Origin of the sequence: Streptomyces sp. NPDC102467 (genome assembly GCF_044765445.1) — a bacterium.
GTDB lineage: Bacteria > Actinomycetota > Actinomycetes > Streptomycetales > Streptomycetaceae > Streptomyces.
Genome location: NZ_JBIWKA010000006.1, coordinates 1 through 230,686, shown reverse-complemented (window position 1 = coordinate 230,686; position 230,686 = coordinate 1). Strand labels below are relative to the sequence as shown.

At 70.3% G+C, this 230,686-nt stretch carries 170 protein-coding genes, 1 tRNA gene and 2 pseudogenes (1 of these 173 cut by a window edge); 92 read left to right on the top strand and 81 right to left on the bottom strand.

The genetic code is table 11. From position 1 onward, the window contains the following. From ACIREE_RS14215 to ACIREE_RS14205, 3 genes are all read left to right on the top strand, one after another. Positions 1–1,171 carry the 3' portion of a CocE/NonD family hydrolase gene (locus ACIREE_RS14215; protein ID WP_404150813.1) on the top strand. It extends 629 nt beyond the left edge of the window, so 1,171 of the gene's 1,800 nt are visible here — the last part of the coding sequence; its start codon lies off the left edge, out of view; it ends in the stop codon at positions 1,169–1,171. A 122-nt stretch (positions 1,172–1,293) separates the two neighbouring features. Further along, positions 1,294–1,536 carry a LapA family protein gene (locus ACIREE_RS14210; RefSeq protein WP_404150811.1) on the top strand — a complete coding sequence of 81 codons (243 nt, stop codon included), beginning with the start codon at positions 1,294–1,296 and terminating at the stop codon, positions 1,534–1,536. 41 nt (positions 1,537–1,577) lie between these two features. Continuing rightward, positions 1,578–2,144 (top strand): GNAT family N-acetyltransferase, encoded by a 567-nt coding sequence (locus ACIREE_RS14205; protein WP_404150809.1) that lies wholly within the window; start codon positions 1,578–1,580, stop codon positions 2,142–2,144. Here the strand turns inward: ACIREE_RS14205 and ACIREE_RS14200 are convergent. Next, positions 2,122–2,463, bottom strand: a complete 342-nt coding sequence (locus ACIREE_RS14200; protein WP_404150807.1) for a DUF6204 family protein — start codon at positions 2,461–2,463, stop codon at positions 2,122–2,124. The genes ACIREE_RS14205 and ACIREE_RS14200 overlap by 23 nt on opposite strands. Positions 2,464–2,534: 71 nt before the next feature. On the opposite strand from ACIREE_RS14200, the gene ACIREE_RS14195 reads away from it, so the two are divergent. Both ACIREE_RS14195 and ACIREE_RS14190 read left to right on the top strand, forming a co-directional pair. Further along, positions 2,535–3,434, top strand: coding sequence for an arginase family protein (locus ACIREE_RS14195; RefSeq protein ID WP_404150805.1), 900 nt, complete (start codon positions 2,535–2,537; stop codon positions 3,432–3,434). A gap of 86 nt (positions 3,435–3,520) precedes the next feature. Beyond that, positions 3,521–5,503, top strand: coding sequence for a DUF5107 domain-containing protein (locus ACIREE_RS14190; protein ID WP_404150803.1), 1,983 nt, complete (start codon positions 3,521–3,523; stop codon positions 5,501–5,503). Positions 5,504–5,523: 20 nt separating this feature from the next. Here the strand turns inward: ACIREE_RS14190 and ACIREE_RS14185 are convergent, their stop codons facing one another. From ACIREE_RS14185 to ACIREE_RS14170, 4 genes are all read right to left on the bottom strand, one after another. Continuing rightward, complete coding sequence (locus ACIREE_RS14185) at positions 5,524–6,816, bottom strand: amidohydrolase (protein ID WP_404150801.1); 1,293 nt, start codon at positions 6,814–6,816, stop codon at positions 5,524–5,526. Positions 6,817–6,865: 49 nt separating this feature from the next. Next, positions 6,866–8,140: an amidohydrolase family protein gene (locus tag ACIREE_RS14180; RefSeq protein ID WP_404150799.1), complete on the bottom strand. Its 1,275-nt coding sequence runs from the start codon at positions 8,138–8,140 to the stop codon at positions 6,866–6,868. 196 nt (positions 8,141–8,336) lie between these two features. Further along, positions 8,337–9,023, bottom strand: a complete 687-nt coding sequence (locus ACIREE_RS14175; protein ID WP_404150797.1) for a GntR family transcriptional regulator — start codon at positions 9,021–9,023, stop codon at positions 8,337–8,339. 65 nt (positions 9,024–9,088) lie between these two features. Then, positions 9,089–9,448 (bottom strand): VOC family protein, encoded by a 360-nt coding sequence (locus ACIREE_RS14170; RefSeq protein ID WP_404150796.1) that lies wholly within the window; start codon positions 9,446–9,448, stop codon positions 9,089–9,091. 180 nt (positions 9,449–9,628) lie between these two features. Between ACIREE_RS14170 and ACIREE_RS14165 the strand changes: the two genes are divergently transcribed. The 6 genes from ACIREE_RS14165 (at position 9,629) to ACIREE_RS14140 (ending at position 16,169) form a co-directional block, all read left to right on the top strand. Next, entirely contained in the window at positions 9,629–10,966 is a 1,338-nt protein-coding gene (locus ACIREE_RS14165) for an NAD(P)/FAD-dependent oxidoreductase (protein WP_404150794.1), read from the top strand. Beyond that, on the top strand, positions 10,963–12,819 hold the full coding sequence (locus tag ACIREE_RS14160; protein ID WP_404150793.1) for a transketolase: 1,857 nt from the start codon (positions 10,963–10,965) through the stop codon (positions 12,817–12,819). Before ACIREE_RS14165 ends, ACIREE_RS14160 begins: the two co-directional genes overlap by 4 nt. A 196-nt stretch (positions 12,820–13,015) precedes the next feature. Next, on the top strand, positions 13,016–13,420 hold the full coding sequence (gene gvpJ / locus ACIREE_RS14155; protein WP_404150791.1) for a gas vesicle protein GvpJ: 405 nt from the start codon (positions 13,016–13,018) through the stop codon (positions 13,418–13,420). Further along, positions 13,417–14,166: a GvpL/GvpF family gas vesicle protein gene (locus ACIREE_RS14150; RefSeq protein WP_404150789.1), complete on the top strand. Its 750-nt coding sequence runs from the start codon at positions 13,417–13,419 to the stop codon at positions 14,164–14,166. The genes gvpJ and ACIREE_RS14150 overlap by 4 nt, the downstream gene beginning before the upstream one ends. 70 nt (positions 14,167–14,236) lie before the next feature. After that, positions 14,237–15,028 carry a DNA primase gene (locus ACIREE_RS14145; RefSeq protein WP_404150787.1) on the top strand — a complete coding sequence of 264 codons (792 nt, stop codon included), beginning with the start codon at positions 14,237–14,239 and terminating at the stop codon, positions 15,026–15,028. After that, the gene (locus ACIREE_RS14140) at positions 15,000–16,169 is read left to right on the top strand and encodes an SRPBCC family protein (RefSeq protein ID WP_404150785.1); all 1,170 of its coding nucleotides are present in this window, start codon (positions 15,000–15,002) and stop codon (positions 16,167–16,169) included. The genes ACIREE_RS14145 and ACIREE_RS14140 overlap by 29 nt, the downstream gene beginning before the upstream one ends. A gap of 79 nt (positions 16,170–16,248) precedes the next feature. On the opposite strand, the gene ACIREE_RS14135 is transcribed toward ACIREE_RS14140, so the two are convergent. Continuing rightward, positions 16,249–17,067 carry a class I SAM-dependent methyltransferase gene (locus tag ACIREE_RS14135; RefSeq protein WP_404150783.1) on the bottom strand — a complete coding sequence of 273 codons (819 nt, stop codon included), beginning with the start codon at positions 17,065–17,067 and terminating at the stop codon, positions 16,249–16,251. A 137-nt stretch (positions 17,068–17,204) separates the two neighbouring features. Beyond that, positions 17,205–18,719, bottom strand: coding sequence for a bifunctional phosphatase PAP2/diacylglycerol kinase family protein (locus ACIREE_RS14130; protein ID WP_404150781.1), 1,515 nt, complete (start codon positions 18,717–18,719; stop codon positions 17,205–17,207). 94 nt (positions 18,720–18,813) lie between these two features. Here ACIREE_RS14130 and ACIREE_RS14125 point away from each other — a divergent pair, with 94 nt between their 5' ends. The 3 genes from ACIREE_RS14125 (at position 18,814) to ACIREE_RS14115 (ending at position 22,835) form a co-directional block, all read left to right on the top strand. Then, the gene (locus ACIREE_RS14125) at positions 18,814–20,436 is read left to right on the top strand and encodes an ABC-F family ATP-binding cassette domain-containing protein (protein ID WP_404150779.1); all 1,623 of its coding nucleotides are present in this window, start codon (positions 18,814–18,816) and stop codon (positions 20,434–20,436) included. An 85-nt stretch (positions 20,437–20,521) separates the two neighbouring features. After that, positions 20,522–21,487 (top strand): AraC family transcriptional regulator, encoded by a 966-nt coding sequence (locus tag ACIREE_RS14120; RefSeq protein WP_404150777.1) that lies wholly within the window; start codon positions 20,522–20,524, stop codon positions 21,485–21,487. A 526-nt stretch (positions 21,488–22,013) separates the two neighbouring features. Next, positions 22,014–22,835, top strand: coding sequence for an RNA polymerase sigma factor SigF (locus tag ACIREE_RS14115; RefSeq protein WP_404150775.1), 822 nt, complete (start codon positions 22,014–22,016; stop codon positions 22,833–22,835). Positions 22,836–22,849: 14 nt separating this feature from the next. On the opposite strand, the gene ACIREE_RS14110 is transcribed toward ACIREE_RS14115, so the two are convergent. Then, the gene (locus ACIREE_RS14110; RefSeq protein ID WP_404150773.1) at positions 22,850–23,986 is read right to left on the bottom strand and encodes a PAS domain-containing protein; all 1,137 of its coding nucleotides are present in this window, start codon (positions 23,984–23,986) and stop codon (positions 22,850–22,852) included. 76 nt (positions 23,987–24,062) lie between these two features. Between ACIREE_RS14110 and ACIREE_RS14105 the strand changes: the two genes are divergently transcribed. The 3 genes from ACIREE_RS14105 to ACIREE_RS14095 all read left to right on the top strand — a co-directional run bounded on the left by ACIREE_RS14105 (position 24,063) and on the right by ACIREE_RS14095 (position 27,408). Beyond that, a complete protein-coding gene (locus tag ACIREE_RS14105; protein WP_404150771.1) occupies positions 24,063–24,818 on the top strand; it encodes an ANTAR domain-containing response regulator in 756 nt (251 codons plus the stop codon). Between the two features lie 179 nt (positions 24,819–24,997). Continuing rightward, positions 24,998–26,344 carry an aminotransferase class I/II-fold pyridoxal phosphate-dependent enzyme gene (locus tag ACIREE_RS14100; protein WP_404150769.1) on the top strand — a complete coding sequence of 449 codons (1,347 nt, stop codon included), beginning with the start codon at positions 24,998–25,000 and terminating at the stop codon, positions 26,342–26,344. Continuing rightward, positions 26,341–27,408, top strand: a complete 1,068-nt coding sequence (locus ACIREE_RS14095) for an MBL fold metallo-hydrolase (protein ID WP_404150767.1) — start codon at positions 26,341–26,343, stop codon at positions 27,406–27,408. The genes ACIREE_RS14100 and ACIREE_RS14095 overlap by 4 nt, the downstream gene beginning before the upstream one ends. A gap of 44 nt (positions 27,409–27,452) precedes the next feature. Here ACIREE_RS14095 and ACIREE_RS14090 read toward each other — a convergent pair whose 3' ends face one another. Continuing rightward, positions 27,453–28,085 carry a DedA family protein gene (locus ACIREE_RS14090; protein ID WP_404150765.1) on the bottom strand — a complete coding sequence of 211 codons (633 nt, stop codon included), beginning with the start codon at positions 28,083–28,085 and terminating at the stop codon, positions 27,453–27,455. After that, positions 28,082–28,855, bottom strand: a complete 774-nt coding sequence (locus tag ACIREE_RS14085; RefSeq protein ID WP_404150763.1) for an MBL fold metallo-hydrolase — start codon at positions 28,853–28,855, stop codon at positions 28,082–28,084. The genes ACIREE_RS14090 and ACIREE_RS14085 overlap by 4 nt, the downstream gene beginning before the upstream one ends. Positions 28,856–28,940: 85 nt before the next feature. On the opposite strand from ACIREE_RS14085, the gene ACIREE_RS14080 reads away from it, so the two are divergent. From ACIREE_RS14080 to ACIREE_RS14070, 3 genes are all read left to right on the top strand, one after another. Continuing rightward, on the top strand, positions 28,941–29,366 hold the full coding sequence (locus ACIREE_RS14080; protein ID WP_404150761.1) for a hypothetical protein: 426 nt from the start codon (positions 28,941–28,943) through the stop codon (positions 29,364–29,366). Between the two features lie 113 nt (positions 29,367–29,479). Further along, positions 29,480–31,606: an alkaline phosphatase family protein gene (locus ACIREE_RS14075; protein WP_404150759.1), complete on the top strand. Its 2,127-nt coding sequence runs from the start codon at positions 29,480–29,482 to the stop codon at positions 31,604–31,606. Positions 31,607–31,724: 118 nt separating this feature from the next. Further along, a complete protein-coding gene (locus tag ACIREE_RS14070; protein WP_404150757.1) occupies positions 31,725–33,101 on the top strand; it encodes an amino acid permease in 1,377 nt (458 codons plus the stop codon). A gap of 69 nt (positions 33,102–33,170) precedes the next feature. Here ACIREE_RS14070 and ACIREE_RS14065 read toward each other — a convergent pair whose 3' ends face one another. Further along, positions 33,171–34,808: a DUF6345 domain-containing protein gene (locus ACIREE_RS14065; RefSeq protein ID WP_404150756.1), complete on the bottom strand. Its 1,638-nt coding sequence runs from the start codon at positions 34,806–34,808 to the stop codon at positions 33,171–33,173. A 219-nt stretch (positions 34,809–35,027) separates the two neighbouring features. Here ACIREE_RS14065 and ACIREE_RS14060 point away from each other — a divergent pair, with 219 nt between their 5' ends. Together ACIREE_RS14060 and dnaK are read left to right on the top strand one after the other, a co-directional pair. Next, a complete protein-coding gene (locus tag ACIREE_RS14060) occupies positions 35,028–35,453 on the top strand; it encodes an OsmC family protein (protein WP_404150754.1) in 426 nt (141 codons plus the stop codon). 122 nt (positions 35,454–35,575) lie between these two features. Then, positions 35,576–37,459, top strand: coding sequence for a molecular chaperone DnaK (dnaK, locus tag ACIREE_RS14055; protein WP_404150752.1), 1,884 nt, complete (start codon positions 35,576–35,578; stop codon positions 37,457–37,459). Positions 37,460–37,462: 3 nt separating this feature from the next. Here dnaK and ACIREE_RS14050 read toward each other — a convergent pair whose 3' ends face one another. The 5 genes from ACIREE_RS14050 to ACIREE_RS14030 are packed head-to-tail and all read right to left on the bottom strand — an operon-like array spanning position 37,463 to position 45,043. Further along, on the bottom strand, positions 37,463–38,338 hold the full coding sequence (locus ACIREE_RS14050) for a helix-turn-helix domain-containing protein (protein WP_404150750.1): 876 nt from the start codon (positions 38,336–38,338) through the stop codon (positions 37,463–37,465). Positions 38,339–38,378: 40 nt separating this feature from the next. Next, a complete protein-coding gene (gene narI / locus ACIREE_RS14045; protein ID WP_404150748.1) occupies positions 38,379–39,101 on the bottom strand; it encodes a respiratory nitrate reductase subunit gamma in 723 nt (240 codons plus the stop codon). Next, positions 39,098–39,709 (bottom strand): nitrate reductase molybdenum cofactor assembly chaperone, encoded by a 612-nt coding sequence (gene narJ, locus ACIREE_RS14040; protein WP_404150746.1) that lies wholly within the window; start codon positions 39,707–39,709, stop codon positions 39,098–39,100. Before narJ ends, narI begins: the two co-directional genes overlap by 4 nt. After that, positions 39,706–41,313, bottom strand: coding sequence for a nitrate reductase subunit beta (narH, locus tag ACIREE_RS14035; RefSeq protein ID WP_404150744.1), 1,608 nt, complete (start codon positions 41,311–41,313; stop codon positions 39,706–39,708). The genes narJ and narH overlap by 4 nt, the downstream gene beginning before the upstream one ends. A gap of 37 nt (positions 41,314–41,350) precedes the next feature. Next, positions 41,351–45,043, bottom strand: coding sequence for a nitrate reductase subunit alpha (locus tag ACIREE_RS14030; RefSeq protein ID WP_404150742.1), 3,693 nt, complete (start codon positions 45,041–45,043; stop codon positions 41,351–41,353). A gap of 107 nt (positions 45,044–45,150) precedes the next feature. On the opposite strand from ACIREE_RS14030, the gene ACIREE_RS14025 reads away from it, so the two are divergent. Next, positions 45,151–45,480: a hypothetical protein gene (locus ACIREE_RS14025; RefSeq protein ID WP_404150740.1), complete on the top strand. Its 330-nt coding sequence runs from the start codon at positions 45,151–45,153 to the stop codon at positions 45,478–45,480. Here the strand turns inward: ACIREE_RS14025 and ACIREE_RS14020 are convergent. Next, positions 45,462–46,280 carry a helix-turn-helix domain-containing protein gene (locus ACIREE_RS14020; RefSeq protein ID WP_404150738.1) on the bottom strand — a complete coding sequence of 273 codons (819 nt, stop codon included), beginning with the start codon at positions 46,278–46,280 and terminating at the stop codon, positions 45,462–45,464. The two genes, ACIREE_RS14025 and ACIREE_RS14020, sit on opposite strands and share 19 nt — an antisense overlap. A gap of 144 nt (positions 46,281–46,424) precedes the next feature. On the opposite strand from ACIREE_RS14020, the gene ACIREE_RS14015 reads away from it, so the two are divergent. From ACIREE_RS14015 to ACIREE_RS14005, 3 genes and pseudogenes are all read left to right on the top strand, one after another. Beyond that, positions 46,425–46,730: a 4a-hydroxytetrahydrobiopterin dehydratase gene (locus ACIREE_RS14015; RefSeq protein WP_404150737.1), complete on the top strand. Its 306-nt coding sequence runs from the start codon at positions 46,425–46,427 to the stop codon at positions 46,728–46,730. Between the two features lie 96 nt (positions 46,731–46,826). Further along, positions 46,827–47,303, top strand: a complete 477-nt coding sequence (locus ACIREE_RS14010) for a nuclear transport factor 2 family protein (RefSeq protein ID WP_404150735.1) — start codon at positions 46,827–46,829, stop codon at positions 47,301–47,303. Then, positions 47,234–47,425, top strand: a pseudogene (locus ACIREE_RS14005) (methyltransferase domain-containing protein); the annotation flags it as partial. The gene ACIREE_RS14010 and the pseudogene ACIREE_RS14005, both read left to right, overlap by 70 nt. Positions 47,426–47,531: 106 nt before the next feature. Here ACIREE_RS14005 and ACIREE_RS14000 read toward each other — a convergent pair. Beyond that, positions 47,532–48,515 (bottom strand): aldo/keto reductase, encoded by a 984-nt coding sequence (locus ACIREE_RS14000; protein WP_404150733.1) that lies wholly within the window; start codon positions 48,513–48,515, stop codon positions 47,532–47,534. Between the two features lie 238 nt (positions 48,516–48,753). On the opposite strand from ACIREE_RS14000, the gene ACIREE_RS13995 reads away from it, so the two are divergent. The 5 genes from ACIREE_RS13995 to ACIREE_RS13975 all read left to right on the top strand — a co-directional run bounded on the left by ACIREE_RS13995 (position 48,754) and on the right by ACIREE_RS13975 (position 54,302). Beyond that, positions 48,754–50,640 (top strand): rhamnogalacturonan lyase, encoded by a 1,887-nt coding sequence (locus ACIREE_RS13995; protein ID WP_404150731.1) that lies wholly within the window; start codon positions 48,754–48,756, stop codon positions 50,638–50,640. Between the two features lie 148 nt (positions 50,641–50,788). Next, positions 50,789–52,492 carry a YwqJ-related putative deaminase gene (locus tag ACIREE_RS13990; protein ID WP_404150729.1) on the top strand — a complete coding sequence of 568 codons (1,704 nt, stop codon included), beginning with the start codon at positions 50,789–50,791 and terminating at the stop codon, positions 52,490–52,492. Between the two features lie 19 nt (positions 52,493–52,511). Further along, positions 52,512–52,997: an SUKH-3 domain-containing protein gene (locus tag ACIREE_RS13985; RefSeq protein ID WP_404150727.1), complete on the top strand. Its 486-nt coding sequence runs from the start codon at positions 52,512–52,514 to the stop codon at positions 52,995–52,997. A gap of 10 nt (positions 52,998–53,007) precedes the next feature. After that, complete coding sequence (locus ACIREE_RS13980; protein WP_404150725.1) at positions 53,008–53,379, top strand: YwqJ-related putative deaminase; 372 nt, start codon at positions 53,008–53,010, stop codon at positions 53,377–53,379. After that, positions 53,376–54,302 carry an SUKH-3 domain-containing protein gene (locus ACIREE_RS13975; RefSeq protein ID WP_404150723.1) on the top strand — a complete coding sequence of 309 codons (927 nt, stop codon included), beginning with the start codon at positions 53,376–53,378 and terminating at the stop codon, positions 54,300–54,302. The genes ACIREE_RS13980 and ACIREE_RS13975 overlap by 4 nt, the downstream gene beginning before the upstream one ends. 15 nt (positions 54,303–54,317) lie before the next feature. Here ACIREE_RS13975 and ACIREE_RS13970 read toward each other — a convergent pair whose 3' ends face one another. From ACIREE_RS13970 to ACIREE_RS13960, 3 genes are all read right to left on the bottom strand, one after another. Continuing rightward, entirely contained in the window at positions 54,318–54,848 is a 531-nt protein-coding gene (locus ACIREE_RS13970; RefSeq protein WP_404150722.1) for a hypothetical protein, read from the bottom strand. A gap of 184 nt (positions 54,849–55,032) precedes the next feature. Then, positions 55,033–57,681, bottom strand: coding sequence for a cellulose binding domain-containing protein (locus ACIREE_RS13965; RefSeq protein WP_404150720.1), 2,649 nt, complete (start codon positions 57,679–57,681; stop codon positions 55,033–55,035). Positions 57,682–57,788: 107 nt separating this feature from the next. Then, positions 57,789–60,692: a glycoside hydrolase family 48 protein gene (locus ACIREE_RS13960; protein ID WP_404150718.1), complete on the bottom strand. Its 2,904-nt coding sequence runs from the start codon at positions 60,690–60,692 to the stop codon at positions 57,789–57,791. Between the two features lie 277 nt (positions 60,693–60,969). Here ACIREE_RS13960 and ACIREE_RS13955 point away from each other — a divergent pair, with 277 nt between their 5' ends. Together ACIREE_RS13955 and ACIREE_RS13950 are read left to right on the top strand one after the other, a co-directional pair. Then, positions 60,970–62,463: a cellulose binding domain-containing protein gene (locus tag ACIREE_RS13955; protein WP_404150716.1), complete on the top strand. Its 1,494-nt coding sequence runs from the start codon at positions 60,970–60,972 to the stop codon at positions 62,461–62,463. A gap of 80 nt (positions 62,464–62,543) precedes the next feature. Next, positions 62,544–64,286 (top strand): glycoside hydrolase family 6 protein, encoded by a 1,743-nt coding sequence (locus tag ACIREE_RS13950; RefSeq protein ID WP_404150714.1) that lies wholly within the window; start codon positions 62,544–62,546, stop codon positions 64,284–64,286. Here ACIREE_RS13950 and ACIREE_RS13945 read toward each other — a convergent pair. The 4 genes from ACIREE_RS13945 to ACIREE_RS13930 form a co-directional block, all read right to left on the bottom strand. Then, positions 64,271–65,098 carry a phytanoyl-CoA dioxygenase family protein gene (locus ACIREE_RS13945; protein WP_404150713.1) on the bottom strand — a complete coding sequence of 276 codons (828 nt, stop codon included), beginning with the start codon at positions 65,096–65,098 and terminating at the stop codon, positions 64,271–64,273. The genes ACIREE_RS13950 and ACIREE_RS13945 overlap by 16 nt on opposite strands. 164 nt (positions 65,099–65,262) lie before the next feature. Continuing rightward, positions 65,263–66,054: an aldo/keto reductase gene (locus ACIREE_RS13940; RefSeq protein ID WP_404151216.1), complete on the bottom strand. Its 792-nt coding sequence runs from the start codon at positions 66,052–66,054 to the stop codon at positions 65,263–65,265. A gap of 150 nt (positions 66,055–66,204) precedes the next feature. Then, positions 66,205–68,031, bottom strand: a complete 1,827-nt coding sequence (locus ACIREE_RS13935) for an AMP-dependent synthetase/ligase (RefSeq protein ID WP_404150711.1) — start codon at positions 68,029–68,031, stop codon at positions 66,205–66,207. A gap of 225 nt (positions 68,032–68,256) precedes the next feature. Next, positions 68,257–69,741, bottom strand: a complete 1,485-nt coding sequence (locus ACIREE_RS13930; protein WP_404150709.1) for an MFS transporter — start codon at positions 69,739–69,741, stop codon at positions 68,257–68,259. A gap of 123 nt (positions 69,742–69,864) precedes the next feature. Here ACIREE_RS13930 and ACIREE_RS13925 point away from each other — a divergent pair, with 123 nt between their 5' ends. After that, complete coding sequence (locus tag ACIREE_RS13925) at positions 69,865–70,836, top strand: Lrp/AsnC family transcriptional regulator (protein WP_404150707.1); 972 nt, start codon at positions 69,865–69,867, stop codon at positions 70,834–70,836. Between the two features lie 17 nt (positions 70,837–70,853). On the opposite strand, the gene ACIREE_RS13920 is transcribed toward ACIREE_RS13925, so the two are convergent. After that, on the bottom strand, positions 70,854–71,732 hold the full coding sequence (locus ACIREE_RS13920; RefSeq protein WP_404150705.1) for a LysR substrate-binding domain-containing protein: 879 nt from the start codon (positions 71,730–71,732) through the stop codon (positions 70,854–70,856). A 124-nt stretch (positions 71,733–71,856) separates the two neighbouring features. On the opposite strand from ACIREE_RS13920, the gene ACIREE_RS13915 reads away from it, so the two are divergent. Next, positions 71,857–72,900: a bile acid:sodium symporter family protein gene (locus ACIREE_RS13915; RefSeq protein WP_404150703.1), complete on the top strand. Its 1,044-nt coding sequence runs from the start codon at positions 71,857–71,859 to the stop codon at positions 72,898–72,900. 23 nt (positions 72,901–72,923) lie between these two features. Here ACIREE_RS13915 and ACIREE_RS13910 read toward each other — a convergent pair whose 3' ends face one another. Continuing rightward, positions 72,924–74,813: an exo-alpha-sialidase gene (locus ACIREE_RS13910; protein ID WP_404150701.1), complete on the bottom strand. Its 1,890-nt coding sequence runs from the start codon at positions 74,811–74,813 to the stop codon at positions 72,924–72,926. A 342-nt stretch (positions 74,814–75,155) separates the two neighbouring features. Between ACIREE_RS13910 and ACIREE_RS13905 the strand changes: the two genes are divergently transcribed. Next, on the top strand, positions 75,156–76,049 hold the full coding sequence (locus tag ACIREE_RS13905; protein ID WP_404150699.1) for a sulfotransferase family protein: 894 nt from the start codon (positions 75,156–75,158) through the stop codon (positions 76,047–76,049). A gap of 90 nt (positions 76,050–76,139) precedes the next feature. On the opposite strand, the gene fdhD is transcribed toward ACIREE_RS13905, so the two are convergent. The 5 genes from fdhD to ACIREE_RS13880 are packed head-to-tail and all read right to left on the bottom strand — an operon-like array spanning position 76,140 to position 82,570. Beyond that, on the bottom strand, positions 76,140–76,997 hold the full coding sequence (gene fdhD / locus ACIREE_RS13900) for a formate dehydrogenase accessory sulfurtransferase FdhD (RefSeq protein ID WP_404150698.1): 858 nt from the start codon (positions 76,995–76,997) through the stop codon (positions 76,140–76,142). 7 nt (positions 76,998–77,004) lie between these two features. Next, the gene (locus tag ACIREE_RS13895) at positions 77,005–77,865 is read right to left on the bottom strand and encodes a 2Fe-2S iron-sulfur cluster-binding protein (protein WP_404150696.1); all 861 of its coding nucleotides are present in this window, start codon (positions 77,863–77,865) and stop codon (positions 77,005–77,007) included. Further along, complete coding sequence (locus ACIREE_RS13890; protein ID WP_404150694.1) at positions 77,862–79,640, bottom strand: NADH-ubiquinone oxidoreductase-F iron-sulfur binding region domain-containing protein; 1,779 nt, start codon at positions 79,638–79,640, stop codon at positions 77,862–77,864. The genes ACIREE_RS13895 and ACIREE_RS13890 overlap by 4 nt, the downstream gene beginning before the upstream one ends. A gap of 6 nt (positions 79,641–79,646) precedes the next feature. Next, on the bottom strand, positions 79,647–81,593 hold the full coding sequence (locus ACIREE_RS13885; protein ID WP_404150692.1) for a molybdopterin oxidoreductase family protein: 1,947 nt from the start codon (positions 81,591–81,593) through the stop codon (positions 79,647–79,649). Then, the gene (locus tag ACIREE_RS13880) at positions 81,590–82,570 is read right to left on the bottom strand and encodes a 2-dehydropantoate 2-reductase (RefSeq protein WP_404150691.1); all 981 of its coding nucleotides are present in this window, start codon (positions 82,568–82,570) and stop codon (positions 81,590–81,592) included. The genes ACIREE_RS13885 and ACIREE_RS13880 overlap by 4 nt, the downstream gene beginning before the upstream one ends. Before the next feature lie 336 nt (positions 82,571–82,906). On the opposite strand from ACIREE_RS13880, the gene ACIREE_RS13875 reads away from it, so the two are divergent. The 18 genes from ACIREE_RS13875 (at position 82,907) to ACIREE_RS13790 (ending at position 106,905) form a co-directional block, all read left to right on the top strand. Continuing rightward, positions 82,907–84,256 (top strand): OFA family MFS transporter, encoded by a 1,350-nt coding sequence (locus ACIREE_RS13875; protein ID WP_404150690.1) that lies wholly within the window; start codon positions 82,907–82,909, stop codon positions 84,254–84,256. A gap of 231 nt (positions 84,257–84,487) precedes the next feature. Continuing rightward, positions 84,488–85,435 (top strand): beta-ketoacyl-ACP synthase III, encoded by a 948-nt coding sequence (locus ACIREE_RS13870; protein ID WP_404150689.1) that lies wholly within the window; start codon positions 84,488–84,490, stop codon positions 85,433–85,435. Between the two features lie 204 nt (positions 85,436–85,639). After that, positions 85,640–86,317 carry a GntR family transcriptional regulator gene (locus tag ACIREE_RS13865; RefSeq protein WP_404150688.1) on the top strand — a complete coding sequence of 226 codons (678 nt, stop codon included), beginning with the start codon at positions 85,640–85,642 and terminating at the stop codon, positions 86,315–86,317. 662 nt (positions 86,318–86,979) lie between these two features. Beyond that, positions 86,980–88,161, top strand: a complete 1,182-nt coding sequence (locus ACIREE_RS13860) for an ROK family protein (RefSeq protein ID WP_404150687.1) — start codon at positions 86,980–86,982, stop codon at positions 88,159–88,161. Between the two features lie 123 nt (positions 88,162–88,284). Next, positions 88,285–89,775, top strand: a complete 1,491-nt coding sequence (locus ACIREE_RS13855) for a sugar ABC transporter ATP-binding protein (protein ID WP_404151214.1) — start codon at positions 88,285–88,287, stop codon at positions 89,773–89,775. A gap of 73 nt (positions 89,776–89,848) precedes the next feature. Further along, on the top strand, positions 89,849–90,865 hold the full coding sequence (locus ACIREE_RS13850) for an ABC transporter permease (protein WP_404150686.1): 1,017 nt from the start codon (positions 89,849–89,851) through the stop codon (positions 90,863–90,865). Positions 90,866–90,892: 27 nt separating this feature from the next. Further along, positions 90,893–91,945 (top strand): substrate-binding domain-containing protein, encoded by a 1,053-nt coding sequence (locus ACIREE_RS13845; RefSeq protein ID WP_404150685.1) that lies wholly within the window; start codon positions 90,893–90,895, stop codon positions 91,943–91,945. A gap of 55 nt (positions 91,946–92,000) precedes the next feature. Then, positions 92,001–93,230: a Gfo/Idh/MocA family protein gene (locus ACIREE_RS13840; RefSeq protein WP_404150683.1), complete on the top strand. Its 1,230-nt coding sequence runs from the start codon at positions 92,001–92,003 to the stop codon at positions 93,228–93,230. A gap of 14 nt (positions 93,231–93,244) precedes the next feature. Continuing rightward, positions 93,245–94,246 (top strand): sugar phosphate isomerase/epimerase family protein, encoded by a 1,002-nt coding sequence (locus ACIREE_RS13835; RefSeq protein ID WP_404150682.1) that lies wholly within the window; start codon positions 93,245–93,247, stop codon positions 94,244–94,246. Positions 94,247–94,528: 282 nt separating this feature from the next. Further along, complete coding sequence (locus tag ACIREE_RS13830; RefSeq protein WP_404150680.1) at positions 94,529–98,251, top strand: ThuA domain-containing protein; 3,723 nt, start codon at positions 94,529–94,531, stop codon at positions 98,249–98,251. Positions 98,252–98,374: 123 nt separating this feature from the next. Beyond that, positions 98,375–99,535: an inositol-3-phosphate synthase gene (locus ACIREE_RS13825; RefSeq protein WP_404150678.1), complete on the top strand. Its 1,161-nt coding sequence runs from the start codon at positions 98,375–98,377 to the stop codon at positions 99,533–99,535. Further along, positions 99,532–100,566 carry an SCO3242 family prenyltransferase gene (locus tag ACIREE_RS13820; protein WP_404150676.1) on the top strand — a complete coding sequence of 345 codons (1,035 nt, stop codon included), beginning with the start codon at positions 99,532–99,534 and terminating at the stop codon, positions 100,564–100,566. Before ACIREE_RS13825 ends, ACIREE_RS13820 begins: the two co-directional genes overlap by 4 nt. Continuing rightward, positions 100,563–101,483: a sugar phosphate isomerase/epimerase family protein gene (locus tag ACIREE_RS13815; RefSeq protein ID WP_404150675.1), complete on the top strand. Its 921-nt coding sequence runs from the start codon at positions 100,563–100,565 to the stop codon at positions 101,481–101,483. The genes ACIREE_RS13820 and ACIREE_RS13815 overlap by 4 nt, the downstream gene beginning before the upstream one ends. After that, positions 101,480–102,127: an EboA domain-containing protein gene (locus ACIREE_RS13810; RefSeq protein ID WP_404150673.1), complete on the top strand. Its 648-nt coding sequence runs from the start codon at positions 101,480–101,482 to the stop codon at positions 102,125–102,127. Before ACIREE_RS13815 ends, ACIREE_RS13810 begins: the two co-directional genes overlap by 4 nt. Continuing rightward, positions 102,127–102,978 carry a TatD family hydrolase gene (locus ACIREE_RS13805; RefSeq protein WP_404150671.1) on the top strand — a complete coding sequence of 284 codons (852 nt, stop codon included), beginning with the start codon at positions 102,127–102,129 and terminating at the stop codon, positions 102,976–102,978. Before ACIREE_RS13810 ends, ACIREE_RS13805 begins: the two co-directional genes overlap by 1 nt. Positions 102,979–102,981: 3 nt before the next feature. Then, positions 102,982–104,154: a metabolite traffic protein EboE gene (eboE, locus tag ACIREE_RS13800; protein WP_404150669.1), complete on the top strand. Its 1,173-nt coding sequence runs from the start codon at positions 102,982–102,984 to the stop codon at positions 104,152–104,154. Next, complete coding sequence (locus tag ACIREE_RS13795; protein WP_404150667.1) at positions 104,151–105,536, top strand: nucleotide pyrophosphatase/phosphodiesterase family protein; 1,386 nt, start codon at positions 104,151–104,153, stop codon at positions 105,534–105,536. Before eboE ends, ACIREE_RS13795 begins: the two co-directional genes overlap by 4 nt. A 181-nt stretch (positions 105,537–105,717) precedes the next feature. Next, the gene (locus tag ACIREE_RS13790; RefSeq protein WP_404150665.1) at positions 105,718–106,905 is read left to right on the top strand and encodes a sugar phosphate isomerase/epimerase family protein; all 1,188 of its coding nucleotides are present in this window, start codon (positions 105,718–105,720) and stop codon (positions 106,903–106,905) included. Between the two features lie 129 nt (positions 106,906–107,034). Here ACIREE_RS13790 and ACIREE_RS13785 read toward each other — a convergent pair whose 3' ends face one another. The 5 genes and pseudogenes from ACIREE_RS13785 to ACIREE_RS13765 all read right to left on the bottom strand — a co-directional run bounded on the left by ACIREE_RS13785 (position 107,035) and on the right by ACIREE_RS13765 (position 115,015). Beyond that, positions 107,035–108,411, bottom strand: coding sequence for an OFA family MFS transporter (locus ACIREE_RS13785; protein ID WP_404150663.1), 1,377 nt, complete (start codon positions 108,409–108,411; stop codon positions 107,035–107,037). Position 108,412: 1 nt separating this feature from the next. After that, a pseudogene (locus tag ACIREE_RS13780) lies at positions 108,413–109,797 on the bottom strand (OFA family MFS transporter). Positions 109,798–109,918: 121 nt separating this feature from the next. Continuing rightward, complete coding sequence (locus tag ACIREE_RS13775; protein WP_404150662.1) at positions 109,919–112,072, bottom strand: acetate--CoA ligase family protein; 2,154 nt, start codon at positions 112,070–112,072, stop codon at positions 109,919–109,921. A 3-nt stretch (positions 112,073–112,075) separates the two neighbouring features. Beyond that, positions 112,076–113,305 carry a formyl-CoA transferase gene (gene frc, locus ACIREE_RS13770; protein WP_404150660.1) on the bottom strand — a complete coding sequence of 410 codons (1,230 nt, stop codon included), beginning with the start codon at positions 113,303–113,305 and terminating at the stop codon, positions 112,076–112,078. Positions 113,306–113,320: 15 nt separating this feature from the next. Further along, positions 113,321–115,015 (bottom strand): thiamine pyrophosphate-binding protein, encoded by a 1,695-nt coding sequence (locus ACIREE_RS13765; protein ID WP_404150658.1) that lies wholly within the window; start codon positions 115,013–115,015, stop codon positions 113,321–113,323. A 189-nt stretch (positions 115,016–115,204) separates the two neighbouring features. Here ACIREE_RS13765 and sucC point away from each other — a divergent pair, with 189 nt between their 5' ends. The 4 genes from sucC (at position 115,205) to ACIREE_RS13745 (ending at position 119,165) form a co-directional block, all read left to right on the top strand. Further along, positions 115,205–116,344, top strand: a complete 1,140-nt coding sequence (sucC, locus tag ACIREE_RS13760; protein ID WP_404150656.1) for an ADP-forming succinate--CoA ligase subunit beta — start codon at positions 115,205–115,207, stop codon at positions 116,342–116,344. Between the two features lie 11 nt (positions 116,345–116,355). Then, positions 116,356–117,240, top strand: coding sequence for a succinate--CoA ligase subunit alpha (gene sucD, locus ACIREE_RS13755; RefSeq protein ID WP_404150654.1), 885 nt, complete (start codon positions 116,356–116,358; stop codon positions 117,238–117,240). A 140-nt stretch (positions 117,241–117,380) separates the two neighbouring features. Beyond that, positions 117,381–118,934, top strand: a complete 1,554-nt coding sequence (locus ACIREE_RS13750) for an aldehyde dehydrogenase family protein (protein ID WP_404150653.1) — start codon at positions 117,381–117,383, stop codon at positions 118,932–118,934. A gap of 146 nt (positions 118,935–119,080) precedes the next feature. Next, a tRNA-Leu gene (locus tag ACIREE_RS13745) sits at positions 119,081–119,165 on the top strand. Positions 119,166–119,235: 70 nt separating this feature from the next. On the opposite strand, the gene ACIREE_RS13740 is transcribed toward ACIREE_RS13745, so the two are convergent. Both ACIREE_RS13740 and ACIREE_RS13735 read right to left on the bottom strand, forming a co-directional pair. Next, a complete protein-coding gene (locus ACIREE_RS13740; protein ID WP_404150651.1) occupies positions 119,236–120,192 on the bottom strand; it encodes a lytic polysaccharide monooxygenase in 957 nt (318 codons plus the stop codon). Positions 120,193–120,329: 137 nt separating this feature from the next. Further along, positions 120,330–120,932 carry a TetR/AcrR family transcriptional regulator gene (locus ACIREE_RS13735; protein ID WP_404150649.1) on the bottom strand — a complete coding sequence of 201 codons (603 nt, stop codon included), beginning with the start codon at positions 120,930–120,932 and terminating at the stop codon, positions 120,330–120,332. An 83-nt stretch (positions 120,933–121,015) separates the two neighbouring features. On the opposite strand from ACIREE_RS13735, the gene ACIREE_RS13730 reads away from it, so the two are divergent. Next, a complete protein-coding gene (locus ACIREE_RS13730) occupies positions 121,016–121,957 on the top strand; it encodes an aldo/keto reductase (protein WP_404150647.1) in 942 nt (313 codons plus the stop codon). A gap of 42 nt (positions 121,958–121,999) precedes the next feature. On the opposite strand, the gene ACIREE_RS13725 is transcribed toward ACIREE_RS13730, so the two are convergent. Continuing rightward, positions 122,000–123,991, bottom strand: coding sequence for a beta-galactosidase (locus ACIREE_RS13725; protein WP_404150646.1), 1,992 nt, complete (start codon positions 123,989–123,991; stop codon positions 122,000–122,002). A 145-nt stretch (positions 123,992–124,136) separates the two neighbouring features. Here ACIREE_RS13725 and ACIREE_RS13720 point away from each other — a divergent pair, with 145 nt between their 5' ends. Further along, on the top strand, positions 124,137–124,919 hold the full coding sequence (locus tag ACIREE_RS13720; RefSeq protein ID WP_404150645.1) for an SDR family NAD(P)-dependent oxidoreductase: 783 nt from the start codon (positions 124,137–124,139) through the stop codon (positions 124,917–124,919). Between the two features lie 77 nt (positions 124,920–124,996). Beyond that, a complete protein-coding gene (locus ACIREE_RS13715; protein WP_404150643.1) occupies positions 124,997–125,722 on the top strand; it encodes a FadR/GntR family transcriptional regulator in 726 nt (241 codons plus the stop codon). An 89-nt stretch (positions 125,723–125,811) separates the two neighbouring features. Here the strand turns inward: ACIREE_RS13715 and ACIREE_RS13710 are convergent, their stop codons facing one another. Next, complete coding sequence (locus ACIREE_RS13710) at positions 125,812–126,867, bottom strand: biotin/lipoate A/B protein ligase family protein (protein ID WP_404150641.1); 1,056 nt, start codon at positions 126,865–126,867, stop codon at positions 125,812–125,814. A 247-nt stretch (positions 126,868–127,114) separates the two neighbouring features. Between ACIREE_RS13710 and ACIREE_RS13705 the strand changes: the two genes are divergently transcribed. Both ACIREE_RS13705 and ACIREE_RS13700 read left to right on the top strand, forming a co-directional pair. Next, a complete protein-coding gene (locus ACIREE_RS13705) occupies positions 127,115–130,231 on the top strand; it encodes a glycoside hydrolase family 2 TIM barrel-domain containing protein (protein WP_404150640.1) in 3,117 nt (1,038 codons plus the stop codon). After that, positions 130,228–132,261, top strand: coding sequence for an alpha-glucuronidase (locus ACIREE_RS13700; RefSeq protein WP_404150638.1), 2,034 nt, complete (start codon positions 130,228–130,230; stop codon positions 132,259–132,261). Before ACIREE_RS13705 ends, ACIREE_RS13700 begins: the two co-directional genes overlap by 4 nt. 27 nt (positions 132,262–132,288) lie before the next feature. Here ACIREE_RS13700 and ACIREE_RS13695 read toward each other — a convergent pair whose 3' ends face one another. From ACIREE_RS13695 to ACIREE_RS13670, 6 genes are read right to left on the bottom strand one after another with little or no spacing between them, the layout of a single operon-like run. Continuing rightward, on the bottom strand, positions 132,289–134,322 hold the full coding sequence (locus ACIREE_RS13695; protein WP_404150636.1) for a beta-galactosidase: 2,034 nt from the start codon (positions 134,320–134,322) through the stop codon (positions 132,289–132,291). After that, on the bottom strand, positions 134,319–135,017 hold the full coding sequence (locus ACIREE_RS13690) for a hypothetical protein (RefSeq protein ID WP_404150634.1): 699 nt from the start codon (positions 135,015–135,017) through the stop codon (positions 134,319–134,321). Before ACIREE_RS13690 ends, ACIREE_RS13695 begins: the two co-directional genes overlap by 4 nt. After that, positions 135,014–136,522, bottom strand: a complete 1,509-nt coding sequence (locus ACIREE_RS13685; protein WP_404151212.1) for a xylan 1,4-beta-xylosidase — start codon at positions 136,520–136,522, stop codon at positions 135,014–135,016. Before ACIREE_RS13685 ends, ACIREE_RS13690 begins: the two co-directional genes overlap by 4 nt. Before the next feature lie 5 nt (positions 136,523–136,527). After that, complete coding sequence (locus tag ACIREE_RS13680) at positions 136,528–138,183, bottom strand: extracellular solute-binding protein (protein ID WP_404150632.1); 1,656 nt, start codon at positions 138,181–138,183, stop codon at positions 136,528–136,530. Between the two features lie 43 nt (positions 138,184–138,226). Next, positions 138,227–139,102: a carbohydrate ABC transporter permease gene (locus tag ACIREE_RS13675; RefSeq protein ID WP_404150630.1), complete on the bottom strand. Its 876-nt coding sequence runs from the start codon at positions 139,100–139,102 to the stop codon at positions 138,227–138,229. Further along, positions 139,099–140,079, bottom strand: coding sequence for an ABC transporter permease (locus tag ACIREE_RS13670; protein WP_404151210.1), 981 nt, complete (start codon positions 140,077–140,079; stop codon positions 139,099–139,101). The genes ACIREE_RS13675 and ACIREE_RS13670 overlap by 4 nt, the downstream gene beginning before the upstream one ends. A gap of 216 nt (positions 140,080–140,295) precedes the next feature. On the opposite strand from ACIREE_RS13670, the gene ACIREE_RS13665 reads away from it, so the two are divergent. The 11 genes from ACIREE_RS13665 (at position 140,296) to ACIREE_RS13615 (ending at position 155,650) form a co-directional block, all read left to right on the top strand. After that, complete coding sequence (locus tag ACIREE_RS13665; RefSeq protein WP_404151208.1) at positions 140,296–141,300, top strand: acetylxylan esterase; 1,005 nt, start codon at positions 140,296–140,298, stop codon at positions 141,298–141,300. A gap of 64 nt (positions 141,301–141,364) precedes the next feature. Further along, positions 141,365–142,423 carry a LacI family DNA-binding transcriptional regulator gene (locus tag ACIREE_RS13660; RefSeq protein WP_404150628.1) on the top strand — a complete coding sequence of 353 codons (1,059 nt, stop codon included), beginning with the start codon at positions 141,365–141,367 and terminating at the stop codon, positions 142,421–142,423. 126 nt (positions 142,424–142,549) lie between these two features. After that, positions 142,550–143,851, top strand: a complete 1,302-nt coding sequence (locus ACIREE_RS13655) for an extracellular solute-binding protein (protein ID WP_404150627.1) — start codon at positions 142,550–142,552, stop codon at positions 143,849–143,851. Further along, positions 143,852–144,835 (top strand): carbohydrate ABC transporter permease, encoded by a 984-nt coding sequence (locus ACIREE_RS13650; RefSeq protein ID WP_404150625.1) that lies wholly within the window; start codon positions 143,852–143,854, stop codon positions 144,833–144,835. Then, positions 144,832–145,674 carry a carbohydrate ABC transporter permease gene (locus ACIREE_RS13645; RefSeq protein ID WP_404150623.1) on the top strand — a complete coding sequence of 281 codons (843 nt, stop codon included), beginning with the start codon at positions 144,832–144,834 and terminating at the stop codon, positions 145,672–145,674. Before ACIREE_RS13650 ends, ACIREE_RS13645 begins: the two co-directional genes overlap by 4 nt. A gap of 100 nt (positions 145,675–145,774) precedes the next feature. Next, positions 145,775–148,006 (top strand): glycoside hydrolase family 3 N-terminal domain-containing protein, encoded by a 2,232-nt coding sequence (locus ACIREE_RS13640; protein WP_404150621.1) that lies wholly within the window; start codon positions 145,775–145,777, stop codon positions 148,004–148,006. A gap of 56 nt (positions 148,007–148,062) precedes the next feature. Further along, positions 148,063–149,142 carry an endo-1,4-beta-xylanase gene (locus ACIREE_RS13635; protein ID WP_404150619.1) on the top strand — a complete coding sequence of 360 codons (1,080 nt, stop codon included), beginning with the start codon at positions 148,063–148,065 and terminating at the stop codon, positions 149,140–149,142. 299 nt (positions 149,143–149,441) lie between these two features. Beyond that, complete coding sequence (locus ACIREE_RS13630) at positions 149,442–151,502, top strand: pectinesterase family protein (protein WP_404150617.1); 2,061 nt, start codon at positions 149,442–149,444, stop codon at positions 151,500–151,502. 99 nt (positions 151,503–151,601) lie between these two features. Beyond that, complete coding sequence (locus tag ACIREE_RS13625; protein ID WP_404150615.1) at positions 151,602–154,415, top strand: beta-L-arabinofuranosidase domain-containing protein; 2,814 nt, start codon at positions 151,602–151,604, stop codon at positions 154,413–154,415. A 36-nt stretch (positions 154,416–154,451) separates the two neighbouring features. Next, the gene (locus tag ACIREE_RS13620) at positions 154,452–155,048 is read left to right on the top strand and encodes an MBL fold metallo-hydrolase (protein ID WP_404150613.1); all 597 of its coding nucleotides are present in this window, start codon (positions 154,452–154,454) and stop codon (positions 155,046–155,048) included. 74 nt (positions 155,049–155,122) lie between these two features. After that, complete coding sequence (locus ACIREE_RS13615) at positions 155,123–155,650, top strand: hypothetical protein (protein ID WP_404150611.1); 528 nt, start codon at positions 155,123–155,125, stop codon at positions 155,648–155,650. Positions 155,651–155,696: 46 nt separating this feature from the next. Here the strand turns inward: ACIREE_RS13615 and ACIREE_RS13610 are convergent, their stop codons facing one another. After that, complete coding sequence (locus ACIREE_RS13610) at positions 155,697–157,229, bottom strand: hypothetical protein (protein ID WP_404150609.1); 1,533 nt, start codon at positions 157,227–157,229, stop codon at positions 155,697–155,699. 226 nt (positions 157,230–157,455) lie between these two features. Further along, a complete protein-coding gene (locus ACIREE_RS13605; RefSeq protein ID WP_404150607.1) occupies positions 157,456–158,697 on the bottom strand; it encodes a CynX/NimT family MFS transporter in 1,242 nt (413 codons plus the stop codon). A gap of 161 nt (positions 158,698–158,858) precedes the next feature. Here ACIREE_RS13605 and ACIREE_RS13600 point away from each other — a divergent pair, with 161 nt between their 5' ends. The 7 genes from ACIREE_RS13600 to ACIREE_RS13570 all read left to right on the top strand — a co-directional run bounded on the left by ACIREE_RS13600 (position 158,859) and on the right by ACIREE_RS13570 (position 165,182). Continuing rightward, entirely contained in the window at positions 158,859–159,569 is a 711-nt protein-coding gene (locus tag ACIREE_RS13600) for a FadR/GntR family transcriptional regulator (RefSeq protein WP_404150605.1), read from the top strand. 13 nt (positions 159,570–159,582) lie between these two features. Then, positions 159,583–159,861: a DUF6886 family protein gene (locus tag ACIREE_RS13595; protein WP_404150603.1), complete on the top strand. Its 279-nt coding sequence runs from the start codon at positions 159,583–159,585 to the stop codon at positions 159,859–159,861. Beyond that, positions 159,833–161,500, top strand: coding sequence for a cytochrome bc complex cytochrome b subunit (locus ACIREE_RS13590; RefSeq protein ID WP_404150601.1), 1,668 nt, complete (start codon positions 159,833–159,835; stop codon positions 161,498–161,500). Before ACIREE_RS13595 ends, ACIREE_RS13590 begins: the two co-directional genes overlap by 29 nt. Before the next feature lie 148 nt (positions 161,501–161,648). Beyond that, a complete protein-coding gene (locus tag ACIREE_RS13585) occupies positions 161,649–162,431 on the top strand; it encodes an enoyl-CoA hydratase family protein (protein ID WP_404150600.1) in 783 nt (260 codons plus the stop codon). Then, positions 162,428–163,321 carry a CoA transferase subunit A gene (locus ACIREE_RS13580; RefSeq protein ID WP_404150598.1) on the top strand — a complete coding sequence of 298 codons (894 nt, stop codon included), beginning with the start codon at positions 162,428–162,430 and terminating at the stop codon, positions 163,319–163,321. Before ACIREE_RS13585 ends, ACIREE_RS13580 begins: the two co-directional genes overlap by 4 nt. A 5-nt stretch (positions 163,322–163,326) precedes the next feature. After that, positions 163,327–164,106 (top strand): CoA-transferase subunit beta, encoded by a 780-nt coding sequence (locus ACIREE_RS13575; protein WP_404150596.1) that lies wholly within the window; start codon positions 163,327–163,329, stop codon positions 164,104–164,106. Beyond that, the gene (locus tag ACIREE_RS13570; protein ID WP_404150594.1) at positions 164,103–165,182 is read left to right on the top strand and encodes an NAD(P)H-dependent flavin oxidoreductase; all 1,080 of its coding nucleotides are present in this window, start codon (positions 164,103–164,105) and stop codon (positions 165,180–165,182) included. Before ACIREE_RS13575 ends, ACIREE_RS13570 begins: the two co-directional genes overlap by 4 nt. 37 nt (positions 165,183–165,219) lie before the next feature. Here the strand turns inward: ACIREE_RS13570 and ACIREE_RS13565 are convergent, their stop codons facing one another. The 3 genes from ACIREE_RS13565 to ACIREE_RS13555 are packed head-to-tail and all read right to left on the bottom strand — an operon-like array spanning position 165,220 to position 167,772. Further along, a complete protein-coding gene (locus tag ACIREE_RS13565) occupies positions 165,220–166,377 on the bottom strand; it encodes an acetyl-CoA C-acetyltransferase (protein ID WP_404150592.1) in 1,158 nt (385 codons plus the stop codon). Positions 166,378–166,379: 2 nt separating this feature from the next. Further along, on the bottom strand, positions 166,380–166,994 hold the full coding sequence (locus ACIREE_RS13560) for a TetR/AcrR family transcriptional regulator (RefSeq protein ID WP_404150590.1): 615 nt from the start codon (positions 166,992–166,994) through the stop codon (positions 166,380–166,382). Beyond that, the gene (locus ACIREE_RS13555; protein ID WP_404150588.1) at positions 166,987–167,772 is read right to left on the bottom strand and encodes an SDR family oxidoreductase; all 786 of its coding nucleotides are present in this window, start codon (positions 167,770–167,772) and stop codon (positions 166,987–166,989) included. The genes ACIREE_RS13560 and ACIREE_RS13555 overlap by 8 nt, the downstream gene beginning before the upstream one ends. Before the next feature lie 101 nt (positions 167,773–167,873). Here ACIREE_RS13555 and ACIREE_RS13550 point away from each other — a divergent pair, with 101 nt between their 5' ends. Together ACIREE_RS13550 and ACIREE_RS13545 are read left to right on the top strand one after the other, a co-directional pair. Beyond that, the gene (locus ACIREE_RS13550) at positions 167,874–169,028 is read left to right on the top strand and encodes an acyl-CoA dehydrogenase family protein (protein WP_404150587.1); all 1,155 of its coding nucleotides are present in this window, start codon (positions 167,874–167,876) and stop codon (positions 169,026–169,028) included. Then, on the top strand, positions 169,028–170,035 hold the full coding sequence (locus ACIREE_RS13545; protein ID WP_404150585.1) for an acyl-CoA dehydrogenase family protein: 1,008 nt from the start codon (positions 169,028–169,030) through the stop codon (positions 170,033–170,035). Before ACIREE_RS13550 ends, ACIREE_RS13545 begins: the two co-directional genes overlap by 1 nt. Here the strand turns inward: ACIREE_RS13545 and ACIREE_RS13540 are convergent. From ACIREE_RS13540 to ACIREE_RS13525, 4 genes are all read right to left on the bottom strand, one after another. Further along, positions 170,032–172,677: a TIM-barrel domain-containing protein gene (locus tag ACIREE_RS13540; protein WP_404150583.1), complete on the bottom strand. Its 2,646-nt coding sequence runs from the start codon at positions 172,675–172,677 to the stop codon at positions 170,032–170,034. The genes ACIREE_RS13545 and ACIREE_RS13540 overlap by 4 nt on opposite strands. Before the next feature lie 131 nt (positions 172,678–172,808). Then, positions 172,809–173,951, bottom strand: a complete 1,143-nt coding sequence (locus ACIREE_RS13535; RefSeq protein WP_404150582.1) for a serine hydrolase domain-containing protein — start codon at positions 173,949–173,951, stop codon at positions 172,809–172,811. A 62-nt stretch (positions 173,952–174,013) separates the two neighbouring features. Next, on the bottom strand, positions 174,014–175,408 hold the full coding sequence (locus ACIREE_RS13530; protein WP_404150580.1) for a hypothetical protein: 1,395 nt from the start codon (positions 175,406–175,408) through the stop codon (positions 174,014–174,016). Next, complete coding sequence (locus tag ACIREE_RS13525; RefSeq protein ID WP_404150578.1) at positions 175,395–178,289, bottom strand: peroxidase family protein; 2,895 nt, start codon at positions 178,287–178,289, stop codon at positions 175,395–175,397. The genes ACIREE_RS13530 and ACIREE_RS13525 overlap by 14 nt, the downstream gene beginning before the upstream one ends. A gap of 365 nt (positions 178,290–178,654) precedes the next feature. Here ACIREE_RS13525 and ACIREE_RS13520 point away from each other — a divergent pair, with 365 nt between their 5' ends. Then, positions 178,655–179,911, top strand: a complete 1,257-nt coding sequence (locus tag ACIREE_RS13520; RefSeq protein ID WP_404150576.1) for a hypothetical protein — start codon at positions 178,655–178,657, stop codon at positions 179,909–179,911. Between the two features lie 9 nt (positions 179,912–179,920). Here the strand turns inward: ACIREE_RS13520 and ACIREE_RS13515 are convergent, their stop codons facing one another. From ACIREE_RS13515 to ACIREE_RS13480, 8 genes are all read right to left on the bottom strand, one after another. Beyond that, positions 179,921–181,924 (bottom strand): metallophosphoesterase family protein, encoded by a 2,004-nt coding sequence (locus ACIREE_RS13515; protein WP_404150574.1) that lies wholly within the window; start codon positions 181,922–181,924, stop codon positions 179,921–179,923. A 72-nt stretch (positions 181,925–181,996) separates the two neighbouring features. Next, the gene (locus ACIREE_RS13510) at positions 181,997–186,157 is read right to left on the bottom strand and encodes an FtsK/SpoIIIE domain-containing protein (protein ID WP_404150572.1); all 4,161 of its coding nucleotides are present in this window, start codon (positions 186,155–186,157) and stop codon (positions 181,997–181,999) included. Between the two features lie 28 nt (positions 186,158–186,185). Continuing rightward, a complete protein-coding gene (locus tag ACIREE_RS13505; RefSeq protein WP_404150570.1) occupies positions 186,186–186,842 on the bottom strand; it encodes an SLATT domain-containing protein in 657 nt (218 codons plus the stop codon). Between the two features lie 82 nt (positions 186,843–186,924). After that, the gene (locus ACIREE_RS13500) at positions 186,925–189,753 is read right to left on the bottom strand and encodes an NHLP bacteriocin export ABC transporter permease/ATPase subunit (protein ID WP_404150568.1); all 2,829 of its coding nucleotides are present in this window, start codon (positions 189,751–189,753) and stop codon (positions 186,925–186,927) included. Between the two features lies 1 nt (position 189,754). Further along, a complete protein-coding gene (locus ACIREE_RS13495; RefSeq protein WP_404150566.1) occupies positions 189,755–191,986 on the bottom strand; it encodes an NHLP family bacteriocin export ABC transporter peptidase/permease/ATPase subunit in 2,232 nt (743 codons plus the stop codon). Beyond that, entirely contained in the window at positions 191,983–192,783 is an 801-nt protein-coding gene (locus ACIREE_RS13490; protein ID WP_404150564.1) for an HlyD family efflux transporter periplasmic adaptor subunit, read from the bottom strand. The genes ACIREE_RS13495 and ACIREE_RS13490 overlap by 4 nt, the downstream gene beginning before the upstream one ends. Before the next feature lie 134 nt (positions 192,784–192,917). Next, positions 192,918–193,145 carry a type A2 lantipeptide gene (locus tag ACIREE_RS13485; protein ID WP_404150562.1) on the bottom strand — a complete coding sequence of 76 codons (228 nt, stop codon included), beginning with the start codon at positions 193,143–193,145 and terminating at the stop codon, positions 192,918–192,920. A 283-nt stretch (positions 193,146–193,428) separates the two neighbouring features. Then, positions 193,429–194,163: a YoaK family protein gene (locus ACIREE_RS13480; RefSeq protein ID WP_404150560.1), complete on the bottom strand. Its 735-nt coding sequence runs from the start codon at positions 194,161–194,163 to the stop codon at positions 193,429–193,431. A gap of 253 nt (positions 194,164–194,416) precedes the next feature. Here ACIREE_RS13480 and ACIREE_RS13475 point away from each other — a divergent pair, with 253 nt between their 5' ends. Beyond that, entirely contained in the window at positions 194,417–195,337 is a 921-nt protein-coding gene (locus ACIREE_RS13475; RefSeq protein WP_404150559.1) for a TIGR03564 family F420-dependent LLM class oxidoreductase, read from the top strand. Between the two features lie 203 nt (positions 195,338–195,540). Next, complete coding sequence (locus tag ACIREE_RS13470) at positions 195,541–196,557, top strand: LacI family DNA-binding transcriptional regulator (RefSeq protein ID WP_404151206.1); 1,017 nt, start codon at positions 195,541–195,543, stop codon at positions 196,555–196,557. Positions 196,558–196,581: 24 nt separating this feature from the next. On the opposite strand, the gene ACIREE_RS13465 is transcribed toward ACIREE_RS13470, so the two are convergent. From ACIREE_RS13465 to ACIREE_RS13440, 6 genes are all read right to left on the bottom strand, one after another. Continuing rightward, positions 196,582–197,307, bottom strand: a complete 726-nt coding sequence (locus ACIREE_RS13465) for a hypothetical protein (protein WP_404150557.1) — start codon at positions 197,305–197,307, stop codon at positions 196,582–196,584. A 69-nt stretch (positions 197,308–197,376) separates the two neighbouring features. After that, positions 197,377–199,584 (bottom strand): glycosyl hydrolase family 95 catalytic domain-containing protein, encoded by a 2,208-nt coding sequence (locus ACIREE_RS13460; RefSeq protein WP_404150555.1) that lies wholly within the window; start codon positions 199,582–199,584, stop codon positions 197,377–197,379. Next, complete coding sequence (locus ACIREE_RS13455) at positions 199,574–201,565, bottom strand: beta-galactosidase (protein WP_404150553.1); 1,992 nt, start codon at positions 201,563–201,565, stop codon at positions 199,574–199,576. The genes ACIREE_RS13460 and ACIREE_RS13455 overlap by 11 nt, the downstream gene beginning before the upstream one ends. Continuing rightward, positions 201,562–202,488 carry a carbohydrate ABC transporter permease gene (locus ACIREE_RS13450; protein ID WP_404150551.1) on the bottom strand — a complete coding sequence of 309 codons (927 nt, stop codon included), beginning with the start codon at positions 202,486–202,488 and terminating at the stop codon, positions 201,562–201,564. Before ACIREE_RS13450 ends, ACIREE_RS13455 begins: the two co-directional genes overlap by 4 nt. Further along, positions 202,485–203,537, bottom strand: coding sequence for an ABC transporter permease (locus ACIREE_RS13445; RefSeq protein ID WP_404150549.1), 1,053 nt, complete (start codon positions 203,535–203,537; stop codon positions 202,485–202,487). The genes ACIREE_RS13450 and ACIREE_RS13445 overlap by 4 nt, the downstream gene beginning before the upstream one ends. Beyond that, a complete protein-coding gene (locus tag ACIREE_RS13440) occupies positions 203,537–205,213 on the bottom strand; it encodes an extracellular solute-binding protein (protein ID WP_404150548.1) in 1,677 nt (558 codons plus the stop codon). The genes ACIREE_RS13445 and ACIREE_RS13440 overlap by 1 nt, the downstream gene beginning before the upstream one ends. Positions 205,214–205,443: 230 nt before the next feature. Between ACIREE_RS13440 and ACIREE_RS13435 the strand changes: the two genes are divergently transcribed. The 3 genes from ACIREE_RS13435 to ACIREE_RS13425 all read left to right on the top strand — a co-directional run bounded on the left by ACIREE_RS13435 (position 205,444) and on the right by ACIREE_RS13425 (position 211,307). Further along, entirely contained in the window at positions 205,444–208,263 is a 2,820-nt protein-coding gene (locus tag ACIREE_RS13435; protein WP_404150546.1) for a glycoside hydrolase family 3 C-terminal domain-containing protein, read from the top strand. Continuing rightward, positions 208,260–210,485: an alpha-xylosidase gene (yicI, locus tag ACIREE_RS13430; RefSeq protein ID WP_404150544.1), complete on the top strand. Its 2,226-nt coding sequence runs from the start codon at positions 208,260–208,262 to the stop codon at positions 210,483–210,485. Before ACIREE_RS13435 ends, yicI begins: the two co-directional genes overlap by 4 nt. A 120-nt stretch (positions 210,486–210,605) precedes the next feature. Continuing rightward, complete coding sequence (locus ACIREE_RS13425) at positions 210,606–211,307, top strand: DUF2470 domain-containing protein (RefSeq protein WP_404150542.1); 702 nt, start codon at positions 210,606–210,608, stop codon at positions 211,305–211,307. 13 nt (positions 211,308–211,320) lie between these two features. Here ACIREE_RS13425 and ACIREE_RS13420 read toward each other — a convergent pair whose 3' ends face one another. Beyond that, complete coding sequence (locus tag ACIREE_RS13420; protein ID WP_404150540.1) at positions 211,321–212,607, bottom strand: MFS transporter; 1,287 nt, start codon at positions 212,605–212,607, stop codon at positions 211,321–211,323. 216 nt (positions 212,608–212,823) lie between these two features. On the opposite strand from ACIREE_RS13420, the gene ACIREE_RS13415 reads away from it, so the two are divergent. Then, entirely contained in the window at positions 212,824–213,948 is a 1,125-nt protein-coding gene (locus ACIREE_RS13415) for a tyrosine-type recombinase/integrase (RefSeq protein ID WP_404150538.1), read from the top strand. Positions 213,949–213,979: 31 nt separating this feature from the next. On the opposite strand, the gene ACIREE_RS13410 is transcribed toward ACIREE_RS13415, so the two are convergent. After that, positions 213,980–214,141 (bottom strand): hypothetical protein, encoded by a 162-nt coding sequence (locus ACIREE_RS13410; RefSeq protein WP_404150536.1) that lies wholly within the window; start codon positions 214,139–214,141, stop codon positions 213,980–213,982. Between the two features lie 787 nt (positions 214,142–214,928). Between ACIREE_RS13410 and ACIREE_RS13405 the strand changes: the two genes are divergently transcribed. Both ACIREE_RS13405 and ACIREE_RS13400 read left to right on the top strand, forming a co-directional pair. Next, entirely contained in the window at positions 214,929–215,216 is a 288-nt protein-coding gene (locus ACIREE_RS13405) for a hypothetical protein (protein ID WP_404150534.1), read from the top strand. Between the two features lie 258 nt (positions 215,217–215,474). Further along, positions 215,475–215,705 (top strand): hypothetical protein, encoded by a 231-nt coding sequence (locus tag ACIREE_RS13400; protein ID WP_404150532.1) that lies wholly within the window; start codon positions 215,475–215,477, stop codon positions 215,703–215,705. Positions 215,706–215,951: 246 nt separating this feature from the next. On the opposite strand, the gene ACIREE_RS13395 is transcribed toward ACIREE_RS13400, so the two are convergent. The 9 genes from ACIREE_RS13395 to ACIREE_RS13355 form a co-directional block, all read right to left on the bottom strand. After that, positions 215,952–216,245, bottom strand: a complete 294-nt coding sequence (locus ACIREE_RS13395; RefSeq protein ID WP_404150530.1) for a Dabb family protein — start codon at positions 216,243–216,245, stop codon at positions 215,952–215,954. Between the two features lie 88 nt (positions 216,246–216,333). Beyond that, positions 216,334–217,035, bottom strand: a complete 702-nt coding sequence (locus tag ACIREE_RS13390; protein ID WP_404150528.1) for a cupin domain-containing protein — start codon at positions 217,033–217,035, stop codon at positions 216,334–216,336. 81 nt (positions 217,036–217,116) lie between these two features. Next, the gene (locus tag ACIREE_RS13385) at positions 217,117–219,003 is read right to left on the bottom strand and encodes a carbamoyltransferase N-terminal domain-containing protein (protein ID WP_404150526.1); all 1,887 of its coding nucleotides are present in this window, start codon (positions 219,001–219,003) and stop codon (positions 217,117–217,119) included. Positions 219,004–219,215: 212 nt separating this feature from the next. After that, positions 219,216–220,790 (bottom strand): carbamoyltransferase C-terminal domain-containing protein, encoded by a 1,575-nt coding sequence (locus tag ACIREE_RS13380; protein WP_404150525.1) that lies wholly within the window; start codon positions 220,788–220,790, stop codon positions 219,216–219,218. A 5-nt stretch (positions 220,791–220,795) separates the two neighbouring features. Then, positions 220,796–222,310 carry an amino acid adenylation domain-containing protein gene (locus tag ACIREE_RS13375; RefSeq protein ID WP_404150523.1) on the bottom strand — a complete coding sequence of 505 codons (1,515 nt, stop codon included), beginning with the start codon at positions 222,308–222,310 and terminating at the stop codon, positions 220,796–220,798. 171 nt (positions 222,311–222,481) lie between these two features. Next, positions 222,482–223,714 carry an MDR family MFS transporter gene (locus ACIREE_RS13370; protein WP_404150522.1) on the bottom strand — a complete coding sequence of 411 codons (1,233 nt, stop codon included), beginning with the start codon at positions 223,712–223,714 and terminating at the stop codon, positions 222,482–222,484. A 121-nt stretch (positions 223,715–223,835) separates the two neighbouring features. Further along, positions 223,836–224,045 (bottom strand): MbtH family protein, encoded by a 210-nt coding sequence (locus ACIREE_RS13365; RefSeq protein WP_404150520.1) that lies wholly within the window; start codon positions 224,043–224,045, stop codon positions 223,836–223,838. Positions 224,046–224,159: 114 nt separating this feature from the next. Further along, positions 224,160–228,143, bottom strand: coding sequence for an amino acid adenylation domain-containing protein (locus ACIREE_RS13360; RefSeq protein ID WP_404150518.1), 3,984 nt, complete (start codon positions 228,141–228,143; stop codon positions 224,160–224,162). 8 nt (positions 228,144–228,151) lie between these two features. Then, positions 228,152–230,674 carry an AMP-binding protein gene (locus ACIREE_RS13355; protein WP_404150516.1) on the bottom strand — a complete coding sequence of 841 codons (2,523 nt, stop codon included), beginning with the start codon at positions 230,672–230,674 and terminating at the stop codon, positions 228,152–228,154. Positions 230,675–230,686 lie beyond the last annotated feature (12 nt).

Here is a 230,686-nt window from a genome sequence, read left to right as displayed (position 1 = left end):
CGCCGCCGACCGCGACGTGCCCGGCGCCTTCAAATGGCAGTGGACCAACGGGTTCTACCTGATGGGCGAGGGCCAGCCGCTGCTGGAGCCGTCGCTCGACCCGTCCCGCATCAACAAGCTGAGCTGCCTGCACTTCGTCGACGACGCCTGCCGGACGATCAGCACCCTCAACTCGGGCCGCTATCCGGCGGACAAGACGCAGGCGCTGCTCGACTATGCGCGCGGCGTGTCCCCGGTCTCGTATCTGAAGGACGTGAAGGCGCCGACGCTGCTCGTGCAGGGACAGTCCGACAGCCTGTTCAACCTGAACGAGGCCAGGGCCAGCTACGACACCCTGCGGGGCCAGGGCACCGCCACCAAGATGATCTGGCAGTCCTGGGGGCACAGCGGCGGCCTGACCGACCCGGCGAGCGGTGAACTCAATCTGGGCCAGGGCAACTTGGAGACGAGCTACGTCGGCAAGCGGGTCCTCGCCTGGTTCGACCGGTATCTGCATCACAAGAAGGGCGTCGACACAGGACCCGCCTTCGCCTACTACCGGGACTGGATCAGCGACCCGAACGGCACCTACGCCACCGCGGACGGCGTCCCCGCCCTGTCGAAGAAGCTGTACCTGTCCGGCGACGGCAAGCTCGTCGACAACCGGGACAAGGTCGCCCGCGGCAGCCGTGAGTACCGGAACTGGCTCATCCCCACCAGCCACTCCGAGTCGTCCCTCGGCGGCCTCATCGGGCTGCCCGACCCCGCGCCGCACGACACCCGGGGCACCTACCTCGACTGGACGACGGAGCCGCTGACCACGACCACCGATGTCGTCGGCGCCCCCAAGGCCACCCTCAAGGTGATCTCGCCGAAGACCGAGCGCGTACAGAACTCCGGCGACGCCGCCGACAAGCTCGTCCTCTTCGCGAAGCTGTACGACGTCGCGCCCGACGGGACGAAGACGCTGGTCCACCGGCTCGTCGCCCCGGTCCGTGTCCCGGACGTCACCCGCCCCTTCACCGTCACCCTGCCCGGCATCGTGCACCGCTACGAGAAGGGGCACCGCATCCGGTTCGTCGTCGCCGCGAGCGACGACGCGTACGGCGGCAACAAGGGGATCAAGCCGGTCACCGTCACCAGTGCGCCCCAGGACACCGGCACCGTGGAGCTGCCCGTCGTCGGGCAGTAGCCCTGTCCCGCCCCGTCACCCGTACGGGCCCTCGGCCGCTGCGCGATCGCCGCCTCCCCGCACATGCTGGGCGGGGAGGCGGCGAGCGACGACCTCCGGGGGAACGACGGAAGGGTCCACCGATGAGCCCCAAGGACACCGCGAGCTCCGCGAAGAGCGACAGCTCCGGCGCGTTCACACCGGCCAGGATCGCGGTACTGGTCCTCGTCGTCCTCGTCGTGGTCTTCATCTTCGAGAACACCCGGCGGGTGAAGATCAGGCTCCTCGTCCCCGAGGTCACCATGCCGCTCTGGATGGCCCTCGCGGCCATGGCCGTCATCGGTGCCGTCTGCGGGGGCTATTTCGTCGCGCGCAGGCGCAAGTGAGCAGGCCGGGGCCGGCGGGCCGCGCTCCGTAGAGTGGCCGGATGGCCGATCACCTTGTCGAAGGACCCCGTGTCACGCTGCGGCACACAGCCGTCGCCGACGCCGGCGAGTTCACCGCGCGGGCCCGCGAGAGCCGGGAGCTGCACCACCCCTGGCTCTTCCCGCCGACGAGCACGGATGCCTTCACCGCGTACGCCGGGCAGCTGGTGGCCGACCCGGCGAAACACGGCTTTCTGGTGTGCGAGCGCCCGAGCGGTGCCATCGGCGGATTCATCAACATCAACAACGTCGTCCAGGGCGGTTTCCGCTGCGGCGCCCTCGGCTACGGCGCCTTCGCGCACGCCGCCGGGCGCGGGCTGATGGGCGAGGGGCTCGACCTCGTGGTCCGGTACGCGTTCGGCCCCCTCGGGCTGCACCGCCTGGAGATCAACGCACAGCCCGGCAACACGGCCTCCATCGCGCTGGCCCGCCGCGCCGGGTTCCGTCTGGAGGGCTTCTCGCCGGACTTCCTCTTCATCGACGGGGCCTGGCGCGACCACGAGCGCTGGGCGCTCACCGCCGAGATGACGGTCGAGCCCGAGGCGCTTACCGGCCGCTCTTCCGATTGATCTTCATGGTGTCCATGTCGGTCACCGACGAGCGCAGCTCACCGTGGCCGAGGCCCCGCTCCCGCAGATACGCCTCGGCCCGCTCCTCGGCGAACGCTCCCGCCATCTCCTCGCCGTCGTCCGGGTCCGACTCGACGACGTAGCGCATCGAGAAGGCCTTGAGGTTGCGGTCGTACGCGAGCGAACCCTCCGGCGCGAACCGCATCCCCGCGATGCCCTCGTGCTCCGCGACCTCGGCGAGCAGCAGCTCCCGCGCCGCGTCGGTGAGGCCTTCGAACGTGGCGCGGACGATGACCCGGTAGGTGTGGTTCTCGGCCATGATGAGACGTGCTCCTCGTAGTACTGCGCAGCTGTTGAAAGCGTCAGCGTACGTCGGTGAGGATGCCTGGCATGCGGAATATCGTCGCCATCGACGCCCCCTCCAACCTGGGCCTGCGCCCGCCCGCCCCCGGCACGGTGCCCGGCGTGTACAAGCTGGCCGGCGCGCTGCGCGAGCACGGGATCGTGCGCAGGCTCGGCGCCTTCGAGGGCGGCGTCGTCGTCCCGCCGCGCTACGACAGGGGCGACTGGCGGGAGGGCGACGGAGTGTTCAACGCCGCCGCCATCGCCGCGTACACCGTGAAGCTCGCCGACCGGATCGAGCGGCACATCCGCGCGGGTGAGTTCCCGCTCGTGCTCGGCGGGGACTGCTCGATCCAGCTGGGCGCGGCCCTCGCGCTGCGCCGCGTCGGCCGCTACGGGCTCGCGGTCGTCGACGCCTCGGCCGACTTCCGGCACCCCGGGAACTCCGAGCGCGTCGGCGCGGCGGGCGGCGAGGAGCTGGCCCTCGCGACCGGCCGCGGGCAGGATGACCTCACCGACCTGGAAGGGCTGCGGCCCTATCTGCGCGACGAGGACGTCCGGCTCTTCGGCGGGCGCGATGCCTTCGAGGACGAGCGGGCCGAGCTCACCGCCCTGAAGATCCCGAACGTGACGGTCGGCGAACTGCACGAGTGGGGCGTCGACGACGTCGTGCGCGGTTTCGTGCGCAGCTTCGAGGTGCCGGTGCTCGACGGCTTCTGGGTGCATCTCGACGCCGATGTGCTCGACCCGTCCGTGATGCCCGCCGTCGACAGCCCCGACCCCGACGGGCTGCTGCCCGATGAACTCCTCGCGCTGCTCCGCCCGTTGCTCGCCTCGCCGCGCTGCGCCGGTATGAACGTCACGATCTACGACCCCGATCTCGACCCGGACGGCACCGCGGGCGCGCTCCTCACCGACGTCGTCGTGGACGCCTTTGCGCAATCCTGACCGGGAAGGCCCCTGGTCAGCTCGCCGATGACCATGTTCGATGGTCATCGGGGGCGGGCCGCGCCCCGTGGCATCGGGAGGCAGACGTGACCGTCGTACGACGTGAGGTACTGACCCTGCCGGGCGCGGAGTTGGGCCCGGCGAACCCGCTGCCACCGCTGCGGCCCCTCGACGAGGTGCACGAGCTCGACGAGCGCTCGAAGGACGACCTGCCGCTGGAGATGGCCAGGCAGCTCGGCTACGGGCCGCTGCGCAGCGTGCTCCCCGAGCGGATCCGCGACGGGTACGGGCGCGACCGGGCGCCGGTCGACCTCGACACGATCGTGATCGAGAACGACCGCCTGAAGGTGACGGTGCTGCCCGGCCTCGGCGGCCGGATCGCGTCCCTGTTCCACAAGCCGACCGGGTGCGAACTCCTGTACCGCAACCCGGTGTTCCAGCCTGCCGCCTTCGCGCTCAACGGCGCCTGGTTCTCCGGCGGCATCGAGTGGAACATCGGCGCCACCGGCCACTCCGCCCTCTCCTGCGCGCCCCTGCACGCGGCGCGCGTCACCGCGCCCGACGGCGGCGAGATGCTGCGCCTGTGGGAGTGGGAGCGGCTGCGCGACCTGCCGTTCCAGGTCGACCTGTGGCTGCCGGAGGGCTCCGACTTCCTCTACGTCGGCGTCCGCATCCGCAATCCGCACGAGAAGCCCGCGCCGGTCTACTGGTGGTCCAACATCGCCGTGCCCGAGGAGCGCCGGGTGATCGCACCCGCGCGCGAGGCCTGGCACTTCGGGTACGAACGGGCCCTGCGCCGGGTGCCCGTGCCAAAGTTCGACGGAGCCGACCGCACGTACCCGCTGAACAGCGAATACCCCGCCGACTACTTCTACGAGGTAGAGGACGGGCGGCGCCGCTGGATCACCGCGCTCGACGAGAACGGGCACGGGCTCGTCCAGACGTCGACGGACGTACTCCGCGGCCGGAAGCTGTTCATGTGGGGGAGCGGGACCGGCGGGCGGCGCTGGCAGGAGTGGCTGTCCGGACCCGGCACCGGCGGTTACGCCGAGATCCAGGCCGGTCTCGCGCGCACCCAGCTGGAGCACGTACGCCTTGAGGCGGAGGCGGAGATCAGCTGGCTGGAGGCGTACGGGCCGCTGTCGGCGGACGCCGGGGCGGTGCACTCCGCGGGGGAGTGGGGCGCGGCCGTCGACGAGGTCGAGGGGCGTCTTGAGCGGGTGTTGCCGCGCGCCGACGTCGAGGCCGCGTACGACGCGTGGCTGCCGCACGCCGACGCCGAGCCGGGGCAGCGTCTCGCCGTCGGGTCCGGCTGGGGCGCCCTCGAAGTGCTGCGCACGGGCTGGAAACCGACGGGCACGCCGTTCGACGAGTCGACGCTCGGTGAAGTGCAGGCCCCCTGGCGGGAGTTGCTGGAGACGGGCCTGTTCCCGGAGCCGCGCCGGGTCGGCGCGCCCGGCCCCAGCCTGACCGCACCGGCCTGGCGGGACATGCTGGAGACGGCGCCGGCCCGGCCGCTGTCCGAGTACCACCTGGGCGTGGCGCAGTGGCACGCGGGCGACCGCGCGCAGGCCGTGCGCAGTTGGGAGCGTGGCCTCGAACTCTCCGCCTCCGACTGGCCGTTCCTGCGCTGTCTGGCGGTGGCCGACGCGACGGACGGCCACCGTGAGCGGGCCGCCGACCGGTACACCGAGGCCTTCGACGACCTGTGTGCGGAGCGCAGGGACGGCGGCGAGGCGTGGGTGGCCGCGACGGCCGCGCTCGGGCGCGAGGCGATCGAGGCGCTGCTGGCGGCGGGCCGGGCCGGGGATGCGCGAGGGGTCTGGGACCGCTTGCACCCGGCTACGCGGGCGCGTGGGAGGTTCCGCCTGCTGGAGTCACAACTGCTGCTAGCAGAAAGGGAGTTGGGGGCAGCGCGGGATGTGTTCGAGGCGGGTTTCGAGGTCGAGGATCTACGGGAGGGGGCGGAGGCCATCGGGGAGATATGGGCGAAGGTGGCACCGGGCGAGCCCCTGCCCGCCCGGTACGACTTCCGCATGCGGCCCGAATCAAGCCCCTCCGGCGATTGAGGAGCGGAGCCCCGAGTCGGTCAGACCAACTCCCCGTTCCGCGCGACGACGCGCCCGGCGTGGACCACCATGTCGCGCTGCGGCATGTCGACGACGACCTGCGGAACGCACTCGCCCCGGACGAGAAGGAAGTCCGCGGGTGACCCCGGCGTCAGATCGGCCCGGTCCAGACCCAGCACATCGGCGGAGCCATGCGCGCCCACCGTGTAGCAGGCGGCCAGTTCGTCGTCGAGGCGGACATCCGTGACCCAGCCCAGGATGTGCGCGCGATGCAGCATGTCCGCGTTGCCGAACGGGCTCCAGGAATCCCGCACCCCGTCCGAACCGAGCCCGACCCGCACCCCGTGCTTCTTCAGCTCGGTGATCGGCAGGACCAGGGACTCGTTGGGCGCGACGGTGGTCAAGGCGATGTCGAGGTCGGCCAAGTCGGCCGCCATGGCGTCGAGTTCGGCCGGTGACAGGAACGGCAGGCAGAAGACATGGCTCACCGTCACCTTGCCGCGCAGCGAAAGTGCCCGGGTGCGCTCGATGATGCCGCGCAGCACCTTCGTGCCCTTCTCGTCGCGGTCGTGCAGGTGGATGTCGACGCCGACGCCGTAGCGGTCGGCGAGGTCGAAGACCAGGTCGAGCTGCTCGTCGAGCGCGTGGTCGAAGCTGATCGGGTCGATGCCGCCGATCAGGTCGACGAGACCGGCCCGCGCGGCATCCTCGAGCAGCTTCGCCGTGCCGGGCGCGCGGACCACGCCGTGCTGCGGGAACGCCACGATCTGCACGTCGAGCGCGTCCGCGAGCCGCTCCCGCGCCTCGGCGATGCCCTCGACACCGGCGAGGCCGAAGGCGGGCGCCACGTCCGCGTGCGCCCGCATCGCCCGCGTGCCACGCGTCACGGCGTGCGCCATCAGGTCGTACGCGCGCTCGCCGACGGGACGCTTCTGCGAGCGGAACAGTTCCACGTCCTGCGCGCAGTAGTCCGCGATGCCGCTCGCCGGCTTGCGGGTCACCCAGTCGCCGCCCCAGCTCGTCTTGTCGGGGTGGATGTGCGCGTCCACGAGCGAGGGCAGCGCGAGCCGCCCGCCGCCGTCGACGATCTTGGCGCCCCGGGGGGCGGGCGCGTCACTGATCAGCCCGTCGATCACGGTGAGGTCCACGGCGTTCCGCGCGCCGAAGGGACGTACGTCGCGGAAGACCACGGCCTTCTTGGGGCGATGCGCCGTACCGGACCCGGCCGCCGATGCCGCGGTCGGGGTCAGGGCGGCGCCGAGCGTGGCGGCGCCCGCGAGGACACCGCGCCGGGAGAGGGGAGGGGGAGTCATGTCCAGGATCTCCTTGGAAGTCGGGGCCGTACCGAGGTGAGGGGCGGCTTCAGAGCGCGATGCCCGAACGCACCACGCGTACCGGTGACTTGAGGACCGTCACGTCGGCCAGGGGGTCGCCCGCGACCAGCAGGACATCGCCCGCGTGGCCGCGGGTCAGGCGGCCCGCCGTGCCGTCGAGGCCGAGCAGACGCGCGGCGCCCGTCGTCGCGGTGCGCAGCGCGTCGAGCGCCGACAGGCCCGCCGCGCGCATCAGCTCGACCTCGCGGCCGATCGGCGTGATCGAGCCGCCCGACGAGTCGGTGCCCGCGGCCAGCGGCACACCCATCTCGTGCGCGGCCAGCACCGCCTGCTTCAGGACCGGCAGATACGCACGCCCGCGTTCGGCAAGGACCGGGTCGGAGGAGTCGGCGAGGCCGGCGATCGCGGTGAGCGTGGGGGTGAAGTACGTTCCCCTGCGCCGCATTTCGCGCAGAGTGCGCTCGGCGACGAAGACACCGTGCTCCAGCGAGCGGATGCCCGCGGTCACCGCGTCGTGGCAGCCCCGCTCGCTGTAGCTGTGGCACAGCACGCCCTTGCCGCCGCGCCGGGCCGCCGCCACCACCTCGGCGAGCTGCTCGTGCGAGTACACCTGGGCGAGCGGGTCCTGTTCGGGCAGGCCCGCGCGCTCGTTGACCCGCGTCTTCACGACGTCGGCGCCGCGCGCCAGGTTCACCTCGACGACGCGGCGCAGCGCCTGAGCGGACCGCACCCCGTCCTTGAGCCGGGCCAGCGGCGTCAGGTCCGGGTCGGCGAGGATCGTGTCGCCGAGGTCGGGCGTGACGAAGATACCGGCGGCCCGCAGCCGGGGCGCGCGGCCCGGTGCCTGCCGGGCCAACTCTCGCACGGCGATGTCCTGGTAGAAGTTCGTGGAGCCGCTGCGCGCGCTGGTGGCGCCCTGCCGGACGGCGTCGAGTGCTTCGCCGGCGGTGTTGAGGTGGATGTGCGCGTCGATGAGGCCCGGCAGTATCCAGTGGCCGTGCGCGTCCAGGCGCGGCGCGTCGGCGGGGATGTCGACGCCGTCCCGGGAGCCGGCCGCGCGCACCACGCCGTCGCGGATCACGACGACCGCGTCCTCGGTGACCTCGCCGGTCGCCGGGTCGAGCAGCGTGCCGCCGTCGACGACCAGGTCACCGGTGCGGCCGGGGCGGCCCGACGCCGCCGCGGCGGCCGGGGACGTGCCGGAGGCGAGTGCGGTGGCGGTACCGGCGAGGGCCGCGGAGGCGGCGAGCACCCCGCGGCGGGTCAGTCGGCTGGAGGGGGGTTCGGCGGGCTCGACACACATGGAGGCTCCGTGGGGGGAGGGGGCCGTGGAGAGGGCCTTGGACCCACAGTTTGTATACCAAGGTGGAGGAGGCGGCAAGATCGCCAGGAAAGACTTGAGCTCTGATGGGTTATTTGCCGCGAATGTCGACCGGCTGTGAATGCTCCAGGAGTGATCTACGCGCTCTCGGTATACAAACCGGCGTCACAGACCCGCGTCACAGACCCGCGTCACCGAAGAGCGACTTCAGCGCGACCGCCCGGCTGTCCCTGACGTGCAGCAGCGTGCTCGCGGCCGCGGCCTCCTCGTCACCCGCCGCGATGTGCCGGAACATGTCCGCGTGCTGCGCCCGCATGTGGTCGGGCTCCTCGCGCATCCCGAACAGGAGCTGCAGCTGCCAGCTCAGCTGCTCCATCGTGCGGGCCAGCAACGGATTGCCGCCGAGCGCCACGACCTCCTCGTGGAACGCCGTGTGCGCCGCCGTCTCGCGCGAGCCCTCGTCCGCCGCGGCCGCCAGCTCGGCCCGTGCCAGGACCTCGCGCAGCGCGGTCAGGCCCGCCGGTTCGTGCGGTCCGGCCGCGGCCACCGCGCGGGCCGCGAGCCGCGACGCCTGTACGGCCAGCGGCTCCCACACCTCGTACAGCTGCCGTACGTCGTCCCGCTCCAGGCTCCGTACCCGGACCCCGCTGTGCGGCAGTGACTCCAGCAGCCCCTCGGTGACCAGGGCGCGCAAGGCCTCGCGCACCGGAACGCGCGACATGCGCAGCTCCTCGGCGACCTCGCGCTCCACGAGCCGCGCGCCCATCGGATAGCGGCGGTCGACGATGCGCCGCCGCACCTCCTCGCGCGCCCGCGAGCCCAGGGGCACCCGCCCCTGCCCCGGCTCCTCCTGCTTGCCCGCCACGTGCACCGTCCTTCGCCGTCGTGCTCCGGGCGAGAATACGTGCCGGGTACGGCCGCTCAGGATGCTCAGGTCTCGGTGGGCGCCTGGCGGTCCACGTACTCGAAGACCGAGCCGTCGGGGTGGAGGGCGATGAGGTTGCGGCCCGCCGGGGTCGGCACGGGGCCCGCGATGACCTTCGCGCCCGACGCGGCCAGGACCGCGCCGGCCTCGTCCACGTCGCGCACGGCGATGGTGGCGGACACCTTGCGCAGCACCTCGAGCTCCTGCTCGGGTCCGCTCATCAGAAGGAAGCAGCCGACAGCGGCGACCGCGACCCCGCCGCGCTCGAAGCGCAGCGCCCGGCTGCCCGTGAGATGTTCGTAGAACGTCACCGAGGACTCCAGGTCCTCGACGCAGATGCGCAGCGTGGTGCCCAGGATCTCCATACGAAGGAGCCTAGTTGACGCGGCGCGGGAGCGTGATCGATTCGGCGGGGCGGCCGCGGGCCGGGCGTCCGTCGAGCGGACCGGCAGGCCTACTCCCCGGAGCGTAGACGCACGACGTTTGACTGCCGGTGACCTGGGGGACGCGGGAAGCTCCACCCACGTGCCCCTGGGAGGAGAACAGTGAGCCGATCGCGCGTACTGATCATCGGTGCCGGATTCGCCGGGTACCGGGCCGCCCGCACACTGGCCCGGGCGGCCCGGCACACGGCCGACGTCACCCTGCTCAACCCGACCGACTACTTTCTGTACCTGCCGCTGCTGCCGCAGGTCGCCACCGGCGTCCTGGAGCCGCGCCGGGCCACCGTGTCGCTGTCCGGCACGCTGCCGCACATCCGGCTGGTGCTCGGCGAGGCCGGCGCCGTCGACCTCGACGCCCGCACCGTGCACTACACCGGCCCGGAGGGCGGCCACGGCACCCTCGGATACGACCGGCTCGTGCTCGCCGTCGGCAGCGTCAACAAACTGCTTCCGGTGCCCGGGATCGCCGAGCACGCCCACGGCTTCCGCGGCCTGCCCGAAGCGCTGTACCTGCGCGACCACGTGACGCGGCAGATCGAACTCGCCGCCGTCGCCACCGACCCCGCCGAGGCCCGCGCCCGTCGCACCTTCGTCGTGGTCGGCGCCGGTTACACCGGGACCGAGGTCGTCGCCCAGGGGCAACTGCTGACCGACGCGCTCGTCCGCAAACAGCCCCGGCGGCACAGTGGCCGCCCGCGCTGGCTGCTCCTCGACATCGCGCCGCGCGTCCTGCCCGAACTCGACGAACGCCTCTCGGGCACCGCGGACAGGGTGCTGCGCGGGCGCGGCGTCGAGGTGCGCACCGGCACCTCCGTGAAGGAGGCGACCCGTGACGGAGTACTCCTCGACGACGGGGAGTTCGTCGCCAGCCGCACGCTGGTGTGGTGCGTCGGCGTCCGCCCCGACCCCCTGGTCGAGAGCCTGGGACAGCCGTTGGAGCGCGGGCGGCTGCTCGTCGACCCGTTCCTCGGCGTGCCCGGGCACGCCGAGGTGTTCGCGTGCGGCGACGCGGCCGCCGTGCCCGACCTCGAAAAACCCGGCGAGTACACCCCGATGACCGCCCAGCACGCCTGGCGGCAGGGGAAGGTGGCCGGGCTCAACGTGGCCGCGTCCCTCGGCCGGGGCATCCGGCGCGGTTACCGGCACAAGGACCTGGGCTTCACCGTCGACCTCGGCGGGGCCCAGGCCGCCGCGAACCCGTTCGGCATCCCGCTGTCCGGGCCCCTCGCGGGCGCCGTCACCCGCGGCTACCACCTCGCGGCACTGCCCGGCAACCGGATCCGCGTCGCGGCGGACTGGCTGCTCGACGCCGTACTCCCGCGCCAGGCCGTCCAGTTGGGCCTCGTCCGCTCCGGTTCCGTACCGCTCGACACGGCCTCGCCCGAACTGGCCAAGGTACCGGACGACACCCCGCACCAGCCCGAAGGAGAGAATCGATGACCACGCTCACCGAATCCGAACTGCACGACCTCGCGCAGCAGTTGAGGGTCGACTCGGTACGCGCGGCGGCCGCCGCGGAATCCGGCCACCCGACGTCGTCGATGTCCGCGGCCGACCTGATGGCCGTGCTCTTCGCCCACCACTTCCGCTACGACTTCGCCCACCCCGCCCACCCCGGCAACGACCGGTTCGTCCTCTCCAAGGGCCACGCCTCACCGCTGCTCTACGCCGCGTACAAGGCGGCCGGCGCCATCGACGACGCCGAACTGCTGACCTTCCGCACCCTCGGCAGCCGCCTCGAAGGGCACCCGACGCCGCAGCGCCTGCCCTGGGTCGAGACGGCAACCGGCTCCCTGGGCCAGGGGCTGCCCGTCGGTGTCGGGATCGCCCTGGCGGGCAAGCGGCTCGACCGGATCGGATACCGCGTCCACGTCCTGTGCGGCGACAGCGAGCTCGCCGAGGGCTCGGTGTGGGAGGCGGCCGAGCACGCCGGGTTCGAGCACCTCGACAACCTCACCGTGACCGTCGACGTCAACCGGCTCGGCCAGCGCGGGCCCACCCGGCACGGCCACGACCTCGACGCGTACGCCCGCCGCTTCCAGGCGTTCGGCTGGCACACGATCGAGATCGACGGACACGACGTGGCGGCCGTCGACCGCGCGTACGCGGAGGCCCGCGACACGGCCGGCCAGCCCACCGCGATCCTCGCCCGCACCCTGAAGGGCAAGGGCGTCGCCGCCGTCGAGGACCGGGAAGGCATGCACGGCAAACCGCTGCCCGACCCGGAAGAGGCGGTCGCCGAGCTGGGCGGCGACCGCGGCATCCGCGTCGAGGTCGCGCCGCCGCCCGCCGCCCGGGCCCTGCACGCGGTGCGCAGCGGCCACCTCGACCTGCCCCGCTACGAGCAGGGCGACGAGGTCGCCACCCGCGACGCCTACGGCCAGGCCCTCACCGCGCTCGGCGGCGCCCGCGGCGACGTCGTCGCCCTGGACGGCGAGGTCGGCGACTCCACCCGCTCCGAGTACTTCGCGAAGGAACACCCCGAGCGGTACTTCGAGTGCTACATAGCCGAGCAGCAACTCGTCGCCACCAGCGTCGGGTTGGCGGCGCGCGGCCGGGTCCCCTACGCGTCCACGTTCGCGGCGTTCTTCACCCGCGCCCACGACTTCATCCGGATGGCCGCGGTCAGCGGCGCCGGCATCAACCTCGTCGGCTCGCACGCCGGTGTCGCCATCGGGCAGGACGGGCCCTCGCAGATGGGCCTGGAGGACCTCGCGATGTTCCGGACCGTGCACGACTCCACGGTGCTCTACCCGTGCGACGCCAACCAGACGGCCCGGCTCATCGCGTCCATGGCCGACCTGTCGGGCGTCCGGTACCTGCGGACCTCGCGCGGGAAGACACCGGTGATCTACCCGCCGGACGAGGAGTTCCCGGTCGGCGGCAGCAAGGTGCTGCGGGTCGGCCGCGACGACCGCGTCACGATCGTCGCCGCGGGCGTCACTGTGCACGAAGCGCTGCGCGCCGCCGACGAGTTGGCGGAAGCCGGCATCCCCGTACGCGTCATCGACCTGTACTCGGTGAAGCCGGTCGACCGGCGCACCCTGCGGGAGGCCGCACGGGCCACCGGCTGCCTGGTCACCGTGGAGGACCACCGTGCGCAGGGCGGCCTCGGGGACGCCGTCGCCGAGGCCTTCGACGACGGCGCCCCCGTGCCGCGCCTGGTGCGGCTCGCCGTCCGCCCGATGCCGGGGTCGGCCACACCCGAGGAGCAGTTGGGGGCCGCCGGGATCGACGCGGCGAGCATCGTGGCCGGGGTCGCACTGCTCGTGGAGCAGGCCATCACGCCCTGACCTGGGTCTGGTGCACGTCTTCGGCCGGGCCCGGCACAAACCTCATCCGCGCAGGGCGAGTTGAAGGTTTGGCCAGGGCTTGGGCGGTGACTCGATACAGGCGCCGCGCACCGTACACACATACACACCACAGACCTGACAGACCTTGCGCAGAGCTTGCACAGAGTGTGCGCAGACCTAAGGAGGACAGGTCTCCATGACCGTTGTCCCTGCACAGCAATCCAGCGGCGGTGGCGGCACCAGCGGCCTCTACGACGTACTCGAACTCGTGTTGGACCGCGGACTCGTCATCGACGCGTTCGTCCGTGTCTCGCTGGTCGGCATCGAGATCCTGAAGATCGACATCCGGGTCGTCGTCGCCAGCGTCGACACGTACCTCCGCTTCGCCGAGGCCTGCAACCGGCTCGACCTGGAGGCAGGCCCCAACCGCAGCCCCGGTCTGCCCGACCTCATCGGTGAGATGAGCGGCTCGGGCGAAGAAGGCAAGTCCAAGGGTTCCAAGGGCGCGGAAGACAAGCCCAAGGGGGCCCTTTCCGGCGCCGCGAGGACTGTCTCGGAGGCCCGCCGTACCCCGAGCCGCCGGAAGGAGGAGCAGGAATGAGCAGCACGTACATCTACGGCATCGCGAGCGCCGACCACCCCTCGCTGCCGACCGGTATGGAGGGCATCGGCGACCCCGCGCGCAAGGTCCGGCTCGTCGAGGAGGGCGCGCTCACGGCGATCGTCAGCGACGCCCCCGACGACCTGCGGCCCAAGCGGCGCGACCTGCTCGCCCACCAGAACGTGCTGTCGGAGTCGGGCGGCGGCGGCGCGGTGCTGCCCATGCGGTTCGGCAGCATCGCCCCCGACGACGACGCCGTCGCGATGGTGCTGGCCGAGCGCGCCGAGCACTACCACGAGCGGCTGCGGGCGCTCGAGGGCAAGGTCGAGTACAACGTCAAGGCGCAGCACGACGAAGCGGCCGTACTGCACCGGGTGATGGCCGAGAACGCCGAGATCCGCACCCTGACCGAGGCCAACCGGCAGGCGGGCGGCGGCAGTCACGAGGAGCGGCTGCGGCTCGGCGAGATGGTCGTGGCCGCGGTGCAGGGCCGCGAGGCCCAGGACGCCGTCGCGTTGCAGCGGCTCCTGGAGCCGTCGGCCGACGCGGTCTCGACCGGCCCGGAGAGCACGGGCTGGCTCGCCAATCTCTCGTTCCTCGTGGACACGAAGGCCGTCGAGCACTTCCTCGCCGCGGTCGAGACCGTCCGCAGCGACTACGCGCACCTCGAACTCAGGGTCAACGGCCCGCTCCCGCCGTACAGCTTCGTGGAGCCGGGGCCGTCGGCGCCCGTCGGCACGGAGTGACGTCCGGCGACATCGACCGACCGACATTCGACCGTATCGAGGACCGGTTCCTCGACCGGCTGGAGGGAAAGTGAACCGAGCAGCTGTGGGCCTCGCGGTAGGGGCCGGATACCTCTTGGGACGTACGAAGAAGATGAAGCTGGCGTTCGCCGTCGGCACGATGATCGCGGGCAAGCGGCTGAAGCTGAGCCCGCGCGCGCTGGCCGAGCTGGTCAGTACGCAACTGGAGAAGAACCCGCAGTTCAAGGAGATCGGCGACCAGTTACGCCAGGACCTGCGCGGCGTCGGCACGGCCGCGTCGGGCGCCCTCGTGGAGCGGCAGCTCGAAGGCCTCGCCGGCCGGCTGCACTCGCGGACGCAGGGCGTGCAGGACCGCATCGCGGGCGTCGCCCCGGACGCGGAGGACGTACGGGGCGCGGGGGACCGGGTGAAGGGTGTCGTACCTGGACGCCGGCGCGGTGAAGCGGACGACCAGGCGGACGCGGACGACCAGGCGTACGAAGACGACGAGGCGTACGAAGACGACGAGGCGTACGAAGACGAGCGCGACGCCGAGGACGACAGCCGCGACGGCAACGAAGACCGCGACGGCGACGAGAACGGCGGGCGTGCCGAGAAGTCCTCGGCCGGCCGGCGCGCCCGAACCACCCGCAAGCCCACCGGTACAGGTACAGGCAGGACGGCCACCGGCACGGCGAAGAAGACGCCCGCCAGAAAGAGCGGCGCCGCCGCGAAGGCCACCGGCAACGGCAAGGCGGCCGCCGGCGGTGCCAAGGCAGCCGCGACGAGGGCGCCACGGGCCGCCAAGAAGACCGCGGGCAGCGCGTCCCGCGATGCGAAGGGGGGCCGCGGACGTGGCTGACTCCCCGGTCAAAGCACTCGGAGGCCTGGCCAAGAGCCCGGCCGCCGACCACCTCAAGTCCGAGGCCCAGGCCTACCTCGCGGCCCAGGTCCAGCGGCTGCTCGTCGGCACGGGCCGCAAACTGGGCGAGACCACCGTCAAGCTGACCGACATCGCCGAGGGCAACAGTCCGGGCTTCGCCAAGCTCGCGCTCGACGGCGGCCGCAAGCTCGCCGAGGGCAAGGGGCCGGTGCGCACGGCGGTCGAACTGGGCGGCGGCCGCCTCAAGGACAAGGTCGTCGGGGCGTTCAAGAACCTCGGCGGCGGCAAGGGCAAGCGCAAGGGCGGGGCGGGTAAGAAGCCCACCGTCATCCTGGAGTTCATCGACGTCGGTGTCGACCTGCGGACCGCGTACGACCAGTGGACGCAGTACCAGGAGTTCAGCACCTTCGCGAAGGGTGTCAAGAACGCGAACCGCGCCGACGACGTCACCTCCGACTGGCAGCTCAAGGTCTTCTGGTCCAACCGGAGCTGGAAGGCGCACACCACCGAGCAGCTCCCCGACGAGCGGATCACCTGGACGTCCGAGGGCGCCAAGGGCACGACGAAGGGTGTCGTCACCTTCCACCCGCTGGCCGACCGGCTCACCCGGGTTCTGCTGATCATCGAGTACTACCCCAAGGGCCTGTTCGAGAGGACGGGCAACATCTGGCGCGCCCAGGGCCGCAGGGCCCGCCTCGACCTCAAGCACTTCGCCCGCTTCGTGACACTGCGCGGCGAGGCGAGCGACGGCTGGCGCGGTGAGATCCGCGACGGCGAGGTCGTCCTGAGCCACGAGGACGCCCTGGAGCAGGAGCAGGAGCAGGAGGAAGAGCAGGGGCAGGAGGAAGAAGCGCAGGAGCTGGACGCGCAGGACAAGCCCTCGGACGACGCGTACGAGAGCGAACCCCCGGACGAGGAAGCCGCGCCCGACGGCGAGGACGAGGCCGAGTGCGAGGACGAGTACGAGGCCGAGGAGGATGGCGAGGGCGACGGCGAAGAGGAGTACGAGGACGCCGCCGACGAGCGGGACGAGCCCGAGGAGGAAGCGCCGGGCAGCGACGACGGCGGCGACGGCGAGCGCCGCGCACCGCGCCGGAAGGCCGCCGCCCGGGCCCACTGACGCCCCCGCGGTTCCGGAGCGGGACCGCACCGAAGTCCCGCTCCGCGTCCGTCGGTCCGTCAGGACGTGCCGGCCCCGGTTACTGCTTGCGGCAGAGGAGCTCGCCGTGCAGCACCGCGAACCACGCGTCCTCGTGCGTGCCCCACTCCCGCCACGCCTCGGACACGGCGTTCAGCTGCGCGGAGGTCGCGTGGCCGCCGCCCGTCGCGCGGTCGGCGTATGCCGAGGCGACCGTACGGTCCGCCCACAGCCCGCTCCACCAGGCGATCTCGTCCGGCGTCGAGTAGCACCACGTGCCGGCCGTGGACGTGATGTCCGCCGCGGCGAACCCCGCCTCCAGGGCCCACGCCTTCAGGTGGCGCCCGGCGTCCGGTTCGCCGCCGTTGTCCCGGGCGACCCGCCGGTACAGGTCCAGCCAGTCGGTCATGCCGGGGGAGCGCGGGTACCAGGTCATCGCCGCGTAGTCGGAGTCGCGTACGGCGATGATCCCACCGGGCTTGGTGACGCGGCGCATCTCGCGCAGCGCCTGCACCGGGTCGCCGACGTGCTGCAGCACCTGATGCGCGTGCACCACGCAGAACGTGTCGTCGGGCCAGTCCAGCGCGTGCACGTCCGCGGTCGTGAACTCCACGTTCTCCAGGCCCCGTTGGGCCGCCGTGGCACGCGCCTGGTCCAGGATTCCGGCGGCGTGGTCCGCCCCGACGACCCGGCCGTCCGGGACCAGGGCGGCGAGGTCCGCGGTGATCGTGCCCGGACCGCAGCCGATGTCCAGGATCTTCATGTGCGGCTTGAGCGAACCGAGCAGGTAGGCCGCCGAGTTGGCGGCGGTGCGCCAGGTGTGCGAACGCAGCACGGACTCGTGGTGGCCGTGGGTGTAGACGGCGGTCTCCTGCGACATGGCCCGATCCCCTCAACGGTGTGACGGCTCAACGGTGTGACAGCTCGCCCGGGGCAGCTGCCCCGGGCGATGCGATCACCGTACGCCGCGCGGCCGGATTGTGAGATACCCGTCTTGGAATATGGACCGCCAGGGAGTCACAGTATGGTCAGCGGCCGGTACACGCGCAGCGCCTCGTGCTGCTTGTCGATCGTCAACTGGCCCTCGCAGTCGATGACTTCGCCGTCGAAGGCGAGCGGCGTGCCCCGCTGGATGCCGTCGACGTGCAGCTGGGTGAGCCGGGTCGCGGCGTGGAACGGGGAGCGGGACAGCGGGCCCGCCAGGGCCGCCGCGAGCAGCCGCACGCCGGGCAGCCGGCCGCCGCTGACCGTACGCACGTCGAGCAGTCCGTCCGCGAGATCCGCCCGCCGGCCCGCGGTCAGGCCCATCCGGCGGTAGGTGCAGTTCCCGGCGAACAGCAGCCACAACGGCCGCTTCTCGCCGTGCAGTTGGACCTCCAGCGGGTGATCGCGGCGCAGCACGTGCACCGCGCCCACGACGTCGGCGAGCCGCCCGCCGATCCGCCCCGACCAGCGTTCGCGCTCGCGCACCAGCTCCGGATAGGCGCCCAGGCTGAACGTGTTGAGGAAGATCCCCGAGGCCTTGGTCGAGCGGAACCGGCCGACGTCCACCGCGACCGCGTCACCGCCGATGACGGCCCGCACCAGATCGCCCGCGTCCTCGATGCCGAGGTCGTACGCGAAGTGGTTCAGGGTGCCGCCGGGCAGCACCGCGAGCGGCAGGTTGTGCCGGAGCGCCACCTGCGCGGCCGTGTTCACCGAACCGTCGCCGCCGGAGATGCCCAGGGCGCGGGCGCTCTCCGCCGCCTTCTCCAGCGCGGCCGGGATCTCGGGGCCCTCGCACTCCACGAACTCGGCGAGCGGCAGCGCGTCCCGCAGCACCCGCACCCGCTCCGGCGTTCCCGCGTGCGTGTTCACCACCATCACGAGGCCCTCGCCGTCCGGCAGCGCCGGCACGTCGTCCACCAGGGGACGCCCCGGCGACGGCATCTGGTCACGGGTCGGCACCAGGCCCCGGACGGCGAAGGCGACGCCCACCCCGAGCGCCGCCCCCGCGATCACGTCACCGGGGAAGTGGGCGCCCGTATAGACGCGGGAGGCGGCCACCGAGAACGCCACCGGGGCGACGGCCGCGCCCCAGCCCCGCGACTCCAGGGCGACGCCCGTCGCGAACGCCGCCGCAGAGGCCGCGTGCCCCGACGGGAACGACGTGGTGAACGGCTGCCGCTTCAGGCGCCGCACTATCGGTACCGCGTCCAGGGCGGGCCGCGTCCGGCGCACGGACCGCTTGCCGAGCGTGTTGATCGTGGCGGAGGCGAGGGCGAGGGAGGCGACCCCGCGCAGCGCGGCCCGGCGGGCCCGCGGCGATCCGGTCGCCGCCAGCGCCCCGCCCACGGCGAACCACAGCACCCCGTGGTTCGCGGCCCGGCTCAGCCCCGGCAGGATCCGCTCGGCCCCTGGCCAGCGCGCCCCCGCGGCGGACTCGAAGAGCCGCATGTCGAGCGCGGCCAGCCGACCGCGCAGCGAAGGGCCCGGCCGGGGCGCTTCTTCCGCGGCTTTCGGCAGCTTTGAGATGTCGAAGTCGGCACACATGTCTCGACCACTACCCCGGGCCGGGCCCCGCACCCAGGTCCCGCGCGCCCTATTCGTTTGCCCGTCACCCGCACGGCCGTCCACAATGCGGACCATGGGACATCTGGAAGCCGCGCACCTCGAGTACTCCTTGCCGGACGGGCGGGCGCTGCTCGGTGATGTCTCCTTCCGGGTGGGCGAGGGCGCCGTCGTCGCCCTGGTCGGGCCGAACGGGGCGGGCAAGACGACCCTGCTGCGACTGATCTCCGGCGAGCTCCAGCCGCACGCAGGCTCCGTCACGGTCAGCGGCGGGCTCGGCGTGATGCGCCAGTTCGTGGGCTCCGTACGGGACGAGACGACCGTGCGCGACCTCCTCGTCTCCGTCGCCTCGCCGCGTATCCGCGAAGCCGCGAAGGCCGTCGACAAGGCCGAGCACGCGATCATGACCGTCGACGACGAGGCCGCGCAGATGAGCTACGCGCAGGCCCTCGCCGACTGGGCCGAGGCACAGGGCTACGAGGCGGAGACGCTGTGGGACATGTGCACCACGGCCGCGCTCGGCGTCGCCTACGACAAGGTGCAGTTCCGCGAGGTCCGCACCCTCTCCGGCGGTGAGCAGAAGCGCCTCGTCCTCGAAGCGCTGCTGCGCGGCACCGACGAGGTCCTGCTCCTGGACGAGCCGGACAACTATCTCGACGTGCCCGGCAAGCGCTGGCTGGAGGAGCGGCTGCGCGAGACCCGCAAGACCGTGCTCTTCGTCTCCCACGACCGCGAGCTGCTCGCCCGCTCCGCCGAGAAGATCGTCAGCGTCGAGCCAAGCCCCGGCGGCGCCGACGCCTGGGTGCACGGCGGCGGCTTCGCCACGTACCACGAGGCCCGGCGCGAGCGCTTCGCCCGCTTCGAGGAGCTGCGCCGCCGCTGGGACGAGAAGCACGCGCAGCTGAAGAAGCTCGTGATCAGCCTGCGGCAGGCGGCCTCGGTCAGCCATGAACTGGCGTCGCGGTACTCGGCCGCGCAGACCCGGCTGCGCAAGTTCGAGGAGGCCGGGCCGCCGCCGGACCCGCCGCGCGAGCAGGACATCACGATGCGGCTCAAGGGCGGCCGCACCGGCGTAAGAGCCGTCACCTGCAAGGGACTTGAGCTGACCGGCCTGATGCAGCCGTTCGACCTGGAGGTCTTCTACGGCGAGCGCGTCGCGGTCCTCGGGTCGAACGGCTCGGGCAAGTCCCACTTCCTGCGGCTGCTCGCCGGCGACGATTCGGTGGCGCACACCGGCGAGTGGAAGCTCGGCGCCCGGGTGGTCCCCGGGCACTTCGCCCAGACCCACGCGCACCCCGAGCTGCAGGGCCGCACCCTCCTGGACATCCTGTGGCGCGACCACGCCAAGGACCGCGGCGCCGCGATGTCCCGGCTGCGTCGCTACGAACTGACGGCGCAGGCCGAGCAGAACTTCGAGCGCCTCTCGGGCGGCCAGCAGGCCCGCTTCCAGATCCTGCTGCTCGAACTCGAGGGCGCCACCGCCCTGTTGCTGGACGAGCCCACCGACAACCTCGACCTCGAGTCGGCCGAGGCGCTCCAGGAGGGCCTGGAGTCCTTCGACGGCACGGTCCTCTCGGTCACCCACGACCGCTGGTTCGCCCGTGCCTTCGACCGGTACCTGGTCTTCGGTACGGACGGGCATGTGCGTGAGACGTCGGAGCCGGTCTGGGACGAACGTCGTGTGGAGCGCCTTCGCTGACCCGTCGCGACCTCGGAAAACTCGTCGTACGCTGCTGAGTTGGGCGCGTACGACGAGTGGTGACGAGGCATGAGGAGACACGGTGGTGAGGACGTCCTTCCGCACGGACGACGTCGAGCAGGCCATGGAAGCGATCAAGGCGGCTTTCTACACCAATCAGCTGGACGTGCTGAGGGCGCCGGAACGGTTCGGCGCCGCCTTCGAGGTACTGGAGCTCGGCGGTATCACCGTCGGTGATCTCGCCTGCGGGGCCGATGTCCGGGTCCGCTGCGGGGAGTTGGGCACGTACCACGTGAACGTCCCGCTCGGCTCCCCGATGACCTGGCACCAGGGGAGCAGCCCCGAGGTGATCACGGCGCCGGGCCGGGCCGCGCTGTTCCAGCCCGTCGGATCCACCGCCGTGGACCGCTGGGCCGGTGACGGGCGGATCGTCGCCCTGAAAGTGGAGCGGGACCTGCTGGAGCGCCGCGTCGAGGAGCTGACCGGACGGGTGCCGCGCACCCCCGTGGTGCTCGAACCCGAGCTCGACCTGATGAGCGGGCGCGGAAGAGCCTGGTCCCACCTCGTGGAGATCCTCGTCGACGACCTCTACGAGACGACCCGGCTCCTCGAACACCGGCTGGTCGCCCTGCCTCTGCGGGACGCGGTGCTCAACGGGCTGCTGCTGGCGGCCGGCCACCCCTACCGCGACCAGCTCGACGAGCCGGCGAGGGGGCTGCGACCGACTCCGGTGAAGCGGGCCATGGACGCGATGCGCGAACGCCCCGAACACCCCTTCACCACCACCGAACTCGCGGCCGAGGCCCGGGTCGGCGTCCGCTGGCTCCAAGAGGCCTTCGCGCGCTACGTGGGCATACCGCCGATGGCGTATCTGCGCACGATCCGCCTGGAGCGGGTGCACGCCGAACTCATCGAGGCCGATCCGCTCACCAGCACCGTGAGCGAGATCGCGTTCCGCTGGGGCTTCGGTCACCTGGGACGGTTCGCCGAGCAGTACCGCGCCAAGTACGGCTGCGTACCGTCCCTCACGCTGCGCGATCCCGGACCCTGACACGGCCCGGCGCGATGCATTGCGCTATCCGGACAGCGGCCTCGCTCGGCGGATCGTGACCGACCCGGCGGCGGTTCTACGATCGGTCCGTCGCCGGGGGCCGGTCCATGGTTCCGGGCACTTGCCGTCCTCGGGGCCTTCGACCGTGACGGATTCCGGTGACGTCCGGCCCGGCACTACCCCGCCGGGCCGGCACCAGCCTTCGGGCCCGGGCTCCCCCCTGGAAGCACTGCACCGGGCTCGTCGGCCGGCCTTCCGTCCCACTGGATCGGCCATGGCCAGAGGCGTTTTTGTGCCTCGGACGGGCCCGGCGGACACACCCCGCCGACGCAGTACCCCACGGCCGGAGAACTATGCGTTTGCCCCAGCGGTTGAGGGGCAGGCGTAGGTGAGTGCTTCGGACTGGAGGCACGTCCGTGGGAGAGATGCCACTCGGTGTCTGCCCCGGGTGTGTCCTACGCCCTATCGAGGCGCGACTCCCACGGTGACCACCGAACCCAGAGCACCTCCAGGGGAGTTGCGATCCATGTCGCCTACCAGCGCACCCATGAACCCGGTGAAGCCCGGCCGACACCACCCGCACGACGACGCACCCGACACCGCCGAGGCATTCGCCAAACTGTCCGACATGCCCGCAGGGCCGGACCGCGACGACCTGCGGCACGATGTCGTCGAGGCTTGGCTGCCGATGGCGAACCGGCTCGCCGGCCGCTTCCGCAACCGCGGAGAGTCCTACGACGACCTGCGGCAGGTCGCCGCGATGGGCCTCGTCAAGGCGGTCGACCGCTACGACCCGGCGCTCGGCAACGCCTTCGAGAGTTACGCCGTGCCCACGGTCACCGGCGAGATCAAGCGTCACTTCCGTGACCACATGTGGACCCTGCATGTGCCACGCCGCGTCCAGGACCTGCGCAACCGGGTCCGGTTCGCCCAGCACGAACTGTCCGCGAGCATCCCGGGTCGCGCCCCGACCCTCACCGAGATCGCCGCGCACGCGAACCTGACGGAGGACGAGGTACGCACGGGCCTCGAGGCCCTGGAGAGCTTCACGGCGCTCTCGCTCGACGCCGAACTGCCCGGCAGCGACGACGGCTACTCGCTGTCCGACGCGCTTGGCGCCGCCGATCCCGCGCTCGACGTGGTCATCGACCGGGAGGCCGTCAAGCCGCGCATCGCGGCGCTCCCCGAGCGCGAGCGGCAGATCCTCTACATGCGGTTCTTCGGCGACATGACGCAGAGCCGCATCGCCGAACAGCTGGGCATCTCGCAGATGCACGTCTCACGGCTCATCACCCGGTGCTGCCACCGACTGCGGGACGAAGTGCTGGCCGACGCCGCTGCCGCGTGACGGTCCGGCGCCTGTCATCTGCGCATGGCCAGGGCGATATGGCGGGACATCATGTCCAGCGCCTGCGCCTCCGCCATGGCGAAGGCCGGCCGGCCCGCGGACCGGAACAGGGTGAGCACACCCTGGACCGGTTCGCCGGGTGCCGGGACCAGCGGCACGCACAGCAGGGACGTGACATCCGCACGGACCAGCACCGGGGCGCCGGACGCGTCGTCGCCCAGCGCCCCCGCGTCCTCCGGGCGCACCAGCAGCGCCGGTGAACCGCCGCGCGCCGCCTCGACCACGAGGGGGCTCGCGGCGGGGTCCTGTCCCGCGATGTCCCGGACGCCCCCGTCGTCGGCGCCGAGCACGGTCGTACGGACCGGAGGGGCGGCACCCCGGTCGGCTATCACCCAGTCCGCGAACCGGCCGTACAGCGCCCCGGCGGCGCGGCGCAACGCCTCGGCCGGATCGCCGGCGGGCGCGCCCAGCAACTCCCGGGTCATCAAGTCCATCAGATCCATCAGCGCCGTATGACGCGTCGTCTCCGCGAGGTCGGGGACGGCCACGGCACCGCGAGGCGGCTCCGCCGCCGCCGGGGCGCCGTCGCCCTCGGGCCGCAGCAGGACGAGGACCGTGGTGTGCCGCTCGCTGCCGGGGCGCAGGCCCGTGAGGGTCGTACGGATCGGCGCCTGCGGATTCTGCTGCAGCCGCACGGACAGGCCGCGGTCGCCCTCGCCGCGGGCAACGGCCGCGACCTGCGAGCGGAAGGCGGCCCGGTCGGCGTGGGCGAGGAGACCGGTCAGCGGGCGGCCCGTCGCGTACCCCGCGCGCACCCCCGTGAACGTCGCGGCGGCGACGTTCAGACGGCGCACCACCGACTCCCGGTCCACGAGCACCACCGGCAGCGGCAGTTGCTGGAAGACGGCGCGCAGCAACTGCTGTTCCTGCCGGTCGGCAGTGGCCGAGCGGCTCGGTGACGCGCCCGTGTCGGCGGCCCGCAGGTCCTCCTGATGCGGCCACAGTTCCCGCACCGCGTGGTCGAGTTCGAAGAGCGCCGCGTCGAGCACGGCGGGCAGTTCGTCCGTGGGCACGGCCCGGGCCGCCTTCAACTCGGCCACACGGCGCACGAAGTCCGAGAGTTCTTCACCGAATTCGTCCGACTGTGGCATGGCGAGAACCTATCCCGCGCGTCCGTTTCCCGGGGTGGGCCCCGGGGAAGCCGCTGAACAGAGGAGGCGTTCACCGATGCGACAGTCCTTTTCGCCCGGCACGAACGTGCGGTCCGACGAGCACGATCCGACACCGGACCGTCCGACCCAGGAGACGGCGGAGCCGGGACTCCCCACCCGTCGGCTCTCCGAACTCGCCGAGGGCGCGGCCCACTGCATGCCCGACTGCTGCGGTGCCGTGGCCACCGCGTCGGACGGCGGCGACGAACACCCGTCCGCGGCGACCCACCCCGACCTCGCCGCCCTGGCCTCCGTGCAGCTGCGCTCCGGCGAGGGCCCGATCCCGACGGCCGAGGAAGCCGGCCGGCCCGTGGAAGCCGCCGACCTCCTGCGGGACCGGCGGTGGCCGCAGTACCGCGCCCTGGCGCTCGACTCCGGGGTGCGGTCCAGCGTGACCATCCCGTTCCGCAGCGCCGACCTCGTCGTCACCCTCAGCCTCTACAGCTTCCGGGCCTGCTCGCTGCGGGACGCCCCGCACGGCCCGGTCCGCGCCCTCGGCGACCTGGCCGCCACGTGTCTGGTGCGGGACCGCTCCTACCAGGCGGCCCTGACCGAACTGGACCAGTTGGGCGCCGCCCTGCGCACCCGGCCCGTGGTCGACCAGGCCTGCGGGATCGTCATGCACGTACTGGGCTGCGACGCGGACGACGCGTTCGCCGTACTGCGCCGTGCCTCGCAGACCACCAATCGCAAGCTGGCCGATGTGGCCTCCGCCGTCGTCGAGCGGCGCGGACGCGGCCTCGAGCGGGAGTTCTCCGCGCTGACCCGGTGACCTGGCCCCCGTGACGTCACCCACCCGGCGCAACGGCCGCGCCGGGTCACTCGCCTGTTCAGCCGTCCCCGTGGGTACGCACAGGGCAGCGGCACGGCGCGCGCGGGTGCCCGCAGGGATGTGACGCTGGGGGCAGCGCACCGCGACGACACGGCGACGACACACGGCACGGAGGCAGCATGCGGCCATCGGACCCCACGGCCCGCGAGCCCAGGGCGGACGCGGCCCACCGGACCCGCGGCCCCGTGCGCGAGGGCCGCGGCCCGGTGCGCTACGGACCGCCGCTGCCCGATCCCGGCCTGCCCGTCCTCCCCGAACTGGCCGATGCCGTCGCCGGGGCCTCGGTACGCCCGCACGCCGAGCCGCCCGGCGGGCCGCCCGCACTCCTCGAAGCGGCCCGCGGCCACTGGCAGCGCCGGGGCCTGGCCGCCGAGCACGGCCGGGTCGTCGCCGCGCCGGGCGGCGCCCCGCTGCTCCTCGCCCTCACCGCGGCGCTCGGCGGCGACGTCCTCGTGCCGCGCCCCTGCCCGGCGTGGTGGGTGCCGCAGGCCCGCCTGCTCGGCCGCGAGGTGTTCCACGTGCCGACGCCCGCCGAGTGCGGCGGCGTCCCCGACCCGTACGCCCTCCTGGAGACGGTCCGCCGGGTCAGGGCCGAGGGCGGCGACCCCCGGCTGCTCGTGCTCTCCGTCGCCGACGATCCGACGGCGACCGTGCCGCCGCCCGAGGTGCTGCACGAGGCGGTGGAGGCCGCCGCGGGGGAGGGCCTGCACGTGGTCAGCGACGAGACGTGGCGGGACACGCTGCACCCGGGCCCGGGCACGATCCTGTTCAGCCCGGCCGAGATGTTCCCCGCCCAGGTCACCGTCCTGACCGAGCTGACCGGCGCGTTCCTGCCCCCGTCGCTGCCCGCGGCCTGCGCGCGGTTCCCGCCGACCGCGCAGGGCGACCGGCTGGCCGACCGCGTCCTGGACTTCCTCACCGCGACGAGCGCCGTGCTGGCGGCGCCGGTCGCGGCCGCGGCGACGTACGTACTGAACGAGCCCGAGGAAGTCACGGCCCGCCGCACGGCCGCCGTCGCGCTGCACGCAGGGGCGGCCGCGGCCGCCTACCGCATCGTGCTCGCCGGGGGCGGCCTGGCACTGCCCCCGCAGGCGGGCCGGCACCTTTACGTCGACCTGGACCCGCTGCGGCCGCCGCTCGCCGCCCGCGGGGTCACCGATGCCCAGGACCTGGAGGACTTCCTCACCGCGCGCCTGGACATGCCGGCCCCCGGCGGCCACCGGTTCGGCGACGATCCCGCGGCGCTGCGGGTGCGCCTGTCGACGGGGCCGCTGCTCGGGTCGACCCCGGACGAGCGCGCGGCGTCTCTCGCTTCACCGGATCCCCTTGAACTGCCGCACGTGGCAGGCCTGTTGGGGCGAGTAGCGGGGGTGCTCGACGACCTCCGCGGCGAGCAGCAGCCGGCGGAACCGGTGCGTTCGGAAGGCAGCGGGCCGGCCGGCGAAGGAGGGGAGTCCGAGCGATGACCCAGGCGTCCGAATCGACGACGGCGCGGCGGGCCGACGCCACCGCGTCCGTCCGCCCCCTCGTCCAGCCACGGCCCCTGGTCGAGCCGCGGCCGCTCGGCGGGGGCAGCGCCCCCGAGGCACCGCCGCGCCGCTGGCCCCGGTCCTTCGCGAACCGCCTGACCGCACCCCTGCCGGGCCTGCGGGCCTTCGCCCGGTTCGCCCGCGAGGGCGCGCTTCGGCCGCGCCCCGAAGGCCTGGCAGACATCCCGAACCTGCCGTTCGCACCGGGCCCGCTGCCCGATGTCGACGCCCGCACGGCCGCCGTCACCTGGGCGGGACACGCCAGTTGGGTCGTCCGGATCGGCGGCCTGACCGTCCTCACCGACCCCGTCTGGTCCCGCAAGATCCTCGGCACCCCGGCCAGGATCACCCCGGTCGGCGTCGCCTGGAGCGCGCTGCCGCCCGTCGACGCGGTCGTCATCAGCCACAACCACTACGACCACCTGGACTGGCCGACCCTGCGAAGACTCCCGCGCGAGACCCCGGTGTTCGTCCCGGCGGGCCTCGGCCGCTGGTTCACCCGGCGCCGCTTCACCCGCGTCACGGAACTCGACTGGTGGGAGGCGGCCGAACTGGGGGGCGTCCGCTTCGACTTCGTCCCGGCGCACCACTGGTCGAAACGCTCTCTCACCGACACCTGCCGCACGCTGTGGGGCGGCTGGATCCTCACCGACGAGGACGGGCAGCGGATCTACTTCGCGGGCGACACCGGATACGGCCGCTGGTTCTCGCAGATCGGCCGCCGCTACCCGGGTATCGACCTGGCGCTGCTGCCCATCGGCGCGTACGAACCGCGCTGGTGGCTGCGGGACGTGCACTGCGACCCGCAGGACGCGGTGCGGGCCGCGCAGGACGTCGGCGCGCGCCTCATGGCACCCATGCACTGGGCCACGTTCCTGCTGTCGGCCGAGCCGGTCATGGAGCCGCTCACCCTGCTGCGAGCCGCCTGGGAGCGGGCGGGCCTGCCGCGCGCCGCGCTCTGGGACCTGCCGGTCGGCGCCTCACGCGTGCTGACCGCCTGACCTCTGTCGCGCGTGCTGACCGCCTGACTACTGCCTGACAACTGTCACGCGTGCTGACTGCCCGACGGCCGGCGCACCTTCCGCCACAGCATCGGGGCCGTACTGACCACGACGGTCAGCACGATCGCCGCGGCGACGCCCTGCCACGGCTCCTTGAACAGGGAGCCGCCCAGGATGCCGATGACCTGGTACGTCGCCGCCCACGCGAGGCACGCCGGGATGTCGCCGCGGGCGAACCGGCGCAGCGGCATCTTCGCCATCAGACACGCCAGCATCACCGGGATCCGCCCGGCGGGCACGAGCCGCGACAGCACGAGGACCATCACACCGTGGTCGGCGAGCTTCTCCTGCGCCTGCTCGAGCCGCTCCTGGGGAGCCCGGGAGCGGAGGGCCTCCAGCCACCGCGAACCGTTCTTCGAGTGCATGCCGCGCCGCCCGAGCCAGTACAGGGCGACGTCCCCCAGGAACGCGGCGACCGAGGCCGTGACGAACACGAACACCAGGGAGTACGGCGCCTTCTGGTGGAAGGCCACGACGGCCGCGGAACTCACCAGCGCGCCCGTCGGAATCACCGGCACCAGCGCGCCGACCGCGACGAGCAGGAACAACGTCGGGTACCCGGCGGCCTGTTGGGTGGTCTCGGTCGGTACGACCTGCGCGACGGCGTCGAGCATCATCGGGCCACCTCCGGCCGGACGCTCTCGCCGTGCGCGAGGCAGTGCACCGCCACGTCCGGCGCGCGCAGCGCGGCCTGCCGGACGAACTCCTCGCCCGGGGTGTGGAATTCGTGCGGGCGCACGGCGTCCATCCCGATGGGCCAGTACGTCCCGTAGTGCACGGGCACGGCGCTGCGCGGCGCGATCCTGGTCAGCGCCTCGGCGGCCCGCGCCGGGTCGAGGTGGTGCGGCCCGAGGTGGGGGCCCCACCCGCCGACCGGCAGCAGCGCGACATCCACCTCCCCGACGGCCTCGGCCATGCCGTCGAAAAGACCGGTGTCGCCCGCGAAGTACGTACGGGCCTCGCCGCTCACCACGAAGCCGAGTGCGGGCGCCCGGTGCGGGCCCACCGGCAGCCGTCGCCCGTCGTGCGCGGCGGGCACGGCTCTTATGGCGAGGCCGCCCACCTCGACGAGAGCCCCCGGCTCGACCTCGCTGATCTTCAGGCCCCGCAGCCGGCGCAGACCCGGCACGGCGCGGGCGGCGCCGCGGGGGACCAGCACCCGGGTGCCCGGCGCGAGCCTGGCCAGCGACGGCAGGTGCAGGTGGTCGGCGTGCAGATGTGAGACGAGGACCACATCGGCGAGGGCGGCGCTGGGCGGCGGCGGGGCCCCGCGGCGGCGCCGCAGATGGGCGAGGCGGCGGGCGAAGAGCGGATCGGTGAGCACCCGGACACCCGAGTCCTGAACCGTGCAGGTGGCATGACCCCACCAGGTGATCTCCACCGGCACCCGCTGCCTCCTCGACGTTCGACTGCCCCCGAGCGTACGTGCAGGAGTAGGGTCGACGCCGAATGGCTGAGGTGAGGGGGACACCATGGGCGCACCGGACGGGGTCGGCGCTGCCGTGCGGGTCGCGGCGATCGCCAGTCTGACGCCGCTGGAGCAGCTGGACGCCGACCCGTTCCTGGTGGACTCGCGCAGCCAGCACGCGATGTGCGCCCGCTGGGCCGCCGAGCGCGGCTACGTGATCACCCGTGAACTCCTCGTGCACGGGGTGCGCCCCGACCACGAAAGCCTGTGGGCGGACGTCGACGCGGGGATGGTCGACGTCTTCGTCGCCCCCTGCGACCGTGTCCTGCGGGCGGCGCTCCGCTCGGTCGACGCGTTCTCCGCGGAGTGCGCGCGGCGCGGGGTCCGGTTGGAGACGGCGGGCCTCGCGGAGCCGTCGTACAGCGTGGAGATGAAGGCGCGGGTGCACCGCCGGTTGTCGATGCCCACAGCGGGATACGACGGCTGTTGACGGTGGCGTAAGGGCTCGCCCTGCCGGGCGTCGGCCCAGTCTGCCCAAATCGTATGAAACCCTGGCCGACGGCAATCACAGCGAAGCAGTAACAGGGGCGAGGGAGTCGGAACGTGGCCGCAGGCCGATGGAGACGGGTGGCGAGCACCGCATGGCGCTCGCTCACGGTCTGGGCGGCGGGCACGCTGACGATGCTGATCCTGGCGGGCCTCCTGCCGGACTTCCAGCTCCAGTCCGACAGCGGCGACAGCGCCACCCGCGTCGCCACCACCGCCGGCCTCGGCGCCGGCGCCTTCGCGATCCTCTCGGCCCTGGTCTGGCCCGTCCTCGTCCGCGCCCTCCTCCTCGTTCCGGCCCTCGTCCTCGGCGTCGCCGTCTTCTTCCTGAACGGCGCGGTGCTCCTGTTCGCCCTCTACCTCATTCCGGACGGCCGCGGCGAGGTCAGTCCGGAGACCGCGGTCGTCGTCGCCGCGGTGATGTCGGCCGTGGCGTCGGCGACCGGCGGTGCCCTGGCCGTCCGCGACGACGACGCGTACCGGCGGCGGCTGTACCGGCTCGCCGACCGAAGGCGCCGCAGGGCCGTCGAGGGCGTGGCAGCCGAGGCGGGGCCGCCCGCCCCCGGCACCGTCTTCATCCAGCTCGACGGCGTCGGTCACGAGGCCCTGCTGCGGGCCGCCCGCAGCGGCGTGATGCCCACGGTCGGCGCGTGGCTGCGCGACGGAGGGCATCGCCTCACCCCGTGGCGCACCGACTGGTCGAGCCAGACCGGCGCCAGCCAGCTCGGCATCCTGCACGGCTCGAACCACGACATCCCCGCCTTCCGCTGGTACGAGAAGGACACCGGCGAGATCCAGGTCTCCAACCGCCCCACCAGCGCCGCCGAACTCCAGCGCCGCGCCGTCGAGCACACCGGCGACGGCGGTCTGCTCACCGTCGACGGCGCGAGCCGCGGCAACCTCTTCAGCGGCGGCGCCGAAGAGGTCGCCCTTGTGCTCTCCGTCGCCGCCCGGCGCGGCAAGGAGAACCGGTCGAGGGCCGGCTACTTCGCCTACTTCTCCGACCCGGCGAACGCGGTGCGCACCGCCCTCTCCTTCTTCGCCGACGCCGGCCGCGAGATCGGCCAGTCCACCCGCGCCCGCCTGCGCAGACAGCGGCCGCGGATCGGCCGGGGCGGCCTCTACCCCTTCGTCCGCGCCTTCGCCACCGTCGTCGAGCGGGACGTTGTCGTCGCGGCCGTCATCGGCGACCTGCTGGCGGGCCGCAGCGCCGTCTACGCCGACCTCGTCGCCTACGACGAAGTGGCGCACCACTCGGGCCCGTTCGGCCGTGACACCGACAAGGTCCTCGCCCGGCTCGACCGCTCGCTCGCACTGATCGAGAAGGTCGCCGAGCACGCCCCGCGCCCGTACCGCATCGTCGTCCTGTCCGACCACGGGCAGAGCCCCGGCGAAACCTTCCACGCCCGCTACGGACTGACCCTCCAGGATCTCGTGCGCGCCGGCTGCGGCCTGCCCGTGCCGCGCAAGGCGCGGCGCACCCACAGCGGCGCCGAGGCCCGCGCCGCCGTCCGCGCCGCGCTGCGCCGTCCCGTCGAGGAGCCTGCCGAGGCGTCGGCCCGCAAGGGCAAGCACCACGAACCGATCGTGCTGGCCTCCGGCAACCTCGGCCTCGTCTCGTTCCCCGACGTGCCGCACCGGATGAGCAAGGAGGAGATCGACACCCGCCACCCGGCGCTGCTGCCGACTCTCGCCAACCACCCCGGCATCGGGTTCCTCCTCGTACGCAGCGAACAGCACGGGGCCGTCGTGCTCGGGGCGCGCGGGGCGCAGGTCCCGATCGACGACCTGGCCGACGGGCAGGGCCCGCTCGCCGACTTCGGTCCCGGCGCCGCCGACGCCGTGCGCCGCACCGACTCCTTCCCGCACACCGCCGACATCATGGTCAACTCCTGGTACGACCCCGTGGACGGCGAGGTTCTCGCCTTCGAGGAGCAGATCGGCTCGCACGGCGGGCTCGGCGGCGCGCAGAGCCGCCCCTTCCTGCTCTCGCCCGCGGCCCTGTCCGAGCCGGTCCCGGACGGCGGCGAGCTCGTCGGCGCCGAACAGGTCCACCGGGTCCTGCGCCGCTGGCTCCGCGAGGGGTTCGGCCCGCAGATCCCGCTGGAGAATTCGCTCCCGCAGACCTCCGACGGCGCATCATTTGTGGTCGCACCCCCTGATATGCAGGACGAATCCGCCTGATTTGGTGGGGGAACGCCTGTCGCCCGACCATGGAGCGCCGCCCGGCGATCCCGTGTCGGCGAGGCCTGTCCCTGAACAACGGCGGGCTCTTCAGCACGACCGAGAGGCGCACCACCCCATGCACGACACCGGGCCCGCGGTACAGACGGCTCCGGCCGGGGACGACGGCCAGGACAGCAGGCACGCCCGCAGGTTCGGCCTTCCCATCGCCACGGCTCTCGTCATGGGCAACATCATCGGCGGCGGCATCTTCCTGCTCCCGGCCTCCGTGGCCCCGTACGGCACGGTCAGCCTGGTCGCCTTCGGTGTTCTGACGGTCGGCGCCATCGCGCTCGCCCTCGTCTTCGGCCGCCTCGCGCACCGGCATCCGCAGACCGGCGGCCCCTACGTCTACGCCCGTGAGGCTTTCGGCGACTTCGCCGGTTTCCTGGCGGCGTGGAGTTACTGGATCACGACCTGGGTCTCGAACGCGGCGCTCGCCGTCGCCGCCGTCGGCTACCTCGACGTCCTGCTGCCGATCCGCGGCTCGACGTTCTGGACGATCGTCGCCGCCCTGGTCTGCCAGTGGCTGCCCGCGCTCGCCAACCTCGCCGGCACCCGCTACGTCGGCGCGGTCCAACTGGTCTCCACCGTACTGAAGTTCGCGCCGCTGCTGCTCGTCGCGGTCGGCGGCCTCTTCTTCTTCGAGGCGGACAACCTGGGCCCGTTCCAGGCCACCGGCGACTCCGCGCTCGGTGCCGTCTCCGCGTCCGCCGCGATCCTGCTCTTCAGCTACCTGGGTGTCGAGTCCGCGTCCGTGAGCGCGGGCGAGGTCCGCGACCCGCAGCGCAACGTCGGCCGCGCGACCGTCCTCGGTACGGGGCTCGCCGCGCTGCTCTACCTGCTGTGCACGGTGTCGGTGTTCGGCACGGTCGCGCACGCCAAGCTGGTGGACTCGACGGCGCCGTTCTCCGACGCCGTCAACGCGATGTTCGGCGGCACCTGGGGCGGTACCGCCGTCGCGATCGCCGCCCTGGTCTCCATGGTCGGCGCGCTCAACGGCTGGACGCTGCTCAGCGCCCAGACGCCGTACGCCGCCGCGCGGGACGGGCTGTTCCCGCCGGCGTTCGGGAAGAAGAAGCGCGGGGTCCCGACGTTCGGTGTGATCGTCGCCGTCACCCTCGCCTCGCTCCTGACGATCTACAACTACACGGCGGGATCCAGCGGCGTCTTCGAGACGCTCGTGCTCGTCACCACGTTCACCGCGACCGTGCCGTACCTGCTGGCCACCGCCGCGCAGATCTACTTCCTGCTGTCCGGGCAGGGACACCGGGTGCGACGGTCGCGGCTGATGCGGGACATGGTGCTCGCCGTCGCCGCGTTCGGATTCTCCATGTGGCTGGTCGGCGGCGCGGGGTACGCGGCCGTCTACCAGGGTGTGCTCTTCCTCTTCGTGGGCGTCCTCGTCTACGCGTGGATGGCGGCGCGCAAGAAGCGTGGCACCCAGGCGCCTTAACAGTTGTCGGCGGGACGACCGGTCCGCCTGACAGCGGACGGGCCGCCCCGCCTGACCGACCCCCGTCGGTCACCTGGCGATGGGTGCGACCACCCAGCGCAGCTTCTTGAACATGCTGTCCCGCGAGCCGAGTTCGATCAGCTTGCGGGCGGCGGGGTACGCCTCGTTGCCCTCGATCTCGTAGCCGACCTCGAGCGTGCCCGGTACGTCCCTGATCTCCATCTGCGCCTCGATGTCGGACGCCGAACGCTCGCTGTCCGCCGCCATCGCCGTCAGATGCGCGATGCGCCGCTGTTGCGCCTCGTCGAGGGCCTGGCGCGGGTCACGCGAGCCGGGTGACTTCATGGCCTGCTTGCCCTTGCCGGACGGAGGCGCGACCGCCGAACTCGGTGTGCGGACCCCGCCGGTGGGCCGGCGCGTCGACAGGGTGGCCTGCACCACGGTGCCGTCGTTGTCGAGCGCCACACGGAATTCGCCCCGGCCGGGCGTGATCACAGGTACGCCGCCGAAGGTCTGCCGGAACGTGACGTGCGTCTGCAGCGACACCGGCTCGCCGATCCCCGAACCGTCCTTCTTGCCGCTGTTCTGCATCAGGTCGTGCACGCCGTCGACGACCAGCTCGGCGCCGCCCGTCGCCTCCCCGTGCTGCTCGACGAACTCCCGGGCCAGCTCGACCGCGCGCTCGGTCGGCAGCTGCCGGGTGTTGCGGTGGTTGGCCTCGGCCAGCTTCACCCAGCGCACCGCCCCCGGCGCCGTCGACACGAACCGGTCGCCCGAGTTCGCGCTCAGCACGCCCTGCCGTTCGACCTGGACCTCCTGGAGCGCGGCCTGCGGGAAGTGCGCGAGCTGCCCGAGCCCGGTGAGTTCCTGACCGGGGTCGCGCGGCATCAGCTGCACGATCTGCGGCTCCGACGGCGCCTGCGTCATCGGGTCGCGCAGACCCTCGCGGGCGTAGTACCAGCGCCAGGCGTACCAGGCGTCGGAGACGTGCTCGCGGAAGAAGTTGCGTTCGGCGTCGAGGCGGCCGGTCGCCTCGGCCTGGGTGGCGCCGGTGGCCGCGACCGACGGGGCCTGCCCGTGGTAGATGTCCCAGCTCGCGTTGAGCCATGCGTCGCAGTACGTCTGTCCTGCCCGCCACTTCTCCCAGAACTTCCTGCCGTAGTCCGGGCTGTCGATGCTCGTCGTCTCGAACCCGAAGATCATCCGGGAGCCCAGGTTGGGGCCCGCCCACGTACGCACCGGCGAGTGCCCGTCGAGGACGCGCAGTGAGTTGCACGTCGACCAGAACACGTAGTTGACCCGTTCGTTGCCGAACGCCATCCGGTTGGACACCGCGTCCGAGCGGTTGTCCCAGGTGGCGCCCAGCGGCGCGAAGAACACGCCGTTGCCGTCCATCCCACCGTGGCCCGAGTGGTACACGGCGACGACGGCGTCCAGGCCGTACCGGTCCTGCCAGTTGTCGTACGTCTCCTCGTACGCCCAGACCTGCGCGCCGTTGTCCGCGAACCAGAAGTTGCGGTCGTAGAACTGCTGGAGGTACGCCAGCCAGCCGGTGGCGTCCTCGTGCGTGTGCGAGAGCGGGTTCTGGTTCACGAACTTCTGGATGCTGAACGCGCCCCACCAGCCGGACGTCGAGTCACGGTCGGCCGCGCCGGGCTTCCCGGTCTCCAGTGGTGACGGGCCGCGGTCCGAATAAATCATGCGCATGGCCAAACCCCCTGCGAAACCCCGTGCGGATCCCCGTGGTCGGGGGCCTCAAAGTGTCACCGTCGTGGGGTCTTGCCCAGCGCGCATTCCGGCCATGGTGACCGCGGCACGGCCCGGGGCCCGGTCTTCCGGGTGCGCCGGTGCCACATGTGGTCGGATGGAGGTCAGAGACAATCGGAAACGGTCCCGCCGCAGGGGACCGTACGGAAGGGATCCATCGTGGCAACCACGCGCTCCGCACATACGGTGTGGGAAGGCAACCTGCTCGAGGGCAACGGCGTCGTCACCTTCGACTCCTCCGGGATCGGCGAGCAGCCGGTGTCGTGGCCGTCGCGCGCCGAGCAGGCGAACGGCAAGACGAGCCCCGAGGAACTGATCGCGGCCGCGCACTCGTCCTGCTTCTCCATGGCGCTCTCGCACGGCCTGGCCGGTGCCGGTACACCGCCCACCAAGCTGGTCACCTCCGCGGACGTGACGTTCCAGCCGGGTGAGGGCATCAAGGGCATCCACCTCACCGTCGAGGGCACCGTGCCTGGCCTCGACGAGCAGGGCTTCACCGCGGCCGCCGAGGACGCCAAGAAGAACTGCCCGGTGAGCCAGGCGCTCGCGGGTACAACGATCACGCTGACGGCCAAGCTGGCCTGAGGGCGGTCCCTCGACCCCCTGCCCCCTTGACACGGGCCCGCTCAAGTTTTGTGCTGGTTACCGGGACAACCCGGTGTCCGGAACGACTTGAGCGGGCCTGCTTCTGTGAGAGGGGACGCGTCATGGCGCGTGCGGTCGGAATCGATCTCGGTACGACAAATTCGGTGGTGGCCGTATTGGAGGGTGGTGAGCCCACCGTCGTCGTCAACGCGGAGGGCGCGCGCACCACCCCCTCCGTGGTCGCCTTCGCCAGGACGTCGACGGCCGAGGTGCTGGTCGGCGAGGTCGCCAAGCGGCAAGCCGTGACGAACGTGGAGCGCACCGCGCGCTCCGTCAAACGCCATATGGGCGACGGGAGTTGGCACTTCCCGGACAGCGGCACCATCGACGGCGCCCGCTACAGCGCCCAGGAGCTCGCGGCCCGCGTGCTGCAGAAGCTCAAGCGCGACGCCGAGGCGTACCTCGGCGAGGACGTGACCGACGCCGTCGTCACCGTGCCCGCCTACTTCGACGACGCGCAGCGTCAGGCCACCAAAGAGGCCGGCGAGATCGCGGGCCTGAAGGTGCTGCGCATCATCAACGAGCCGACGGCGGCCGCCCTCGCGTACGGCCTCGACAAGGGCGACGAACAGACGGTCCTCGTCTTCGACCTGGGCGGCGGTACGTTCGACGTGTCGCTCCTGGAGATGGGCGACGGCGTCATCGAGGTCAAGGCCACCAACGGGGACACCCAGTTGGGCGGCGACGACTGGGACCAGCGCCTCGTCGACCACCTCGTCCGGCAGTTCAAGAACGCGCACGGCATCGACCTCGGCGGCGACAAGATGGCGGTGCAGCGGCTGCGCGAGGGCGCCGAGAAGGCGAAGATCGAGCTGTCGTCGTCGAGCGAGACGACCGTGAATCTGCCGTACATCACGGCGACGGCGCAGGGGCCGCTGCACCTGGACGAGAAGCTGACCCGCGCTCAGTTCCAGGAACTGACGGCCGACTTGCTCGACCGCTGCAAGAAGCCCTTCCATCAGGCCGTGAAGGACGCGGGTGTGGAGCTGTCGGCCGTCGACCACGTCATCCTCGTCGGTGGATCGACACGGATGCCCGCGGTGACCGATCTGGTAAGGGAGTTGACCGGAAAGGACCCACACAAAGGCGTCAATCCGGATGAGGTGGTCGCCGTGGGCGCGGCCCTGCAGGCCGGTGTCATCCGCGGCGACGTCAAGGACGTGCTGCTGCTCGACGTGACGCCGCTCTCTCTCGGCATCGAGACCAAGGGCGGGGTCATGACGAAGCTCATCGAGCGCAACACGACCATCCCCACCCGGCGTTCCGAGATCTTCACCACCGCCACCGACAACCAGCCGTCCGTCGGCATCCAGGTCTTCCAGGGTGAGCGCGACATCGCCGCCTACAACAAGAAGCTCGGCGTCTTCGACCTGACGGGCCTGCCGCCCGCGCCGCGTGGCGTCCCGCAGATCGAGGTCACCTTCGACATCGACGCCAACGGGATCATGCACGTCTCGGCGAAGGACCTGGCCACCGGGCGCGAGCAGAAGATGACGGTGACGGGCGGCTCGGCCCTGCCGAAGGACGAGATCGACCGCATGATGCGGGAGGCCGAGACGCACGCCGAGGAGGACCGCAAGCGCAAGGAAGCCGCCGAGGCCCGTAACGAGGCGGAGCAGCTCGTCTATCGGACGGAGCGGTTCCTGCGGGACAACGAGGAGCGGATACCGCCGGACATCCGCACCGAAGTGCAGGACGCCGCAGGGGAGTTGAAGGCCACCCTGGCCACCGACCCGCCGGACCCGAACGCCCTCCGCGAAGGGGTGCGGAAACTGGCCACCGTCAGCCAGAAGGTGGGCCAGGCCATGTACCAGGGTGCGGACAGCGCCCGGCCCTCGGAGGACGAGTCCGGGGACGACGTGGTCGACGCCGAGATCGTGGACGACGAGAAAGGCGACGAGAAAGGTGGCGGCGAGAAAGGTGGCGAGAAGGGTACGGCCTCGTAGGCCTCAGTCGCCCGACGGGCTCAGGTGAGCCCGCCACTTCTCCAGGATCTCCAGCGTCCGCTCCGCGCTCGCCGCCTGGGCCACCAGATGGTCCAGGACCTCCAGGTGCATGCCCACCTCGTCGCGAGAGTCGAGGTACAGCGCCCCGGTGACGTACTCGCTGTACACCATGTCCGGCAACTCCCGTACGGGGAAACGGAACAGGGTGAACGGGCCGAACGTGCCGGGGTGCGGGCCGCTGGCGAACTCGGCTATCTGGAGCGTCACATGGGGGAGCCGGGACACGTCGATGAGGTGGTCCAGCTGCCCGCGGAGCACCGCCGCGCCGCCGGGCGGACGCCGCAGCACCGTCTCGTCCATGACGACCCACAGGTGCGGCGCGTCCTCCCGCGTGAGCAGCGACTGGCGGGCCAGGCGCAGCGACACGTGCCGGTCGATCTCGTCGGGCTTCGAGCGGCCCACCGTGCCGGCGTCGAAGACGGCCCGCGCGTACTCCTCGGTCTGCAACAGGCCCGGCACGAAGTGCGGTTCGTAGGCACGGATCATCTCCGCCGCGCCCTCCAGGCTGACGTACAGGCTGAACCAGTCCGGCAGCACGTCGTGGAACCGCTGCCACCAGCCGGGCAGGTTCGCCTCCTCGGCGAGCGCGACGAACGCCTCTATCTCCCGCTCGGGGACCTCGTACAGCTCCAGGAGCATCTGAACGTACGGGATCTTGAGCGAGACCTCGGCGGTCTCCATCCTGCGTATGGTCGCCCCGGTCACCCGCAGTGCGCGGGCGGCGTCGTCGCGTTTGAGTCCCGCGGCCTCCCGCAGATCACGCAGGCGTCGGCCGAGGACGACCTGGCCCACGGTGGGTGCGGGCCGTCGTTCACTCACGTCTCACGTCTCCCCACGTGACGATTACGACAAGCAGCGGCTATGAGCCGGTGCGCTCCCACCCCCGTCGCTCCGGCCGCGAGGTCAGCCGTCGCTGGTCGCGACTGCGATAGACCACGTACGGACGGAACAAGTACTGCACCGGCGCGCTGAACATATGCACGAGCCGGGTGAACGGTACCAGCGCGATGAGTGACATGCCCACTACTGCATGAATCTGATAGAGCACGGGTACGCCCTCCATCCGCCAGGTGTCCGGGCTGAGCGTGAACAGGCTGCGGGCCCAGGGGCCGATGGACTCGCGGTAGTTGTAGCCGTCGCCCGAGGAGTGCGTGAGCTTGGCCGTCATGCCGAGCACGATGGACCCGAGCAGCACCACGTACATGAGCTTGTCGTTGCGGGTCGTCGCGCGGAAGACGGGGGCCTTCGTGCGGCGCCGGTACAGCAGCATGAAGATGCCGCAGACGGTCAGGACACCGGCGAACGTGCCCCCGATCAGCGAGAACAGGTGGTACGTGTGCTCGCTGACGCCCACCGTGTCGGTCCACGACATCGGGATGAACAGTCCGACGAGGTGTCCGACGAGGACGAACAGGATGCCGTAGTGGAAGACCGGCGAGGCGATGTTCAGCAGCTTCGACTCGTAGATCTGCGAGGAGCGCGTCGTCCAGCCGAACTTGTCGTAGCGGAAGCGCCAGATCGTGCCCGCGATCAGCAGCACGAAGGCGATGTAGGGCAGGGCGCCCCAGAGCAGCGTGGTCACGGGGCGTGCTCCTTCACGAACAGCGGCAGGGGGTCATGGCCGACGCCGAGGTCGCCGAAGGGTTCCAGGCCGACCTCTTCGCGGGGCGGGCCCGAGCGGGCCAGCGCCATCGCCTCGGCCTTGTCCTTGGGGGAGGGCCCCGGCAGCGAGGCGCAGACGGCGGTGAGCACGGTCGCGTACGGCGTGCCGTGTTCGGTGAGGGCCAGGCGCAGCAGTTCGAGGCCGCTGCGGTGCTCCTCCAGGAGGAACGGTCCTGCCTGCGCCGAGAACTCCAGAACGGCGGGCAGGAAGTCGGGAAGCTCCTCGCCGGTGAACTCCATGCCGTGCTCCCGGTACACCTCCTTCATGCGGACCAGCGACATGCCGCGCCGCCGGGTGTCGCCGTCGCGCCACCACGTCAGGTACAGGCTGTGCCGGTTCTTGAAGTCGAAGACCTGGACGTAATGGGCCGCGAGGTCGGCCGGCGGCGTGGCCTCGGCGTGGTCGACGAACGGGGCGAGGCGCGGCGCGGCGGCCCGCACCAGCGGCAGCCGCTCGTACAACTCCTCGTCGGGGTAAGTGAGACAGAGCGCCGCCGCCTGGTGCAGGAGTGCTGAGGGGCCGGTCACGGGCTCTCCTTCGGGTCGTCGGCGGTCTGGCGGCGCTTGGTGAGGTGGAAGTTCTCGACGGAGACGACGGGCAGCAGTTTGCGGCCGCCGGTCGTGGTGTTGCCGGAGTCACCGCCGAAGGGGCCCTCGCCGCCCATGCCGGGGCCGTCCTCGTAGTCGAGGCTGCAGGAGTCCGGCAGCGCCGACTCCTCCAGGCGCTGCGCGTCACCGACCGCGGCCGTCGGGATCACGTACCGGTCCTCGTACTTGGCGATGGCCAGGAGCCGGTACATCGCCTCGATCTCGTCGGCCGCCATGCCGACCGATTCGGCGATCGAACTGTCCGGCCGGTCACCGAGGTTGATGGCCCGCATGTGCGAGCGCATCGCCGCGAGTTTCTCCAGGGAGGAGCGCACGGGCGCCACATCGCCCGCCGTGAAGATCTCCGCCAGGTACTCCAGCGGGATGCGCAGCGTGTCGATCGCGCCGAAGAGGTTGGTGTGGTCCTCGCCGTCGTGGCCCGTCTCGCTGAGCGCGTCGACGACGGGCGAGAGCGGCGGGATGTACCAGACCATCGGCATCGTCCGGTACTCCGGGTGCAGCGGAAGCGCCACCTTGTACTTGCTGATGAGCGCGTGGACCGGGGAGCGGCGCGCCGCCTCCACCCAGTCGTACGGGATGCCCGCCTCCTCGGCGGCCCTCCGCACAGCGGGGTCCTCCGGATCGAGGAAGACGCCCAACTGGGCCTCGTACAGCCCGGTTTCGTCCGTGGTCTGCGCGGCCTCCGTCACCTTGTCGGCGTCGTAGAGGATGACTCCGAGATAGCGCAGGCGCCCCACGCACGTCTCCGAGCAGACGGTCGGCAGGCCCACCTCGATACGCGGGTAGCACATCGTGCACTTCTCGGCCTTGCCGGTGCGGTGGTTGAAGTAGACCTTCTTGTACGGGCATCCCGTCACGCACATCCGCCAGCCGCGGCACTGGTCCTGGTCGACCAGGACGATGCCGTCCTCCTCGCGCTTGTACATCGCGCCGGACGGGCAGGACGCCACGCAGGACGGGTTCAGGCAGTGCTCGCAGATGCGCGGCAGATAGAACATGAAGGTCTGCTCGAACGCGAACTGCACCTTGTCCGCCGCCTGTTGGCGCGTCTTCTGCACCATCGGGTCGAGATCGCCGTACTCGGTCGCGCCGCCCAGGTTGTCGTCCCAGTTCGACGACCACTCGATCTTCATCGGCTTGCCGGTGATCTGCGAACGGGGCTGTGCCACCGGATAGTCGTCGCCCAGCGGGGCCTCGGTCAGGTTCTTGTAGTCGTACGTCCAGGGCTCGTAGTAGTCCTTGATCTCGGGCAGCTTGGGATTGGAGAAGATGCCGGCGAGCTTCTGGAAGCGGCCGCCGCCCTTCAGTTTCAGGGCGCCCTTCTTGTTCAGCTCCCAGCCGCCGCGCCACTTCTCCTGGTCCTCGTAGCGGCGCGGATAGCCCTGCCCCGGGCGGGTCTCGACGTTGTTGAACCAGACGTACTCCATGCCGTTGCGGTTGGTCCACGCCTGCTTGCAGGTGACCGAGCAGGTGTGGCAGCCGATGCACTTGTCGAGGTTCATGACCATCGCGATCTGAGCCATACAGCGTCCAATAGTGACTTCGTCACGGGGCATGGGTTCAGTACTCCACCTTCTGCGAGCGGCGCCGGATGACGGTGACTTCGTCTCGCTGGTTGCCCGTCGGGCCGAGGTAGTTGAACGCCCACGACAACTGGGCGTAGCCGCCGATGAGATGGGACGGCTTGAGGATGAGCCGGGTGAGCGAGTTGTGGATGCCGCCGCGCTTGCCGGTCGTCTCGGCCTTCGGGACGTTGACGGTGCGTTCCTGCGCGTGGTGCATGTACACCGTCCCGGCTGGCATACGGTGCGAGACGATCGCGCGGGCGACGACGACACCGTTGCGGTTCACGGCCTCGATCCAGTCGTTGTCCTTGACGCCGATGGCCTCGGCGTCCTGCGGCGCCATCCAGATCGACTGCCCGCCGCGGGACAGCGCGAGCATGAACAGGTTGTCCTGGTACTCGGAGTGGATGGACCACTTGTTGTGCGGGGTGAGGTAACGGACCGTCACCTCGTGCTCTCCGTCCGGACCGAGGACCGGCTCGCCGAACAGCCGGTTCATGTCGAGCGGTGGCCGGTAGATGGGCAGAGCCTCGCCCAGCTCGTGCATCCAGTCGTGGTCGATGAAAAAGTGCTGACGCCCCGTCAGGGTATGCCAGGGCTTGAGGTGTTCGGTATTGAGCGTGAAGGCCGTGTACCGGCGGCCGCCGGCTTCGCTGCCCGACCACTCCGGCGACGTGATCACCGGGACGGGCGCGGCCTGCGTGTCCGCGTACGTGACGCGCTTGCCCTCGTGCTCGGCGGCGAGGTGCGCCATCTCCTGCCCCGTACGGGCCTCAAGCGTGTGGAAACCCTGGGTGGCGAGGCGGCCGTTGGTCGTCCCGGACAGGGCGAGGATCGTGTTGGCCGCCTTGACCGCCGTGTCGAGTGCGGGGCGGCCGTCCGCGGGGCCGCCGCGCACGACACCGTTGCGCTCACGCAGCTCAGCGACCTCCTGGTCGGGCTTGAGGGTGATCCCCTTGGCGGGCAGGCCCAGTCGCTCGACCAGCGGGCCGAGCGCGGCGAACTTCGCGCCGATCGCGGTGTAGTCCCGCTCGACGACGACGAGGTTCGGCATCGTCTTTCCCGGCACCGGCTCGCACTCGCCCTTGCGCCAGTCCAGGACGACACCGCCGGGCTGCGCGATCTCGCCCGGCGTGTCGTGCTGGAGCGGCGCCGCCACCAGGTCCCTGCGCACGTCGAGATGGCCGGCGGACAGCTCGCTGAGCCTCTCCGCGAGCACCTTGAACGTGTCGAAGTCGGTACGGGCCTGCCACGGCGGGTCCACGGCCGGCGTGAACGAATGCACATAGGGGTGCATGTCCGTGGAGGACAGGTCGTGCTTCTCGTACCAGGTCGCGGCGGGCAGTACGACGTCGGACAGGAGGGTGGACGACGTCTGCCGGAAGTCGAGGGAGAGCAGCAGATCGAGCTTGCCCTCGGGCGCCTCGTCGCGCCAGGTCACCGTGGTGGGCCGCTCGTCGGGCGCCGCCTCCTCGGCCCGCAGCGACGAGTGCGTACCCAGGAGGTGTTTGGTGAAGTACTCGGCGCCCTTCGCGGAAGATCCCAGCAGGTTCGCCCGCCACAGGGTGAGGACCCGCGGCCAGTTCTCGGGTGCGTCCGGATCCTCACAGGCGAACTTCAGGGTGCCCGCCTTGAGTTCGGCGACCGTGTCGTTCACCGGGTCGGCGCCGGAACCGAGGTCCAGCGGGTTCCGGTCGAACGTCGGATACGACGGCATCCAGCCCGAACGTGCCGACAACGCAAGGCAGTCGGCGCCCGTCATCCCCTCGAAGGCACCCTTGCCGAGCGGGGAGGCGAGAACGTCCGCGCCGAACTTGTCATAGCGCCACTGGTCGGTGTTGGTGAACCAGTACGCCGCGCCGATCATCTGCCGCGGCGGCCGCGACCAGTCGTTCGCGGAGGCGAGCGAGGCCCAGCCGGTCACCGGGCGGCACTTCTCCTGACCCACGTAGTGCGCCCAGCCGCCGCCGTTCCTGCCCTGGCAGCCGGTCAGCTGCAGCAGCGACAGGAAGGTCCGGTAGATGGTCTCGGAATGGAACCAGTGGTTGGTGCCGGCCCCCATCAGGATCATGCAGCGGCCGCGCGACTTCTCGGCGGTGTCCGCGAACTCCCGCGCGATCTTTACGCACTTGGCGGCCGGTACGGAGGTGTGGATCTCCTGCCAGGCAGGCGTTCCGGGCGCGTCGGCGTCCTCGTACGAGGCGGCCCACTCGCCCGGCAGCCCTTCGCGGCCCACGCCGTACTGTGCGAGCAGCAGATCGAAGACGGTGGTGACCAGCGGGCCGTCCTGGCCGCCGAGCCGGGTCGCCGGGACGCCGCGCCGGACAATCTCGCCGCGGCCCTGCCCGTGCGTGCCGCCGTCGGTGTCGAAGCGGGGCAGCAGCACTTCCACACCGCTCGCGACGTCGCTGCCGTGCAGGCTCAACTGCGGTTTGATGTCGCCCAGTTCGAGGTTCCACTTGCCCTTGCCTGACTCGGTCCAGCGAAAGCCCAGCGACCCGTTCGGCACGGCGGGCCGCCCGGTCGCCTCGTCGAGGACGGCCGTCTTCCACTCCGCGCCCTCGCCGCCCTGCCCGAGGTCGGCGGCGCGCAGGAACTTCGCGGGGACATAGCCGCCGTCCTTCTCCTCCAGCGTCACCAGGAACGGCAGATCCGTGTACTTCTTGACGTAGTCCGTGAAGAACGGGGTCTCACGGTCGACGAAGAACTCCTTGAGGATGACGTGCCCCATGGCGAGGGCGAGCGCCCCGTCCGTGCCGGGGTGCGGGTGCAGCCACTCGTCGGCGAACTTGGCGTTGTCCGCATAGTCGGGCGCGACGACCACGACCTTCTGACCCCGGTAGCGGGCCTCGGCCATCCAGTGCGCGTCGGGCGTACGCGTCACGGGTACGTTCGAGCCCCACATCATCAGGTACGCGGCGTCCCACCAGTCACCCGATTCCGGCACGTCCGTCTGGTCGCCGAACACCTGCGGCGACGCCACCGGCAGATCCGCGTACCAGTCGTAGAACGACAGCATCGGCGCGCCGATCAGCGACATGAACCGGGCCCCCGCCGCGTGCGACACCATCGACATCGCGGGGATCGGCGAGAAACCGGCGACGCGGTCGGGTCCGTACGCCTTGATGGTGTGGACGTGCGCGGCCGCGACGATCTCCACGGCCTCGTCCCACGTGGCCCGCACCAACCCGCCCTTGCCGCGCGCCAGTTGGTAACTGCGCCGCCGCTCCGGATCGCCCTGGATATCGGCCCACGCGAGCACCGGGTCCTTCAGCCGCGCCTTCGCCTCCCGGTACAGCTCCAGGAGCACACCCCGGATGTACGGGTAGCGGACGCGGGTGGGGGAGTAGGTGTACCAGGAGAAGGCCGCCCCCCGGGGGCAGCCGCGCGGCTCGTACTCCGGCCGGTCGGGGCCCACGCTCGGATAGTCCGTCTGCTGGCTCTCCCACGTGATGATGCCGTCCTTGACGTACACCTTCCACCGGCACGACCCCGTGCAGTTCACCCCGTGCGTCGAGTTCACGACCTTGTCGTGACTCCACCGGTCGCGGTAGAAGACGTCCCCGTCCCGGCCACCCTTGAGCCGCACGCTGTGCAGGTCGGCGGCGGCCGCCCCCCGCCGGAAGAACCGCCCGGCCCGCAGCAGCGCGGCGTCCGGCTCGGTCGGCGGGTGCGTCGTGTCTGTCACCGTGTGTGCTCCCTCGCTGTGCCGTCCTTCGCACGCTAGGGGCGCCTGCCACCGGGCACCTGTCGGCCGGGGCCGTACGGGTTGCCCGGGCCCCGTACGGCGGAACCGTGCCCCTTACCTGGCACGTAATCGACCGGCCGCGCGGCCACGGGCAGGCTGATGGCACCCCCACGACAAGGGCGGCGCCGAGTGAGCCGGACGCGGCGCAGTCCGACGCGGCGCTCGCCCGCACCGGCCCGCCGGTCCTCGGGGCGCGCCTCGGCATCGAGGGCAACCTCGTCCGGACCGCGCTCAGCCTCGTCGCCCTGTTCGCGTGGCTCTCACCGAGCGCGGGCGGGACGGTACGGGTGCCGCTGCAGGCCGTGGTCGTCGCCGCCTTCGCCGCGCTCCAGTACCGGGCCCTGCGCGGCGCCCGCTCTCAACCCGCGTTGGACTGAAGGTACTTGACCGTCGCCGGATCGGCCGGGAGCAGCGTCTCGATGGCCAGCTCGGCGACGGTCACGTCCATCGGCGTGTTGAACGTGGAGATCGACGACACGAACGACAACACGTGCCCGTCGTGCTCGATCACCATCGGCAGCGCGAAGTACGGCACCGGCTCGGCCGGCTCGGCGCCGGCCGCGTCCGCCGGGCCGGCCGGCACCGGATACGCCGCGACCTCCTCGTACAGCTCCCGCAGCGCGTCCGAGCGGGCCAGCGCGATCTGCCGCTCCATCTGCGCCAGCAGATGCCCCCGCCACTCGCGCAGATTCCGGATCCGGGGCGCCAGCCCCTGCGGGTGCAGCGTGAGCCGCATCGCGTTCAGCGGCTGTCGCGCGAGCAACTCTTCGGGCAGCGACCCCATCAGCGCCGCGAGGCCGCGGTTCGTGGCGATCACGTTGTACGTCGCGTCGACGATCAGCGCCGGATACGGTTCGTAGCCGCGCAGCAGCCGCTCCAGGCCCGCACGCAGCGAGCCCATCGACGGATCGTCCAGCGGGGTCTCCCTGAAGCGCGGCGCGTAACCCGCCGCGAGCAGCAGGGCGTTGCGCTCCCGCATCGGCACGTCCAGGTGCTCGGCAAGGCGCAGGACCAGCTCCTCGCTCGGCCGCGAGCGGCCCGTCTCCACAAAACTGATGTGCCGCGCCGACGAGTCCGCGCGCAGCGCGAGCTCCAGCTGGCTGACCCGCCGCTGCTCCCGCCAACCGCGCAGCAGACGGCCCACCTCGGAAGGGTTCTTGCGCGCCGCAGTTGTCATGGGGAGACGGTAACGCGGTACGTCTGCTGCGCCGGGGGCGTGCCGTGCCGCGATACGGGCGCCGCGCCTGAGGCATGCCATGTGGTGATACAGGTGTCGCGCCAGAGGCATGCCCAAAGCCGGTGCGGGTGGCACGCTGGGGACATGCCTACTGAACCGCTCTCCCAGAAGGAGGTCGAGGACCGCCTCGCCGAACTCCCCGGCTGGTCACTCGACGGCGACCGCATCACCCGTACCTACCACCTGGGCACGCACTTCGCGGCGACCGCCCTCGTCGTGCACATCGCCCAGACCCAGGAGGAGCTGAACCACCACTCCGACCTCACCCTCGGCTACAACACGGTCGCCCTCGCGGTGCACACGCACGACGCGGGCGGCGCCGTGACCGCGAAGGACTTCGAACTCGCCCGCAAGGTGGAGACGTTGGCTCCGGGGCACGGCGCGACCTGACCTGCCCGACCGGGCCCCGACCGTCAGGGTCCGGTCCGGCAGATCTCGATCAGTACGTCTTGACCTCAAGTGTGGTTGAGACCCAATGATCCAGCTATGAACGAGATGATGAGCAGCACCGCGAACCTCCGGGACCACTCCGAAGTCGCCACCCTCGTCAGCGCCTTCTTCCACACCCTGGATGAGCAGAGGTTCGACGAGGGCTGGGCCTTGGCCTACTTCACCGATGACCTGCGGACGACGACGCCGCTAGGCGTGGCCGAGGGAGTCGACGCCGTGCGCCAGGTGGAGGAGGCCATCGGCCGATTCGCCGCAACCTTGCACGCCTCCTCTGACGTTCTTGTCCGGGCAGAGCCAGGCGCGCGGACAGCCCATGCGTCCTGGAACGCCCATATGACCCACGTCCACCTCGACTCCACGCTCCAAGCACGGGGTGAGGGCGCCAACCCCCTCTTCACCGTGGGCGGTATCTATGAGGCAGAACTCCGACGTACCGAGGAGGGCTGGCGCATCAGCCGCATGTCGGTGCGGGCCGTCTGGACCACGGGCGAGCCGCCCGTCCTGCCGGACTAGACCGCCACTCGGGTCAACTCCCGTTTCGCGACGTCACGTTCGAAGCGGTCACCTCGGGCTGGCTGCTGCACCTCATCGATGACGCGGCCCCCGTCGTGGCCGAGGCGTCCCGCGTGCTCGGCCCCGGCGGCGTCTACCCCCCGACGGTCGACAAAGGCGCGGCCTCTCTCGTCGGCAGCGACATCTGCGCGCTGGTCGAGCGGTTCCGCGCCCGCGATCCCGGCCTGGTCACACGGCGTTCAGCCGGGCCCGCTCGTCCTCCGTCAGCTCCAGGTCCACCGCCGCCAGGCTCTCCTCGATCTGCGCCACGGACGACGCCCCGACAAGCGGGATCGCCGGCACCTGCGCCCCGATCATCCAGGCCAGCACCACCTGGTTGACCGTGGCCCCCGCCGACTTCGCCACCTCTCGCAGCGCCGCCAGCCGAGGCTGCGTACTGCCGTGCTGATGCCCCGCGGCGAGCGGCTTGTCGTCCCGTACGTAAGCCCCGCCGAGCAGCGGCGAGTACGCGACCAGCGTGAGATCCCGCTCGGCCCGCACCATGCTGAGCAGATTGCCGTCGGCGGTGCTGAGCATGCCGTCCGGCGACAGCTCACTGGGCAGATCGATGCGGTGCCGCAGATAGCTGTGCTGGTACTGGAGCACCTCGTACCCCGGCAGGCCCTCGGCCCGCGCGATGGCCCGGGCCCGCTCCACCTGCCACGCCCAGTGATTGGACACGCCGAGCAGCCCGACCGTGCCCTCGTTCACGAGCACCCCGAACTCCCTGACCTGATCGGCCAGTTCGACCTTCGGGTCGGGAATGTGGGCGTACAGGAGATCCAGCCGCTCCAGGCCGAGCCGCGCCGTGCTGCCCGCCACGGCCGACCGGATCGCCGCCGCCGAGAGCCCTTCCGCGTCGTCGACGTAATGGCCCCCCGGCGTGAGCGGCGCCGCGCCCAGCTTGGTGGCGATGACGATCTCGTCGCCGATGCCGCGGCTGCGCCGCCAGTTGCCGAGCACCGTCTCGCTCTCGCCGCCGACGCTGCCGGTCTGCCAGAACGCGTAGTTGTCCGAGGTGTCGACGAACGTGCCGCCCGCCTCGACGTACCGGTCGAGAATCGCGAACGCCGTCTTCTCGTCGGTGGCCGTGCCGAACAGCATGGCGCCCAGGCTGATCACACTGACCTCGCGGCGACGTGCCGGATCCGTGCCGATGGTGCGGTACTTCATGCGGAGCTCCCCTTCGCGGGGCCCGGCCGCCGGGTGCGCGCCGGACTGTGGAAGGGAGTCAACGTGTTGAAGCGCAGGCGAAGTCAAGCGTGTTCGGCGTCGATCACGGTCGGCCGCGTTCGGTACCGACTGCGGGGCAGGGAAGCGAAGTTGGGCGCTGGGCGGCAACCGGTGCGCGCGCTGCGGCAACTGACGGAACGTGACCCACCCGCGCGTTCCGACCCCCAGGAGCCTCCGCATGCCCCGATCCCGCCCCCGACCCCGTGCCCACCGGGGACCCCGCCGCCTGCTGCTCGCCACCCTCACGGCCGGGGCCCTCGCCGCCGCCGGACTGACCCTGCTGCCCGCACACGACGCGTCCGCGGCCACCGCGCGGCAGGCCGAGGAACTCGACCGCGGCCTGGTCAGCGTGCACACCGACGCCGGCAACCTGATCACGTGGCGTTGGCTCGGCACGGACCCGGACAACGTCTCCTTCAACGTCTACCGCGCCGGTACGAAGGTCAACTCGGCCCCGGTGACCGGCTCCACGAACTTCTTCCACTCCGGCGCCCCGAACTCCGCCGACTACACGGTCCGCGCGATCGTGGGCGGCACCGAGCAGGCCGACTCGGCGCACGCGATCCAGTTCCGCACCGGCTACAAGGACGTACCGATCTCCCCGCCCGCGGGCGGCACCGCCCCCGACGGCGTCGCCTACACCTACGAGGCCAACGACGCGTCCGTCGGTGACCTCGACGGCGACGGCGTCCTCGAATTCGTCCTCAAGTGGCAGCCCACCAACGCCAAGGACAACTCGCAGTCCGGCTACACCGGGAACACGATCGTCGACGCGATCAAGCTCGACGGCACCCGGCTGTGGCGCGCGGACCTCGGCAAGAACATCCGCTCCGGCGCGCACTACACGCAGTTCCAGGTGTACGACTACGACGGCGACGGCAAGGCCGAGGTCGCCATGAAGACGGCGGACGGCACGACCGACGGCCAGGGCAAGGTCATCGGCAGCTCGTCGGCGGACTACCGCAACTCAAGCGGCTATGTCCTGTCGGGCCCCGAGTACCTGACGATGTTCAACGGCTCGACGGGCGCCGCGATGGGCACCGTCGACTACGTCCCGGCGCGCGGCACGGTCTCCTCCTGGGGCGACTCGTACGGCAACCGCGTGGACCGCTTCCTCGCGGGCACGGCCTATCTGGACGGCTCCCGCCCCTCCTTGATCATGGCGCGCGGCTACTACACGCGTTCCGTGATCGCGGCCTGGGACTGGCGCGACGGGAAGTTCACGCGCCGCTGGACGTTCGACACCAACTCCTCGACGAACAGTGGCAAGGGCTACGACGGCCAGGGCAACCACCAGCTGTCGGTCGCGGACGTCGACGGTGACGGCAAGGACGAGATCGTCTACGGCGCGATGGCCGTCGACGACAACGGTTCCGCCCTGTGGACCACGAAGAACGGCCACGGCGACGCCCTGCACGTCGGCGACCTCGACCCGTCGCGCCCGGGTCTGGAAGAGTTCAAGGTCGACGAGGACAGCTCCAAGCCGTCGTCGTGGATGGCCGACGCGAAGACCGGCGCCGTCATCTGGTCGACGGGCGCCAACGGCGACAACGGACGCGGTGTCTCCGGCGACATCTGGTCCGGCAGCGCGGGCGCCGAGTCCTGGTCGTCGTCCGAGTCCGGCATCCGGAGCCCCAAGGGCACGGTCGTCTCCTCCCGCAAGCCCTCCTCCACGAACTTCCTGTCGTGGTGGGACGGCGACACCACCCGCGAACTCCTCGACGGCACCCACATCGACAAGTACGGCACGTCCGCCGACACCCGCCTCCTGACGGGCTCGGGCGTCCACTCCGACAACGGCACGAAGGCGACCCCGGCCCTGTCGGGCGACATCCTCGGCGACTGGCGCGAGGAGGTGGTGTGGCCGACCACGAACAACACGGCCCTGCGCATCTACTCGACCCCGATCGAAACCTCCACCCGCATCACCACACTCCTCCACGACACCCAGTACCGTACGGCCCTGGCCTGGCAGAACACCGCTTACAACCAGCCGCCGCACCCCAGCTTCTTCATCGGCTCGGGCATGCCGACGGCGCCGCGCCCCACGATCACGACTCCCTGAGGTGCTTTGAGGCGCTCTGAGAGCAGTTGGTGTCTCAACTCTGTACTGAGACGGCTGCTCCGGTTGATGCCCCGTGGACGCACGGTGTCTAGTTCACCGTTGCTGTTGATTGTTGTGCCGACACCAACACCACGGGGGATCACGGGGCATGGGCATAGTGCTGCCCGACATCGTCGACCAAGCGCTCGACCTTGCGGGAATCGACTGGCCGAACGTCGACGAGGACGACTACACGGAGATGGCCGACTCGCTCCGCGAGTTCGCGGAGAAGTTCGAGGGCCACGGCGGTGACGCACACAAGGCGTTCACGCGGATCCTCAGCTCTTCGGAGGGCTGGGCGGTCGACTCCATGGAGAAGCACTGGTCGTATGTGAGGACCAGTCATCTGGAGAAGATCCCGGACGTGGCGCGGACGTTCGCGTTCGTGTGTGACCGGATCGCCGAGATCATCATCGCGATGAAGACGAAGGCGACGGTCGAACTGGGCGTGCTCGCCGGGACGATCGTCGCCGAACTGGCCGCGTCCGGAGTGACACTGGGCATCTCGGCGGCTGCTGCCGCGGGTGAGATCGTCCTGATGCGGCAGCTCGTGAAGCGCCTGGTCAAGGAGGCGATCAAGGAGATCGTCGCCGAGATCGCCGCCAGACTCGCGGAGCCCGTCACGGCGAAGCTGGAAGAGCTGGCCATCGACAAGGCGCTGGATCTGGCAGAGGGCGCCTTCAACCCGAACGGCGGGGCCGGCGGCGGCTCGGGCGGCATGAATCTCGCGTCCGCGGGCGGCGGAGGCGGCGGGGGTGGCGGTGCGGGCAAGCGGACCCATATCGACCATGCCGAGTTCGAGGACGGCGCCGGCAAGGTCTCGCTCCACGGCGTGGACCTCGGTGGGAAGACGCATGTCCATCTGGGCAGGGCGAAGGGCGCGTTCGGCCGGACCAAGGGACGGGACGGGTTCACCAAGACCTTCGACCACGCCCTGGAGAAGGCGCTCGACGCCGCCACCAAGTCGGTCAGCCGTACCGCCAAGCACGTCACGGACGAGATCCCGCAGCGCGTGAAGGCCGCGTCCCGGCATCAGAAGACGACCGACCACAAGATCGGCAAGCAGTCCGACGGCATCGACGTGACCAAGGTCGACTCGTCGGGTGGAGCGGGCGGCGGTGGCGGCGGGGGTGGCGGGAACGGCGGCGGCGGTGGACGCGGCTCCGGCGACGGTCCCCGCCGCATGGACCCGCAGCCCGGCTGGCACGGTAGAAGCGCTGGTCAGATGCGACACTATCGGCGTGATGCGATGCATGTGGATCACCTTGAACCGGAGGCGCAGCGCCGTGCGCTGGTCGACGAAGCCAGGAATGTGGCGGACGAGGCGCAGAAGGCATCCAACGGGCCCGGCGGACAGCCTGTACCGGCCCGGGCCAGGATCAAGCAGGGGTGTGCAGGCGCCCTTTTGCACGACGGGGTGCTGACAGGGCACTCCAGCGTGACGAAGCTGAAGGCGAATCCGCAGAACCAGGATCCGCAGCAGCAACTGGATACGCATCCCGCTCTGCAATCCGTCCTGGACGACGTGAGGCGACAGGCGGAAAGCGAAGGGGAACTGGTGGGGACCGGGCACGGACAGTGCACCGAAGTGGCGCTGATATCCGACCGGTTGCACGCCATTTCGGAGCGTGACGGCGTCGACATACGGACTGCCGAGGACATCAGGCGCGTCCTGGACGGGGCGCAGGTGCATACGCGGCAGATCGGTGACATGAACCCGAACAGACCCGGATTTTTGAGTCACGGTGATTACAAGAAACCCTGCCCCTCCTGCGAGCGCATGCTGCCGCTCGTCAACGTCACGGCTGTTTGACCGAAATCCGAGAAGAGGGATGAGAACTGTGCCCGTTTTGAAAACTCCGGAGGAAGTGGATGCCTGGCTCTCGAACGCCGGGTGGTTTCCGGGGCGCAGGTGTGACGACCTGGCCGCTGCTGAGGTGGCGAGTGTCGTAGAGGATTTCCGTGACGACGGCGGCCATCTCGATGTCATCGAGCCGGCTGTTGCTTTCCTGCGTGAGCACGTCGGTCTCGTGGCGCCCCGGCACGCCTCCACGGAGGACCGGGTGGAGTTCAACCCGCGTCTCATGTACCGGGAGGCGGCGGAAGACGTACAGGAACTCGCCGACGGGCTCGGGAAGAAGATCTTCCCCGTCGCGCACGACACGTACGACGGTGGAACGGTCCTCATCGACGAGGTGGGACGGTTCTTCTACCTGCATCACAGCGGCGCGTACTTCCTCGGTGACGACAAGTACTCGGCACTGATGAGTTATTCGCGGGGTTACCCGCTCGAGGATGCGGAAAACCACTATGCCTGAGCACGTTCCGATGACCGCCGCGTCCCTGCTGGTGAACGGGCAGATCTTCAGCCAGACCGATGTCGACCCGAATTCCGAGCCGGATCTGCATCCTGCGGTTGCCGAGTTTCTTCAGCAGCTCCCCGCCGCGCAGCGAGAACCCTTCATGGGCCACTGCGCGGAGTCCGCCCTGATCTCCGACCAACTGTGGGGCCTGGACCAGCAGCGTGCGGACGGGAGCAGCACGGCTCTCGATGAAGCGCTGGCTCATTTCTCGGGGGCGGCCCTGGTGGCGAGAAAGGTGCGGCCGACGGGCGATCCGGAACACGGACGTCATGCGGAGCCCTGTCGCGCCTGCACTGCTCTGATCGAGCGTCTGGGTATCGAGTTGATGGACGCGTGACGCAGCACGATCGGCCCGCGGAGAGGATCGGCTGGGCCCCGGGCCGGAACGTCGAGCAGGATGCGATGCGCGCGGCATTGCGACTCGGCGCGATGGCGGAGGGCTACGCGACGGATCTCCCGCTCTTCCCCGCCGCGAAGTCCTTTCTGAGGGAGTTCTACGGCCTCGACCACCGGCCCACGGAACCGGGCCGGGAAGTCGCGTCCAGCGGGTTCTCCATCGACCCGGAGAAGGCCAGATTCCAACTGGTCCGGCTGAGCCGCCTGTCGGCCGAGCTCCGCACGGGTCTGTTCCCGGTCGGTGTCACGGAGAACGACTCCGTTCTCGCCGTGGGCGAGGAGGGGCAACTGCTCTCCTTCGGGCTCGGCGGTGCCTGGCAGGTGGGGGACAGCGCGCTCGAAGGCATCGAGAACCTGATCGCAGGGACCGCTCCGCGCAGGCTTCGCGAGACCGGGCACGCCTGGGACGTGCGACCGACGGCGGCAGGCAGTCCCGTGGTCGGGGCCGTACAAGCGGCGTTGACCGCCGTGTACGTGCTGCATCACCACGGGATCTACAGCGCCAGGAAGCTCTGCCTGACCCTGACCAGTCTCCGCGGCAGCGGGGCCGGGATCGCTCAGCGGTCGATCCGCATACCGCGTGGGCGGCTGGAGGAGACCCTGACGCCGATCACGCGTGAGGTGGACGAAGTCCTGGCGGCCCACTCCGGCGGTGCGGGCTGCGAGGTGCGGCTGGAGGTGGAAGCGGGCCGCGCGCAGGCGGAGAGGCCGGCCGGGCTGGTCCGGTTCTCCGTTCGCTTCGGCCATGCAGCCATGCGGGCCGACGATCTGGAGGCCGGCTTCCGTGTCGGAGCGGGCGCGCACATCGGCAGCCTGCACCGTCGCGTCGAGGACGCTCGGCTCAGTCTGCGACAGATGGCGTGAGAGGCGGGACGCCTCTCAACTGCTCGCCCAGCGCCAGGCGTTCGCGCTGTACCGGCAGGTGATCGCCGTGCCGCTCGCCGTCGTGGTGGAGGCGCCGTGGTCGACGTTGCGGCAGAACTGGCCGGCCGCGTAGCAGTTGCCCGCGTTCGAGGTGATGGAGCAGGTGCCGCCCCCGCCGCCTCCGCTGCTGCCCCCACTCGAACTGCCGCCACCGCTGCCGCCGCCGGAGCCCGCGGCCGGCTTCGACGTGACGGTGACCTTCACCTTCACCGTCTTGGTGGCGGTCACTGTTGGGGCGGGTTTCGGCGTGGCTGTCTCTGTCGCGGTCGCCGTCGCTGTTGTCGTGACGGTGGTGGTCGGCCTGACCTGGTCCGCCGCCACCGTGGTGCTGCCGCTGTTGTCGCCGCCGTCCCCTGCGGCGCCGAGGCCCGCGCCCAGGACGAGCGCCACACCGATGGCGGGAAGCACGATGCGCTTGCGCGCCCATTTCGGTGCGGTGCGTACGCCAGGTCCTGGCGGTGGTGCGGGCATGTACGGGTTGGCCATGGTGTCCCCCTGGGCCGCTGGTGAGGGGGAGAGCTTATGGGGCTGTGGGGAAAGTGTGTAGGCGGCATGGAGGACAGGTGATGTTTTCGTGACCGGCCGGGCGCCCGGCGAGCGCCCGGCCGATTCGCACGGTCCGGCGCCGAGGGGGGAGCGCCCGGCCGGTTCACGCGGTCCGGACCCGCTGTCAGCCCTTCGCACACGCCTTCCCGGCGACGCTGAACGCCGTCGGCAGCCCGTTCGCCGACGACCGGCTCCCCGTGAACCCGAAGGCCGCCGATCCGTCCGCCGCCACCTTGCCGTTCCAGCTCACGTTCTTCGCCGTCACTGTCGCCCCCGACTGGCTCGCCTCCGCGTTCCACGCCTGGGTCAGCTTCTGCCCGTCCGGGAACGTCCAGCCCAGTGACCAGCCGTCCCACGCGGCCGTGCCCGTGTTCGTCACCGTCACGTCGGCTTGAAAACCTCCCGGCCATTCATTGGTGACCTTGTACGTGACCTTGCAGGCACCGTCGCCGGAACCACCGTCGCCGGGCTGCGTGGGGGTGTCCGCCGAGTCCCCGTAGAGGACGCCCCGCCCGTTCGTCGACACGTACACCCGGCCGTAGACCCGCGGGTCACCGGTGATGGCCGCGCCCGTCCAGCCCCACTGGTGGGCGTCGTCGTTGATCCGGGTCCAGGTCGCGCCCGCGTCCGTGGAGCGGAAGATGCCACGGACGCCGCCGATCTTCGCGCTGGTGAACAGTGTCTGGTAGCTCGCGCCGGGCGCTGCCTTGCCGAATCCGACCGTGTCCGCCTCGGTGACGTTCGCGAGCTTGGTGAATGAGGCGCCGCCGTCCGTCGAGTGCCACAGACCGTACGCGCCCTGCGTCGAACCGCCCGCCAGCCAGATGTCGCCCTTCGCGCCCGGCACCGCCTTGAACCGCACGGGCCCGTCCGTGGGGAGTCCGCTGGAGGCCCTCGCCGTGAACGTCGCCCCGCTGTCCGAACTCCCGTAGAAAACGCCGGACTTGAAGGCGTAGAAGGTCTTGGCGTCGGCGCGGTCCGATTCGACCACCGCGCCCGCCGGCACCCCGCTCGACGCCGTCCACGACGACCCCGAGCCCGTCTGCACACCCGCGCCCTCCGGGCTCCACAGGTACCGCCCGCCGTCCGCCGACACCGCGACCGCGCCGCCGCCCGTGACGCCCGAAGGGTCGCTGCCCGCATACCAGTTGGCGCCGTTGTCGTTCGAGAACGCGATGTGCGCGCCCGAGTCGACGTTGCCGACGCGCGCCACCGTGTCCGGCTTCGACTCGGCGAAGTCCAGGCTGGTCGTGGTCGTGAAGTTCGGGCTCGTGAACATCATCGACGGGACCTTCGTCAGATCCGTGTGGCGGAACCCGCCGATGTCGCCGAGCGCGCTCAGCAGCGGTGCCCCGGAGGGCGGGGAGGCGAGGTCGTTGACCGCCGTCTCCTCCAGGCCCTTGACCATGGGGGTGATGGAGATCGTGCCGCCGGTGTCCCATTTCCCCAGGTCATCGGCGCCGTAGACCGTCGCGCCCGTCCCGTACATCATCCGGTCCGAGTCGAACGGGTCGATCTCCAGCGCCTCCGTCATCCACCCCAGCTTCGGCGTCTGCTCAGGTGGCGCCGGATTCGCGCCCCACGTCAGCCAGGGCACGGAGGAGACGTCCATCGTGTAGCGGTTCGCGCGGTTCGGGTACGAGGAGTAGTCCCAGGCCTTCGTCCACGTACCGCCGCTGTCCGTCGAGCGGAAGATCAGCGTGTCCGGCCACCAGGAGCTGTACCCGGACACCATGACCGTGCCCGGGTGCTGCCGGTCGACGGTCAGTCCGCTGAAGCCGTAGAACGTGTCCGCCTCCGCGACCGGGCTGATGTTCTTCCACTCGCCGGTCTTCGTCGCGTACCGCCACACCTGGCCCTTGGCGCCGTCGTACGGGCCGCCCGTGTCGCTGTACGCGAGGTAGAGGTAGCCGTTCTCCGCGTCCAGGACACCCTTGTGGGCGAGATATCCGGTGGGCTGGCCCGCCACCCGCTGCCAGGTCGCGCCCGCGTCCGTCGAGCGGTACACCGCGTTGTCCTTGTCGGCCACACCGGCGTAGATCGTCTGCGTGCGGCCCGTGCCCGATCCCGTCGACTCGTCGAACGTCACCCACACCACGCCCTGGAGGTCGGAGGCGTAGCCCGACGAGTCGGACGGGTCCTGCCGGTACGTTCCGGGGTTCGGGAAGGCAGTGACCTGCGACCACGTCACGCCCGCGTCCGTCGAGCGCCACAGACCCTTGCCGCTGGGGGCGCCCAGATACAACACCTTGTCGTCGTGCGGGTCGATCGCGAGGCGTTCGCCCATGCCACGGCCCGGCATGTTTCCGCCGAGCTTGAAGGGAAGGTCCGTCTTCTTCCAGGTCGCGCCGCGGTCGGCGGAGCGCAGGACCGCGCCGTTGCCGGGGTCCCAGTCGTTCGTGTACGTGCCGACGGCCGCGTAGACCTTGTCCGGATCCACGGAGTCCGACGCCAGGGAGGCGACGCCCGTGTGACCCCAGTCGTCCCAGCCGACCGAATCGAGCAGCGGGGTCCAGGACTTGGTGTCCTGCTCCCAGCGGTAAGCGCCGCCGATGTCGGTGCGGGCGTAGGCGAGGTTCTTCTCGGTGCGGTTGAAGACGATGCCGGGAACGAAGCCGCCGCCGTCGATGCGGGCGTTCTTCCAGGTGTACGTGGAGGCGGCCACGGACCTGTGCTGTTCGGGCGGCGGCTCGGCCGCCGTCGCCGCGCCGGACGTCAACAGGCCTGCCACGAGGGCGAGTACGCCTGCCATGGGCAAGCGGGGTCTGCGCATGAGGTCTCCATGGGAGGGGGGGAGGAGCGGAGCCAGGGAGAGGGCCGGGCGACCCCTGGGGAGAGGTCGCCCGGCCCGATGTGCACGGAGCCGCCGTCAGCGGGGCGCTATTCGAGCAGCTCCGCGTACGAACCCATGGCGAGCGCGATGTCCGCCTGGGCCCAGAACCGGTGGTACGTGAACGTCGGTGCCGCGCCGCCCGCCAAGTAGGCCTCGATCTTCGACCAGTTGGGGTCGTCCTTGTAGAAGGAGCGCAGCGAGGCGAAGGTCGACGAGGAGTCGATCTTGTCGCCGTTCGGCATGGTGCCCGTCCAGCCGCCCGGCACGTAGACCGGGTCGTCGAACCGGCTGTAGTCGGCGCGCGTCTCGGGCGCGGCGACACCGAGCGCGTCCTGGTCGTGGTCCCACATGCCGTCGAGCAGCGCCTTCGCCGTCGTCTTCGCCTGCGCGTCACCGGACTTGGCGGCGTAGTACGTCAGAGTCTTGGCGTAGGCCGCCGCGACCCCGACGTCGTCCGTGTAGTCGGCCACGGTGACGTGAAGTGACGTGTTGGCGCCGGGCGTCGACGCGTTCCAGGTGTCGGGCTTGCCCGACCACTGGAGGGTCGACGGGATGCGGTACGTGCCGTCGGGGTTGATGGTCGTCTTGGACAGGGCCCAGTCGACCCACTTGTCCAGGACCGCCTTCGCGTCGGCGTCGCCCGTCTGGTGGTAGTACTCGGCGACGCGCTCCATCGACCAGGCCTGGAAGCCGAACCATTGGTTCGACGGCGGGTCGTGGTAGACGGGCGCCTCGTCGTAGTACATGCCGTAGAACGTCGGCGTACCGGACGGCGGGGTGCCGTAGCTGCCGCCCCAGCTGTTCGTCGCGCCGCCCGCGATGGCGCCCTCGTCCGACTGCAGCCAGCGGTAGAACTCCAGCTGCCGGTCGAGCGACTTGGCCCAATCCGCCTGCCCTGTGGCCGACTTGGGCTTCAGGTCGGCGACCGAGGAGAGCGCGTACGCGGCGAGCGGGTTCTGATAACCGCCGTGGGTGTGGCTGGAACCGATGCGCCAGGCCCAGCCCGCCGAGGTGTCGGTGGCGCCACCCCACGCGTAGTACCAGGACATCAGATACTGCGAGGCGTCCTTGCCGGTACCGGCCGGGCAGGTCGTCGGGCCGACGCAGTTCCCGACCTTCTTGAAGTACTTGTCGTACATCGAGTACCGCAGGTAGTCGCCCATCTTGGCGGCCTTGCCGACGGTCGCCGACACGTCGGAGCCCTTGCCCTGCTGCTTGGCCCACACGTCCGCCCAGTACGCGGCCTGCACGGCGCGGGCGTCGGCGTCCGGGGCATTGGTGAACTTCCACTGCTTGGCGTACGACGAGTCGCCGGTGAACAGGTCCAAGTACCCGTTCTTTCCACCGTACTTGAAGGCATCACAGGTCGGCTGCGGCACGGTCTCCCACACCGATTCCTGCGCGCCGCGCTGGAAGGTGTTGATGTAGGACGGGCCGGTGGCGGTCGGGCCCGCCTCGCACTTGCCCGGCTCGTTCCCGTAGCCGTAGGTGTTGTCGACGTCCTGCAGCCAGTGCATGCCGTAGACGTCGTCCGTGCCGTACGCGCTCTTCAGCTCCGCCGCGATCGGGTCGCTGCCGACGGGGACCGACGGGTCGAGCGCCGCCGGATACTGGGACGGCAGATCGTGCTCGGGCGCGTAGGTGGCAGGCTTCGAGGCGTTGTAGAAGGAGTTCGTCGGCTGGTCCGCGTGCGTGGGGATCATGTACTTCTCCATGAGGGCCCACGCCCCGTTGAACTTCGACCAGTCACCGCTGACCTTGCCGTACATCGCCTGCAGCCACAGGAGATAGCTGTACGCCTCCGACGTCGTCTCGTGCCCCTGGTCCGGCGCCTCGACGATCAGCGTCTCGACCGAGTGGTACGGGATGCCCTCCGGCGAGAAGTAGCCGTTCGCCGGGTTGGTGATCTTCCCGTAGAGATCGAGGAAGCGGGCGTCGTACGTCTTGGCGGCGGCGAGCTGGGTGACCGTGACCGCGGCCTTGGTGTGACCGGGGGCCGACACCGTGAAGGTGGCCGCGCCCGTGCCGGAGGAGTCGGCCGCGACCGTCACCTTCTGCGCGGTGTTCCAGTTCGACGGCGTGAAGGCCAGGCTTGCGCCGGAGGCGACGGAGAGGCCGGTGTTGCCGCTCGTGCGGGCCACCGTGACCGTGACGTTCGACGCCGGCTGCTTCGACAGCTTTACGTCAAAAGTGCCCGACTTCCCCTGCTGGATGCCGAGTTGGGACGGCGAAGCGACCACGGCCGGGCCTGCCGCGACCGTGATGCCGACGGGCGTCGACTCGCCGGACGCGCCCTGACTGTCGTACGCCTTCGCGTACAGGGAGTGTGTCCCGGCAGCCAGGCTGTCCGCGCCGAGCTCGTACGGCGCGGTCGTGTCCGTGCCGAGCAGCGTCGTGTCGTCGTAGAACTCGACCTTGGCGACGCTCGCCCCGTCGGCCGCAGCGGCGGTGGCGGCGAGCGGGACGGCGTCGCCCGCCGAGTAGACCGCGCCGGCCTTCGGGCTGGTGAGCACCGTGACGGGGGGCTGATGGGCGCCCGCGCAGGTCGTGCCGTTGATCGCGAAATCGGCGGGCGCTGAATTCGCGCCACTGTAAGTGAATTGCGCGCCCGTCGAGGCGGCGCCACCGGCAGCGATCTTCGCGTTGTACGCGAGGCTTTTCGCGGTGACCGTTTTTCCGGACTGCGACCAGGTCGCGTTCCAGCCGTTGGCCAGTTTCTGATTGCCGCCGTAGGTGTAGGTGAGGGTCCAGCCGTCGATCGCCTCGCTACCGCGATTGGTGATCGTCAGATCGGCGGTGAAGCCGGAGCCCCAGTCGTTGGTCTTGTAGTCGACGCTGCACTGAACTCCCGCCGCGTTGGCGGTAGTTGGCAGAGCGGCGAGAGAGGCGAGCGGTAGTGCCAGGGTGGCCGCGACAGCGGTCCACAACCGCGGGGACGGTCTTTTGGGCATGCCGGGATTCCTCCTTGCGGTTCAGTGAGCGGGGGGTGCGGCAGTGACGTGGGCGTCACAACCTGTGAACCAGTGGGAGCGCTCCCAAGGATGGGGACGAGGGAATTGAGGGTCAAGAGGCTTGAAGAGTCGAATTATTTCGACAGGGGAATTTCGGAACTCGTCTGTTGCTTGACGGCAGTTCCTTCTCTACAGTCCACCAACAACCAGTGGGAGCGGTTCCATCAGTCGACGCGCCGGCCTGTGCCGGTCGCGCCCGAGCTGCAAGGAGTCGCTCATGCGACACCCCCCGCGTCATTCCCCGCGTCATGCGTTACCCGCACTGCTGCTCGCGTGTGCCGTCTCGGCGGCCGCGCTCGTCCCCCTGACCACCGCCGCGGCCGCGGCCGCCCCCGCCTGCTCGGTGGAGTACTCCGTCACCGGGCAGTGGGACAGCGGCTTCCAGGCCGCCGTGAAGGTCACCAACAACGGTGCGGCGAAGGACAGTTGGAATCTGTCCTTCGCCTTCGCCGACGGTCAGAAGGTCACGCAGGGCTGGGCCGCGAAATGGTCCCAGTCCGGCGCGGCCGTGACCGCGGCCAACGAATCCTGGAACGGTGCGCTCGCCTCCGGCGGGAGCGTCTCCGCCGGGTTCGTCGGATCGTGGTCCGGCGCCAACACGGTGCCCACGGCCTTCAAGCTGAACGGCACGACCTGCAACACCGACGTCACCGACCCGACGGACCCGACCGACCCGACGGATCCGGGTGACGACGGCGCCGCCCCGGCTCTGAAAGTGTCCGGAAACAAGCTCGTCGACGCCTCAGGGGCGCAGCGCCGCATCCTCGGCGTGAACCGCTCCGGTGCCGAGTTCATGTGCGTCCAGGGGTACGGGATCTTCGACGGCCCGGTCGACGACGCGTCCGTCGCGGCCATCGCCGACTGGAAGGCCAACGCCGTCCGGATCCCGCTCAACGAGGAGTGCTGGCTCGGTCTCGACAACATCAAGCCCGAGTACGCGGGCGTCAACTACCAGTCCGCCATCAAGGAGTTGGTCACCAAGGTCAAAGCCCACGGCATGACGCCGATCCTGGAGATGCACTGGTCGTACGGCCAGTACACCGGGAACTCGGCAGGCTGCTCCGACGTCCACGCCACCTGTCAGAAGCCGATGCCGGACGCGCGGTACGGGCCCAGCTTCTGGTCGTCGGTGGCGAGCACCTTCAAGGACGACCCGGCCGTCGCCTTCGACCTGTTCAACGAGCCGTACCCGGACCGTGCGACCTCCAACATCGCTGACGCTTGGGCCTGTTGGAAGGACGGCGGCACCTGCCCCGGCATCGGCTACGAAGTCGCGGGCATGCAGGACCTCGTCGACGCGGTACGTGCCGCGGGCGCCAAGAACGTGATCCTCGCGGGCGGCCTCGCCTACTCCAACGACCTGGGGCAGTGGCTCGCCCACCGGCCCACCGACCCGGCCGGCAATCTCGCCGCGGCCTGGCACGTCTACAACTTCAACACCTGCGCCACCGAGAGCTGCTGGGACTCCACGCTCGCGCCCGTCGCGGCCCAGGTCCCGCTGGTGGCAGGGGAGATCGGCGAGAACACCTGCTCGCACGGGTTCGTCGACCGCGTCATGAAGTGGTTCGACGACCGGAAGCTGTCGTATCTCGGCTGGACCTGGAACACCTGGGACTGCTCCTCCGGGCCGTCCCTGATCAGCGCGTACGACGGTACACCGACCCCGTTCGGGGTCGGCCTGCGCGACCACCTGCGCGCCCTGAACGGATGACCACCCGTCACATGACCCCCGTGAGCCGAACAACCCGCATGAGCCGTAGGACCCCCACGATGAAAGGGACACCGCACACCATGAGCCGAATCAGATCGCGAGCCGGCACCGCCGTGTTCGCCGCACTCGCCCTCACCGGCGCCGCCTGTGCGGGCACCGCAGCCGCGCTGCCCGCCGACGTCGCCGTAGGGGCCGCTGCCGCCGCCTGCAGCGTCGACTACAAGGTGCAGAACCAGTGGGACAGTGGCTTCACCACCGCTGTCACCGTCACCAACAACGGCGCGGCAGTGAGCAGTTGGAACCTCAGCTGGTCCTTCGCCGGCAACCAGAAGGTCACCAACGGCTGGAACGCCGACATCACCCAGTCCGGTGCCGCCGTCACCGTCAAGAACGCTTCCTACAACGGCGCCCTCGCCACCGGGGCCTCCGCCTCCTTCGGCTTCAACGGCTCCTACAGCGGCAGCAACGCCCTGCCCACCACGTTCAAGCTGAACGGCGTCACCTGCAACGGGGCCACGGACCCGACGGACCCGACCGACCCGACCGATCCCACGGACCCGACGGACCCGTCCGGGCGAGTCGACAACCCGTACGCGGGCGCCAAGGTGTACGTGAACCCGGAGTGGGCGGAGAAGGCCGCCGCCGAACCGGGTGGCACCAAGATCTCGAACCAGCCCACCGGCGTCTGGCTCGACCGCATCGCCGCCATCAACGGGGTGAACGGTGGCATGAGCCTGCGCGACCACCTCGACGAAGCCCTCACGCAGAAGGGCAGCGGCGAAGAAGTGGTGCAGCTCGTCGTCTACGATCTGCCGGGCCGCGACTGCTCGGCCCTCGCCTCCAACGGCGAGCTCGGCCCGAACGACATCGACAAGTACAAGAGCGACTTCATCGACCCGATCGCCGCGGTCCTCGCCGACTCCAAGTACGCGGGCCTGCGCATCGTCACGACGATAGAGATCGACTCGCTGCCCAACCTCGTCACCAACGTCACGCCCCGCGCGACGGCCACGCCCAACTGTGACGTGATGAAGGCGAACGGCAACTACCAGAAGGGCGTCGGCTACGCCCTCGACAAGCTCGGCGACATCCCGAACGTCTACAACTACATCGACGCGGGCCATCACGGCTGGCTCGGCTGGGACGACAACTTCGGGCCCTCCGCCGACATGTTCAAGACGGTCGCCACCAGCAACGGCGCGCAGCTGTCCGACGTCCACGGCTTCATCGTGAACACGGCCAACTACAGCGCCCTCAAGGAGAACAACTTCACCATCGACGACTCCGTGAACGGCGTCTCGGTCCGTCAGTCGAAGTGGGTCGACTGGAACCGCTACACCGACGAGCTGTCGTACGCCCAGGCCATGCGCACGAAGCTGGTCTCCCTCGGCTTCGACCAGAACCTCGGCATGCTGATCGACACCTCCCGCAACGGCTGGGGCGGCACGGCCCGGCCCGCTGGGCCCGGTGCCAAGTCCGACGTCGACACGTATGTGGACGGCGGACGCTACGACCGCCGCATCCACCTGGGCAACTGGTGCAACCAGTCCGGTGCCGGCCTCGGTGAACGGCCGCAGGCCAACCCGGCTGCCGGGATCGACGCGTACGTGTGGATAAAGCCGCCGGGCGAGTCCGATGGTTCGAGCACCGCCATCAGCAACGACGAGGGCAAGGGCTTCGACCGCATGTGCGACCCGACGTACACCGGCAACCCGCGCAACAACAACCACCTGTCCGGGGCGCTGCCCAACGCGCCGCTGTCCGGGCACTGGTTCTCGTCCCAGTTCCAGGAGCTCATGAAGAACGCCTACCCCGCGCTGTAGGCACGCCGAAGTCCGTCGGGGCCGGGGGTGTCCTGCCCCAGGCCCCGACGGATGGCGATCTCCACCGGCGAGTACGCGCCGTCGGCCCTGACCGGCTCATAGGGCGCGGCCGGCATCAGCGGCGGCTGGGCGAGGAAGCGCGGCCGCGTCCCGTGGTGCGGCTGCGCCGCGTGCACCAGGAACGGATGGCACAGGTAGACGTCGCCGGGGGAGCCCGTCGCGTACGCGAGCGGCCGGTGCGCGGAGGCGGCCACCAACTCCGGCGCGAGCGTCAGGCCGCTCGCTCCCGCCTCCCCGTACGGCTCCAGCACCTTGGGCACGTCGAGGTGCGAGCCGACACGGATCCGGGTCGGCGCGTCCTCCTCCCCGACCTCGCTGAACAGGAACAGCATCAGCAGCGCGCGGTCGCGGGACCACAGATTCGTGAAGTACCAGCTCTCGCCCTCGGGCAGATAGCTTCCCTCGATGTGCCAGCCCGCGTCGGCGGGCTCCTCCGCGTGCGGGAACCGCAGCGGAAAGGTGCCCAGCGAATACCGGGGCTCCCAGCGGCCCTCGCCGACGAGCAGATCGTAAGCGCGGTGCAGAGCAGGGGAGTTGGGGGCGGCGGCGAACGGCCCCTGGCCCATTCCAGGCACCCAGTGCACCGGCTGCGTCCACGTAGCGGGATCGTCCGGATCGCACCCCGTCTCGCGCCACAGCAACCGTGCGCAGTCCGCGGCGACGCGGGGCGCGACGGCGCCCTCCAGCTTCACGAAGCCGTCCCGCAGGAAGCGGGACACGAGGGCCGGCCCGTCGTAGGCGTTGTCGTCCATACGTCCCATCGTGACCCGCCGCGATGGTCACGCGCCTGCTATTTTCCCACCGGTCGGCCGGACCACGGGGTCACTACGCAAACACCACCGGCGCGGACACCACAGGTGCCCGCGCCGGTGACCCGCTCGTGCGAAGGAGTCGGTCCAGGCTCAGAGGTCGAGGCTCAGACCACGTCGAACGTCGCCGGATCCGCACCGAGGCGGCGATCCTCGTTGAGGGCGCTGATCGCGCCGAGGTCCTCGGTGTCCAGCTCGAAGCCGAACACGTCGATGTTCTCCTTGATCCGCGACGGCGTCACGGACTTGGGGATGACCACGTTGCCCAGCTGGACGTGCCAGCGCAGCACGACCTGTGCGGGCGTACGGCCGTGCTTCTGCGCGATCGCGACGATCGCCGGGACCTCCAGGAGGCCCTTGCCCTGGCCGAGCGGTGACCAGGCCTCGGTCGCGATGCCCAGCTCCGCGTGCTTCTCGCGCAGGACGCGCTGCTGCAGGTGCGGGTGGAGCTCGATCTGGTTGACGGCCGGGACGACGGAGGTCTCGGCGGTCAGCCGGTCGAGGTGCTCGGGCAGGAAGTTCGAGACGCCGATGGCCTTGGCGCGGCCGTCCGCGTAGATCTTCTCGAACGCCCTGTACGTGTCCACGTACGTGTCCTTGGCCGGCAGCGGCCAGTGGATCAGGTAAAGGTCCACGTAGTCGAGGCCCAGCTTGTCGAGCGAGGCGTCGAAGGCGCGCAGCGTGGAGTCGTGGCCCTGGTCGGCGTTCCACAGCTTCGTCGTGACGAAGAGGTCCTCGCGAGGCACGTCGGACGCGGCGATCGCCCTGCCGGTGCCCTCTTCGTTGCCGTAGACGGCCGCTGTGTCGATGCTGCGGTACCCGGCCTCCAGGGCCGTCGTCACGGCCTGCTCGGCCTGGTCGTCCGGCACCTGCCACACGCCGAAGCCGAGCTGCGGCATCTCGATGCCGTTGTTCAGGATGATCGGGGGGACCTTGCTCACGAGGGGTCGATCCTTACGTCGTCGGTTGGTGGTACTCCGGGTACTCCCATGTGTACTCCATGGTCAACGATCACGGCCGTACCCGCATTCCTGCGGTCCGAGGGCGGATCATCCCCGGTACAGGGCGTCGACCTCCGCCGCGTACGCCGACTCGATCGACTTGCGCTTCAGCTTCAGCGACGGGGTCAGCAGCCCGTGTTCCTCGGTGAACTGGTGGGCCAGGATGCGGAACGTACGGATCGACTCCGCCTGCGAGACGAGCGTGTTGGCGGCCACCACCGCGCGCCGCACCTCCATCTCCAGGTCGCCGTCGCGCACCAGGTCGGCGGGGGTCATCAACTGCTTGCCGCGCATGCCGAGCCAGTGCTCGACGGCCTCCGAGTCGAGCGTGACGAGCGCCGCGATGTACGGCCGGTCGTTGCCGACGACGATGCACTGCGCGATCAGCGGATGGTCCCTGACCCGCTCCTCCAGTTGCTGCGGCGAGACGCTCTTGCCGCCGGAGGTCACCAGGATCTCCTTCTTGCGGCCGGTGATGGTGAGGTAGCCGTCCTCGTCGAGGGAGCCCAGGTCGCCGGTGGCGAGCCAGCCGTCGTGCAGCGAGGCGTCCGTCGCCTTGGGGTCGTTGAGGTAGCCCTGGAAGATGTTGTCCCCGTAGAGCCAGATCTCGCCGTCGTCCGCGATGTGGATCGTCGTGCCCGGGATGGCCTTGCCGACGGTGCCGTAGCGGGTCTGCTCGGGCGGGTTGGCGGCCGCCGCGGCCGTCGACTCGGTCAGCCCGTAGCCCTCGTAGATGGCGACGCCCGCGCCCGCGAAGAACAGGCCGAGCCGCCGGTCCATGCCCGAGCCGCCGGACATCGCCTGCCGCACCCGGCCGCCCATCGCCTCGCGCACCTTGGAGTACACCAGCTTGTCGAAGACCGAGTGCTGCATGCGCAGTGACGCCGACGGGCCGGGACCGGTGCCGAACGCCTTCGCCTCCTGTGCGTCCGCGTACTTCACGGCGCACTCCACGGCCTTGGCGAAGGGCCCGGACTTGCCGTCCTTCTCGGCCTTGCGGCGGGCCGCGTTGAAGACCTTCTCGAAGATGTACGGCACCGCGAGGATGAACGTGGGCCGGAACGCCTGGAGGTCGGGGAGGAGCGCGGCCGCGTTCAGCTGCGGCTGGTGCCCCATTTTGACGCCACCGCGCACGGCGGCGATCTGCACCATCCGTCCGAAGACGTGCGCCAGCGGCAGGAAGAGCAGGGTGGACGCCACATTGTCGCGCTTGGAGGCGAAGACCGGCTCCCAGCGGTTCACCATCGTGTCCGCCTCGAACATGAAGTTCGCGTGCGTGATCACGCATCCCTTGGGGCGGCCCGTGGTGCCGGACGTGTAGATGATGGTGGCGGTCGAGTCCGGAGTGACCGCGCGGCGGTGCCGGTGCACCGTCTCGTCGTCGAGGTGGGTGCCGGACGCCGTCACCTGACCGACCGCGTCCGAGTCCAGCTGCCACAGCCGGCGCAGATGCGGCAGCCGGTCGATGACCGTGGCGATGGTCATCGCGTGGTCCTCGTGCTCCACCACCGCGGCCGTCACCTGGGCGTCGTACAGCATCCAGAAGACCTGCTCGGCGGAGGACGTGGGATACACCGGCACGACCTGGGCGCCGATGGTCCACAGCGCGAAGTCGAACAGCGTCCACTCGTAGCGCGTGGGCGACATGATCGCGACACGGTCGCCGAATCTGATCCCCTGGGCGAGCAGACCCTTGGCCAGAGCCAGCACCTCGTCACGGAACTGGGCCGCCGTGACGTCGTGCCACTGGTTCTGCCTGTCCTTGCGGCCGAAGGCGATATGTGAGGGATCCTCCAGGGCGTGATCGAAAACGACGTCGGCCAGGCCGCCCACCGGCGGCGCCGACGCCAGAGCGGGATTGGTGAACTCGCGCAAAGTTGCTCCTTGTGGCGCTCCGCACAGCGTCGGTGACGGTACCCGACCGCGCGCCCCGGCGGGAGGGGTACCAAGTCGCCGGAAGCGCGCGGAATATGCACAGGTCAGCCGCTTAAATACGGCCACAAGGGGAGGGGTGGGACAGAATCTCTACGCTTCAGTAAGTTTCGGTGGCGTAATCTCCCGGCGCTCTTCACCGGTCTCCACGGAATCTGTACGGAGAGGTTACTGAGGCGCTCCGACCGCTGTTTTGGACGGAGTGGTCGGTTCCGCAACGGGCGGCTTGGGTGACCGTACCAGGACGAGCACCACGAAGCCCGCGACGAGTGCCACACAACCGGCCAGCACGGAAGCCGAGTTGAGTCCCTGCGCGAACGCCGTGTGCAGCGCCCGCTCCGGCACCCGCCCGCGCAGGGAGTCTGCCCCGCCGCCCGCGAGGGCATGCGCGGCCCCGCGCGGCAGGGTGTCCTGCATCCGCGAGATCACCACGGTGCCGAAGACCGCGATACCGAGCGCGTACCCGAGCTGGCGGAACGTGTTGAGCGAACCGCCCGCCATACCCGCCCGGTCCGGCTCGACCGTGGCGAGCGCGGCGCCCGCGATCCCCGGCGATACGAGGCCGACGCCGCCGCCGGTCAGCAGCAGCCCCGGCACGAGCGCGGACCAGGTCGCCCCGGCGTCCAGCACGGCCTGGCAGCACATGCCGACCCCGATGAGCACGAGCCCGCCGCCGACCGTGATCCGCGCGGGCACCCCGTGCAGCAGCTTCCCGCCGGCGATCGCCACCACCATCGACGCCCCGGACAGCGCCAGAAACACCAGGCCGCCGTGGACCGGGCTCATCCCGAGCAGCGTCTGCAGCCACAGCGAGGTGTAGGGGAGCACACCGAACGCGGCCGCGTTGAAGGCGAACGCGCCCACCATCACGCCCACGAACGCGGGCCTGCGCAGTAGTGCCAGATCGAGCATCGGGTGCGCGGACCGCCGCTCCACGACCACGAAGGCCACCAGGGCCAGGGCGGCCACGGCCAGCGCGAGGAGCGCGCCCCGCTCGCTCCAGCCGCGCTCGCCTGCCCGGATGACGCCGTACGTCGCCGCTCCGGCGAACACCGCGAATGCCACGGTCCCGGCCCAGTCGATCTTCCGGTCCCGCGGCCCGCGCGACTCCGGCACCGCCCGCAGCGTCAGCAACACCGCCGCGACACTCACCGGCAGATTGACCCAGAAGATCCACCGCCACCCGGGCCCCTCGGTCAGCAGCCCGCCGAGCACCGGCCCGATGGCCGCCGCGCCCCCGCTCACCGCACCGAACACACCGAGCGCGACGGACCGCTGCCGCCCCTGGTAGACGGAGCCGATGATGGGCAGCGTCGTCGCGAACATCGCCGCGGCGCCGACGCCCTGCACGACCCGCGCGGTGACGAGCATCCCCGGCCCGTCGGCGAGCCCGCACACCAGCGAGGCGAGCGCGAACACCACCACGCCCACCACATGCACCCGGCGCCGGCCCAGAATGTCCGCGGCCGCGCCGGTCCCGAGCAGCAGCGCGGCGAGCGCCAGCGCGTACCCGTCCATCACCCACTGCAGATCACTGAGTGAGGCGTGCAGCGCGCCGGCCATGTCCGGCAGCGCGACCACGGCTATGGACACGTCCAGCAGCAGCATGAACGTGCTCAGGCAGACCGCTGTCAATGGCCCCCATGTACGCATCTTCTTTCCGGCCTCTCGTCGTTCGTCGTCTGTCGTTCCTCCGTAAGGTGGGGCGGGAGCGGTCGATCGGCGCCATCAGCGACCACCGGCCGACGGAATCCGACATGCAGAGGCGGTACGGGGATGGATTCCACCCCCTTCGACGAACTGGACCTCAAGATCCTCCAGGCCCTGGAGGTGGACGGGCGGCTCCCCTTCAGCCGGATCGCGGAGGCCATCGGCGTCTCCGACCAGACCGTGGCCCGGCGCTACCGCAAGCTCGTCGCGAGCGGCGGCCTGCGCGTCGTCGGCCTCCAGGACAGCCAGCTGCTCGGCCTGGACAACTGGATGCTGCGGCTGCGCTGCACGCCGGAAGGTGCCGAGACCATCGCGGCTGCCCTGGCCCGCCGCCCCGACACGGCCTGGATCGGACTGACCTCCGGCGGCACGGAGGTCGTCTGCGCGACGCTGCCGCGCTCCCGCGGGGACTACGACGACCTGCTGCTCGGCAAACTGCCGCGCACGCCGCACATCGTGGAGATCCGGGCCCTGCAGATGCTGCACCGGTTCTTCGGCGGCCCCCAGGGGTGGCTGCGCAAGCACGGCCCCCTCACCGCGGACCAGCGAGCGGCGCTGCGCCCGCCGCCCCCCACCGCCGAGCCGGCCCTGCCCACCCCGGACGACGCCCCTCTCCTCGCCGTCCTCAAACGGGACGGCCGCGCCACCTACCCCGAACTCCAGCGCGCGACCGGCACGTCGGAGTCCGCGGTCAAACGCCGCCTGGCCCAGCTCCTCGCCTCCGGCGCGCTGTACATCGACATCGAGTACGACATGCTGCGCGTCGGCTTCGGGATGGCGGCCATCCTCTGGATCACCGCGGCACCGCGCCACCTCGACGCGGTGGGCCGCGCCCTGGCCGACCACGCGGAGATCGCCTACGCCGCCGCGACCGCGGGCCCGTCGAACGTGGTGGCCTCCGTGGTCGTCCGCGACACCGCGGACCTCTACGCGTACGTGAGCGGAAGGCTCGGCCGCCTGGAGGGCGTCGAACATGTGGAGACGGCCCCGTTCATGCGCAGGGTCAAACAACTCACCTACCGTCCACCGATCCGCTGAAGAACCGTCCGTCCCGTCTACCGGGCGCCCCGATGCAAGCGGTCCCCACCCGCCAGAATCGCCTGGGCCAGGGCCTGCCCGGCCCCACCCCGATCCCGCCCCGCGGCGTGCGCGGAACCATGCAGCAGCACGAAATCGACCTCCCCCAACTCCGGCAACCCGACCCGGTCAGGGACCCGCACAAGCCCCGGAGGGATGAGCCCGCGCGCATGGGCCATCACGCCGAGACCGGCCCGCGCCGCCGCGATCAGCCCGTTCAGCGACCCGCTCGTACAGGCGATCCGCCACGCCCGCCCGTGCCGCTCCAACGCCTCGAGCGCCATCGCCCGCGAGATCCCCGGCGGCGGATACGCGATCAACGGCACCGGCCGCTCCGGATCGATCCGCAGACGCTCGGAGCCGATCCACACCATCCGGTCGTGCCACACGGACTCACCGCGCGGATCCGCAGGGCGCCGCTTGGCCAGCACGAGATCCAGCTTCCCGGCGTCCAACTGCTCGTGCAGCGTCCCCGACAGCTCGACCGTCAACTCCAGGTCCACCTCGGGGTGCTCGTGCCGGAACGACTCCAGGATCTCGGTGAGCCGGGTCAGCACGAAGTCCTCCGACGCCCCGAACCGCAGGCGCCCGCGCAACCGCGTCCCCGTGAAGAACGCCGCCGCCTGCTCGTGCACCTCCAGGATCCGCCGCGCGAACCCGAGCATCGCCTCCCCGTCCTCCGTCAGCTCCACCGAGTGCGTGTCCCGCGTGAACAGCGCCCGCCCGGCCGCGTCCTCCAGGCGCCGCACGTGCTGGCTGACCGTCGACTGCCGCAGCCCGAGCCGCCGCGCCGCCTGCGTGAAGCTCAGCGTCTGCGCGACGGCGAGGAACGTCCTCAACTGCCCGGGGTCGTACATGCCGCGACCCTACCCCCGCTCATCACGGAACGCGATCACAGTCAGAGTGGTGTACGGGATTCCCGATCACGGCGATCAGGAGGACCATGAAGAGGGCACGACCTGAACCGAGAGCAAGGAACCAATGAAACGCCTGACCTGGCCGACCTGGATGCCGATCGACCCGTACATCCTGGCGTTGATCGGGACAGTGGGCCTCGCCGCACTCCTCCCGGCCCGCGGCGGAGCCGCCGATGTCGCCTCCGGCGCCTCGACCGCGGCGGTCGCCTTCCTCTTCTTCCTCTACGGGGCCAGACTCTCGACCCGAGAGGCGATGGACGGCGTCCGGCACTGGCGGCTCCACGTCACGGTGCTCGCCTGCACCTTCGTGGCGTTCCCGCTGCTCGGCCTCGCCGCCCGCGGCCTCGTCCCCGTCCTACTCCCGCAGAACCTCTACGAGGGCCTGCTCTTCCTCACCCTCGTCCCCTCCACCATCCAGTCGTCGATCGCGTTCACCTCGATCGCGCGCGGCAACGTCCCGGCGGCCATCTGCGCGGGCTCCTTCTCCTCCCTGGCCGGCATCGTTTTCACGCCCCTGCTCGCGGCGGCGCTGCTCGGCAACAGCGGCGGGGGCTTCTCCGCCGACTCGCTCGTCAAGATCGTGCTGCAGCTGCTCGTGCCGTTCCTCGCGGGCCAGCTGCTGCGCCGCTGGGTCGGCGGCTTCATCGCCCGCCACAAGAAGATCCTCGGCTACGTCGACCGCGGCTCGATCCTCCTCGTCGTCTACACGGCGTTCAGCGAGGGCATGGTGCAGGGCATCTGGCACCAGGTCAGCGCCGTCCGCCTGGCCGGCCTGCTCGCCGTGGAGGCCGTGCTTCTCGCGGTGATGCTGGCCGCGACCTGGTACGGCGCCAAGGCTCTCGGCTTCAACCGCGCGGACGGCATCGCCATCCAGTTCGCCGGCTCGAAGAAGTCCCTGGCCGCCGGATTGCCCATGGCCAGCGTCCTGTTCGGCGCGCACGCCTCGCTCGCGGTGCTGCCCCTGATGCTCTTCCACCAGATGCAGCTGATGGTGTGCGCGGTCATCGCCAAGCGCCGCGCGAAGGACCCCGAGGAGCCGCGGCTCACCCCGGCCGAGCCGACAGCTGAGGCTCGAGCCGAGGCCGGCACCGCGACACGCTCCGGCTGAGGCACGCGTGCGGGTCAATACACCTAGGGCCCTTCTGGCAGACCTCCGCGTACTCGATCCAGCGGCAACGACACCACGGACCGCCCACCGGAGGTGACCCGCACCTCGTCCAGGGCCCCGGCGAAGAACGCCCGGCTGTCCATCCGCTGCCCCACATGCACCCCGAACGGCGAGTTCCGGCTCACGGAGCCGGGCACATCGGCCGCGCTCTTGACCACGGCGCCATCGATGCTCAGCGTCAACTGGCCGCCACCACGCCGGAGTTCGACCTGATGCCAGGCCCCGTCGTTGTACGCGGAGGAACTGCTCACCGAAACGGTCCGCGGAGCGTTGGCGCCGTCCCGCACGGTGATCAGCCCCGTGATCCGGTGCGAGGCGGGCTCACCGCGCAGCCACACCTGCGGCTGCGTCGTGCCTATCCCGCCCATCCACAGGAACGGCTGCTCGCCGCTCGTCGCCGAGTACCGGAACCGCAGTGAGGCCGTGAAATCCCGTGCACCCAGGGCGAGTTCGGGCCGGTACGGGAGCCGGACCGCGTCGTCGACCCCGTCGAACGACAGCGCCCGGCCGACCTGGCCGGCCGTCACCGAGGCACCACCGAGAACCGCGGCGCCACGCGCGTGCGGCGCTCGGTCGTCCGTCGTCGGATCGGCGCCGCGCCGCTCCTTCAGCCAGTCGAGCGTGAACCGGGCGAACCGGATCTCGTCACGCGCGTCGACCGCGCCGCCCTCGTACATCAGGCCCACGTGGCCCGCGTCCGCCTGCACCAGGTCCGAGTAGCCCGACCAGTCCGTGGTCACCACAGTGCTCCGGTCGAAGCTTTCCCAGGTGCGCCCGCCGTCGTAGGAGGACCGGACGGTCATGGTGCGCCGCCGGTCCGGATCGCCGGGGCAGGCGAGCAGCAGCTGCCTGCCGCCCTTGCCGACGGGCAGCACCGAGCCCTGCACCTGCGGTACGTACAGGTCCGGGATCGCGGCGAAGGGGCGGACGAACGAGTCCCCGCCGTCCCGGCTCACCGCGTGCGTGCGATGTCCGGGATCGGTGCCGTCCTGCTCGCGGCCGCTCACGTAGAGCGTGCCGTCGGAGCGCTCGGCGAGCGTCATCTCGGAGGGCTTCTGGCGGAACGTGCCGTCGTCCGCGATCGGCCACGAGTCCTTCGCGCCGACGCGCCAGTGCTCGCCGTGGTCGTCGCTGACCATCAGGGCGGCGTGGTTCGCCGTGACCCTCCCCCAGCCTCCGGCCGGGGGGACCCCCATCTCGCTTCGCTCGCCGTTCCATGTCTCGGCGTTGACCGTGAAGACGAGGCGTCCACGGTGGCGGCCCTTGGTGAGCTGGATGCCGTGCACGGGCCCGGTCGCGTACCAGGAGTTGAAGTCGGCGGGCAGCAGTTCGTCGCTCAGGTCGCGCGGCGCGGACCAGGAGCGGCCGTCGTCGTCGCTGTACTGCAGGTGCGGTGTGCGGTCGCACGGCACCTCGCAGTTCTTGCCGTCGGTGCGGCCCGTGTTGTACGTCTCCGCGAGCACGATCCGACCGGTGCGCAGGTCCGCGATCGGCGCCGGATTGCCGTGCGTGTCGCCCGCGCCCTCGTTGACGACCTGGAGCGGCGACCACGTACGGCCGCCGTCCTCGGACCGCTTGACGACGATGTCTATGTCGCCGGCGTCGGAGCAGTCGTTCGTGCGGCCTTCGGCGAAGGCGAGCAGGGTGCCCTTGGCCGTCTTCACGACGGCGGGGATCCGATAGCACGCGTACCCGGGGTCCTGGGACGCCTTGAACAGCACTTGCTGTTCGAACGCCGTATCGGCCTGCGCGGCGGTGGCGGCGTGCGCGGCCACCGGAGCGGGCAGGGCCGCGGCGACGGCCAGCGCCGCCACCACCGATCTCAGACGTGCGCGGAGAGTGCTTCGTAGCATGGCGCGACCCACCCTTCAGGTCATACGGACAACCGGACATCCCACGTCCAACGTATGCGCCAACGACGCTACTGGGACCGCTCGCCACCCCACAAGAACCGTGCATCAGGGGATCGGCGCACGAATGGGTCAGAGGGCCGGGAGCTCAGGGATCGGAACCACCTTGCCGAGCTGTACGCAGCCTCGCCGGACACGGCCCCGACCGAGGCCGGGCCGATGTGCGGCGGCTGTGCGCGGGATATGCCGTACTCCCTTTCCCCGCAGGTCACTTGACGTTCGCATCGGACCCGTGAGCTGGACGGCACAACCGGAACGGGGCCGACGCGAAAGAGGTGACACGCCGTGCCCGACGCCCGCTGGCAAGCGGTACGCAAGGGAATGCGACGCAGGAGGAGGCTGCTCGCCCAGGCGCTCGGACCGCCCGCGCCCCGCACCGGCCCGCTGCCCGCGATCCCCGCACAGCCCGGCCCTCGCGACGCCGGGCCGCCCGTCGAACCGGCCCCGCGACTCGTGCCCGACCCGGTCTTCCTGCTCTCCCCGGTCCGCTCCGGTTCCACGCTGCTGCGCGTCCTCCTCAACAGCCACCCGGACATCCGCGCCCCGCACGAGATGCACCTGCGCACCCTGCACGTCCACCTCGACCGCGACTTCACACACCAGGCCGTACGCGAACTGGGCCTGGACCGCGAAGAGTTGGAGCACATGCTGTGGGACAGAGTGCTGCACCACGCACGATGTCGCGGCGACCACGAGGCCTCCCTCGTCGTCGACAAGACCCCGGCCAACACCTATCTGTGGCCCCGGCTGCACCGCGCCTGGCCCCAGGCGCGCTATGTCTTCCTGCTGCGCCACCCGGCGGCCGTCGTGGCATCCCTGACCGCGCGCCGCAAGGATCCGGACACCACCGCCATCCACGGCGAAGTCCTGCGCTACGCGGAGGAGTTGGAACGCGCCCGGCGCGCCCTGGACGGGGTCACCGTCACCTACGAGGACCTGACCGCCGACCCCGAGCACGAGACCCGGCGGATCTGCGCGTACCTCGGAGTGGGCTGGCACCCGGCGATGCTCGACTACGGCGGGCAGGACCACGGGGAGTTCCGGCCGCACATCGGCGACTGGAGCGAGAAGATCCGCTCGGGGCGGATCCAGGAGGCCCGTCCCGCGGGAAGCTGCGCGGGGCTGCCGGCCCGGCTCCTGGAGATCGCGGAAGCGTGGGGGTACGCGGTCGACGGGTGAGGCGGCGCCGACGGCGGCGCAGGGACCCGCCCGGCGCAGGGGGCGCTCCCCGCCGGTCCGGGCCCCCGCCGCCGTGCCGCGGCGACCGGGTCAGCCGTGCTGCGCGACAGCCGTCGTGGCCTGCAGAGCGACCCGGTGCTCACCCGCGTACACGTTCATGGAGGCGCCCCGCAGGAAGCCGATCAGGGTCAGGCCCGTCTCGGCGGCCAGATCGACGGCGAGCGAGGAGGGCGCCGACACCGCGGCGAGCATCGGGATGCCCGCCATGACGGCCTTCTGCGCCAACTCGAACGAGGCCCGTCCGGACACCATGAGGACCGACCGCGACAGCGGCAGGTCCCCGCTCTGCAGGGCGCGGCCGACCAGCTTGTCCACCGCGTTGTGCCGCCCCACGTCCTCCCGTATGTCGACGAGCCGCCCCTCCTCGTCGAAGAGGGCCGCCGCGTGCAGACCGCCGGTCCGCGCGAAGACGCGCTGGTCCTCGCGGAGCCGGTCGGGGAGCGAGGAGAGCAGCTCGGGGGTGAGCCGGAGGGGGGGAGTGTCGGCGATCGGGAACCGGGCCGTGGTGCGCACCGCGTCGAGGCTCGCCTTGCCGCACAGCCCGCAGGACGAGGTCGTGTAGACGTTGCGCTCCAGCGTGATGTCGGGCAGCACGACATCCGGCGTGGTGCGCACATCGACCACGTTGTACGTGTTCGAGCCGTCCGCGGTGGCGCCCGCGCAGTACACGATGTTCTGCAGATCGTCGGCGGAGCCGAGCACGCCCTCGCTCACCAGGAAGCCCGCCGCGAGCGCGAAGTCGTCGCCCGGCGTGCGCATGGTGATGGCGAGCGGCTTGCCGTTCAGCCGGATCTCCAGGGGTTCCTCGGCGACGAGGGTGTCCGGCCGGGTCGAGACGTGCCCGTCCCTGATCCGGATCACCTTGCGTCGTTCCGTGACTCGTCCCATGTCTTGATCAGTCCCGGTTCTGTACGTGCTGGTAGCCGAAGCGGCCCTTGATGCAGAGGTTGCCGTGGGTCACCGGGTTGTCGTGCGGTGACGTGACCTTCACGATCTCATTGTCCTGCACATGGAGCGTGAGGTTGCAGCCGACTCCGCAGTACGCGCACACCGTCGTCGTCTCCGACTGCGCCGACTCGTCCCACGTACCGGCGGCCCGCATGTCGAACTCCGACTTGAACGACAGCGCGCCCGTCGGACACACCTCGATGCAGTTGCCGCAGTACACGCACGCCGAATCGGTCAGTGGCGCGTCCTGCTCGACCGCGATCCGGGCGTCGAAACCGCGCCCGGCGACCGAGATCGCGAAGGTGTTCTGCCACTGGTCGCCGCAGGCGTCGACGCACTTGTAGCAGAGGATGCACTTGTCGTAGTCGCGTACGTAGAGGTCGTTGTCGATCTTCGGTTCCTCTTCCAGCCGCTCGGCGTCCGGGCCGAAACGGTCCGGCTTCGCCTCGTACTCCTTGAGCCACGAGGCGACGTGCGGGGTGGTCGACATATCGACGGAGGAGGCCAGCAGCTCCAGGACGACCTTGCGGCTGTGCCGGGCGCGCTCGGTGTCCGTGCGCACCTCCATCCCGGGCTCGGCCCTGCGGGAACAGGCGGGCACGAGCGTCCGCGCCCCCTCGACCTCCACGACACACACCCGGCAGGCGTTCTTCGGAGTCAGGGTGTCGCCCTGACACAGGGTCGGAATGTCCTTCCCGGCGGCGCGGCAGGCATCCAGGACCGTCGCCCCCTCGGGCGCCCGCACCGGCTCCCCGTCGATCGTGAACTCCAGCAGACGACGGGGTATCCCCAGCTCGACAGAGGTCATGACGCGTACGCCCCCAGGCGGTCGATGGCGGACTCGATGGCGTTCCAGGCGGTCTGGCCGAGACCGCAGATCGAGGCGTCCCTCATGGCGCGCCCCACCTCGCGCAGCAGGGCGATGTCGTCCGCGTTCTCCGGGGACTCGATGCCCTTCTTCTCGGCGATCCGGTGCAGCGCCTCCTGCTGCCGCACGGTGCCGACCCGGCACGGCACGCACTGCCCGCAGGACTCCTCGCGGAAGAACTGGGCGATGCGCAGCAGGATGCGGGGGAGCGGCAGCGCGTCGTCGAAGGCCATGACCACGCCGGAGCCGAGCGTGGTGCCCGCGGCGCGGGTGCCCTCGAAGGTGAGCGGGATGTCCAGCTCGTCGGGGCGCACGAAGCCGCCCGCGGCACCGCCGAGCAGGATCGCCCGCAGCGGGTTCGGCGTGCCGGCGAGGGCGAGCAGGTCGCCCAGGGTCGCCCCGAAGGGGAGTTCGTAGACGCCGGGCCGGTCGACGGCGCCGGAGACGCAGAACAGCTTCGGCCCGGTCGACTGCCCGGTGCCGATGGCCGCGTACGCCTGCGCCCCCATGGTCAGGATCGGCAGGACATTGACCAGGGTCTCGACGTTGTTGGCGGCGGTCGGCTTGCCGAACAGCCCCTTCTCCACGGGGAACGGCGGCTTGGACCGCGGCTCGCCCCGATACCCCTCGATGGAGTTGAAGAGCGCGGTCTCCTCACCGCAGATGTAGGCGCCCGCGCCGCGCCGGATCTCGATGTCGAAGGAGAACCCCTGCCCGAGGATGTCCTCGCCCAACAGCCCGCGCGCCCGCGCCTGTTCGATGGCGTGGCTCATCCGGGCGAGGGCGGTCGGGTACTCGCCGCGCAGATACAGATAGCCGTGATGCGCGCCCGTCGCGTACGCCGCGATCGTCATGGCCTCGACGAGCGCGTACGGGTCGCCCTCCATCACGACCCGGTCCTTGAAGGTGCCCGGCTCGGATTCGTCGGCATTGCAGACGAGGTAATGCGGCCCGTCCGGCTGCGCCGCGGTCGCCTGCCACTTCCGCCCCGTGGGAAACGCGGCCCCACCCCGCCCCACGAGCCCCGCGTCGGTGACTTCCCGGATCACGCCGGCGGCCCCGATGGAGAAGGCCCGCCGCAGAGCGGAGTACCCGCCTTCGGCCCGGTAGTCGTCGAGGGAGGAGGGGTCGACGACGCCGACGCGTTGGAGCAATCGAAGCCCCTCCGGCGATTGAGGAGCGGGGTCCGGGGCAGAGCCCCGTGACAGTGCGACGGGTTCGGCGGAACAGGGAGACCCGGCCCGCACCAGCAGAGCGGCGGGCGCCCGCTCACACAACCCCAGACACGGTGACTCGGAGACCTCCACATCCGGCCCGAACCGATCCCGCGCCGAGTCACACAGTTCCGGCCCCCCGACCCGGGCACAGGCAAGGTCCGTACACACATGCAGCACAGACGCGGGCCGCTTCCGCACAGAGAACATGGAGTAGAACGTGGCCACCCCATACGCCTCCGCCGGAGGCACCGTCAGCCGCCGGCACAGATAGTCCAGCGCACCGGAACTGATCCACCCCACCCGATCGTTGACGGCATGCAGCCCCGGCAACAACAAGTCCCGCCGCGCGCGGGCGGCCCGCCCGCCCCGGGCCCACCGAAGATCGGCGTCGGAGCGGTCGTCGGCCCCCTCCCACGCGGACTCCGGCGGTCCGAGAAGCGCGTCGACCGCCTCCCGCTCCTCATCCGTCGGCTTGCTGTCACCGAAGCGCAGATCCACGTCGTCTCAGCCCCTCACGGTCAGCTTCTCGATACGTATCGCCGACGCCTTGAACTCCGCCGTCCCGGCGATCGGGCAGTTCGCCTCGATCGTCAGCACGTTGGTGTCCACCTCGTCGGGAAAGTGCATGGTCATGAAGGCGAGCCCCGGGCGGAGCCCCGGATCGACCCAGACCGGCGCGGTCACCACGCCGCGCCGCGACGACACCCGGACCTCCTCGCCGACCACGACGCCGTACCGCTCGGCGTCCTCCGGGCACAGCTCGACGTACTCGCCGCGGCGCAGCGGGGAGGCGAAACCCCCGCTCTGCACACCGGTGTTGTACGAGTCGAGCCGACGCCCGGTCGTCAGCCGGATCGGGTACGACTCGTCGGTCAGGTCGACCGGTGGGTCGTGCTCGACGAGTCCGAACGGCGCGAGCCGCCCGCGCCGCGCGGGGTCCGTCTCCCACAGCCGCCCGTGCAGATACGAGGAGGGCAGCTCGTCCACGTCGGGGCAGGGCCACTGCAAGCCCTGCAACTCGTCGAGGCGGTCGTACGTCATGCCGAAGTGGTCGGGACACAGGGCCCGCAGCTCGTTCCAGACGGCCTCGGAGTCCGCGTACTTCCAGTCGTGGCCCAGGCGCGCGGCGACGTCGCAGATGATGTCGATGTCCTCGCGGGCCTCGCCGGGCGGGGTGAGCGCGGCCCGCACGCGCTGGACCCGCCGCTCGCTGTTGGTCGTCGTGCCGTCGGTCTCCGCCCACGCGGCCGTGGCGGGCAGTACCACGTCCGCCATCTCGGCGGTCCTGGTCAGGAAGATGTCCTGCACCACCAGGTGATCCAGGGCGGCCAGCCGGCGCGCGGCCTGTTCGCTGTCGGCCTCCGACTGGGCGGGGTTCTCGCCGATGCAGTACACGGCGTGCAGCCGCCCGTGCTCCATCGCCTCGAACATGTCGGTGAGGGTCATTCCGTAGCGCGGCGGGATCACCGCGTCCCAGGCCTGCTCGAACTTCGTCCGGTGGCCGTCGTCGAGGAGGTCCTGGAAGCCGGGCAGCCGGTTGGGGATGGCGCCCATGTCGCCGCCGCCCTGCACGTTGTTCTGCCCGCGCAGCGGCTGCACCCCGGCGCCGTACCGCCCGACGTGGCCGGTGAGCAGCGACAGATTGATCAGCGCGCGGACGTTGTCGGTGCCGTTGTGGTGCTCGGTGATGCCGAGCGTCCAGCACAGCTGGGCGCGTTCGGCCCGCGCGAAGGTGTGCGCGAGATCCCGGATGGCGGCCGCCGGGACGCCGGTCACCTTCTCCGCGAGGGACAGCGTCCACGGCTCGACGAGCGCCTTGAACTCGGCGAAGCCGGTCGTCGCCCGTTCCACGAACGCCTTGTTGTACAGACCGGCGGCGATGATCTCCCGGGCGACGGCGTGCGCCATCGGGATGTCGGTGCCGACGTTCAGGCCGAGCCAGCTCTCCGCCCACTCGGCCGTGGAGGTGCGGCGCGGGTCGACGGCGTACATCCGGGCGCCGTTGTGGATCCCCTTCAGTACGTGCTGGAAGAAGATGGGGTGCGCGAAGCGGGCGTTGGAGCCCCACATCACGATCAGGTCCGTGTGCTCGACCTCCTCGTACGAGGAGGTGCCGCCGCCCGAGCCGAACACCGCCGACAGGCCGGCGACGCTCGGCGCATGACACGTACGGTTGCAGGAGTCGACGTTGTTCGTGCCCATGACCACTCGGGTGAACTTCTGTGCCACGTAGTTCATCTCGTTGGTGGCGCGGGCGCAGGACAGCATCGCGAAGGCGTCCGGGCCGTGGTCCTCGCGGGCGCGCCGGAACCCGTCGGCGGCCAGGGTCAAGGCCTCGTCCCAAGTGGCCTGCCTGAAGGGCGAGTTGCGGTCCCCGGGCACAGAGCGCACCAGCGGGTGGGTGAGCCGGGTGTAGGTCTTCGGGGTGCGGTCGCGCCGCTTCTGCTTCATGCGGCGTCCCTCCTCATGCCGTGGGCGAGCAGGTCCGAGAGGGCGTGCACGGTGCGCAGCGTGGGCACCTCGACGCCCGTGATGTCCGCCAGCTCCACGACGGCGGCCAGCAACACGTCCAGTTCCAGGGGCTTTCCGCGTTCCAGGTCCTGGAGCGTGGAGGTGCGGTGGTCGCCGACCCGTTCGGCGCCGGCCAGGCGGCGTTCCACGGAGATGTCGGGCGTGCAGCCGAGGGCGGCGGCGACGGCCAGCGTCTCGGCCATCATGATCTCGATGACCCGGCGCGTGCCGCCGTGCAGACACATCTGCCGCATCGTGGCGCGCACCAGGGCGCTGATCGGGTTGAAGGAGATGTTGCCGAGCAGCTTGATCCAGATGTCGGAGCGCAGGTCGGGCTCGACGGGACACTTCAGGCCGCCCGCCTGCATGGCGTCACCGAACGCGACGCAGCGCGCCGACACCGAACGGTCCGGCTCCCCGATGGAGAACCGCGTTCCCTCCAAGTGGCGGACAACTCCCGGCGCCGCCAGCTCCGTTGCGGCGTAGACGACACATCCGACGGCCCGCTCGGGCGCGAGCACCGTGCTCACGGCGCCGCCCGGGTCGACGCTTTCGAGGCGATGTCCCTCGTGCGGCCCGCCGTGCCCGTGGAAGTACCACCAGGGAATGCCGTTCTGCGCCGCGATCACCGCCGTACGGTCATGGAGCAGGGGCTCGATCAACGGCCCGCACGCCGCGTACGAGTTGGCCTTCAGGCCGAGGAACACATGGTCGACGGGGCCGATCTCGGCCGGGTCGTCGGTGGCGTGGACCCGTGCGGTGAAGTCCCCGCGCGGGCTGATGACCTGGACACCGCTGCGCCTCATGGCCGCCAAGTGCGGTCCACGGGCGACGAGATGGACGTCGGCGCCCGCACGGTGCAGGGCGGCTCCGACATAGGCGCCGATCGCTCCGGCGCCGAGGACTGCGACTTTCACTGGCGGGCTCCGTCCGGTCGAGGGTTCCGGTTCCGCCCTGCTCGCACGGGCAGTGGCGGTCCGAAGAGAAGCGGAGACGGTCGACAGTCGGTGGAGAGGGAAGGAGCGGCCGAAACTGTCGATGGAATATTGTCTACAGTATGGAAGTTGGGTCGACAAGACTGCGCGCCAAGACTGCCAAGACTCCGCGCCAGACTCCCTGCCAAGACTCCGCGCACCGGCTCGCGCCATGGCGTGTCATGGCTTGCCAAGGCATTGCATACCATCGGCGGATTCTGTACGGAGTGACGTCCGACCTCTTCCCAACATCCGCACCGCTGCCTACGGTTCTGGATCATGAGGCCCCCCGTCGCACCCCCGGGCTGGAGCCGCTGGCTCGTACCGCCCGCCGCCCTCTCGGTCCATCTCTCCATCGGTCAGGCGTACGCCTGGAGCGTCTTCAAGCCGCACCTCGAATCCGCCCTGCACCTGAGCGGCACCCAGAGCGCGCTGCCGTTCCAGCTCGGCATCGTGATGCTCGGGCTCTCCGCCGCGTTCGGCGGCACGCTCGTCGAACGCAACGGCCCACGCTGGGCGATGACCGTCGCCCTCGTCTGCTTCTCCTCGGGCTTCCTGCTCTCCGCCCTCGGCGCCGTCACCGAGCAGTACTGGCTGATCGTGTTCGGCTACGGCTTCGTCGGAGGCATCGGCCTGGGCATCGGCTACATCTCCCCGGTCTCCACCCTGATCAAGTGGTTCCCGGACCGGCCCGGCATGGCCACCGGCATCGCGATCATGGGATTCGGCGGCGGCGCGCTGATCGCGTCGCCGTGGAGCGCGCAGATGCTGGACTCGTTCGGCGCGGACAGCGGCGGCATCGCGCTGGCGTTCCTCGTGCACGGCCTCGTATACGCGGTCTTCATGACGCTGGGGGTCCTGCTGGTGAGGGTGCCGAGCAAGGAGTCGCTGCCAGGGGCGCGGGGAACCGCGCAGGCGGCACCCCCCACCGGCCCGCAGGTATCGGCGAAACAGGCCATCCGCACCCCCCAGTTCTGGCTCCTCTGGCTGGTCCTGTGCATGAACGTGACGGCGGGCATCGGCATCCTGGAGAAGGCCGCCCCCATGATCACGGACTTCTTCGCGGACACCGGCACCCCGGTCACCGTGAGCGCGGCGGCCGGCTTCGTCGCCTTGCTCTCCGCCGCGAACATGGCCGGCCGCATCGGCTGGTCCTCCACCTCCGACCTCATCGGCCGTAAGAACGTCTACCGCCTCTACCTCGGCGTGGGCGCCCTGATGTACCTCCTCATCGCCCTCTACGGCGACTCCTCCAAGCCCCTGTTCGTCATCTGCGCGCTCGTGATCCTCTCCTTCTACGGAGGCGGCTTCGCGACCGTTCCCGCGTACTTGAAGGACCTGTTCGGCACGTACCAGGTGGGCGCCATCCACGGCCGGCTGCTCACCGCCTGGTCGACGGCCGGCGTCCTCGGCCCGCTCATCGTCAACTGGGTCGCCGACAGTCAGAAGGACGCCGGTAAGCACGGCTCGTCCCTCTACGGCCTCTCCTTCACGATCATGATCGGCCTGCTGGCGGTCGGCTTCGTCGCCAACGAACTCGTCCGCCCCGTCCACGCCCGCCACCACGTCCCCGCTCCCAGGGAGTCCTCCGATGACACCGCCGACCGTGACCACCAGCAGCCCGCCTAGGCGTCGGGGTCTGATCGCCGTCGCCTGGCTGTGGGTGGGCGCGCCGCTCGCCTATGGACTGTACGAACTGGTGCAAAAGGCCACACAGCTGTTCACAGGTTGACGGTTGGAACTCTCCAACCAAGACCACACAATCCTGTTGCATACGTCACCTCGTACTCGCCGGTCGCTGAGCACACTGGAACGTCCGCGGCTCGCACGGCCCGTGAGCCAGGCAACGAGGGGATCTCCATGAATGGCTCGCGCATCGTCGGCATCGGCCACTATCAGCCCGCCAGAGTCCTCACCAACGAGGAGCTGGCGGGCATGGTCGACACCGACGACGAGTGGATCCGCTCCCGCGTCGGCATCCGTACGCGGCACATCGCGGGCCCCGACGAGCCGGTCGACGAGCTCGCCGCGCACGCCGCCGCCAAGGCGCTGGCCGCGGCGGGCCTGTCCGCCGACGACATCGACCTGGTGATCGTGGCGACGTCCACCGCGGTCGACCGCTCCCCGAACATGGCGGCCCGCGTCGCGCACCGCCTGGGCGTCCCGTCCCCGGCCGCGCTCGACCTGAACGTCGTCTGCGCCGGGTTCACGCACGCCCTCGCCACCGCCGACCACACGTTGCGGGCCGGGGCCGCCACCCGCGCGCTCGTGATCGGCGCGGACAAGATGTCGGCCATCGTCGACTGGACCGACCGCTCCACCTGCGTCCTGGTCGGCGACGGCGCGGGCGCCGTGGTGATCGAGCCGTGCGCCGACGGGGAGGAGCCCGGCATCGGCCCCGTCCTGTGGGGCTCGGTTCCGGAGATGGGCAACGCCGTACGCATCGAGGGCGAACCCGCGCGCTTCGCGCAGGAGGGCCAGTCCGTCTACCGCTGGGCGACCCGGCAGCTGCCCCCGCTCGCCCGCCAGGCCTGCGCGAAGGCCGGCCTCGAGCCGTCCGACCTCGCCGCGGTCGTCCTGCACCAGGCCAACCTGCGCATCATCGAGCCCCTCGCCCAGAAGATCGGCGCCGTGAACGCGGTGGTCGCCCGTGATGTCGTCGACTCCGGCAACACCTCCGCCGCGAGCGTGCCGATGGCGCTGTCCAAGCTGATCGAACGGGGTGAAGTCGAGAGTGGGGCGCCCGCGCTCCTCTTCGGCTTCGGCGGGAACCTCTCGTACGCGGGCCAGGTCGTGCGCTGCCCGTGACGCGCACTGCCCGTGACGTGTGGTGCGCGAGATGTGACGAGTCCAACTGCCCCTGGTGGTAGCGATTGTGCTCGGTAAACTGTATTCCAAAGACAATCGAGTGTTCCGATCCGTTCCGTGGCCCGATGGGTCACGGACGCCGGATCGGGAACCGGAATCGGAATCGGCTTGCCGGATGCTCCGAAGCCCAGGAGGGGGACCGCGATGTTGTCCACAGGACTGCCGCAGGGGGCGGTGCCCAAGCTCGAGCGCCCCGGCCCGTTGCGCGAGCGGGTCTACGAGGCGCTGCTCGCACTCATCACGACCCGCGCCCTCCAGCCCGGCCAGCACCTCGTCGAGAGCGAGCTGGCCGGACATCTCGGGGTCTCGCGCCAGCCGGTGCGCGAGGCGCTGCAGCGTCTGAACACCGAGGGCTGGGTGGACCTGCGCCCCGCGCAGGGCGCCTTCGTGCACGAGCCGACGGAGGAGGAGGCGGACCAACTCCTCACCGTCCGTACGTTGCTGGAGGCCGAGGCGGCCCGGCTCGCCGCGGCCAACGCGGGCAAGACCGGCATCACCGCCCTGGAGGACCTCTGCGCCAAGGGCGAGCAGGCCGTCGCCGACGGGGACGTGGACCTGGTCGTCGCGACGAACGCCGAGTTCCACGCGAAGATCATGGAACTCGCGGGCAACGTGGTGCTGGCCGAACTGGCCGGCCAGGTCGACGCCCGTGTCCGCTGGTACTACCAGCCGGTCGCCCGTCAGCGCGGCAAGCAGTCCTGGATCGAGCACCGCGAACTCATCGCGGCGATCTCGGCCCGCGACGAGTCACGGGCGACGGCGGTGATGCGGGCGCACACGGAGCACACCCGCGAGACCTATCACCACCGCAACCAGAGCTAGCCCCCTTGACCTCGGCCGACCTCCGGCCTGCCACCCGGGGGGCAGCGCCTGATCCGTCGCCCGGGTGATGTCCCGGGCGTGCACGGCCGCGTCCAGGGCGGCGGCGGCCGTGCACGGCCAGGCCGGACGGGCCCGAAGGGCGTGGGGACATCGGTCGCCTCACGGCCGAGCGCCTGCTCCAGCAGTTTTCACCCATCGATCGGACTTGAGGCCCCACCCCTCAAGCAGCCGTCCTCGCCCGGGTGGGCAGGACGAGGTCAGCGGTCGAATGCGTGCGCGTGCTCCCGGGCCCACTGCGCGAAAGTGCGCGGCGCCCGGCCCGTGACCCTCTCCACGGTGTCCCGGACATCGCGAGCGCCCGGCCGTCGTACCGGCCCGCAGGCGCGAGCAGGGCGGTCAACTGGTCCGTGCCTCGGCGCACAGACTACGAGCGGGTGGGATCGGGCGCAGGCGGACCGCGAACCGACCTTTGTCCTGTGACTGGAGAAAGTCATGGGTAATTCCTGCGCAACTTCTTCCCACACCCAGCAGGCACTGCTACGTTCCCCTCGAAAGAACGACTGGCCGAAAGAACGACCGGCCAAGACAACGACTGGCCGGAACGGCATCGGACCGGTCGGTCCACCGGAGCCCGAAGAGGCGGGGAGGGGCACGTGAGACGCATGACGGCTCGACCCGCGAACGCGCACCAGGCGCGCTTGCTGCGACTGCTGCGCGACGGAGGGCCCAACTCCCGGGCCCAGCTGGGCGATCAGATCGATCTGTCGCGCTCCAAGCTGGCCGTCGAGGTGGACCGCCTGCTGGAGACCGGACTCGTGGTCGCCGACGGACTCGCCGCCTCGCGCGGCGGCCGCCGCTCCCACAACATCCGGCTCGCCCCCGGACTCCGCTTCCTCGGCGTCGACATCGGCGCGACCTCGGTCGACGTCGCCGTCACCAACGCCGAGCTGGAGGTCCTCGGGCACATCACCCAGCCCATGGACGTACGCGAGGGCCCGGTCGCGGTCTTCGAGCAAGTACTCGCCATGGCAGCCAAGTTGAAGGCGTCGGGACTCGCCGAGGGGTTCGACGGAGCGGGCATCGGCGTGCCCGGTCCCGTCCGCTTCCCCGAGGGCGTTCCGGTCGCCCCGCCGATCATGCCCGGCTGGGACGGTTTCCCGGTCCGCGAGGCACTCAGCCAGGAGCTGGGCTGCCCCGTCATGGTCGACAACGACGTGAACCTGATGGCGGTGGGGGAACAGCACGCGGGCGTCGCCCGCTCAGCACGCGACTTCCTCTGCGTCAAGATCGGTACCGGTATCGGCTGCGGCATCGTCGTCGGCGGTGAGGTCTACCGCGGCACGACCGGATCGGCCGGCGACATCGGGCACATCCAGGTCGAGCCCGACGGCAGGCAGTGCGCCTGCGGCAACAGGGGTTGCCTGGAGGCCTACTTCAGCGGCGCGGCACTCGCCCGCGACGCGGAGGAAGCCGCCCGCGACGGACGCTCGCCCGAGCTCGCCGGGCGTCTGGGGACGGCCGGAAAGCTCAGCGCCGCCGATGTCGCGGTGGCCGCCGCCGCCGGTGACGGGACCTCCCTCGACCTCATTCGTGAGGGCGGCAACCGCACCGGTCAAGTCATCGCATCCCTCGTCAGCTTCTTCAACCCCGGCCTGGTCGTCATCGGCGGCGGCGTCACCGGCCTCGGCCACACGCTCCTCGCCGCCCTGCGCACCCAGGTCTACCGTCAGTCGCTTCCCCTGGCGACCGGCAATCTGCCCATCGTCCTGGGCGAGTTGGGGCCGGCCGCCGGAGTCATCGGCGGCGCCCGCCTGATCAGCGACCACCTGTTCTCACCCGCGTAGGACACCACCCTCCTCATCCAGCACAGCGCCCTGCCCTGCTCTGCCCTGCCCTGAAACCGGCCCGCACCCGCTGCTAGGGGAACCGCCATGGCACTTTCGGCACCAGAACCACCGCTGCTCACCATGTCCGGCATCACCAAGTCGTTCCCCGGTGTACGCGCCCTCGACGGCGTGGACCTCGAGGTCCGGGCGGGCGAGGTGCACTGCCTGCTCGGCCAGAACGGCGCGGGCAAGTCCACGCTCATCAAGGTCCTCGCCGGCGCCCACCAGCCCGACGAGGGCGCCATCACCTGGCACGGGGAGCCCGTTTCCCTGCGCTCGCCGATCGCCGCGATGCGCCTCGGCATCGCCACCATCTACCAGGAACTCGACCTGGTCGAAGGCCTGTCGGTGGCGGAGAACGTCTTCCTCGGCCACGAGCCGACCTCCGCGGGATTCGTCGTACGAGGACGGGACGCGCGGAGCTCGACGGCGGCCCTGCTCAAGCGGCTAGGACACGGCGAGATCGCCCCCGGCACCCTGGTCGGGGATCTCTCGGCGGCCGGGCAGCAGATCGTCTCGATGGCCCGCGCCCTCTCCCACGACGTACGGCTCATCGTCATGGACGAGCCGTCCGCGGCGCTCGACCCGGACGAGGTCGACAACCTCTTCCGCATCGTCGGCGACCTCACCACGGACGGTGTCGCCGTCGTCTACATCTCGCACCGCCTGGAGGAGATCCGCCGCATCGGCGACCGGGTCACCGTCCTCAAGGACGGCCGGGCCGTGGCCGGCGGACTCCCGGCGAAGGACACGCCGACCCGTGACGTGGTGTCGCTGATGACGGGCCGCAACGTCGAGTACGTCTTCCCGGAACGCCCGGCGGACACGCCGACGGCGGAACCGGTCCTCACCGTCCAAAGCCTGTCCCGCGAGGGCGAGTTCGAGCCACTCGACCTGGTGCTGCGCCCCGGCGAGATCGTCGGCCTCGCCGGACTGGTCGGCTCGGGCCGCTCCGAGATCCTCGAAACGATCTACGGCGCCCGGAAACCGACGACCGGTCAGGTCAGTGTGGGGGGACGGGTGTTGCGTCCCGGCAGCGTCCGGGCGGCGGTCAGGGCGGGCCTCGGCCTCGCGCCCGAGGAACGCAAGGCACAGGGACTCCTGATGCTGGAATCGGTGACACGCAACGTCTCCGTATCCTCCATGTCCCGCTTCGCGTACGGGGGTTGGGTGGACCGGGGCCGCGAGACCAAGGCCGCGCACCAGGCCACCCGGGAACTGTCGCTCCGCCCGGACAACCCGTCCGTCCCCGTCCGCACCCTCTCCGGCGGCAACCAGCAAAAAGCCGTGCTCGCCCGCTGGCTGCTCCGCGGCTGCAAGGTCCTGCTCCTGGACGAGCCGACCCGAGGCGTCGACGTCGGCGCCCGCGCCGAGCTCTACGCGGTCATCCGCCGCCTCGCCGACGACGGCCTCGCCGTCCTCCTCGTCTCCAGCGAGGTCCCCGAGGTCCTGGGGCTCGCCGACCGCGTCCTGGTCCTGCGCGAGGGCCGCGTCGTCCACGAGGCGCCGGCCAGGGACCTGACGGAACACCGGGTCCTGGACCTGGTCATGGAAGGCACCCCGGCGTCATGACGTGGCCCGCCGCACCCGCCCGCACCACCGCACCGCTGCTCAGACGACCCCGACCAGAAGGGACCCCGGCGCCATGACGCAGCCCGCCTCACCCGCCCGCCCGGCGGAGCCCAAGACCGCGCCGGCCCAGCGCCCGAGCGCCATCCGAACCCTGCGCCTCGACGTCCGCACGCTCTCCCTGCTCGGCGTCCTCGCCGCCCTGATCGTCATCGGCGGCATCACCCAGCCCGACTCGTTCCTGGACACCGACAACGTCCAGCTCATTCTGACCCAGGCCTCCGTCATCGGCGTGGTCACGGTCGGCATGACCTTCGTGATCATCTCCGGCGGTATCGACCTCTCCGTGGGCGCGATCGTCGCGCTGGCCAGTTGCTGGGCCACGACGGTCGCCACCCAGGAGTACGGCTTCATCGGTATCCTGTTCACCGCGATCGTCGTCGGTGTGGCCTGCGGACTCGTCAACGGTGTCCTCATCGCGTACGGCGGGATGGTGCCCTTCATCGCCACCCTCGCCATGCTCGCCTCGGGTCGCGGCCTCGCCGAGCAGATCACCGACGGCAGCACCCAAGTGGTCACCGTGGACAGCGTGTTGAAGCTCGGTGAGCGGGACGCCTACATCCTCGGCATCCCGCCGCTCGTCCTCGTCTTCGCCGCGGTCACGATTCTCGGCTGGCTCGTCCTGAACCGCACCACGTTCGGCCGCCGCTCCGTCGCCGTCGGCGGCAACCCGGAAGCGGCCCGGCTCGCGGGCATCGACGTACGCCGTCAGCGCCTCTACCTCTACCTGCTCTCCGGCCTGTGCTGCGGCATCGCCGCGTTCCTGCTGATCGTGCTGGCCGGCTCGGGACAGAACACCAACGGCAATCTGTACGAACTCGACGCCATCGCCGCGGCCATCATCGGCGGGACCCTGCTCACCGGCGGCCGCGGCACCATCGTCGGCTCCGTCCTCGGCGTCCTGATCTTCACCACGATCACCAACATCTTCGCGCTGAACAACCTCCAGAGCGACGTCCAGGAGATCGCCAAGGGCGCGATCATCGTCGCCGCGGTCCTGGTCCAGCGACGTACAGCGAACACCCACTCCTGACCTCTCACAGCCCCGGGAAGGGACGTCATGCCAGAGATCACGAGCCGCAGAGGACTCCTGTTCGGCGCGGCCGCGGCCGTCACCACAGGCGGTCTGCTCACGGCCTGCACCAGCAACGAGCCCAGTGACAAGGGCAGCGACAGCAGCAAGGCCGCGGATCAGGCGGTCGCGGACGACAAGCCCGGCAAGAAGGTCACCATCGGCTTCGCCGGGCCGCAGGCCGACCATGGCTGGCTCAACGCCATCAACGAGAACGCCAAGGAGCGGGCGAAGAAGTACTCCGACGTCACGCTCGAGGCGACCGAGGGCTCGAACGACACGGCCGCGCAGATCGGCCAGGTCGAGACGCTCATCAACAAGAAGGTCGACGTCCTCGTCGTGCTGCCCGCCGACGGCAAGGCGCTGACGCAGGTGGGGCTCAAGGCGATGCGCGCCGGCATCCCCGTCGTCAACCTCGACCGCATCTTCAACACCCCGCAGGCGTACCGCTGCTGGGTCGGCGGCGACAACTACGGCATGGGCCTGAGCGCCGGCAACTACATCGGCGAGAAGCTCAAGGACAAGAAGAACGCGAAGGTCATCGAGCTCGCCGGGATCGACAACCTCGAACTCACCAAACAGCGCACGCAAGGCTTCGACGACGCCCTGAAGAACTACCCGAACATCGAGAAGGTGGCACGCCAGGCCGCCGACTTCACCGTCGAGTCGGGGCAGGCCAAGATGGCCCAGCTGCTGCAGGCGCAGAAGAGCTTCGACGCGATGTGGAACCACGACGACGACCAGGGCGTCGGCGCCCTGCGCGCCATCAAGCAGGCGGGCCGCGACGGCTTCCTGATGGTCGGCGGCGCGGGCGCCCTCTCCGCCATGCAGGCCATCGAGGCCGACGACAGCGTCCTGAAGGCCACCGTCCTCTACCCGCCCACCATGGCCGCGTCCGCCATCGACCTGGCCCGCGCGCTCGGCCAGGGCAAGGGGATCAGCGGGATGGCCGAGTTCGAGATCCCCGCCCACGTGACCCTGTTCTCCGCGGTCGTCGACAAGGAAAACATCGACCAGTACATGCCGACCGGCTTCAAGTGACGGGCGCCGGGGCGAGGCAACTGGCGATCAGCGCGTGGACGAGGAGGACTTCCGCATGGCAGGCAGCAGCACGGGTACGACGGCTCGGGTTACGGGCGGCGACGACGGAGAGGTGAAGCCGGTCCTGGGTGTCGGCATGGTCGGCTACGCGTTCATGGGCGCCGCCCACTCGCAGGGGTGGCGCACCGTGGGCCGGGTCTTCGACCTGCCGCTCGAACCCCGGCTCGCCGCGGTCTGCGGCCGCGACGGCTCGGCGGTGCGCGCGGCGGCCGACCGGCTCGGCTGGGCCGCCGCCGAGACGGACTGGCGGGCGCTCATCGAGCGTGACGACGTCGACCTCGTCGACATCTGCACGCCCGGCGACAGCCATGCCGAGATCGCCATCGCGGCTCTCGAAGCGGGCAAGCACGTGCTGTGCGAGAAGCCTCTCGCCAACTCCGTCGAAGAGGCGGAGGCGATGACCGAGGTGGCCCAACTGGCGGCCGCACGCGGCCAGGTGGCGATGACGGGCTTCAACTACCGACGGGTGCCGGCCATCGCCCTGGCCCGCCGCATGGTGGAGGAAGGGCGGATCGGCACCCTGCGACACGTGCGCGTCAGCTACCTCCAGGACTGGCTCGTCGATCCTTCCTTCCCGCTGACCTGGCGGCTGCAGAAGCCGTACGCGGGCTCGGGCGCGCTCGGCGACCTGGGCGCGCACGCCGTCGACCTGGCCCAGTACGTGGCGGGCGAGCGGGTGGCGGGCGTCTCGGCGCTCACCGAGACGTTCGTGCGTGAGCGCCCGGTCCTTCAGGGCGCGTCGGCCGGCCTCTCGGCGACCGGGGGAGGGGGCCTCGGGCAGGTCACCGTCGACGACGCGGCGCTGTTCACCGGCCGCTTCGCCTCCGGCGCCCTCGCCTCTTTCGAGGCGACGCGTTTCGCGACGGGCCGCAAGAACGCGCTGAAGGTCGAACTCAACGGCGAGCGCGGCTCGTTGTACTTCGAGCTGGAGCGGCTCAACGAGCTCTACTTCCACGACCAGACCGAACCCGGGGTCAGCGCCGGTTTCCGCCGCATCCTCGTCACCGAGCCCGAGCATCCCTACCTGGAGGCCTGGTGGCCGCCGGGCCACGGCCTCGGCTATGAGCACACCTTCGCCCATCAGGCGCGCGATCTGGTGCACGCCATCGCAGAAGGGACCGCGCCGGCGCCGTCGTTCGCCGACGGGCTGCAGGTGCAGCGCGTCCTCGCGGCGGTCGAGGAGAGCGCGGCGAAGAACTCCGTGTACACCCCGATCCAGGTATGAGGAGGCTAGCGACCGTGCCACGCCAGTTCACCCTGTTCACCGGTCAATGGGCGGATCTTCCGCTCGAAGAGGTCTGTCGTCTGGCCCGCGACTTCGGTTACGACGGCCTCGAACTCGCCTGCTGGGGCGACCACTTCGAGGTCGACAAGGCCCTTGCGGACCCGGCGTACCTCGACTCGCGTCACGCGCTGCTCGACAAGTACGGCCTCAAGTGCTTCGCCATCTCCAACCACCTGGTCGGACAGGCCGTCTGCGACTCCATCATCGACGAGCGGCACCAAGCGATCCTGCCGCCCCGGATCTGGGGCGACGGCGACGCGGAAGGCGTACGGCAGCGCGCCGCCGCCGAGATCAAGGACACGGCCCGCGCGGCCGCGGCCTTCGGCGTCGACACCGTCATCGGCTTCACCGGCTCGTCGATCTGGCATCTGGTCGCCATGTTCCCGCCGGCCCCCGAAGCGATGATCGAGCGCGGCTACGAGGACTTCGCCACGCGCTGGAATCCGATCCTCGACGTCTTCGACGAGGAGGGCGTGCGGTTCGCGCACGAGGTGCACCCGAGCGAGATCGCGTACGACTACTGGACAACGCACAGGGCTTTGGCGGCAGTTGACCACCGCCCGGCCTTCGGGCTCAACTTCGACCCGTCGCACTTCGTGTGGCAGGACCTCGACCCCGTCGGTTTCCTGTGGGACTTCCGCGACCGTATCTACCACGTGGACTGCAAAGAGGCCCGCCGCCGCCTCGACGGCCGTAACGGGCGCCTCGGTTCCCACCTGCCGTGGGGCGATCCGCGCCGCGGCTGGGACTTCGTCTCCGCGGGCCATGGGGACGTGCCCTGGGAGGACGTCTTCCGCATGCTCCGCTCGATCGACTACCAAGGGCCGATCTCGGTGGAGTGGGAGGACGCCGGCATGGACCGGCTCCAGGGCGCCCCCGAGGCGCTGAGTCATCTGCGCAAGCTCGACTTCGAGCCGCCGAGCGCGTCCTTCGACGCCGCGTTCAACAACAGCTGAGAGCGAGGGACCGCCCGCCGCGACGGGCCGGGGAGGGGACCGGGAGCCACCGCCGGTCCCCGGTCCGGCCTGCCCGCGCCCTGCTTTGTCCTGCGTCGGGAAAAAGCTCAACTAGTACTGACGCAAGGGGTGTTCGGCCCGTACAAACGCGGCTACCGTCCCTGCAGTGTCGCTGAAATGTTCAGGTCACACGTACCTCCGGGGTGACGGCGCACCCCGGCGCCCGCACCGCACGTCTTCGCATCCATTCCGTACGGCCCACCCCGTTCCCGGAGGGACTTCGTGCACAGAAGCAGAAACACCAGCAGTACCACCAGGCGCTCCAGATTCCGCACCACCCTCGCCCTGCTCACCGGCTCCGTGCTGGTCGGCTCGACCCTGGCACTGTCCGTGCCGGGCACGGCGAGTGCCCACCCGGAGCCGGACGCGCCCGCCGCCGAATCCGACTTCCAGCAGGTCACCCTCGCCAAGGGCGCGGACGAGACCGGCGAGCCGATGTCGCTGGCCGTCCTGCCGGACCGCAGCGTCCTGCACACCTCGCGCGACGGCACGCTGCGGGTGACCGACGCGGGCGGCAGCACCTCCGTCGCCGGCAAGCTCGACGTGTACGACCACGACGAGGAAGGCCTCCAGGGCGTCGGAATCGACCCCGGATTCAAGGACAACCGGTTCATCTACCTCTACTACGCGCCGCCGCTGAACACCCCGGCCGGTGACGCCCCCGAGAACGGCACCGCTGCCGACTTCGCCCCGTTCGACGGCGTGAACCGCCTGGCCCGCTTCGTCCTCAAGGAGGACGGCACCCTCGACAAGGCCAGCGAGAAGAACGTCCTCGAGGTCAAGACCTCCCGCGGCACCTGCTGCCACGTCGGCGGCGACATCGACTTCGACGCCGACGGCAACCTGTACCTGTCGACCGGCGACGACACCAACCCCTTCGCCTCCGACGGCTACAGCCCGCTGGACGAGCAGGCGAGCCGCAACCCCGCCTTCGACGCCCAGCGCAGCGCGGGCAACACCAACGACCTGCGCGGCAAGGTGCTCCGCATCAAGGTCAAGGCGGACGGCACGTACGACATCCCGGAGGGCAACCTCTTCGCGCCGGGCACCGAGAAGACCCGCCCCGAGATCTACGCGATGGGCTTCCGCAACCCGTTCCGCATCAGCGTCGACAAGCCCACCGGCACCGTCTACGTAGGTGACTACGGCCCGGACGCCGGCGCCGCCGACCCCAAGCGGGGACCGGCGGGCCAGGTCGAGTTCGCCAAGGTCAACAAGGCGGGCAACTTCGGCTGGCCCTACTGCACAGGCAAGAACGACGCCTACGTCGACTACGACTTCGGCACGAAGGTGTCCGGCGCGTCCTTCGACTGCGACGCGCCGAAGAACACGTCGCCGAACAACACCGGCATCACCGACCTGCCCCCGGCCCAGCCCGCCTGGATCCCGTACGACAACGGCTCCGTGCCCGAGTTCGGCACCGGCTCCGAGTCGCCGATGGCAGGACCGGTCTACCACTACGACGCGAACCTCGACTCCCCGGTGAAGTTCCCCGAGGAGTACGACGGTGACTTCTTCGCCACCGAGTTCGGCCGCCAGTGGATCAAGCGGATCGAGCAGGACGGCTCCGGAAACGTCTCGAAGATCAACGACTTCCCGTGGTCCGGCACCCAGGTCATGGACAGCGCCTTCGGCCCCGACGGCGCGCTCTACGTCCTCGACTACGGCCTCTCCTGGTTCGGCGGCGACGAGCACTCGGCGCTGTACCGCATCGAGAACGCCACCGGCGGCCACTCGCCGATCGTCGAGGCCAAGGCCACCAAGACCTCCGGCCAGTCGCCGCTGCGCACCACCTTCACGGCGACCGGCACCGACGCGGACGACGACCCCATCACGTACAGCTGGGACTTCGGTGACGGCACCAAGGGCACCGGCGCCAACCCCAGCCACACGTACCGCAAGGACGGCACGTACGTGGTGACGGTGACGGGTGACGACGGCACCGGGCGGACCGGCTCCGCCAACGTCCGCGTCGTCGTCGGCAACACCGCCCCGACGGTGAAGTTCCAGAACCCGGCGAACGGCTCGCTGTTCAAGTTCGGCGACACCATTCCCTTCAAGGTCGCGGTGAGTGACCCGGAGGACGGCACGATCGACTGCTCCAAGGTCACCGTGCGCTACCTCCTCGGCCACGACAACCACGCCCACGCGATCACCTCGGCCAACGGTTGCGAAGGCACCATCACCGCGCCCGCCGACGCCGAGCACGACCCGAACGCCAACATCTACGGCGTGCTCGACGCCGAGTACACCGACGGCGGCGGGGGCGGTCAGGCCGCGCTCACCAGCCACGACCAGGTCCAGCTCCAGCCGCGCCACCGCCAGGCCGAGCACTACACCAAGCAGCAGGGCACCACGCTGCAGAGCAAGACCGAGGCCAACGGCGGCCGCACCGTCGGCGACATCCAGGACGGCGACTGGATCTCCTTCACGCCCTACAACCTCACCGGAGCCAAGAAGCTCACCGCCCGGATCTCCTCCGGCGGCGCGGGCGGCTTCCTGGAGGTGCGCACCGGATCGGCGACGGGCACCCTGCTCGGCTCCGCCCCGGTCCCCGTCACCGGCAGCTGGGAGACCTTCCAGAACGTCGACGTCCCGCTGAAGAACGTCCCCAAGAAGACGACGGACCTCTATCTCGTCTTCAAGGGCGGTGACGGCGCGCTCTACGACGTCGACGACTTCGAGATCAGCAGCGACGCCCCCGTGAAGGGTGCCAAGCGAGTCCTCGTCTTCTCCAAGACGGCCGGCTTCCGCCACGACGCGATCCCCGAGGGCATCGCGGCCCTGAAGGAACTCGGCGCGACCAGCAACATCACCGTCGACGCCACCGAGTCCGCCGACCAGTTCACCACCAACAACCTCGCCCGCTACGACGCGGTCGTCTTCATGTCGACCACGGGTGACGTCCTCAACGACACCCAGCAGAAGGCGTTCGAGGAGTTCATCGCCAAGGGCGGCGGCTACATGGGCGTCCACGCCGCCGCCGACACCGAGTACGACTGGTCGTACTACGGCGGTCTCGTCGGCGCCTACTTCGACTCGCACCCGGCCATCCAGAAGGCCACCGTGCGCGTCGAGGACTCCGCCAACCCGGCCACCGCGCACCTCGGCCAGGCCTGGGAGCGCACCGACGAGCTGTACAACTACCGCACCAACCCGCGCGACAAGGTGCACGTCCTCGCCTCCCTCGACGAGACGACGTACCAGGGCGGCAACATGAAGGGCGACCACCCGATCGCCTGGTGCCAGAGCTACGGCGGCGGCCGCTCCTTCTACACCGGCCTCGGCCACACGAAGGAGTCCTACGCGGACGACGCCTACCGCGCCCACCTGCTCGGCGGCCTGAAGTACGCCAGCGGTCAGGTCAAGGCGGACTGCACGCCGAACAAGGACTACCGGCCGATCTTCAACGGCCAGTCCCTCGACGGGTGGACGCAGGCAGGACCCGGCAAGTTCAACGTCAAGGACGGCGCCCTGGAGACCGAGGGCGGCATGGGCCTGCTCTGGTACCAGGCCAAGGAGCTGAAGTCGTACTCGCTCAAGCTCGACTGGAAGATGCAGGGCGACGACAACTCCGGCGTCTTCGTGGGCTTCCCCGCCTCCGACGACCCCTGGTCCGCGGTGAACAAGGGCTACGAGATCCAGATCGACGCCACCGACGCGACGGACCGCACCACGGGTTCGATCTACACGTTCAAGGCGGCGAACATCAAGGCCCGTGACCAGGTCCTGCGGCCGCCGGGCCAGTGGAACTCCTACGAGATCAAGGTCCAGGGCGAACGCCTCCAGGTGTTCCTCAACGGAGTCAAGATCAACGACTTCACCAACAAGGACCCCGAGCGGAGCCTGACCGACGGCTACATCGGCATCCAGAACCACGGTGCCGACGACCAGGTCTCCTACCGCAACATCCAACTCAAGGAACTGCCCACCGCGGGCAACTAGAACGGCGGCGGGCGGAGGACGCCGGACCTCCGCCCGCCGTCTTGCCCAGCACACTCCGGCGGCGTCGCTCATCCCCGTAGCGCGCACATCCCCCCCGGTTCGTGTTCGACAAGGAGGCTGCCCATGTCCGCCGAACCGTCCTTCCCCACTCCGTCCCCCACTCCGCCGTCCTCTCCCCGCTTCGGTGTCTGGCTCGTCGGAGCACGCGGCTCCGTCGCCACCACCGCGATCGCCGGCTGCGCCGCCGTCGCCGCGGGCCTGCACCCGCCGACCGGCATGGTCACCGAGACCGCCCCCTTCGCCGACGCGGGTCTGCCAACGTTGTCGTCGCTCGTCTTCGGCGGCCACGACACCCTCGACTGCCCGCTGCCCAAACGCGCCGAACACCTCGCCGCCGGCGGCGTCCTGCCGCACGGCCTGCCCTCCGCGGTGGCCGCCGAACTGGCCGCCGCCGACCGGGAGATCAGACCCGGCGGCCCGCTGCCGGGCCACGACGACGACCGCACGCAGGACGAGCTGATCGCATCGTTCGCCACCGACATACGTGACTTCGTACATGCCCAGGGCCTGGCGGGCGCCGTCGTCGTGAACGTCGCCTCGACCGAACCGGCACCGTCCGCCGACGGGCCGCTCCCGGCCAGCTCGCTCTACGCCGCCGCCGCCCTCCGCGCCGGCTGCCCCTACGTCAACTTCACCCCCTCCACGGGCCTCCACCACCCGGCTCTGACGGCCACGGCCGCCGCCGCGTCCGTCCCTTACGCGGGCCGCGACGGCAAGACCGGGCAGACCCTGCTGCGCTCCGTACTCGGCCCGATGTTCCTGCAACGCGCCCTCGCCGTGCGCGCCTGGTCCGGCACCAACCTGCTCGGCGGCGGCGACGGTGCCGCCCTTGCCGACCCCGCCGCGGCCGCCGCGAAGAACGCCGGCAAGGAACGCGTCCTCGCCGACACCCTCGGCGCCGCGCCCCAGGGCGAGGTGCACATCGACGACGTGCCCGCGCTCGGCGACTGGAAGACGGCCTGGGACCACATCGCCTTCGACGGCTTCCTCGGCGCCCGCATGGTCCTCCAGACCACCTGGCAGGGCTGCGACTCGGCCCTCGCCGCGCCTCTCGTCCTCGACCTGGCCCGGTTGCTGCTGCGCGCCGCCGACGTCGGACTGACCGGCCCGCGCCCGGAGCTGGGCTTCTACTTCAAGGATCCGGACGGCGACGCGCCGGCGGCGCTCGGCGAGCAGTTCGCCGCACTGGTGGACTTCGCCCAGCGGCTCGGAGACCCACGATGAGCGGCGGACGACGGCGCGCCTGGGCCGAACTCCTGCGCCTGCCCGCCCTGTTCACCGTCCCCGGCGACGCCCTCGCGGGCGCGGCCGCGCTCGGTGCCCGCCCCGGCCGCGGCACCCTCCTCACCATCGGCTCCTCGCTGTGCCTGTACGAGGCGGGCATGGCCCTCAACGACTGGGCGGACCGCGCCGAGGACGCCGTCGACCGCCCCCACCGCCCGATCCCCTCGGGCCGTGTCCGCCCGGGCTCGGCCCTGACCGCCGCGGTCGCCTTCACCGGAGCCGGCGTGGGCCTGGCGTTTCGCGCGAGCCGCACCGCGGGCCTGCTCGGCACGGCCCTCGCGGCCACGGTCTGGGCGTACGACCTGGGCCTGAAACGAACCCCGGCAGGACCGCTGGCCATGGGCGCGGCCCGAGGCCTGGACGTCCTCATGGGCGCGGCCGGTTCGCAAGCGGCCGGGCCCGGTGCCGATGCGGTCGAGCGATCCGGGCCGAGCGGGCGGTCCGGAGCGGCGGCACCCGGGGCCGGGCGACTTAGCCCGTTGCTGCGCGCAGCCGGTTCACAGGGCGCGACCGGAACCGTCGGCGCCTGTGGTGTCCTGCGGCCCGCCCCGGGCGGGCTGGCAGCAGCCGCTCCCGCGGCCCTGGCCCTGGCGGTCCACACCGCCGCCGTGACCACGGTGTCCCGCAACGAGACGACCGGCGGCGCACCCCTCGCTCCCGCCGCGGCCCTGGCCACCACCGCCGTTCTGACCAGGCACCTCCTCAAGCTCCCGGCAGGCCGAGGCGCAGCAGCCGCCCTCGGCCTGCCGGGTCCCACCGCATACGCCGCGACCACCGTCCGCCCCCTTCTCCACGCCGTCCTCAACCCGTCCCCGCCTCTGACCCAGCGAGCCGTCGGCGCCGGAATCCGCGCCATGATCCCGCTCCAGGCCGCCCTCGCCGCACGCGCGGGGGCGCCAGGACCGGCTCTGGCCACCGCCGCCCTCGCCCCGCTCGCCCGCCGCTTCGCGAAGAAGGTGAGCGTCACGTGAGCCCGCACCCGGATCCGCACCCGCAGCGCAGCGCCCCGAGCAACACTTCGGGTACCGCCGAGCGGAGCGCCCCGCGTTGGGGCTACGGCACCAACGGCCTCACCGATCTCCGGCTCGACGACGCCCTGGCCCTCCTCGCCGACCTCGGCTACGACGGCGTGGGTCTCACGCTCGACCACATGCACCTGGACCCGCTGACCCCGGATCTCGCCGAACGCACCCGCCAGGTCGGCCGCGCCCTGGAGCGCCACCGGCTCACGGCCACCATCGAGACCGGCGCCCGCTACGTCCTCGACCCGCGCCGCAAACACGGCCCCTCCCTCCTCGACCCCGACCCGGACGCCCGCGCCGCCCGCACCCGGCTGCTCCTGCGCGCCGTCCAGGTCGCCGCCGACCTGGGCGCCCACGCGGTGCACTGCTTCAGCGGGATCACCCCCGACGGCACCGACCCGGACACCGCCTGGAAGCACCTCGCCGACGGACTCGGCACCGTCGTAACGGCCGCCACCGACGCCGGCGTCCCCCTCGCCATCGAGCCGGAACCCGGCCACCTCCTGGCCACGCTCGCCGACTTCCACCGGCTGCGCCACGCCCTCGGCAACCCCGACGCCCTCGGTCTCACCCTCGACATCGGTCACTGTCAGTGCCTGGAACCGGAGTCACCGGCCGACTGCGTGCGCGCGGCGGCGCCCTGGCTGCGGCACGTCCAGATCGAGGACATGCGCCGCGGCGTCCACGAGCACCTGCCGTTCGGCGACGGTGAGATCGACTTCCCGCCCGTGCTCGACGCGCTCGCCGCCACCGGCTACCAGGGCCTGACCGTGGTCGAACTGCCCCGTCACTCCCACGCAGGACCCCAATTGGCCGCACGCTCCCTGGAGTTCCTCCGAACAGCAGCACGAGGAGGCAGCGCATGACCCGGCCCGCCACCGTCGCGGCACTCCGCGCCCACCTCGACACCACCCTGACGGGAGCCGCCCGCGCCTGGCTCGACCAGGCCCTGGCCGAAGCCGCGGCGTACACCGGTAGTCCCAGTAGCCCGGGTGACGCCGGTGAGAAGACGCCGCCTGTATGGGAATTGAGGTTCGCGGAGGCCGGCCGCCGCTCCGGCCAGGACCACGCCGACGCCACCCGCGTCCTCCTGCTGCACGCGGCCCGCGCCGACACGGACACCCTCACCCGCCTGTACGCGCAGGGCACCGCTGCCGAACGCCGCGCCGTACTGGAGGCGCTGCCCCACCTCGTGCCGGGCCCCGAAGGGCTGCCGCTCGTCGAGGACGCGCTGCGCACCAACGACACCCGTCTCGTCGCCGCTGCCGTCGGCCCGTACGCCGCCGAGCACCTGCCCGCCCACGACTGGCGGCACGCCGTCCTGAAGTGCCTGTTCACCGGCGTCCGTGTCGACGCCGTCGCCGAACTGCGGCGACGCGCCCACGGCGACGCCGAACTCGCCCGCATGCTCGGTGACTTCGCCGAGGAGCGCACCGCCGCGGGCCGCACCGTCCCCGAGGACCTGCACCGCGTGCTGACCCTGACGGCACCCGCGAAGGAGGAGTCCTGATGCGCATCTTCGATCCCCACATCCACATGACGTCGCGCACCACCGACGACTACCAGGCCATGTACGCGGCCGGGGTCCGCGCCCTCGTCGAACCCGCCTTCTGGCTCGGCCAGCCCCGCACCTCGCCCGCCTCCTTCTTCGACTACTTCGACGCGCTCCTCGGCTGGGAACCCTTCCGCGCCGCCCAGTACGGCATCGCGCACCACTGCACGATCGCCCTCAACCCCAAAGAGGCCAACGACCCGCGCTGCACACCCGTCCTGGACGCCCTGCCGCGCTACCTCGTCAAGGACAACGTCGTCGCCGTCGGCGAGATCGGCTACGACTCCATGACCCCCGCCGAGGACACCGCGCTGGCCGCACAGCTGCAGCTGGCCGCCGACCACGAACTGCCCGCGCTCGTCCACACCCCGCACCGCGACAAACTCACCGGCCTGCGCCGCACCCTCGACGTGGTCCGCGAGTCGGCGCTGCCCGTCGAGCACGTCCTGGTCGACCACCTCAACGAGACCACGGTCAAAGAGGCCAAGGACGCCGGGAGCTGGCTCGGCTTCTCCGTCTATCCCGACACCAAGATGGACGAGGACCGCATGGTCGAGATCCTGCGCTCCTACGGATCCGAGAAGGTCCTCGTCAACTCGGCGGCCGACTGGGGAAAGAGCGACCCGCTCAAGACCCGCAAGGTCGCCGACGCGATGCTCGCCGCCGGCTTCACCGACGACGACGTGGACCAGGTCCTGTGGCGCAACCCGGTCGCCTTCTACGGACTGAGCGGCCGCCTCCAACTCGACGCGCCCCCCTCGCGGGAAGCGACCCACGAGGGCAACTCCATCCTGCGCGGAGGGGCGTGACACATGCGCTTCCGCCACCCCGACGGGTCCACCGTCCACCTCGCGTACTGCACGAACGTCCACCCCGCCGAAACCCTCGACGGAGTCCTCGCCCAGCTCCGCGACCACTGCGAGCCCGTCCGCCGACGCCTCGGCCGCGACCGCCTCGGCATCGGCCTGTGGCTCGCCAAGAACGCCGCCCGCACCCTGACCACCGACCCGGCGGCACTGCGCGGCCTGCGCGCGGAACTCGACCGGCGCGGCCTCGAAGTCGTCACACTCAACGGCTTCCCCTACGAAGGGTTCGGCGCCGAAGAGGTCAAGTACCGCGTCTACAAGCCGGACTGGGCCGACCCCGCCCGCCTCGCCCACACCAGCGACCTGGCCCGCCTGCTTGCCGCGCTGCTTCCGGTCGACGTCACCGAAGGCACCATCTCCACCCTGCCGCTCGCCTGGCGTACCGCCTACGACGAGCGGAGCGCCGACGCCGCCCGCACCGCCCTGGTCACCCTCGCCGAACGCCTCGACGCCCTTGCGGAGTTGACCGGCAAGTCCATCCGCATCGGCCTGGAACCCGAGCCCGGCTGCACCGTCGAGACCACCGCCGACGCCATTGCCCCGCTCTCCGCCGTCGCTCGGCCCGACCGCATCGGTCTCTGCCTCGACACCTGCCACCTCGCCACCTCCTTCGAAGACCCCGGGACAGCGCTCGACGGCCTCGCCGCCGCCCACGTCCCCGTCGTCAAATCGCAGCTCTCCGCCGCCCTGCATGCCGAACACCCCCATCTCCCCGAAGTCCGCGAGGCCCTCGCCGCCTTCGACGAGCCCCGCTTCCTGCATCAGACCCGCACGGTCACCGCCGACGGCCTGCACGGCACCGACGACCTCGGCCCCGCCCTCGACGGCGCCGCCCTGCCGGACGCCTCGCCCTGGCGCGCCCACTTCCACGTCCCGCTGCACGCGGCCCCCGCCGCTCCGCTCACCTCCACGCTCCCCGTCCTCAAGGACACGCTGACCCGCCTCGTCGGCGGCGCGCACCCGCTCACCCACCACCTCGAAGTCGAGACGTACACCTGGCAGGCCCTGCCGCCCGCACTGCGCCCCCGGGCAAGGACCCAGCTCGCCGACGGCATCGCCGCCGAACTCGCCCTCGCTCGCGATCTGTTGACCGACCTCGGCCTCAAGGAGCTGCCATGACGGACACTCGCCCCACCCCGCTCCTCGTCCTCGACGTCGTCGGCCTCACCCCCCGTCTCCTCGACCACATGCCGCACCTCAAGTCCCTCGGCCAGTCCGGCTCCCGCGCGCCTCTCGGCACCGTCCTGCCCGCCGTCACCTGCGCCGCACAGTCCACGTTCCTGACCGGCACACCGCCGTCCGAGCACGGCATCGTCGGCAACGGCTGGTACTTCCGCGAACTCGGCGACGTCCTGCTGTGGCGCCAGCACAACGGCCTCGTCTCCGGCGACAAGATCTGGGACGCCGCCCGTCGCGCCCACCCCGGCTACACGGTCGCCAACATCTGCTGGTGGTACGCCATGGGCGCCGACACCGACATCACGATCACCCCCCGCCCCGTCTACTACGCCGACGGCCGCAAGGAACCCGACTGCTACACCCGGCCCCCGGCCCTGCACGACGAACTCACCGACAAGCTCGGCACGTTCCCCCTCTTCCACTTCTGGGGACCCGGCGCCGACATCGTCTCCAGCCAATGGATCATCGACGCCACCCGCCACGTCATGGCGACCCGGCACCCCGACCTCACTCTGTGCTACCTCCCTCACCTCGACTACGACCTGCAGCGCTTCGGCCCCGACGACCCCCGCGCCCACCGGGCCGCCGCCGAACTCGACACGGCCCTCGCCCCGCTCCTCGACGACGCGCGCGCCGAGGGACGCACCGTCGTCGCCCTCTCCGAGTACGGCATCACGCGCGCCGACCGCCCCGTCGACATCAACCGGGCCCTGCGCCGCGCCGGCCTCCTCGAAGTGCACACGCAGGACGGCATGGAGTACCTCGACCCGATGACCTCACGGGCGTTCGCCGTGGCCGACCACCAGATCGCCCACATCTACGTGCGCCGCCCCGAGGACCTCGACGCCACTCGTGCCGCTCTCGCCGACCTGCCCGGCATCGAGCGACTCCTCGACGACGAGGGCAAGAAGGAGCAGCACCTCGACCACCCGCGCTCCGGCGAACTCGTCGCGATCGCGGAACCCGACGCCTGGTTCACGTACTACTACTGGCTCGACGACGCCCGCGCGCCCGACTTCGCGCAGCTCGTCGAGATCCACCGCAAACCCGGCTACGACCCGGTCGAGCTGTTCATGGACCCCCGTGACCCCTACGTCAAGGTCAAGGCCGCGGGCGCGCTCGCCCGCAAGAAGCTCGGCCTGCGCTACCGCATGGCGGTCGTGCCGCTCGACCCCTCACCTATTCGCGGCAGCCACGGCCGCCTCCCCACGAGCGACGACGAAGGTCCGCTCATCATCAGCTCCACCCCCCATGCATTTCCCGGCCGTGTCCCGGCCACCGCAGTGAAATCGCTCCTCCTCGACCTGGCAGGCCTGAGCTGAGCCGCACCTCGGCTCAACCCGCGCCTGACCAGGACCAGTTACAGAGAGTGAAGCATGCATCACTGACGACACGCCAGCGGTATCCACCAAATCTTTCTCGCCGCTCGATCCGCTCGATCTGATCGATCCGCTTGACCCGCTCGACCTGCCCCATCCACCCGCACGTCGAAGAGAGGCACCCGTGACCGACTTCCAGGACACCCCCGCCGACGACGCTCTCAGACAGCGTCTCGGCATCAACCGCCGCCGCTTCCTCAGCACCTGCACCGCCGTCGCCGCGGGTGCGATCGCCGCGCCCGTGTTCGGCGCCGCGCCGTCCTTCGCCCAATCCCAGACCGGTGGCGGTGGCGGGCACGGCCATGACCACGGCCACGGCGGGCACGGCCGTGGCAGCGAACTCGTGCCCGCGAACAAGCGCGGCATCATCCTCTACACCGTGCGGGACGCGACCGGCCGCGACCCGCTCGCCACCGATCTGCCCTCCGGCTTCCGCGAAGTGTTCAAGGAACTGGCCCGTCACGGGTACAAGCAGGTCGAGTTCGCGGGGTACGGCCAGCACGCCAACGCTCCCGGCGGCGCCAACCTCGAGTCCGTCGCCGGGGCCAAGCTGCTCCGCTCCTGGCTCGACCAGTACGGCCTGCGCGCCCAGGGCAACCATGGCTTCATCCCGTCGTCATGGCCGCTCAGCCAGGCCGACATCGACACGTTCAAGAAGCACCTGGAAATCGCCAACATCCTCGGCATGGACCACATGGGCACCGGTGGCGACCCCACCAACAGCTCCTACAAGGCGGACTGGGACGTGGCCGCCGACAAGTGGAACGCCCTCGGCGCCATCGCCCACAAGGCCGGCATCAAGCTCTACACCCACAACCACGACGCGGCCTACGGATTCCTGCTCGACGGCGGCCCGCTCGACGCGCAGGGCCGCCCGACCCGCAGCTCCGGCATCCGCAAACTGGAGTACTTCCTCAAGGGCACCGACCCGAGGACGGTCTGGCTCGAGATGGACATCTTCTGGGCGCACGTCGCGCAGTACAAGTTCCACACGTACACCGCGCACGACGGCTCCCAGCGGGAGAAGGTCTTCGATCCGGCCGGGCTCGTCGTCCGCAACAACAAGCGCTACCCCCTGTTCCACGCCAAGGACGGCACCCGCAACGAGACGAGCGGGGAGGGCTACGACATGGGGGTCTTCGGTGAGGGCGTCATCGACTACCGCACCTTCTTCAGCCGGGTCGGCGAGAAGAACTACCGCAACCCCATGGTCGAGCAGGACAACGCGCCCAGCGACACGGACCTCGGCCAGTCCCTGAAGTACGCGAAGATCGGGTACGACAACCTGGCGGCGCTGCGCAAGAAGCGCTGACCGTACGAGCACCGAGCTCACAGAGCCTCGTGCGTACAGAGCCTCGTGCGCACCGAGCATCGAGCGCAAGGAGAGGGGCCCGGCCACCAGGCCGGGCCCCTCTCCATCCTCACCAGTACTTACTGCTGCTCACAGCGCGGTCGCGTCCCGCTCCCTTCCCGGTTGGCGCAGCAGCAGCGCGACCGCCGCCGCGAGCATGGAGATCCCGCCGGCCAGCGCGTATGCCCCGTTGTAGCCCCACGCGGCGACCACCATCGAGCCGAGCCCGCCGCCGAAGAGGCCGCTGACGAGCTTGCCGCTGTAGACGAGCCCGTAGTTGGTGGCGTTGTAGTTCTCACCGAAGTAGTCCGGGGTCAGCGCCGCGAACATCGGGTAGAAGGCGCCGCCGCCGAAGCCCGACAGGAAGGCGAAGACCAGGAACAGCCACTCGCTGCGGATGTCGCCCGCCCAGATCACGCCGAACTGGGCGAGTCCGAGGACGACGATCACGAAGACGAGGCTCGGCTTGCGGCCCATGATGTCCGACAACCAGCCGACGACGGCACGGCCGACACCGTTGATGACCGCCATCACGCCCATCGAGGACGCCGCGACCAAGGGGCCGAAACCGACTTCCTTGGCGAAGTCCACCTGGAAGGAAATGCCGAAGATCGACACTCCGGCCGTCAGTACCAGACTCAGCCACATCAGCGGCAGCATGCCGGTCCGGATCGCTTCTTTGGGCGTGAACTGACGTACCGCGGGCGGATTCTTGGCGAGGCTCTTCTCGCTCTTGCCCGATCCGGTCCTGTCCAGCGGGTCGATCGCGGCCGGCCACCAGTTCTTCGGCGGATCCCTGAAGAAGAAGGCGCAGACCAGAACGACGACCAGGACGTACACGCCGATCATGTCGAGCACCCGGTGGTAGTTCGACGTGTCGAAGCCGTAGTTGAAGATGAAGATGAACGGCAACGACCCGTAGGCGAAGCCGCCGTTGACGAATCCGGTCTTGCCGCCCTTACGCTCCGGGAACCATTTGCCGACCATGTTGATACAGGTCGCGTAGACGAGGCCGGAGCCCAGTCCGCCGATGACGCCGAATCCAAGGATCGCCAGCCACACATTGTGGAAGTGGGACAGCGCGAGAAATCCCAGCATGCACATGAAGGCGCCGATCATCGTCGCCCTCTTGGCGGTCAGGATCCCCTTCTCCCGCAGCCACCCGGCCGGGAAGGCGATACCGGCCTGGAAGAACACCCAGATGCTCAGGATCCAGAAGGTGTTCGACTGCGACCAGCCGTGGGCGCTGGACAGGGTGTCCTCCGCCGAGCCGTACGCGTACTCGGACACGCTGATGGCCATCATCGCGAGCCATGGCAGATACACCATGAACTTACGGGAATGGCCGAGGATGTCGCGGTCCGTCTCGCCGATGCGATAGACGCGGCCGTTCTCGTCGGTCATCTCTCGGAATCTTGTGCCGGTGGCCGGTGCAGTACTGCCTGTGGCGATGGGCTCCGCCGTCATATCAAGCCATCTCCTCACCGAGCGGTTGCGGATTGGGTCGAATGTCACGGGACTTGGGCCTGCCGGGTGGGGACAGGAAGAGCGCGATGAAGCCGGCGAAGAACGAGATGCAGCCCGCGAGCATGAAGGCACCGGAATGCCCCCAGGCGCCGACGACCAGGGCGCCAAGACCCGCGCCGAGACCGGAGACGAGCTTGGAGCTGTAGACCATTCCGTAATTCGTCGCGTTGTTGTTCTCGCCGAAGTAGTCCGCGGTGAGAGCCGCGAACATCGGGAAGATGGCGCCGCCGCCGAAGCCGGAGACCGCGGAGAAGATCAGGAACAGCGGCAGATTCTTGGCCTCGGCCGACCAGAGGATGCCGAACTGGGCGAGCCCGAGGATGACGCACACGGCGAGCAGACACTGCTTGCGGCCGTACCGGTCGGAGAGCCAGCCGATGACGCCGCGCCCGGTGCCGTTGACGATCGCCTTGAGCGACATCGCGGTGGCCACGATCCCTCCGGCGAAGCCCGCCTCCTCGCCGATGTCGACCTGGAAGGCGATGCCGAAGATGTTCACACCGGAGGTGCAGGCCAGACAGAACCACATGAGCGCCACCCGGCCCGTCCTCCAGGCCTCCATGGGGGTGTACTGCTTGACCGCCGGCGGGTTCTTCTCCAGGGAGCGGCGGGCACGCGGGTCCTCGGGCGGGGGAGCGGGTTGATGTTCGCGGGCCACCAGTTCTTCGGCGGGTCCTTGAAGAAGTAGCCGGCGGACGCGACCATCGCGGCGAGCAGGACCCCCACCGAGAGCAGCACCCAGCGGTAGTTGGTCAGGTCCATGTAGCCGGTGAACAGGAAGACGAAGGGCACCGAACCGTAGGCGAAGCCGCCGTTGACGAATCCGGTCTTGCCGCCCCTGCGCTCCGGATACCATTTGCCCACCATGTTGACGCAGGTGGCGTACACCATGCCCGCGCCCATGCCGCTCAGCACACTGAAGCCGATGTAGGCGACGACGACGTGCGGCGCGAGGGCCAGCGACAGGTACCCCATGAAGGTGCCCGAAGCGCCGATCATCATCGCCCAGCGGGCCGGCAGTCTGCCGCTCTCACGCAGCCTGCCCGCGGGGAAGGCCACGGCGGCCTGGAAGAACACCCACACGGTCATCATCCAGAAGATGTGCAGGCTGTTCCAGTCGTGCGCGGTGTGCAGGGTGTCCTCTGCGGACGCGAAGGCGTACTCGGCGGAGGAGATCCCCATCATGCCCACCCAGGGCAGGATCACCATCCACTTGCGCTTGCGGCCCATGATGTCGATATCGGTCTCGCCGACCCGGTACACCCGGCCGTTGACGTCCGCCACCTCCCTGTAGGGGACGGCAGCGGACAGATCGGTTGTGGTCATGACGGTCGCACCCCTTGCATCGAAAGATTCGGCCAGCGCCCCCTGTCCAAATTGCTTTCGTGTGCGCGCGGGTCCTGGGTCCGGCCGGCGCACACCGCCGGCCGGACCCGTCGCGGTCACCTCATCGGCCGCCCCCCAACAACCCCGCGGCGCGCGCCCATTGATACTTGGCACCCAGTACGGCCACCGGCTTCTCCGTCGTGTACGGGTACGCGACCACGCCGCGCTCGAAGAGGTACTGGCAGGCCTCCTCGACCTCGACGTCCCCGGCCAGCGACGCGACGACGGGCTTCTCGATGCCGCGCTCCCGGAACTCCCGGACCACGCGGGCCGTTACCTCCGCAAAGACCATGGGAGGGGTGACGATGGTGTGCCAGTAGCCGAGCACGAGCGCGTGAATGCGCGGGTCCTCCAGGCCGAGGCGGATCGTCGCCTCGTACGTCGACGGCGGCTCGCCCCCCGTGATGTCGACGGGGTTGCCCGCGGCCCCGAAGGGCGGGATGAACTTCCGGAAGGCGGCGTCCAAGTCGGCCGGGATCTCCATCAGTTGGAGCCCGTTGTCCGTCACGGCGTCCGACAGCAGCACACCGGAGCCGCCCGCACCCGTGATGATCACGACGTTGTCGCCCTGCGGTGCGGGCAGCACGGGCAGCGCCCGCGCGTACTCCAGCATGTCGTTCAGGCCCGGGGCCCGGATGACACCGGCCTGCCTGAGGATGTCGTCGTACACGGCGTCGTCGCCGGCCAGGGCGCCCGTGTGCGACCCGGCGGCCTTCGCGCCCGCGGCGGTCCGCCCGGCCTTCAGGACGACGACGGGCTTCTTCGGTACGGTCGCCCGCGCGGCCTCCACGAAGGCGCGCCCGTCCTTGAGGTCCTCCAAGTGCATCGCGATGCACTGGGTGTGGGGGTCCTCGCCGAACCAGGTGAGCAGGTCGTCCTCGTCCAGGTCGGACTTGTTGCCGAGCCCCACGATCGCCGAGACACCCGTCTTCGTGGTGCGCGCGAAGCCGAGGATGGCCATCCCGATGCCACCGGACTGCGAGGTGAGTGCCACGCCGCCCTTCACGTCGTACGGCGTGCAGAACGTGGCGCACAGGTCGTGCCACGTCGAGTAGTAGCCGTAGATGTTCGGACCCAGCAGCCGCACCCCGTGCTTCTCACCGATGGCCACGATCTCGTCCTGGAGGGCCACTTCCCCGGTCTCGGCGAAGCCGGACGGAATGAGCACCGCGTTCGGGATCCCCTTGCGTCCCACCTCCTCCAAGGCCGCTGCCACGAACTTGGCGGGGATCGCGAAGACCGCCACATCCACCTCACCGGGGACTTCCGTGACACTCTTGTACGCCTTGCGGCCCAGAATGTCATCGGCCCTGGGGTTCACCGGATGGATCTCTCCGGAGAAGCCGCCGTCGATGAGGTTGCGCATGACCGAGTTGCCGATCTTGCCCTGTTCGTTGGACGCGCCGATCACGGCGACCGAGCGCGGCTGCATGAGGCGCCGCATCGTGGTGAGGATCTGCTCGCGGGTGTACGTACGCCGTGGCTTCGGCGCCCCCGCGGCGAGGATCACCCGGATATCGGCGGCGACCGCGCCCTCGGGGGTGGCGATGACCGGGTTGAGGTCGACCTCGGCGATCTCCGGGAAATCAGTGACCAGCCGGGAGACGCGGCGGATCTGCTCGGCCAGCGCCCATCGGTCGACGCCCCGTGCGCCGCGCACCCCGCGCAGTACCTCGGCCGCACGGATGGAGTCGAGCATTCCGACCGATTCGTCGGCGTCCACCGGAGCGAGCCGGAAAGTGACGTCCTTCAGTACTTCCACCAGCACGCCGCCGAGCCCGAAGGCGACGACCTTGCCGAACGTCGGGTCGGTGACCGCCCCGACGATGACCTCCTGCGTGTCAGGACCAGTGGGCAGCAGTTCCTGCACCTGAACACCCTCGATGCGGGCATCGGGCGCGTACGCGCGCGCGTTCTCGATGATCCGGTGGAACGCGGCGCGTATGTCGGCCGCGCCCTCCACGCCCACGACGACACCGCCCGCGTCGGTCTTGTGCAGGATGTCAGGGGAGACGATCTTCAGCACCACGGGCTTGCCGAAGCGCGCCGCGGCCGCCACCGCCTCGTCGACATCGGTGGCCAGGTCCTCGCCGGGGACGGCGATCCCGTATGCGTCGGCGATCACCTTCCCCTCCGGCGCGGTGAGTGCCGCGCGTCCCTCGGCCCGTACGGCGTCGAGCAGCGCGCGTACCGTCAGCTCACGGTCCTCGGCCATCAATCAGATCACTCCGTTCGACTTGAGCAGGAGCAACTCCTCGTCGCCGAGCCCGAGTTCACCGACGAAGACCTCTTCGTTGTGCTGACCGAGCAGCGGGGAACTGGTGACGTCCACGGGGGAGTCGGAGAGTTTGAGCGGGGAGCCGACCGTGGTGAAGGAGCCGCGCTGCGGGTGCTCCACCTCGACGACCATCTCGTTCGCGACGAGCGAGGCGTCCTCGATGATCTCCTTGGTGGAGAGGATCGGGCCGCACGGGATGTTGTGCGCGTTGAGCTTCTCCAGGACCTCCCACTTGGGGAGCGTCGAGGACCACTCCTCGATCAGCTGGAACATCTTGTTGAGCTTGGGAAGGCGTGCCTGCGGGGAGGCCCACTCCGGGTCGGCGGCGAGTTCGGGCCGTCCGATCAGCTCGCTCAGCGGCTGCCAACCCACCGGCTGCACGATCACGTACACGTAGTCGTTGGGTCCGCCGGGCACGCACTTGACGGCCCAGCCGGGCTGTCCGCCGCCCGAGGCGTTCCCGGAGCGTGGCACCTCGTCGCCGAAGTCCTCGTTCGGGTACTCGGCCAGCGGGCCGTGCGCGAGGCGCTGCTGGTCGCGCAGCTTGACGCGGCACAGGTTGAGCACCGCGTGCTGCATGGCCACGTTCACCCGCTGCCCGCGCCCCGTGCTCTCCCGCTGGAGCAGGGCGGCCAGGATGCCGGCGACGGCGTGGATGCCGGTTCCGGAGTCACCGATCTGGGCGCCGGTGGCGAGCGGCGGCCCGTCCTCGAAGCCGGTGGTCGACATGGAGCCGCCCATCGCCTGGGCCACGACCTCGTACGCCTTGAAGTTGGTGTACGGGCCCTCGCCGAAACCCTTGATGGACGCGTACACGATCCGCGGGTTGATCTCCTGGATGCGGTCCCAGGTGAACCCCATGCGGTCGACGGCTCCGGGCCCGAAGTTCTCGACCATCACATCGGAGCGGCGGATGAGCTCGGTCAGCAGCTCCTTGCCGCGCTCCGTCTTGGTGTTGAGGGTGATGCTGCGCTTGTTGCAGTTGAGCATCGTGAAGTAGAGGGAGTCGACGTCCGGGATGTCACGCAGCTGCCCGCGTGTGATGTCCCCGGTCGGGGCCTCCAGTTTGACGACGTCCGCTCCGAGCCACGCGAGGAGCTGGGTGGCGGAGGGCCCCGACTGGACGTGGGTCATGTCGAGGACGCGTATGCCTTCGAGAGCCTTGGTCACGAGGGACTCACCTCACTACTTGTACATGGTCTGGTTCATGGTTCCGGGGGCGTACGCGTCCGGATCGACCCATACGTTGATCAGCGACGGCTTGCCCGACTCGCGCGCGCGGCGCAGTGCCGGACCGATGTCGGCGGGGTCGCGGACCTCTTCGCCGTAACCGCCCAGCATCTGGGCGAACTTGTCGTAGTGGACGTCGCCGAGGGTGTTGCCGACGCGCTCGCGCTCATCTCCGTACTTGGCCTTCTGGCCGTACCGGATCTGGTTCATCGAGGAGTTGTTGCCGACGATCCCCACGAAGGGGAGGTTGTAGCGCACGAGCGTCTCGAAGTCCCACCCGGTCAGGGAGAAGGCGCCGTCGCCGAACAGGGCGACGACCTCCTTGTCGGGCCGCGCCTGCTTGGCGGCGAGGACGAAGGGGATGCCGACGCCGAGCGTGCCGAGCGGCCCGGGGTCCATCCAGTGGCCGGGCGACTTGGGCTGCACGACCTGCCCGGAGAAGGTGACGATGTCGCCGCCGTCGCCGATGTAGATCGAGTCTTCGGTAAGGAAGTCGTTGATTTCGCTGACGAGCCGGTAGGGGTGGATGGGGGAGGCGTCGGAGCGCAGGCTCGGCAGCCGCTTCTCGATCGCCGTCTGCTCGGCGGCGCGCAGTTCGTCGAGCCACTCCTTGCGCTTGGCCGCGCCGCCGTTGATACGCCCGGAGGCGGCCTCGGTCACCTGCTTGAGGACGAGGCCCGCGTCGCCGACGATGCCGAGGTCGACATCGCGGTTCTTGCCGACGGTGCGGTAGTCGAGGTCGATCTGCACCACGGTCGCGTCCTGCGACAGCCGCTTCCCGTAGCCCATACGGAAGTCGAAGGGCGTGCCGACGATGATGATGAGGTCGGCGTTGGCGAACGCGTAGCGGCGCGACAGCTGGAAGTGGTGCGGGTCGCCGGGCGGCAGGGTGCCACGGCCCGCGCCGTTCATGTAGGCGGGTACGTTCAGGGTGCGCACCAGGTCGATGGCGTCCGCCGTGCCCCGCGTCGTCCATACCTGGCTGCCGAGCAGGATCGCCGGCTTCTCGGCGTGCACCAGGAGGTCGGCGAGCTTCTCGATGGCCTCCGGGTCACCGGCGGACTTGGTGGAGGCCCGGTACTGGCCGGGCTTGGGCACCCGCGCCTTCTCCACCGGCACCTTCGCGTCGAGCACGTCGCGGGGTATCTCCAGGAAGGAGGGCCCCGGCGCCCCGTGGTAGCACTCGCGGAACGCCATGGAGACCATGTCGGCCGCCCGCGCGGTGTCCGGCACCGTCGCGGCGAACTTGGTGATCGGGGTCATCATGTCGACGTGCGGCAGGTCCTGCAGAGACCCCATCTTGTGCTGGGTATGGGCTCCCTGGCCGCCGATGAGCAGCATCGGTGACTCCGCGCGGAACGCGTTGGCGACACCGGTGACGGCGTCGGTGGTGCCGGGTCCTGCCGTGACGACGGCGCAGCCGGGCTTGCCGGTGATGCGCGCGTAACCGTCGGCGGCGTGCGCGGCGACCTGTTCGTGGCGTACGTCGACGACGTCGATGCCCTCGTCGACGCAGCCGTCGTAGATGTCGATGATGTGGCCGCCGCACAGGGTGTAGATGACCTCCACCCCCTCGGCCTTGAGTGCCTTGGCGACCAGATGCCCACCGGAGATCTGTTCCTGGCCGTGGTCCGCATCGGACTGGGGCATGACGAAGTCCCGTCCCTTCTTAGGGGATTGAAAGAGCAGGTCGGGGGCGTGGCAGGCACGACTCCGGCACGGCTCTGGTGCGTCGCTCGTACATTGCATACAGTCGACGAATACTGTATGAACCTTGTTATCCCGCATCCGATCGGTGGTGTCCAGGGGGCGTGCGGCACTTTCGAGTCAGGAGCCGAAATGGACCTGTACGAGCACCAGGCAAGAGAACTCTTCGCGGAACACGGCATCTTGGTACCGCGAGCCGAGGTCGCCGACTCGGCGAAGGAGGCCCGCGAGATCGCGCGCAGGCTCGGCGGCCGCGTCGTCGTCAAGGCGCAGGTCAAGACCGGAGGCCGCGGCAAAGCGGGCGGTGTCAGGTTCGCCGCGGACCCGGCCGCCGCCGAGATCACGGCACGCCAGATCCTCGGCATGGACATCAAGGGCCACACCGTCCGCACGGTGATGCTGGCCCAACCCGTCGACATAGAAGCCGAGTTCTACGTCTCCTACGTCCTCGACCGCGCGGCCGGCACCTTCCTCGCCATCGCCTCCGCCGAAGGCGGCATGGAGATCGAAGAGATCGCCGCCACCCGGCCCGAGGCCGTGGCCCGGATCCCCGTCGACCCGGCCGAGGGCGTCACCACGGCCAAGGCCGCACAGATCGCCGAGGCGGCCGGACTTCCCCCGCAGACCGTCGACGTCCTCGTCCGGTTGTGGGGCGTTCTCACCCGTGAAGACGCCGTCCTCGTCGAGGTGAACCCCCTCGTGCGCACGGCGGAGGGACAGATCCTCGCACTCGACGGAAAAGTGACCCTCGACGACAACGCCCGCTTCAGACGCGAGCGTTGGGGAGCGCAGGAGGTCACGCACGACGACCCGCTGGAGGCAGAGGCGGCCGCCAAAGGCCTCAACTACGTGAAGCTGGACGGCGAGGTCGGCATCATCGGCAACGGCGCGGGCCTCGTCATGTCGACCCTCGACGTCGTCGCCGGCTGCGGCGCCCGCCCCGCCAACTTCCTCGACATCGGCGGCGGCGCCTCCGCCCGGACCATGGCCGACGGTCTGAACGTCATCCTCTCCGACCCCGCCGTGAAGTCCGTCCTCGTCAACGTATTCGGCGGCATCACCGCGTGCGACGCCGTCGCCGACGGCATCGTGAAAGCCCTCGACAGCGTCCGGCTGACCAAACCGCTCGTCGTCCGGCTCGACGGCAACAACGCCGAACGCGGCCGCGCCATCCTCGACAGCCGCGCCCACCCGCTGATCCGGCAGGCCGCCACGATGGACGACGCGGCGCGGCAGGCAGCCGACCTCGCCCTCACCTCCAACGCCCTTTAAGGAGCCGGGACATGGCCATCTACCTCACCCAGGACAGCAAGGTCCTCGTCCAGGGCATGACCGGCGCCGAGGGCATGAAACACACCCGCCGCATGATCGCCGCGGGCACGAACGTGGTCGGCGGCGTCAACCCCCGCAAAGCCGGCCGCACCGTCGACCTCGATGACCGCGCCGTCCCCGTCTTCGGCAGCGTGCGCGCCGGCATACAGGCCACCGGAGCCGACACCACCGTCGTGTTCGTGCCACCCGCCTTCGCCAGAACCGCCGTCGTCGAGGCCGCCGACGCGGGCATCCCGCTCGCCGTCGTCATCACGGAGGGCATCCCGGTCCACGACGCCGTGGCCTTCCACGCGCACGCCCGCCGCCAGGGCACTCGCGTCATCGGCCCGAACTGTCCCGGCCTGATCACCCCCGGCCGGTCCAACGCCGGCATCATCCCCGCCGACATCACCACATCAGGCCGCGTCGGACTCGTCTCCAAGTCAGGCACGCTCACTTACCAACTCATGTACGAGCTGAGGGATATAGGCTTCTCCACCTGTGTCGGCATCGGCGGCGACCCCGTCATCGGCACCACCCACATCGACTGCCTCGCCGCCTTCGAGCACGACCCGGAGACCGAACTCGTCGTTCTCATCGGAGAGATCGGCGGCGACGCCGAGGAGCGGGCCGCCGCATACATCCGCGACCACGTCACCAAACCGGTCGTCGCCTACATCGCCGGATTCACCGCACCCGAGGGCAAGACCATGGGCCACGCGGGTGCCATCGTCTCCGGTTCCTCCGGCACGGCGCAGGCCAAGAAGGAGGCCCTGGAGGCGGTCGGCGTACGCGTCGGATCCACCCCGACGGAAACGGCACGCCTCGTCCTCGAACGGCTCGCGGACGGTCAGTGACGCTTCTCATACGAGTCAACAGGCCCAATCCATAGGGCCTTTGGCATACGGGAGGTGCCGGCCGGGCACCTCCCGTCCAGCACGAAGAGCCATGACAAGTGCCCCGCCCCGACTGTGCACCGTGAGCGGAGATCAAAGCAATGGCAACCACCCTCACCACATCCACCACCCTCAAGGCCGGCACCTCCTGGGACGACGCCTGGCGACGCTGCCTCGCCGTCGCCCCCGAGGCCTTCCGGGACGACCGCGTCCTCAACCTCTGGGGCGGCGGCTGGCAGACCGACGGCCGCGCCCTGCCCGCCATCACCCCCGTCGACGGCAGCCCCATCGCGGGCCCGCCGCGCCTCGACGCGGACACCGCCCACCGGGCCGTACGCGCGGCGCTCGACCAGCACCGCGCCTGGCGGCACGTCCCCCTCGCCGAGCGGCGGGCTCGCGTCGCCGCCACCCTCGACGCCCTCACCCAGCACCGCGAACTGCTCGCCCTGCTCCTCGTCTGGGAGATCGGCAAGCCGTGGCGGCTCGCCCAGGCCGACGTGGACCGGGCCATCGACGGCGTGCGCTGGTACGTCGACGGCATCGACGGCATGCTCGGCGACCGCACCCCGCTGCCAGGACCGGTGTCGAACATCGCGAGCTGGAACTACCCGATGAGCGTGCTCGTTCACGCCATGCTGGTCCAGGCACTGGCAGGGAACGCGGTCATCGCGAAGGCCCCGACCGACGGCGGCGTCTCCTGCCTGACGCTGGCCTGCGCCCTCGCCGCCCGCGAGGGCATCCCCGTCACGCTCGTCAGCGGCAGCGGCGGGCAGCTGTCCCAGGCGCTGGTGCGGGCGCTCGAGATCGGCTGCGTGTCCTTCGTCGGCGGGCGCGACACCGGCGCCTCCGTCGCCACGGATGTCGCCGACCTCGGCAAGCGCCACATCCTCGAACAGGAGGGACTCAACACCTGGGGCATCTGGAACTTCACCGACTGGTCCAAGCTGACCGCGACGATCCCCAAGCTGTTCGACTACGGGAAGCAGCGCTGCACCGCCTACCCGCGCTTCGTCGTGCAGCGCGACGCCTTCGACGCGTTCCTCGCCGCGTACCTGCCGGCCGTCCGCACCCTGCGCGTCGGTCACCCGCTGGCCGTGGCGGACCCGTCGGACCCCTACCCGGAGCTGGACTTCGGCCCGCTCATCAACGCGGCGAAGGCCAAGGAACTGACCGACCAGGTGGCAGAGGCGATCGACCGCGGCGCCGTTCCGCTGTACCGCTCCACCCCCGAACCCGACCGCTTCCTGCCGGGCCAGGACACCAGCGCCTACGTCCACCCGGTCACGCTCCTCAACCCACCCCCCTCATCGCCTCTTCACCACGCCGAACCCTTCGGCCCGGTCGACACGATCGTCCTGGTCGACACGGAGGCGGAGCTGCTCGCCGCCATGAACGCCTCGAACGGCGCACTGGTGGCCACCCTCTCCACCGACGACGAGCAGACCTACGAACGTCTCGCCCCGCAGATCCGTGCCTTCAAGGTCGGCCACGGCAAGCCCCGCTCGCGCGGCGACCGCGAGGAGCTGTTCGGCGGCTTCGGCGCGTCCTGGCGCGGCGCGTTCGTCGGCGGCGAACTGCTGATCAGGGCCGTCACGGAAGGCAAGGCGGGGGAGCGGCTGCCCGGGAACTTTCCGGAGTACCACTTGATGCCCTGACCGCGGACGTAACGGCCCCGTCACTCCTGGTGAGACTGTAAAGCCCCAGGTCACGAGGGTCGGATACGCAGGTGAAAGCCACTCCGAAACCTTGGTATTGTTGTCCATGTCGCCGCGGGGAACACGCCGTGAACGACAGACACCTTGTCCGGGTGGCGGAATGGCAGACGCGCTAGCTTGAGGTGCTAGTGCCCTTTATCGGGCGTGGGGGTTCAAGTCCCCCCTCGGACACAGAGAAATCAGAAGTCGAAGAGCCCTGGCCGAGCCTGTCTCGGCCAGGGCTCTTCGCTGTCCGCAAGCGTCAGTGGTCGTCGCGCCCGGCGCCGGACGGCTTGCGCAGACGCAGATGCAGGACCGCGCCGCCGAGCAGGGCCACGGCGCCCGCGGCGGCGAGGACGCCCGCGGAGCCGCCGCCCGTCGCCGGGGTCTCGTCCTGCGCCGCGTGGGCATGGCCCGCGTGCACCGCGTCCGTGTGGACGTGGCCCGCGTCGGCCCGGGTGATCGCCTTGCCCGCGCCGATCGCGGCCACCTGGGTGCCTGACTGTTCGCGGGCGGAGAGTCCGGTGACCTCGCCGCTGCCCCCGTCGAAGAGCAGGTCCGAGCAGGAGAAGAAGTTCTCCTGGCTGTCGGAGCGGACCCACTGGACGAAGAGCATGTGGCGGCCGGTGCGTTCGGGCAGATGCAGATCCCAGTAGTAGTGGCCCGCTTCGGTGCCGGGGCCGCCGTCGTGCGGCGGGTTCTGGACGGTCTGCACCTTCTCCAGGTCCGACCAGCCCAGCGGCTGCTCCGGGTCGAAGCCCTCCTTGGTGACGTACACCTGGAACGCGCCCGGGTGGTGCGCCCAGTTGCTGTACTTCACCTCGATGGTGGACCCGGACGTCAGGTGGGTGACGGGCCAGTCGGTGCGGGCGGCGTTGTACGGCGAGAAGTTGTACGGGCTGCGGTCGCCCGCGCTGCACAGTTTGCCGTCCTCGACGTAGCCCTCGCCGCGGCCGCCCGCGTTGGAGTCGAGGACCGCGAACCAGTTGTAGAGCGGAGTGGTGCCGGCCTGCTGTACCGCCGCCTTGCACGCGGGGTTGGCCGGCATCTGGGTGGAGGAGTGGGCGAGCAGGTCCTTGTAGCAGAGGTAGGTACGGGATCCGGGCGTCAGGGCCACGCCGTGCGCCGAGGCCGTGCCGGGGAAAGCCAGCACGGCCGCGGCGGCGATGCCGAGGGCACCGGAGAGAGCGGCGGCTCTGCATAAGCGGGGAACGGTCATGGACGTCTCCTTCGGGTGTTTCCGAAGTTTCCGATGAACGGCTCACCCTCTTGTCGCCGCCGGAACGGAAAAGGTTGCCGCGTCCGGCGACGCCTCGGTCGGGGACGCCTCAGTCGGGGACGGCCCAGGCGTCCGGATCAGGCAGGGCGCACAGCGTCGACCACGAGGTTCAGGAGGCGTCCTGTCTTCTCCGGGCGGTTGATCGACGTGGTGGAGAGGAACACGCCGAGAAGCATCATCGTGACCTCCTCGGCTTCCACGTCCGCGCGCAGCGTGCCCGCCTTCGCCCCGGCGTCGAGGATCATCGCGATGGCCGCGGTGAGCCGTTCCCGCGTGGCCGGCGTCGCGATGCTGCCCGAGGCCCAGCCCGCGCGCAGCGTGTCCGACATCCCACGCTTGGCCGCGCAGAACGCGGCGTAACGGTCCACGAAGGCGCGCAGCGCGGCCTCGGGCGGGAGCTCGTCGAGGAACGAGGGGGCGCTGGTGACGACCTCGTCCAGCTCGGCGGAGTAGAGCGCTTCTACGAGGGCTTCGCGGGTCGGGAAGTGGCGGTAGAGCGTGCCGATCCCGACGCCGGCCGCGCGGGCGATGGCCTCGAGGGGAGGGGCCTCGTCCGTCGAGATGAAGGCGGCGCGGGCGGCGGCGAGGAGCTTCTCGCGATTGCGCCGCGCGTCGGCGCGGGCGGGCCGGCCGGCCGCACCCGTGGGGCGGCCGGGCGTCGCAGAATCGGGCGCGGTCAAAGCGGAGGCCCTCCGTTTAGTGTTACGGTCTCGGTAACGGAGTCCCTCCGTTTATCTCATCGTCTCACGAGGGCGGAACTGTCATGGCTTCCATCAACCGATCCGACCAGTTCACAGCCACCGGAGCGGCCCGGGCCGGCGGACCCGGCCCGCTCGCCGGGCGCACCGTCTCCCGCGTCGGCTTCGGCGCCATGCAGCTCGAACGCCTTCGGGGCGACCGCGGCGCCGCCGTCGCGCTGGTGCGCCGCGCCGTCGAGCTCGGCGTCGATCACATCGACACCGCCCAGTTCTACGGGCACGGCTTCTCCAACGAGGTCATCGCCGAAGCGCTGCGCCCCGAGGACGACGTCATCGTGGTCAGCAAGGTCGGCGCCGAACCCGACGCCGACGGACCCATCCCGCTGCGCCTCGCGCAGCGCCCCGAGCAGTTGCGGTCCGGCGTCGAGGACAACCTCAAGACCCTGGGGCTCGACCAGGTGCCCCTCGTCAATCTGCGCCGTGCCGACACCGGCCCCGGGCTGCGCGCCGAGGGTGACCAGGTCGTCGACATGGACGACCAGCTCGCCGTGCTGACCGCCCTGCGCGACGAGGGCAAGATCGGTGCGATCGGCGTCAGCAACGTCACCCCGGACCAGCTGCGCCAGGCACTCCCGGTGGGCGTCGCCTGCGTGCAGAACGCCTACAGCCTCGTGGCGCGCGACGACGAGGACATGCTGCGGCTCTGCCTCGCCGAGAACATCGCCTGGGTGCCGTACTTCCCGCTCGGCAGCGCCTTCCCCGGCATGCCGAAGGTGACCGACGAGCCCGCCGTCGCCGCCGCGGCGCGGGCGCTCGACAGCACCCCCGCGCAGATCGGCCTTGCCTGGCTGCTCCACCACGCCCCGAACGTGCTCCTCATCCCGGGCACCGCCGACCCGGAGCACCTGCGGGCGAACGTCGACGCGGGCACGGTCACGCTCGACGACGCGACGCTCGCCGCGCTCGACGCCGTCCCGACCCGTGCCGGGGACATCGAGCACGGTTAGGGCCGTTCTGGCGGCACCGGCCCGCATCGCCACGTAGGTCGGTCAGCGCTGGAGCACGGCGACGCCGCGCGGCGGCAGCGTGACCGTGGCGGTCGGCTCCGCCGAGGGGCGCAGCCGGTCGCGCAGGGGCGCGGGCAGTTCCACGAGGGCGCTGCTCGCGCCGTGGTTGAGCAGGAACAGGAAGCTGTGGTCCGCGCTCTCGCGGACGGTGGCCTGGACGTGCTCGGGCAGCCCGGGGAGCACCGGCCGGACACCGGCCCCGGCGCGTACCCGGTCCATCAGGGCGCGCAGCGCGCCAGGTTCCAGGCGGGTGCCGACGTACCAGGCTGTGCCCGATCCGTAGGTGTGCCGGGTGACCGCTGGGTGGCCCGCGAGGTCGCCGTCCGCGAAACGGGCGACGGCGTCGGCGCCCTCCAGGCCGATGGCCTCGGACCACAGGTCGGCCGAACCGTTCAGCTCGCCTTCCACGGATACGGAAGCGCCCTCGGCGAGCGGCCAGAACTCCTCGGTGCGCAGGCCGAGAAGACGGCGCAAGTAGGCCGGATAGCCTCCGAGTTGGACCCGGTCGCACGTGTCGACGATGCCGGAGAAGAAGGAGACGAGGAGGTGGCCGCCGCCCTCCACGTACGACTCGAGGCGGTGGGCGTTCTCCTCGCTCAGCAGATAGAGGTTGGGGACGACGACGAGTCGGTAGCCGGTCAGATCGCGGTCCGGCGGGATGATGTCGCAGGTGACGCCTGCCTCGAACAGGGCTTGATGGTGGGCGCGGTTGATGAGCGTCTGGTCGAGAGCGGTGGACGGATGCGAGTCGAGCTCCAGCGCCCACCAGCTGTTCCAGTCCGTCAGCAGCGCCACGTCCGCACGGGACCGGGTGCCGGCGATCTCCGGTACGGAATCCAACTCACGCCCCAGTTCGCTGACTTCACGGAAGATGCGGGTCTCCGCCCCGGTGTGCGGCAGCATCGCCGAGTGGAACTTCTCGGCGCCGCCCCGCGACTGACGCCACTGGAAGTACAGCACCGCGTCGGCGCCCTGGGCCACCGCCTGCCAGCTCCAAAGGCGCATGGTGCCGGGCTTCTTGGGGCCGTTGCGTGGCCGCCAGTTGACCGCGCCCGGTGCTTGTTCGAGCAGCATCCAGGGCTGTCCGTGCCGCGCCGAGCGCATCACGTCGAAGGTGAGGGCGGCGCCGAGATGGGCCTGCGGGTCGTACGGGTCCTGGTAGTAGTCGAGGGACATCACATCCTGATGCGGAGCCCAGGCGAACGCGTCGACCGGCTTGTGCTGCGGCATCAGGTTCGTCGTGATGGGGAGGTCCGGCGTGACGCGGCGCAGCACCGCGTGCTCGGCGAGATAGCACTGGCGCAGCGCGTCGTCGCTGAAGCGCCAATAGTCCAGCTGCTGGGCCGGGTTGGCGAAGGTCGGCGCGAGCCGAGGTGGCAGTACCTCCTCGAAGCTGTCGTAGCGCTGTGACCAAAAGGCCGTGGACCAGGCGTCGTTGAGGGCGTCGACCGTGTCGTAGCGCTCGCCCAGCCAGCGGCGGAAGTCCGCGGCCGAGACATCGCAGAAGCACCGCCGGGTGTGGCAGCCGTACTCGTTGCCGACGTGCCAGGTGTCCAGGGCCGGGTGCTCGGCGTACCGGGTCGCGAGCCGTTCGACGAGGCGGGTGGCGTGGGCGCGGTAGACGGGGCTGGAGGGGCAGTAGTGCTGGCGGCCGCCGGGCCATGTGCGGCGGCCGTCCTCCGTCTCCGGCAGGATCTCCGGGTGCAGCCGGGACAGCCACGGTGGCGGCGACGCGGTCATGGTGGCGAGGCAGACGCGGATCCCGGCGTCACCGAGGTGGTCCATGACGCGGTCGAACCAGCCGAACTCGTATACCCCGGGCCGGGGTTCGACCTTCGCCCATGAGAAGATCCCGGCCGTCACCATGGTGACCCCGGCCTCCTTCATCAGGCGCATGTCCTCGGCCCAGGTCTCCTCGGGCCACTGCTCGGGGTTGTAGTCGCCGCCGAAGTGGAGCCGGTTCTCTGCTGTCATGCGGGGACACACCTTCGGGTCGCCGGGACGCGGGGAGTTGCCGTGCGGCCTCAACTATCAATTAATTACGAAGTATTGTGAAGGCCGATCCCGTACCTGAGCCTCTGCCCGTGCCCCTCTCCGTGCCGCGACAAGGAGCAGCCTCATGACGCAGGACCCCCGCCCGGCAGGCCGCATCACCGACCGCTTCGCCGACCGGACCGCCGTCGTCACGGGGGCCGCCGCGGGTATCGGCGCCGCCACCGCGCGGCGCCTCGCCGAGGAGGGCGCGGCCGTGGTGCTCGCGGACGTGGACGAGGCCCGCGGAGCTCTTGTCGCGAAGGAGATCAGGGAGGGCGGCGGCCGGGCCGTGTTCGTCCGCGCGGATGTGGCCGACGAGGAGTGCTGGCCCCAAGTCGTGGCCGCAGCGCGCGAGTTCGGCCCGATCGATGTCCTGGTCAGCAACGCCGTGCAGGTCGAGGTCGCCCCTGCGCACGCGACATCCCCCGACTCCTGGAACCGGCAGCTGTCCGTCGGTCTGACCGCGGCCTTCCTCGGCGTGCGCGCCTGCCTGGACGATCTGCGTGCCGAGCGCGGAGCCGTCGTCCTCGTCTCCTCGGTACACGCCCACCACGGCATCCCCGGACATCCCGCCTACGCGGCGGCGAAAGGCGGGCTCCTCTCGCTGAGCAGCCAACTCGCCGTCGAGTACGGGCCCGAGGTGCGGGTCAACGCCGTGCTGCCGGGCCCGATCCTCACCGGGATCTGGGACCGGGTGCCCGAGGCCGAGCGCGCGGCGAGCGTCGCCGGAACCGCCGCGGGCCGGTTCGGCGCTCCCGCCGAGGTCGCCTCCGCCATCGCCTTCCTCGCCTCGCCCGAGGCGTCGTACGTCACCGGCTCCAGCCTGCTGGTCGACGGCGGCTGGAGCGTGGTCAAGTCCTCCGCGTGACGGCCGGGGCCCGGCCCCAACGGAACACCGATCTACCCGCGCTACCCGCGCCAAACACGAGAGAACGGCAGGCAAGCATGGAGGGCTACGCGCGCCGCGGGGTCCACGGCCAGACCGTGGAGGTCATCGCCCACCGCGTGCTCAGCGGCCGGATCGGCGAGGGCGACACGCTGGACCTCGCCGCGCTCCAGGCCGAACTCGGCGTCAGCCTCACCGTGTTGCGGGAGTCGCTGAAGGTACTCGCGGCCAAGGGGATGGTGGACGCCCGGCAGAAACGCGGCACGTTCGTGCGCCCCCGCGCGGACTGGCTGCTGCTCGACCGCGACGTGCTGCGCTGGCAGTTCGAGTCCGCGGAGCCGGTCGCGCCCGGCGCGCCGAACCCGCTGTTGCACGACCTCGGCGAGGTACGCGCGATCGTCGAGCCCGCCGCGGTCCGGCTCGCCGCCGAGCGCCGCACACAGGGGGACATCGACGCGCTGGAGTCCGCGCTCGACGCCATGGGCCGGGCCGTCGGCGGCGGGGCCGACGCGGTCCTGGCCGACCTCGCCTTCCACCGGGCCCTGCTGGCCGCCTCCCACAACGAACTCCTGGAGCGGATGGAGATGGTGATCTCCAGCGGCCTGGCCGTGCGCGATCGTCTCGTCCACGGAGCGGAGAGCCCGGCGGGCCCGGGGGATCCGGTGCCGAGCCACCGGGCCGTGCTCGACGCGGTCCGCGCGCAGGACGCCGACGCCGCGGAGTCGGCCATGCGCCGCCTCCTCGACCAGGCCGTACGGGACCTGGGCAAGGTGCGCGGCAGGTGACCTCCTGAGGCCCCGGGAACCGAGGCCCCGGCAGCCGAGGCCCCGGCAGCCGAGGCGTTCGCCCTGCCGACCGCCGCGCTACTGCTGACCTACGGCACTCGCGCCGTCCACTCCTCGGTACCGAACTTGGTGGCGACGAGCTCCTCGGCCCGGGCCAGCTCCGCGTCGCTCACGCGGCCCTCGGTGAGCCCGTAGCGGTCCCGGAACGAGTCGATCATGCGGGCGATGACCTCCTCGCGCGGCAGGCCGGTCTGCCGCCGCAGGGGGTCGACCCGCTTCTTGGCGCTCTTCGTGCCCTTGTCGGAGAGCTTCTCGCGGCCGATGCGCAGCACCTCGACCATCTTGTCGGCGTCGATGTCGTAGGACATGGTCACGTGGTGGAGTACGGCGCCGGCGCCCGCCACGACCCGCTTCTGGGCGGCGCCCGCGACCTTGCCGACGTCGGTGGCGATGTCGTTGAGCGGCTGGTACCAGGCCTTGATGCCCATGTCGGCCAGCGCGCCCAGCACCCAGTCGTCGAGGTAGGCGTACGAGTCCTGGAAGGAGAGACCCGAGACCAGGGACTCGGGGACGGCCAGCGAGTACGTGATCGTCGACTTCGGTTCGGCGAACATCGCGCCGCCACCGGAGATCCGCCGCACCACGGTGACCCCGTGCCGGGCCACGCCCTCGGCGTCCACCTCGTTGCGCAGCGACTGGAAGCTGCCGATGATCACCGCCGGGCGGTCCCACTCCCACACCCGCAGGGTCGGCGGGCGGTGTCCGAGCGCGACTTCCTCCGTCATCACTTCATCGAGCGCCATGTGGAGCACGGGGGACTGCGGGGCGTCATGGATGAGCTGCCAGTCGTAGTCGCTCCAGTCGGTGGCCTGGGCGAGCGCGCGGCGCACGGCCGTGGCGACGCCGTCGGTGGTCAGGCCGAGCATGGTGGTGCCGGGCGGCAGCGCCGCCTCGACGCGGGCGGCGAGCGCGGGCTGGTCCGCGTCGGCCGGGGCGCCTTCGAGCGCGGCGTTGATAGCGAGGAGCGCGTCGTCCGGTTCCAGGAAGAAGTCGCCCGCCACCCGGACGTCGCGCAGCGCGCCGTCCGTCACCTCGACATCGACGACGACGAGCTTGCCGCCGGGGATCTTGTACTCGCCGTGCACTGTGTGCCGCCTTCCGCCGCGGATGTTACGGAATCCACGGATGTTCCCTGAATGTTGTGGTCCACGCTAACGCGCCGCCGATCACCCGCGTTGTGGCGGAAAACCTCACAGGCAACGGCATCAAACAATTTCACCAGGACCGGTATTCGGTAAGGGCCTTGACTAATAGCTGTTCGAAGTCGAAGGATCCGTTAGCGCAAGTCAGTGGCTTTCTGGTGAATCATGTTCGCTTCGAGGAGACCCGCTCATGCCTGTCACCCGCAGAACCGTGCTGGCCGCGGGCGCGGCCACCTCCGCCGCCGGAGTGCTCGCCGCACCCGTGGCACACGCAGCCGAGCGTACGGGCGCCGTCGGGCGCCGCACCGTCGAGCTCACCGACGGCTGGCGCTTCGCGCTCGTCGACCCCGGTGGGATCACCGACCCGACCGGCGCCTACAACGAGGCCGAGCAGCCCGGATTCGACGACACGGACTGGCGTACGGTGGCGGTCCCGCACGACTGGAGCATCGAGCAGACCCCCACCACCGAGCACCACACGACCAGCGGCACCGGCTTCCTGCCGGGCGGTCTCGGCTGGTACCGCAAGAAGTTCACCGTGCCGCGCGGCTACGCGGGCAAGCGGATCTCGGTCGAGTTCGACGGCGTCTACATGGACGCCAACGTCTACCTCAACGGCGAACTCATCGGCAACCACCCGTACGGATACACCGGGTTCGCGTACGACATCACGGACCTCGTGCACACCGACGGCCGTACCGCGGACGTGCTCGCCGTCGAGGTCCGCAACCGGCTGCCCAGCAGCCGCTGGTACTCGGGCAGCGGCATCTACCGCAACGCCCGACTCGTGGTCACCGAGCCGGTGCACGTCGAGCGCTGGGGCACGTTCGTGACGACGCCCGACCTGGCCGCCACCCTCGGCAAGGGGTACGCGACGGTCGACGTGCGCACCGCGGTCGTGGGCGAGGCGGACACCGCGCGGAACGTCACGGTCGTCTCCACCGTCCGCGACCCCAAGGGCCGTCGCGTCGCGCGCACCGAGTCCGTGCTCAAGGGCGTCACGGCCGGCCCGGGCGCAACCGCCCACCACCGACTCACCGTGCAGAAACCGCAGTTGTGGTCCATCGACACCCCGGAACACCGGTACACGCTCGTCACCGATCTACGCGTGGACGGCCGCACCGTCGACACGTATCGCACCCGTTTCGGTATCCGGCACGCCGTCTTCGACCCCGATACAGGGCTCTCGCTCAACGGCACCCACACCAAGATCAAAGGCGTCGACCTCCACCACGACCTCGGAGCCCTCGGGGCCGCGGTCCAACCGGACGCCGTTCGACGCCAGTTGCACATCATGAAGAGCATGGGCGTCAACGCCCTGCGCACCTCGCACAATCCGCCCGCTCCCGAGGTGATCGAGGCCTGCGAGGAGCTGGGCGTCATCATGCTCGTGGAGGCCTTCGACTGCTGGCGCACCGGCAAGAACACCTACGACTACGGGCGCTTCTTCGACGAGCACAGCGACGCCGACATCGCCGAGATGGTGCGTGCCGCCCGCAATTCGCCCGCCGTACTGATGTGGTCGATCGGCAACGAGATCCCCGACTCGACCCGCACCGAGGGCGTCGCCATCGCGCAGCGCCTCGTCGACGACATCAAGGCCCTCGACACGACCCGGCCGGTCGTCATCGGCTCCGACAAGTACCGGTCGCTGCCCGCCGTCGGTTCGGCCGCCGACCTGATCCTCGCCAAGCTGGACGGCCTCGGCCTCAACTACAACACGGCCGCCTCCGTCGACGCGCTGCACGCCCGCTACCCGCACCTGTTCCTCTTCGAGTCCGAGTCGTCGTCGGAGACATCGAGCCGGGGCACCTACCAGGAGCCCCAGCACCTCAACACGGGGGAGAACCACACGCCGGGCCGGCGGGCGACCTCCAGCTACGACAACAACCTCGCCTCGTGGACGATGAGCGGCGAGTACGGCCTGAAGAAGGACCGCGACCGGCGCTTCTTCGCGGGCGAGTTCCTGTGGTCCGGCATCGACTACATCGGCGAGCCGACCCCGTACGACGTGTTCCCGGTGAAGGCGTCGTTCTTCGGCGCCGTCGACACGGCCGGGTTCCCGAAGGACATGTACCACCTCTTCCGCAGCCAGTGGTCCGACGAGCCGATGGTGCATCTGCTGCCGATGGACTGGTCGACGTACGAGGACGGGGAGGAGGTGCAGGTGTGGGCGTACGCGAACGTCGCCGACGTCGAACTGTTCCTCAACGGCCGTTCCCTGGGCGTGCGTTCCTTCGACGAGAAGAAGACCGTCGACGGCCGTACGTACCTGGAGACCACGGAGGCGAGCGGCGACGACAAGAACGTCACCACCGGCGCCTACCCCGGCAGCTACACCAGCCCCAACGGCAGTGCGGGCAAATTGCACCTGACGTGGAAGGTGCCGTACGCGGCGGGCGAGTTGAAGGCGGTGGCGCGGCGCAACGGCAAGATCGTGGCGACGGACGTCCTGCGCACGGCCGGGAAGGCGCACGCCGTGCGTCTGACGGCCGACCGCACGTCCCTCGCCGCGGACGGACGGTCCCTGGTGTTCGTCACGGCCGAGGTCGTCGACGCGCGCGGCGTGGTCGTGCCGGATGCCGAGCACCGCATCCAATTCGACGTCACAGGCGGCCACTTGGCCGGACTCGACAACGGGCGCCAGGAGAGCGCCGAGCGCTACCAGGCCAGTACACGCACCACCTTCCACGGCCTGGCGCTCGCGATGGTCCGCTCGGGGACAAAGCCCGGCGCGCTCACCGTCACCGCACGCGCGGACGGACTGCGCGCAGGGAAGACATCCGTGCGGGTGACCGGACCGGCCGGCATGCCCGTCACACCGGCCGGGGCCTTCGCCCCCGACCCCGGGACCGCGCACAAGTACCCGCTCGCGGACGCCAGTTACTCCGGCGCGACGAACACCCTGCCTGCGGCGATGCTCGACGGCGACGCGGCCACCCAGTGGTCCAATGCCTTCCAGAAGGCCGCCACCGCCCTGCTGCCCGCATTCGACGGGGCCCGGCCGCGCGACTGGGTCTCGGTGGAATGGGAGGAAGAGCGGGAGATCGGCCGGGTCGAGGTCTCCTTCACCGTCGACGCCCGGCACGCGCTGCCCGAGTCGGTCGCCGTGTCGGTGTGGAACGGCAAGCGGTACGTGCCCGTGCCCGACGCCGACATCGACTGGGCCGCGGAGTCCGGCGAGCCGACCCTCGTCACCTTTGACGCGGTTCGCGGCAGCCGCCTCCGGCTCGATCTCGTCAGCGGCCAACCGGGCACGGCCAAGGGGGCGTTCGGGATCAGCGCGCTGGACGTGGCGCGGTCGTGACCCGGCCGATCGACCTCGACCCCGCGTGGCTGCCCGACGAGGCGCTGCGCGGGGTCGGGACGCGGCGCGTCCTCGTCCTCGGCGACGGGCCGCTCGTCGACACCGTGCGCCATGAAGTCGCTTACGCACGGGCCCAGTTCGGCGGGGAGCAGGGGTACGACGACGGCTCGTCCTGCGAACTGCTGCTGAGGATCGCGGACAGCGGCGGCGCGGACGGCGGCGGCGAGAACCGCGGCGGCGAGGGCGGCGAGGGCGGCGACGCGGGACGCGAAGGCTTCACGCTGGAGCGCGACGGCACCCGCACCACCGTCACCGCCACCGCCCCGGCGGGCCTCCTGTACGGCTTCTTCCACGTGGTGCGGCTCGGCGCCACCGCATTCCTCGCGGCGCCCCCACAGACACACCGACCCGCGCTCGCCCTACGGATGCTGAACCACTGGGACAACGTGGCCGTGCACCCGGTGATGGGGCAGGTCGAGCGCGGCTACGCGGGCGGCTCGCTGTTCTGGCGGGACGGCCGGGCCCGCGGCGACCTCCCCCGGGTGCGCGCCTACGCGCGCCTGCTCGCGGCCTGCGGGATCAACGCCGTCGGCGTCAACAACGTCAACGTCCACGAGACGGAGGCCCACCTCCTCAGCGACCGAATCGACGAAGTAGCTGCCATCGCGGCCGAGTTGCGGGCCTACGGCATCCGCACCCACCTCTCCGTCAGCTTCGCCGCGCCCGTGCTGCTCGGCGGCCTCGGCACAGCCGACCCGCTCGACAGCGGAGTCCGCGCCTGGTGGGAGGAGGCGGCAGCGAACGTGTACCGGCACATCCCCGACTTCGGCGGCTTCGTCGTCAAGGCCGACTCCGAAGGGCAGCCGGGGCCTTTCGCCTACGGCCGCAGCCACGCCGACGGCGCGAACCTGCTCGCCGACGCGCTCGCCCCGCACGGCGGCACCGTCCACTGGCGGGCCTTCGTCTACGACCACCGCCAGGACTGGCGCGACCGGAGCACGGACCGGGCGCGCGCCGCGTACGATCATTTCGCCCCGCTGGACGGTGAGTTCAGGGACAACGCGGTCCTCCAGGTGAAGCACGGGCCGATGGACTTCCAGGTCCGCGAGCCCGTCTCCCCGGTCATCGGCGCCCTGCCCCGCACGCGCGTCGCCGTCGAAGTGCAGGCCACCCAGGAGTACACCGGGCAGCAGCGGCACGTCTGCGCGCTCGCACCCCTGTGGTCCGAGGTGCTGCGGTTCCGCCCCGACGGGGACCACGGCCCGAACGTCGGAAGCCTCGTCCGCGGCGGCGGCCTGGTGGCCGTCTCGAACGCAGGGCACGACCCGTTCTGGACCGGACACCCGCTCGCGCAGCTCAACCTGTACGCGTTCGGCCGGCTCGCCTGGCAGCCCGACGCGGACCCGGATGAACTGCTGGATGAATGGGTCGAGTTGACGTACACGCCGGACCGGACCGCCGACCCGGAGCGGCTGCGGTCCGGGCTGCGGGCCGTGCTGCGCGACTCCTGGGCGACGTACGAGAAGTACACCGCCCCCCTGGGCGTCGGCTTCATGGTGCAGCCGGGACACCACTACGGCCCGAGCGTCGACGGCTACGAGTACAGCCCCTGGGGCACCTACCACTTCGCCGACCGCGACGGCATCGGCGTCGACCGCAGCCTGGCCACCGGAACCGGGTATGCGGCCCAATACGCCAAGCCCTGGTCCGAGACGTACGAGACACCTGAGACCTGCCCCGACGACGTGCTCCTCTTCTTCCACCACGTGCCTTACGGCCACCTCCTGCACAGCGGCAAGACAGTGATCCAGCACATCTACGACACCCACTTCGAGGGCGTCGAGGAGGTGGAGGCCGCGCGGCGGACCTGGGCGTCGCTCGCGGACCTGGTGGCGCCCGCCCGGCACACGCGGGTGACGGAACGGTACGAGGAGCAGCTGCGCGGGGCCCGCGAGTGGCGGGACCAGGTGAACAGCTACTTCCTGCGCAAGTCCGGTGTGCCGGACGCGGGCGGGCGCCGGATCCACTGAAGCGTCCTGGGGACGCTCAGGGACGATTCACCCGAGCCGCAGCACGGCGACGCCCAGCGGGTCGAGCACGAGCGGTTCCCCCTGCTCGTGCCGCTTGCCCGTCAGCACATCGGTCGCGGACGCGTGTGCGGTCAGCGACACCTCGCTGGCCGCATGGTTGAGGAGGAACATCAGCCGGGTGCCGTCGGGCGCGACCCGGGTCGACGTCTCCACGCCGGCCGCCGCCTCCTCGGCGTAGGGGCCGATCAGCCCGTGCCGGGCCAGCACCCGGCGTACCACGTGGTCCGTGCCGGCGTCGTCGAGGCGCGTCGCCACGTACCAGCCCTCGCCGCCCCGCTCGCCGAAACGGTTGCGGGTGACGGCGGGCGTACCCGCGTAGAAGTCGGACAGGTAGGTGCCGACCGGCTCGGCGCTCGTGGGGATGACGATCTCGAACACCAGACGGCCCGTCACCTTTATTGCTCCCAGGCTGACTTGATTAACGACTTCGGCAGGCCGGGAGTCCCATTCGTCGATCCGTACGCCCATGAGCGGCCCGAGCGGGCCCGGTACATCGGTGAGGAACGCCCGGTCGTGCGCGTCGCCGCGGCCGGAAAGGAACGTCGTGACCACGGTCCCGCCGCGCTCGGCCACCGCCTCCAGACGGGCGGCCAGGTCACCCTTGACCAGGTGCAGGACGGGCGCGAGGACCACGTCGTACGCCGACAGGTCCGCGGTGACCGGGACGACGTCCACGTCCGCGCCCGCCGTCCGCGCCGCGCGGTAGTAGTCGTGCACCACGTCGAGATACTTCACGAGCCGCGACGGGCCGTCCGACATCTCCAGAGCCCACCAGCTGTCCCAGTCGAAGAGCAGCGCGGTCCGGGCCGGGGTGCGAGCGCCGAGCGGCAGCGTGCCCAGGTCCGCCAACTCGGATCCCAGGGCAGCGACTTCGCGGAACACGCGGGTGTCGTCCCGGCCCGCGTGGCCGATCACCGCGCCGTGGTACTTCTCGCACGCGCCGCGCGAGGCCCGCATCTGGAAGTACAGGACCGCGTCCGCGCCGTGCGCCACCGCCTGCCAGCTCGCAAGCCGCAGCTCGCCGGGCCTGCGCAGCGGATTGACGTCGCGGCACGCCGTCGTGGACGGCGTCTGCTCCATCAGCCAGAACGGCGCGCCGCCCTTCAGGCCGCGCATCAGGTCGTGGGCGAGCGCGGGCCAGGTCGGCGGCGCGTCGAGCGGCGGATAGCTGTCCCATGACGCGAAGTCGAGGTGCGGCGCCCAGCGGTGGTAGTCCAGCGGGCGGTACATGCCCATGAAGTTCGTGGTCACCGGGGTGTGCGGGCTGTGCGCCCGCACGGCTTCCTTCTCGGCGACGAAGCAGCCGAGCAACGCGTCCGTGGTGAAGCGGTGGTAGTCGAGCGTGATGCCCTGGAAAGCCGTGTGGTCGGGGCCGCGCCAGTGCTCGGTCAGCGCGCTCGGCGGCTCGATCTCGGCCCACTCCGTGTAGCGGTGCGACCAGAATGTCGTCCACCAGGCATCGTTGAGCGCGTCGAGCGAGCCGTACCGCTCGCGCAGCCAGCCGCGGAAGGCCTCGGCGCACAGCGTGCAGTAACAGACCCCGCCGTACTCGTTGTTGATGTGCCAGGCCAGCAGCGCGGGGTGGTCCGCGTACCGTCGCGCGATCCGGCCTGCGAGCGCCGTCGACAGCCTGCGGTATGCCGGTGAACTCGGGCAGAAGTTGTGGCGCTGCCCGTAGCCGTGCCGGCGGCCCTCGAAGTCGGTGCGGTTGACCTCCGGGTGGGCTCGCGCGAGCCAGGGCGGCAGCGCGGCCGTGCCGGTGGCCAGCACGACGCGGCGGCCCTCGGCCGCGGCCCGGTCGAGGATCCGGTCGAGCACCGTGAAGTCATAGACGTCAGGGGCGGGTTGCAGCAACGACCACGCGAACACGCCCACGGTGAGCGTGTCGATCCCCGCCCGGTCGAAGAGCCGGTGGTCCGCGTCCCACACCTCCTCGGGCCACTGCTCGGGGTTGTAGTCACCGCCGTAGGGGATCTTGGGGGTGTCGGGTGCGCCGTTCATGCGGTGAACTCCTCCTGGGTCTCGGTGATGATCGGCCGGCTCGTGTGCAGCAGCGACAGGAGCAGCAGCGGCGCGAGCAGCAAGGGCAGCACCTCGGTGGCCCACAGCGTGGCGGCACCCGCGACGATCAGGAGGCTGGCGGCACCGAGCGTGGCCCGCCCGTGCCGCAGCAGGAAGTATCCGGCGAGCCGGGCGGTGTCGGTCGCCCTGAACGTGAACAGGGCCGTCAGTACGAGCGCGTGGGCTCCCCACAGCAGCGAGCCCACCCCGATGACCGCGAGCAGCGCGGCCCACCAGCCGGGCAGGCCGGTCACCGCGAAGTGCGTCAGGGTGTACGTGATGACCGTGAGCCAGGCCAGCAAGGGCACCCAAATGCGCAGCGCTGCAACAGAGTTGAGGCGCAGGCCGCGCAGGTAGGTGCGGGCCGGCCGCAATTCCGTCAGGTCGCCGCTGCGGTGATGTACCGCGTACAGCGCGGCCGCGAGGCCCGGACCGGCCGGGACCAGGCACACCGCGGCGAGCGGCAGATTTCCTGGGTCGGCGCCGAGGAGGAGCAGCCCCGCGCCGCCCGGCGCCAGCGTGGCGAGCAGCAGGGCTTCGATGGTGAGCAGCGTGTGCACCAGCGCGCAGGCCCGCGAGAGCGGTCCGTCGCCGAACACCCGGGAGGGGCGCCGGACCGCGCCCGCCGCGCTCATCGCGGGTCTCCCGCGGGCAGTCCGAGAAGCCTGCCCTCGTCCCACCAGGCCGGGGCCTCCTCCACCACTGGGGTCAGCTCCACCAGCGTCACCTCGTTGCGCTCCAGGGTCAGGTCCACCGTCGTCCTGAACTCCTCAACGGGCAGCCTGAGATGAGTTCTTGCGGGCTCCGCCGCCTCGTGCAGGACATCCAGTTCGCGGCGGCGCGGCGAGCGGGGGCTGCCCATGCGGCGCCATGCCGTGTACGCGTTGCCGCGCTCCTCGTCCACGCTGGAGCGGAGCGCGAATGCCGCACCCCTTTCCCGGTCGCCGACCGGCAGGGAGAGGCGCAGACGGTGTCCGTCCGCGCCGGCCGCCGCCCAGGCGAGGACCGAGACCCGGCCGTCGGAGTGCCGGGTGACGAGATGGTCGGCGCCGCGCGCCAGCACCTCGCCGCCCATCCGCGCCATGAACGCGTACAGGTGGTAGGTGGGCTTCCTGACCTGGCGGTGCGTGAGGAGGCCGAATCCGCCGTGGAACAGTGCCGTCGGTATGCCCACCTCCTCGAACATGTCGCTGAACGTCCAGTACGAGAAGGAGTCCACGAGATCGCCGCCGGCCGCGACCACCGGCGCCAGATACGCGGCATGGAACGCGCTGTCGTGGACCGGGTTGTCGGGCCGGTAGGAGGAGTTGAACTCCGTGATGTGCACCGGGAGTTCGCTCAGCGGGCCGCCCTTCAGCTCATGGCGCGGCGCCGCGAACTGCTCCAGGAGCCGCTGCGCGGGGGCCAGCGTCTGGTGCGTGCCGAACGGTACGGCCTGCGCGGGGCCCGAGGTGTAGGCGTGCCGCGACACGAAGTCCACCGGCACCGCGCGCTCCGCCACGAACTCCGCGAACCTCCCGAGCCATCCCTCGTCCGCGCCCGGCGACACCGCGGGGCCGCCCACCCGCAACGACGCGTCGACCTCCTTCACCGCGTGCGCCGTCACCTCGTACAGACGGTGATAGGCCCTCTGGTCCGCGCCCTCCCAGAAGTCCGGCAGGTCCGGCTCGTTCCACACCTCGACGGGCCAGGTGCGCACCTCCTCCAGGCCGTAGCGGTCGACGAGGTGCGTGAGGGTGGCGCGCACCAGATCGGCCCACTCCTTGTGCGAGGACGGCGGGGTGACGTTCCCGGCCCACCAGAACACCGTCCGCCCGCCGGACGCTAACTCGCCTGGCATGAAGCCGAGTTCGAGGAACGGCTTGATGCCCTGAGCGAGATACGCGTCCACCACCTGGTCGACGTAGGTGAACGAGTGATGCACCTGCCGGGCGCCCTGCCACTCGTACGGCCGGTACACGCCCATCCCGTCGCTCAGCAGCCCGTGCCCGCGGACGTACCGGAAACCGATCTCCCGCTGGAGCAGGGCCAGGGAGTCCTGGTAGTCGCTGCGCAGGGCGAGTTCGAGGCGGCCGGTGCCGACGCAGGCGCGCCAGGCGTCGGAGAGCCGGCCGATCGGCTCGCGCGGAACGCGGACCACGCCGGTCACCCGTTGTCCTTCTGGTACCGGGCGTGCGCCTTGTTGTGCAGATCGACCAGCTGCTGCATGTTCTTGGCCTTCAACTCGGTCACGTAGTCGCCCCATTCGGACAGCGGACGCTTGCCGAGCACGAACTTCAGCGTGTTCTGGTTCACGTGGTCCTTGAGCGGGGTCTCCCACAGCGACGCCTGCTCCTGCTCCGCGGACTGCAGCGGGTGCGGCGGGGCGATGGGCGTCTGCTCGCGCTTGGCCATCACGCCCTGGAACGCCTTCTCGTCAGGACCGAACGAGGAGGACACCAGATCCCAGCTGCCGCCGTAGGTGAAGACGCCGTTGAAGAAGCCGTAGTCCTTCTGCAGGTCCTTCGGGGCCTTCGGGTCGGAACCCATCAGGCTGATGCCGGGCTTCAGTCTGTCCTGCCCGCCGGACTCGGTGTAGGTGACGCCCTCGACACCCCACTTGCAGAGCTTCTGGCCCTCGTCCGCGTAGAACAGCCAGTCCACGAACTGCATCATCGCCACGAAGCTGTCGCTCTTGAGCGCCTTGCTGGAGATCATGACGCCGTTCTCCATGCGGACGCCGCCGAGCACGATCTCACCGGCCGGGCCGAGCGGCACCGGCACCATCTCGATCTTCGCGCCCTTGACCTGCCGCTCCAGGTTGTAGCGGTAGTTCTGCACCAGCTCCTGCGGGTTGGCGCTGATCGCGAACGACTTCTCGGCCAGGAGCTTCTTCACCGCGTCGTCGTCGGACTGGGTGAAGCTCTCCGGGTCCACGAGTTTCTCGTCGACGAGCTTGCGCACGTACTCGATGATCTGCCGGAACCCGTCTGTCGCCCCGGTGAAGACGAACTTCCGCGCCTTGTCGTCGAAGCTGATGTTGTCGTACGTCCAGCCCGCGCGGACCCCGTACGCCTGGCCGAGGTAGCTGAACAGGGCGGCCGCGGGGAAGACCGTGTTGGTGCTCCACCGGTCGGTGAACGGGTAGCGGTCCGGGTGCTCCCTCTTGATCGCCTTGAGGACGTCGTACACCTCGTCCCATGTCGTGGGCAGCTCCACGCCGATCGTGTCGAGGACATCCGTGCGGAAGGCCATCGAGTAGCCGGCCTTGGGTTTCTCGTGCAGGCCGGGCAGCAGGTAGTACTTGCCGTCGGCCTGGCGGATGGAGTCCAGCTCGGGCTGCAGGTCCCACCGTTTGACCTTGTCCCGGAAGTTGGGCATCAGGTGCACGTACTCGCTGACCGGCAGGATCGCGCCCGACGACACGAACGCGACCTCGGCGGGGTGGTACGTCTTGGGGATGAGGAACGGGGCGTCCCCGGATCCGATGAGCAGGCTGCGCTTCTTCTCGTAGTCGCTGAGCGGCACGTCGACCGGCTTGAGCGTGACGCCGGTGCGCCGGGTGACCTCCTTCCAGAACAGCCAGTCCTTCTTCGTCGGGTACACCGGGTTGTTGTTGTGCAGCAGGGAGAAGGAGAGCGCCATGGCGGCCTTGAACTGCTCGCCCGCGTCGTACTTCTTCATCGCGCCGTGTCGCTTCTTCGACAGGTCCTTGGTGTCGCCGCCGTCGTCGCCGCTGCCGCACCCGGTGAGGGCGGCGAGACCCGCGAAGCCCGCCGCCGCGAGGAGGGATCGTCTCGACAACTGACCCTGGTTCGTCACGTGAACTCCCTAGCTGTGTATGGCTGGTGGTGCGCGAGGTGGCTCAGCCCTTGACCGCGCCGAGCATCACGCCCGAGACGAAGTACCGCTGCACGAAGGGGTAGAGGGCGAGGATCGGCAGCGCTGTGAGCACGATCGTCACCGACTGGATGTTCGCCGCGGCCTGGGAGAGCTGATCGGTCGCGGCGCCCGCGTTGCCGCCCGTGGTGGCGCCCGCGATGAGGTTGCGCAGATAGACGGTGACCGGCATCAGCTCGGTCCTGTCCATGTACAGGAACGCCGAGAACCAGGAGTTCCAGAACGACACCGAGTAGAAGAGGACCATCGTCGCGATGACGGCCTTCGACAGCGGCAGGACGATCCGCAGCAGGATCCCGTACGTGCTCAGGCCGTCGATCTGCGCGGCCTCCTCCAGGTCCGACGGCAGGTTCTCGAAGAACGCCTTCATCACCAGGAGGTTGAAGACGCTGATGGCGTTCGGCAGGGCGATCGCCCAGATCGAGTTCTTCATGCCGAGACCGGTGATCAGCACGTAATTGGGGATCAGACCGCCGGTGAAGAACATGGTGAACACGGCGATGCCGATCAGGAGCCCGCGGCCGCGCAGCTCCTTCTTCGACAGGACGTACGCGTAGATCGTCGTGAGGACCATGGCGACGACGGTGGACACCACCGTGTACAGGATGGTGTTGCCGTAGCTGCGCCAGAACACGCCGTCCTCGAAGACGATCTTGTACGTGGTGAGGTTGAAGCCCTTGGGCCACAGCGTGACCTCGCCCGCGCGGATCTGCCGCTCCCCGCTGAAGGAGCGGGCGATGATGTTCACGAACGGGTAGAGGGTCACCGCCACGACCAGCGTGAGGATCGCCCCGTTGACGCCCTGGAAGATCCGGTGGCCGCGGGTCGTCCGGTCGCTCACCACAGGCTCGTCCCCACGGTCCTGCGCGACAGCTGGTTCGCGGAGGTGATCAGTACGAGGCCGATGACCGCCTCGAAGAGGCCGATGGCGGCGGCGTAGCTGAACGAGTTCGACTCGACGCCGGTGCGGTACAGGTAGGTCGAGATGACATCGGCCTTCGCGTACGTGAGCGCGTTGTAGAGGAGCAGGATCTTCTCGAAACCGACCGCCATGAACGTGCCGATGTTGAGGATCAGCAGCGTCATCATGGTGGGGCGGATGCCGGGCAGGGTGACGTGCCAGGTCTGCTGCCAGCGGTTCGCGCCGTCGATCCGGGCCGCCTCGTACAGCTCCTCGTCGATGGTGCTCAGTGCCGCGAGATAGAGGATCGTGCCCCAGCCGGCCGTCTGCCAGACCTCCGAACCGACGTAGATCGTCCGGAACCAGCCGGGCTCCTGGATGAACCGGACCGGATCGTGGCCGAACGCCGTGAGCAGATGGTTGATCGGGCCGTCCGTGGCCAGCATCTGCAGGGTGATGCCCGCGACGATCACGATCGACAGGAAGTGCGGCAGATACGAGATCGACTGCACGAACCGCTTCAGCGATCTGCGGCGCACCTCGTTCAGCAGCAGCGCGAGGACGATCGGTACCGGGAAGCAGAAGAGCAGCGTCAGCAGACCCATCCAGAGGGTGTTCCGGAAGACCTGCCAGAACGTGGGGTCGCTGAGGAACATCCGCACATAGCGCAGACCCACCCACTGCTCGCCGAAGATCGAGCCGCCGGGCTCGAAACGGCGGAACGCGATCACGTTGCCGATCATCGGCAGATACCGGAACACGAGGAAGAACAGGATCGGCAGCACCGCGAGTGAGTACAACTGCCAGTCGCGGCGCACCGCTTGACGCCACGGGCGGCGGCCGGACGGTGCTCGACCGCGTTTCCCGCGCGGCGGTGGATCCTGGGAATCGCTGGAACGGGGCCGCTTGCCCGTCATGGTGGAAGAGCTCACGCAGGGCCTTTCGTCACACGAGTCGTCACACGGGTAGGCGCACGGGTCGTCACGCAGGGCGTCACACGGCAGGCAGAGGCACGACCGAGAACTTTCGGGAATCTTCCGGTAACGTCGCCGCAACCTAAGAGCCGGTCCCGACCCCTGTCAATGGGGGCTGCGGCAACGGCAGTTGGCCCCGTTTTTCTCTGTGAGGTGCTTGTGCCCGCCTTCGACCTGCCCCTGGACGAACTGCAGCGCCACCGACCCGAGCTCGACGAACCCGCCGACTTCGACGCGTTCTGGACCGCCACCCTGAAGGCCGCCGAGCATCCCGAACCGCTGATCCGGGTCCGGCCCGTCGACAACGGGCTGCGCCTCGTAGAGACCTGGAACGTCATCTTCCGCGGCTTCGCCGGCGACCCGGTCCACGCCTGGTACAGCCGCCCGGCGGGTGAGCCCCAACTCCTGCCGGGTGTCGTCGAGTTCGCCGGGTACGGTCGTGGCCGCGGCCTCCCGCACGAGCGCCTCACCTGGGTGAACGCGGGATATGCGCAGCTGCTCATGGACAACCGCGGCCAGGGCGACCAGTACGGCAACGGCGGCGCGACCCGCGACCCGCACGCCGACGCGCCCGGCGGTCCAGGACCGATCGTGCGGGGGCTGCTCGACCCGTACGACCACCACTACCGCCGCCTGATCACGGACGCCGTGTGCGCGGTCGCCGCGCTGCGCGCCCTGCCCGGGGCCGACCCGGAGCGGATCGCCGCGGTCGGCAACAGCCAGGGCGGGGGAGTGGCCCTCGCCGTGGCGGGACTCGTCCCGGATCTGGCCGCGGCCCTGGTCACAGCGCCCTTGTTGTGCGGCATCCGGCGCGCCCTCGACCTCACCGACGCAGGGCCCTACGGGGAGATCGCCGGGTACCTCGCCGTGCACCGGGGCGCGGAGAGCGCCGCGTACCGCACCCTCTCGTACGTCGAGGGCGCCTCGTTCGCCCGCCGTGCGCAGGCCCCCGCTCACTTCGGCGTCGGTCTGCGCGACACGGTCTGCCCGCCCAGCGGCACCTACGCCGCGTACCACCGCTACGGCGAACTGACCGGGCAGGATCCCGTGCGCGAGCTCCACGCCTACCCGTTCAACGGGCACGAGGGCGGCGACGCGGTGCACGTGCGGCGCCAACTGGCCTGGCTGGACGGGGTCCTGGAGCCGGGCCGTGTGACGCCATGACTTACGGTTTTCCGGAAGGTGCCCGGAGATCTTCCGGGTGCCCCTGTCGACGGAGGTGGGGAACGTGGCCCGGGAAGGCGACCGGCGCAAGGCTGCCACGCAGGGCTCGGACGGGCCGGCCAAGGTGACGATCACCGAGATCGCGCGGGAGGCCGGGGTGTCCGTACCGACCGTCTCGCGGGTCGTCAACGGGCGCTCCGACGTCTCACCGGGCACCCGCGCCCGGGTGGAGGCCCTGCTGCATCTGCACGGCTACCAGCGCCGCCCACCCGCGCCCGGCGCCCGGGCGGCCCTGCTCGACCTGGTCTTCAACGACCTGGACAGCCCCTGGGCGGTGGAGATCATCCGGGGGGTCGAGGAGGTCGCGCACGACGCGGGCGTGGGCACGGTGGTCTCGGCGATACACGACCGGGCGGGCGCCGCGCGGCAGTGGATGACCAACCTGCGGGCCCGCGCGTCGGACGGCGTGATCCTCGTGACGTCGGTGCTCGAACCCCGCCTGCACGACGAACTGCGGCGCCTGGGAGTGCCGTTGGTGGTGATCGATCCGGCCGGTTCGCCCGCCACCGAGGCGCCGACCGTCGGCGCCGCCAACTGGGCGGGCGGGATGGCCGCGACGCAGCACCTGATCGGCCTCGGGCACCGGCGGATCGGCTTCATCGAGGGGCCACCCCGGCTGCTCTGCTCACGGGCCCGGCTCGACGGCTACCGGGCTGCACTCGACGGGGCGGAGGTGCCGGTCGAGGACGCCCTGATCGTGCCGGGCGACTTCTACCACGAGTCCGGATTCACCGGCTGCAACCTGCTGTTGGACCTGGCCGAGCCGCCCACCGCGGTGTTCGCCAGCAGCGACCAGATGGCCCTCGGCGCGATCGAGGCGCTGCGCAGGCGCGGGGTGCGGGTGCCGGAGGACATGAGCGTCGTCGGCTTCGACGACCTGCCGGAGGTGCGCTGGTCGGCGCCGCCGCTCACCACGGTCCGCCAACCCCTGGCGGACATGGGCAAGTTGGCGGCCCGGTCGGTGCTCGATCTGGCGCGTTCGGTGGCACCCGCCTCGCCGCGTGTCGAGCTGGCGACGGAGCTGGTGGTCAGGGCCAGTACGGCCGCACCGCGCCGCGACTAGTGGTTCGGAATTCCCGCAGGGGTGTCAACTGCCTTTTTTGTTAAGGCCGTTGACACCCCTCGCTCGTGTCCGTAACTTCCGTGGCCGTCGACCGATAGTTATCGGATCACTTCCGGAAGGTGTGCCATGTCAGCTTCCGCACCTCTGTCCCGCCGTCGTTTCCTGGGCACCGTCTCCGTGGCCGGGCTCGGCGTCGCCGTGCTCACGTCCTGCGGGGATTCCGACGACTCGGGGGCCAAGGACGGCTCGGGCCGGACCGTCGTCGAGTGGTGGCACATCATGACGTCCGAGCCCGCGCGCGGCCTGTGGAACGCTCGCGCCACGGCGTTCGAGAAGGCCCACCCCGATGTACGGATCAAGGTCGTGACGCTGGAGAACGACGCGTTCAAGTCGAAGCTCACCGCTCTGACCAGCTCGGGAAAGCTGCCGGACGTCTACCACACCTGGGGCGGCGGCGTCCTGAAGCAGCAGGTCGACGCGGGTCTCGTCGAGGACCTCACCGACTCCGTGAGCTCCTGGATCGACACCCTGGTGCCCGCGTCGCGCGAGGCCTACGAGTTCGACAAGAAGACCTACGCCATTCCGAACGACATCGGCGCCGTCGGCTTCTGGTACAACAAAGCGCTCTTCAAGAAGGCCAAGATCACCGCCCCGCCCACCACCTGGACCGAGCTCCTCGACGCCGTACGCTCCCTCAAGGCCGCCGGGATCACCCCGATCGCGCTGGGCGGCAAGGAGAAGTGGCCCGGCATGTACTACTGGGCGTATCTGGCGATGCGCCTCGCCGGCGTCGACGGCATGCAACAGGCGGCCGACGCCAAGGACTTCACCGGCGACACCTTCGTCAAAGCGGGCGAGCACCTCAAGGAACTCGTCGGCCTGGCACCGTTCCAGAAGGGCTTCCTCGGCGCCCCCTACTCCTCGCCGACCGGCCAGGCCGCCACCATGGGCAACGGCAAGGCGGCGATGGAACTCATGGGCCAGTGGGCGCCCAGAGAACAGGCGGCCGCCGGCAAGGGAATCGGCGACGACCTCGGGTTCTTCCCGTTCCCCGCGGTCGAGGGCGGCAAGGGCAAGGGCACCGACGTGTTCGGCGGCGGCGGGGGATACGCCCTGCGCAAGGGCGCCCCGAAGGAGGCCGTCGACTTCCTGAAGTACTTCGTCAGCCCCGAGTCCGAGCGGCTCCTCGTCAAGGGCACCGGAGTGATCCCGGTGAACAAGGACGCCCAGGACGCACTCACCGACCCCAACCTCAAGGCCGTCCTGGACATGCTCAACAAGTCCACCGGCTTCCAGCTCTACCTCGACCAGGCCTACCCGCCGGCCGTCGGCCAGGAGGTCAACGACTCGGTGGCGGCACTCATCGCCGGCTCCAAGTCGCCCGAGCAGGTGACCCGCTCCATCACCCAGGTCGCCAAGAGCCAGTAGATGACCACCACGTCACCCACCGCGCCCACCGCGTCCGCCGCCGCGCCCCCGGCGCCCACCACGGCCCGTCCGCTCGCCCGCCGGGTCCGCGACTGGCTGACCGCCTTCGTCTTCACGGTGCCCGCGCTCGTCCTGTTCCTGCTGCTCGTCCTCGCGCCGATCCTCTACGCGCTGTACGTCAGCCTCTTCAACTGGGGTGGATTCGGGGCGCCTTCGGACTTCGTGGGCCTGGACAACTTCAGCCGCCTGCTCGACGACCCGGTCTTCCTCGGCGACCTGTGGCGCGGCCTGCTGCTCGTCCTGCTCTCCGTCGGGCTGCAACTCCCGTTCGCGCTCGCCATGGCCGTGCTGCTCAACCAGCGGCTGCGCGGCCGGGCCGTCTACCGGATGCTGTTCTTCGCCCCGTACGTGCTGTCCGAGGTGATCACCGGAGTCCTGTTCAGCATGATCTTCGCGCCCGACCAGGGGCTCGCGGACAGAGCGCTCGGCGCGATCGGCCTCGACGGCGTCGGCGGACTGTGGTTCGCCGGACAGGACACCGTCCTGCCGACCCTCTTCCTCGTCATGACCTGGAAGTACTTCGGCTTCCACATGATGCTGTACCTGGCCGGACTGCAAGGCATACCGGCCGAACTCCACGAGGCCGCCCGCATCGACGGCGCGGGACCCTGGCAGCGGTTTCGGCACATCACGCTGCCGCTGCTCGGACCGACCCTCCGGATGAGCGTCTTCCTCTCCGTCATCGGAGCCATCCAACTCTTCGACCTCGTGTGGGTGGTGACCCAGGGCGGCCCCGACCACCACTCCGAGACGATGGCCGTCACCCTCTTCCAGTTCGGCTTCAAGCGCTACCAGGTCGGCTACGCCAGCGCGATCAGCATCGCCATGTTCCTCATCAGCCTCGTCTTCGCCCTCGCCTACCAGCGCTTCGTGCTGCGCCGCGACACCGAAGGAGCCCTCACCACCATGCGAGCGACCCGATGAACACGACAGCGGCCCGGCGCCGCCGGCTGCGCTCGGTCCCGCTGTACGTGACCGTGTGGGTGATCGGCGTGGTCATGGTGACGCCCCTGCTGTACGCGCTCGTCTCCGGCTTCAAATCCACAGACCAGCTCTCCGACAACGCCTTCGGGCTGCCCGCGCCCTGGGTGACGGGAAACTACACGGCCATCCTCGGCGACAGCGCCTTCTGGCGCTCCCTCGGCTCCTCCACCCTGATCGCCGTCGGCACGACCCTGCTCACCGTCGGCGCGGCGGCCCTCGCCGCCTTCGCGCTCGCCCGATTCGCCTTCCGCGGAAGGGAGTTGCTCTTCACCCTCTTCACGATGGGGCTGATGTTCCCGTTCGCCGTGGCGATCCTGCCGCTGTTCGTGCTGCTGCGCACCTTCGGTCTTCTCGACAACCCATGGGGCGTCATCCTGCCGCAGGCCGCGTTCGGACTGCCCATGACCATCGTCATCCTGCGCGGCTTCTTCCGGGCGATCCCCGGCGAACTGGAGGAGGCGGCCACCCTCGACGGCTGCTCACCGTTCGGCTTCTTCTGGCGGGTCCTGCTCCCGATGGCGCGCCCCGCCCTCGGCACCGTCTCGGTCCTCGCCGTCGTCGGCAGCTGGAACAACTTCCTGCTGCCGCTGCTCGTGTTCAGCGACCCGAGCTGGTGGACGGTCCCCGTCGGCGTCCAGCAGTTCCAGGGCCAGTACGGCACGGACGTGGCGCGCGTCTTCGCCTACCTCGTCCTCGCCATGGTGCCCGCGCTCGCCTTCTACGCGGTGGCCGAACGGCAGTTGATCGGCGGCATCACGACCGGCGCCACCAAAGGCTGACCCCTCTACCGAGGACTGGCCCGGGGGACAGCCCACCACCCCGGGGACGACAGCGCCGTCGCCCGGAACCACCCCGCTCACCCGGCACTTGAGGAGTTCCATGGTCAAGCCCTGGCAGGACACCACCCTGCCCGCCCACGTCCGGGCGGCGGACCTGCTCGCCCGGATGACCACCGAGGAGAAGACCGCACAGCTGTCCAGCGTGTGGCTGGGAGCCGAGATCGACACCGGCAGTGCCGCGGTCGCGCCGGGGCAGCACGCCTACGCCGCCCACAGCGCCGCACTCGACGCCCTGCTGCCGTACGGCCTCGGCCACCTCACCCGCCCCTTCGGCACCGTCCCCCTCGAACCCGCCGAGGGCGCCGCCAAGCTGGCCGCACTGCAGCGGCGGATCCGCGCAGGGAACCGGTTCGGGCTGCCCGCCATCGCCCACGAGGAGTGCCTGACCGGCTTCGCCGCCTGGCAGGCCACCGTCTTCCCGACGCCCCTGGCGTGGGGCGCCACCTTCGACCCGGCGCTGATCACCGAGATGGCGCAGGGCATCGGCGCGTCGATGCGCGCGGTCGGCATCCACCAGGGCCTCGCCCCCGTCCTCGACGTCGTCCGCGATCCACGCTGGGGCCGCACCGAGGAGGCCATCGGCGAGGACCCGTACCTCGTGGGCACGATCGGCACCGCGTACGTACGCGGCCTGGAGGCGGCCGGGATCGTCGCCACCCTCAAGCACTTCGCCGGATACTCGGCCTCGCGCGCCGCCCGCAACCACGCGCCCGCACCGCTGGGCCCGCGCGAGCTCGCCGACGTGATCCTGCCGCCGTTCGAGATGGCGGTGCGCGAGGGCGGCGCCCGCTCCGTGATGCCCGCCTACAACGACATCGACGCCCTGCCCGCCCACGCCCACACACCCCTGCTCACCGGCATCCTGCGCGAGGAGTGGCAGTTCACCGGGACCGTCGTCTCGGACTACTTCGCCCTCTCCTTCCTGGAGTCCGCGCACCGGGTCGCCGGCTCGGCCGCGGACGCCGCCCGGCTCGCCCTCGCGGCCGGCGTGGACATCGAACTCCCCACCGCACGCTGCCTCGCCGCCGCCGGGCAGCTACCCGTGGAGCACCTCGACCGGTCCGCCCTGCGCGTCCTCACGCAGAAGTGCGAGCTGGGTCTGCTCGACCCCGACGAGACGCCGGGCGACGGCGACGAAGCTCCCGTCGACCTGAACCCCCCGCACCTTCGCGACCTGGCACGGAAGGTGGCGCAGGAGTCCGTCGTCCTGCTCGCCAACCAGTCCGGTGTGCTGCCGCTCGCCGACGGCCTGCGCATCGCCGTCGTCGGGCCGCTCGCCGACGAGCAGGCCGCCATGCTCGGCTGCTACACGTTCCCCCGCCACGTCGGCGTCAACCACCCCGAGCTGCCCGCCGGAGTCGACGTACAGACCTTCGCCGAGGCGCTGCCCGCCGAACTGCCGGATGCCGTGTTCGTCGACGACCCGGCGGGCGCCGACGTGTGCCTGGCCGTCGTCGGTGACCGCTCCGGCCTGTTCGGGCGCGGCTCCTCGGGCGAGGGATGCGACGCGGAAGACCTGGAACTTCCGTACGCGCAGGTCGAGTTGCTGGAGGAGACATTCGAGTCCGGGACGCCGACCGTAATCGTCGTGCTCAGCGGACGCCCCTACGCGCTGGGCCGCTGGGCGGACCGGGCCGCCGCCGTCGTCCAGGCCTTCTTCCCCGGCCAGGAGGGTGGCGCCGCCGTCGCGGGCGTCCTGGCCGGCCGGGTCGAGCCGTCGGGACGCCTGCCCGTCGGAGTCCCGCGCATCCCCGGCGGCCAGCCGGCCCCCTATCTCGCCCCGCCGCTCGGCCGCCACGGCGACCCCAGCAACGTGGACCCCAGCGCCCTCTTCCCGTTCGGGCACGGCCTGTCGTACACCACGTTCACCTGGGACGCCCCGCAGTGCGACGCCGCCGAGCTGCGCACCGACGGCGAGACCGGTATCCGGCTCACCGTCCGCAACGCCGGCGACCGCCCCGGCACCGAGGTCGTCCAGCTCTACCTCCACGACCCCGTCGGCACCGTCGCGCGCCCGGAGATGCGGCTCGTCGGCTATGCCCGGGTGCCGCTCGACGCCGGCGCGTCGGCCGAGGTCCACGCCACGTTCCCGGCGGACCTCGCCGCGTACACCGGCGCCGACGGCCGCCGCGTCGTCGAACCGGGCGCCCTCGAACTGCGCGTCGCCGCCTCCAGTACCCGCGTCCTGCACACCGTGCCGCTCACCCTCACAGGCCCGGCGCGCCAGGTCGGACGGGAGCGGCGGATGCGCTGCGAGATGCGTGTGAAGTGACCAGCGCCGAACCGCTTCAATGCCCTTCCCGCACAACCCTGTTGAGGAGATCCGCCATGCGCGCACCCGCACGCCGTCCCCGTGTGAGATCCGCCGCCCTGGCCGCGGCGACCGCCCTGCTGCTCGGCCTCGCCGTCGCCCCGGCAGCCCAGGCGACCGGCGACCACCACCGGGCGGCCACACTGAACGACCTGGCCCAGAAGTCCGGCCGGTACTTCGGCTCGGCCGTCGACAACCCCGAACTCGTCGACACCGACTACGCCGACCTGCTCGGCCGCGAGTTCGGCGCCACCACCCCCGGCAACGGCATGAAGTGGTACGCCACCGAGCCGCAGCGCGGTGTCTTCGACTTCACCGCGGGCGACGAGATAGTCGACTACGCGCGCGCCCACCACCTGAAGGTCCGCGGCCACACCCTGCTGTGGCACAGCCAGCTGCCGAGCTGGCTCACCTCCGGCACCTGGACCGCCGACGAGCTGCGCGCGATCCTCAAGAACCACATCACGACGGTCGTCAAGCACTACAAGGGCAAGGTCTTCGCCTGGGACGTCGCCAACGAGATCATGAACGAGGACGGCACGTACCGGGAGAACATCTTCTACACCACGCTCGGGCCCGGCTACATCGCCGACGCCCTGCGCTGGGCCCACGCGGCGGACCCGAAGGTCAAGCTCTACCTCAACGACTACAACGTCGACGGCCTCGGCGCGAAGTCCGACGCGTACTACGCGCTGATCAAGCAGCTCAAGGCGGACCGCGTACCGATCGACGGCTTCGGTCTCCAGGGGCATCTGGCCCTGCAGTACGGCTTCCCGAACGGTGTCCAGGACAACCTGCGACGCTTCGCCGGCCTGGGCCTCGACGTCGCGTTCACCGAACTCGACATCCGCATGATCCTGCCCGCCGACGCGACGAAGCTGGCGGAGCAGGCCGACTGGTACGGCCGGATCACCGACGCGTGCCTGGCCGTGCGGCGCTGCGTCGGCATCACGCTGTGGGGGTACTCCGACCGGCACTCGTGGATCCCCGGCGTCTTCCCGAGCGAGGGCGCGGCCCTGCCCTGGGACGAGGATCTGCGGCGCAAGCCGGCGTACGACGCGATCCGTACCGCGCTGACAGCGTCCCGCGGGCACTGAGAGCCTGTGTCATATCCCCGGCCGGGCGTGCGCCGCCTGGCACGCACGCTCGCGGCGTTGCCGAAATGCCCGAGTAGCTCCTCCCCCAAGCTCTCGGCTTCGCTCGCGCAGGGGGGACCCCATCCAGGACCTTCCGGCGCCTTGCGATCGCACGCACCAGACGACGCGCGCTGATCCGACCGGGGATATGACACAGGCTCTGACGCGCGGGCGGCAACTTTTCGGGGGTCGTACGGCGACTGCACACCGGCCCGGGTCATCCGGCACGGGCACCCCCCACCCACGGAGTGCAGCCGCAGATGAGTGACACCCGCAGCAAGGCCCGGCACCGCAAACGCAGCACTGTCCTCGGAGCGGGGGCGCCGCTCGCGGTGGCCGCCGCCCTCGCCCTCGCCTACGGAGGCGGCCTGTTCGGCGCGGGCGGCGGTGACCAGGCCCGGGCCGCCACCGTCGATGCCACCGCCGCGGCCTGGACCGCCGACGTGGCCGACGGCTTCGCGTCCGTCGAATCCCAGGGACAGAAGGGCACGTACGGCGGTCGCGACGGCAGGACCGTGACCGTGAAGACCGCCGCCGACCTGGAGAAGTACGCGACCGCGAGCGAGCCCTACGTCATCGTCGTCGCGGCCGCCATCGCCATCGACCCCGTCGGCAAGGAGATCAAGGTCGCCTCCGACAAGACGATCGTGGGCTCGGGAACCTCCGGCCAGATCGTCGGCGGCGGCTTCTTCCTCGGCACCGGCGTGCACAACGTGATCATCCGCAATCTGACCATCCGCGACACCTATCAGGGCACCTGGAACGACAAGGACCACGACTTCGACGCCATCCAGATGGACGGCGCGCACCACGTCTGGATCGACCACAACGACCTGCGGCACATGGCCGACGGACTCATCGACGTGCGCAAGGACAGCACCGACGTGACCGTCTCCTGGAACAAGCTCAGCAACGACAACAAGGCCTTCGGCATCGGCTGGACCGACAACGTCGTCACCGACATCACGATCCACCACAACTGGATCCGCGAGACCGAGCAGCGCAACCCGTCCACCGACAACTGCGCCCACGCGCACCTCTACAACAACTACCTCCAGGACGATCCGGACACCGCCATCACGTCCTCGTACGGCAACTACTCCCGGGGCAGGACCAAAATGGTCCTGGAGAACAGCTACTTCCAGGGCATGAACAACCCCGTCACCAAGGACGCCACCGCCACCATCGAGCAGCGGGGCAGCGTCTTCTCGGGGACCAGCGGGCGGAACGAGAGCGGGGGCACGGCCTTCGACCCGAAGGCGTTCTACGCGTACACGCTCGACAAGGCCGCCGACGTACCGGCTCTGCTCAAGTCCGGCGCGGGACCGCGGAGTTCGATCGGCACCGCCACCGCCACCACGGCTTCGGTCAAGGCGGCGGCCACCACGCTGACCGTCGCCAAGGACGGCAGCGGGCAGTACAAGACGGTGCAGGCGGCCGTCGACGCCGTGCCCACGGGCAACACCGCGCGCGTGGACATCGCCATCGCGCCGGGCACGTACCGCGAGACCGTGACCGTCCCCGCGAACAAGCCGCACATCACCCTGCGGGGCACGGGCGGCAGCCGCAAGGACACCGTCATCGTCGAGGGGCACGCCGCCGGATCGACCAAGCCGGACGGCTCGACGTACGGCACCTCGGGCAGCGCCACCGTGCACGTCCTCGGCGCCGACACCCAGCTGCGCAACCTCAGCGTCACCAACGACTTCGACGAGGGCGCGAACCAGTCCATCGCCGGGCAGGCCGTGGCCCTGCGCACCAACGCGGACAAGGTCTTCCTCGACGGCGTCATCGTCAGCGGTGACCAGGACACCCTGCTGCTCGACGGCTCGGGCAAGCGCGTCTACATGACGAACTCGTACGTCGTCGGCAACGTCGACTTCATCTTCGGCGGCGCCACCGCCGTCATCGACACGTCCGTGATCACGCTGAAGAAGCGGTGGAACGGCACGTCGGCCGGGTATGTCGTGGCGCCCAGCACCGCCGCCGCGGACAAGGGCATCCTCATCAACGCGACCACCATCGGCGGCGACGTCTCCAACGGCACGTACTACCTCGGCCGCAACTGGCACGCGGGTGGCAACGCCGCCCTCGACCCGCAGGCCACCGTACGGAACTCGACGCTCAGCGCTGCGATCAGGGCGACGCCCTGGACGGACATGGGTGGCTTCTCCTGGAAGGACGACCGGTTCGCCGAGTACAGGAACACCGGGGCGGGTGCCGGTTCCGCGAGCGCCGACCGGCCGCAGCTGACCGACGCGCAGGCCGCGGGGGAGGAGGTCGCGGACTGGCTCGGCGGCTGGACGCCGACCGCCGGGTGACAGCTTTGTAGGAATCATTGACGAGTGGGGGCCGGAGGCTTAGCTTCTGGTCGGCTTACCGAACTGCCTTCGATATATCGAACAGGAGTGAGGTCCGACATGGCTTCCGGCCCCACCAGAAGAGCCCTCATCGGCGCCGCCACCCTGGGCGCCGCGGCGCTCTCCCTCGCCCCGGGCCGCGCCGGCGCGGCACCGGGCACGGCAGCCCCGGGGCGGGCGGCGCCCGCGGCGTGGTCCGTGCGCCCCTTCGGACTCGGTCAAGTAGTCCTGGGCAAGGGCGTGTTCGCCGACAAGCGGCGCCTGATGCTGGACTTCGGACGCGGCTACGACGAGATGCGGCTCGTGCAGGTCTTCCGCGCCAACGTGGGACGCCCGACGGACGGCGCCGTCGCGCCCGGCGGCTGGGAAGGCCTGGACGGCGAGGCGAACGGCAACCTGCGCGGCCACACCACCGGCCACTTCCTCACCATGCTCGCGCAGGCGTACGCGAGCACCGGCGAGCAGGTGTACGCCGACAAGATCCGCACCATGGTCGGGGAGTTGTACGAGGTGCGGGCCGCGCTGCGCGCCGACCCGACGGTACTGAGCGCGACGGGCCGGTTCGGCGGCGGCGCCGTCTCGAACATCCGCGGCTCCTACCAGTACGTCGATCTGCCGGCCGGAGTCCTCGCCGGCGCCACCGACGCGCTCACCTTCTCCGCCTGGGTCAGACCCGAGCACGCCGACGACTGGGCCCGTATCGCCGACTTCGGCGACGACACCACCCGCTACCTGTACCTCGCCGCGCGCGGCGCCACCGGCAACCCCCGCTTCGCGCTGACCACTTCGGGCGCCGCGGGCGAACAGGGCATCGACGGGACGGCGCCGCTGCCCGTCGGCGCCTGGAGCCATGTCGCCGTCACCCTCGGCGGCGGTACCGGCATCCTGTACGTCGACGGGACCGAGGCCGCCCGCAACACCTCGATGACCTTGACCCCGGCCGCCCTGGGCGCCCTGAAGGACCACTGGCTCGGCCTGTCCCACTACACGGGCGACCCGGTCTTCGCGGGCGCTCTCGACGAAGTCCACCTATGGTCACGGGCGTTGAGCCCGAACGAGGTGGCCGCACTCCACGAGGTAAGCGGATCCGACGCCGGTGACCTGGCCGCGTACGGCTTCGACGAGACGAGCGGATCCACCTTCGCCGACGCCTCGGGCCACGCCAACACGGCGCGGCTGCGCCGAACTTGGGGCGCTCCCAGCCATCCAGGCTTCCTGGCCGCCTACCCGGAGACCCAGTTCATCGCACTGGAATCGATGACCGGCGGCGACTACACCAAGGTCTGGGCGCCGTACTACACCGCCCACAAGATCCTGCGCGGCCTCCTCGACGCGCACACCGCCACCGGCGACCCCCGGGCCCTGGATCTGGCGGAGGGCCTGTGCGACTGGATGTATTCCCGGCTGTCCCGGCTGCCCGCGGCCACCCTGCAACGCATGTGGGGGATCTTCTCCAGCGGCGAGTTCGGCGGCATCGTGGAGGCGATCTGTGACCTGTACGCGCTCAGCGGCGACCCGCAACACCTCGCCCTTGCCCGCCTGTTCGACCTCGACCGGCTCATCGACGCGTGCGCCGCAGGACAGGACACACTCGACGGCCTGCATGCCAACCAGCACATCCCGATCCTCACCGGCCTGGTCCGCCTGTGCGACGAGACCGGCGAGCGCCGCTACCTCGACGCCGCCCGCAACTTCTGGGACATGGTCGTGCCGCCCCGCATGTACGCCATCGGCGGCACCAGCAACCGCGAGTTCTGGGGCGAGCGTGGCGTCATCGCGCCGACGCTCAGCGATGTCAACGCCGAGACCTGCTGCGCGTACAACATGCTCAAGCTGAGCCGCATGCTCTTCTTCCACGACCAGGACCCCAAGTACCTCGACTACTACGAGCGGGCCCTCTACAACCAAGTGCTCGGCTCCAAGCAGGACCGGGCCGACGCGGAGAAACCACTGGTCACCTACTTCATCGGCCTGCAGCCCGGCCACGTACGCGACTACACGCCGAAGGCGGGCACCACCTGCTGCGAGGGCACCGGCATGGAGAGCGCGACCAAGTACCAGGACACCGTGTACTTCCGCGCCGCCGACGACAGCGCGCTGTACGTCAACCTCTACAGCGCCTCGACGCTCACCTGGCGGGAGAAGGGCGTCACGCTCACCCAGACCACGGACTTCCCGCGCGAGCCGGGCAGTACCCTCACCGTGCGCGGCCGCGCCGCCACCTTCACTCTGAAGCTACGGGTGCCCGCATGGTCCAGGGACGGATTCAAGGTCACCGTCAACGGCCGTTCCATAGGCGGGAGTTCACCACAGCCCGGCACCTATCACTCAGTGCGGCGCACCTGGCGGGACGGCGACACCGTGCGGATCTCGATCCCGTTCCGGCTGCGCGTCGAGAAGACGCCGGACGACGCGAGGACCCAGGCGCTCTTCTACGGCCCCGTCAACCTGGTGGCGCGGGACGCCCGCACCACGGCTGTGGAACTCGGCCTGTACCGCAACGCCGCGCTCTCCGGAGACCTGCTGCCGACGCTCGTCCCCGTCAAGGGCAAGCCCCTGCACTACGCCACGCCGGACGGCATCGAACTCGCCCCGTTCCTCGAAGGCACCGAGAACCCGACCCACGTCTACGTCCGCAGGGCCGAGCCGCACCTCGTGTTCGGGGGCGTCGACTCCGGTGTCGCCAACCCCGTACGGGACGACGGGACGAGCCTGCTCGACGAGGTCTGGGACGCGGCGCCGTTCCGGCACAAGCCCGCGCTCGTCGCCCACGTCCGGGTGACGACGGACGCGTGGGCCGCCGACGGGCTGCTCACGTCCGCCGACGCGGCGCGGGCCGTCACGACGGCGAAGCGGGCGTCGTACCAGGCCTGACGGAACGCGGTGACGAGGGCAGTACGTTGTCTCGTCATGCGGATCACGAAGTACACCCATGCCTGCGTACGGCTCGAACACGAGGGGCGCGTGCTCGTCGTCGACCCCGGGATCTGGAGCGAGCCGGACGCCCTGACCGGTGCGGACGCCGTCCTGGTGACGCACGAGCACGCGGACCACGTCGACGTCCTTCGCCTGCGGGGGCTCGGCGTGCCCGTGTACGCCCCGGCGGAGGCCGACATCCCGGACCTCGACGTTCAACGGGTCTCCGCCGAAGCGGAGTTCACCGCGGCGGGCTTCACCGTGCGGGCGGTCGGCGGCCGGCACGCGACCGTCCACGGCGGACAGCCGGACTGCGCGAACCTCGGCTACGTCGTCGACGGATCCGTCTACCACCCGGGCGACGCGCTGCACGTACCCGAGGAGCCGGTGGACACCCTCCTCGTCCCGGTCCACGGATCGTGGCTGAGCGCGGCGCAGGCCATCGACTTCGTCAACGCGGTGGGGCCGCGCCGGGCGTTCGCCGTGCACGACGCGCAGATCAACGAGCGGGGTCTCGGCGGCGTCAACGGCTGGCTCGCCCAGGAGACCGACACCGACTACCGGTTTCTGCGGCCCCGCGCATCCCTCTGACCCGGCGACCGGGCCCCGCCGACCATGATCGGCTACGCTGCCGGTCCCTGATGGCATGTACACCAAGAGGAGCTATGTCCTGGAAACGACGTCCGGTGCTCGCCGGGCTGACGATGGTGCTCGTGACCGCGCTCGCGGCGTGCGGCGGCGGTTCGGACAAGGAGTCGTCGGCGCAGGCCGGTTCCGCGAAGGGCGGCGGTTCCTACGCCGATCAGCACGAGGACAGGCCGGTCAAGGTCGCCGGGCTCCGTGACTCCGTACGGCACGTCGGCCGCAAGACCGCCAGGAGCACCCGGCCGCACCTGGTGAAGAAGTGCGCGACCGACACCCGCAAGGTCAAGCACACCCGGCGCAGCAAGGGCCGTACCAAGACCTGGTACGCGACCGAGAAGCACCAGGACTGCAAAAAGGTGCGCAAGGGCACCGAGACGTACACGCGCGTCGTGCGGCAGGAACGCTATTGCGTCCGGCTCGACGACGTGAACGGCAAGCCCCGCAAGGACGACGTCTGGTACCGCGTCCGGCCCGCGACCTACAGCGAGGTCAACGGGGCGGACGACCGTGCGAAGGTCACGTTCGAGCCTGTCGCGCAGGGGTGTTGAGAGTGCCCGGGGCGCAAGCGGCCCCGGGCATCCACTCGTTGACCGCCTAAGGAACCCGCACCGCCCGCTGCACCGCCTCGGCCGCGAGGTGCGCGGCGGCGCCGCGGGTGGCCGAGGCGAGCAGGTCCGTGCGGATCGGGCCGCCCGCGGCGAGATGCCGGTCGTAGGGCAGATGGACGACGCCGACGCCGGTCTCGCGAATATGGGCCGTGGCGGCGGCCAGGTCGAGGTTCTGGTCCGGCGCGCCGGAGGTGAGGGCCACGACGGTCGACGGCAGCGTGGAGTGCGGAAGCCCGGCCAGCCAGTCCAGGACGACGCGGGTGCCGCCCACGCCCTCGGCGGTCATCGGCGCGACGATGATGCGCGCGTGCGCGGTGTCCATGGCGGTACGCGCGACATCGCCCGGCAGCGTCTCGCAGTCGACGACCGTCATGGCGAAGTGCCGGCGCAGCGCGAGGGTGACGGTGCGGTAGGTGGGGACGTCGAGCGGCGGGCCGACCCGGCCCTGGCTCGCGGGCAGCAGCCAGCCGCCGTCCGGGAGCGGCACCAAGTAGCCGGTGATGTCGAGGAGATGCATCGACGGCTTCAGGATCTGCGCCAGTTCGGTGCACGACCAGCGCACCGACTGGGCGCCGAGCCGCACCGCCAGCGTGCCGAGCGCGGCGTCCGCCTCCAGGGCGAGTACGGGGTCCTGCCGGACGCGCTGGAGCGTGCGGGCGACGAGCGCGGCGGTGGTGGTCTTGCCGACGCCGCCCCGGATCGAGGTCACGGCGACGACCCGCCCCTTGGTCACCGGAAGCTGCAACTCCCGCGCCCAGCGCGCCTCTTCACCACCCGCCTGGGCCGACGGCAGGGCGAACCGGCGCAGCGACTGCCCGGACCGCCGCGCCACCGAATCGCCGTGCTGCGGCTTGCCCGTGGCCTGCGCGAGCCGCGCGTCGACGGTGAGAACGGGCTCGGGCGCGGGGAACGCGATCCCGGCCCGCGGCCGGACAGCCGGCACCGCCCCGGTCGGCGCGGGCGGTGTGGGCGGCACGGGAGGCAGCGGCGGGGGAGCCATGGCGGGCCGCGGCGCGGGGTGCGGCTGCACCGGTACCGGCAGCGGTCTCGGCGTGGTGTCCACGGGGCCCGGTGCCGCTCGGGGCGGTGTCGGCAGGGGCCTCGGCGTGGTGTCGACGGGGGGCGTCGGCGGTGTGGCAACGGCGGCGCGCGCAGGCGGCGCCGTGTCCTCGGGGCCCGGCCCGGTTCGAGGCTGCACCGGCAGGGGCCTCGGCGTGGTGTCGACGGGGGGTGGTGACACGGCAGCGGCGGTGCGTGGCAGCGGTGTCGTGTTCTCGGGGGCCGGTGTCGGCGCGGTGCGTGGCGGCGGTGTCGTGTCGTCCGGGGTCGGTGTCGGAGCCGTGCGTGGCAGCGGTGTCGTTTCTTCAGGGCCCGGCGCCGGGCGGGGTTCCGCCCGGACCGCCGCCGCCGGCGTTTTCCTGCGCGCGTTGCCCGGGTTGGGGCGGGCCTCGCCGGGACGGCGCACCGGCAGTGGGGACTTGGCGCGGTGCGGGGCCGTGCCCTCGCCGTTGCTCTCCACGGGGTTCACCACGCCTGCCGGGCCGCAGCCCGGCGGGTCGGCACCAGCGGACCAGTCATCCTCGCCCCCACGTGGAACATCATCGGCAGACCCCCGGATCGAGCCAGTTCGCATTCACTTGTGCCGTGTGCGGCCCCTTGCGGACCACCGGCCGCGAAAGACTATCTTCCCCTACCCGTAGCACTGGCAAAGCCCCGCGCGTTCCGGCCGCCGCGGGATCGCCGCGTCACGCCTCCAACTGCCGTGTACGCCCCGCCCCGGCCCCCGCGATCCCCATCGGCACGCACAGCACCGCGAGCAGGGTCAGCGGAACCGTCCAGCCACCCGTCGCATCGTGCAGCGCGCCGAGCAGGAACGGGCCCGCGGCGGCGAGCAGATAGCCGACGCCCTGCGCCATGCCGGACATCTCCGCGGCCCGCGCCGCGTCGGGGGAGCGCAGCACGATCACCGCGAGGGCCGTACTGATGAGAAGGCCGGAACCGAAGCCCTGCATCAGCATCCACGCGTAGGCCCCGCCGACCGGCGCGACCATCAGACCGATGAGGGAGACGAAGAACAGGGCCGTGCCGGTGAGGGCGAACGGAACCTGGTTGCCGGCCCGGCCGACGAGCGCGGTGAAGGCGAGCGAACCCGCGATGCCGACGAGGCTCATCAGGGACAGCATCCAGCCCGCCTGCGTGCTGGTCATGCCCTCGCCGGTGAGCATCGCGGGGATCCAGGCGGCGCACGAGTAGTACTCCAGGGACTGCAGGCCCATGAGGAGCGTGATCTGCCAGGCGAGCCGCGACCGGCGCAGCGGTGTGCGGGACCCGTCCGCCGCCCCGGCCGCGACGGGCGGCACGTCCGCGCGGCGCAGCTGCGGCAGCCAGAGCAGGAACGCGAGCGCCGAGAGGACCGCCCAGACACCGATCGCCCCGCGCCAGCCGAACCCGAGCGCGTCGCCGAGCGGCACCGTCACGCCGGCCGCGAGGGCCGCGCCGCAGAACAGGGCCACCGAGTACAGGCCCATCATCAGGCCGGTGCGGTGGTGGAAGTGGCGCTTGATGACGCTGGGGACGAGCACGTTCGAGAGGGAGATCGCCGCGCCGAGCAGGGCCGTGCCCGCGAAGAGCGCGGGCAGCCCGGGAGCGAGCCGCAGGGCGATGCCCGCCGTGAGCAGAGCCATCATCGCGCCGAGCGCACGGGTCATGCCGATCCGTCGGGACAGCTTCGCCGCGAACGGTGCCAGGATGCCGAAGCAGAGGATCGGCAGCGTGGTGAGCAGCCCCGCGAGGGAGCCGCTGAGCCCGGTGGAGCGGCGTATCGCGTCGAGCTCGGGGGAGACGGCCACGACGCCGGGCCGCAGGTTCATGGCGATGAGCAGGATGCCCGCGGCCAGCAGCCCGCCCGCGGCCTGTGCGGGAACGGTCCGGGGGGCGCTGACGGAGCTGGGCTGTGCGGTGGTCGATGGGTCGGCACTGTGCGGCATGTTCACCAACGTAACATCCCATGTTTCGTCCGATGGCGACCGTAATCGCGGAGATACCCGGAGAAATCTGGCCTGCTACTGCTCACAGATGTGGGATATTTGACCCAGGAGCCGCTGACCGCGGCCCCTGCGTCCACGCCCGCACAAGAAAGGCCACCGCCTTGTCCGACGCAGCACAGACCGGCGCCACCCTGGTCCAGCGGACCATCGGGCGGATCGAGCGGAGCATCGAGAGCGGGGAGTGGGCCGTCGGGGACCGGATCCCGGCGGAGGGGCGGCTCGTCGAGGCGTTCGGGGTGGGGCGCAACACGGTCCGCGAGGCCGTCCGGGCGTTGTGCCACACCGGGCTCCTCGAGGCGCGCCGCGGCGACGGGACGTACGTACGCGCGGCCAGCGACCTCAATGCCGCGCTGCAACGGCGGCTGCGCCGCGCAGAGTTGAAGCACGTGCTGCAGGTGCGACTCGCCCTGGAACGGGAGGCGGCGCCCGCCGCCGCCCTGCACCGCGGCGAGGACGATCTGGCCCGGATCCTGTCCGCGCTGCTGGCCAGGCGCCGGGCGGACGAGAGCGGTGATCCGGCCGCGTACGTGGACCGGGACCTGGAGTTCCACCGGGCGGTCGTCGCCGCGAGCGGAAATCCGCTGATGACCGAGTTGTACGAGAGCATCACGGCGTCGGTGCGGCACAGCATCGAGTCGCTGCGCCCGAACTGGACGCCCGAGCTGCCCGGCGCCTCCGCCCACGACGATCTGGCCGAGGCGATCGCGCGCCGCGACCCGGAGGCGGCGACCAAGGCGGCGTGGGCGCATACGGAGACCGTGGAGGCGGCCATGGAGAGAATGGCGGAGCGGAACGGGGTGGGCGAGGAGTGAGCCGTACGCCTGGATGGCCACCGAGACCGTCGTACCGCTCGGCCCGCCCGAACCGATCGGTGAACTGCTGACGCTCCATCAACAAGCCGACAGGCAGCTCCGGTTCGTCAACGACATCTGGGCATACTGGGACACGGTCACCACCGGCACCATGGGTTTCAGCGGCATCCGAATGCGCAACGCGACCCCGCGCCGACCCCTGTCGGCGGCCCCGCGCCCGCTCTACTCTCGGAGTGCCTCACCGGGCTTCGAGGGGGAGTTGCATGAGCGACGACATCGAGCGCACCCATGACGGCGGCCGACGGAAGGACCCCCCGAGCGGCGGAGAGCGCCTCGCCGACTGGGCCGACGGCCGACTGGGGATCTACGGGCTCGCCAAGACACAGATGCGCAAGGTCTTCCCGGACCACTGGTCCTTCATGTTCGGCGAGATCTGCCTCTACAGCTTCATCATTCTCATCCTGACCGGCGTCTATCTGACCCTGTTCTTCGACCCCAGCACCGCCCAGGTCGTCTACGACGGCTCGTACACACCGCTCAAGGGCATCGTCATGACCCGGGCGTACGAGTCGACCATCGACATCAGCATGGACGTGCGCGGCGGGCTGCTCATCCGGCAGATCCACCACTGGTCCGCGCTGGTCTTCGTCGCGGCGATGCTCTCGCACATGATGCGGGTCTTCTTCACGGGCGCGTTCCGCAAGCCCCGAGAGGTCAACTGGCTCTTCGGCTGGACCCTGTTGATGCTCGGCATCATCACCGGCCTCACCGGCTACTCGCTCCCCGACGACCTGCTCTCCGGCACGGGACTGCGCTTCGCGCAGGGCGCGATCCTGTCGGTGCCGATCGTCGGAACGTATCTGGCGTTCTTTCTCTTCGGCGGCGAGTTCCCGGGGAACGACTTCATCGCCCGGCTCTATCCGGTCCACATCCTGCTGCTGCCGGGCATCATGCTGGGCCTGGTCGCGGCCCATCTGATCCTGGTCTTCTACCACAAGCACACCCAGTTCCCCGGCCCCGGCCGCACCGAGAAGAACGTGGTCGGCGCGCCCTTCCTGCCGATCTACATGGCCAAGGCGGGCGGCTTCTTCTTCCTCGTCTTCGGCGTGCTCGCGATCATGGGCGCGGTCGCCACGATCAACCCGGTGTGGGCCTTCGGGCCGTACCGGACGGACCTCGTCACGACCGGCGCCCAGCCCGACTGGTACCTCGGCTTCTCCGAAGGACTGATCCGGGTGATGCCGGGATGGGAGATCAACGCCTGGGGGCACACGTTACAACTGGGCGTCTTCATCCCGTTCATGCTGTTCCCCCTGGTCATGACGTTGATCGCGGTGTATCCGTTCCTGGAGGCATGGGTCACGGGCGACCGGCGCGAGCACCACCTGGCCCAGCGGCCGCGCAACCACCCCGTCCGCACCGGACTCGGCGTCGGCTGGCTGGCGCTGTACTCGGTACTCCTGATCGGCGGTGGCAACGACATCGTGGCCACACATCTGCGCCTGTCCATCAACGCCATCACCTGGTTCGTACGGATCGGATTCTTCGCCGTCCCGGTGCTCGCGTTCATCATCACCAAGCGGATCTGCAACGGGCTGCAGCTCCGCGACCGCGAGAAATCCCTGCACGGCCGCGAGTCCGGCACCATCAAGCGGCTGCCGCACGGCGAGTACATCGAGGTCCATGAGCCGCTCAGCCGGGCCGAGTTGTACACCCTCAACCTCCATGAGCAGCCCAAGGCGTACGAGTTGGGCCCGGAGGTCGACGAGAACGGAGTGGCCCGGAAGTTCACCGCGCGGCAGCGGATGCGGGCGCGGCTCGCCAAGGCGATGTACGGGCCCGGTACGTACGTGCCCAAGGCGACCGCCGAGGAGTACCAGGCGCTGCACGCCGGATGGCACGAGTCCGAACGGGACCCGTCGGCCCACTGAGACCGGCCGGGCAGGCAGCAGCAGGGGGAGCGGCACGCGCCGCTCCCCCTGCTGCGCTGCGCTGCGAGAGCGTCTGTTCCTCCTCGGTCATCGCTGCTACCTTTCCGGCAACTAACAAATGTTTGGTAGGAAGGTGGCGGAGTCGCTGATGCCTGTCTCGCTCGCCTACGCGGAAAGCTCGCCGATGTCGCCGACGGGCAAGGCGATCGCCGTCGTCGACATCGACTACGCCCCGGTCAACGCCCTTCCCGTGCAGGGCTGGTACGACCTCGCCGATACCCTGCGCGCGGCGGGCCGCGACCCCGACGTGCGCTGCGTCGTGCTCACCGCGTCCGGCCGCGGCTTCAACGCGGGCGTCGACATCAAGGAGATGCAGCGCGACAGCGGCCACGCGGCGCTGATCGGTGCCAACCGGGGGTGCGCGGAGGCATTCGCCGCGGTCTACGAGTGTGAGGTGCCCGTCGTCGCCGCCGTACAGGGCTTCTGTCTCGGCGGCGGGATCGGGCTCGTCGGGAACGCCGACGCGATCGTGGCGAGCGACGACGCCACGTTCGGCCTGCCCGAGCTGGACCGGGGTGCGCTCGGAGCCGCCACGCACCTGGCCCGGCTGGTCCCGCAGCACCTGATGCGCGCCCTCTACTACACCTCGCGCACCGTGACCGCCGCCGAGCTGCATGCGCACGGCTCGGTCTGGAAGGTCGTACCGCGCGAACAACTGCGCGCTTGCGCACTGGAGTTGGCGAGCGAGATCGCCCGCAAGGACGGCTACTTGCTGCGTCTCGCCAAGGCGGCCCTCAACGGCATCGACCCCGTCGACGTCCGCCGCAGCTACCGCTACGAGCAGGGCTTCACCTTCGAGGCGAACCTCAGCGGGGTCGCTGACCGGGTCCGCTCCACCTTCGGTACGGCCGCACGTCAGGAGGCGAAGTGAGCACGGGAACGACCGACAGGACCGCCAGGACCGACAAAGTACTGACCGCCGACGAGGTGGCCGCCCGGCTGCGCAGCGGCATGACGATCGGCGTCGGCGGCTGGGGATCGCGCCGCAAGCCCATGGCGCTGGTGCGGGCGCTGCTGCGCAGTGATCTCACCGACCTGACCGTCGTCTCCTACGGTGGCCCGGACGTGGGCCTGCTGGCCGCCGCCGGGAAGATCCGCAAGGTGGTGGCGCCTTTCGCCACCCTCGACACGATCCCCCTGGAGCCGCACTTCCGCGCCGCGCGCGAACAGGGCCGCATCGAGCTGATGGAGGTCGACGAGGCCATGTTCATGTGGGGGCTGCGGGCCGCCGCGAACCGGCTGCCGTTCCTGCCCGTGCGGGCCGGCCTCGGCTCGGACGTCATGCGCGTCAACCCCGGTCTGCGGACGGTCACTTCACCGTACGAGGACGGGGAGACGTTCGTGGCGATGCCCGCGCTGCGCCTCGACGCGGCGCTCGTCCACATGAACCGCGCGGACCGGTCGGGCAACGGCCAGTACCTGGGCCCCGACCCGTACTTCGACGACCTGTTCTGCGAGGCGGCCGAGGAGGCGTACGTCTCCTGCGAACGGATCGTGGACGGTGCCGAACTCGCCAAGGGCGGCCCCGCGCAGTCGCTGCTGATCAAACGGCACCGGGTCACCGGCGTCGTCGAGACACCGGACGGCGCGCACTTCACGTCCTGCGCGCCCGACTACGGACGCGACGAGGCGTTCCAGAAGCTGTACGCGACCACCCCGTTCGCGGAGCTGCGGGCGCGGTTCCTCGACGGGGACGAGCAGGCGTACCAGGCCGCGGTCGGGGCCTGGCGGCAGGAGCAGGAAGGCGGGGCCACCCAGTGAAAGACATGCCCGACTTGCCCAGCGCGAACGGCACGACGGACGGCGCCGCGGCCGGCGCCGTGACCCGCGCCGAGTACTGCGTGATCGCCTGCGCGGAGGCCTGGCGCGGCAGCGGCGAGACGCTCGCCAGCCCCATGGGCCTGATCCCCGGCATCGGGGCGCGGCTCGCCCGCCGCACGTTCGCGCCCGGGCTGCTGATGACGGACGGCGAGGCCATGCTGATCGGCCCCGACGGGGAGCGTGAGGGCTGGCTGCCGTACCGCCAGCACCTGGAGTTCGTCACGCGCGGCGGCCGGCACGTGATGATGGGCGCGAGCCAGCTCGACCGGTTCGGCAACCAGAACATCTCCTGCATCGGCGACTGGCACCGGCCGGCCCGCCAGCTCCTCGGGGTGCGGGGCGCGCCGGTCAACACCCTCAACAACCCGACGAGTTACTGGGTGCCCAAGCACTCCCGACGGGTCTTCGTGGACAAGGTCGACATGGTGAGCGGCGTCGGCTACGACAGCGCCGCCGCGGCCGGACCGTCCGCGACCCGCTTCCACCACCTGCCACGCGTCGTCACCAACCTCGCCGTGCTGGACTTCACCACACCGGACCACGCGATGCGCCTCGCCTCGCTGCACCCCGGGGTCACGGTCGACGAGGTGCGCGAGGCGACGGGCTTCGAGCTGCTGCTGCCCGACGACGTCCCGTACACGCGGGAGCCGAGCGGCGACGAACTCCACCTTATCCGCGAAGAGTTGGACCCCATGGGGCTGCGCCACCGTGAGGTGCCCGCGTGAGCGGTGGGACGGAGCCGGCGGGCCCGGTCTTCAAGACGGCGCTCACCGAACTCACCGGAGTACGGCACCCGATCGTGCAGACCGGCATGGGCTGGGTCGCCGGGCCCCGGCTCGTCTCGGCGTCCGCGAACGCCGGGGCCCTCGGTGTGCTCGCCTCCGCGACGATGACCACCGGCCAACTCCGGTCCGCCGTACGGGAAGTGAAGTCCCGCACGGATCAGCCCTTCGGGGTCAATCTGCGGGCCGACGCGGGAGACGCGCGCGACCGTGTACGGATCATCGTCGACGAAGGCGTGAAGGTGGCCTCGTTCGCGCTCGCCCCCTCCAAGGAGCTGATCGCCGAACTGAAGGACGCGGGCGTCGTCGTCATCCCCTCCATCGGGGCGCGACGGCACGCCGAGAAGGTCGCGGCGTGGGGTGCCGACGCGGTCGTCGTGCAGGGCGGTGAGGGTGGCGGCCACACCGGTGACGTGGCAACGACCGTGCTCCTGCCGCAAGTTGTCGACGCGGTCGACATCCCGGTGATCGCCGCGGGCGGCTTCCACGACGGCCGGGGTCTGGTCGCGGCGCTCGCCTACGGAGCCGCCGGGATCGCGATGGGCACCCGCTTCCTGCTCACCTCCGATTCGACCGTGCCCGATGCCGTGAAGGACCGCTATCTCGCCGCGGGCGTCAAGGACGTCACCGTCACCACGGCCGTCGACGGACTGCCGCACCGCATGCTGCGCAGCGAGCTCGTCGCCGGACTCGAACGCGCGGGCCGGCCCGCCGCGCTGGTACGGGCGGTGCGGCACGCCGCGGCGTTCCGTACGGTGTCCGGTCTCGGCTGGACCCGGATGGTCCGTGACGGCCTCGCGATGAAGCACGGCAAGGACCTGACCTGGAGCCAGGTGCTGCTCGCGGCCAACACACCGATGATGCTCAGGTCCGCGATGGTGGACGGTGATCCGCGCGGTGGTGTCATGGCCTCCGGGCAGGTGGCGGGCGTCATCGAGGACCTGCCGTCGTGCCGCGAACTGGTGGACCGGATCGTGGCCGAGGCGGGGGAGACGCTGGAGAGACTGCGGGCGGTGTGAAGCGGTTGGGGGGTGGCCCGCGGGCCACCCCCCGCCTCTACAGCCGCTCGATGATCGTCACGTTCGCCTGGCCCCCGCCCTCGCACATCGTTTGCAGGCCGAACCGGCCGCCGGTGCGCTCCAGTTCGTGCAGCAGCGTCGTCATCAGCTTCACCCCGGTCGCGCCGAGCGGGTGGCCGAGGGCGATGGCGCCGCCGTTGACGTTGACCCTGGCCGGGTCGGCGCCGGTCTCCTTCAGCCAGGAGAGGACCACAGGGGCGAACGCCTCGTTGATCTCCACCAGGTCGATGGCGTCGAGCGACATGCCCGTCTTCTTCAGCGCGTACGCCGTCGCGGGGATCGGCGCCGACAGCATCCGGATCGGGTCCTCGCCGCGCACGGAGAGGTGATGGACGCGGGCGCGGGGCGTCAACCCGTGTTCGCGCACGGCCCGTTCGGACGCGAGGAGCATCGCGGCCGCCCCGTCCGACACCTGTGAGGAGCAGGCGGCCGTGAGGGTGCCGCCCTCCACGACGGGGGCGAGCGTCGCCATCTTCTCCAGGGTCGTGTCCCGGCGCGGGCCCTCGTCGACGGTGACCTCGCCGTACGGAACCGTCTCGCGCGCGAAGCGGCCCTCGTCGATCGCGCGGATCGCCCGCTGGTGCGACCGGAGCGCCCACTCCTCCATGGCGCGGCGCGAGATGCCCCACTTGTCGGCGATCAGCTGGGCGCCGTGGAACTGGTTCACGGGCTGGGTGCCGTAGCGGGCCCGCCAGCCCTCGCTGCCCGCGTACGGGCCCTCCGTCAGTCCCAGCGGCTCGGCCGCCTGCCGGGAGGCGAACGCGATCGGGATCAGCGACATGTTCTGCGTGCCGCCCGCGACGACCAGGTCCTGCGTACCGGAGAGCACGCCCTGCGCCGCGAAGTGCACGGCCTGCTGCGAGGAACCGCACTGCCGGTCGATCGTGACGCCCGGCACCTCCTCGGGCAGCCCGGCCGCGAGCCAGGCGGTCCGCGCGATGTCCCCGGCCTGCGGGCCGACCGTGTCGAGGCAGCCGAAGACGACGTCCTCGACGGCGGCGGGGTCGACGCCGGTCCGGTCCATGAGCGCCTTGAGCACGTGTGCGCCCAGATCGGCGGGGTGCACGGCGGACAGGCCGCCCCTGCGCCGGCCCACCGGGGTGCGCACGGCGTCGACTATGTAGGCCTCGGGCATGGTCAACTCCTCATGTTCGTATGGTTGTTGTCGCGTACGGAGATGCCGTCGAGGACCATCGACAGGTACTGGTCCGCGATCCCGTCGGGCGCCTGCCGGCCGCCCGGCCGGTACCAGGACGCCGCCACCCACACGGTGTCGCGCAGAAAGCGGTAGGCGAGGCGCACGTCGAGGTCCGGGCGGAAGGCGCCCTCGGTGACGCCCCGCTCCAGCGTGGTGCGCCAGGCGTCCTCGAAGTTGCGCTGCGCGTCGGTGAGGAACGTGAAGCGGGACTGCGCGGCCAGCTGCCGGGCCTCCTTCTGGAAGACGGCGACCGCGGGGCCGTGCCGGTCGATCTCCCGGAACGACTCGGTGACCAGGGCGCGCAGCGTCTCGCGCGGACCGAGGGCGGCGTCGCCGAGGACCGCGTCGTAGCCGGTCCACAGCTCGTCGAGGAACGTCCGCAGGATCTCCTCCAGCATCGACTCCTTCGAGTCGAAGTGGTAGTAGAGGCTGCCCGCGAGCAGTCCCGCGCGCTCCGCGATGACACGGACGGTGGTGGCGCTGTAGCCCAGCTCGGCGAAGACTCCGGCCGCGACCGCGAGCAGTTCGGCGCGGCGCGCGGCCCGCTCAGGCATGCCGGTCGCTGACCGAGAGCACCTCGCCCGTCAGGTACGAGGAGTAGCCGCTGGCCAGGAACACGATCGCGTTCGCCACCTCCCAGGGCTCGGCGTACCGGCCGAACGCCTCGCGTGACGTCAGCTCCTCCAGGAGCTCGGGCGAGGTGACCTTCGCCAGGTGCGGATGCATGGCGAGGCTCGGCGAGACCGCGTTGACCCGGATGCCGTGCGGCGCCGCCTCCACGGACGCGCAGCGGGTCAGCGCCATCACCCCGGCCTTGGCAGCGGCGTAGTGCGCCTGCCCGGCCTGGGCCCGCCAGCCGAGCACGGAGGCGTTGTTGACGAGGACGCCGCCGCGGCCCGCCGCCTTCATGAGCCGCAGCGCAGTGCGGGTGCAGCGGAACGTGCCGGTCAGCGTCACGTCGATGACCTTCGCCCACTGCTCGTCGGTCATCTCGGTCAGCTCGGCGGTACCGCCCAGGCCCGCGTTGTTCACGACGATGTCCAGGCCCCCGTGGAGCTGCTCGGCCAGCGCGAACAGGGCCCGCACCTGCTCCTCGTCGGTGACGTCGCAGGGGGTTCCCGCCACGCGGTCGGCGCCGAACTCCTCGGCCAGGACCCCGACGGTCTCGGCCGTGCGCCGGGCATGCGCGTCTCCTACGACGATCCGCGCGCCCTCCTCCAGGAAGCGGCGGGCGGTGGCGCCACCGATGCCCGCGCCGGCCGCCGCGGTGATCACGGCGGTGCGCCCGGCGAGCAGCTGGTGGCCGGGCTCGTACGGCGGCGGCGTGCTCATGCCCGTACCTCCTTGGATGGCGGCGACGGCATCTCGACGGATGTCCGCCCCGGAGGTTAATCTACCAAACACTTGTTAGGGAAGAAGGGGGCGCGAGTCCGATGGACCTGACGATCGACGCCGAGGACGCGGCGTTCCAGGAGCGGGCGCGCGCCTGGCTCGCCGCGCACGTGCCGGACGAGCCGCTGTCCTCCCTGGAGACCGAGGAGGGCTTCGCCGCGCACCGGGAGTGGGAGCGCGAACTGGCCGCCGACCGCTGGTCCGTCGTCTCCTGGCCCGAGCGGTACGGCGGGCAGGGCGCGGGCCTCGTACGGTGGCTGCTGTTCGAGGAGGCGTACTACGCGGCCGGGGCGCCCGGCCGGGTCTCGCAGAACGGCATCAACCTCCTCGCGCCGACCCTGTTCGACTACGGCACCGAGGAGCAGCGCGGCCGAATCCTGCCGTCCATGGCGAGTGGGGGGACCGTCTGGGCGCAGGCCTGGTCCGAGCCGGAGTCCGGCTCCGACCTCGCCTCCCTGCGGTCGACTGCCAGGCAGGTAAACGGGGGTTGGCTGCTCAACGGGCAGAAGACGTGGTCGTCGCGGGCGGCCTTCGCGGACCGGGCCTTCGGGCTGTTCCGCAGCGATCCCTCCACCGCGAGGACCGACAAGCCGCACCGCGGACTCAGCTATCTGATGTTCGACCTGCGCGCGCCCGGCGTCACGGTCCGTCCCGTCCCGCGCCTCGACGGCAAGCCGGCCTTCGCGGAGCTCTTCCTCGACGACGTGTTCGTGCCCGACGCCGACGTCATCGGCGAGCCGGGTCAGGGCTGGCGCATCGCCATGTCCGCGACCGGCAGCGAGCGTGGCCTGACCCTGCGCTCGCCGGGCCGGTTCCTCGCGAGCGCACGCGAGTTGGCGCACCAGTGGCGGGCGGCGGGCGACCCGGCCGACACCGCGCTGCGGGACCGCGTCGCCGACGCCGTGATCGGCGCCCGCGCCTACGAACTGTTCACCTGGGCCCACGCCTCGCGCGCCCTCGACGGGCAGGACATCGGCGCCGAGTCCAGCCTGAACAAGGTGTTCTGGTCGGAGTACGACGTGAAACTGCACGAGACGGCGCTCGAACTCGACGGCGCCGAAGGCGAGTTGGCGGACGGGCGCTGGGCGGAAGGCTATGTCTTCTCCCTCGCGGGACCGATCTACGCGGGGACGAACGAGATACAGCGGGACATCATCGCCGAGCGGCTGCTCGGCCTGCCGAAGGGACGGCGCTGATGCGTTTCCTCCTCGACGCCGAGCAGCGGGAGTTCGGCCGCACCCTCGACGCGCTGCTCGGCGCGGCGGACGTCCCGGCGGTGGCCCGCGCCTGGGCGGCGGGCGACCCCGCGCCCGGCCGGGCGCTGTGGCGCCGCGTCGCCGACACCGGCCTGTTCGCCCTCGCCGTCCCCGAGGAGTTCGACGGCGTCGGTGAACACCCCGTCGAACTCGCGGTCGCCTTCGAGCAGTTGGGGCGCCACGCCGTACCCGGCCCGTACGCGGAATCCGTGGCGGCCGCGTCCGTGTGCGCGGGGCTCGCGCGGGAGGGCGCGGCCAAGGACGTCCTGGCCGGGCTGCTCGCCGGGGAGACCATGGCCACGCTCGGCATGCCGGAGGGCGGGCCGTACCTCCTGGACGCGGACGCGGCCGACGTGCTGCTCGTGGTAGAAGGCGGCGGCGACAGTGCCGCCGCCCCCTGGTCGCTGCGCAGCGCGCCCGGTCATGGAGAGGTCCGCCCCGGCCTCGACGCCGCCCGCCGCCACGCGGAGCCGCTGCCCGGCGGTGACGTGCTGGGCGACGCGGCCGGCGTACGGGAAGTCGCCCTGCACGCCGCCGCGCTCGCCCGGCTCGCCACCGCCGCGCAGGCCCTCGGAGTCGGCCGGGCCCTGCTCGACCGCACCGTCGCCCATGTGAAGCGGCGCACCCAGTTCGGGACCCCGATCGGTGCGTTCCAGGCGGTCAAGCACCGGCTCGCCGACACCCTCATCGCCGTCGAGTTCGCCCGCCCGCTGGTCTTCGGCGCGGCCCTGACGATGCGCCCCGATGATCTGGCCGCCGCAAAGGTGGCCGCGGGCGAGGCCGCGTACACGGCGGCCCGCGCCGCGCTCCAACTGCACGGTGCCATCGGCTACACCGCAGAGTTCGACCTGAGCCTGTGGCTCACGAAGGCGCGGGCGCTGCGCGGCGCGTGGGGCACGCCGCGTGAGTGCCGGGCGCAGGTGCTCGCCCGGCACTCGCCCGGCTAGCCGAGCAGTCGTACGGTGAAGGAGCGATCCGTCGGCAGGGACGCCGTACGCACCGTCGTCACACCGGACGTGGCGTCGAACGACCAGTCCGAGCCCGACAGAGCACGGCCGTTCACCGTCACGCGGTCCGGTGCCGCACCCCCGTGGACCGTGAAGGTGTACGCGCGCTTGTTCGCCTTGCCTTGGTAACTCCCCTTGCTGGCACCGACGTTGATAGTCGAACGATCGCGGCTCGTGTCGACCGTCACGCGCTGCGTCGCCGACGCGCCCTTCGTGAAGTCGCGGGTCACCCCGTCGTCCTCGTAGAGCGTGTACGCGCTGTGGCCGTGCTTCGAGGCGTAGACGTCCCAGCCCAGTTCGGCCTTGTCGCGGGTCTTCCAGGACGTCGTGCCCTTGGGCCACATCGGCACGATCGCACCCGACTTCACGAACAGCGGGAGCGTGTCGATCGGGGCGTGGTAGCCGTCGAGCGTCATCGGGCCCTTGTACTGCTTGCCTGTCCAGTAGTCCGTCCAGGTGCCCTTGGGCAGGTAGATGCCGTCGCGCGTGTCCGCGTCCTCGTAGACGGGGGCCACCAGGAAGTCGTCGCCCGCCAGGTACTCGTACTTGGCGTTCGCGCCAAGGGTGTTGGCGTCCTTCGGGTACTCCAGCCACAAGGGACGTACGCCGCCGACGCCCGTGTCCGACGCCTGCTTCGCCAGCGTGTACAGATACGGCAGCAGGCGCTCGCGCAGCTGCAGGTACTTGCGGTTGATGGACGTGTAGGGCTCGCCGTCCACCCACGGCTGCTGATTGATCTTCTCGCCGGTGGTGAGGTCCTTCGCCCAGCCGTCCATCGTCATGATGGCGGGCAGGAACGTCTTGGCCTGCAGATCGCGGGCGTACATCTTCGCGTCGTGCGAGTAGATCGAGCCGACGTCACCCGTGTTGTAGGCGATGCCGGACATCGTGGCGCCCGCGTACGTCGGGATCTGCCAGCGCACGAAGTCCCACGACAGTTTCTGGTCGCCGGACCACAGGACGGAACAGCGCTGGGCGCCCGCCCACGACACCGGCATCCATACGAAGCCGCGCGCGTCGCTGTTGTCCTCGATGCCGGCCTTCGCCTTGTCGCAGGCGTCCAGGGCCATGCCGTAGCCGTTGCCCACCCAGGCGACGTCCAGCTTGGCGACGCGCTGGCCCGCCTTGACCTGGTCGGCGAGCTTGTCGATGCCGTCCTGCGTCCACAGGCCCAGCTGGGCGCCGTGGTCCTGGAGGCCCTTGGCGGTCTCGGCGAGGTTCTCGTAGCCGCAGCCGTACCCGTCGTTGACGAGCATCCAGCCGAGCGGCAGCTGGTTGTCCACGTAGCCGTCGGCGACCTTCAGCGAGTCCAGGGTGTGGCGCTCGCCCTGGTTGGCGTTGTGCAGATAGCAGTCGGCGTCGCCCGGTTCGAGACCGTAGACCGGTGGCATGAAGGGCTTGCCGACCAGCGACGTGTACTTGCCGATGACCTGCTTGGCGTCACCGAGGAAGTAGTACGCGTCCAGGCGGCGCTCCTGCTGGCCCGTGTGGACCGAGGCGCCGAAGTCGTAGACGCCGGGCGCGAAGGTGTTCCGGTAGACGCCGTAGCCGGCCGAAGAGAGGTAGAACGGCTGGGAGTTGTTGTAGCCGCCCTCGTTCCAGTTCGTGTTGTTGGCGACGTAGACGGTCTTGTCCCGGTGGGAGAACGATCCGTTCTGTTCGCCGCCGCCGAAGAACTGCTCGTCCCCGGCACGCTCCAGGCTCTGCCGCATTCCGCCGGTGGACCAGCGCAGCGGCTTGTCCTCCTGCCAGACGCGCGTCTTGTTGTCGGCCTTGTAGAGGCCGAAGCGCAGCGGCTTCTTGTAGACGCGCAGGACCGCCTCCGACGAGCGGATGCCGTAGTAGGCGCCCGCGTCGAAGGATGTCGTGCGCCGGTCCACGGCGGGCTGTTCGCGGACGATCTGCGAACCGGCCGGGTCGGTGAAGGTGCCCGTCGGATCCGCCCGCAGACGCAGCCCGCCGCCCTTGAGGAAGTCGGCCTCGGCCTTCAGGTCACCCGCGCCGATGCTGTAGCTGCCGTGGCCGCCCTTGAAGGACGTGAGGTTCCCGGCGTCCGTGGTCGTCGGCAAGTAGGCCTTGCCGACGAAGGAGTTGTCGTGCACGTCGTAGGGCACGACGACCACGTGGTACGTGCCGTCGGCCTTCGGGATGACGGTCGCCTCGGGGTCGGCCGTGCCCGCGCTCGACGCGACCTGCTTGCCCGCGTCGTCATAGACGTACATGTCGAAGTCGTCGCTCGGCTGCTTCGCCCACTCGATCGAGACCGGTACGCCGCCCTCGGGGTTGTCGTCCCAATACCCGTCAGGGACCGACACCTTGAGATCGAAGCGGTCGCACGTCTTCCCGTCCGGGTCCTCGGCCACGGTCGGACACTTCTTCACGTCGTCGACCGTGCCGGCCGGATACGTGGGGCTCTGCCACGTGACGCTCCCGTGGTCGGCGTCGAGGGTGCCGCTGCCGGGCGTCGCCGCGCCCGCGTGCTGCGCGGGGACGGCCAGCAGGGCGGCGGCGAGGGCCGTCGTGGTCACGGCGGCCCAGCCGCGGGCTCTTCGGTGCGCTTGTCGTGGGTGCAGTTGTCGCATGTGGTGCGTCTCCGCTCAGAACGACCGTCTGTTGTTTACTTCTGCTTGAAACGTGGATTCCGCGTGCATGTTCACGCACGAAGATCCCGCGGATCGCAGGTTCATGTCAACGGTCGGGAGCGGAGCGGAACTCAGCGCGGCCGCGCCGCGTACGCCCAGAAGTCCCGCATGACCGGCGGCAGCGGTGACGGTCCTGTCAGGGCGAGTTGGGTCAGCAGGATCGTCACCGTTCCGGTGGAAGGAGTCAGGTGGGCCGCCGTGCCGGTGCCGCCCACCCAGCCGTAGCGGCCCGGCACGTTCCACGGGTCACGGCGCTCGACGTCCACCGAGCCGCCGAAGCCCCACCCCGCCCCTTGCGTGAACAGATCGCTCGCCACGCGCTGGGCCGGTGTCAGATGGTCCGTCGTCATCAGACGCACCGACGCGGCGGAGAGCACGGACCCGCCGCCGTCGAGCACCATGCGGGCGAACGCCCACCAGTCGTCCGCCGTGGAGACGAGCCCGCCCGCGCCGGAGGGGAACGCGGGCAGGCCGCTCCACTGGCCGTCCGGCGTGTCGACGCGCTCGGCGCCGCCGTCGGCCGTGGGCACGTAGGAACTGGTGAAGCGGGAGCGCTTGGCGGCCGGGACCTCGAAGGCGGTGTCGCGCATGCCCAGGGGCTCGAAGATCCGCTCGGCGAGGACGTCCGGCAGCGGGCGGCCGGTCACCCGTGAGATCAGCACGCCCTGGATGTCGGAGCACGTGTTGTAGAGCCACGCGTGGCCCGGCTGGTACAGCAGCGGGACGCGGCCGAGAGCGGCCAGCCAGGTGTCGGGCTCCGGCAGCCGCTGGGGCGCGTGCGGGTCCATCAGCGCGAACAGCGGCTGCACGGCGGGCAGCGAGAAATCGGCCGGGTAGCCCCAGCCGGCGCGGAACGTCAGCAGATCCTCCACCGTGATCGGGCGGACCGCCGGCACGACGTCCTCGACCGGGCCCGCCGGATCCCGCACGACGTTCGGCGCGGCCAGCTCGGGCAGCCAGTGCCCGATCGGCGCGTCGAGGGCGATACGGCCCTCGTCGACCAAGGTCAGCACGGCCGCCGCGACGAGCGGCTTGGTGAGGGAGGCGATGCGGAAGATCGAGTCCCGTGCGAGCGGCGTGGTGGCCTCGGCGTCGGAGTACCCGACCGTCGCCACCTCGACCCGGTCGCCGCGCGCCACCAGGCCCACGGCCCCCGGCACGGGCCCCTTCGTGACGTGCGGGGCCAGGACATCGGTCAAAGTGGTCTCGGTCATCGGGGTCACCCTTTCGGACAGACGACGGTGTATGTACGAGAAGGGTGACCGCCGAACCGCGCTCAACTCATCGGTTCGCCGTCCCACAGCGTGTCGTGCGAGCGGTGGGCGTCGGTCAGACCGTTCGTGAAGAAGCGCTCGTAGTACTCGCCCTCCACATGGTGCGCCTGCAGCCAGATCCCGGGCACGTGGATGGCGTCCGTGTGCGCGGGGAAGCGGCGGTGCGTGGTCAGGATGTACGTACAGATGTCGCGGGCGCAGTCGATGACGCGCTCGTCGTACTCGCTGGCCTCGGCGAGATAGCGCTGTCCGTAGTCCTCCTTGTAGATCCGGGTGAAGACGTCCTTGTCGCCGTACGTGCCACCCGCGCCGAACTTCGACGCGACGACCGAGTCGACCGCGTCCGCCATGGAGGCGTGCGCGGGCGGGCAGGCCGCCGCGATCAGCGGCTCACCGGTCGCCGGGTCGGTCAGGCCCACCGGCTGCGAACGAAGCGTGGCGTACTTGGGCAGCGGGACGTGCCAGCGCCACACATCGGCGAGGCGCCAGCGCGGCGTGACGAACGTGAAGCCGAGCATCCTGCCGTACGTCCTGCTGAACTTCGGGTCGCCCAGGGCGATCTGCGGATTCAGCGACGCGTGGATCCAGCCGCCGAGCCCCATCGCCTCCGCCGTCAGCATCACCGTCTGGAGGAGGAGATCCGCCTCGATCTGGGTGCGCATCGGGCCGAGCGCGCCGAGCGGCAGCTTCAGGTCCTTGTTCAGGAAACCGTTGTCGATCCACTTCTTCACGCCCGCCGGACGGTACAGATTACGGTCGTCGACCAGCGTCGGCCTGGCGCCGTCCGGCTGGGTGAGCAGATACATCAGGGCGTTGATGTACTGGTGCGAGAGGTCGACGACCGGGAACAGGACGGTCGTGCCCGGCACGTTGGACAGAAAGCGGTTCGAGTCCAGGTACGCCGGGAAGTCACGCAGTCCCTCGGCCACGTCGAGCCGGCGGTCGAGGATCTTGACCTTGGTCCGCCGGGCGCGCTCGATCAGGGTCTGCGCGTCGAACCGCTCCTGCGGGGCGGGCGGCAGCTTGCGCAGGAAGTACGTGCCCTGGTCGTTGATCAGGAAGAAGTGTGTACCCTGCGCGTTGTCGGGGCTGCCTGCCGTACGGCCCGTCATGGTCAGGTTGGGCTTGGCCATGATGGGCTTGCCGTTCCGCGGGTCCTCGAACGGGCGGTCCGGCATGGTCAGGCCCGTCGAGCCGGTGACGGCGATCAACACCGCCTCCTCCAGTTCGGTGAGCGGCTCCGCCTTGTGGGGCGACTGATAGCTCATCGACCCGGCCGGCACCGACGCACCCCGGGAGACCCGGTGGGTGCGCCGCCGCCAGACCGTCCGCAGGAACGAGCGGGCCAGCAGGTCGTCGAGGCCCCGGTTGCCCGACCCCCCGTCAACTGCCGTCATCGGAGCCTCCGTTGGAGATCGGCGACACCGGCCGCCACGGCGCGAACGCGCTCGCCTCGCGCGGCATCAGGCTCGCGAGCTCCGGGCAGTGCCGCTGTACGACGGCCTTCATGCCACCCTTCTCCACCCAGTCGATACCGAGCGGCGTGTAGACCTCGGGGCGGTAGTCGACGGTGAGGAACCGGTCGCTCTGCAGCCGGCGCGTCGCCATCAGGATGAAGACCCGGAACGCGGTGTCGGAGAAGCCGAAGCCGGTCGGCGGGTTCTCCGCGAACAGACCGACCACCGTGTCGATCTCGTCGACGTCGCGGTACACGTCCTTGAGGCGCGCCAGCGTCTCCGGCTCCCGCGTCAGGTCCTCGAAGCGTCGGATGCGCTCCTTGTGCAGACCCGCGCGGAAGTCGTTGTAGCGCGGCACACCACGCCTGCGGGTGCGCACCAGGTCGACCACCGACAGGTCGATGATCTCGCCGTCCCGGTGGAAGTTCTGCAGCGACTTCGGGTAGTTGTGCAGCGTGATCGCGCCCGGGTGCGCGATACCGAACGAGTACAGGGTGTTCGCCAGGCCCGTCTTGCGGATCTGGCTCTCGGCCGCCGCGCCCTGGATGTCCGTGAAGCCGACGGTCTCCAGGCGCTGCCCGAAGTGGTGCTCGCGCAGCTCGTAGTCGTCGGGGATCAGCGGGTGCATCCGGTAGACGGTGACGAAGTCCTCGGTCAGGGAGTACGGCGCCCCGTGGTGGTCGGGGAGCGTCTTGGGGATGCCGGTCAGCGAGTGCGACTCGAGCAGCCACAGGCCCAGCTGGTTCAGCCAGTTCCGCGGCGGCCCGTCCCAGTTGGTGTGCAGGCCGATGTCGATGGCCTTCGTCGCGAGGATCGCCGGGGTCCACTCCACCGTATGGATCTTCGCGATGAGCGCCGAGACGACGAGCCGGGCCGTGTGGTAGATCCGGTCCTCGCTCATCGACGGGTACTCGGCGCGCAGCGCGTCGCACACCGTGTTGTGCTCGCGGGCGAACAGCGTGTGCATGGCGCTGAGCCCCATCCACCAGTTGTCCTTGAACCCGGTGATCGGGATCCCGCTGCGGTCGATCGGGATGTGCCCGCCGTCGAGCAACAGCCGTGCCCCGCCCTCGGGTTCACGCATCTGCTTCGCCGTGGCCTCGTCGCCGCCGTACACCTCGGAGCCGTCCCACCAGTGCGAGGCGGTGTTGCCGAAGAGGATCGGCGGCTTGTCGCCGGGCACCTCGATACCGTCGTTGTCGGCGAACCGCATCAAGCTCTCCGCCGGCCCGCCGGGGGAGTTGATCCACGTCCCGCCCCCGGGCGGCAGCGGCACCTCGACCGTCTTGCCGCCCTCGCCGTGGCGCCGGTGGTTCACCCAGTCGTGCACCTGGAACTGGATCCAGGACGCCGCGAGGATGTTGAGGGACGTCGCGGGCACGAAGCTGTCCCGGGTGAGGAGCTGACGGCTGACCGTCACCGGGTTCGGCGTGTCGAACAGGTCCGGCCGGTACGCGGGCGCGAGATTGCGGCCGAACGCCGCGCCGACCGCGCCCATCTTCGGCGCCGACAGATCGTTGTAGGAGCCGTCGTACGAGCGCGAGGTGCGCAGCCGCTCGTCGACCGGGACCGGCACCTGCTCGGTCTTCGGCGGCGCCTCGGGCACGTCCGTGTCGATGAGGTTGAACCGGCGCAGCACCTTCCGCAGGAAGACCAGGTTGAGCAGGCTCGCCTCCAGCGGCAGCCGGTGCCACGGCACGACGCGGTTCAGGACGCGGAAGGCGTACGCGACCGGGACGTCGAGAACGCGGTTCCTGACCGGCTCCTCGGTGGTGAAGCGGGTGTCGAGCCGCTGCGCGCCGCTCGCCCGGTAGGCGGCCTTGCGGGCCCGGTTGATATTGCCCAGCGGCCTGAAGTCCTCCGTGGTGAACCACGGGTTGAACGCCAGCTCCTCGATCCGTCGCGCCGCCGAACCGGCCTCGGCCGTCGTGAGGTCCTGCAGCGGAATCGTCAGCCGGGCCACCACGATGGGCGGGGTGATCGCCTCCTGCCACTCCACGGAGGCGTCCTCGACGGGCGTGCGGCGCTCGTCGACGAAGCGCTGCACGCACAGGTCGAAGGCGAGGTCGTCGCGGGAGAGCCGGCGGGCGAGATCCTGGTGCAGGAAGTCCGGGTCGCTGCGGTCCGGGTGCGGCTCGGGGCCGCCACCGCCCGCGGCGGGCCGGAACAGGTAACGGACCGGTCCTGCCTCGGCCCACAGGATCGCGCTCCGGCTCCAGTACGTCTCACGGGCCAGGCTGTCCACGGTGTGCCGCGTCGCCGCCTGGACGTTGCGCCGCATCCGGTTCGCGGTGCCGAGACCCACGGCGAGCGGCAGCTTCACGAACAGTCCGAAGGCCTTCTCCAGCGGTGTACGGGCGCCGGCCATCGCCTTGGCGAAGGCCACGAACTCGCGGGCGTTGCGGGCGTGCGACACGGGGAAGCTCGTCGCCATCAGGTCGTGGCTCTCCTCGCCCGTGACCTGGACACGCACGGCGATGCCGTGCAGATCGGGCGCGCCGTCGCGGCCGCGCATCCCGCTGGCGTTGGAGAGCCGTACCGTCGCCGGATAGTCGGCGCCGGGCTGGGCGAAGCCGCTGCGCAGCGCGGCCGGAAGGTCGTCGGCGAAGCGCAGGCGGGCGTTCTCCACGCCGAGTGCGGCCTTCGCGTGGAAGGTCCGCTCGAAGGCAGGGGCGCCACTGGCCCGCCGGTTCGCGACCTGGACCTCCATGATCTCTCGGGCGAGGCGTTCGAACACGAGGCGCTCGGCCTCGGGACTGCCGCCTTCGTACCGCTCGTACTCTGCCGATTTGTACGGTGTGTAACGTTCGGTCTCGGCCATCGGTTGCCGTCCCTGTCGTGTGCTGTGCGTCGGGAGGTCGTACAGGGCATGTCGGTCGTACGGGGGTCTCGTGCGCGCAGGTCGTGTGCCGGAGGAGGCCAGCGACGCTATCGGCGCCGCGAGGCGCCCCGCAGCGACGGTTCCCGCCATGTCCGCCACTCTGGTACTGGCGCGAACTCCCGTACGCACAAGGGAGTTTGGGCTAGTCAGCGGCGGTCGTCTGATCGGCTGCCGCCACGGCGGCGTATCGTGCGCCGCCCGCCTCTCACCCGCCTCGTGCGACGGCGCCGCCGATGGCCGGTCAGCGACACCTTGACGGCATCCCGATCCGGTGGTGTGCTCTGCCACCCGCCCAGGGAGGTCCCATGCGGGACACGACCGAGCACGGCCCCACCTTCGCCGAACTGCGCCCCTTCAAGGAGCCGACGTACGTCGAGCCCGGCCGGCCGAACTTTCCCGTCTACCCCGACCTGCCGAGCCGTCTGCTGGACGACAGGGGGCACCCCGACCCGGACGGCGTTCTGCCGCACGTCTTCGCGACCCTGTCGGCGTACGCGTACGCCGGGTTCGACCAGCGCGGCGACGCACAGACCCTCGCCATGATGGCGACCCGGCTCGGCCTGGACGAGAACCGCTGCCGCCTCATCGAACAGCGCGTCGACGCCCTGTACATCGCCTCGGCCGCCTACCTCGTCCAGGACAAGGACCGGCGCGTCGCGATCCTCTGCTACCGCGGCACACAGCCCGAGGACATCATCAGCATCCTCACCGACGCCGACGTGCACCCCGACACACTCCGCGTCGACCTCGACGGCGTACGCCACCCCGTGCACGCGGGCTTCTACCGCAACATGCGCGCCACCCGCTATCTGGTCCTCGAAGCCCTCGGCCGGGCGGTGCGCGGCGAATCCGTCGACCCGCGCGAAGAGGGCACGCGGGGCGGCGGCCTCGAAGCGCTCTACATCACCGGCCACAGCCTCGGCGCGGCCATGGCCGCACTCATGGCGGTCACCCTCGTCCACGAACCGCGCTACGCGAGCATCGCCCGCTGTCTGCGCGCCGTCTACACCTTCGGCCAGCCCATGCTGGGCGGACCGGAGCTGGCCGGTGCCTGCGAACGGGCCACCGACGTGACCGGCGGCAACCTGTTGCGCGACCGGCTCCTGCGCTACATCCACGACCGCGACATCGTGCCCGCCCTGCCGCCGCGCCCCGTCGGCCCGTACGCGGCGTTCGGCCGCGAGTTCCATTACCGCAGGCCCCGCGAGGGCATGGACGCCATGTTCGCGGCGGCGGCCGACGCGGCGGCCGAGGCCGTCTCGTTCCCCGGCGACCTGCTCTCCGGGGTCAGCCCCGTGCACCGCCTGCGCCGGCTCGCCGCGACGCCGCGCCGGGCCCGCGAACACGGCTGGGTCGAACGCCGTGATCCGGCGCTGCCCTACGCCCAGATGGAGAGCCTCGCGGGGCTCGCCGTCGTCGCCCCGCTCGCCTTCTTCGCGGCGCGCCTCGCGCTGACCCGCTCGATCCCGTTCAAGTACTCCTTCGAGGACCACGGACCGGGCAACTATGTGAACGCGCTGGCGCCGCGGCGGGTGCTGAGCGAGTTCGGGGACGTGCGCTGAACGCGGCTCTCAGCCCCGGCACAGGTCCGCCGCGGAGAGTTCGGCCGGGGCGCCGGGGCGGAAGGCGATGACCGGGGTGTCCGGCACCCACTGGCCCCCGTCCAGGCGGACCGTGCGCACGGCCAGGGTGTGGGTGTCGCCCTCGCGGGCCACGAACACCTCGTTGTAACCGTTGTGCTCGTCGGTCTCACGGCTGCCGAGCGCGGGCGCCCCCGCGATGCGCGTCGTCCACTCCTGACGGCCGCCGAGCAGCCGCTCGGCGGCCAGGAACCCCAGGTGCGTATGGCCGTGCAGGACCAGCGAGGTCTCGGCGGCGGCCAGCGCCCGTTTCGCCTGCCCCGCGTTGACGACACCCGAGTACGGGGCGATCTCCACCGCAGGGACCGGCGAGAGCGGGTGATGCAGTGCGGCGAGCGTGGTGTAGCCCTGGTCCGGGGCGAGCCGGTCGAGCACGGCGCGCGAGACGACCCCGGGATCGATCCGCTCGAAGTCCAGTATCAGCGCCGCCAGTTCACTCTCCTCCAGCGTGTTGGCGAACTCGTCCTGGGCCGTCTCCAGCTTCTGCCGGTCCTCGTCGCGTGCCGCCTCGCCGCCCGACTCCGCCGAGCCGAGCAGCGCGATCCGCAGCCCCGCCTCCGGGTACTTCACGTACAGGCGGCGCCGGTCCTGCCGGGGCTCCTGGAGGTCGGGGTGCGGGAACCCGGCGAAGGTCCGCGCGAACCACTCGTGCCGCGCCGCGGGCCGCGGGTCGAGGGTCAGGTCCCACGACACGTCGTGGTTGCCGCCGACCAGGAGAACCCGCGGATCGTCCGCGCGCAGGTCCGGATGGTCCGCGAGCGCCTTGCCCGCCTTGCGCAGCCAGTTGAGCGCGAGGGTGCCGAACGTGGCGTGCGGCCGGTTCACCAGATCGCCCGTCACCACCAACAGGTGCGGTGCGCGGCGGAGTTCGCCGAGCTGTCGCAGATGCTCCAGGTAGCTGTCCATGGGGGACCCCGCGCCCGCGAGAGAGGCCAGTCTGCGGCCCGCCTCGGTGCCGTCCTTCGCGTCGACGTTGGAGCGCAGGTTGCCGCCGTGGTGCAGGTCGGACACGTGGTGGATGCGGAGCACCTCGGGCAGATGATGGGCGAGGACCGGGTCGGCGGCCGGGTCGGCGGCGCCGGTCCGCGCCTGCCAGGTCCGGTCATCGGGCTCGGCCACGCTCACCCCGGAGCGGCGCCAGCGATGAGCGCGCAGCCGTGCGCGGCCCGGCCCCGACATGCCGTTGTGGAACCACTGGTCGATGTAGGCGTGACGCTGCACGGCCTCGTCGCACGCCGCACGGTCGAGTGCTACGGGGTTCTCGCGCAGGGCTGGGTCCAACTCGGCGCAGTGCAGAGCCAGTTCGATGAGGAAGGGACTCTGCAGCCAGCCGGGGAAGGAGTCGCGGAGCAGCTCCACCACCCGGGGCGCCCACTCCGGGGCACGCCCGGCCATCCGGGCACACTCCTCGGGCGAGAGCACCGGCGGCCGAAGGACGTCCTTGGGGTGGTCGACGCCCAAGTACGGGCCGAGCAGCTCGTGTTCGGCCGGCGTCGCGAGGACCACGGGGACGATTCCCGCTTCCCGTACCTGTTCGAGGCCCGCCGCCAGTACGGCCGGATCGACGCCGGGCCCTGGCCCGCGCCCGCCGGTCGCGGAGAGCGCGGGCTCGTCGATGAACAGCACCGTGCCCGGGTCCGACGCGGGGGCCGCGCGCCGGCCGATGAGGCCGATGAGACAGCCGAGCCCCGCGCGGCGGACGGCGGCCCCGCCGGAGCGCAGATCGATCCGGCGCGCCCGGCCCGGGGCCTGCGCCCGCTCGGCCGCCTGCGCCAGCCAGCTCTTCCCGGCCCGCCGCGCCATCACGACCACCCAGGCCGTGCTGTTGGGCTGCTGGCCCTCCACCAGCGGGCGGGCCCACGCCGGGACCGTACCGTCGGCGAAGCGGATGTCGAGGTCGTGCCGGTAGGCCTGGCTGGGCCGGAAGTCGGTCATCGTCGTCAGTCCTGGATGCCTGGGGGACGGGGGAGACGGACAGGGGCGGGCGGGCGGATCACGGGGCGCCGGTCACGGCCGGGACTCCCCGTCGCGCAGGGAACTCTCGCTGTGGCCGATCCAGTCGAGGAACGGCCGGTCGGCCAGCCATTTGTTGTTGTGCCGGAGCAGGCCCACCTCGCGCAGATCGTTGCGCTGGGCGCGGGCCGCGTCCACCGGTACGCGGCCGGGGTCGGCGAGCAGCGCGGCCCGCCCGGCACGGCCGATCTCCTCCCAGCGGGCCCGGAAGTGGTGGTCCCACTCCACGATCAGCCGCTGCTCCACGAGGTCGGCCAGGGCCCCGTCGTCGGAGAGCGGACGGACCTCGTTGGCCTGCGCCGCCCGGACCACCGCGTCCCCGACGACCTGGAGGTAGAACGGCCAGGTGCCGACCAGGTCGAGGACGGCCTGGCCGGTCCTGTCGGGCGCGATGTTCACCCCGAGGTTCTCCGCCGTGCCGGTGAGGAACTTCAGCGCCGACTGGTCGTCCAGCGGGCCGAGCACCCGCGCGTTCACGTCGTTGCCGAAGCTGGACCCCGGTGCGGTCAGCGCCCAGCGCACCACCCGGTGCCAGTCCTTCTCGGTGCCCGTGTAGACGAACCAGGCCCCCGCCTGCCCCAGGTCGCGCAGCCACGAGACCACCCCGGGGTCGTAGTTGACGAGCCGTCCGATCTCGTCGAGCAGGAACGCCATCCGGTCGGAGCCCGAACGCCTGCCCACCTTGTTGATCAGGCGCTGGGCCGCGCCGGGCCCGGAGAGCCTGGGGTCCAGGAGGCGGGCCAGCGCGTCCGGGGTGTCGACCTGCCCGCCGGCCGGCAGCACCATGATGGGCCGGACGGCCGTCGCGCCGTCCGCGCGCAGCCGCCGCCACAGCTCCTCGAGCACCCACGTCTTGCCCGCCCTGCGCGGCCCGAGCAGTGCGACCGAGGCGCCGGTGGCATGCCGGTCCCGCAGCCAGGCCAGCTCCGCCTCCCGACCCACCGGCCTGCCCCTTCCCGTGCCCACGTGGAACTGGTCGGCCACCAGCGGCAGATCCTCGATACGGAACGGGCGCTGGCTGCCCTGGACCTCGGTGCCACGGCCGCGCGCCTCGGCCGCGTACCGGGCCAGGGCGTCGGTCTGCCCCTGCCGCGTCGTCGGTCCCGGCAGCGTCGCGATCTGCAGCAGCCGCCCGCTCTCCGCGCTCAACGCCCGCCCCGCGGGCTGCACTTCGGGGATCCGCCGCCGGGTGAGGCCCACGCCGGCGTACCAGTCGGGGTCCGGCAGGCGCAGCACCAGGAGCCGCTTGGTCAGCGAGACGAGCCGCCGGTTGTTCAGGATCTGGGAGCCGCCCGCGAGGACCGTGCAGACCCCGACCTGCGGCCCGCCGCGCAGCACGGCGTACAGGTCGTCCACGGCCCCGCCGCCGTCGGTCGAGCCCATGCTGGTCAAGAACTCCTCCCAGCCGTCGAGGAGTACGAGGAGGTAGTGCATCCGGCGCGGCCCCGCCACCGACTGCCGCTGCGCGCCGATGTCCGAGAAACCGCCGTGCGAGAGCAGCTCCTGGCGTCTGCGCACGGTGGCGGTGAGCATGCCGAGCAGCCGCACCATGTGGTCGGGCCGGCCGAGGTGCACGACGGCGCCGCAGTGCGGGAGTTCGGTCAGTGCCTGCAGCGCGCCGTCGCCGCAGTCGATGCCGTACACGTGGATGTCCGCCGCGCTGTGCTGGCGGGCCACCGCGGCGGCGAGCGTGCGCAGGAACTGCGAGCGGCCCGTGCGGGGCGCGCCCACGATCCGCAGGTTGCCGTCCCGCGCCAGGTCGAGGAGGGCCGGGCGCTGGGTCTGCTCCTCGGGCGCGTCCTCCAGGCCGAACGCGAGGGGTGCCAGGCCCCGGCCGCGCGAGGGCGGCCGGATGTCGGAGAGCGGCAGGACCTCTTTGAGGGGCGGCGGCAGGGGAGTGGGCGGTGCCGCCACGGCCAGCAGCGTGGTGGCCTCGCACACGGCGTCCACCAGGAGGGCGAGATCCGTCGTGCCGACCGAGTCCGGCTCGGCCCGCACGGTGAGCGGGGTCCGCGGCTGGGAACCGTAGGGCGTGATCTCGTGCACGCCGACCGTCTCGAGGCCGGCCGGCCGGTGCAGGCCGCCGACGCGGGCGGTCTGCACGAGCAGTGGGTCGGAGGTGCCGGTCCTGATCAGGGCGACGCCGGGCGAGGACGTGCTCAGCCGGGCGGCGTCCGGCGCGTCGATGACGTCCTGGCTCTCGGCCTCGTCCATGAGCCGCAGCGCGATCCGCAGATTGGTCAGGGCGCGGATCTCCGCGCTGACCACGCCCGAGGGGCGCTGCGTGGCGCAGACGAGGTGCACGCCGAGGGAGCGTCCGCGCCGGGCGATGTCGACCAGGCCCGACAGGAAGTCGGGTTCCTCGGCGGCGAGCGAGGCGAACTCGTCCATGACGATGACGAGCCGGGGCAGCGGCGGCAGCGCGGGGTCGGAGCCCTCCGGTTCCCGGGCGCGCAGGCTTGCGTACTCGCCGTATTCGCCGATGTCCTTCACGTGCGCTTCGAGGAGACGCCGCTCGCGGCGGCGCAGTTCGGCGCCGAGCCCGTCGAGGACGCGGTCGCCGAGGCCGGGCCCCACGTCGTTGACGACGGTCACGGTGTGCGGCAGCCGCACCAGGTCGCGGAAGGCCGCGCTGCCCTTGTGGTCGACGAGCATGAACGTCATCTCGTCCGGCCTGTTCGCCACGGCGAGCGAGGCGATCCAGGTGCACAGGAACTCCGTCTTGCCGGACCCGGTGGTGCCCGCGACCAGGGCGTGCGGCCCGTCCCTGAGCAGGTCGAGAGCGACCGGGGTGGGCGTGGAGCGCCCGATGAGCGCCTCGGTGCCGCGCGGCGACGCCTGCCAGCGGGCGGCGATCTCACGGGCGTCGGGCGTGCCGAGGCCGAGCAGGTCGAGGAGGCGGTGCGGCCGGGGACGCAGGTCGTCGGCGGCCGCGTCCCGCAGGGGCGCGACGGCCCGTGCCATACGGTCGAGCCAGTCGTCGGACACGGCGTCGGCGATCCCCGTGATGTCGGCGCCGCCACCCGTGGTCAGAGTGAAGGCCGTGACGCTCGGCGCTCCCGCCACGGCCCGCGGCGGAATCTGTTCGACCTCCACGACGGCCGCGCACTCCTGGGGCAGCGACCGCCTGTCCGGTGCCAGACAGATGGCGAACACCCCGGCGGCCGGGCCCTCGCGCAGCAGCTGCGACACACCGGGCAGCGAGGTGAGCGGGCGGGCGCCGTCGAGGACGAGCACCAGATGGCGGCGGGTGCCCGGCGCGTACGGCACCGGTCTGCTCTGCCGCTCGCGCAGGGTCGTGAGGGACTCGGAGACCTGCCGGAGGTGCCCGGTGCTGTCACAGCTGATGCGGGGCGGGCTCTCCCTGTCGTACGAGCGCAGGTGGGGCAGCCACCGAGCGAACCGCCAGTCGGCCGCGCCGGAGGACGTCGTCAGCACCCGCACCCCGACGTCGGCCGGGCTGTGCAACAGCCCGACCTGCGCGACCAGCCAGGCGGCGAGGCGGCGGGACACCTGGGCGGGACCCGCGATGCCCAGCACGCCGGTGGCGGGCAGGGCGAGCGGGATGGGGATGGAGTACGCCGACACGTCGGTGACCCCGAGCCGCAGGTGCAGATGGTCCTCGTCCGTGCCCCGGCGCTCCCACAGCCGGGCCGTCTCGCCGTAGGACCACGCCATGATGTCGTCGGGGCCGGGATCCCCGTGGGACGCATACGCCTTGACCTCTTCGCGCGCCCGTTTCGCGGCCCGGCGCTTCCTGAACCTGAGGGCGCCGGGGCGGCCCAGGATCCGCACCACGTCGTCCGGGAGCTCGGGGGGCAGCGCCCGCGGCGGCAGGCGGAACATCAGGGTGCCGTCGCCCCCCGGCGTCAGCAGATCCTGCGGCAGATCGGAGAAGTCCGGCCCCGTCGACGGTGGCGGCGCGGAGGGCCGGTCGAGCCACACCGTGCAGCCGTCCCGCAGCGGCGACTCGTCGAGCGACGCGTCGAGCGCCACCTCTCCCGCGTCGCGCAGCGAGAGGGACGACACCTCCGCGAGCCCGCACATCCGGCCAAGCGCCCTCGCGAGGGCCCGCCCCGGCGTGTCCCCGGCCGCCGTCACCACCACGTCCCGCTCCACGCCGTCCGGCGCGACCACCGTGAAGATCCGTCCCATGTCCTTCGCCCCCGTTCCGGACTCCGACTCAGCGTCCCGGCGGCGCCGCCGCCGGCCCGGGCACCACCGTCTGTTCTCTCAACTGCTGCTCGCTCGCCGCGAATTCGGTCAGCCAGTTCGCCGTCTCGCCCTCTACCTGGGCGTGCACGGCCGACACGAGCCCGGTGATCAGGTCCATCCGCAGCTCCAGATCCCGCGGTGTGATCCCGTCCGCGAGAGCTCCGGCGCGCAACTCCTCACGCGACCACGCGAGCCGGAACTCGCTCAGCTTCGTGCGCAGCGCCTGCGCCGCCGCCATGTCCCGCATCCACGCGGCGGAGAGCCCGAAGAAATGGTCGAAGCCCTTGCACCCGGCGGCCGCGGCGAGCAGCACGTAGCCCAGCGCCTGGGGCGGGCCTCCCTCCAGCGAACCCGCGAGGGGGACGGTGGTCCCCGCCACGGCCAGCAGGATCGTCAGGCCGCGGATGAAGCGGGAACCGAGCCGCTTGCGCCGGCGGTCGCTCAGATACCAGTCGACGGTGTCCTCGGCCTCCTGCTCGGCCCAGGCACGGATCGCCGTCAGGGCGTCGCGCCGCGCCTGCGGGGTGCCGCCCGCGACCGCGGGGAACGGCCGGCTCCGCAGATCGCGGCGCGGGCGCACGCGGCCGTCACCCGCTGTGTCACCGCTGATCCCCCGACGCAGCATCAACACCACCCGGCTATAGGCGAGTTCACTCACTGTGAGCGTAACCGGTCGGAGCGCCCTCTGTCGCGGCTCCGTCCGTCACTCACGTCATCTGCCGCCGCACCAGCTCGTGCAACCGGCCGCCCGTGTCCGCGAGGAGATCCGCGGGCGCACCCTGCTGGACGACGCGTCCTGCCGACATGACGACCACCCGGTCCGCGTCCAGGACCGTGGACAGGCGGTGCGCGATCACGATCCGGGTCGCGTGCAGCGCCCGCGTGCTGTCGATCACGATCCGCTGGGTCTCGTTGTCGAGCGCGCTCGTCGCCTCGTCGAAGAAGAGGATGCGCGGGCGGCGGATCAATGCCTGCGCGATCATGAGCCGTTGGCGCTGCCCGCCGGAGATCGCGCCGCCGCCCGCGATCATCGTGTGCAGCCCCATCGGCATCCGCTTGATGTCCTCGGCCAGGCCCGCCATCTCCGCCGCCGCCATGGCCTCCTCCTGCGTGAACGCCTCGGCGCCGCAGATGCAGTCGAGGATCGAGCCGGTCAGCGGCTGCGCGTTCTGCAGGACGACTCCGCACTGGCGCCGCACCGCCGCCTGGTCGAGCGCCGAGAGGTCCTGGCTGTCGTAGAGGACGCTGCCGGACGTCGGTGCGTCGAAGCCGATGAGCAGGCGCAGCAGGGTCGACTTGCCGCAGCCGCTCTCGCCGACCACGGCCACGAACTCGCCGGGGCGGATCGCCAGCGACACGTCGTCCAGGACCAGTGGCCCGTCGTCGGTGTAGCGGAAGGAGAGGCCGCGCGCCTCCAGCGATCCGGTGAGCTCGCCCGGCTGGGTCGCGGACCCGCGCACCTCGGGCTCCGCGTCGAGGACCGGCTTGATCTGCTCGTACATGGGCAGTACGGCGGCCGCCGAGACCAGCGCGCCCGTCAGCTGCGTCACGGACGTCAGGAGCATCGTCACCGCCGTGTTGAAGGTGAGGAACGCGGCCGCCGACAGGCTGCCCCGCGCGGGCCCCGCGAGCAGCATGAACATCACCAGCGAACACAGCGGCAGATAGACGGTGTTGAGGACCGTCGTCACGTTCTTGATGCGGCCGGCCCGGCGCTGCAGGTCCCGGCTGCGCGCGAACTCCTTGGCCCACGCCGCGTACGCGAAGCTCTCCGCCCCCGCGACCCGCAGCTTCGGCAGGCCGCGCAAGGTCTGGAACGCCCGGTTGTTGAGCTTGTTGCTGAGCACCACCAGGCGACGCTGCCAGCGCAGTTCCCACAGCCCGAGGGTGAGGAAGACGGCCGCCACGACCACCAGCATGCCGAGCGCGGCCAGCGCCAGCGGCACGCTGTAGAAGAGCAGCATCACCAGGTTCATCGCGCCGATCGTCACCGACTGCACGGCCACCGGGCCCACCCCGGACAGCAGTCTGCGGATCGCGCTGATGCCCATCGCCGCGCTCGCCAGCTCGCCGGTGGAGCGCGCCGCGAAGAACCGCGTGGGCAGTTTCAACAGGCGGTCCCAGACGGCGGGTTGGAGCACGCTCTCGACGCGGCCCTCGACCCGCAGCACCGTCACGTTCTGCAGCAGCATGAAGACCGCCGACACGATGCTGGTGATCACCACGGCGAGCGAGACCTGGGTGATCAGGCTCGTCTGCGCGTTCGGTACGTACGTGCCGAGGACCTGGCCCGTCGCGACGGGCACGAGCGCGCCGAGCCCCACCGTGACAAGACCCGCGAGCAGGAGCCTGCGCACGTCGGAGGCCGCGGCCCGCAGACTGAACCGGGCGAGCCGCCAGGGAGTCAACTTACCCTCGGGCAGCGGCCGGTAGAGCATCACGGCGCGTTCCTCGAAGTCCTCCACGGTGTCCTCGTCGATCCGCGTGCCCCGGTCGGCGGAGGGGTGCACGGCCTCGTAACCGCCGCGCCGCCACAGCAGCGCGACCGGCGCCCCGGACGTGGCCCGGAAGCCGACCAGCGGCCCCGTGTCCTGGCGCCACCAGGGCCCGACGAGCCGTACCGGGCGGGTGCGGATCCGCGAGGCGACCGCGATCTGCTCGACCGGGTCGATCCGATCGCTGACCGCGCCGCCGTGGCCCGGCTCCACCAGGGTGATGCCGGACGCGTCCGCCACCATTTTGCAGGCCGCGTTCGTCGCGTCGACCCCGCCCTGCGCTCCGCGGCCGCGCCGCCCGCGCGTGCCGATCGAGGCGAGCAGAGTCCGGTCGGCCTGCTCACGAACGGCCTCGCCCGCGCGGATCCCGGCCGCCGTCCGGTCCTCGTGCGCGCTCTCCATGCGTTCGATCCACCGGTCGAGCGTGGCCAGGAGCCGGTACTGCTGGTTCACCATCCGCTGCCACAGTTCGCCGTCCATCAGCAGATCACCGGCCGCGTCGGCGGCGTACGCCGACCCGTACTGCACGCTGCCCGGGGCGAGTTGGGGCCACAGCACGTCGTCGTCGCCGGTCACGTCGTGGTCCGCCGTGTGTCCGGCACGTTCGTTGAGGGGTGCCTCGAACAGCACCCGCTGGCCGCGCCCGACACCGAGTGCGAACGCCTCCTCCAGCAGGCTCCACGCCATGTCGTACGCACCCTCGTAGGACGGCGGCGCGTACGGCAGCTCGCGCAGGGGGATGCGGCGCATCGCGCAGCCCGTCAGCGGGCGTCCCACCAGGGTGTGCTGGGTGCCCTCGACGGGGCCGAGCAGCAGCGTGCCCGGCTCCAGACGGCCCAGGAAGTGCCAGTGCCCCTGGGAGTGCGCGTCCACGGCGAACAGGTCGAGCGCGCCGCCCACGACGAGCCACAGCACCTGCGGCCCCTCAAGCGGCAGGCTGCGCAGACCGGTGCAGTCGACCGGCGTGCCGAGCCCGCCGAACGCCGCCACCACCTGGTCCGAGGCGGCGTGTTGGGTGAACTCCTGCTCTGTGTACGTCACTTCAGTGCTCCCTGACCAGCTCGGCGTAGGGCCCGCCGGCCGCCACCAGATGTTCGTGGCGGCCGCGCTCGACGACCTGTCCGTGGTCGAGCACCACGATCTCGTCGCTGTCGCGCACCGTGCTGAGCCGGTGCGCGATGATCACGCAGGCGCAGCCGCGCCGCCGGATGTTGTCCATCACGGTCTGCTCGGTCTCGGCGTCGAGCGCGCTCGTCACCTCGTCGAGAACCAGGATGCTGGGGCGGCGTACCAACGCCCGTGCGATCTCCAGGCGCTGGCGCTGGCCGCCGGAGAAGTTGCGGCCGTCCTGCTCGACGCGGCTGTGCAGCCCCCCGGGCCGCCGCGCCACCACGTCGTACAGGCTCGCGTCACGCAGCGCGTCGGCGACCGCCTCGTCCGGGATCGAGGGGTCCCACAGCGCCACGTTGTCGCGCACCGTGCCCTCGAAGAGGAAGACGTCCTGGTCGACGAAGGACACGGACGCGGCGAGCGCGCCGCGCGGGATGTCGTCCAGGCGCCGGTCGTCGATCCGGATGACGCCCTCCCACGGCGCGTAGAGACCCGAGATCAGCCGGGACACCGTCGACTTGCCGCTGCCGGAACCGCCGACGAGCGCCACCTGCTGACCGGGCCCGACCGTCAGCGAGAACTCCGACAGGAGCGGCTTGTCGAGCGGGCTGTAGCCGAACGTGATGTTCTCCAGGGCGACGTGCCCCTTGAGCCTGCGCGTGCTCTGCACCGCCTCCGGGCGCGCGTACAGCGTGTCGACGGGGAAGTTCTCGACATCCTTCAGGCGCGCCACGTCGGCGGCGAAGTCCTGGATGCGGCCCGCGACCCCGTTGAGCCGCGTGATCGGCGCGGTGAAGCGGGTGACGAGCGCCTGGAACGCGACCAGCAGACCCACCGACAGATGCCCCTCGACGGCCCGCAGCCCGCCGATCCACAGGATCAGCGCACTGTTCAGCGCCGCGAGCGTCGGCGCGACGACGCCGAGCCACGCGCTCGGCACCCCGAGCTTCTGCTGCTCCTCCAGGGTCGTCGCGTGCTGCCCCGCCCACCGCCGGAAGTACCCGTTCTCACCACCGGTGGCCTTCATCGTCTCGATCAGCTGAAGGCCGGTGTACGAGGTGTTGGTGAGCCGCGCCGAATCCGCCCGCAGCTTCTGGGTACCGGTCGCGCGCAGCCGTACGACGATCCGCATCGCCACCACGTTCAGCAGCGCGATGCCGACGCCGATCATCGTCAGCTGCGGGTCGTACGTCCACAGCAGCACCGCGTACAACAGCACCACGATGCCGTCGACGCCGGCCGCGGTGAGATCGCGGGCCAGGGTCTCGGCGACCGCGTCGTTGGACTGGAGCCGCTGCACGAGATCGGCCGGGCTGCGCTGCGCGAAGAACGTGACCGGCAGGCGCAGCAGATGCCGGAAGAAGCGGGCGCTGCTCAGCGTCGAGGAGATGATGCGGCCGCGCAGCAGATTCGCCTGCTGCAGCCAGGTGAGGACACCGGTGAGGGCCACCATCGCGCCCATCGACGCGAACAGCGCGCCGAGCAGCGAGGTCTGGTCGCCGATCAGGAACAGGTCGATGTACGTCTTGCTGAGCGCGGGCACCGCCGCGCCCACCGCCACCAGGAGCAGGCTCGCGAGCAGTGCGGCCAGCATGGTGCCGGTCGTGCCGCGAAGGCGCCCCGGCAGCGCCTTCCACACGCCAGGACGGCGCCCGCCCGTACGGAAGTTCTCGCCCGGTTCGACAACGAGCACCACGCCGGTGAAGCTGGTGTCGAAGTCCTCCGTGGCCACGAACCTGCGGCCCTTGTCCGGGTCGTTGATGTACACGCCGCGCCGCCCGAAGCGCCGCCCCGTGCCGTCGTAGACGACGTAGTGGTTGAACTCCCAGAACAGGATCGCCGGACCCTGGACGTCGGCGAGCGCCGCCGGTTCCATCTGCATGCCCTTGGCGGTCATGCCGTAACTGCGCGCCGCCTTCAGGAGGTTGCTGGCGCGCGAGCCGTCCCGCGAGACGCCGCACGCGATGCGCAGCTCCTCCAGCGGGACGTGCCGGCCGTGGTGCGCGAGCACCATGCCCAGAGCCGCCGCGCCGCACTCGACGGCCTCCATCTGCAGCACCGTGGGCGTACGTACCGTCTTGCGGCGTCTGGGCGGCGGGGGAGCGGGCCTGGCCCGGCGGCGACTGTGACGATGGCCCGCGGGCGGAAGGGAAGTGGTGGTCACGGGAGCAGCCAATCCATCGGGCGCTGCTCGGCGAGGTGCACGGCGCCGGAGGCGAGGGTCATGGAGGTGAGCGGGAAGGGCGGCCCGTCCGCGGTCGACCAGGCGTAACCGGACGGGGTGGACGCAGTCTTCGTCAGCTGCACGAGCACCGGCACGCGGGTGCCGCCCTTCGTGAACTGTGCGGCCAGTTCGCCGTCCCCGAGGAAGTCGGTGACCTGCCGCCGGGTCTGCGCGCCGCGGCCGACCGCCTTCACCTTGCCGCGCAGCACTCCGTAGTTCTGGGCCGCGGGCACGGTGAGATCGACCGAGGCGCCCGCGGGCACGTTCGCCGCGCCGGTCGCGGGCACGTACAACATCGCGAGCAGCGGATCACGCGCCGAACCGGTCTTCTCCAGCGTCGCGACGTCCGCGCCGGTGGTGATGACCGCGCCGATCCGCGCGACGAGCGCCGTGACCCGGCCCGCGTCGATCGCGCGCACGACCCGGTTCCCCTGCTCCGTACGGACCTTGAGCAGCGGCGCGTTCGCGGTGACGCGCTGCCCCTCCTTCACGTACAGGCCGGTGACCTGGCCGGTGACCGGGGTCTGGAGGACGTAACTGCCCTGTCCGTAGGTGAGGATGCCGCTCGCCTTGAGCGTCGAGGAGACCGAACCGGTCACGGCCCACACACAGGCGGCGGCCATGACGACGAGGGTCACGGCGAGGGCCAGCACGCCCTGGGGCCGTGCGAGGCGCACCGGCAGGTCGAGGTCCTCCGGCGACTGCAGTTTGGTGAGGGCCTGTTGGCGGAACTGCACGGGTGTTTCCCTTACGTTTCTCCAGGCCGGGCGGGGCGGCCCGGACGCGCCCGAAGGCCCCGGGACCAGAGGTCCCGAGGCCTTGGGGGCCGCCGCCGGTCAGGTCGGCGGCCGCGTGATCCGTGGGATCCGACTCAGAGGCCGGAGACCAGGCCGGTGGCCAGACCCGTGACGGCACCGGCGTTGACGCCGGTCAGGCCCTCGACCGTGCCGGTGACGCCGGCGACGACGCCCGAGACCGGGGCGATCGAGTCGACGGTGCCGGTCAGGTTGCCGGCGACGCCGCCGAGCAGGCCGCCGGAGACGTTGTCGAGCTCGGCGTCGGAGATCTCGAGGGTCTGGACCTGGGGGGTGTTGCTCATGAGGAGAGCCGCCCTTCTCAGTGGGTATCTGGGTAATTCGAAAAACGCGGAACGCATCACGAAATCGGTGGAGGCGAATCCGTGATGTCCTGCGGTGCCGAGGATCAAAGCACGTCGACGCGTCGCACAGCTAATCGGAACGTCCCCGGTGAGGGTGGATGTGCGAGGTCAATTACCGCCAGGTGCAGGCTTATTCACGGGCCCGTGGCAGCACCTTCACAACCTTCACGGAGCGAATTGCCCGAAGGCCTGGACCACTTTCAGCAAAATGGACACTCGCGCATCAATTGGTTTCGTTGTCTGTACCGTGCAATGGATTTTTGTGAACGGGCGTGACCGCTCTGCGCAATCGCTGTGCAGGTTCTTGGCACGCCACGGCCGCGGCTGTGAGCACGGCCGGTGGCACGAACCCCCACGCCGGTGCGCCGGTGTGCACGGCGACGGCGCACGCGGCCCCGCCGACGACCGCGAGAAGCCGCGCGGCGACCCACAGTTGACCGGCCCCGCGCGGCGACCCGTCCGCGATCCCGGTGACGAGCGTGGTGAGGGTCCCGGTGAAATAGGTCGTGGGCGCGGCGCCCGACCCCGCCGCGACCATCGCCGCGGACTGCCCGCCCATCGACACGGCGGCGACGACGAGCAGCACCGTCCGCCAGGCGGCGCCGGGGTGCCCGTCGAACACCGCGGCCACCACGGCGACCCCCGCGAGCAGGACGGCCTGCGCCGCGAGGCACGCCACGACCCGGCCCGGCCACTCGGGGCGCCGCGCCACGCCCCGGCACACGAAGGCGACGAGCGCGGCCCCCACGACGTATCCGCCGAGCGCGTACAGGGGAGCGGACATCCCCTCCCCTGTACCGGGGCCGTGTCCCAGGTGCCCGACCGCCACACCGAGCAGCACGAGGTTCCCGGTCATCACACCGGCGAACACGGTCCCCAGCACCGTGAACGCCAGCGCGTCGACGCAGCCCGAGGCCGCCGCGAGCAACAGAAGGGAGATCTGGGCGCGTCTGTTCATACCGCCGACGGTAGGCCGGGGAAGGGAGCGGGCGTCCGCAGCTCGCCGCGCGGGCGTGCCGGTCCGGGGTGCATTCGCGATGCCGACCGGAGATGCCTTCGGATCGATGAGGGCGTCCCGGCCCGACACCGGCCGCGGAGCCGCTGATGGACAGTGCCCGCGCCCGGACGGGAGCGTGGCAGCCCCCGCCGTGACACGAACTGTTCACGATCCAGGGGGAATTCACCGCCTGTACGGGCGCGTTCTCCCCGGCATGACAGTGGGAGTGACACTCGACACGTCCGGCAGCAACCTCCTCATCGACGACGCCGTGCGCCAGGCCCGGGAGGCCCGCGCGTCCGGCATCACGTCCCTGTGGTTCGGGCAGACCCTCGGCTTCGACTCCCCGATGGTCGCGGCGCTCGTGGGCAGCGCCGTCCCCGACATCCACGTGGGCACCTCCGCGATCCCCGTCTTCGGCCGCCACCCGCTGTTCGTGGCGAGCCAGGCGCAGACGGCCCAGGCGGCCACCGGGGGCCGCTACCACCTCGGGCTCGCGCTCGGCACGAAGCTGCTCGCCGAGGGCGCCCTCGGCCTGCCCTTCGAGCGGCCCGTCGGCCGCCTGCGCGAATTCCTCACCGTGCTACGGCAGTTGCTGGACACCGGGGAGGCCGACTTCGAAGGCGAGCTGATCACCGCGAAGACCCCGCTGCCGGCCCGCGTGCCCGGCGCCACGCCCCCCGTTCCGCTGCTCGTCGCCGCGATGGGCCCCCAGGCGCTGCGCGTCAGCGGCCGTCTCGCCGACGGGATCCTGCCGTATCTCGCGGGGCCGCGCGCTCTGGAGGAGCACATCGTCCCCGAGGTCACCCGGGCCGCCGAGGAAGCGGGCCGCCCGGCACCGCGCATCGTCGCGTTCGTGCCGGGCGTCGTCACCCGGGATCCGGACGCGCTGCGCCCGCGGCTCCACGAGCGGCTCTCGTTCTACGCGCAGATCCCGTCCTACGCCCGCGTCGTCGAGCTCTCCGGCCACAGCCACCCGGCCGAACTCGCCGTCGTCGGCGACGAGAAGAACCTCGTGGACGCGGTCCGCCGCTACCGTGACGCGGGCGCCACCGACGTCGTCCTCGGCAGCACCGAGGTGGGCGGCGACGACGCCCGGCTGCGCACGTGGGAAGTGCTGGGCGAACTGGCCTGATCCAGGGGCTGCACGAGCACCGCACCCTGTCATTACCCTGTGGGGAGACAGCGGGGCGGATCCCCGCTGTCGAAGCGCTTCGACGGCCATCTGGACAGGCAACCGTCGGCCCCCATAGGGTCGGCATGTCGAACAGCTCAGGCACTCTGTCCCCGTCGAAGCGCTTCGCGTCGGCGCCCCTCGTCACGGCTCAGGAGAACGACATGGTCACGCTCGCAGAGGTCGCCCGGCACGCCGGAGTCTCCGCCAGCACCGTGAGCTACGTCCTCAGCGGCAAGCGGTCCATCTCCGCCGCCACCCGCGAGCGCGTCGAGAGCAGCGTCCGCCGGCTCGGCTACCACCCGAACGCGGGCGCGCGTGCCCTGGCCAGCAGCAAGTCGAACATCATCGCGCTGATGGTGCCGCTGCGCACCGACATGTATGTGCCGGTGATGATGGAGATCGCCATGGCCGTCACCACGGCCGCCCGCACGCACGGCTACGACATCCTGCTGCTCACCGGCGAAGAAGGCGCCCAGGCGGTGCGCCGCATAGAGGGCAGCGCGCTCGCCGATGCCATGATCGTGATGGATGTCGAGCTGGACGACGAGCGGCTGCCGCTGCTGCGTACCGCCGGCCGGCCCGCCGTCCTGATCGGACTTCCGGCCGACACCGCGGGACTCACCTGTGTGGACCTCGACTTCGGCGCCGCCGGCGCCGTCTGTGCCGAGCACCTGGCCGACCTCGGGCACCGTGAGATCGCGGTCATCGGCGAGGCCGCCGCGGTGTACGAGCGGCGCACCGGCTTCGCCGAGCGGACCCTGACGGGCCTGCGCGAGCGCAGCGCCGAGCTGGGCCTGCGGGTCCTGCACCGCCCCTGCGAGGGCTCGTACGCCTCGGTTTCGGCAACGTTGTCGCGGATCTTCGACGAGCGGCCGGGCACGACGGCGTTCGTCGTGCAGAACGAGGCCGCCACCGACCCGCTGCTCGCCCTGCTGCGCCAGTCGGGCCGCGCCGTTCCGGAGGACGTGTCGGTCGTCGCCGTCTGCCCCGAGCAGGTCGCCGCGCACGCCTCGGTGCCGCTCACCTCGGTCGCGGTACCCGCGCAGGAGATGGGGCGGCGCGCCGTCGAGCAGGTCATCGCGCGGATCGAGGGGCGCGGCTCGGACGAGGAAGTCGTCCTGCTCGCCCCGGAGTTGACGCTTCGCGAGAGCGCGGCCCAGGCCCCGGTCGGAGCCTGAGCCGCACGTCCGTGCCGGACCGGGTCAGCTGCTGGAGACGTTGAAGCCGTTCGTGGTGAAGTTCAGGCCGCCGGACGACGAGGTGATCTCGTAGCCGAACTGGACGTCACCGATCGTCTCGTTGCCCCACCATCCCTTGGTGTCCTTGATCCACTTGAGGATCGGCAGGATGTTCACCGTGCCGGACGTCGAATCCGAGGTGCGCAGGAACGAGTAGACCTCGTTGGCGCCGTTGTTGCCCTTGTAGACGGTCCAGGTGTGACCGCCGAGCGTGACGTTGCCCTGCGAGGTGCCGAGCGGGCCGACGGCTCCGTTGTAGTTGACCCAGAGCATGACCTCGTAGTCGTAGTCGCTGTCCCAGATGTCGTACGACGTGTTGTACGCGCCCGAGGACGGCACCGTCACGTTGTAGCCGCTGGTGAGCGAGGACAGCGAGTTGATCGGCTTGTTCACGACCTTCTTGGCGTTCGGGTAGGACTTGATGCCGCCCGTGTTCGCGTGGTTCGCCGACACCCCCCAGTTCGACGAGGAGTTGGCCCAGATGCTCTGGGAGCCGGCGCCCGAGCCCCAGATGTTGTTGTAGAGCGTGTAGCCGTCCGCCGTGGTGTAGTTGCCCCACTGGTCGGACGACGACCAGATCGCCGCCTGCGCGGGGGCGGCGGCGAGCGCGACTGCCGCGGAGGCCGCCAGTGCGGCTCCGAGCAGGGTGCGGCGTCGTAGGGAGTGCTCTGTGGTGGGTGCAGGTTCCATGGGGTCCCTTTCCATGATCGTGGGGGTCATCGTGAGGGATGAGCGTGGGGGAGGTGCTCGGAAACTGAACTACCGCGTACTCACCGTGAGTTCGCGGTCCTCGCCCGCGGTCAGGCGCAGTCGCCCGGGTCCGCCGGCCGGGGTCTTGAGGTCCACGTCCGCGTCCCGGTCGGGCCGGACGACGGCCGTGCAGGTGCCACCGCCCCAGGCCAGGTCGACGCGTGCGCCGAACCGGGTGCGCAGCCCGGACACGGCGCCGCGCGGCCAGCAGGACGGCAGCGCGGGCAGCAGGACGAGCCGGTCCGGTGTGGACTGCAGGAGCGACTCGGTGAGCAGCGCGGGCAGCGTGTGCGCGGCGTCGGCGTTGTAGACGTCGCGGCGCGGATAGTGCGCGCTCATCAGCGAGCGGTGGAAGTAGTCGCCGGTCAGCACCTGGCGCAGGGCGTCACCGACCCGGGACGCGTCGCGCAGGCGGGCCGCGATCAGGGCGTGGTGGAGGTGGCCGTGCGCCGAGCCGTTCTCCGCGCCGCGCAGTTCGAGGGCCCGGTGCGCCGCCTTCGCCCACTCGGGGGTGTCGTACGGATTGATGTCGTGGTGCGGCCACACCGGGTAGAGATGGCTGAGGTGCCGGTGGTCGTAGGAGTCTTCGAGGTCCGGCCAGGCCCATTCGGCGAGCGCGCCCTCGGAGTTGACCCGGTAGTCGGGCAGCCGGCCGGCGAGCGCACGCCACCGGTCGCCGTCGGGACCCGGGTGCCAGGCGGCCGCGGTGCGCAGGGCGTGCCGGGCCGCCGCGATGTCCATCGTGGCGTTCAGGGTGCCCCAGCTCGCGTTCGCGGGCCGGTTCTCCGGCGAGTACGAGGGCACGATCACCACGCGCCCGTCGGGTCCCGTCCGGCTCAGGAAGTCCTCGTAGAACAGGGCCACTTCGGCCAGTGCCGCGCCCAGCCAGGCGGGCCGCTGCCCGGTCGTCTCGGCCTCTTCCACGAGGGGGGTGAGGAGCCAGTCGGCGCCCGCCGTCCATAGATGCATCGGCCACTCCCGCTGGAAGTGGTACGCGTGCCCCGATCCACCGTCGGTGTGCGCGGGCGCGACGATGCCGCGCGCCCCGAAGATCTCCCGCGCGTTGTCCCGCCAGTCCGGCAACTGGCTCTTGATCAAAGCCCCTTGGGCCTCCGTCACCTCAGGCAGTGCGCAAACGGCCGCGGAGGCCGTCTGCAGGTTGAGGTTGGCATCCGTGGTGAACGCCCCCGACCAGGCCGTGTCCCACGCGCCGGTCCACAGCCCGGTGAGCCGGGGCGGCAGTGCACCGGACGCGCTGAGCAGGTGGTAGCGGCCCGCCGCGAACAGCCGCTCCAGGAGGGCATGGCTCTCCGGGCGCCCCAGCAACTCGCTGCCGGGCAACCCCCGTTCGGCGCGCGGCGCGTTCAGGTCGAACGTCACCCTCTCGTACGCGGCGCGGTGCGGCGCCTCGTGCCGGGCGAGGAGATCGGCGTACGTCACCGCCGGGTCGCCGGTCACCAGCGCCGCGAGGCCGGCCGCCTCGGTGCCCGCGTCCAGCTCCCCGATGTGCCGCCGCACCCGGGTGAGCAGCAGCAGGCCGTTCGCGCCCTCGACCCGGATCCCCGTGGCGCCCACCGAGGTGCGCCCGCCGTGGGTGAGCGCGAGCGTCACCCCGGTGTACGCCAGGTCGCTTCCGGGGTACCGGCAGCGCAGCGTCAACTGGGCGCCCCCCGGCGTCAGTACGACCGCGCGGCCGACCCCGAGCCCGCCCGGCACCCCGGCGAGCCGGTGGTCGAGCGAGAGCTCCCCGTCGAGTCCGGGCCCGGTGACGTACTGCACGACGACGTCGTCCGCGCGCGACACGAACACCCGGCCGCGCCAGCCGCCGCACCGCGCCTCCGCGACGCCCGTCGCGAAGTCGACCGCGCGCCGGTAGCCGCGCCACACCACGCTGTCCCGTACGAACCGCACCTGGAAGGCGGGATGGAACGCCCGCACCCACCGCAGGTCGCGGCCGTCCGTGAACCGCTCGGCGGCGCTCACGTCACCGGCCAGCAACCGGTCCTGCAGCTCCGGGAGCCGGGCGGCCAGCGCGGGCGGCCGCGGCTGCGGTCCGCCGTCCGGGCGGACCAGCGCGTGCTGCGTGACGATCACCCGGTCGTCGTGCGGATCGCCGAACACGAGGGCGCCGTGCCGGCCGTTGCCGCTGAGGAAGGCGTCCTCCCAGCGCCCGGCCGGCGCCGGCTCCCACGTGCCGTGCGGATGCTCAGGCAGCACCGGACCCCCGTGACCCGCGCGCGAGGACGGTGACGCCGAACCGGCCGAGCGGCACGGACCCCGTGTGCTCGTCGCCGCTCAGCACGTCCCGGTACGTCGCGTCGTCCGGCAGCGTGACCGTGGTCTCGCCGCGCCCGTGGTGCAGCAGGAACAGCAGCGCGCCCCGGCGTACGGCCTCCACACCTGCGGGGAGGCCGGACAGCGGAGGCCGTACGCCCGCCCCGGCGGCCACGTCCGCGAGCAGCGAGCGCAGCGCCGGGGGGTCGGGGAGGGTGGAGAGGTACCAGGCGCGGCCGCGGCGCAGCACGGCGGGCAGCCCGTCGAGGTCGCCGCCGCGGTACGCGGCCACCACCTCGGCGTCCGGCGCCGCCGACAGCTCCTCCGACCACAGCGTGCCGACGAACTCCCCGCAGTCCACCGGCTCCTGCGGCTCCAGCGGCCACCACTCGTGGACCGTGCGGATGCCGAACAGCTCCCGCAGCCGGGCGTCCATGCCGCCGGGCCGTATCCGGTCGTCGGCGTCGGCGACCCCGGTGAAGAACCCGCACACCAGGGTTCCGCCGCCTCGTACGTAGGCGAGGAGGTTCTCGATCGCCGCGTCCGTCAGCAGGTACAGCTGTGGCACGACGACCACCTTGTACGCGGACAGGTCGTGCTCGGGGTGCGCGAAGTCGGCGGCGAGGTGCTCCTCCCACAGGGCGCGGTGCCAGGCCCGTACGACCTCCTCGTACGCGACCTTGGTCGACGGTCTCCCGTCCTGTCCACCCGCCCACCACGAGTGCCAGTCGTGCAGTACGGCTATGGCGGACGGGGTATGAGCACCCGTCACCTCGGGTCCGAGGGCGGCGAGTTCGGCGCCGATCTGTTTCACCTCGGTGAACGTCCGGCCTTCCTCGCCCGCGTGGCCGAGCATCCCGGAGTGGAACTTCTCCGCGCCCTGCCGGGACTGCCGCCACTGGAAGTAACAGATCGCGTCCGCGCCGCGCGCGACGGCCTGCAACGACCAGAGGCGGTTGAGGCCGGCCGGCTTGGGATGGTTGACCCCGCGCCAGTTCACCGGCCCCGCCGCCTGCTCCATGAGCATCCACGGACCCCGGGCCTGGCCCCGCGTCATATCGGCGATCATCGCGTTGTACTGACCGCCCAGCGGGTCGCGCGGATCGGGATAGACATCCACCGAGACGACGTCCTCCTGCTCCGCCCACGCCCACGCGTCCTGCCCCACCCACAGTGGCATGAAGTTGGTGGTGACCGGGATGTGCGCGGGGGAGTGGCGGCGGACCAGGTCGCGCTCGGCGACGTAGCACTCCATGAGCGCGTCCGAGGTGAAGCGGCGGAAGTCGAGAAGCTGCGTGGGGTTACGCAGGTACTGGGCACGGCGCGGCGGGATCACGTCCTCCCACGTGTCGAGGTGCTGGCTCCAAAAGGCGGTGCCCCAGGCCTCGTTGAGTGCGTCGAGGGAGTGGTATTTCGTGCGCAGCCAGCGGCGGAACGCGCGGGCCGCCTCGTCGCCGTAGTCGAACGTGCAGTACTCGTTGTTGATGTGCCACATCCGCAGGGCCGGATGCCGGCCGTAGCGGATCGCGAGGTCCTCGGTGATCGCGGCGGCGTAGCGGCGGTAGGCACTGGAGGAGTGCGCGAACTGCTGGCGCGAACCCCACCACACCGTCCGCCCGTCCTCGTCGCGCGGCAGGGTCTCCGGGTGCAGGCGGCCGAGCCACGGCGGCGGCGAGGCGGTCGGTGTCGCGAGGACGACGCCGATACCGTGCGCGTGCATCAGGTCCATCAGCCGGTCGAGCCAGCCGAATTCCCGTGCGCCTGGGCGTGGTTCGAGCTTCGCCCAGGAGAAGACGCCGAGCGTGACGGAGGTGACGCCGGCCTCCTTCATCAGCGTCACGTCCTCGGCCCAGACCTCCTCGGGCCACTGCTCGGGGTTGTAGTCGCCGCCGAACATGAGGCGGCCCTCAGGTGCGATGTTCATCCCTTCACCGCTCCGGTGAGCATGCCCTTCTTGAAGTGGCGCTGGACGAAGGGGGAGGCGATCGCGACCGGTACGAGGGCGAGCACCATCACCGCCATCTGGAGCCCCAGTGCGGAGAGTTGACCGGTGTGGACGGCCTGCTGGAGGCCGGCCGGGGCCACCGTGTTCTTCTGGACGAGCTGCTTCAGCACGTTCTGCAGCGGCATCATCTGCTGGTCCGTCAGGTAGATCGACGCGTTGAACCAGGCGCTCCAGTACCCCACGGCGTAGAACAGCGAGATGACCGCGAGCACCGCCCGCGACAGCGGAAGGATGATGGTCAGCAGGATCCGCAGGTCGCTCGCGCCGTCGATCCGCGCGGACTCGGTGAGTTCGGGGGAGATCCCCATGAAGAAGCCGCGCAGTACGAGGATGTTGAAGACGCTGACCGCGCTCGGCAGGATCAGCGACAGATAGGTGTCCGTCAGGCCGAGCGACTGCACCAGCAGGTAGGTCGGGATGAGCCCCGCGCCGAAGAACATGGTCACCATCAGGGCCATCAGCAGGAACCGGTGGCCGAGGCTGCCGGGCCGGGACAGGCCGTAGGCGGCGAGGACCGACACGGCCATGGAGATCACGGTGCCGACGAGCGTGACGCCGATCGAGACCAGCATCGCCCGGCTGACCTGACCGCCGCCAAGCAGTTCCGTGTAGTTGATGAAGGTGATGTCCTGCGGGATCACGACGAGCCCGCCGACCCGGTCGATCACCGGCTTCGGGGAGAGGGAGGTGACGATCACGATCCACAGCGGGGCGAGCACGCACAGACAGCACAGGGCGAGGAAGCCACCCTTGAGGGTCAGCCCGGTCCTGCTGGGCTCCTCCTCCCACGAGGGGCGGGCGGGCGCCTGCAGGCTGCGGATCAATTGCGTGTTGAGGCTCACTTCTTGTACACCCCCTGCTCGCCGAGCAGATGCGAGAACTTGTTGGCGCCGAGGACCAGCGCGACGCCGATGGCTCCCTTGACCAGGCCGACCGCGGCCGCGTAACTGAAGTCGCCGTTCTGGATGCCGATGTTCCACACATAGGTGTCGAGGACCTCGCTGGCGCCCGCGCCCACCGCGTCGCGCTGCAACAGGAACTGCTCGAAGCCGACGCTCAGCGCGTCACCGACCCGCAGGACGAGCAGCAGCGCGATCACCGGGCGCAGCGCGGGCAGCGTCACGTGCCACATCCGGCGCCAGCGGCCCGCGCCGTCCATGGCCGCCGCCTCGTACAGATCCGTGGAGACGGCGGCGAGCGCGGCGAGGAACACGATGATTCCCCAGCCCGCGTCCTTCCACACGGACTGCGCGGTGACCAGGAACTTGAACAGGCTCGCGTTCGTCATGAGGTCGAACGCACCCCAGCCGTGCTTCTCCATCGTCTGCGCGATGATGCCCGCGCCGCCGAAGATCTGCTGAAAGACGGTGACGACGAGCACCCACGAGAAGAAGTGCGGCAGATACATGATCGCCTGTGCCACGGCCCGCACCCGGGGCCGGATCACGCTGTTGATGAGCAGCGCGAGGGCGATCGGGATCGGGAAGAACAGCACGAGTTGGAGCACGAACAGCATGACGGTGTTCTTCGCCGCGTCCCAGAACAGCGGATCGTCGATCATCCGGGAGAACTGCTCCACGCCCAGCCAGGGGCTGTGGAAGATCGCCGTCACGCCGTTGGTGGAGGCGTACGGGTCGTAGTCCTGGAAGGCGACCACGTTGCCGAGCAGCGGGATGTAGTTGAAGAGCACGAGCAGCCCGAGAGCGGGCAGCGTCATCAGGATGAGCGCGCGGTCCCGGCGCAGCCGGATCCGCCAGGAGACCTTCCCGGCCCCCTGCTTCTTCTGCGCGCGCTTCGAGGGAACGACCTTCGGGACGAGGGCGGCCGCCGGCTCTTCGACGGCCGCCGGGGGACGCGTCCCGTCCGGCCTGCTCCCGGCCGTGAGAGACATCAGTTGCCGCTGCCGTTCTGGTCGATGAGCTTCTTGTACCAGGCGCGCAGCTTGTCGCCGCCGGACGACTTCCAGGTGGAGATGGCCTGCTGCACGTCGGAGAGCTTCTTGTTGCCGCGTACGTAGTCGATCTCCAGCTGCTCGAACTGGCTGGCGAGGTTGGCCCAGCGGGTCGGCTCGACGATGTTCATGCCGTACGTGGACGTCTTCTTCATGAAGGCGCCGTGCCGCTGCTCCCACTCGACCTGCCGACGGGCGATGTCCGGGAAGTCGGGGTGCGCGAAGTACGGGGCGGGGGCGGAGAGCATCAGCCAGGCGTTGATGACTTCCTGGTTGCCCCGGTCGTTCTTGACCGGGACGCCGTCCTTGACCGTGTAGTGCGTGCCCTCGACGCCGTAGTTGACGCTCATGAACTCCTTGGTGCCGTACGGCGCGGCGGCGTAGTTCGCGGCGGCGAGCGCGTTCTCGACCGTCTCCTTCGACGCTCCCTTGCGGATCAGCGACCAGATGGTGGCGGGGCTGCTCGCCCACAGGTGCGGGTCGCCGCCGTCGGGACCGAAGAGGTCCATGGCCTCGATCTTGAAGTCCGGGTTGGACTTGGCCTGTTCAGCGGTCTTCACGTACCAGTGGGACATGTCGTTGTTGTACATAAGGATCTGACCTGCGGTGAACCGCTGTGCCACGTCGCCCGAGCGGGCCTTGTCGTCGGGGTGGACCACGCCCGCCGCGAAGAGCTTGCGGGTCCATTCCAGCGCCTCGAGGTACTCGGGCTGCTCGATGCGGTACGTCAGCTTGCCGTCGGCCCCGACGTGCCAGCCGAGCGTGCCCGAAGGGCGGACGCCGAAGACGTTGAAGGCGGTCCAGGTCATGTCGCCGCAGGCGTACACCTTCGCCTTGGCGCTGGTGATCTCCTTCGCCAGACTCAGGAACTCGTCGGGCGACTTGGGGAGCTCGTAGCCCTTCTCGTCGAAGATGTCCTTGCGGTAGTACGGAGGGTTGAAGGTCGCCGCGGCGGACGGCATCGGGATGCCGCGCAGCGCGCCGCCGAAGATGCCCATCTTCCAGGAGTCCGACGGGATCGCCGCGAGGTTCGGATACTTCTTCACCTTGTCGCCCGCCAGATACGGGCCGAGGTCCATGAACTTCGCGGTGACCGCGTTGGCTATCTTGCCGACCAGCTCCCAGCCCGGCACGACCACCATGTCGGGGATCGAGCTGGAGGCGAGCACGGCGCCGAGCTTCTCGCCGTAGGTGGTGCCGTCCTGGTTCTGCCAGGTGATCCTGGTGCCGGCCGCCTTGTCGAGCGCCGTGTAGTAGGCGCAGTTCCCCTTGGGGGGCGTGCCCCAGAGCGGGGACATGACCTTGAGCGGTGCGCCGGTGCCGAGCGCCTTCGGGACCGAGGCGGCCAGGGCCGACAGCTCCACCTTGCCGGTGTATCCGGCGGCCGAGCCGTTCTTCGACGGCAGGTCCGGAGCGGCGAACTTGCCGGCGACGAACGTCGGCAGGAGCTTGTCGGCGTTCTTCCCGGAAGTGGTGCCTTCCCTGTCCTTGCTGTCCGACCCGCCGCAGGCGGTGAGCAGCGGCATCCCGCCGGCCACGGCCGCGGCGGCCACGGCGGTGGAGGCCAGGAATCTTCTCCGGCTGGGAGCGGAGGAGGAAGGCGAGTTCGGCGTCATTGCTGCAACCCTTCAAGGAACGCGTCGCGCATTTGTCGAAGCGCTTCGATGTTGCAGCGAGGCTAGGGGAACGTTTCCGGGGTCACAAGGCTGGTGCACGGAATTCCTCAACGGACTTTCGTGGCGCGGCTCTTGACACTGACTGGGGCGAGTGCGGAGCATCGAAGCGCTTCGAAGATTGTCGCCCTTCTCTTTCCTCTCTTCCTCCTCCTTCGCCAAGGGACCCGCACGTGACCGATCGACCCCCGCTCCACCCGGACGACGCGGCGCCCGCGGACAAGCGCGTCGACGACCTGCTGGCCCGGCTCACGCTCGACGAACGCATCGCGCTGCTGCACCAGTTCGCGCCCGCCGTCGAGCGGGCCGGCCTCGCCGCGTTCCGCACCGGCCAGGAAGCGCTGCACGGCGTCGCGTGGATGGGCCCGGCCACCGTCTTCCCGCAGGCCGTCGGGCTCGGCGCGACCTGGAACGACGACCTGGTGCGCCGCGTCGGCGACGCCGTCTCCGCCGAGGTGCGCGCCATGCGCAGCCGCGACGACCGCGTGGGCCTCAACGTCTGGGCGCCCACCGTCAATCTGCTGCGCCACCCGCTGTGGGGCAGGAACGAGGAGGGCTACTCCGAGGACCCCCACCTCACCGCCGCGATCGCCACCGCGTACACGCGCGGCCTGCGCGGCACGCACCCCACGTACTGGCGCACCGCCCCGGTCCTCAAGCACTGGCTCGCCCACAACAATGAGACCCGCCGGGACACCTCGAACTCCTCCGTACGCCCCCGCGTCCTGCACGAGTACGACCTCAAGGCCTTCAGGGCGCCGGTCGAGGCGGGCGCCGTCGCCGGTGTCATGCCGGCCTACAACCTGGTCAACGGCCGCCCCAACCACGTATCCCCGTATCTGCGCGAGCACTTGAGGACCTGGACCGACCAGGGGCTCCTCGTCTGCTCCGACGCGGGCGCGCCCAGCAACCTCGCCGATTCCGAGCAGTACTTCGACACCCACGAGGAGGCCACCGCCGCCGCGCTCGTCGCGGGCGTCGACAGCTTCACCGACCACGGCACGGACTCCTCGACGATCGTGGGAAGGCTCCGCCGCGCCCTCGACCAGGGGCTGATCACCGAGGCCGACATCGACACCGCGGCCCGCCGCCAGCTCGAAGTCCGGTCGCGGCTCGGCGAGTTCGAGGAGAGCGACCCTTTCGCGGACGTACGGGACTTCGACACCGAGGCCCATCGCGCACTCGCCCGGGAGAGCGCCGAGCAGGCGATCGTGCTGCTCAAGAACGACGGCCTGCTGCCCCTCGCCGACGACACCCGGATCGCGCTGGTCGGGCTCCTCGCCGACGAGTGCAAGACGGACTGGTACAGCGGCACCCTGCTGCACCGCTCCACCCCGCTCGACGGCCTGTACGAGCGGTTCGGCACGGAGCGCGTCACGTTCGCGGAGGGCGTGGACCGGGTGCGGATCCGCTGTGACCAGGGATGGCTGTACGTCCCCGACGCACCCGATGGCGTCGAGGCGGGCGCCATCGAGGCGGCCCTCGACCCCGCCCTGCTCGCCGGGCGCACCGACCTGCCGCCGCTCACCACCGTGCCCGACGGGGGCACCGAACTCGCCCTGGTCGACTGGGGCGGCGGCACCCTCACCCTGCGCGCCCCGGACGGCCGCTACCTGTCGGTCGCCGATGACGGTCACGTGCGGGCGTCCGCGGAGCAGCCCGGAGGCTGGATCGTCCAGGAGACGTACACGCTCGAGCCCCATGGGGACGGTCACCTCCTGCGGCACACGGGAACGGGTCGGTACGTGTGTGTCGCCGCCGACGGCGTGAAGGTTGCCGACGAAGGCACGCTCTTCTCGGTGGAGTTCGTGGAGCGCGGCGAGTCCGCCGTGGCCAGGGCCGCCGCCGACGCGGACGTGGTGATCGTCGTCGCGGGCAACGACCCGCACATCAACGGCCGCGAGATCGAGGACCGTACGACCCTCGCCCTGCCCCCGCACCAGGACCGCCTGTGGCGTGCGGCCCGCGCGGCCAATCCGAACACCGTGCTCGCCCTGGTCTCCGCCTACCCGTACGCCGTCCCCGACGCCGAACTGCCCGCCCTGCTGTGGACCGCGCACGGCGGGCAGGCCGCGGGCCGCGCCCTCGCCCGAGTCCTCGCGGGCGACGTCAGCCCCGCCGGGCGGCTCCCGCAGACCTGGTACGCGGCCGACGCCGACCTGCCGGGACTGCTCGACTACGACGTCATCGGCTCCCGCCAGACCTACCTCTACTTCGAGGGCGACCCGCTCTACCCGTTCGGACACGGCCTGTCCTACAGCTCGTTCGGCTACGACGCGCCCTTCGTGACGCGCGGCGACGAGACCCTTGAGTTCACCTTCACCGTCACCAACTCCGGCTCCTACGCCGCCGACGAGGTCCCGCAGCTCTACGCGCGCCCGCTCGGCATGCCGGTGCCGCGCCCCCGCCGTCAGCTCCTCGCGCACCGCAGGATCACCCTTGCCGCCGGGGCGGCCGAGCGTGTCACCTTCACCGTGCCGCTGAGCGACCTCGGCCACTGGGACGTCGCGCGCGAGAGATGGAGCGTCGCGTCGGGCACGTACGAACTGCTGCTCGGTGCCTCCAGCGAGGACATCCGGCACACCGTGCGGCTGACCGTCGAGGGGGACGAGCCGATGCCCCGCCCGGTGCGCACGGACGGTCTGGAAGCGGCGGCCTACGACGAGCAGCACGGAACCGAGATCGTCGACCGCACGAAGACACGGGGCGACGCCGTGACGATCACGGACGCGGCCGCCGGTGAACTCCTCTATCGCAGCTGTGACTTCGGGCCCGACGGCGTGACAGGCGTACGCGTGGAGGCCGCCGGCCAGGGAGTCATCGAGATCGCGGAGGCGTGCGCGGTCACGGTCCCGGCGACCGGGAGTCCATACGACTACGTGACGCTGGACGCCGACTTCGCCGCCGCCGGAGTGCGCGACCTGCGCGTCCGGCTGAGCGGCGGGGTCCGCCTGGCCCGGCTCACCTTCATCCGACGCGGGGTTGACGCATGAAGTTCACCGACGGTTTCTGGCTGATGCGCGAAGGGGTCCGCGCCGCATACGCCACCGAAGTCCGCGAAGTCAGATCGGCAGAAGGGCAGTTCACCGCTTACGCCGCCGTACGGCACGTCAGGGACCGGGGCGACACCCTCAACCAGCCGCTGATCACGGTCGACTGCTTCTCGCCCGCCGAGGGCGTCATCGGTGTCCGCTTCACCCACCACGCGGGCAAGCGGCGCCCCGGCCCCGACTTCGAGCTGCTGCCCACCGAGGGCGGCAGCGGCACGCGCGTCACCCGTGACGGCACTGTCACCGAGCTGACCACGGGCCCTTTGAGCGTCCGCCTGGACACCGCGGGGGAGTGGGGCCTGGAGTTTTCCGACACCTCGACCGGGCGCCGTCTGACCGGAGTTGAAGGCAAGGGCACCGCCTTCGCGACGACACCCGACGGCGCCCACCACATGGTCACACAGCTCGGGCTGGCCGTCGGCGAGCAGATCTACGGCCTCGGCGAACGCTTCACACCGTTCGTCAAGAACGGCCAGAGCGTCGACATCTGGCAGGCCGACGGCGGCACCAGCAGCGAACTCGCCTACAAGAACGTCCCGTTCCACCTCTCCTCCCACGGCTACGGCGTCCTGGTCAACCACCCGGGGAAGGTCAGCTACGAGATCGGCTCGGAGTCCGTCGGACAGCTGCAGTTCAGCGTCGAGGACCAGTCGGTCGAGTTCTACGTCGTCGCGGGCCCGACCCCGAAGGACGTGCTGCGCCGCTACACCGCGCTGACCGGCCGGCCGGCTCTGCCGCCGCCCTGGTCGTTCGGCCTGTGGCTGACGACATCCTTCTGCACCGAGTACGACGAGGAGACGGTCACGTCGTTCGTCGACGGCATGGCCGAGCGTGACATCCCGCTCAGCGTCTTCCACTTCGACTGCTTCTGGATGCGCGAGTACCAGTGGTCGGACTTCGCCTGGGACCCGGACGTCTTCCCCGACCCGGTGGGCATGCTGAGCCGTCTCAAGGCGCGCGGGCTGCGTATCAGCATGTGGATCAACCCGTACATCGCCCAGAAGTCCGCCCTGTTCGCGGAGGCGGCCGAGCGGGGCTTCCTGGTGCGCCGGGCCGACGGCGACATCTGGCAGTGGGACCTGTGGCAGCCCGGCATGGCTCTGGTGGACTTCACCGACCCGGCGGCGCGCGCCTGGTACGCGGGGAAACTCCGCGTCCTGCTCGACCAGGGCGTCGACAGCTTCAAGACGGACTTCGGCGAGCGCGTCCCGACGGACGTCGTCTGGAGCGACGGCTCCGACCCGGAGCGCATGCACAACTACTACGCGCAGCTGTACAACCGCACCGTCTTCGAACTCCTGGAGAAGGAGCGCGGCAGCGGCGAGGCGGTCGTCTTCGCCCGCTCGGCGACGGTCGGCGGCCAGCAGTTCCCGGTGCACTGGGGCGGAGACTGCTTCGCCTCGTTCACGGCGATGGCCGAGTCGCTGCGCGGCGGCCTCTCGCTCTCCCTGTCCGGCTTCGGTTTCTGGTCGCACGACATCGGCGGCTTCGAGGGCACGCCCGATCCGGCGGTCTTCAAACGCTGGCTCGCCTTCGGCCTGCTCTCCTCGCACAGCCGACTGCACGGCAACGTCTCGTACCGGGTGCCGTGGGCCTTCGGCGAGGAAGCGGTCGACGTGGCCCGCACGTTCACCAAGCTCAAGCACCGCCTGATGCCGTATCTGTACGGGGCCGCGGTCGAGGCGCACGCCACGGGCGTCCCGGTGATGCGCCCGATGCTGCTCGACTTCCCCGACGACCCGGCCTGCCGCACCCTCGACCGCCAGTACATGCTGGGCCCCGACCTGCTCGTGGCGCCCGTCTTCTCGGCGGAGGGGAACATCGAGTACTACCTCCCCGAGGGCACGTGGACCCATCTGCTGACGGGCGAACGGGTCCAGGGCCCGGTGTGGCGCCGAGAGACCCACGGGTTCGACAGCCTGCCGCTGTACGTCCGCCCGGGGGCGGTGATCCCGATGGGTGCCGACGACCGGCGCCCCGACGGTGACTGGCCCGACGGCCTGACGTTGCTGGTCGCCCCGGAGGCCGACGACGTGACCGTGGCCGTCCCGGGGCACGACGGAAGCCTTGCCGTCACGTACCGGGTGAGCCGGGCCGGGGTCGGCGGGCCCGTGACGGTTCAGGCCTCGGAAACCGAACACCCCTATCAGGTAAGGGAGTTGTAGAGACGGTTCTACGCAGGGAGCGGGGGTTGCGGCGGGTCGTTGCGGCCCCGGGGTGTCGGGGCACTCGCCGAGTAAGTAAGGTAAGCCTTACCTGAGCTCGGAGGAGATGTAGGAATGGACATGGCCCACCCCGACGCACCCCCGTCGCCGTCGCCCACCGATGCCGAGCGGGCGCGAACCGTCCTCGCCGCCGCCGGCTCCCTGGCGCTGACCGTGACCGCCGCGGGACACCGCCTCGAACACGTAGTGCTGCACGCCGTGGACGCCGCGTCCCGCTTGCTGCTCCTCGACCCGGCCGACGACCGGCTCACCGCCGAACTCGCCGTGGCCCCGCACTCGGGGCTGGCCGTCTACGCCGAGTTCACCGACGTGGCACCGGTCGCCGTACGGGACCGGGTCCGCGCCCGGCTCGCGCTCAGCGGCCGCCTCACCACCGCGGGGCCCGACACGCTCGTCCTGCGCCCCGCGCGCGCCGCCTTCGCCGAGGGCGACACGGTGCGCGTGCTCGACGCGGCGGCCCTCGGCGCCGCCGCGCCCGACCCGCTGGCGTCCCAGGAAGCGGAACTCCTCGATCACCTCGACACCGGGCACGCCGACATCCTCGTCGAACTCGCCGAGCTGGTACGGGGAAACGACCTGGCCGGCGTCGTCGGGATCCGGCCCGTGCGGCTCGACCGCAAGGGGCTCGTGCTGCGCCTGGAGACGCCCGTCTCGTTCCAGGACGTGCGCGTCGCGTTCCTGACGGAGGCGCGCGGCGCGCACGAAGTGGGCCCGCGCATCCAGCAGCTCCTCGACCCGACCGGCGTGCGTACCCACTACTGATCCGCGGCCCCGCTCAGCGCTCCAGCTCCCGGTGCGCGCTCTCCGGGAGTCGTAGGTACACCACGGACGACACGAGGCAGAGCACGGCGACGTACCAGGGGAACAGGCCGCTGTGGCCCCACTCCTTGAAGAGCGTGCCCATGTACGGGGCCGTGCCGCCGAACAGGGCGACCGTCAGCGAGTACGGGAAGCCGATCCCGGCCGCCCGCACCCGTGCCGGGAAGATCTCCGCGTTGACCGCCGCCGAGATCGACGTGAAGCCGGTCAGCAGCACCATGCCCGCACACTGCGTGAGCAGCAGCGAGCCGATCGAGCCCGTCAGCGAGTGCAGCAGAGGCACGCTCAGCAGGGCGAAACCGAGCCCGAAGAAGAGCAGCAGCGGCTTGCGGCCGAAGCGGTCGGAGAGCAGGCCGCCGACCGGCTGGAGCAGCGCGAAGAAAGCGAGCGAGATGGTGCCGACGAGCAGCGCGTCGGACTTGGTGATGTCCGTGTTCAGCTCCGCGTACGTGGGCAGGTACGACGTCCACGTGTAGTACGCGAGCGTGCCGCCCGCCGTGATGCCGCAGATCAGCAGCGACTCGCGCGGGTGGTGGCGCAGCGCGTCGAACAGGCCGGGGCGCGCGGCCGGTTCGGCGAGCTCCTGGCTGCGGGTCTCCTGCGCGCCCTGCCGGATCCAGAACCCGACGAGGCTGAGCAGCGCGCCCACCAGGAACGGCACACGCCAGCCCCAGCCGTCCATCTGCCCGCCGTCGAGCGTGGCGACGAGGAGCGCCGCGATGCCGGACGCCACCAACTGGCCGATGGACGTCGACACGTACTGGAAGGAGGAGAACAGGCCGCGCCGCCCCGGCCCGGCCGACTCGACCAGGAACGTCGTGGACGCCGCGAACTCACCGCCCACGGAGAGGCCTTGCAGCAGCCGGGCCAGGACCAGCACGACCGGCGCGAGGACGCCCACGGCGGCGTACGTCGGAGTGAGGCCCACCAGCGCGCTGCTGCCGCCCATCAGCAGGATCGTCACGGTCAGCGCGGCACGCCGTCCGTGCCGGTCCGCGACCGCGCCCATCAGCAGCCCGCCCACCGGACGCATGAAGAAGCCGACCGCGAAGACGGCGAAGGTGGACAGGAGCGGGACGAGCGAGTTCTCCGCGCCCTTGGGGAAGACCTGGTCGGCGATGTACGTGGCCAGGAACGTGTAGGCGTACCAGTCGTACCACTCCACGGCGTTGCCGACGGAGGCGGCGATCAGCTGGCGGATCGGGTGAGCGGGTGGGGCCGCGGTGGCGATCGTCTCTGTCATGATCTCGACGCTAACCCCGGAAACCACCAGCTCACACGCGGTTTGACGGAGTCGACACATCGCCGTCACCCAGGCCGTCCCGCCACGGCCGACCGGCTGCGCCGTTTGGTGCGGCCGTAGATCCAAAGCACAATCACGGGCGCTGAGTCAGCAAAAAGTCAGCATCGGCCCGAGGACAGTACATTGCCTTCCATCCCCAAGCAGCTCGCCCGCGGCATGGGCACCTTCGCCAAGGCGTGTAACTGCAGCCAGCCCACTCGCTGCCAGCATCCCTACGTCATCCGGTATCGCGACGCGGGCGGGAAGCAGAGGGAAGAGTCCGGCTTCCGCACACAGGACGCCGCCAAGGAGCGGCTCGTTGAGCTGTATGCCCGCAAGGCCAACACGCCCCCGTCCAAGGCCGAACTCATCCGCCATTACGGACAGATGCGATTCGAGGACTTCGTCGGCGACTACATGGGCCGACAGCGGCGACTGTCGTACGGCACCACGTACGAGTACGAGCACCTCGCGCGGAACCACCTGATACCGGAGCTGGGGTCACGGCGGGTGGAGACCTTCAGCCCGATGGTGGTGGAGAACTTCCTTACAGCGATGGACCGCCTCGGCACGCCCGACCCCACGCAGTTCAAGGTGTATGTCCTCCTGAAGACGCTGCTGCTTGACGCCCATCGCAAGGGAGCGATCAACGAGCATCCCCTCGAAGGTGTCGACGCGCCACGGTACGAGGCCGAGCGGGCCGTCGTACCCAGCAAGGAACAGGTGATCGGGATCAAGACGGCAGCCGCCAGCGACCGCTTCTCGATGTTCGTGGACATGATGGCTGGCTGCGGTCTGCGCAACGGCGAGGCCCTGGCGCTGAACGTGAACAACATCGTGGCTGACGACGTCTACCGCGTCACGGAGCAAGTGCACTACCGAACGAAGAAGCTCGAGAAACTCAAGCATCGCAAGCCCGGGGAGTTCCGCGAAGTCCCGCTGCCCCGGAGCATCCGTGAGGCGATAGAGCGCTTCGTCGAGAAGCACGGCACCACGGAGGATGGCTACGTCCTCCAAGGGACCCGTGCCAAGCACATGAACCACGGCACGATCAACGCCATCTGGTACCGGAAGCTGCCAGGTAAGGACATCGACATCCCCAAGGGCATGACGATTTACGGGCACCGGCACTTCTTCGCTTCGAACTGCCTGGCACACAACATCCCCATCACTGATGTCGCGGACTGGATGGGCCATAAGAGCATCGAGGTCACGTTCCGGATCTACCGTCATCTGATGCCGGCCTCGATCGGCAGGGCGGCAAGGCTCCTTGACCGGGGGCTGCACGACCTCGCTGCATGAGATTGCGACGAGTGGTGGACCGACACAGGCTTCAGGACTTCACCACTGACAGCTTGTACTGAACCTTGGCGTTACGACCGTGCCCGAACTTGTACGGCGACAGCCCCTGTTTCGGTGCATCGCGGTAGACCCACGTCACAGACATGTTCAGATAGTCGGCCGTCTCTTTGACGTTCATGAACTCGGCAGTCATCCGGCGGTCTCCCAGTTGTCGACACCCGCCCGCGACAGGCGGACCGGTGCGCAACAGTGCCGAATGAGTGCGGCTTGGGTCAGCCGGAGGAATCTGCTAGAGGCTGGGCGGTGACGCCCTGGCTGCCCTGGCCACTGCGCGGCTTGCCCAGGTAGATCCGGCGCGGGTGCGGACATGCGAAAGCCTTTTGGCGAACACGTGCGGTTCGTGGTCCGTGTCCATCGGGGCCTGCCCGGCTGCCGGGCAGGCGGTTACTAGGGGGCAACAGGCGGTCCGGTGGTTGCGCTGCCAGCGCGCGGCCTGCTCGGTCATCTCGTTTGCGGCGAGGTTTCCTTGGGCGCAGTAGCCGTGGACGATGAACTTGTATAGGCCCTCGCCGACGTCTCCGTCGCCGATGCGCTTGTGGGACAGCCGGGTGAGGGAGGCCCGCGGACGATGGCGGCGCCGGGCCAGAGCTTGGGCGGGCGGTTCAGGGCTCAGTTGTCGCCGTCGGGGTCGACCTCCACGCGGCAGAAGCCGGGCAGAGCGCGGAGATAACGGATGAGGGCGTCGAAGGGTTCCTGGCCGCCGACGGTGATGTTGGTGCGGGTGACGGACAGCTCGCGGATGAGGGCGGGGCGCGGTACTCACTTGGGTTCAGCCGTCATCCGTGACGTCAACACCGAGCTGATCGAGACGGCGTAGCGCCGGGAGGCCGGAGTCGTAGATCGCCTGCATCCAGCTCGCGTCGGCCAAGCGCCCTTGATTCACGCAACCTAGCTGCGCTGGGCCCACGAGCCATGCGGAAATGGCTGCCGTGGACCTCAACTCACTGCGCAAGTTCGTGGAAGGCCAACTCATCCTCCTAGAAGGCAACGCCTTCCAAGGCTGTATGGATCGGCTCGGGTTGGAGCTCTACCCCGGCGATTACCAGGCCGTGCGAGCCGCTGGGCCGAGGGGTGATACCAAGAACGATGGCTACTGTCCGAAGGCCAGGGTGTTCTTCGCGGCGCACGCGACACGCAACGAACCTCTCCACAAGACCAAGGCGAAGATCCGCGGTGACCTGGAGGGCTGCCTTCAGGAGCACCGGTGAAGTAGTGCTCGCGCTCCCGAGGCATGTGGTCACGCTTCCGCCGCATGTAGTCGGGGTTGTCGTGGGGTGATGTGGCCGCCCGAAACTGGGCGGCACGCCCATATCTGTGCAAGCACCCCGAGCAGGACCCGGCCGTCACGGCCAAGCATCTGCTGGCCGAGATCCGCGAACGCGGCCATGTCGGCACGCAAACCTGCTGGTCCGCTACATCAACCTCCGCCGCGTGGAGGCCGATCACGCCGTGCAAAGCCACGCCGTGTGACCGGCCTGCGCACCTCGACCGACTCGGCGAGGGCCAGCGAGCCCTACGCGATCAAACTGCTGGCACCTGCCGCGAAATGGCCGATCTGGCGTGCCAGATCGGCCATTTCGCGGCAGGTGCTGAGTCTGGCCCAGGGCAACGCCGACCAGCTGACTGACTGGATCGTCCGGGCCCGTGCCGCCGCAGACGCGGTCGTGATGCTGCCCTGGCTGCAACGGCCGAACTGATGAAGGCGCCAACACGAAGATCCAACCCCTCACACGGCGGCTCCACGGCCGAGCCGGGCACCACCTCGCCGCGCAAATGCACGGCGTCAGAGGCGAGGTGCAGATTCACCACGAAACACCCTTCGAGGCCGCTTACAGGAACGGAGATGCCCCGCCTCGGCATCGGCCGAAACGGGGTCATCGCAGCCTAATTCGGCTCGAGGGAGGGTGCCCCTCCGAGCCTATGGTCCCGCGGGGGCACCTGGGCTATACCTCAACGTCGGCGATGACCCAGTCACTGATCTCTCGCCATTGCCGAATCGCTTCCTGGTGGAAGGGGTGAGCCAAATAGCTTTCGACCTTGTCCATATCCTCAAGGATACCGTCAACAAGAAAGTCGTAAGCGATGTCCCGAGTGGACATATTGCGGCCGAAACGCCACTCTTGAACTTCAGGTACTTCGCAGCCAACCTTGGCCGCAGTGCGCTCCGCTGCCAAAGCCCTCGGGTCAGTCCAGTCGACTCCCGATTTGAACTTGAAAAGCACGATGTGGCGAATCATCGAGCCTCCTCTCGGTGTAGTTTGAAGACGTTCACCGCTGTTGTATTTTCAGCTTCGTGGTTGTTGTCCAGTGCTGTCACTGTCGGTTTCACTGGGCTTCCTGGTCGTTCTTCAGTTTGGAGACTCGGTGATACCGAGGCGGAATGAAGATGTTCAGGGAACGGGCTACGCCCGCATTAGGGTTGACGGCACCGTGACCCTCCTGACTCGCGCAGAAGTAGGTGCCACCGAAGGCCAGTTCGTGACTCGTCTCCTCGACCGTCATTTCGTAGCGCCCTTCTAGGCATATCCCGATCTGCTCATGAGAGTGCTTGTGGTATGGCATTTCGCCGCCGCTGGGGATATCGGCGAGCATGAGCTCGATCCAGTTATTCACGAAAAACGTGACATCCATCCCGACGAACTTGCGGGACTCGTACGGCTCAAGGAAGTATCCACTCGGAGCGGGCTGAGGACCCCCCTGCTGGTCGCGCCTGATTTCGAGTGCGACGACTTCTTCAGGGGAAGTATTCGCAATCGAGAGGTCCACTCCGGGAGGGGCGACATAGACGTCACACTCGGCCGTCATTGATTTCGTCACACCTCCGACAGTCACGGAGAGCTCGCCCTTAACGACCATCCCTACCCGGGCCTCATCGCCGGCGGAGACCGCGAAGGAGCCATGCGGCGGGATACGAATGACGGTCACTTCGGTGTCTTTGCGGCGGTAGGACTCGAATCGAGCGCCTTCGTCGTTCAGCGCGATATCGGGATCCGGGAAGTAGATCTGTTCATTTGCCTGCGTGGTCAATTTGGTTCATCCTCCAGGAGAAAGTTCATGGCGAGGAGGAGGCGGGCCTGACACCGGAGGCGGCCGTCTCCCGAGTGGCCTTCAGCTCTTGCTGTAGAGAGTCCCGTCCGCCCACACGTGTTCGGTCCGACCCCACTTCATCGCCGAAGCGGCGTCCGGGAAGAAGCTCCTGCCGTTCAGGTTCGCGCTGGTGTTGCAGAGCACCGGGACCCCGCTGAGCGTGTGGTAGGCGCGAAGCAGATCGGTGAGTACCGGGTCTTCGTCCACGCTGACGGTCTGAAGGCGGGCGGTGCCGTCGAGGTGTATAGCGGCCGGCACTCGCTCCACCCAGTCCGGGCGGATGTCATGGTCGAAGAGCATGTACGGGTCCGGCGTTCCGGGGTCGAAGATCTCCTCGGCGTGCTCAACGAGGCAGATCGGCGCCACTGGACGGTAGTACTCCCGGTCCTTGATCTCGTTCAGCAGGTCCTTGGCCGCGGGGTCGGTGGCCGTGCTGAGGATGCTGCGTGCGCCGAGCGCCCGGGGGCCAAGTTCCGCGTTCCCACGCAGGAAGACCAGCGGCTTGCCGGTCTCGTGCAGGATTTTGGCGACCTCATCGACCGTGCAGTCGCGAGCGGTCCAACCCTCCGGGACATCAGGGGTGGCAACCAGGGCGGGCCCGGTACGGGCGTTCCACTGAACAGCGGACACTCCCTTGAGGTGTGCGTACGCGGCGCAGGCGGTGCCGATAGCAGAGCCCGAGTCGTCGGGGAACGGCGGCACCCAGACGTCCCTGAAGAGCGGGTGGGCCCGCAGCGCGCTGTTCCACTTGATGTTCAGCGCGCAACCACCGGCGAACGCGAGGTTCCAGGGGCCGTCCCCCTTCCAGCGACGGATCTTCTCGACGATCCGCTCAACCAGGAGGTCCTCCATGAACTGGTGCATGCTGGCGAGGACATCCTCGTCGGAGACACCGAGCGTGCCGATCTGCTCAGCCGCGTCACGGAGGTATCCGTGGACGTACCGGTGTGAGGGTTCGCCGTTGCTGCCACAGCCGGTGACCGCGCGGCGGTACTGTGCGACGGCCTCGGTAGGCGCTTCGAAATTCTTTTGGAACGCGTCGCGAAGGGCTTCCTGGATCGCGTCCTTGGGCTGCCCCAGCGCGATATACGCCATCAGCTTTCCGGCCACGGAGAGGTCGTCCACCACCTTGGACCGGTCGCTTGTCTTGCGCGCCCACGGACCGTAGTACTGGGCCGCCATGGCATATGAGTGGCCGATCAGAGGAAAGACCTCGCCGCCATTCTCGACGGTGCCACGTTCGGCATCGACGAAGTACAGCCGGGGGAAGGTTCCACCGTCCCAAACCAGGACGAAGGAGTCCTCACCGCGAGCGGCGAACGGGCTGGAGCAGTAGGCGGCGGCGAAGTGGCTCGACACATGGACGAAGCTGTCGTACGCCATCGACTTTCCGCCGATGGGGATTTCACCTGTGAACCCTGGACGGACCAGGCTGGTCACGATGTCATTCTCACGGTAGGGCGCGACGGTCAAGTCGATCGGACGGCCGTTGTCCAGTACGGAGATCCGGCCGGCTTCCCGTCCGTCCCATCCGTCGAGCGCCCAATGGTCGACATCGGAGACCTTGAAGCCCTGTTCGGCAAGCAGCTCAGGGATCAAGCTGAGGTCGGCGACCGGGCTGTAGCGGGGGTTGTTGGCGAGCTTCTGCACCTCGATGTTGAACAGGAGCTTGTCGTCCTCAAGGAGCGCGATTCCGCCGCTGTGCGTCAGCTTGAGTCCTGCAGTGATCATGGGGTTCTCCTTGCCGAGTGTTGAAAGGAAATCTGGCCGGCTCGGCGTACGGCAGATGAGCTCGGTGCAACGCGCTGGACACGCGGCACTGAGGTTGTTGGAAACCGGCGTAGAACCGGGGTGGGCAAATCTCGGTTCGCCACTCCGCGGATGCCGGATGGTTCTGGTTCTGCGCAAGACAACTGGAGCTGCCTCGGAGCAAGGTCGCAGTCACGTGCAGATGACGCCGGTGACCGTGCAGGGAACGAAAAGGTCAGCTGCTTTCCCCGCATGCGTGAAGGGTGGGAAGGCAGCCGCCGTTCAACTCATGGACTTCCCCACGGCGAACGACGAGGACTACGACGCGCCACCGTGCAGCCAGCCCGTAGGCCCTTCTTGGAGATCCTGCGTCAGGCCCGCAGGTCGCGCCGGACGACGAACGTGTCGCCCACGACGTAACCGTCCAGCCCGTGCTCCTCGCCGTACTGGATCAAGTCGCTCGTCCGGTTGATGAAGCCTCGACCGTTGAAGTTGAGGGAGGTGTTGCACAGGACGCTGTATCCGGTGATGTCGCGGAATTCCGTCAGCAGGCGAGCCATTTGGGGATTCTGCTCCGGCGTCACGGTCTGCGCGCGCGCCGTCCCGTCAACGTGAGTGACGGCCTTGAGGGAATCCGATGTCACCGTGCTGAAGTAGAGCATGTGGGGATCCGGAATCGACCCGCTGAACCAGTTCGCGGCGTCGGACTCCAGAGTGATCGGTGCGATCGGCCGATAGCCTTCTCGCTTTTTGATCCCATTGAGTCGGGTCATCGACTCCTGCGTGAACGGCGCAGCCAGGATCGAGCGGTTACCGAGCGCCCGTGGACCCATCTCCCATCGCCCCTGGGCCCAACCGATCACGTTGCCGGCCGCCAGGAAGGCGGCTACTTCACCGAAGTCCAGCGGCCTGACATCGTAGTCACCGGAAGAGAAGGGGACATCCTCCACAAACTCCTCTCCGGCATAGACATCCCAGGACACCGTGGCAGATCCGGTGTAGTGCAGTTGCGCATCGATGGCCGTGCCCAGCGCGGAGCCGCTGTCGTTCGGGCACGGCGGCACGAACACCTCGGGGAAGAGTCCGCACTCCCGCCAACGGCGGTTCCACTCACAGTTGAGTGCGCACCCGCCCGAAATCAACAGAGGGTAACCCTCCGTGAGTTCAGCCTTCGCGTACTGGAAAAACCGGTCAAATATCGCGTCCGAGAACTTTGCGGCCAGATTCCTGTACTCCTGCGAATCCAGCCCGATGTTGTGGAAGGGACTCCAGGTCATGTCATCCTTGCCGAGATTAAGGATGATCTGTTCCTGCTCCAGGAGGAAGTCGATGAGTTCCTTCTCGTCCTTGTTCAGGCTGGTGTGCTTCGCGAAGCCTGTCAACGCCATCTGCTTGCCGGCGTCCTGGAGCCTGAGCAGGCCCTTGTTCGTCGGGAAACTTGGATCGGCCAGCGCGAACAGGTAGGCGTACTTGTTGCCCGGGTCAGCCATGACATGGCGGAGATGGGTGACCTCGCCCTTTTCGTCGATGAGATAGAACGAGCCGATGTTCCCCTCCCACACCAGGCAGTAGAACGGCTGACCCGCCGGAAAGGACGAAAGGCCGAGCGCGGTCATGATGTGCGATCGCTCGTGTGTGGAGGAAAATATTTTCACATCCTGGCCGAAGAACTTCCCGGCCTCGTCCGAGACCGATCCCGGCCCCACACCGTAGTAGCCGGTACGGGACGGAGGCTCCGTGTTGTGCGTCCCCTTCACCCAACCCCCGACCGCCAGCGCGTCAGGTACCCGACCCAGCTTCTCCGTAGCCCGAAGCAAGACATCAGCGGTCAGGCGATCATAACGAGGGAACGAGTCCTTTTCTGCCTCAAGTGAGAAGAGAAGCTTTCCATCCTCGATCGCGGCAACCGCGCCGTCGTGGCCTTCTTTAAAACCCAGAATCAGCATTCTTCCTACTTCCCAGAGATCTCTTTGTTCGATTCAAGCAAAGCTATGCGGTCGATTTTTCCGTTGTGCGTCACGGGAAACGAGTCCAGCACGACGAACCGGTGAGGCACCATGAATTCGGGCATTTTCTCCACAGCGTAGGAGCGAAGTTCGGCTTCTTCGGACCCGGTATCGCCCTGTTCCGTGCGGACCGCTAGAAAGGCGACCAGTCGCCGATCTTCGGGCTTGTCGCCTGTCGCCACGACGACGGCTCTCTTGACCGCGGGGTGCGCCTCCAGGACGGATTCAACTTCGGTGAATTCGACGCGAACGCCCCGGACCTTTACTTGCCCGTCCACCCGTCCGATGAATTCCAGGGGCCCGTCAGCATGCATCCGCACAAAGTCGCCAGTGCGGTACATGCGCCCGCCGGGCCTCCCGAAGGGGTCGGCAACGAACCGTTCGGCGGTCGTTCCTGGCCTCCCGAGGTAGCCGTTGGCCAATCCCTCACCCGAGGCATAGAGCTCACCGATGTCCCCATCGGCCACTGGCTGCAACTGCTCGTCAAGGACGTACACGTTCTTGCCGGCCATGCTGTGACCAATCGGGACCGACGCTCGCGCCGCACTCTCTGCGGTGACACGGTGTGTGGTCACGAAGACCATGCACTCGACCGGCCCGTAGCCGTTGACGAAACGCAGCACCGGGAAGTCACGGACCAACTGGGCCGCATGCTCGGGAGAAAGTGCCTCACCGCCGACGAGGAGATCCGTCAGTCCCGCCAGTGCCTCCGGATACTCCTCCATGATCACGTGGAAGAGGACGGTCGGGAGATTCATCGTGGTAATGCCGTGGGCGGCCACGAGACGTTCCATCTGGAGAGGGTTGGGCCGCCCCGGATGGAACACACAGGTACCGCCGGTCAACAGCGGGCCCCAGAGCTCCAGAACGAAGGCGTCCCAGGAGATGGGCGCGCACTGGAGCCAAACCGTGTCGGGACCGAACCGCGTATAGGACTGCCCCAGGACGGTCCCGGCCAACGCCCGGTGCGGAGCAGCAACGCCCTTGGGCCGGCCCGTGGATCCGGAGGTGAAGATGATGCAGGCGGTGTCCTCGGACGTGGCGGCGACAGCTCCGCGAGGCAGCGGCCGATCGGTGGCACTGGCCAGGCCGACGAACTCCGCCGAAGAGCCCAGCCTGTTCACGTCCGCCTCGCTGTCGGCGATCACGACGGCGGGCGCCACGTCTTCGACCATGTCACGCAGACGGTGTACAGGGAACTCCGGGTCCAGCATCGCGTAGCCCGCGCCGGCCTTCAGCGTGGCGAGGATGGCAACGACCATCTGCGCCCCGCGCTCCAGATGGATCCCCACTAGGGACCCCCGGCGCACTCCCGCGTCCACGAGAAGCTGCGCCACCCGGTCCGCGCGCGCGTCCAGTTCGCCGTAGGTCAGTTCTTCACCCTGAGAAACAACCGCCAATGCCTCCGGGGCGGCAGCGGCCTGCTCCTCGAAGGTCTTGTGCAGGCACTGTGTCGTCACGCCTGCCTCCGTTCGGCGGCGAATTCGAATCGCTCGTAGGTGTGCAATGTAACCTTCTCGGTTCTACTGGCTAACTAAAGTCTTTTGGGAATTGCGGCTGATGGCAGGAATTGCCCGACTCGGCGCGGCGTGTAATTCGCGCAGGGAAGTTGCGCGATGAAGGACACCTGGTCAGTGTGGTGTAGCGACTACAAGGTCGGCGGATTCATTTGACCGTCTTTCCGTCGCCCGTCCCAGCACCATGTAACCGATGGCCGCCACCGTGCCTATGACACCGCACATGGTCCAGATGGTATTGGCCCCGAACTGATCGATCACATACCCACTGGAGATGGGAGCCACGAGGGCAGCGCCAGAGAAGGCCAGCTGATACATGCCCTGATATCGCCCTCGCGTTGCGGGCGACGATAGATGCGAAACAACATTCATGATCACGGGTGCGAAAATTATCTCACCCAAAGTCCAGATGGCCACTGCTGAGAAATAGAACGGCAGCGAACTGGCGCCCGTTATGACGGTGAGGCCAAATCCGCACAGTAGCGCCGAGGCTGCAAGGACCCGCCTCGGGCTTACGGACTTTACTACCCGGGGCAGGAAAGCCTGAAGTAGGACGATCATGAATCCGTTCAGGCTTATTACACTTCCGTAGTCGGCGCTCGAGAAACCATCCAGAGTCATGGAGATTGGCAATGAGGTAGCAGCCTGCTGAAACAACAAGGCCATCAGGAACGTCATTGCCACGATCCCCATGAAAATCCAGTCCCGGCATACGGAGGCATATCCGGCAAGGAAACCGGAATCCCGTGTATTTTCACGGCTCCGCTTCCTGCTTGTTTCTGGCACCCGTACGTACACGAGGATTGCACAGACAAGTGTGGCCGTGGCCTCGGCCATGAAGAGGAGAAGGTATCCGTGCTCGGCGACCACACCCACGATCGCTGCGGAAGCGCCGAACCCCAGATTCCCCGCCCAATAGTTCAGCGAAAATGCCTTCTGTCGTTCGGAGCCTTCCACAAGGTCTGCGATCGTCGCACCGATTGCTGGGCGCGACGCTGCGCCCGATACCCCCACCACGAATGCCATGGCCGCAATCGCTGTGGCGCTGTCGGCGAACCCGAGCAGCAGAGTGGAGATGCCGGTCGTCAACTGAGCGACCAGGATGGTGCGCGTACGCCCGATGCGATCGGCCAAAAACCCGCCGAGAATCGAGGAGATGACGGCCCCGCCGCCGTACAGGGATACCACAAAGCCGGTGAAGCTCGCGGAGTAGCCCAGGCCGTTCGTGAGGTAGAGCGCAAGAAAGACTCCGACAAAGCCGCCGAGGCTATTGATGAGTGTGGCTGTCCACAGCCACCAAAAGGCTCTGGGGAGGCTGGAAAAGGAATCCTTGGCGAAGCGCTTCATGGGTGTACGTCACATTTCTCTGAACCACGGAAGAATGAACCGACATGAGGTTCGGGTTCGTGGCAGGGGAGCGCTCCAGCGGTTGCGCCTGACTTGAGGGAATCCAATGGGTCGAACGTGGCTACTTGGCCATCGTGTGCGCGAGACTGGCCGGCCTCATATCCGTCCACGTCTCGCCCACGAATGCAAGGCACTCGTCACGGGACAACGGGCCGAGTGCGATGGACCAGCCTTCGGGGACCGGTACGAATGAAGGCCACAGCGAGTACTGCTTCTCGCCGTTGATCAGTGCATAGTACTGGCCGTCCGGGTTCTCGAACGGGTTCGTCATGGTGTGCTCCTGTGCATTGAGAAAAATCGAATGAGATGTGCTGGGGATGCCGTCGTGGCTCGTGCCTGTCAGACGACTCCATCGTGGTGCTCTGCTGAGATTTCCGAGATCCCTTTATCGGATTCCGAGCTCAGCGAGTACGAGAGAGAGCTCTTCGATAATGATTGACGCAGGACCGGGCGCCAGCGTCTCTCTGTGCAGGCAGTCCAGTTCGCGAAGAACGGTGTCGGGCGCACCACGCTTCCACATCGCTTCCTTCGCAGCCGCGGATGGCGTGGTCGGGTCGGCAACGGCTGCGAAGTAGTGGAGTCGGCCCCGGTATTGCGAGGGCTGGTAAGAGACCGACAGATCAATGCTGTTGGCACTCACGTCGACCAGTCGATTGAGCATGCGTTCGCTCAACCCGTGCAAGGGGCCCTCCGCGTTGTACACGGTGGCGATGGTCTGCGCGCGATCCCGCACGCGAGTGGGCGGGTAGGGCGCATCGGGCAGACCCTCGCGCAACAGGATGCGCAGCGACTCCTGTTCGATGGTCTCGGCCTGCCCGGGGTCGGGCTCACCATCGGACGCGAGCTGCAGCGCGTCCAGCAGACCGAGGAAGGCCACCGTTTCGCCCTGCTGCTCCAGCTGCACAGCCACCTCGTAGGCGACAAGCCCGCCGAAGGACCGGCCCATCAGCAGATAGGGGCCGTGAGGCTGGACCGTCCGGATGCGTCGTACGTGATGCGCGGCGATGGCATCAACGCTTGGTGCCAGCTCGTCCTCATCGGTGATCGCGGGGTCCTGCAGGGCGTAGACCGGCCGCTCTGGCAGGAGTGGCAGCAGCGCGGTGAACCCCCAGCTGAGTCCCATGGCCGGGGCGGCGCAGAAGACCGGGGTGCGGTCCCCCTGGGAGCGAAGGCCGAACAGCGAGCCCAGGTAGTCGTCATGCTGGCCCACCGGAGCCGGCGAGTGCCGCCCTTCTCCTGCTGCGAACAGCGCCGCCAGCCCGCTCACCGTGGGGTACTGGAACAGTTCACGAATGCCCCACGCGACGCCGAGCCTCGCACGCGCTCGGGACATCAGCCGGATGGCGAGCAGCGAATGGCCACCGAGATCGAAGAAGTCGTCGTCGATCCCGACCGACTCCAGTCCGAGCACATCTGCGAACAGGCGGCACAGCAGCGCCTCCTGTGCGTTTCGCGGCGCACGCCCGGTGCGGCGACGATCCGGCGAAGGGAGAGGAAGAGCCTCGCGGTCCACTTTCCCGTTCGGTGTGAGCGGGAATTCTTCGAGCGGTACGACTGCGGCCGGCACCATGTACTCCGGCACCGTCTGACCGCAGTACTCGCGCAGCGCGCGGCCGTCCACCACATCCGTTCCGCCCGCAGGGATCACGTAGGCAACAATGCGTTTGTCGCCCGGCTGGTCCTCTCGCACCACCGCCACCGAACGAGCGATGGTGCTGTGGCCGGTCAGAACCGCTTCGATCTCGCCGAGCTCGATCCTGAAACCACGCACCTTGACCTGGTGGTCGGCCCGGCCGATGAACTCCAACTCACCTTCGTGACTCCAGCGCGCCAAGTCTCCCGAGCGATACATCCGCGAGCCCGGTGGCCCGAACGGATCCGCGACGAATCGCTGAGCCGTGGCCCGCGGACCATTCACGTAGCCACGGGCCACCCCGGCTCCCGCTATGTACAACTCGCCTGCCACTCCCACCGGCGACGGCTGCAGGAAGGCATCGAGGACATAGACCTTCGCGTTGGGAATGGGCCGACCGATCGGGGGCATCCGTGACCCGGCGGACACGTGGCTGGTGGTTGTCCAGATGGTCGTCTCGGTTGGCCCGTAGACGTTCAGGACGGAATCGCACATTTCGCGCAGCTGGCGGCCGAGCAGATCGGGCAGTGCCTCTCCGCCCACCAAAGCCTTGACCTCCTGCTCCCATCGGACTCGGCTGTCCACAAGCGACTGCCACCATGGCGGAGTCCCCTGGACGAAGGTGATGTGCGTCTTGTCGATGAGCGACGCCACGGCCTCCGGGTCCTTCGCGTCCTCCCTGGTCGCCATCACCATTGCAGCTCCCGTGAGCAACGGCAGATACATCTCCAGAGCCGATGTGTCGAACGAGACGCTGGAAATCGCGAGGAACCGGTCGTCGGGCAGCAGGCCGAGCTTTTGTTGCATGGACCTGAGAGAGCTGAGGAGGGATCCGTTCGGGGTGAGTACGCCCTTGGGTATCCCCGTCGAACCGGAGGTGTATATCGCGTAAACGGGGTTCAGCTGGCGGTTGACGTGCGAACCGTAGTCCCGATCGGGATTTTCTGACGGGAGTCTGTCGAGTTCCTCAGCGAAAGCAGGGGTGTCGATGTCGACCCTGACAGCTTCTGTTGTCGAGTCGGGAACGAAGGAGCCACCGGCGCTCTCACAGCATAGGACCAGGCTCGGCTGGGCGTCGCCGAGGATGAAGTTGATGCGATCCGCGGGGTAATCCGTGTCGATCGGGAGATAGGCTCCCCCCGCTTTCACGATGCCCAGGACGGCGACCACCATCTCGACGGACCGCGGGACTGCCATCCCCACCAGCTGCTCGGGGCCGACCCCCTGCCCCATCAGGTAGTGGGCCAACCGGTTCGCGCGCCTGTTCAAATCCGCGTAGCTGACCTTGTGGTCCTGGAACACCAACGCGACGGCATCCGGGGTCCGGGCGGCCTGTGCCTCGAACAGCTCGGCCAGAGACTGCTCCGGAACCTCGCATGCGGAGCCGTTCGGCTCCACCATGAGCCGGTGCCGTTCCTCGGCCGAGAGGATGTCGACCTGCCCCAGGGGCAGGTCTGCGTCCGCGGCAACTTCTTCGAGGAAGCGTACGAGTCTCGCCGCGATGAGTTCTGCCGACTGACGGTCGAACAGATCTGTGGCATAGCTGAGCAGCCCGCTCAGGTCACCATCGGCATCGCTGAAGGAGAAACTGAGGTCGAACTTCTCCGCCCCGAGCCGCACCGGCAGCTCAGTCACCCGCACTCCAGGGAGACTCCAGGCGGCCTGGGAGTTGTTGTCGAATGCCAGCATGACCTGGAACAGGGGATGACGAGCCATGGAGCGCTTCGGGTTGAGCGCCTCGACGAGTTTCTCGAAGGGAAGGTCCTGGTGTGAGTACGCCGCCACGTCGACGTTCTTCACCCGCCGCAGCAGCTCACGGAAGCTCGGATCCCCTGAGGTGTCGGTGCGCAGCACCAACGTGTTGACAAAGAATCCGACCAAGTCGTCCAGAGCCTCGTCCGTGCGCCCTGCGACGGCCGAGCCGATGGGGATGTCCGTACCCGCCCCGAGTCGCGTCAGCAGACCGGAGAGTGCCGCCTGCACCACCATGAACAGGGTGGACTGAGTTTCGCGGGCCAGCTCCATGAGCCGGCCGCGCAGTTTTGTCCCGCACTGGAAGGTAACGGCATCGCCTTGGTGGCTCGCCACCGCCGGACGCGGACGAACTGTGGGCAGCTCCAGCACGTCCGGCGCACCGTCCAGCGTCCGGGTCCAGTGGGCGAGTTGGCGGTAGCAGACACTTTCCGGGTCCTCGGCGTCCCCCAGGACGTCCTGTTGCCAGAGTGTGTAATCCACGTACTGCGTCGGCAGCGCATCCCATGACGGGGTGTGTCCGGCGCACCTTGCCTCGTACGCAGTCAGGAGATCCTGCGCGAGCGGTCCCATGGACCAGCCGTCACAGGCGATGTGGTGCATCACCAGAACGAGCACGCAATCGTCCGGTTGTACGACGAAGAGGGAGGCGCGGAGCGGTATTTCCGTCCCCAGGTCGAAGGCCTTCTGTGCTGCCCGGGCGACCTGCTCCTCCAGCTCCGTCTCCGCGACGCTCCGGACATCGAACTCGATCTGGACCGAACCGGTCTCCAGGACCTGCTGGTACGGCTCGCCGTCCACCTCGGGAAAGACAGTCCGAAGCGACTCATGTCGACAGACCACGTCATTGAGGGCTTCGCGCAACGCGACCACGTTCAATGCACCCGACAACCGAAATGCTGCCGGCAGGTTGTACGCAGAGCTGGGCCCGTTCAGGCCGTCCAGAAGCCAAAGGCGGCGCTGCGCGAACGACAGGGGGTGCATATGCATTCTCACTTCCGGGGCATGCGGCGCAGTGCCGGTCGAGCCTTCTCCGCAACGCCTACAATTTCCGCGATCTCGGATACGCGAGGAGAATCAAAGATAGTGGCGAGCGGTATTTCTACACCAAGGGCGGCACGGATACTGCTGACCAGACGGGTGGCAAGGAGCGAGTGGCCTCCCAGCTCGAAGAACCCCTCATCGACCCCGACCTCGTCCAATCCCAGGACCTCGGCGAACAGGCCGCACAGCGTCTCCTCCATGGGAGTTCGCGCCGACTGGCGAGAGATCGACCGACGCGACTCCGGAGCCGGCAGCGCCGTGCGGTCCAGCTTCCCGTTCGACGTCAGTGGGAACTCGTCCAGTACCACGACAGCCGAGGGGACCATGTATTCGGGCAGGAATTCCTGCACGCGGCGGATCAGCGTTTCTGTGTTCACGACATCCGGTCGCGAGGAGTTCGGTACGTTGAAGAATTTCTCTGAACCGGATCCGGTACCCTCCTCGGCATCGCTACGCGCGACACCATCGATGTCGTCGAAGTCTTCAGGGGCGAGGAGCAGGTCGAAGGCATAGGGGGATTCCCGCGACCAGTCGATGGAGGCACGAAGACCGATGCTCTTGGCGGCATCGCAGATCAACGCCGGATCGATGGCCTCTGCAGCCCACACGTCAGGTGCGCTCTCGCTCTCCAGCGCGAGCAGCATGCGACGATCAGCCACGAGCCTGGCACTCGGCAGGCCCGTCAGACGGAGGGCGCCCGGTCGGTCATGCGCGAGCAATTTAGCCGCCTCTGTGAGGCTGTGAATGTCGCTGCCCCAGGCAAGCATACGGACCTCGCGTGGCGCCGGCTCCCTGCCGCCTGCCTTGCGTAGCGCGACGTCGTATCGGTAGAGCGAGAGTTCGTTCTTTGCGTCCAGTTCCTTGAGCATCACGCGATGAGCCGATATCGCACCGATTTCATCAGTGAATGCAGAGAAGAAGTCATGGCTTACGAGAAGTTCCTGTTCCATTTCCATGCTGCGCTTCATTGCCGCAGCATGCTCGGTGCTTCCCGGGCCCGTCTCGATTCCCCTCATGGAAATCGCCGCATGGAAGCATTCGAGCAGTTCCAGGTTCCGCACGTCACCGACGAACACGGTCCCGCCCGGCGCCAGGTGCTCAACGGCCCTGAGGAGTACCCGCTTCAGGTACTCACCGCTCGGGAAGTACTGGATCACAGAGTTGATGACAATGACGTCGAAGAATCCCTGGGGAACGCCGTCGAAGTCGTGCGCAGGACGGTTGAGCAAGCGGACTCTGCCGGAAAGACCCGGCTCCTCTTCCACGCGTCGGCTCAGGCGATCGATGACCTCAGCCGAAAGGTCCGCGCCCCAATAGGACTCGCAGTGCGGAGCTACCTTCGACAGGATGAGGCCGCTGCCGACGCCGATCTCGAACACCCGCTTCGGATTGAGCTTCAGGACACGGCTCACGGTCTCGCCGCGCCACTGCTCCATCTGCTCGATAGGGATCCGCCGGCCGTCATAGCTGCTCGCCCAGCCGGCGAAGTCGTCCTCGGCCGCCGCGTCGCTTCTGTAGTGCCGATCCTGGATCGCCTGCCACTCGGCGACCCGTTGGGCATCGGAGAGCTCGTCCGGCTGGTCGTTGGCGGCTGCTGGGATCACGTAGGCGGCGATGCGCTTGTCGCCGGGCTGGTCCTCGCGCACGGTGACCACGGCGCGGGCGACTGATGCGTGGCTGGTGAGGACCGCTTCGATCTCGCCGGGCTCGATCCGGAAGCCACGCACCTTGACTTGGTGGTCAGCCCTTCCGACGTACTCCAACTCGCCGTTGTCCGTCCAGCGCACGAGGTCGCCCGAGCGGTACATCCGTGTCCCGGCGGGGCCGAACGGATTGGCCACGAACCGCTCCGCCGTCGTTGCCGGCCTTCCCAGGTAGCCCCGCGCCAGCCCCGGGCCCGCGATGTACAGCTCACCGGCCACCCCCGCAGGAACCGGCTGCAGCCCTTCGTCCAACACATAGACGTGTGCGTTGAGATTCGGGCGACCGATCGGTGGTACACGGCCGCTCACCAAAGGCCCGCTCATGGTGGCGCAGACGGTGAACTCTGTCGGCCCATAAGCATTGATCATGATGCGGCCGGGTGCCCAGAGGCGGATCAGTTCTTCGGAAAGCGCCTCACCCGCAACCATCAGTGTGTGCACACTCGACAGGGCGTCTGGTGACAGGACGCTCAGTACCGCAGGCGGCAACTCCAGGTGAGAGATGCGTTGTTCGGCGACCAGACGCTCGAGCTCGGGACCGGGCAGGAGCCTTTCGGCGGGAGCCATGACCAGGGTTGCACCAGCTCCGAGCGTCATGAGTACGTCTGGGACATGCATGTCGAAACTCGGCGAGGAGAACTGCAGCAGCCGACTACCGGCAACCATGGTCTTCGCCGCCTGAATGTATTGGCCGGCGAGGCTGGGCACTCCTGAGTGTGTGACGACCACGCCTTTGGGGCGGCCGGTTGATCCGGATGTGTAGATCACGTATGCGGGGTG

Excerpts from the sequence above, each read along its gene's own strand:
- ACIREE_RS14210 (WP_404150811.1), top strand. The coding sequence starts at position 1,294 with ATGAGCCCCAAGGACACCGCGAGCTCCGCGAAGAGCGACAGCTCCGGC.
- ACIREE_RS14205 (WP_404150809.1), top strand. The coding sequence starts at position 1,578 with ATGGCCGATCACCTTGTCGAAGGACCCCGTGTCACGCTGCGGCACACA.
- ACIREE_RS14200 (WP_404150807.1), bottom strand. The coding sequence starts at position 2,463 with ATGGCCGAGAACCACACCTACCGGGTCATCGTCCGCGCCACGTTCGAA.
- ACIREE_RS14195 (WP_404150805.1), top strand. The coding sequence starts at position 2,535 with ATGCGGAATATCGTCGCCATCGACGCCCCCTCCAACCTGGGCCTGCGC.
- ACIREE_RS14185 (WP_404150801.1), bottom strand. The coding sequence starts at position 6,816 with ATGACTCCCCCTCCCCTCTCCCGGCGCGGTGTCCTCGCGGGCGCCGCC.
- ACIREE_RS14180 (WP_404150799.1), bottom strand. The coding sequence starts at position 8,140 with ATGTGTGTCGAGCCCGCCGAACCCCCCTCCAGCCGACTGACCCGCCGC.
- ACIREE_RS14170 (WP_404150796.1), bottom strand. The coding sequence starts at position 9,448 with ATGGAGATCCTGGGCACCACGCTGCGCATCTGCGTCGAGGACCTGGAG.
- ACIREE_RS14160 (WP_404150793.1), top strand. The coding sequence starts at position 10,963 with ATGACCACGCTCACCGAATCCGAACTGCACGACCTCGCGCAGCAGTTG.
- gvpJ (WP_404150791.1), top strand. The coding sequence starts at position 13,016 with ATGACCGTTGTCCCTGCACAGCAATCCAGCGGCGGTGGCGGCACCAGC.
- ACIREE_RS14150 (WP_404150789.1), top strand. The coding sequence starts at position 13,417 with ATGAGCAGCACGTACATCTACGGCATCGCGAGCGCCGACCACCCCTCG.
- ACIREE_RS14140 (WP_404150785.1), top strand. The coding sequence starts at position 15,000 with ATGCGAAGGGGGGCCGCGGACGTGGCTGACTCCCCGGTCAAAGCACTC.
- ACIREE_RS14135 (WP_404150783.1), bottom strand. The coding sequence starts at position 17,067 with ATGTCGCAGGAGACCGCCGTCTACACCCACGGCCACCACGAGTCCGTG.
- ACIREE_RS14130 (WP_404150781.1), bottom strand. The coding sequence starts at position 18,719 with ATGTGTGCCGACTTCGACATCTCAAAGCTGCCGAAAGCCGCGGAAGAA.
- ACIREE_RS14125 (WP_404150779.1), top strand. The coding sequence starts at position 18,814 with ATGGGACATCTGGAAGCCGCGCACCTCGAGTACTCCTTGCCGGACGGG.
- ACIREE_RS14115 (WP_404150775.1), top strand. The coding sequence starts at position 22,014 with ATGTCGCCTACCAGCGCACCCATGAACCCGGTGAAGCCCGGCCGACAC.
- ACIREE_RS14110 (WP_404150773.1), bottom strand. The coding sequence starts at position 23,986 with ATGCCACAGTCGGACGAATTCGGTGAAGAACTCTCGGACTTCGTGCGC.
- ACIREE_RS14105 (WP_404150771.1), top strand. The coding sequence starts at position 24,063 with ATGCGACAGTCCTTTTCGCCCGGCACGAACGTGCGGTCCGACGAGCAC.
- ACIREE_RS14100 (WP_404150769.1), top strand. The coding sequence starts at position 24,998 with ATGCGGCCATCGGACCCCACGGCCCGCGAGCCCAGGGCGGACGCGGCC.
- ACIREE_RS14095 (WP_404150767.1), top strand. The coding sequence starts at position 26,341 with ATGACCCAGGCGTCCGAATCGACGACGGCGCGGCGGGCCGACGCCACC.
- ACIREE_RS14090 (WP_404150765.1), bottom strand. The coding sequence starts at position 28,085 with ATGATGCTCGACGCCGTCGCGCAGGTCGTACCGACCGAGACCACCCAA.
- ACIREE_RS14080 (WP_404150761.1), top strand. The coding sequence starts at position 28,941 with ATGGGCGCACCGGACGGGGTCGGCGCTGCCGTGCGGGTCGCGGCGATC.
- ACIREE_RS14070 (WP_404150757.1), top strand. The coding sequence starts at position 31,725 with ATGCACGACACCGGGCCCGCGGTACAGACGGCTCCGGCCGGGGACGAC.
- ACIREE_RS14065 (WP_404150756.1), bottom strand. The coding sequence starts at position 34,808 with ATGCGCATGATTTATTCGGACCGCGGCCCGTCACCACTGGAGACCGGG.
- dnaK (WP_404150752.1), top strand. The coding sequence starts at position 35,576 with ATGGCGCGTGCGGTCGGAATCGATCTCGGTACGACAAATTCGGTGGTG.
- narH (WP_404150744.1), bottom strand. The coding sequence starts at position 41,313 with ATGGCTCAGATCGCGATGGTCATGAACCTCGACAAGTGCATCGGCTGC.
- ACIREE_RS14020 (WP_404150738.1), bottom strand. The coding sequence starts at position 46,280 with ATGACAACTGCGGCGCGCAAGAACCCTTCCGAGGTGGGCCGTCTGCTG.
- ACIREE_RS14015 (WP_404150737.1), top strand. The coding sequence starts at position 46,425 with ATGCCTACTGAACCGCTCTCCCAGAAGGAGGTCGAGGACCGCCTCGCC.
- ACIREE_RS14010 (WP_404150735.1), top strand. The coding sequence starts at position 46,827 with ATGAACGAGATGATGAGCAGCACCGCGAACCTCCGGGACCACTCCGAA.
- ACIREE_RS14000 (WP_404150733.1), bottom strand. The coding sequence starts at position 48,515 with ATGAAGTACCGCACCATCGGCACGGATCCGGCACGTCGCCGCGAGGTC.
- ACIREE_RS13995 (WP_404150731.1), top strand. The coding sequence starts at position 48,754 with ATGCCCCGATCCCGCCCCCGACCCCGTGCCCACCGGGGACCCCGCCGC.
- ACIREE_RS13990 (WP_404150729.1), top strand. The coding sequence starts at position 50,789 with ATGGGCATAGTGCTGCCCGACATCGTCGACCAAGCGCTCGACCTTGCG.
- ACIREE_RS13985 (WP_404150727.1), top strand. The coding sequence starts at position 52,512 with ATGAGAACTGTGCCCGTTTTGAAAACTCCGGAGGAAGTGGATGCCTGG.
- ACIREE_RS13980 (WP_404150725.1), top strand. The coding sequence starts at position 53,008 with ATGACCGCCGCGTCCCTGCTGGTGAACGGGCAGATCTTCAGCCAGACC.
- ACIREE_RS13970 (WP_404150722.1), bottom strand. The coding sequence starts at position 54,848 with ATGGCCAACCCGTACATGCCCGCACCACCGCCAGGACCTGGCGTACGC.
- ACIREE_RS13965 (WP_404150720.1), bottom strand. The coding sequence starts at position 57,681 with ATGCGCAGACCCCGCTTGCCCATGGCAGGCGTACTCGCCCTCGTGGCA.
- ACIREE_RS13960 (WP_404150718.1), bottom strand. The coding sequence starts at position 60,692 with ATGCCCAAAAGACCGTCCCCGCGGTTGTGGACCGCTGTCGCGGCCACC.
- ACIREE_RS13955 (WP_404150716.1), top strand. The coding sequence starts at position 60,970 with ATGCGACACCCCCCGCGTCATTCCCCGCGTCATGCGTTACCCGCACTG.
- ACIREE_RS13950 (WP_404150714.1), top strand. The coding sequence starts at position 62,544 with ATGAGCCGAATCAGATCGCGAGCCGGCACCGCCGTGTTCGCCGCACTC.
- ACIREE_RS13945 (WP_404150713.1), bottom strand. The coding sequence starts at position 65,098 with ATGGACGACAACGCCTACGACGGGCCGGCCCTCGTGTCCCGCTTCCTG.
- ACIREE_RS13940 (WP_404151216.1), bottom strand. The coding sequence starts at position 66,054 with ATGCCGCAGCTCGGCTTCGGCGTGTGGCAGGTGCCGGACGACCAGGCC.
- ACIREE_RS13930 (WP_404150709.1), bottom strand. The coding sequence starts at position 69,741 with ATGCGTACATGGGGGCCATTGACAGCGGTCTGCCTGAGCACGTTCATG.
- ACIREE_RS13925 (WP_404150707.1), top strand. The coding sequence starts at position 69,865 with ATGGATTCCACCCCCTTCGACGAACTGGACCTCAAGATCCTCCAGGCC.
- ACIREE_RS13920 (WP_404150705.1), bottom strand. The coding sequence starts at position 71,732 with ATGTACGACCCCGGGCAGTTGAGGACGTTCCTCGCCGTCGCGCAGACG.
- ACIREE_RS13915 (WP_404150703.1), top strand. The coding sequence starts at position 71,857 with ATGAAACGCCTGACCTGGCCGACCTGGATGCCGATCGACCCGTACATC.
- ACIREE_RS13910 (WP_404150701.1), bottom strand. The coding sequence starts at position 74,813 with ATGCTACGAAGCACTCTCCGCGCACGTCTGAGATCGGTGGTGGCGGCG.
- fdhD (WP_404150698.1), bottom strand. The coding sequence starts at position 76,997 with ATGGGACGAGTCACGGAACGACGCAAGGTGATCCGGATCAGGGACGGG.
- ACIREE_RS13895 (WP_404150696.1), bottom strand. The coding sequence starts at position 77,865 with ATGACCTCTGTCGAGCTGGGGATACCCCGTCGTCTGCTGGAGTTCACG.
- ACIREE_RS13885 (WP_404150692.1), bottom strand. The coding sequence starts at position 81,593 with ATGAAGCAGAAGCGGCGCGACCGCACCCCGAAGACCTACACCCGGCTC.
- ACIREE_RS13875 (WP_404150690.1), top strand. The coding sequence starts at position 82,907 with ATGAGGCCCCCCGTCGCACCCCCGGGCTGGAGCCGCTGGCTCGTACCG.
- ACIREE_RS13870 (WP_404150689.1), top strand. The coding sequence starts at position 84,488 with ATGAATGGCTCGCGCATCGTCGGCATCGGCCACTATCAGCCCGCCAGA.
- ACIREE_RS13865 (WP_404150688.1), top strand. The coding sequence starts at position 85,640 with ATGTTGTCCACAGGACTGCCGCAGGGGGCGGTGCCCAAGCTCGAGCGC.
- ACIREE_RS13860 (WP_404150687.1), top strand. The coding sequence starts at position 86,980 with ATGACGGCTCGACCCGCGAACGCGCACCAGGCGCGCTTGCTGCGACTG.
- ACIREE_RS13855 (WP_404151214.1), top strand. The coding sequence starts at position 88,285 with ATGTCCGGCATCACCAAGTCGTTCCCCGGTGTACGCGCCCTCGACGGC.
- ACIREE_RS13850 (WP_404150686.1), top strand. The coding sequence starts at position 89,849 with ATGACGCAGCCCGCCTCACCCGCCCGCCCGGCGGAGCCCAAGACCGCG.
- ACIREE_RS13845 (WP_404150685.1), top strand. The coding sequence starts at position 90,893 with ATGCCAGAGATCACGAGCCGCAGAGGACTCCTGTTCGGCGCGGCCGCG.
- ACIREE_RS13840 (WP_404150683.1), top strand. The coding sequence starts at position 92,001 with ATGGCAGGCAGCAGCACGGGTACGACGGCTCGGGTTACGGGCGGCGAC.
- ACIREE_RS13825 (WP_404150678.1), top strand. The coding sequence starts at position 98,375 with ATGTCCGCCGAACCGTCCTTCCCCACTCCGTCCCCCACTCCGCCGTCC.
- ACIREE_RS13820 (WP_404150676.1), top strand. The coding sequence starts at position 99,532 with ATGAGCGGCGGACGACGGCGCGCCTGGGCCGAACTCCTGCGCCTGCCC.
- ACIREE_RS13810 (WP_404150673.1), top strand. The coding sequence starts at position 101,480 with ATGACCCGGCCCGCCACCGTCGCGGCACTCCGCGCCCACCTCGACACC.
- ACIREE_RS13805 (WP_404150671.1), top strand. The coding sequence starts at position 102,127 with ATGCGCATCTTCGATCCCCACATCCACATGACGTCGCGCACCACCGAC.
- eboE (WP_404150669.1), top strand. The coding sequence starts at position 102,982 with ATGCGCTTCCGCCACCCCGACGGGTCCACCGTCCACCTCGCGTACTGC.
- ACIREE_RS13795 (WP_404150667.1), top strand. The coding sequence starts at position 104,151 with ATGACGGACACTCGCCCCACCCCGCTCCTCGTCCTCGACGTCGTCGGC.
- ACIREE_RS13785 (WP_404150663.1), bottom strand. The coding sequence starts at position 108,411 with ATGACGGCGGAGCCCATCGCCACAGGCAGTACTGCACCGGCCACCGGC.
- ACIREE_RS13775 (WP_404150662.1), bottom strand. The coding sequence starts at position 112,072 with ATGGCCGAGGACCGTGAGCTGACGGTACGCGCGCTGCTCGACGCCGTA.
- ACIREE_RS13765 (WP_404150658.1), bottom strand. The coding sequence starts at position 115,015 with ATGCCCCAGTCCGATGCGGACCACGGCCAGGAACAGATCTCCGGTGGG.
- sucC (WP_404150656.1), top strand. The coding sequence starts at position 115,205 with ATGGACCTGTACGAGCACCAGGCAAGAGAACTCTTCGCGGAACACGGC.
- sucD (WP_404150654.1), top strand. The coding sequence starts at position 116,356 with ATGGCCATCTACCTCACCCAGGACAGCAAGGTCCTCGTCCAGGGCATG.
- ACIREE_RS13750 (WP_404150653.1), top strand. The coding sequence starts at position 117,381 with ATGGCAACCACCCTCACCACATCCACCACCCTCAAGGCCGGCACCTCC.
- ACIREE_RS13740 (WP_404150651.1), bottom strand. The coding sequence starts at position 120,192 with ATGACCGTTCCCCGCTTATGCAGAGCCGCCGCTCTCTCCGGTGCCCTC.
- ACIREE_RS13730 (WP_404150647.1), top strand. The coding sequence starts at position 121,016 with ATGGCTTCCATCAACCGATCCGACCAGTTCACAGCCACCGGAGCGGCC.
- ACIREE_RS13725 (WP_404150646.1), bottom strand. The coding sequence starts at position 123,991 with ATGACAGCAGAGAACCGGCTCCACTTCGGCGGCGACTACAACCCCGAG.
- ACIREE_RS13720 (WP_404150645.1), top strand. The coding sequence starts at position 124,137 with ATGACGCAGGACCCCCGCCCGGCAGGCCGCATCACCGACCGCTTCGCC.
- ACIREE_RS13715 (WP_404150643.1), top strand. The coding sequence starts at position 124,997 with ATGGAGGGCTACGCGCGCCGCGGGGTCCACGGCCAGACCGTGGAGGTC.
- ACIREE_RS13705 (WP_404150640.1), top strand. The coding sequence starts at position 127,115 with ATGCCTGTCACCCGCAGAACCGTGCTGGCCGCGGGCGCGGCCACCTCC.
- ACIREE_RS13695 (WP_404150636.1), bottom strand. The coding sequence starts at position 134,322 with ATGAACGGCGCACCCGACACCCCCAAGATCCCCTACGGCGGTGACTAC.
- ACIREE_RS13690 (WP_404150634.1), bottom strand. The coding sequence starts at position 135,017 with ATGAGCGCGGCGGGCGCGGTCCGGCGCCCCTCCCGGGTGTTCGGCGAC.
- ACIREE_RS13670 (WP_404151210.1), bottom strand. The coding sequence starts at position 140,079 with ATGACGGGCAAGCGGCCCCGTTCCAGCGATTCCCAGGATCCACCGCCG.
- ACIREE_RS13655 (WP_404150627.1), top strand. The coding sequence starts at position 142,550 with ATGTCAGCTTCCGCACCTCTGTCCCGCCGTCGTTTCCTGGGCACCGTC.
- ACIREE_RS13650 (WP_404150625.1), top strand. The coding sequence starts at position 143,852 with ATGACCACCACGTCACCCACCGCGCCCACCGCGTCCGCCGCCGCGCCC.
- ACIREE_RS13645 (WP_404150623.1), top strand. The coding sequence starts at position 144,832 with ATGAACACGACAGCGGCCCGGCGCCGCCGGCTGCGCTCGGTCCCGCTG.
- ACIREE_RS13640 (WP_404150621.1), top strand. The coding sequence starts at position 145,775 with ATGGTCAAGCCCTGGCAGGACACCACCCTGCCCGCCCACGTCCGGGCG.
- ACIREE_RS13635 (WP_404150619.1), top strand. The coding sequence starts at position 148,063 with ATGCGCGCACCCGCACGCCGTCCCCGTGTGAGATCCGCCGCCCTGGCC.
- ACIREE_RS13630 (WP_404150617.1), top strand. The coding sequence starts at position 149,442 with ATGAGTGACACCCGCAGCAAGGCCCGGCACCGCAAACGCAGCACTGTC.
- ACIREE_RS13625 (WP_404150615.1), top strand. The coding sequence starts at position 151,602 with ATGGCTTCCGGCCCCACCAGAAGAGCCCTCATCGGCGCCGCCACCCTG.
- ACIREE_RS13620 (WP_404150613.1), top strand. The coding sequence starts at position 154,452 with ATGCGGATCACGAAGTACACCCATGCCTGCGTACGGCTCGAACACGAG.
- ACIREE_RS13615 (WP_404150611.1), top strand. The coding sequence starts at position 155,123 with ATGTCCTGGAAACGACGTCCGGTGCTCGCCGGGCTGACGATGGTGCTC.
- ACIREE_RS13605 (WP_404150607.1), bottom strand. The coding sequence starts at position 158,697 with ATGCCGCACAGTGCCGACCCATCGACCACCGCACAGCCCAGCTCCGTC.
- ACIREE_RS13595 (WP_404150603.1), top strand. The coding sequence starts at position 159,583 with ATGGCCACCGAGACCGTCGTACCGCTCGGCCCGCCCGAACCGATCGGT.
- ACIREE_RS13590 (WP_404150601.1), top strand. The coding sequence starts at position 159,833 with ATGAGCGACGACATCGAGCGCACCCATGACGGCGGCCGACGGAAGGAC.
- ACIREE_RS13585 (WP_404150600.1), top strand. The coding sequence starts at position 161,649 with ATGCCTGTCTCGCTCGCCTACGCGGAAAGCTCGCCGATGTCGCCGACG.
- ACIREE_RS13575 (WP_404150596.1), top strand. The coding sequence starts at position 163,327 with ATGCCCGACTTGCCCAGCGCGAACGGCACGACGGACGGCGCCGCGGCC.
- ACIREE_RS13565 (WP_404150592.1), bottom strand. The coding sequence starts at position 166,377 with ATGCCCGAGGCCTACATAGTCGACGCCGTGCGCACCCCGGTGGGCCGG.
- ACIREE_RS13560 (WP_404150590.1), bottom strand. The coding sequence starts at position 166,994 with ATGCCTGAGCGGGCCGCGCGCCGCGCCGAACTGCTCGCGGTCGCGGCC.
- ACIREE_RS13555 (WP_404150588.1), bottom strand. The coding sequence starts at position 167,772 with ATGAGCACGCCGCCGCCGTACGAGCCCGGCCACCAGCTGCTCGCCGGG.
- ACIREE_RS13550 (WP_404150587.1), top strand. The coding sequence starts at position 167,874 with ATGGACCTGACGATCGACGCCGAGGACGCGGCGTTCCAGGAGCGGGCG.
- ACIREE_RS13545 (WP_404150585.1), top strand. The coding sequence starts at position 169,028 with ATGCGTTTCCTCCTCGACGCCGAGCAGCGGGAGTTCGGCCGCACCCTC.
- ACIREE_RS13540 (WP_404150583.1), bottom strand. The coding sequence starts at position 172,677 with ATGCGACAACTGCACCCACGACAAGCGCACCGAAGAGCCCGCGGCTGG.
- ACIREE_RS13535 (WP_404150582.1), bottom strand. The coding sequence starts at position 173,951 with ATGACCGAGACCACTTTGACCGATGTCCTGGCCCCGCACGTCACGAAG.
- ACIREE_RS13530 (WP_404150580.1), bottom strand. The coding sequence starts at position 175,408 with ATGACGGCAGTTGACGGGGGGTCGGGCAACCGGGGCCTCGACGACCTG.
- ACIREE_RS13525 (WP_404150578.1), bottom strand. The coding sequence starts at position 178,289 with ATGGCCGAGACCGAACGTTACACACCGTACAAATCGGCAGAGTACGAG.
- ACIREE_RS13520 (WP_404150576.1), top strand. The coding sequence starts at position 178,655 with ATGCGGGACACGACCGAGCACGGCCCCACCTTCGCCGAACTGCGCCCC.
- ACIREE_RS13515 (WP_404150574.1), bottom strand. The coding sequence starts at position 181,924 with ATGACCGACTTCCGGCCCAGCCAGGCCTACCGGCACGACCTCGACATC.
- ACIREE_RS13510 (WP_404150572.1), bottom strand. The coding sequence starts at position 186,157 with ATGGGACGGATCTTCACGGTGGTCGCGCCGGACGGCGTGGAGCGGGAC.
- ACIREE_RS13505 (WP_404150570.1), bottom strand. The coding sequence starts at position 186,842 with ATGCTGCGTCGGGGGATCAGCGGTGACACAGCGGGTGACGGCCGCGTG.
- ACIREE_RS13485 (WP_404150562.1), bottom strand. The coding sequence starts at position 193,145 with ATGAGCAACACCCCCCAGGTCCAGACCCTCGAGATCTCCGACGCCGAG.
- ACIREE_RS13480 (WP_404150560.1), bottom strand. The coding sequence starts at position 194,163 with ATGAACAGACGCGCCCAGATCTCCCTTCTGTTGCTCGCGGCGGCCTCG.
- ACIREE_RS13475 (WP_404150559.1), top strand. The coding sequence starts at position 194,417 with ATGACAGTGGGAGTGACACTCGACACGTCCGGCAGCAACCTCCTCATC.
- ACIREE_RS13470 (WP_404151206.1), top strand. The coding sequence starts at position 195,541 with ATGGTCACGCTCGCAGAGGTCGCCCGGCACGCCGGAGTCTCCGCCAGC.
- ACIREE_RS13465 (WP_404150557.1), bottom strand. The coding sequence starts at position 197,307 with ATGGAACCTGCACCCACCACAGAGCACTCCCTACGACGCCGCACCCTG.
- ACIREE_RS13455 (WP_404150553.1), bottom strand. The coding sequence starts at position 201,565 with ATGAACATCGCACCTGAGGGCCGCCTCATGTTCGGCGGCGACTACAAC.
- ACIREE_RS13445 (WP_404150549.1), bottom strand. The coding sequence starts at position 203,537 with ATGTCTCTCACGGCCGGGAGCAGGCCGGACGGGACGCGTCCCCCGGCG.
- ACIREE_RS13440 (WP_404150548.1), bottom strand. The coding sequence starts at position 205,213 with ATGACGCCGAACTCGCCTTCCTCCTCCGCTCCCAGCCGGAGAAGATTC.
- yicI (WP_404150544.1), top strand. The coding sequence starts at position 208,260 with ATGAAGTTCACCGACGGTTTCTGGCTGATGCGCGAAGGGGTCCGCGCC.
- ACIREE_RS13425 (WP_404150542.1), top strand. The coding sequence starts at position 210,606 with ATGGCCCACCCCGACGCACCCCCGTCGCCGTCGCCCACCGATGCCGAG.
- ACIREE_RS13420 (WP_404150540.1), bottom strand. The coding sequence starts at position 212,607 with ATGACAGAGACGATCGCCACCGCGGCCCCACCCGCTCACCCGATCCGC.
- ACIREE_RS13415 (WP_404150538.1), top strand. The coding sequence starts at position 212,824 with ATGGGCACCTTCGCCAAGGCGTGTAACTGCAGCCAGCCCACTCGCTGC.
- ACIREE_RS13410 (WP_404150536.1), bottom strand. The coding sequence starts at position 214,141 with ATGACTGCCGAGTTCATGAACGTCAAAGAGACGGCCGACTATCTGAAC.
- ACIREE_RS13405 (WP_404150534.1), top strand. The coding sequence starts at position 214,929 with ATGGCTGCCGTGGACCTCAACTCACTGCGCAAGTTCGTGGAAGGCCAA.
- ACIREE_RS13395 (WP_404150530.1), bottom strand. The coding sequence starts at position 216,245 with ATGATTCGCCACATCGTGCTTTTCAAGTTCAAATCGGGAGTCGACTGG.
- ACIREE_RS13380 (WP_404150525.1), bottom strand. The coding sequence starts at position 220,790 with ATGCTGATTCTGGGTTTTAAAGAAGGCCACGACGGCGCGGTTGCCGCG.
- ACIREE_RS13370 (WP_404150522.1), bottom strand. The coding sequence starts at position 223,714 with ATGAAGCGCTTCGCCAAGGATTCCTTTTCCAGCCTCCCCAGAGCCTTT.
- ACIREE_RS13365 (WP_404150520.1), bottom strand. The coding sequence starts at position 224,045 with ATGACGAACCCGTTCGAGAACCCGGACGGCCAGTACTATGCACTGATC.
- ACIREE_RS13360 (WP_404150518.1), bottom strand. The coding sequence starts at position 228,143 with ATGCACCCCCTGTCGTTCGCGCAGCGCCGCCTTTGGCTTCTGGACGGC.